This is a genomic window from Undibacterium sp. GW821-FHT07F11 (assembly GCF_059418665.1).
The window spans coordinates 57,672-288,357 of the sequence record NZ_JBWKQH010000007.1; the positions used below are offsets into that span (position 1 = coordinate 57,672).

The 230,686-nt window shown below is 52.1% G+C and carries 218 protein-coding genes and 1 riboswitch (2 of these 219 only partly in view); of the genes, 97 read left to right on the forward strand and 121 right to left on the reverse strand.

All coding sequences use genetic code 11. The features are described from left to right. The 4 genes from metE to AC07OI_RS18100 all read left to right on the forward strand — a co-directional run. On the forward strand, positions 1–660 hold the 3' portion of the coding sequence (gene metE / locus AC07OI_RS18085; RefSeq protein ID WP_495258154.1) for a 5-methyltetrahydropteroyltriglutamate--homocysteine S-methyltransferase. 1,641 nt of this gene lie to the left of the window's left edge; the window shows 660 of its 2,301 coding nt (coding positions 1,642–2,301); its start codon lies beyond the left edge, outside the window; its stop codon occupies positions 658–660. 94 nt (positions 661–754) lie between these two features. Beyond that, entirely contained in the window at positions 755–2,251 is a 1,497-nt protein-coding gene (locus tag AC07OI_RS18090; RefSeq protein WP_495258155.1) for a complex I 51 kDa subunit family protein, read from the forward strand. After that, the gene (gene fdhF / locus AC07OI_RS18095; RefSeq protein ID WP_495258156.1) at positions 2,233–4,911 is read left to right on the forward strand and encodes a formate dehydrogenase subunit alpha; all 2,679 of its coding nucleotides are present in this window, start codon (positions 2,233–2,235) and stop codon (positions 4,909–4,911) included. Before AC07OI_RS18090 ends, fdhF begins: the two co-directional genes overlap by 19 nt. Before the next feature lie 286 nt (positions 4,912–5,197). Further along, positions 5,198–6,067 carry a hypothetical protein gene (locus AC07OI_RS18100; RefSeq protein WP_495258157.1) on the forward strand — a complete coding sequence of 290 codons (870 nt, stop codon included), beginning with the start codon at positions 5,198–5,200 and terminating at the stop codon, positions 6,065–6,067. 1,061 nt (positions 6,068–7,128) lie between these two features. Here the strand turns inward: AC07OI_RS18100 and AC07OI_RS18105 are convergent. Next, positions 7,129–7,512, reverse strand: a complete 384-nt coding sequence (locus tag AC07OI_RS18105) for a phage tail protein (protein ID WP_495258158.1) — start codon at positions 7,510–7,512, stop codon at positions 7,129–7,131. Between the two features lie 694 nt (positions 7,513–8,206). After that, positions 8,207–8,385: riboswitch (cobalamin riboswitch) on the forward strand. 283 nt (positions 8,386–8,668) lie between these two features. Here AC07OI_RS18105 and AC07OI_RS18110 point away from each other — a divergent pair. From AC07OI_RS18110 to mmsB, 5 genes are all read left to right on the forward strand, one after another. Further along, positions 8,669–10,180, forward strand: a complete 1,512-nt coding sequence (locus AC07OI_RS18110; protein ID WP_495258159.1) for a CoA-acylating methylmalonate-semialdehyde dehydrogenase — start codon at positions 8,669–8,671, stop codon at positions 10,178–10,180. 12 nt (positions 10,181–10,192) lie between these two features. Beyond that, positions 10,193–11,353, forward strand: coding sequence for an acyl-CoA dehydrogenase family protein (locus AC07OI_RS18115; RefSeq protein WP_495258160.1), 1,161 nt, complete (start codon positions 10,193–10,195; stop codon positions 11,351–11,353). Then, entirely contained in the window at positions 11,350–12,150 is an 801-nt protein-coding gene (locus tag AC07OI_RS18120) for an enoyl-CoA hydratase (protein WP_495258161.1), read from the forward strand. The genes AC07OI_RS18115 and AC07OI_RS18120 overlap by 4 nt, the downstream gene beginning before the upstream one ends. Then, the gene (locus AC07OI_RS18125) at positions 12,147–13,346 is read left to right on the forward strand and encodes an enoyl-CoA hydratase/isomerase family protein (protein ID WP_495258162.1); all 1,200 of its coding nucleotides are present in this window, start codon (positions 12,147–12,149) and stop codon (positions 13,344–13,346) included. Before AC07OI_RS18120 ends, AC07OI_RS18125 begins: the two co-directional genes overlap by 4 nt. A gap of 118 nt (positions 13,347–13,464) precedes the next feature. After that, positions 13,465–14,364, forward strand: coding sequence for a 3-hydroxyisobutyrate dehydrogenase (mmsB, locus tag AC07OI_RS18130; RefSeq protein WP_495258163.1), 900 nt, complete (start codon positions 13,465–13,467; stop codon positions 14,362–14,364). A 93-nt stretch (positions 14,365–14,457) separates the two neighbouring features. Here the strand turns inward: mmsB and AC07OI_RS18135 are convergent, their stop codons facing one another. The 3 genes from AC07OI_RS18135 to AC07OI_RS18145 all read right to left on the reverse strand — a co-directional run bounded on the left by AC07OI_RS18135 (position 14,458) and on the right by AC07OI_RS18145 (position 19,111). After that, entirely contained in the window at positions 14,458–17,187 is a 2,730-nt protein-coding gene (locus AC07OI_RS18135; protein WP_495258164.1) for a sensor domain-containing diguanylate cyclase, read from the reverse strand. A 138-nt stretch (positions 17,188–17,325) separates the two neighbouring features. Further along, positions 17,326–18,177, reverse strand: a complete 852-nt coding sequence (locus AC07OI_RS18140) for a hypothetical protein (protein WP_492707877.1) — start codon at positions 18,175–18,177, stop codon at positions 17,326–17,328. Continuing rightward, entirely contained in the window at positions 18,170–19,111 is a 942-nt protein-coding gene (locus tag AC07OI_RS18145) for a glycosyltransferase family protein (RefSeq protein WP_495258165.1), read from the reverse strand. Before AC07OI_RS18145 ends, AC07OI_RS18140 begins: the two co-directional genes overlap by 8 nt. Positions 19,112–19,194: 83 nt before the next feature. Here AC07OI_RS18145 and AC07OI_RS18150 point away from each other — a divergent pair, with 83 nt between their 5' ends. Both AC07OI_RS18150 and AC07OI_RS18155 read left to right on the forward strand, forming a co-directional pair. Beyond that, entirely contained in the window at positions 19,195–19,974 is a 780-nt protein-coding gene (locus AC07OI_RS18150; RefSeq protein ID WP_495258166.1) for a metallophosphoesterase, read from the forward strand. A 368-nt stretch (positions 19,975–20,342) separates the two neighbouring features. Further along, positions 20,343–20,564 carry a DUF6434 domain-containing protein gene (locus AC07OI_RS18155; protein WP_495258167.1) on the forward strand — a complete coding sequence of 74 codons (222 nt, stop codon included), beginning with the start codon at positions 20,343–20,345 and terminating at the stop codon, positions 20,562–20,564. A 77-nt stretch (positions 20,565–20,641) separates the two neighbouring features. On the opposite strand, the gene AC07OI_RS18160 is transcribed toward AC07OI_RS18155, so the two are convergent. Beyond that, positions 20,642–22,144, reverse strand: a complete 1,503-nt coding sequence (locus AC07OI_RS18160) for a DUF4214 domain-containing protein (protein WP_495258168.1) — start codon at positions 22,142–22,144, stop codon at positions 20,642–20,644. 416 nt (positions 22,145–22,560) lie between these two features. Here AC07OI_RS18160 and AC07OI_RS18165 point away from each other — a divergent pair, with 416 nt between their 5' ends. Continuing rightward, positions 22,561–22,878 (forward strand): hypothetical protein, encoded by a 318-nt coding sequence (locus AC07OI_RS18165; RefSeq protein WP_492707865.1) that lies wholly within the window; start codon positions 22,561–22,563, stop codon positions 22,876–22,878. Between the two features lie 34 nt (positions 22,879–22,912). Here the strand turns inward: AC07OI_RS18165 and AC07OI_RS18170 are convergent, their stop codons facing one another. The 7 genes from AC07OI_RS18170 to AC07OI_RS18200 form a co-directional block, all read right to left on the reverse strand. Then, on the reverse strand, positions 22,913–23,368 hold the full coding sequence (locus AC07OI_RS18170; protein WP_495258169.1) for a chromate resistance protein ChrB domain-containing protein: 456 nt from the start codon (positions 23,366–23,368) through the stop codon (positions 22,913–22,915). Positions 23,369–23,398: 30 nt separating this feature from the next. Then, positions 23,399–23,746 carry a rhodanese-like domain-containing protein gene (locus AC07OI_RS18175; protein WP_495258170.1) on the reverse strand — a complete coding sequence of 116 codons (348 nt, stop codon included), beginning with the start codon at positions 23,744–23,746 and terminating at the stop codon, positions 23,399–23,401. Positions 23,747–23,757: 11 nt separating this feature from the next. Further along, on the reverse strand, positions 23,758–24,957 hold the full coding sequence (locus AC07OI_RS18180) for a chromate transporter (protein ID WP_495258171.1): 1,200 nt from the start codon (positions 24,955–24,957) through the stop codon (positions 23,758–23,760). Between the two features lie 12 nt (positions 24,958–24,969). After that, positions 24,970–25,956, reverse strand: coding sequence for a chromate resistance protein ChrB domain-containing protein (locus AC07OI_RS18185; protein WP_495258172.1), 987 nt, complete (start codon positions 25,954–25,956; stop codon positions 24,970–24,972). A 105-nt stretch (positions 25,957–26,061) separates the two neighbouring features. After that, the gene (locus AC07OI_RS18190; RefSeq protein WP_492707856.1) at positions 26,062–26,553 is read right to left on the reverse strand and encodes a GNAT family N-acetyltransferase; all 492 of its coding nucleotides are present in this window, start codon (positions 26,551–26,553) and stop codon (positions 26,062–26,064) included. 32 nt (positions 26,554–26,585) lie between these two features. Beyond that, a complete protein-coding gene (locus AC07OI_RS18195) occupies positions 26,586–27,419 on the reverse strand; it encodes a class I SAM-dependent methyltransferase (protein WP_495258173.1) in 834 nt (277 codons plus the stop codon). Positions 27,420–27,595: 176 nt separating this feature from the next. Next, positions 27,596–28,678 carry an alpha/beta fold hydrolase gene (locus tag AC07OI_RS18200; protein WP_495258174.1) on the reverse strand — a complete coding sequence of 361 codons (1,083 nt, stop codon included), beginning with the start codon at positions 28,676–28,678 and terminating at the stop codon, positions 27,596–27,598. Positions 28,679–28,962: 284 nt separating this feature from the next. Here AC07OI_RS18200 and AC07OI_RS18205 point away from each other — a divergent pair, with 284 nt between their 5' ends. Continuing rightward, positions 28,963–29,472, forward strand: coding sequence for an HAD family hydrolase (locus tag AC07OI_RS18205; RefSeq protein ID WP_495258175.1), 510 nt, complete (start codon positions 28,963–28,965; stop codon positions 29,470–29,472). Between the two features lie 35 nt (positions 29,473–29,507). On the opposite strand, the gene AC07OI_RS18210 is transcribed toward AC07OI_RS18205, so the two are convergent. Together AC07OI_RS18210 and AC07OI_RS18215 are read right to left on the reverse strand one after the other, a co-directional pair. Further along, positions 29,508–30,311, reverse strand: coding sequence for a substrate-binding periplasmic protein (locus tag AC07OI_RS18210; protein ID WP_495258176.1), 804 nt, complete (start codon positions 30,309–30,311; stop codon positions 29,508–29,510). Further along, the gene (locus AC07OI_RS18215; RefSeq protein ID WP_495258177.1) at positions 30,308–31,936 is read right to left on the reverse strand and encodes a methyl-accepting chemotaxis protein; all 1,629 of its coding nucleotides are present in this window, start codon (positions 31,934–31,936) and stop codon (positions 30,308–30,310) included. Before AC07OI_RS18215 ends, AC07OI_RS18210 begins: the two co-directional genes overlap by 4 nt. Positions 31,937–32,234: 298 nt before the next feature. Here AC07OI_RS18215 and AC07OI_RS18220 point away from each other — a divergent pair, with 298 nt between their 5' ends. The 3 genes from AC07OI_RS18220 (at position 32,235) to AC07OI_RS18230 (ending at position 33,805) form a co-directional block, all read left to right on the forward strand. Further along, positions 32,235–32,744 carry an O-acetyl-ADP-ribose deacetylase gene (locus tag AC07OI_RS18220; protein ID WP_495258178.1) on the forward strand — a complete coding sequence of 170 codons (510 nt, stop codon included), beginning with the start codon at positions 32,235–32,237 and terminating at the stop codon, positions 32,742–32,744. Positions 32,745–32,807: 63 nt separating this feature from the next. Then, a complete protein-coding gene (locus tag AC07OI_RS18225) occupies positions 32,808–33,191 on the forward strand; it encodes a lysozyme inhibitor LprI family protein (RefSeq protein WP_492707838.1) in 384 nt (127 codons plus the stop codon). A 5-nt stretch (positions 33,192–33,196) separates the two neighbouring features. Next, positions 33,197–33,805, forward strand: a complete 609-nt coding sequence (locus AC07OI_RS18230) for a hypothetical protein (protein ID WP_495258179.1) — start codon at positions 33,197–33,199, stop codon at positions 33,803–33,805. 22 nt (positions 33,806–33,827) lie between these two features. Here AC07OI_RS18230 and AC07OI_RS18235 read toward each other — a convergent pair whose 3' ends face one another. After that, entirely contained in the window at positions 33,828–35,804 is a 1,977-nt protein-coding gene (locus AC07OI_RS18235) for a methyl-accepting chemotaxis protein (RefSeq protein ID WP_495258180.1), read from the reverse strand. A 681-nt stretch (positions 35,805–36,485) separates the two neighbouring features. On the opposite strand from AC07OI_RS18235, the gene AC07OI_RS18240 reads away from it, so the two are divergent. Further along, positions 36,486–37,076, forward strand: a complete 591-nt coding sequence (locus AC07OI_RS18240) for an RDD family protein (RefSeq protein WP_495258182.1) — start codon at positions 36,486–36,488, stop codon at positions 37,074–37,076. Positions 37,077–37,195: 119 nt separating this feature from the next. On the opposite strand, the gene AC07OI_RS18245 is transcribed toward AC07OI_RS18240, so the two are convergent. Continuing rightward, a complete protein-coding gene (locus AC07OI_RS18245; protein ID WP_495258183.1) occupies positions 37,196–37,501 on the reverse strand; it encodes a hypothetical protein in 306 nt (101 codons plus the stop codon). A gap of 68 nt (positions 37,502–37,569) precedes the next feature. Further along, positions 37,570–39,315, reverse strand: coding sequence for a DUF4214 domain-containing protein (locus AC07OI_RS18250; RefSeq protein WP_495258184.1), 1,746 nt, complete (start codon positions 39,313–39,315; stop codon positions 37,570–37,572). A gap of 324 nt (positions 39,316–39,639) precedes the next feature. Here AC07OI_RS18250 and AC07OI_RS18255 point away from each other — a divergent pair, with 324 nt between their 5' ends. From AC07OI_RS18255 to AC07OI_RS18275, 5 genes are all read left to right on the forward strand, one after another. Beyond that, on the forward strand, positions 39,640–40,233 hold the full coding sequence (locus tag AC07OI_RS18255) for a phosphorylase family protein (RefSeq protein WP_492707824.1): 594 nt from the start codon (positions 39,640–39,642) through the stop codon (positions 40,231–40,233). A gap of 5 nt (positions 40,234–40,238) precedes the next feature. After that, positions 40,239–40,880: a Vat family streptogramin A O-acetyltransferase gene (locus tag AC07OI_RS18260; RefSeq protein WP_495258185.1), complete on the forward strand. Its 642-nt coding sequence runs from the start codon at positions 40,239–40,241 to the stop codon at positions 40,878–40,880. 99 nt (positions 40,881–40,979) lie between these two features. After that, on the forward strand, positions 40,980–41,309 hold the full coding sequence (locus AC07OI_RS18265) for a DHCW motif cupin fold protein (protein ID WP_492707820.1): 330 nt from the start codon (positions 40,980–40,982) through the stop codon (positions 41,307–41,309). A gap of 96 nt (positions 41,310–41,405) precedes the next feature. Continuing rightward, a complete protein-coding gene (locus AC07OI_RS18270) occupies positions 41,406–42,710 on the forward strand; it encodes a Xaa-Pro dipeptidase (RefSeq protein ID WP_495258186.1) in 1,305 nt (434 codons plus the stop codon). A gap of 129 nt (positions 42,711–42,839) precedes the next feature. Further along, positions 42,840–43,217, forward strand: coding sequence for a hypothetical protein (locus AC07OI_RS18275; protein WP_495258187.1), 378 nt, complete (start codon positions 42,840–42,842; stop codon positions 43,215–43,217). A gap of 359 nt (positions 43,218–43,576) precedes the next feature. On the opposite strand, the gene AC07OI_RS18280 is transcribed toward AC07OI_RS18275, so the two are convergent. The 3 genes from AC07OI_RS18280 to AC07OI_RS18290 form a co-directional block, all read right to left on the reverse strand. Further along, on the reverse strand, positions 43,577–44,317 hold the full coding sequence (locus AC07OI_RS18280) for an alpha/beta hydrolase (protein WP_495258189.1): 741 nt from the start codon (positions 44,315–44,317) through the stop codon (positions 43,577–43,579). 65 nt (positions 44,318–44,382) lie between these two features. Beyond that, the gene (gene lnt, locus AC07OI_RS18285; RefSeq protein WP_495258190.1) at positions 44,383–45,948 is read right to left on the reverse strand and encodes an apolipoprotein N-acyltransferase; all 1,566 of its coding nucleotides are present in this window, start codon (positions 45,946–45,948) and stop codon (positions 44,383–44,385) included. Between the two features lie 7 nt (positions 45,949–45,955). After that, the gene (locus tag AC07OI_RS18290; RefSeq protein ID WP_492707810.1) at positions 45,956–46,834 is read right to left on the reverse strand and encodes a CorC family transporter; all 879 of its coding nucleotides are present in this window, start codon (positions 46,832–46,834) and stop codon (positions 45,956–45,958) included. Between the two features lie 475 nt (positions 46,835–47,309). On the opposite strand from AC07OI_RS18290, the gene AC07OI_RS18295 reads away from it, so the two are divergent. The 5 genes from AC07OI_RS18295 (at position 47,310) to AC07OI_RS18315 (ending at position 53,608) form a co-directional block, all read left to right on the forward strand. Then, positions 47,310–48,959 (forward strand): hypothetical protein, encoded by a 1,650-nt coding sequence (locus AC07OI_RS18295; protein WP_495258191.1) that lies wholly within the window; start codon positions 47,310–47,312, stop codon positions 48,957–48,959. After that, a complete protein-coding gene (locus AC07OI_RS18300; protein ID WP_495258192.1) occupies positions 48,956–50,305 on the forward strand; it encodes a radical SAM protein in 1,350 nt (449 codons plus the stop codon). The genes AC07OI_RS18295 and AC07OI_RS18300 overlap by 4 nt, the downstream gene beginning before the upstream one ends. 22 nt (positions 50,306–50,327) lie before the next feature. After that, positions 50,328–52,064 carry a ferritin-like domain-containing protein gene (locus AC07OI_RS18305; RefSeq protein WP_495258193.1) on the forward strand — a complete coding sequence of 579 codons (1,737 nt, stop codon included), beginning with the start codon at positions 50,328–50,330 and terminating at the stop codon, positions 52,062–52,064. Next, positions 52,061–53,158: an FAD-dependent oxidoreductase gene (locus AC07OI_RS18310; protein WP_495258194.1), complete on the forward strand. Its 1,098-nt coding sequence runs from the start codon at positions 52,061–52,063 to the stop codon at positions 53,156–53,158. The genes AC07OI_RS18305 and AC07OI_RS18310 overlap by 4 nt, the downstream gene beginning before the upstream one ends. 93 nt (positions 53,159–53,251) lie before the next feature. Then, the gene (locus AC07OI_RS18315) at positions 53,252–53,608 is read left to right on the forward strand and encodes a DUF1304 domain-containing protein (RefSeq protein WP_495258195.1); all 357 of its coding nucleotides are present in this window, start codon (positions 53,252–53,254) and stop codon (positions 53,606–53,608) included. A gap of 1 nt (position 53,609) precedes the next feature. On the opposite strand, the gene AC07OI_RS18320 is transcribed toward AC07OI_RS18315, so the two are convergent. The 5 genes from AC07OI_RS18320 to AC07OI_RS18340 form a co-directional block, all read right to left on the reverse strand. Next, positions 53,610–54,506: an ion channel gene (locus AC07OI_RS18320; protein WP_495258196.1), complete on the reverse strand. Its 897-nt coding sequence runs from the start codon at positions 54,504–54,506 to the stop codon at positions 53,610–53,612. A 121-nt stretch (positions 54,507–54,627) separates the two neighbouring features. Further along, positions 54,628–55,098, reverse strand: a complete 471-nt coding sequence (gene ybeY / locus AC07OI_RS18325; RefSeq protein ID WP_492707798.1) for an rRNA maturation RNase YbeY — start codon at positions 55,096–55,098, stop codon at positions 54,628–54,630. Then, positions 55,082–56,188: a PhoH family protein gene (locus AC07OI_RS18330; RefSeq protein WP_492708003.1), complete on the reverse strand. Its 1,107-nt coding sequence runs from the start codon at positions 56,186–56,188 to the stop codon at positions 55,082–55,084. Before AC07OI_RS18330 ends, ybeY begins: the two co-directional genes overlap by 17 nt. Further along, positions 56,185–57,525 (reverse strand): tRNA (N6-isopentenyl adenosine(37)-C2)-methylthiotransferase MiaB, encoded by a 1,341-nt coding sequence (gene miaB / locus AC07OI_RS18335; protein WP_495258197.1) that lies wholly within the window; start codon positions 57,523–57,525, stop codon positions 56,185–56,187. Before miaB ends, AC07OI_RS18330 begins: the two co-directional genes overlap by 4 nt. A gap of 92 nt (positions 57,526–57,617) precedes the next feature. Then, a complete protein-coding gene (locus AC07OI_RS18340) occupies positions 57,618–58,001 on the reverse strand; it encodes a hypothetical protein (RefSeq protein WP_492707795.1) in 384 nt (127 codons plus the stop codon). Positions 58,002–58,204: 203 nt separating this feature from the next. Here AC07OI_RS18340 and AC07OI_RS18345 point away from each other — a divergent pair, with 203 nt between their 5' ends. From AC07OI_RS18345 to AC07OI_RS18355, 3 genes are read left to right on the forward strand one after another with little or no spacing between them, the layout of a single operon-like run. After that, on the forward strand, positions 58,205–58,714 hold the full coding sequence (locus AC07OI_RS18345; RefSeq protein WP_492707794.1) for a flavin reductase family protein: 510 nt from the start codon (positions 58,205–58,207) through the stop codon (positions 58,712–58,714). A gap of 8 nt (positions 58,715–58,722) precedes the next feature. Then, positions 58,723–58,986, forward strand: a complete 264-nt coding sequence (locus AC07OI_RS18350) for a SemiSWEET transporter (RefSeq protein ID WP_492707793.1) — start codon at positions 58,723–58,725, stop codon at positions 58,984–58,986. Between the two features lie 49 nt (positions 58,987–59,035). After that, positions 59,036–60,058, forward strand: coding sequence for an SRPBCC family protein (locus tag AC07OI_RS18355; RefSeq protein WP_495258199.1), 1,023 nt, complete (start codon positions 59,036–59,038; stop codon positions 60,056–60,058). 187 nt (positions 60,059–60,245) lie between these two features. Here AC07OI_RS18355 and AC07OI_RS18360 read toward each other — a convergent pair whose 3' ends face one another. The 10 genes from AC07OI_RS18360 to AC07OI_RS18405 form a co-directional block, all read right to left on the reverse strand. After that, positions 60,246–60,494 carry a hypothetical protein gene (locus tag AC07OI_RS18360; protein WP_492707790.1) on the reverse strand — a complete coding sequence of 83 codons (249 nt, stop codon included), beginning with the start codon at positions 60,492–60,494 and terminating at the stop codon, positions 60,246–60,248. Next, positions 60,484–61,152, reverse strand: a complete 669-nt coding sequence (locus AC07OI_RS18365) for a hypothetical protein (RefSeq protein ID WP_495258200.1) — start codon at positions 61,150–61,152, stop codon at positions 60,484–60,486. Before AC07OI_RS18365 ends, AC07OI_RS18360 begins: the two co-directional genes overlap by 11 nt. A 201-nt stretch (positions 61,153–61,353) precedes the next feature. Continuing rightward, positions 61,354–63,324 (reverse strand): hypothetical protein, encoded by a 1,971-nt coding sequence (locus tag AC07OI_RS18370; protein ID WP_495258201.1) that lies wholly within the window; start codon positions 63,322–63,324, stop codon positions 61,354–61,356. 833 nt (positions 63,325–64,157) lie between these two features. Further along, on the reverse strand, positions 64,158–64,679 hold the full coding sequence (locus AC07OI_RS18375; protein ID WP_492707786.1) for a hypothetical protein: 522 nt from the start codon (positions 64,677–64,679) through the stop codon (positions 64,158–64,160). A gap of 4 nt (positions 64,680–64,683) precedes the next feature. Continuing rightward, complete coding sequence (locus AC07OI_RS18380) at positions 64,684–65,094, reverse strand: DUF4259 domain-containing protein (RefSeq protein ID WP_492707785.1); 411 nt, start codon at positions 65,092–65,094, stop codon at positions 64,684–64,686. An 87-nt stretch (positions 65,095–65,181) separates the two neighbouring features. Then, positions 65,182–65,670, reverse strand: a complete 489-nt coding sequence (locus AC07OI_RS18385) for a hypothetical protein (protein WP_495258202.1) — start codon at positions 65,668–65,670, stop codon at positions 65,182–65,184. An 87-nt stretch (positions 65,671–65,757) separates the two neighbouring features. Continuing rightward, complete coding sequence (locus AC07OI_RS18390; RefSeq protein WP_492707783.1) at positions 65,758–66,171, reverse strand: GFA family protein; 414 nt, start codon at positions 66,169–66,171, stop codon at positions 65,758–65,760. 14 nt (positions 66,172–66,185) lie between these two features. Then, on the reverse strand, positions 66,186–66,629 hold the full coding sequence (locus tag AC07OI_RS18395; RefSeq protein ID WP_492707781.1) for an SRPBCC domain-containing protein: 444 nt from the start codon (positions 66,627–66,629) through the stop codon (positions 66,186–66,188). 2 nt (positions 66,630–66,631) lie between these two features. Continuing rightward, a complete protein-coding gene (locus AC07OI_RS18400; protein WP_492707780.1) occupies positions 66,632–66,949 on the reverse strand; it encodes an ArsR/SmtB family transcription factor in 318 nt (105 codons plus the stop codon). Positions 66,950–67,085: 136 nt separating this feature from the next. Beyond that, complete coding sequence (locus AC07OI_RS18405; RefSeq protein ID WP_495258203.1) at positions 67,086–67,301, reverse strand: hypothetical protein; 216 nt, start codon at positions 67,299–67,301, stop codon at positions 67,086–67,088. A gap of 310 nt (positions 67,302–67,611) precedes the next feature. Here AC07OI_RS18405 and AC07OI_RS18410 point away from each other — a divergent pair, with 310 nt between their 5' ends. Then, positions 67,612–68,595: a hypothetical protein gene (locus AC07OI_RS18410; protein ID WP_495258204.1), complete on the forward strand. Its 984-nt coding sequence runs from the start codon at positions 67,612–67,614 to the stop codon at positions 68,593–68,595. 422 nt (positions 68,596–69,017) lie between these two features. Then, complete coding sequence (locus AC07OI_RS18415; RefSeq protein ID WP_495258205.1) at positions 69,018–71,726, forward strand: TonB-dependent receptor; 2,709 nt, start codon at positions 69,018–69,020, stop codon at positions 71,724–71,726. A gap of 60 nt (positions 71,727–71,786) precedes the next feature. On the opposite strand, the gene AC07OI_RS18420 is transcribed toward AC07OI_RS18415, so the two are convergent. The 3 genes from AC07OI_RS18420 to AC07OI_RS18430 form a co-directional block, all read right to left on the reverse strand. Next, a complete protein-coding gene (locus AC07OI_RS18420; protein ID WP_492707775.1) occupies positions 71,787–72,608 on the reverse strand; it encodes a transglycosylase SLT domain-containing protein in 822 nt (273 codons plus the stop codon). 1 nt (position 72,609) lies between these two features. Continuing rightward, the gene (locus AC07OI_RS18425) at positions 72,610–73,188 is read right to left on the reverse strand and encodes a hypothetical protein (RefSeq protein WP_495258206.1); all 579 of its coding nucleotides are present in this window, start codon (positions 73,186–73,188) and stop codon (positions 72,610–72,612) included. 286 nt (positions 73,189–73,474) lie between these two features. Beyond that, positions 73,475–74,365, reverse strand: a complete 891-nt coding sequence (locus tag AC07OI_RS18430) for a LysR family transcriptional regulator (RefSeq protein ID WP_495258207.1) — start codon at positions 74,363–74,365, stop codon at positions 73,475–73,477. Positions 74,366–74,491: 126 nt separating this feature from the next. Here AC07OI_RS18430 and AC07OI_RS18435 point away from each other — a divergent pair, with 126 nt between their 5' ends. Next, entirely contained in the window at positions 74,492–75,955 is a 1,464-nt protein-coding gene (locus AC07OI_RS18435) for an MFS transporter (RefSeq protein ID WP_495258208.1), read from the forward strand. Positions 75,956–76,022: 67 nt separating this feature from the next. Here AC07OI_RS18435 and AC07OI_RS18440 read toward each other — a convergent pair whose 3' ends face one another. After that, entirely contained in the window at positions 76,023–77,096 is a 1,074-nt protein-coding gene (locus AC07OI_RS18440; RefSeq protein WP_495258209.1) for a diguanylate cyclase domain-containing protein, read from the reverse strand. Positions 77,097–77,874: 778 nt separating this feature from the next. Between AC07OI_RS18440 and AC07OI_RS18445 the strand changes: the two genes are divergently transcribed. Beyond that, a complete protein-coding gene (locus tag AC07OI_RS18445) occupies positions 77,875–80,040 on the forward strand; it encodes a metallophosphoesterase (RefSeq protein ID WP_495258210.1) in 2,166 nt (721 codons plus the stop codon). A 137-nt stretch (positions 80,041–80,177) separates the two neighbouring features. Here AC07OI_RS18445 and AC07OI_RS18450 read toward each other — a convergent pair whose 3' ends face one another. Next, on the reverse strand, positions 80,178–80,855 hold the full coding sequence (locus AC07OI_RS18450; RefSeq protein WP_495258211.1) for a hypothetical protein: 678 nt from the start codon (positions 80,853–80,855) through the stop codon (positions 80,178–80,180). Positions 80,856–81,196: 341 nt separating this feature from the next. Between AC07OI_RS18450 and AC07OI_RS18455 the strand changes: the two genes are divergently transcribed. From AC07OI_RS18455 to AC07OI_RS18465, 3 genes are all read left to right on the forward strand, one after another. Then, positions 81,197–81,598: a hypothetical protein gene (locus AC07OI_RS18455; protein ID WP_495258212.1), complete on the forward strand. Its 402-nt coding sequence runs from the start codon at positions 81,197–81,199 to the stop codon at positions 81,596–81,598. Positions 81,599–81,964: 366 nt separating this feature from the next. Beyond that, positions 81,965–82,351: a hypothetical protein gene (locus AC07OI_RS18460; protein ID WP_495258213.1), complete on the forward strand. Its 387-nt coding sequence runs from the start codon at positions 81,965–81,967 to the stop codon at positions 82,349–82,351. Further along, a complete protein-coding gene (locus AC07OI_RS18465) occupies positions 82,327–82,719 on the forward strand; it encodes a YuaM family protein (RefSeq protein WP_495258430.1) in 393 nt (130 codons plus the stop codon). The genes AC07OI_RS18460 and AC07OI_RS18465 overlap by 25 nt, the downstream gene beginning before the upstream one ends. A gap of 360 nt (positions 82,720–83,079) precedes the next feature. On the opposite strand, the gene AC07OI_RS18470 is transcribed toward AC07OI_RS18465, so the two are convergent. Further along, positions 83,080–83,676, reverse strand: coding sequence for a DUF5710 domain-containing protein (locus AC07OI_RS18470; RefSeq protein WP_495258214.1), 597 nt, complete (start codon positions 83,674–83,676; stop codon positions 83,080–83,082). 399 nt (positions 83,677–84,075) lie between these two features. Here AC07OI_RS18470 and AC07OI_RS18475 point away from each other — a divergent pair, with 399 nt between their 5' ends. Genes AC07OI_RS18475 through AC07OI_RS18485 form a run of 3 tightly spaced genes read left to right on the forward strand, consistent with a single transcriptional unit; the run spans position 84,076 to position 87,571 of the window. Then, positions 84,076–85,155, forward strand: a complete 1,080-nt coding sequence (locus AC07OI_RS18475; RefSeq protein WP_495258215.1) for a CHAT domain-containing protein — start codon at positions 84,076–84,078, stop codon at positions 85,153–85,155. Beyond that, positions 85,152–86,237 carry a hypothetical protein gene (locus AC07OI_RS18480; RefSeq protein ID WP_495258217.1) on the forward strand — a complete coding sequence of 362 codons (1,086 nt, stop codon included), beginning with the start codon at positions 85,152–85,154 and terminating at the stop codon, positions 86,235–86,237. The genes AC07OI_RS18475 and AC07OI_RS18480 overlap by 4 nt, the downstream gene beginning before the upstream one ends. Beyond that, complete coding sequence (locus tag AC07OI_RS18485; RefSeq protein ID WP_495258218.1) at positions 86,234–87,571, forward strand: lipase/acyltransferase domain-containing protein; 1,338 nt, start codon at positions 86,234–86,236, stop codon at positions 87,569–87,571. Before AC07OI_RS18480 ends, AC07OI_RS18485 begins: the two co-directional genes overlap by 4 nt. Before the next feature lie 248 nt (positions 87,572–87,819). Here the strand turns inward: AC07OI_RS18485 and AC07OI_RS18490 are convergent, their stop codons facing one another. Further along, complete coding sequence (locus AC07OI_RS18490) at positions 87,820–91,230, reverse strand: TIM-barrel domain-containing protein (RefSeq protein WP_495258219.1); 3,411 nt, start codon at positions 91,228–91,230, stop codon at positions 87,820–87,822. A 296-nt stretch (positions 91,231–91,526) separates the two neighbouring features. Between AC07OI_RS18490 and AC07OI_RS18495 the strand changes: the two genes are divergently transcribed. Beyond that, a complete protein-coding gene (locus AC07OI_RS18495) occupies positions 91,527–92,162 on the forward strand; it encodes a lipase family protein (RefSeq protein WP_495258220.1) in 636 nt (211 codons plus the stop codon). A 228-nt stretch (positions 92,163–92,390) separates the two neighbouring features. Here the strand turns inward: AC07OI_RS18495 and AC07OI_RS18500 are convergent, their stop codons facing one another. Continuing rightward, entirely contained in the window at positions 92,391–94,880 is a 2,490-nt protein-coding gene (locus AC07OI_RS18500; RefSeq protein ID WP_495258221.1) for a DUF4214 domain-containing protein, read from the reverse strand. Between the two features lie 452 nt (positions 94,881–95,332). Between AC07OI_RS18500 and AC07OI_RS18505 the strand changes: the two genes are divergently transcribed. Further along, a complete protein-coding gene (locus tag AC07OI_RS18505; RefSeq protein WP_495258222.1) occupies positions 95,333–95,722 on the forward strand; it encodes a phosphopantetheine adenylyltransferase in 390 nt (129 codons plus the stop codon). Positions 95,723–95,778: 56 nt separating this feature from the next. Here the strand turns inward: AC07OI_RS18505 and AC07OI_RS18510 are convergent, their stop codons facing one another. From AC07OI_RS18510 to AC07OI_RS18555, 10 genes are all read right to left on the reverse strand, one after another. After that, positions 95,779–96,297 carry a hypothetical protein gene (locus AC07OI_RS18510; protein WP_495258223.1) on the reverse strand — a complete coding sequence of 173 codons (519 nt, stop codon included), beginning with the start codon at positions 96,295–96,297 and terminating at the stop codon, positions 95,779–95,781. Then, positions 96,290–97,330 (reverse strand): L-threonylcarbamoyladenylate synthase, encoded by a 1,041-nt coding sequence (locus AC07OI_RS18515; protein ID WP_495258224.1) that lies wholly within the window; start codon positions 97,328–97,330, stop codon positions 96,290–96,292. The genes AC07OI_RS18510 and AC07OI_RS18515 overlap by 8 nt, the downstream gene beginning before the upstream one ends. After that, a complete protein-coding gene (locus AC07OI_RS18520; protein ID WP_495258225.1) occupies positions 97,327–98,547 on the reverse strand; it encodes a 5-(carboxyamino)imidazole ribonucleotide synthase in 1,221 nt (406 codons plus the stop codon). The genes AC07OI_RS18515 and AC07OI_RS18520 overlap by 4 nt, the downstream gene beginning before the upstream one ends. 266 nt (positions 98,548–98,813) lie before the next feature. Continuing rightward, positions 98,814–99,311, reverse strand: a complete 498-nt coding sequence (gene purE, locus AC07OI_RS18525) for a 5-(carboxyamino)imidazole ribonucleotide mutase (RefSeq protein WP_495258431.1) — start codon at positions 99,309–99,311, stop codon at positions 98,814–98,816. A gap of 2 nt (positions 99,312–99,313) precedes the next feature. Next, positions 99,314–100,210 (reverse strand): phosphoribosylaminoimidazolesuccinocarboxamide synthase, encoded by an 897-nt coding sequence (locus tag AC07OI_RS18530; RefSeq protein WP_495258226.1) that lies wholly within the window; start codon positions 100,208–100,210, stop codon positions 99,314–99,316. Between the two features lie 291 nt (positions 100,211–100,501). Beyond that, on the reverse strand, positions 100,502–101,566 hold the full coding sequence (gene fba, locus AC07OI_RS18535) for a class II fructose-bisphosphate aldolase (RefSeq protein ID WP_110256738.1): 1,065 nt from the start codon (positions 101,564–101,566) through the stop codon (positions 100,502–100,504). Positions 101,567–101,626: 60 nt separating this feature from the next. Further along, entirely contained in the window at positions 101,627–103,060 is a 1,434-nt protein-coding gene (gene pyk, locus AC07OI_RS18540) for a pyruvate kinase (protein WP_495258227.1), read from the reverse strand. Positions 103,061–103,343: 283 nt separating this feature from the next. Next, on the reverse strand, positions 103,344–104,537 hold the full coding sequence (locus tag AC07OI_RS18545) for a phosphoglycerate kinase (RefSeq protein WP_495258228.1): 1,194 nt from the start codon (positions 104,535–104,537) through the stop codon (positions 103,344–103,346). Positions 104,538–105,821: 1,284 nt separating this feature from the next. Continuing rightward, complete coding sequence (locus AC07OI_RS18550; protein WP_110256735.1) at positions 105,822–106,145, reverse strand: AzlD domain-containing protein; 324 nt, start codon at positions 106,143–106,145, stop codon at positions 105,822–105,824. Continuing rightward, entirely contained in the window at positions 106,142–106,975 is an 834-nt protein-coding gene (locus AC07OI_RS18555) for an AzlC family ABC transporter permease (RefSeq protein WP_495258230.1), read from the reverse strand. The genes AC07OI_RS18550 and AC07OI_RS18555 overlap by 4 nt, the downstream gene beginning before the upstream one ends. A gap of 150 nt (positions 106,976–107,125) precedes the next feature. Between AC07OI_RS18555 and AC07OI_RS18560 the strand changes: the two genes are divergently transcribed. Genes AC07OI_RS18560 through AC07OI_RS18575 form a run of 4 tightly spaced genes read left to right on the forward strand, consistent with a single transcriptional unit; the run spans position 107,126 to position 109,389 of the window. Then, on the forward strand, positions 107,126–107,326 hold the full coding sequence (locus AC07OI_RS18560) for a zinc-finger domain-containing protein (protein ID WP_492700994.1): 201 nt from the start codon (positions 107,126–107,128) through the stop codon (positions 107,324–107,326). 18 nt (positions 107,327–107,344) lie between these two features. Beyond that, the gene (locus AC07OI_RS18565; protein WP_492700996.1) at positions 107,345–107,776 is read left to right on the forward strand and encodes a YybH family protein; all 432 of its coding nucleotides are present in this window, start codon (positions 107,345–107,347) and stop codon (positions 107,774–107,776) included. A gap of 42 nt (positions 107,777–107,818) precedes the next feature. Beyond that, positions 107,819–108,775, forward strand: a complete 957-nt coding sequence (locus AC07OI_RS18570; RefSeq protein WP_495258231.1) for a YheT family hydrolase — start codon at positions 107,819–107,821, stop codon at positions 108,773–108,775. Then, positions 108,775–109,389, forward strand: coding sequence for a DUF2946 family protein (locus AC07OI_RS18575; RefSeq protein WP_495258232.1), 615 nt, complete (start codon positions 108,775–108,777; stop codon positions 109,387–109,389). Before AC07OI_RS18570 ends, AC07OI_RS18575 begins: the two co-directional genes overlap by 1 nt. Positions 109,390–109,420: 31 nt before the next feature. Here the strand turns inward: AC07OI_RS18575 and AC07OI_RS18580 are convergent, their stop codons facing one another. The 11 genes from AC07OI_RS18580 to AC07OI_RS18630 form a co-directional block, all read right to left on the reverse strand. After that, positions 109,421–110,257 (reverse strand): hypothetical protein, encoded by an 837-nt coding sequence (locus tag AC07OI_RS18580; protein ID WP_495258233.1) that lies wholly within the window; start codon positions 110,255–110,257, stop codon positions 109,421–109,423. 363 nt (positions 110,258–110,620) lie between these two features. Continuing rightward, positions 110,621–111,232: a hypothetical protein gene (locus tag AC07OI_RS18585; RefSeq protein ID WP_495258234.1), complete on the reverse strand. Its 612-nt coding sequence runs from the start codon at positions 111,230–111,232 to the stop codon at positions 110,621–110,623. A 79-nt stretch (positions 111,233–111,311) separates the two neighbouring features. Continuing rightward, positions 111,312–111,764 carry a DUF6794 domain-containing protein gene (locus AC07OI_RS18590; protein WP_495258235.1) on the reverse strand — a complete coding sequence of 151 codons (453 nt, stop codon included), beginning with the start codon at positions 111,762–111,764 and terminating at the stop codon, positions 111,312–111,314. 30 nt (positions 111,765–111,794) lie between these two features. Further along, on the reverse strand, positions 111,795–112,085 hold the full coding sequence (locus AC07OI_RS18595; protein ID WP_495258236.1) for a DUF6794 domain-containing protein: 291 nt from the start codon (positions 112,083–112,085) through the stop codon (positions 111,795–111,797). Beyond that, complete coding sequence (locus AC07OI_RS18600) at positions 111,986–112,252, reverse strand: hypothetical protein (protein WP_495258433.1); 267 nt, start codon at positions 112,250–112,252, stop codon at positions 111,986–111,988. The genes AC07OI_RS18595 and AC07OI_RS18600 overlap by 100 nt, the downstream gene beginning before the upstream one ends. Positions 112,253–112,323: 71 nt before the next feature. Continuing rightward, entirely contained in the window at positions 112,324–114,996 is a 2,673-nt protein-coding gene (locus AC07OI_RS18605) for a hypothetical protein (protein ID WP_495258237.1), read from the reverse strand. 221 nt (positions 114,997–115,217) lie between these two features. Next, positions 115,218–115,772, reverse strand: coding sequence for a hypothetical protein (locus tag AC07OI_RS18610; protein ID WP_495258238.1), 555 nt, complete (start codon positions 115,770–115,772; stop codon positions 115,218–115,220). 78 nt (positions 115,773–115,850) lie between these two features. Continuing rightward, complete coding sequence (locus AC07OI_RS18615; protein ID WP_495258239.1) at positions 115,851–116,711, reverse strand: hypothetical protein; 861 nt, start codon at positions 116,709–116,711, stop codon at positions 115,851–115,853. 106 nt (positions 116,712–116,817) lie between these two features. After that, positions 116,818–117,258 carry a hypothetical protein gene (locus AC07OI_RS18620; RefSeq protein ID WP_495258240.1) on the reverse strand — a complete coding sequence of 147 codons (441 nt, stop codon included), beginning with the start codon at positions 117,256–117,258 and terminating at the stop codon, positions 116,818–116,820. Positions 117,259–117,318: 60 nt separating this feature from the next. Further along, the gene (locus AC07OI_RS18625; protein ID WP_495258241.1) at positions 117,319–118,404 is read right to left on the reverse strand and encodes a hypothetical protein; all 1,086 of its coding nucleotides are present in this window, start codon (positions 118,402–118,404) and stop codon (positions 117,319–117,321) included. Between the two features lie 140 nt (positions 118,405–118,544). After that, positions 118,545–120,107 (reverse strand): beta-barrel assembly-enhancing protease, encoded by a 1,563-nt coding sequence (locus AC07OI_RS18630; protein WP_495258242.1) that lies wholly within the window; start codon positions 120,105–120,107, stop codon positions 118,545–118,547. Positions 120,108–120,236: 129 nt separating this feature from the next. Between AC07OI_RS18630 and moaC the strand changes: the two genes are divergently transcribed. Then, positions 120,237–120,782, forward strand: a complete 546-nt coding sequence (gene moaC, locus AC07OI_RS18635; RefSeq protein ID WP_492701013.1) for a cyclic pyranopterin monophosphate synthase MoaC — start codon at positions 120,237–120,239, stop codon at positions 120,780–120,782. Further along, the gene (locus AC07OI_RS18640) at positions 120,779–121,366 is read left to right on the forward strand and encodes an endonuclease V (RefSeq protein ID WP_495258243.1); all 588 of its coding nucleotides are present in this window, start codon (positions 120,779–120,781) and stop codon (positions 121,364–121,366) included. Before moaC ends, AC07OI_RS18640 begins: the two co-directional genes overlap by 4 nt. 440 nt (positions 121,367–121,806) lie before the next feature. Here AC07OI_RS18640 and AC07OI_RS18645 read toward each other — a convergent pair whose 3' ends face one another. The 7 genes from AC07OI_RS18645 to AC07OI_RS18675 all read right to left on the reverse strand — a co-directional run bounded on the left by AC07OI_RS18645 (position 121,807) and on the right by AC07OI_RS18675 (position 129,450). After that, entirely contained in the window at positions 121,807–122,355 is a 549-nt protein-coding gene (locus AC07OI_RS18645; protein WP_495258244.1) for a CPCC family cysteine-rich protein, read from the reverse strand. Positions 122,356–122,550: 195 nt separating this feature from the next. Continuing rightward, positions 122,551–124,416: a glycoside hydrolase family 16 protein gene (locus tag AC07OI_RS18650; RefSeq protein ID WP_495258245.1), complete on the reverse strand. Its 1,866-nt coding sequence runs from the start codon at positions 124,414–124,416 to the stop codon at positions 122,551–122,553. A 606-nt stretch (positions 124,417–125,022) separates the two neighbouring features. Further along, entirely contained in the window at positions 125,023–125,484 is a 462-nt protein-coding gene (locus AC07OI_RS18655) for a hypothetical protein (protein ID WP_495258246.1), read from the reverse strand. Positions 125,485–125,788: 304 nt separating this feature from the next. Beyond that, positions 125,789–126,157, reverse strand: a complete 369-nt coding sequence (locus AC07OI_RS18660; protein ID WP_495258247.1) for a hypothetical protein — start codon at positions 126,155–126,157, stop codon at positions 125,789–125,791. 60 nt (positions 126,158–126,217) lie between these two features. Then, on the reverse strand, positions 126,218–126,772 hold the full coding sequence (locus tag AC07OI_RS18665; RefSeq protein ID WP_495258248.1) for a hypothetical protein: 555 nt from the start codon (positions 126,770–126,772) through the stop codon (positions 126,218–126,220). Between the two features lie 128 nt (positions 126,773–126,900). Then, complete coding sequence (locus tag AC07OI_RS18670) at positions 126,901–128,640, reverse strand: PglL family O-oligosaccharyltransferase (RefSeq protein WP_495258249.1); 1,740 nt, start codon at positions 128,638–128,640, stop codon at positions 126,901–126,903. Between the two features lie 63 nt (positions 128,641–128,703). Next, positions 128,704–129,450 (reverse strand): hypothetical protein, encoded by a 747-nt coding sequence (locus tag AC07OI_RS18675; protein WP_495258250.1) that lies wholly within the window; start codon positions 129,448–129,450, stop codon positions 128,704–128,706. A gap of 344 nt (positions 129,451–129,794) precedes the next feature. Here AC07OI_RS18675 and AC07OI_RS18680 point away from each other — a divergent pair, with 344 nt between their 5' ends. Beyond that, a complete protein-coding gene (locus AC07OI_RS18680) occupies positions 129,795–130,094 on the forward strand; it encodes a cyclic-phosphate processing receiver domain-containing protein (protein ID WP_492701031.1) in 300 nt (99 codons plus the stop codon). Here the strand turns inward: AC07OI_RS18680 and AC07OI_RS18685 are convergent. The 8 genes from AC07OI_RS18685 to AC07OI_RS18720 form a co-directional block, all read right to left on the reverse strand. Further along, positions 130,091–130,741, reverse strand: coding sequence for a hypothetical protein (locus AC07OI_RS18685; RefSeq protein ID WP_495258251.1), 651 nt, complete (start codon positions 130,739–130,741; stop codon positions 130,091–130,093). The two genes, AC07OI_RS18680 and AC07OI_RS18685, sit on opposite strands and share 4 nt — an antisense overlap. Beyond that, complete coding sequence (locus AC07OI_RS18690) at positions 130,738–132,705, reverse strand: ankyrin repeat domain-containing protein (protein WP_495258252.1); 1,968 nt, start codon at positions 132,703–132,705, stop codon at positions 130,738–130,740. The genes AC07OI_RS18685 and AC07OI_RS18690 overlap by 4 nt, the downstream gene beginning before the upstream one ends. A gap of 215 nt (positions 132,706–132,920) precedes the next feature. Then, complete coding sequence (locus tag AC07OI_RS18695; protein ID WP_495258253.1) at positions 132,921–134,948, reverse strand: DUF4214 domain-containing protein; 2,028 nt, start codon at positions 134,946–134,948, stop codon at positions 132,921–132,923. Between the two features lie 162 nt (positions 134,949–135,110). Further along, a complete protein-coding gene (locus AC07OI_RS18700; protein ID WP_492701039.1) occupies positions 135,111–135,638 on the reverse strand; it encodes a Clp protease N-terminal domain-containing protein in 528 nt (175 codons plus the stop codon). A 62-nt stretch (positions 135,639–135,700) separates the two neighbouring features. Beyond that, a complete protein-coding gene (locus AC07OI_RS18705) occupies positions 135,701–135,907 on the reverse strand; it encodes a helix-turn-helix domain-containing protein (RefSeq protein ID WP_492701041.1) in 207 nt (68 codons plus the stop codon). 244 nt (positions 135,908–136,151) lie between these two features. Then, complete coding sequence (locus tag AC07OI_RS18710) at positions 136,152–137,396, reverse strand: DUF4214 domain-containing protein (RefSeq protein ID WP_495258254.1); 1,245 nt, start codon at positions 137,394–137,396, stop codon at positions 136,152–136,154. 241 nt (positions 137,397–137,637) lie between these two features. Next, complete coding sequence (locus tag AC07OI_RS18715) at positions 137,638–138,756, reverse strand: DUF4214 domain-containing protein (protein WP_492701045.1); 1,119 nt, start codon at positions 138,754–138,756, stop codon at positions 137,638–137,640. A gap of 344 nt (positions 138,757–139,100) precedes the next feature. Next, positions 139,101–139,997, reverse strand: coding sequence for an alpha/beta fold hydrolase (locus tag AC07OI_RS18720; protein WP_492701047.1), 897 nt, complete (start codon positions 139,995–139,997; stop codon positions 139,101–139,103). A 65-nt stretch (positions 139,998–140,062) separates the two neighbouring features. On the opposite strand from AC07OI_RS18720, the gene AC07OI_RS18725 reads away from it, so the two are divergent. Continuing rightward, entirely contained in the window at positions 140,063–140,500 is a 438-nt protein-coding gene (locus tag AC07OI_RS18725; RefSeq protein WP_495258255.1) for a DMP19 family protein, read from the forward strand. Between the two features lie 20 nt (positions 140,501–140,520). On the opposite strand, the gene AC07OI_RS18730 is transcribed toward AC07OI_RS18725, so the two are convergent. The 5 genes from AC07OI_RS18730 to AC07OI_RS18750 form a co-directional block, all read right to left on the reverse strand. Continuing rightward, on the reverse strand, positions 140,521–141,108 hold the full coding sequence (locus tag AC07OI_RS18730; protein ID WP_495258256.1) for a hypothetical protein: 588 nt from the start codon (positions 141,106–141,108) through the stop codon (positions 140,521–140,523). 37 nt (positions 141,109–141,145) lie between these two features. Beyond that, the gene (locus tag AC07OI_RS18735) at positions 141,146–141,610 is read right to left on the reverse strand and encodes a VOC family protein (protein ID WP_495258257.1); all 465 of its coding nucleotides are present in this window, start codon (positions 141,608–141,610) and stop codon (positions 141,146–141,148) included. Positions 141,611–142,044: 434 nt separating this feature from the next. Then, positions 142,045–142,296: a hypothetical protein gene (locus AC07OI_RS18740; RefSeq protein ID WP_495258258.1), complete on the reverse strand. Its 252-nt coding sequence runs from the start codon at positions 142,294–142,296 to the stop codon at positions 142,045–142,047. Between the two features lie 23 nt (positions 142,297–142,319). Then, positions 142,320–142,853: a chromate transporter gene (locus AC07OI_RS18745; protein ID WP_495258259.1), complete on the reverse strand. Its 534-nt coding sequence runs from the start codon at positions 142,851–142,853 to the stop codon at positions 142,320–142,322. Further along, entirely contained in the window at positions 142,846–143,502 is a 657-nt protein-coding gene (locus tag AC07OI_RS18750) for a chromate transporter (RefSeq protein ID WP_495258260.1), read from the reverse strand. Before AC07OI_RS18750 ends, AC07OI_RS18745 begins: the two co-directional genes overlap by 8 nt. A 105-nt stretch (positions 143,503–143,607) precedes the next feature. Between AC07OI_RS18750 and AC07OI_RS18755 the strand changes: the two genes are divergently transcribed. After that, the gene (locus tag AC07OI_RS18755; protein ID WP_495258261.1) at positions 143,608–144,531 is read left to right on the forward strand and encodes a LysR family transcriptional regulator; all 924 of its coding nucleotides are present in this window, start codon (positions 143,608–143,610) and stop codon (positions 144,529–144,531) included. A 60-nt stretch (positions 144,532–144,591) separates the two neighbouring features. Here the strand turns inward: AC07OI_RS18755 and AC07OI_RS18760 are convergent, their stop codons facing one another. From AC07OI_RS18760 to soxR, 3 genes are all read right to left on the reverse strand, one after another. Then, the gene (locus AC07OI_RS18760; protein ID WP_495258262.1) at positions 144,592–145,173 is read right to left on the reverse strand and encodes a DUF6882 domain-containing protein; all 582 of its coding nucleotides are present in this window, start codon (positions 145,171–145,173) and stop codon (positions 144,592–144,594) included. 79 nt (positions 145,174–145,252) lie between these two features. Next, positions 145,253–146,095, reverse strand: coding sequence for a hypothetical protein (locus AC07OI_RS18765; RefSeq protein ID WP_495258263.1), 843 nt, complete (start codon positions 146,093–146,095; stop codon positions 145,253–145,255). Positions 146,096–146,131: 36 nt separating this feature from the next. After that, entirely contained in the window at positions 146,132–146,599 is a 468-nt protein-coding gene (gene soxR, locus AC07OI_RS18770) for a redox-sensitive transcriptional activator SoxR (RefSeq protein WP_495258264.1), read from the reverse strand. A gap of 85 nt (positions 146,600–146,684) precedes the next feature. On the opposite strand from soxR, the gene AC07OI_RS18775 reads away from it, so the two are divergent. Next, the gene (locus AC07OI_RS18775) at positions 146,685–147,098 is read left to right on the forward strand and encodes an ester cyclase (RefSeq protein WP_495258265.1); all 414 of its coding nucleotides are present in this window, start codon (positions 146,685–146,687) and stop codon (positions 147,096–147,098) included. A 38-nt stretch (positions 147,099–147,136) separates the two neighbouring features. On the opposite strand, the gene AC07OI_RS18780 is transcribed toward AC07OI_RS18775, so the two are convergent. Further along, on the reverse strand, positions 147,137–147,778 hold the full coding sequence (locus AC07OI_RS18780; protein ID WP_495258266.1) for an NAD(P)H-binding protein: 642 nt from the start codon (positions 147,776–147,778) through the stop codon (positions 147,137–147,139). A 221-nt stretch (positions 147,779–147,999) separates the two neighbouring features. Here AC07OI_RS18780 and AC07OI_RS18785 point away from each other — a divergent pair, with 221 nt between their 5' ends. The 3 genes from AC07OI_RS18785 (at position 148,000) to AC07OI_RS18795 (ending at position 150,733) form a co-directional block, all read left to right on the forward strand. Then, positions 148,000–148,710, forward strand: coding sequence for an L-2-amino-thiazoline-4-carboxylic acid hydrolase (locus tag AC07OI_RS18785; protein WP_495258267.1), 711 nt, complete (start codon positions 148,000–148,002; stop codon positions 148,708–148,710). A gap of 566 nt (positions 148,711–149,276) precedes the next feature. Beyond that, on the forward strand, positions 149,277–149,849 hold the full coding sequence (locus tag AC07OI_RS18790; RefSeq protein WP_495258268.1) for a TetR/AcrR family transcriptional regulator: 573 nt from the start codon (positions 149,277–149,279) through the stop codon (positions 149,847–149,849). A 56-nt stretch (positions 149,850–149,905) separates the two neighbouring features. Then, the gene (locus tag AC07OI_RS18795) at positions 149,906–150,733 is read left to right on the forward strand and encodes an SDR family oxidoreductase (RefSeq protein ID WP_495258269.1); all 828 of its coding nucleotides are present in this window, start codon (positions 149,906–149,908) and stop codon (positions 150,731–150,733) included. 162 nt (positions 150,734–150,895) lie between these two features. Here the strand turns inward: AC07OI_RS18795 and AC07OI_RS18800 are convergent, their stop codons facing one another. Beyond that, complete coding sequence (locus AC07OI_RS18800; RefSeq protein ID WP_495258270.1) at positions 150,896–151,798, reverse strand: LysR family transcriptional regulator; 903 nt, start codon at positions 151,796–151,798, stop codon at positions 150,896–150,898. 135 nt (positions 151,799–151,933) lie between these two features. On the opposite strand from AC07OI_RS18800, the gene AC07OI_RS18805 reads away from it, so the two are divergent. Both AC07OI_RS18805 and AC07OI_RS18810 read left to right on the forward strand, forming a co-directional pair. After that, positions 151,934–152,773, forward strand: a complete 840-nt coding sequence (locus tag AC07OI_RS18805) for a type 1 glutamine amidotransferase domain-containing protein (protein WP_495258271.1) — start codon at positions 151,934–151,936, stop codon at positions 152,771–152,773. Positions 152,774–152,848: 75 nt separating this feature from the next. Then, the gene (locus tag AC07OI_RS18810) at positions 152,849–153,526 is read left to right on the forward strand and encodes a type 1 glutamine amidotransferase domain-containing protein (protein WP_495258272.1); all 678 of its coding nucleotides are present in this window, start codon (positions 152,849–152,851) and stop codon (positions 153,524–153,526) included. A gap of 148 nt (positions 153,527–153,674) precedes the next feature. Here the strand turns inward: AC07OI_RS18810 and AC07OI_RS18815 are convergent, their stop codons facing one another. After that, positions 153,675–154,913 (reverse strand): MFS transporter, encoded by a 1,239-nt coding sequence (locus AC07OI_RS18815; protein WP_495258273.1) that lies wholly within the window; start codon positions 154,911–154,913, stop codon positions 153,675–153,677. Positions 154,914–155,187: 274 nt separating this feature from the next. On the opposite strand from AC07OI_RS18815, the gene AC07OI_RS18820 reads away from it, so the two are divergent. After that, positions 155,188–156,090: a LysR family transcriptional regulator gene (locus AC07OI_RS18820; protein ID WP_495258274.1), complete on the forward strand. Its 903-nt coding sequence runs from the start codon at positions 155,188–155,190 to the stop codon at positions 156,088–156,090. A 38-nt stretch (positions 156,091–156,128) separates the two neighbouring features. On the opposite strand, the gene AC07OI_RS18825 is transcribed toward AC07OI_RS18820, so the two are convergent. Together AC07OI_RS18825 and AC07OI_RS18830 are read right to left on the reverse strand one after the other, a co-directional pair. Next, positions 156,129–156,602, reverse strand: a complete 474-nt coding sequence (locus tag AC07OI_RS18825; RefSeq protein ID WP_495258275.1) for a hypothetical protein — start codon at positions 156,600–156,602, stop codon at positions 156,129–156,131. A gap of 106 nt (positions 156,603–156,708) precedes the next feature. Further along, positions 156,709–157,422 carry an SOS response-associated peptidase gene (locus tag AC07OI_RS18830; protein WP_495258276.1) on the reverse strand — a complete coding sequence of 238 codons (714 nt, stop codon included), beginning with the start codon at positions 157,420–157,422 and terminating at the stop codon, positions 156,709–156,711. Positions 157,423–157,592: 170 nt separating this feature from the next. Between AC07OI_RS18830 and AC07OI_RS18835 the strand changes: the two genes are divergently transcribed. The 3 genes from AC07OI_RS18835 (at position 157,593) to AC07OI_RS18845 (ending at position 160,314) form a co-directional block, all read left to right on the forward strand. After that, positions 157,593–158,969, forward strand: coding sequence for an acyl-CoA thioester hydrolase/BAAT C-terminal domain-containing protein (locus tag AC07OI_RS18835; protein WP_495258277.1), 1,377 nt, complete (start codon positions 157,593–157,595; stop codon positions 158,967–158,969). Positions 158,970–159,060: 91 nt separating this feature from the next. After that, positions 159,061–159,822 (forward strand): hypothetical protein, encoded by a 762-nt coding sequence (locus AC07OI_RS18840; protein ID WP_495258278.1) that lies wholly within the window; start codon positions 159,061–159,063, stop codon positions 159,820–159,822. A gap of 42 nt (positions 159,823–159,864) precedes the next feature. Then, positions 159,865–160,314, forward strand: a complete 450-nt coding sequence (locus AC07OI_RS18845) for a hypothetical protein (RefSeq protein ID WP_492701098.1) — start codon at positions 159,865–159,867, stop codon at positions 160,312–160,314. A 140-nt stretch (positions 160,315–160,454) separates the two neighbouring features. Here AC07OI_RS18845 and AC07OI_RS18850 read toward each other — a convergent pair whose 3' ends face one another. The 6 genes from AC07OI_RS18850 to AC07OI_RS18875 all read right to left on the reverse strand — a co-directional run bounded on the left by AC07OI_RS18850 (position 160,455) and on the right by AC07OI_RS18875 (position 169,829). After that, complete coding sequence (locus AC07OI_RS18850; RefSeq protein WP_495258279.1) at positions 160,455–161,594, reverse strand: hypothetical protein; 1,140 nt, start codon at positions 161,592–161,594, stop codon at positions 160,455–160,457. 474 nt (positions 161,595–162,068) lie between these two features. Beyond that, the gene (locus AC07OI_RS18855; protein ID WP_495258280.1) at positions 162,069–163,748 is read right to left on the reverse strand and encodes an MAC/perforin domain-containing protein; all 1,680 of its coding nucleotides are present in this window, start codon (positions 163,746–163,748) and stop codon (positions 162,069–162,071) included. 413 nt (positions 163,749–164,161) lie between these two features. Then, positions 164,162–166,690, reverse strand: coding sequence for a beta-1,3-glucanase family protein (locus tag AC07OI_RS18860; RefSeq protein WP_495258281.1), 2,529 nt, complete (start codon positions 166,688–166,690; stop codon positions 164,162–164,164). Positions 166,691–166,984: 294 nt separating this feature from the next. Then, a complete protein-coding gene (locus AC07OI_RS18865) occupies positions 166,985–167,659 on the reverse strand; it encodes a hypothetical protein (protein WP_495258282.1) in 675 nt (224 codons plus the stop codon). Continuing rightward, entirely contained in the window at positions 167,659–168,897 is a 1,239-nt protein-coding gene (locus AC07OI_RS18870; RefSeq protein ID WP_495258283.1) for a hypothetical protein, read from the reverse strand. The genes AC07OI_RS18865 and AC07OI_RS18870 overlap by 1 nt, the downstream gene beginning before the upstream one ends. 86 nt (positions 168,898–168,983) lie before the next feature. Further along, positions 168,984–169,829: a YdaU family protein gene (locus AC07OI_RS18875; protein WP_495258284.1), complete on the reverse strand. Its 846-nt coding sequence runs from the start codon at positions 169,827–169,829 to the stop codon at positions 168,984–168,986. A gap of 525 nt (positions 169,830–170,354) precedes the next feature. Here AC07OI_RS18875 and AC07OI_RS18880 point away from each other — a divergent pair. Further along, on the forward strand, positions 170,355–174,017 hold the full coding sequence (locus AC07OI_RS18880; RefSeq protein WP_495258285.1) for a tetratricopeptide repeat protein: 3,663 nt from the start codon (positions 170,355–170,357) through the stop codon (positions 174,015–174,017). A gap of 120 nt (positions 174,018–174,137) precedes the next feature. Here AC07OI_RS18880 and AC07OI_RS18885 read toward each other — a convergent pair whose 3' ends face one another. From AC07OI_RS18885 to AC07OI_RS18895, 3 genes are all read right to left on the reverse strand, one after another. After that, positions 174,138–174,716 carry a DUF4865 family protein gene (locus AC07OI_RS18885; protein ID WP_495258286.1) on the reverse strand — a complete coding sequence of 193 codons (579 nt, stop codon included), beginning with the start codon at positions 174,714–174,716 and terminating at the stop codon, positions 174,138–174,140. A gap of 225 nt (positions 174,717–174,941) precedes the next feature. Continuing rightward, entirely contained in the window at positions 174,942–175,346 is a 405-nt protein-coding gene (locus AC07OI_RS18890) for a tautomerase family protein (protein WP_495258287.1), read from the reverse strand. Between the two features lie 3 nt (positions 175,347–175,349). Beyond that, positions 175,350–175,691, reverse strand: a complete 342-nt coding sequence (locus AC07OI_RS18895; protein WP_495258288.1) for a carboxymuconolactone decarboxylase family protein — start codon at positions 175,689–175,691, stop codon at positions 175,350–175,352. A 134-nt stretch (positions 175,692–175,825) separates the two neighbouring features. Here AC07OI_RS18895 and AC07OI_RS18900 point away from each other — a divergent pair, with 134 nt between their 5' ends. From AC07OI_RS18900 to AC07OI_RS18910, 3 genes are all read left to right on the forward strand, one after another. Continuing rightward, a complete protein-coding gene (locus AC07OI_RS18900) occupies positions 175,826–176,725 on the forward strand; it encodes a LysR substrate-binding domain-containing protein (protein ID WP_495258289.1) in 900 nt (299 codons plus the stop codon). Positions 176,726–176,890: 165 nt separating this feature from the next. Beyond that, positions 176,891–177,265, forward strand: a complete 375-nt coding sequence (locus tag AC07OI_RS18905) for a VOC family protein (protein WP_495258290.1) — start codon at positions 176,891–176,893, stop codon at positions 177,263–177,265. A gap of 242 nt (positions 177,266–177,507) precedes the next feature. Beyond that, positions 177,508–177,891, forward strand: coding sequence for a hypothetical protein (locus tag AC07OI_RS18910; RefSeq protein WP_495258291.1), 384 nt, complete (start codon positions 177,508–177,510; stop codon positions 177,889–177,891). A 616-nt stretch (positions 177,892–178,507) separates the two neighbouring features. Here AC07OI_RS18910 and AC07OI_RS18915 read toward each other — a convergent pair. From AC07OI_RS18915 to AC07OI_RS18940, 6 genes are all read right to left on the reverse strand, one after another. Continuing rightward, a complete protein-coding gene (locus tag AC07OI_RS18915; protein WP_495258292.1) occupies positions 178,508–179,848 on the reverse strand; it encodes a cytochrome c/ABC transporter substrate-binding protein in 1,341 nt (446 codons plus the stop codon). Beyond that, positions 179,845–180,906 carry an SCO family protein gene (locus AC07OI_RS18920; RefSeq protein WP_495258293.1) on the reverse strand — a complete coding sequence of 354 codons (1,062 nt, stop codon included), beginning with the start codon at positions 180,904–180,906 and terminating at the stop codon, positions 179,845–179,847. Before AC07OI_RS18920 ends, AC07OI_RS18915 begins: the two co-directional genes overlap by 4 nt. Before the next feature lie 20 nt (positions 180,907–180,926). After that, entirely contained in the window at positions 180,927–182,840 is a 1,914-nt protein-coding gene (locus AC07OI_RS18925; protein ID WP_495258294.1) for a YncE family protein, read from the reverse strand. Continuing rightward, positions 182,840–188,203 (reverse strand): hypothetical protein, encoded by a 5,364-nt coding sequence (locus AC07OI_RS18930; protein ID WP_495258295.1) that lies wholly within the window; start codon positions 188,201–188,203, stop codon positions 182,840–182,842. The genes AC07OI_RS18925 and AC07OI_RS18930 overlap by 1 nt, the downstream gene beginning before the upstream one ends. Before the next feature lie 393 nt (positions 188,204–188,596). Next, positions 188,597–189,253, reverse strand: a complete 657-nt coding sequence (locus tag AC07OI_RS18935) for a YoaK family protein (RefSeq protein WP_495258296.1) — start codon at positions 189,251–189,253, stop codon at positions 188,597–188,599. A 120-nt stretch (positions 189,254–189,373) separates the two neighbouring features. Beyond that, positions 189,374–191,224, reverse strand: coding sequence for an amidohydrolase (locus AC07OI_RS18940; RefSeq protein ID WP_495258297.1), 1,851 nt, complete (start codon positions 191,222–191,224; stop codon positions 189,374–189,376). 409 nt (positions 191,225–191,633) lie between these two features. Here AC07OI_RS18940 and AC07OI_RS18945 point away from each other — a divergent pair, with 409 nt between their 5' ends. The 7 genes from AC07OI_RS18945 (at position 191,634) to AC07OI_RS18975 (ending at position 197,000) form a co-directional block, all read left to right on the forward strand. Further along, positions 191,634–192,365, forward strand: coding sequence for an ATP-grasp domain-containing protein (locus AC07OI_RS18945; RefSeq protein WP_495258298.1), 732 nt, complete (start codon positions 191,634–191,636; stop codon positions 192,363–192,365). A 44-nt stretch (positions 192,366–192,409) separates the two neighbouring features. Further along, entirely contained in the window at positions 192,410–192,880 is a 471-nt protein-coding gene (locus AC07OI_RS18950) for a YbaK/prolyl-tRNA synthetase associated domain-containing protein (protein WP_495258299.1), read from the forward strand. Between the two features lie 32 nt (positions 192,881–192,912). Continuing rightward, positions 192,913–193,416: a hypothetical protein gene (locus tag AC07OI_RS18955; protein ID WP_495258300.1), complete on the forward strand. Its 504-nt coding sequence runs from the start codon at positions 192,913–192,915 to the stop codon at positions 193,414–193,416. 59 nt (positions 193,417–193,475) lie between these two features. Then, positions 193,476–194,144 (forward strand): O-methyltransferase, encoded by a 669-nt coding sequence (locus AC07OI_RS18960; RefSeq protein WP_495258301.1) that lies wholly within the window; start codon positions 193,476–193,478, stop codon positions 194,142–194,144. A 136-nt stretch (positions 194,145–194,280) separates the two neighbouring features. Further along, entirely contained in the window at positions 194,281–195,375 is a 1,095-nt protein-coding gene (locus AC07OI_RS18965) for an SMP-30/gluconolactonase/LRE family protein (RefSeq protein WP_495258302.1), read from the forward strand. Positions 195,376–195,499: 124 nt separating this feature from the next. Then, a complete protein-coding gene (locus tag AC07OI_RS18970) occupies positions 195,500–195,856 on the forward strand; it encodes a nuclear transport factor 2 family protein (RefSeq protein ID WP_495258303.1) in 357 nt (118 codons plus the stop codon). Next, positions 195,819–197,000: a serine hydrolase domain-containing protein gene (locus AC07OI_RS18975; protein WP_495258304.1), complete on the forward strand. Its 1,182-nt coding sequence runs from the start codon at positions 195,819–195,821 to the stop codon at positions 196,998–197,000. The genes AC07OI_RS18970 and AC07OI_RS18975 overlap by 38 nt, the downstream gene beginning before the upstream one ends. Here the strand turns inward: AC07OI_RS18975 and AC07OI_RS18980 are convergent. Further along, positions 196,971–197,801: an alpha/beta fold hydrolase gene (locus AC07OI_RS18980; RefSeq protein ID WP_495258305.1), complete on the reverse strand. Its 831-nt coding sequence runs from the start codon at positions 197,799–197,801 to the stop codon at positions 196,971–196,973. The genes AC07OI_RS18975 and AC07OI_RS18980 overlap by 30 nt on opposite strands. A gap of 112 nt (positions 197,802–197,913) precedes the next feature. On the opposite strand from AC07OI_RS18980, the gene AC07OI_RS18985 reads away from it, so the two are divergent. From AC07OI_RS18985 to AC07OI_RS19000, 4 genes are all read left to right on the forward strand, one after another. Next, positions 197,914–198,342 carry a MarR family winged helix-turn-helix transcriptional regulator gene (locus AC07OI_RS18985; RefSeq protein ID WP_495258306.1) on the forward strand — a complete coding sequence of 143 codons (429 nt, stop codon included), beginning with the start codon at positions 197,914–197,916 and terminating at the stop codon, positions 198,340–198,342. A gap of 49 nt (positions 198,343–198,391) precedes the next feature. Beyond that, positions 198,392–198,967 (forward strand): demethoxyubiquinone hydroxylase family protein, encoded by a 576-nt coding sequence (locus AC07OI_RS18990; protein ID WP_492701154.1) that lies wholly within the window; start codon positions 198,392–198,394, stop codon positions 198,965–198,967. 405 nt (positions 198,968–199,372) lie between these two features. Continuing rightward, positions 199,373–200,047 (forward strand): GNAT family N-acetyltransferase, encoded by a 675-nt coding sequence (locus AC07OI_RS18995; RefSeq protein WP_495258307.1) that lies wholly within the window; start codon positions 199,373–199,375, stop codon positions 200,045–200,047. Between the two features lies 1 nt (position 200,048). Continuing rightward, positions 200,049–200,651, forward strand: a complete 603-nt coding sequence (locus AC07OI_RS19000; RefSeq protein WP_495258308.1) for a hypothetical protein — start codon at positions 200,049–200,051, stop codon at positions 200,649–200,651. Here the strand turns inward: AC07OI_RS19000 and AC07OI_RS19005 are convergent. After that, positions 200,648–201,046: a GFA family protein gene (locus AC07OI_RS19005; protein ID WP_495258309.1), complete on the reverse strand. Its 399-nt coding sequence runs from the start codon at positions 201,044–201,046 to the stop codon at positions 200,648–200,650. The genes AC07OI_RS19000 and AC07OI_RS19005 overlap by 4 nt on opposite strands. Before the next feature lie 107 nt (positions 201,047–201,153). On the opposite strand from AC07OI_RS19005, the gene AC07OI_RS19010 reads away from it, so the two are divergent. Both AC07OI_RS19010 and AC07OI_RS19015 read left to right on the forward strand, forming a co-directional pair. Next, complete coding sequence (locus AC07OI_RS19010) at positions 201,154–201,720, forward strand: GNAT family N-acetyltransferase (RefSeq protein ID WP_495258310.1); 567 nt, start codon at positions 201,154–201,156, stop codon at positions 201,718–201,720. A 105-nt stretch (positions 201,721–201,825) separates the two neighbouring features. Continuing rightward, positions 201,826–202,317, forward strand: coding sequence for a hypothetical protein (locus tag AC07OI_RS19015; RefSeq protein ID WP_492701164.1), 492 nt, complete (start codon positions 201,826–201,828; stop codon positions 202,315–202,317). Positions 202,318–202,694: 377 nt separating this feature from the next. On the opposite strand, the gene AC07OI_RS19020 is transcribed toward AC07OI_RS19015, so the two are convergent. The 6 genes from AC07OI_RS19020 to AC07OI_RS19045 form a co-directional block, all read right to left on the reverse strand. Continuing rightward, a complete protein-coding gene (locus AC07OI_RS19020; protein WP_495258311.1) occupies positions 202,695–203,237 on the reverse strand; it encodes a hypothetical protein in 543 nt (180 codons plus the stop codon). Next, positions 203,234–203,593, reverse strand: coding sequence for a DUF1801 domain-containing protein (locus AC07OI_RS19025; RefSeq protein WP_495258312.1), 360 nt, complete (start codon positions 203,591–203,593; stop codon positions 203,234–203,236). Before AC07OI_RS19025 ends, AC07OI_RS19020 begins: the two co-directional genes overlap by 4 nt. 113 nt (positions 203,594–203,706) lie before the next feature. Further along, positions 203,707–204,081, reverse strand: coding sequence for a hypothetical protein (locus AC07OI_RS19030; RefSeq protein WP_495258313.1), 375 nt, complete (start codon positions 204,079–204,081; stop codon positions 203,707–203,709). A 9-nt stretch (positions 204,082–204,090) separates the two neighbouring features. Continuing rightward, positions 204,091–205,125 carry a suppressor of fused domain protein gene (locus tag AC07OI_RS19035; protein ID WP_492701171.1) on the reverse strand — a complete coding sequence of 345 codons (1,035 nt, stop codon included), beginning with the start codon at positions 205,123–205,125 and terminating at the stop codon, positions 204,091–204,093. Between the two features lie 84 nt (positions 205,126–205,209). Then, a complete protein-coding gene (locus AC07OI_RS19040; RefSeq protein ID WP_492701173.1) occupies positions 205,210–205,692 on the reverse strand; it encodes a hypothetical protein in 483 nt (160 codons plus the stop codon). Continuing rightward, on the reverse strand, positions 205,689–206,915 hold the full coding sequence (locus AC07OI_RS19045; protein ID WP_495258314.1) for an HPP family protein: 1,227 nt from the start codon (positions 206,913–206,915) through the stop codon (positions 205,689–205,691). Before AC07OI_RS19045 ends, AC07OI_RS19040 begins: the two co-directional genes overlap by 4 nt. 267 nt (positions 206,916–207,182) lie before the next feature. Here AC07OI_RS19045 and AC07OI_RS19050 point away from each other — a divergent pair, with 267 nt between their 5' ends. Both AC07OI_RS19050 and AC07OI_RS19055 read left to right on the forward strand, forming a co-directional pair. Further along, complete coding sequence (locus AC07OI_RS19050; RefSeq protein ID WP_492701177.1) at positions 207,183–207,935, forward strand: SIMPL domain-containing protein; 753 nt, start codon at positions 207,183–207,185, stop codon at positions 207,933–207,935. 274 nt (positions 207,936–208,209) lie between these two features. Beyond that, entirely contained in the window at positions 208,210–209,004 is a 795-nt protein-coding gene (locus AC07OI_RS19055) for a hypothetical protein (RefSeq protein ID WP_495258315.1), read from the forward strand. A gap of 92 nt (positions 209,005–209,096) precedes the next feature. Here AC07OI_RS19055 and AC07OI_RS19060 read toward each other — a convergent pair whose 3' ends face one another. Then, positions 209,097–209,879 (reverse strand): APH(3') family aminoglycoside O-phosphotransferase, encoded by a 783-nt coding sequence (locus AC07OI_RS19060; protein WP_495258316.1) that lies wholly within the window; start codon positions 209,877–209,879, stop codon positions 209,097–209,099. Positions 209,880–210,016: 137 nt separating this feature from the next. Here AC07OI_RS19060 and AC07OI_RS19065 point away from each other — a divergent pair, with 137 nt between their 5' ends. Together AC07OI_RS19065 and AC07OI_RS19070 are read left to right on the forward strand one after the other, a co-directional pair. Next, the gene (locus tag AC07OI_RS19065; RefSeq protein ID WP_495258317.1) at positions 210,017–211,072 is read left to right on the forward strand and encodes a serine hydrolase domain-containing protein; all 1,056 of its coding nucleotides are present in this window, start codon (positions 210,017–210,019) and stop codon (positions 211,070–211,072) included. A gap of 69 nt (positions 211,073–211,141) precedes the next feature. Then, entirely contained in the window at positions 211,142–211,363 is a 222-nt protein-coding gene (locus AC07OI_RS19070) for a hypothetical protein (protein WP_492701183.1), read from the forward strand. Between the two features lie 434 nt (positions 211,364–211,797). Here AC07OI_RS19070 and AC07OI_RS19075 read toward each other — a convergent pair whose 3' ends face one another. Together AC07OI_RS19075 and AC07OI_RS19080 are read right to left on the reverse strand one after the other, a co-directional pair. Next, positions 211,798–212,343 carry a M15 family metallopeptidase gene (locus AC07OI_RS19075; RefSeq protein ID WP_492701185.1) on the reverse strand — a complete coding sequence of 182 codons (546 nt, stop codon included), beginning with the start codon at positions 212,341–212,343 and terminating at the stop codon, positions 211,798–211,800. 75 nt (positions 212,344–212,418) lie between these two features. Then, positions 212,419–213,726, reverse strand: a complete 1,308-nt coding sequence (locus AC07OI_RS19080) for a hypothetical protein (RefSeq protein ID WP_495258318.1) — start codon at positions 213,724–213,726, stop codon at positions 212,419–212,421. Between the two features lie 309 nt (positions 213,727–214,035). On the opposite strand from AC07OI_RS19080, the gene AC07OI_RS19085 reads away from it, so the two are divergent. The 9 genes from AC07OI_RS19085 to AC07OI_RS19125 all read left to right on the forward strand — a co-directional run bounded on the left by AC07OI_RS19085 (position 214,036) and on the right by AC07OI_RS19125 (position 220,497). Beyond that, positions 214,036–214,488, forward strand: coding sequence for a hypothetical protein (locus AC07OI_RS19085; RefSeq protein ID WP_492701189.1), 453 nt, complete (start codon positions 214,036–214,038; stop codon positions 214,486–214,488). 302 nt (positions 214,489–214,790) lie between these two features. Then, entirely contained in the window at positions 214,791–215,123 is a 333-nt protein-coding gene (locus tag AC07OI_RS19090; RefSeq protein WP_492701191.1) for a DMT family transporter, read from the forward strand. A gap of 17 nt (positions 215,124–215,140) precedes the next feature. Next, positions 215,141–215,482: a low molecular weight protein tyrosine phosphatase family protein gene (locus AC07OI_RS19095; protein ID WP_495258319.1), complete on the forward strand. Its 342-nt coding sequence runs from the start codon at positions 215,141–215,143 to the stop codon at positions 215,480–215,482. A gap of 76 nt (positions 215,483–215,558) precedes the next feature. Beyond that, positions 215,559–215,768 (forward strand): YgaP family membrane protein, encoded by a 210-nt coding sequence (locus AC07OI_RS19100; protein ID WP_495258320.1) that lies wholly within the window; start codon positions 215,559–215,561, stop codon positions 215,766–215,768. A 1-nt stretch (position 215,769) separates the two neighbouring features. After that, positions 215,770–216,372 (forward strand): RNA polymerase sigma factor, encoded by a 603-nt coding sequence (locus AC07OI_RS19105; RefSeq protein ID WP_495258321.1) that lies wholly within the window; start codon positions 215,770–215,772, stop codon positions 216,370–216,372. Between the two features lie 336 nt (positions 216,373–216,708). Continuing rightward, entirely contained in the window at positions 216,709–218,127 is a 1,419-nt protein-coding gene (eat, locus tag AC07OI_RS19110; protein WP_492701199.1) for an ethanolamine permease, read from the forward strand. A gap of 2 nt (positions 218,128–218,129) precedes the next feature. Continuing rightward, the gene (locus tag AC07OI_RS19115) at positions 218,130–219,527 is read left to right on the forward strand and encodes an ethanolamine ammonia-lyase subunit EutB (RefSeq protein ID WP_495258322.1); all 1,398 of its coding nucleotides are present in this window, start codon (positions 218,130–218,132) and stop codon (positions 219,525–219,527) included. 12 nt (positions 219,528–219,539) lie between these two features. Then, positions 219,540–220,340 carry an ethanolamine ammonia-lyase subunit EutC gene (gene eutC, locus AC07OI_RS19120; RefSeq protein WP_495258323.1) on the forward strand — a complete coding sequence of 267 codons (801 nt, stop codon included), beginning with the start codon at positions 219,540–219,542 and terminating at the stop codon, positions 220,338–220,340. Position 220,341: 1 nt separating this feature from the next. After that, positions 220,342–220,497, forward strand: a complete 156-nt coding sequence (locus AC07OI_RS19125; RefSeq protein ID WP_492701205.1) for a hypothetical protein — start codon at positions 220,342–220,344, stop codon at positions 220,495–220,497. A 184-nt stretch (positions 220,498–220,681) separates the two neighbouring features. On the opposite strand, the gene AC07OI_RS19130 is transcribed toward AC07OI_RS19125, so the two are convergent. Further along, the gene (locus tag AC07OI_RS19130; RefSeq protein WP_495258324.1) at positions 220,682–221,533 is read right to left on the reverse strand and encodes a porin family protein; all 852 of its coding nucleotides are present in this window, start codon (positions 221,531–221,533) and stop codon (positions 220,682–220,684) included. A gap of 248 nt (positions 221,534–221,781) precedes the next feature. Between AC07OI_RS19130 and AC07OI_RS19135 the strand changes: the two genes are divergently transcribed. The 5 genes from AC07OI_RS19135 to AC07OI_RS19155 all read left to right on the forward strand — a co-directional run bounded on the left by AC07OI_RS19135 (position 221,782) and on the right by AC07OI_RS19155 (position 228,610). Beyond that, the gene (locus AC07OI_RS19135) at positions 221,782–222,546 is read left to right on the forward strand and encodes an SDR family oxidoreductase (protein WP_495258325.1); all 765 of its coding nucleotides are present in this window, start codon (positions 221,782–221,784) and stop codon (positions 222,544–222,546) included. A gap of 206 nt (positions 222,547–222,752) precedes the next feature. Beyond that, the gene (locus AC07OI_RS19140) at positions 222,753–224,936 is read left to right on the forward strand and encodes a DUF4214 domain-containing protein (protein WP_495258326.1); all 2,184 of its coding nucleotides are present in this window, start codon (positions 222,753–222,755) and stop codon (positions 224,934–224,936) included. 361 nt (positions 224,937–225,297) lie between these two features. Next, complete coding sequence (gene rsgA, locus AC07OI_RS19145) at positions 225,298–226,395, forward strand: ribosome small subunit-dependent GTPase A (RefSeq protein WP_495258327.1); 1,098 nt, start codon at positions 225,298–225,300, stop codon at positions 226,393–226,395. Between the two features lie 339 nt (positions 226,396–226,734). After that, positions 226,735–227,094, forward strand: coding sequence for a hypothetical protein (locus AC07OI_RS19150; RefSeq protein WP_495258328.1), 360 nt, complete (start codon positions 226,735–226,737; stop codon positions 227,092–227,094). 115 nt (positions 227,095–227,209) lie between these two features. Beyond that, complete coding sequence (locus AC07OI_RS19155) at positions 227,210–228,610, forward strand: hypothetical protein (protein WP_495258329.1); 1,401 nt, start codon at positions 227,210–227,212, stop codon at positions 228,608–228,610. Between the two features lie 62 nt (positions 228,611–228,672). Here AC07OI_RS19155 and AC07OI_RS19160 read toward each other — a convergent pair whose 3' ends face one another. Next, complete coding sequence (locus tag AC07OI_RS19160; protein ID WP_495258330.1) at positions 228,673–228,999, reverse strand: hypothetical protein; 327 nt, start codon at positions 228,997–228,999, stop codon at positions 228,673–228,675. A gap of 496 nt (positions 229,000–229,495) precedes the next feature. Here AC07OI_RS19160 and AC07OI_RS19165 point away from each other — a divergent pair, with 496 nt between their 5' ends. Next, positions 229,496–230,311, forward strand: a complete 816-nt coding sequence (locus AC07OI_RS19165; RefSeq protein ID WP_495258331.1) for a polysaccharide deacetylase family protein — start codon at positions 229,496–229,498, stop codon at positions 230,309–230,311. Between the two features lie 338 nt (positions 230,312–230,649). Here the strand turns inward: AC07OI_RS19165 and AC07OI_RS19170 are convergent, their stop codons facing one another. Continuing rightward, positions 230,650–230,686: the 3' portion of a TetR/AcrR family transcriptional regulator gene (locus tag AC07OI_RS19170; protein ID WP_495258332.1), read on the reverse strand. Its footprint extends 590 nt past the window's final position; the window shows 37 of its 627 coding nt (coding positions 591–627); the start codon falls outside the window, past its right edge; the stop codon is at positions 230,650–230,652.

The window sequence follows — 230,686 nt, forward strand, 5'->3', positions numbered from 1 at the left end:
CCCATGAAAGGCATGCTCACCGGCCCTGTCACCATGCTGCAATGGTCCTTCGTGCGCGACGACCAGCCACGCTCCACCACCGCCCTGCAAATCGCCCTGGCCCTGCGTGATGAAGTTGCCGATCTCGAAAAAGCCGGCATAGGCATGATACAAATAGATGAACCCGCCTTCCGCGAAGGCCTGCCATTGAAACAGCAAGACTGGTCCGCCTACCTCGACTGGGCAGTGCGCGCCTTCAAACTGAGTTCAGCCGTCGTCAGGGATGATACGCAAATCCATACCCACATGTGCTATTCAGAATTCAACGACATCCTGCCCTGGATCGCCGCCATGGATGCCGACGTCATCACCATAGAAACCTCACGCTCAAACATGGAACTGCTGGACGGCTTCGGCGAATTCGCCTACCCCAACGACATCGGCCCTGGCGTCTACGACATCCACTCGCCACGCGTACCCAAAGTCAGCGAAATGCAAAGGCTGCTACAAAAAGCCCGCAGCGTACTCCCCGACGCCCGCCTCTGGGTCAACCCTGACTGCGGCCTCAAAACCCGCGACTGGCCAGAGACGATAGCTGCGCTGGAAAACATGGTGCAGGCGGCCAAGTTGCTGCGAGCGACTGTGGCAGTGGATGATGAGGAGCATCAGGGTTGTTGTTGATAAGGCTGCCAGCCATGTTAAAACTGGTATTTCTTGATGCACCTCAATTGACAATGCTGGCAACCATGCCATATTGAAAGCTGGCATAGGCGCTATGCCCGTACAGCGTTTCATATTGGCTTATATGGACCACATCCTTGCACGGCTTGCCAGCGATAGTTTTTATCACTTATCCCATACGTCCCTGACAGGCAGTCGTTGTCAGGGGCTGGCCTGCTTTGCCGCGAAGCGGCAAGACCCGGCGGGATGGGAACTTGCATGCCATAGCAGTCCCACTGTGTATTGCCTGGGCCAGTGCTATCGTGGCCCGGCACGGCAAGGTGAAGATGCACTTCCCCATATTGCCAGCCATGCCCGCGCATCAGTCTTGCTAGGTAATGTCGCCAGAGCAGCGGTGCTTGATCTGGACGAGTATTGCAGTACAGGTGGCGGACAGGCATTGCGCCAGGTCTTGCACATGGATAGCGCCGCAGTCATACAGCAGATTACTACTTCAGGCTTGCGTGGCCGTGGTGGTGCCGCCTTTTCTACTGGCCTGAAATGGCAATCGCTGGCAGAGCAAGAAGCTGACTGCAAATACCTCGTCGCCAATGCTGATGAAGGTGATCCCGGCAGCTTCAGCGACCGCCTGCTGATGGAAAGAGACCCCTACCGCCTGATAGAAGCCATGCTCATTGCTGGCGTCACCGTTGGCGCCAGCCTCGGTTACATCTACCTGCGTCGTGAATACGAGCAAGCAGCAAGCATCTTGCAGTCGGCAATAGCACAGGCGCGGGCGGAGGGCTGGCTGGGCCAGCATGTACTCGGCAGTGCACATGCGTTTGACATCAGTCTTGTCATCGGCAAAGGCAGTTACCTGTGCGGTGAAGAAACCGCCATGCTCAATGCCATCGAAGACAGGCGACCAGAAGCCAGATTGCGCCCACCGCAAATCACCGAACTGGGTTTATACAACAAACCCACGCTGGTTAATAATGTCGAAACCCTGTGCGCCATACCCTGGATCATCACCCATGGTGCTGCCGCATATGCAGCTTTGGGTACGCCAGAAAGCCCGGGCACCAAGCTCTTGTCACTCAACTCCGTCTTCAAGCGGCCTGGCCTGTATGAAGTCGAATTTGGCATCAGCCTGCGTGATATCGTCGACAAGCTCGGCCTGGGCCTGCAGCAAGGCCAGCTCAAGGGCCTGATGATAGGCGGCCCACTGGCGGGCTTGATACCGTCGCAATTGCTTGATACCCCGCTCGCCTATCAAAGCCTGCAGCAAATTGGCGGCGCGGTCGGCCATGGCGGCGTCATCGCCTTTGATGACAGTTGCAGCGTTGCCGAACTGGTGGCGCAAGTATTTCGCTTTGGCGCATTTGAATCCTGCGGTAAATGCACGCCCTGCCATCACGGCGCAGCAGAAATCACCAGCCACTTTGACGACATACTGCAAGGTGGACACTGGAATGCAAGTCGCTGGCAAGCCCTGGTAACAGCCCTTGCCGACGCCAGCCTGTGCGGCCACGGGCGCGGTCTGGCAGAATTTGCCCAGTCAATTCAACGCCACTACCATGCGGAGTTGCAGACATGCTTCACATCAGCATAAATGGCCAGGCATGCACAGTGGCAGAAGGCAGCAGCCTCCTGCAAGCCTTGCGCGATCATGGTTGCCAGCCACCTCACCCCTGCCATGACGACAGACTCAAACCCATAGGTGCATGCAGGCTATGCCTGGTCGAAGTCGAAGGGCAAGCCCGCCCCGTCCCCAGTTGTGCCACCGCAGTCACTGATGGCATGGTCGTGCATACAGCTACAGCTCGCCTGCAGTCGCTGCTGCATACCAACCTGTCGTTACTGGCAGATAGTTATCCTGCCACGGCAGTGAGTGAACAGGCTGAACACCCCTTTCATCAATTGCTGAAGCAAAACAGCGTAAGCGCTGGCAGCGAGCATCATGCCCCGATTTTCAAGGATGACAGCCATCCCTATCTGGGCATAGCGATGGAGAGATGTATCAATTGCCAGCGCTGCGTGCGTATCTGTGATGAAGTACAGGGACAATTTGTCTGGAAAGTCTGGGGCAAAGGCGAGCAAACCCATATCGCCCCGGCAGATGGCAAAAGCCTGCTCAGCAGCGGCTGCGTCTCTTGTGGTGCCTGCGCCGACACCTGCCCCACCGATGCCATTTTTGACAAGCGCAGTGCAGGTCCAGTCGATCACTGGACCAAAACCACCTGCGTCTATTGCGGCGTCGGTTGCCAGATGGAAGTCGCCAGCCACGACAACAAAGTTGTCGCCATCAAACCGGCAAACAGCCCTGTCAATCATGGCCACCTGTGCGTCAAGGGGCGCTATGCCTACGACTTTACCCATTCACCAGAACGCGTCACGCTACCCATGCTGCGCAGGGGCAGTGACTGGTATACGGTTTCATGGGAAGAAGCGCTGGCCTTCACCGCCAGCCGCCTGCAAGAACTGCGCAACAAGTACGGCGCAGACAGCCTGGGCGTATTAGGCTCAGCCCGCGCCACCAATGAAGAAAACTACCTCGCACAAAAATTCGCGCGAGTGGTGCTGGGCACCAACAATGTCGATTGCTGCGCCCGGGTTTGCCATCAGCCGTCTGCCAAAGCCCTGAAGACCATGCTGGGCACGGGTGCGGCGACCAATTCATTTGATGACATAGAACACAGCAGCCTGTTCATGCTATGCGGTTGCAACCCGACAGAAAACCACCCCATCGTCGGCGCACGCATTAAGCAAGCGGTGCGCGCCGGGGCTGGCCTCATCGTCATCGATCCGCGCCGTACCGAGCTGGCAGCCTGTGCCGATATACATCTTGCTCTGCGCCCTGGTACCAACGTGCTGCTGTTCAATGCCATGGCCGCCACCCTGCTGGAAGAGGGTTTGCAGGATGATGATTACATCGCCAGGCGCGTTGATGGCCTGCCAGACTTCCGCAGTTTCATCACTGCCTACTCTCCGGAACAGGTCGCCAGCCAATGCGGTGTCAAGGCAGACGACATACGCCGCGCTGCCCGCATGTATGCGCATGCCAAACCCGCCATGTGTTTTCATGGCCTGGGCATGACAGAACACCTGCAAGGCACGCAAGGCGTCATGAGCCTGATCAACCTCGCCCTGCTGACTGGCAACCTGGGCAAGCGCGGCAGCGGCATCAACCCCTTGCGCGGGCAAAACAATGTCCAGGGTTCAGCCCAAATGGGTTGTGAACCCGCTTCACTGACAGGCGCGCAAAACCTGGCTGATGCCAAGGTACGCGCCAGCTTTGAACACACTTGGGCCACCAAGCTGCCAACAAGTGCAGGGCTGGATTTACCTGCCATGCTGGCTGCCGCCAGCATGGGCAAGTTCAAGGCCATGTGGGTCATGGGCTATGACATCGCCATGTCCATGCCCAATACCAATCAAACCCTGGCAGCACTGGCGCAACTGGAACTCGTCATCGTGCAAGACCTCTTCCTTAACGAAACCGCCAAGGCGGCGGGCCACGTCTTCTTTCCTGCTGCCAGTGTGTTTGAAAAAGACGGCAGTTTCATGAATGCCGACCGCCGTGTACAAAGAGTCAGGCAAGTCATCAACAGCCCCGGTGAGGCAAAACCAGACTGGCAGATCATTACAGAACTGGCCAGGCACATGGGCCATGAACAGGGCTTCACATTCGATGACCCGCAAACCATCTGGGACGAAGTGCGCAGCGTCTGGCCCGCCAGCGCCGGTCTCAGCTACCAGCGCCTGCAAAACGAAAGCCTGCAATGGCCCTGCCCCGCTAGCCCCGATGACAATCATCCCGGCACCGCCATCCTGCACCAGCAAGGCTTTGGTGTCGGCCCCAAAGCAAGCCTGGCCTGCATCGCCTATCAGCCCACGGCAGAAGTCTGCGATGATCACTACCCCCTGCTACTGACAACCGGGCGTGAGCTATATCACTTCAACGCAGGCACCATGACTTACCGCACCCCCAATGCGCAACTCAAACCCACCGACACCCTGGACATATCCCCCGCCGATGCAAAGCATTTGAACCTTGCAGAAGGCCAGCAAGCCCAGGTCTGCAGCCGCTATGGCACAGCCACCTTGCCAGTGCACATCACAGACAAGATGCAAGCTGGCCAGTTGTTTTGCAGCTTCCACCACGCAGACCTGAACGTCAATGCGCTGACTTCGCCTTATTGCGACAACGTGGTGCATGCGCCGGAATATAAGGTCACGGCGGTGAGGGTTAAAGGGCTGACTGCAAAATAGGTTTTGGAGTTTTCAAGAGGAAAGTCTCCCCCGCTCTGCAAGGACATGTCGCGATTAACTGGACGCGATGTTAATCCCCTCACCCACCATTGTTGGCATTTTATTACGATTCTCTTACGATCATTGGGCACAATGGCCTCACATTCAGTTTACTCAGAAGTTTCTACTTCAATGATGCAACGGAATGTGGGGAAGCAGTGTACGACCTTGTCGACGCTGTCTTCAGATGGATCAATCAGTGCCTGGCACCAGCCGACATGGCACAGCACTTTTCAGGAGAATCAACATGAGCGAATTACCCGTACCAAGCAGCGAATTTCCCAACCTGGCGGCAGCATTCCGCGCAGTGCAAGATGGAGATATCATTGTAGTGACGCAGAGCATGGAAACCGCGTGTGTCGAGATCAGTCATCGCAACTTTAGCCTGATTGGGCGAGGCAGTGAAAGCATTGTATTGACTTTGCGTGAGGCGACGAATTACGGCGTGCTGAAGGTCGAGGACTGCACGCTGAACATCAAGAATATTCACTTCGATGGAGCCAGATTATCGCGCTGTCTTTGGGTCAAATCCAGCAAACTCACATTGACCGACACAAGCCTTACAAAGGGACGCCGCATAAATATGGCTTTTCTGGGCGCATTCGGTGGCGCTGCCGAAATACGTGAATCGCGTGTGGAAATGCATAACTGTACCGTCAGGGACAATCAGATTGAGCAAGAGCACCTGAACGGTACGTACGCCTACGGAGGCGGTATCTATTTCAATGCATGTCAGGTGACGATTTCAGGTACAGAGTTTGAGAAAAATACCATCAAACTCAATGACAATATTGCCGGGATAAGCACATATGGCAATGGCTTGTTTTTTGAAAATGGCAATCTGACCATCAATTCGTCTAAGTTCTTTTACAATACCGCAAACGGATATCGCTGTTTTGGCGGAGGAATTACCTTGAAAGATGTGGAGTCCGCGACAATCGATCATTGCATCTTTGAGGGAAATGCGCTCAATTATCGCACTGATCACGGTAGTGCCCAGGGCACCGCTATTTATGTCGAAGGCAACTGGCAAAATGTTCGACTGATAAACAACAGCCTGATCAATAATTTGCCACACTCTGTTGATCCTGTTTATCCGCGTCAGATGGCAGAGTAGTTGAGAGTCTCCTGTGCATCGAGTTTATCGAGGTTAACGCACGTACCCAGTCGTAAAAAAACCGCAGCGTCAATCCCGGCCACGGCCTGAAGACCCGCGGCCGGACAGGGACGATAGTAGTTCTGGAAAGCATGGTGCAGTCAGCCAAACTTTTGCCAGCGACTGAGACCACGAAGAAAGAACATCAGGACTGTTGTTCGTGGGTTTAAAAAGCTGGTTTGAATTGGCTTACAGGGCACATGTTCACTTTATGGTGGAGATGCGCCTTGTGCTTTATATCTTGCGTATGCGCCATTCGTATATGAATGCTGAATGATGGTATTTGGCGACAAAATACTATGAGCAAATTTCCCAGAACAATCGAAGTACCGGAGTTTATTTCTGACGCATCCAACTGCTCGGTAAACCTCAAATCACGCTTATGCTTTATTAACTTCACTCATTTCGCATCATTGATGACGTTAATCGGGAGGTTCTGGCCACTGCAGTAGATTTGAATCTATCCGCACTCAGCTTAGTGCGGGTACAAACGAGTAAATCTACTGCCGAGCTGAACCGATTTCGAACTGCCTCGGTAATTAAAGGCAAGAACTCATTTCATAAATAGGGTGAGATGCGTTTGCCTCATAACACGGGCGGGCAAGGGTAAAGCAGGGAATTCGTGCAGCATGCTGCACGCCTGCGTACGATGTGCGCTTGCAAGCGCACATGCGCCCTGCAAGGGGACGAGGCAGTCAATAGCGGTGCTATTGATCACGAGTCGAATTATCAAAACCTGTAGACCAGTACGCGTTATGAGGCAAACCCTTAGTGAACTGACGATTTAGGCGCATTGCAGCGCGTAGTGTGCCACCTCGCGCTTGCAAAGGCACCAGCCTTAGCTTCACAGGGTACACCCTTAGGCCTTGCACCGCATCCTAAATAGTCTTGTTCGCACGCATCCTATTTATGAAATGAGTTCTATTTATTTCAACCATTGAAATGACTATATTTTCATAGCTACTACGTGTCTTTCGATGGCTTCTTTTCCGAATTTTTCTGAGTAAAAGAGAAGGTGCAGCCTAAATAATCAAAGGTCCCAAGCGACAGGTATACTTGATGATGTAAGTTTGCCTTTTTGCATCAACAACTGTTGCCTTTTCGCTGTCTATACCAATAAGCTGGTCTGTAGCAATGCCGTGCAAGGATTCGTGACGATAGTCCGGAATCTGGAACTGATCACCTTCACCACCATAAACATAGCGAAGCACGGCGAATAATTCGGGATAATCATGTATCGAGAGCGACCGACCATTGCAAATCATCCAACCCTTGGCTTCAAGTGCTTTAGCCTCTTTGTCGCTGGATGGGTCGTGAACGCCAGCAAAAGCAATCACCAAACCTACCGGGACACCACCAAATTCTGGCAGCTTAAAGAAGGGGTTACTCATGCTCTGTTCTTCCATCGTGCTTTCCTGGTCTTAAGACGTTGAATTGACTAATTCAGCGCATTGATTGATTCGTCCATACAATTTGCCAATTGCCTCTGAAAGAAATGCCAACTGACCAATATTATTCAATAATAAACTAACTTGCATTAACCTTGAATTGTCAATTTCAGGAAAGGGCAATATATGCTCCCCGTACTGTTTCTGCGCTAAATTCCTTTTTAAAAAATTGCTGGCAATGCGCCTCTTTCCGTTGTAGCTACTTATATGGAATCTTGCCAAAACCACGATGGAATGACGGTACAACTATTGCTGGTTATCGACAGATATCTCCTCACATAAAGTACTTCCAACGCAAACCCACGCACAATTACTTCCCCGCACCAATTTCTGCTAGTTTGCCTCACAGCAACAGCCAGCTTTAATCCTTCTGAAGCTGCCTTCTTGAATTTTTTTCACCAATTAACGTTTACGTTAACGTCAATTCTTGTGCTATTCTAAAAATAACAGGTGCACATCCCAATCTCTTGGGCTGTGTTAAACGGGAAAGTGGTCGTCCTGATCGCTGTCACTGCCAAGTGACGGTAGCTATCAAGACCTAAGAACGTGTTTACGATCTGTAGCGAGCATCAGCGGGGTCAGAGCAATATAAAACGCAGCGCAAAAAACGGAATGTACTTCTAGTACATGAGCATTTTGAGCAGCGTATGAACCCCGCATCGATACAAATTGCGCTCGCGCAGCAAAATCGTAAGCATGTTTCAAGCCCCTGCTGCCTCCGCAACGGTAAGCGAGTGTGGTTACATCATCCACGCCACTGGTCATGCATGACTGGGAAGGCGATGTAACAAGACTTGCAAGCCCGGATACCGGCCTGTTGATCGCTGAGAAAAACACTGCGGAAGGCGGTGTTTGGGATAGGGCATGGCGCGCCTCATGGCGGGCGGGTGCTTGTCTTCAACATTGTTTCTTACTGTTTTTCCCAAGGTCTGGTCACGTACGGAAGGTGCGTGGCGGGTGTGCGTCTACACGGCGCATGCTCATGGTCAGGATCGTTGCTGCGGCAGGTTTCTGCTTGCAGTAGTCATCCTGTTTTCAGGCATCAGTGCGGCTGTTGTTGCGGGTCAAACCCGCCGTCTGTCCGTGCGCAATCAGGAAGGTTCAGGAAAGCATCATGGCTACTCTTACCCAGGCTCCCAACGTCAAACTGCTCATCAACGGCGAACTGATAGAATCCAAATCCACGCAATGGCGTAATGTGATCAATCCGGCCACGCAACAGGTGCTGGCCCATGTGCCATTTACTACGCCAGATGAAATGCAGGCCGCAGTCGATGCTGCCAAGGCCGCTTTCAAGACCTGGCGCAAGACAGCGATAGGCACACGTGCCCGTATCTTTTTGAAATACCAGCAACTGATACGTGAAAACATGGCCGAACTGGCTGCGTTGTTGACAGCCGAACAGGGCAAGACCCTGGCAGATGCTGAAGGCGATATCTTCCGTGGTTTGGAAGTGGTCGAGCATGCGGCCAATATCGGCAACCTGCAAATGGGCGAAATCGCCAATAACGTTGCCAGCGGTGTTGACACCTATACCCTGAACCAGCCGCTGGGTGTGTGCGCTGGCATCACCCCTTTCAACTTCCCGGCGATGATACCGCTGTGGATGTTCCCTATGGCGATTGCCTGCGGCAATACCTTCATCCTGAAACCGTCCGAGCAAGACCCCATGGTCACCATGCGTCTGGCTGAGCTGGCCATGCAGGCTGGTGTGCCACCTGGCGTGCTGAATGTGGTGCATGGTGGTGAAGACATCGTCAATGCGATTTGCGACCACCCAGATATCAAGGCCGTGTCCTTCGTAGGCTCCACCCGCGTAGGTACGCATGTCTACAACCGCGCGACACTGGCGGGCAAACGTGCACAGTGCATGATGGGTGCCAAGAACCACGCCATCGTCCTGCCAGATGCAAATAAAGAACAAACCCTGAACAACCTCGCCGGTGCTGCCTTTGGTGCTGCTGGCCAGCGTTGCATGGCATTGTCTGTGGTCATCCTGGTTGGTGAAGCCAACCAGTGGGTGCCAGATTTGCTGGACCGCGCCCGCAGCCTGAAGATCAATGCAGGTGCAGAAGCCAATACGGACATCGGCCCGGTCATTTCCTGCACCGCCAAAGAACGGGTAGAAAGCCTGATCGCGCAAGGTATTGCTGAAGGTGCGACGCTGGTGCTGGATGGCCGCGCGCCGCAAGTGCCAGGCTATGAGCACGGCAACTTCGTCGGCCCTACTGTCTTCACTGGCGTCAAGCCTGGCATGCGTGTATATGAAGAAGAAATCTTTGGCCCGGTATTGTGCATCATGCAGGCAGATACCCTGGCCGACGCCATCGCCATCATCAATGCCAATCCTAACGGCAATGGCACGGCACTGTTCACACAATCTGGCGCTGCTGCTCGCACCTTTGAAGAAGAAATCGACGTAGGCCAGATCGGCATCAACGTGCCCATCCCTGTGCCTGTGCCGCTGTTTTCTTTCACCGGCTCACGCGCATCCAAGCTCGGTGACCTGGGGCCTTACGGCAAGCAAGTCATACAGTTTTACACCCAGACCAAGACGATCACTGCACGCTGGTTCGATGACAGTGTCAGCGCTGGCAAGGTGAATACGACCATTTCGCTCAAGTAAGCGGAGGCCATCATGGACTTCGATCTTAGTGAAGACCAGCGCGCCTACCAGCAATCTGCCCGCAGCTTCGCCGCCCATGAAATGACGGCGCAAGCCGCGCATTGGGATGCCACTTCCCACTTCCCGCTGGACGTTATCGCCCATGCCGGGGAGCTGGGATTTTGCGGGCTGTATGTGCCAGAAGAGCTGGGTGGGCTGGGTCTGACGCGGCTGGATGCAGCAATCATTTTTGAAGAGCTGGCGCGCGCCTGCCCTTCGACCACGGCTTACATCACCATCCACAATATGGCAAGCTGGATGATCGCCAACTGGGGCACGCCAGAGGTACAGCAGGAATGGGTGCCCAGACTGGCCGCAGGCAAGAAACTGGCCTCGTATTGCCTGACCGAAGCCGGCTCAGGCTCTGACGCGGCATCACTGCGCACTAGTGCTCGCCTTGATGGCGACAGCTATATCGTCGACGGTAGCAAAGCCTTTATCTCAGGCGCGGGTGCCACCAATATGCTGGTCGTCATGGCGCGCACTGGCGGCGATGGTGCTGGCGGTATCTCTGCCTTTGCGGTACCAGCAGAATTGCCAGGTATCAGCTACGGCAAGAAAGAAGACAAGATGGGCTGGAACAGCCAACCCACCCGCACTGTGAATTTTGACCAGGTACGCATACCGCGCAGCCACTTGCTGGGTGAAGAAGGCGAAGGCTTTCGCATTGCCATGCGTGGCCTGGATGGTGGCCGCATCAACATCGCCACCTGCTCCATCGGTGCGGCGCAATCGGCACTCAATAGCGCGCAAGCGTATATGAATGAGCGCATGCAGTTCCAGAAAAAACTGTCTGACTTTCAGGTGCTGCAATTCAAACTCGCCGACATGCAAACCGAGCTGGTCGCGGCCCGCCAGATGGTGCGTCTCGCGGCCAGCAAGCTCGACAGCAAGGCTGACAATGCCTCGGTGTATTGCGCCATGGCCAAGCGCCTGGCAACCGACACCGGCTTTGCCGTCTGCAATGAAGCCCTGCAAATCCATGGCGGTTACGGCTATATACGCGAATACCCGCTGGAGCGTTTCCTGCGCGATGTCAGGGTGCACCAGATACTCGAAGGCACGAATGAAATCATGCGCGTCATCGTCGCCCGCCACATGCTAAACCAACCCGCAAGCGAGGAATTTTTATGAGCCACCACAAAAATTATAGTAACTACACCAATCTGCAATGCGAAATCATAGGCCACACTGCCCTGGTGACCCTGGCCAATCCACCCGCCAATACCTGGACTGCTGCGGGTTTGCAGGCATTGACGCAACTCGTCAATGACCTCAATGCCGATGCAGATATCTATAGCCTCGTCATCACAGGCTCAGGCCAGAAATTCTTTTCTGCCGGGGCAGACCTGAAGCTGTTTGCCGATGGCGACAAGGCCGTGGCACTGGACATGGCACGCCGCTTTGGTGAAGCATTTGAAACCCTGAGCCGCTTCCGCGGTGTTTCCATCGCTGCCATCAATGGCTATGCCATGGGTGGAGGCCTGGAATGCGCATTGGCCTGCGATTTGCGCATTGCCGAAACCCAGGCGCAGATGGCCTTGCCAGAAGCTGCAGTCGGCTTGCTGCCCTGCGCTGGCGGCACGCAAAATCTTGCCTGGCTGGTCGGTGAAGGCTGGGCCAAGCGCCTGATACTGTGCGGCGAACGTATCGATGCTGCTACCGCCCTGCGCATAGGCCTGGTAGAAGAAGTCGTCGCCACCGGCGGCGCACTCGACCACGCACTGGCCCTGGCCAAACAGGTAGGCAAACAAAGCCCCAGCAGCGTCAAGGCATGCAAGCAACTCATACAGGGCGCACGCCAGCAACCCATGAACACCGTGCTGCCACAAGAACGCGAAGCCTTCCTGGCCCTGTTTGATACCGCTGATCAAAAAGAAGGCGTCACTGCCTTTTTGGAAAAACGTCCACCCGTGTGGAGGAATGCATGAGCGACGCCCCTGTCCTGTTCCACACCCTGCCTGCCGCCAACGGCATGCAGTTGGGTGTCGCCACCCTCAATTCAGAAAAAACCCTGAATGCCCTCTCCAAAGAGATGGTGCAATTACTGGGCAAGCAATTGCAAGCCTGGGACGAAGACGGCAGCATCGCCATGGTGGTCTTGCAAGCCGCTGGAGAAAAAGCTTTTTGCGCAGGCGGCGACTTGCAAAACCTGTATGCCAGCATGCGCGAACATCATGCATCCGACAAAAAAGACGACTTGCTGGGCAATTCCTATGCCCTGGATTTTTTTGAACAGGAATACCGCCTCGACTATCAAATTCATACTTACCGCAAACCCATATTATGCTGGGGCCACGGCATCGTCATGGGTGGTGGCATAGGCTTGATGGCTGGTGCCAGCCACCGCGTCGTCACAGAAAAATCCCGTCTCGCCATGCCTGAGATTGCGATTGGCCTGTTCCCCGATGTAGGCGGCACCTGGTTCCTGAACCGCATGCCGGGCAAACTGGGTTTGTTCCTGGCACTGACGGGTGCGAACATCAATGCCAGCGATGTCGTATTTGTGAAGCTGGCAGACCTGCAATTGCCACACGAAAGCAAGGCAGAACTACTGGCCCGCCTGCAAGCCTGCGAATGGAGCAGGCAGGCAGACAACAATAACCTGAGCAACCACCTGCGCCTGAGCCATATCCTGCATGAGCAGCAACGCAATGCCAATGTAGTCAGTAGTGCCGGACCTTTGCGTCAGCATTTTGATCTCATCAATCAATTGTGCAGCGCTGCTGACCTGAGCACCATCATCAGCAATATCTGTCAGCTTGATATGAGCGTAGTAAACGACGATGTGTGGCTGCAAAAAGCCGTCACCAGCCTGCAAAAAGGCAGCCCGACCTCTGCCTGGCTGGCGCACGCCTTGCAGGAAAGAGGCAAGCATTTGTCGCTGGCAGAAATCTTCCGCATGGAACTGGTGGCAGCGCTAGCCTGCGCGCAGGGCCATGATTTTGCGGAAGGCATACGGGCATTGATTGTGGACAAGGATCAGAAACCGCAGTGGTTGCCTGATAGCTTGAATGCATTGCAGCCGCAAGATGGTGAGCGATATTTTGCGCGCCTTTGGGACGCAGAGCAGCATCCATTGCGGGATTTGGGTGTGATTGAAAATACTCAAAAAAGAGCTGCGTAAGTATGCAATGAAGCTGCAATTCGTAGGTTGGGCTGATAAACCGTAGCCCAACCTACAAACCCGGCCAAACCTACGCGCCATGCGATATAAAGAACAGACTAAAACTAGGAGATAAACCATGTCAAACCCATCCAAAATCGCCTTCATCGGCCTCGGCAACATGGGCGCACCCATGGCACTTAACCTGCTCAAGGCAGGCTACCCACTCACCGTCTTCGACCTCTCCCCTGTCGCCCTGAAAACGCTGGCAGATGCCGGCGCACTGGCCGCAGGCAACGCAAAGCAAGCCATAGAAGGCGCAGACATTGTCATCAGCATGCTGCCAGCCAGCCGCCATGTAGAAAGCCTCTACCTCGGCGACGACGGCATACTCGCCCACATCGCCAATGGCGCACTGGTCATAGACTGCAGCACCATCGCCCCACAATCTGCCAAGAAAGTCGCACAGGTCGCAGCCTCACGCGGGCTGGCAATGGTCGATGCTCCAGTCTCAGGTGGCACAGCAGGCGCAGCGGCAGGCACACTGACCTTCATCGTTGGCGGCAGTACAGACGATCTCGAACGCGCCCGTCCAGTGCTGAACGCCATGGGCAAGAATATCTTTCACGCTGGTGAACACGGTACCGGGCAAACCGCCAAAATCTGCAATAACATGCTGCTCGGCATACTGATGGCAGGCACGGCTGAAGCACTGGCGCTGGGCGTAGCGAACGGGCTTGATCCCAAAGTCCTGTCCGACATCATGAGCAAAAGCTCAGGCCGCAACTGGGCGCTGGAACTATATAACCCCTACCCCGGCGTCATGGAAACCGCCCCCGCATCACGCGGCTACACCGGCGGCTTTGGAGTAGACCTGATGCTCAAAGACCTGGGCCTGGCAACCGAGGCGGCACTGGGTACCAATTCCAGCATCCCGCTGGGCGAAGTAGTGCGCAACCTGTATGGCATACATAGCAAAGCGGGTGCTGGCGGCAAGGATTTTTCCAGCATACTTGAGTTGTTGAAGAACAAAGAGTAAAAAAGTGATGGGGACGGGTTTCATCAGCAAGACGAATGCATGAATATTCAAGCGAAACCTGTCCCCTCGCCGGTACAAAACCCGATACAGCCCTCACTCCAACTGCAAGACCTTGAAATTATTCCGCCCTGCCTTCTTGGCCAGGTACAGGGCTTCATCCGCTTTCTTCAACATCTCGCCAGCGTTGGAGTTATGTTCTGACGAAATCGCCACACCTATGCTGGTGGTCACCATCAGGGGTTTGCCTTCTATGTCAAAAGGCGTGGTCATGGCTTGCACGATCTTGCTCGCGACCATGTCAGCTTCGCTGTGCATGTTCAGGCCTTCCAGCACGATGACGAATTCATCGCCCGCCAGGCGGCCTGCAAGGTCGGTCTGACGTATGCAATGCTTGAGGCGGCTGGCAAATTCCTGCAAGACCAGGTCACCGGCATGGTGACCGAGGCTGTCGTTGATACTCTTGAACTTGTCAACATCCAGGAACATCATCGCCATCAAGCGGCCCGTGCGTTGTGAACGGGCGCTGGCCTGTTCCATTCTTTCATTGATCTGGTTGCGGTTGGGCAGACCGGTCAGGGTGTCAAACCTTGCCAGGGCCAGCAATTGTCTTTCCACTGCCTTGGCGTCACTGATATCGTTGACCAGGGTGTTGACCCCTACCACTTTGCCACTGTCATCATATTGCGGGACATAGGTGGCATGGTAATGGCCAGTCTTGCCAGCCACGGTGATCTCGGTTTCAAATTCTGTTTTTTCACCAGCCATCGCCAGTTTGTAATGAACGTGATGTTCCTGCTGCATGGCACCGGACAAGAGCGATAAAACCGGCTGGCAGCGTATCTCTGACAAGGGCAGATCGAACCAGGTTTCATAAGGCCGGTTCACAAATTGATAGCGATCCTCGCTGTCAATAAGACTGACAAAGGCCGGGATGTTGTCGGCAATGGTGCGTAGCAAACCTTCGCTGGTTGCCAGTTTCAACTCTGCTTCCTTGCGTGCAGTGATATCGATGACCATGGAATAATAACCCAGGGTCGCACCTTCGGCATTGATATCGGGTACATACTCATACTGCAAAAATCGCTTGATATCACGCTCGGGTGCATAGCGCTCAAAGGATACTTTTTCACCGTGCAGAGCCCGCTCCATGTTGCCCTTCAATTCCAGGTAGGATTGTTCGCCAAATACCTCGGCAACAGTTTTCCCTAACAGATGGGCAGGATCAAGACCGGGGATCAAACCATAATTACGGTTACAGAATTGATAGCGCTCATTGGCATCGACATAGGCTATCATCGCGGGTACATTGTCGGTAATGGTACGCACACGTTTTTCACTGCGCATCAAATCATCTTGCACGCGCTTGAATTCGGTAACGTCTTCCACCAGCACAAAAAAACCATCGACCTGCCCGGATTTGTTAAAGTCCGGTACATAAGTCACCCTGTCCCATTCCCAGTAACCATAGCGCTCTGCACGCCGTTCAAAACATGTCCACTCACCATTCAGTACCTGGGTCACATAAGGTTTGGTGTGGCGATAAAACTCAGGTGTAGAAATTTCCTTGATGGTTTTTCCTATGGTCTGCTGCGCTGTCAGACCAAACAAATGTTCGATACGTTTATTGACGAAGGTATATTTTTCCTGATAATCGACATAGGCAATAAAGGCCGACATATTGTCAGCAATAAGGCGCAGTTTCTTTTCACTGGCGCTCAGGGCAGCCTCTGCGTCCCTGCGCTTGATCATGGCATCATCAAATGCCTTGGCCAGGTCGCCAATCTCGTCCTTGGGATATCTTTTATTTGCTTGCGCCACCAGCATATTGGCGTCTGCATTATTGACCTTGTCACGCAATTTTTGCAGCGGTGCGAGTTGCCAGTACATGAACCACCAAACCAGTAACAGCAAGATCAGCAGCAAGGCCAGGCCGAGCATGGCTGCTTCCCTTCTGACTTTTGCGACGACGCTGAATGCTTCATTGGTGGGATACACACCGGCAATCAGCCAATCAACCGATTTCAGGCGGCGGTAGCATAATATGGCTTCGTCTTCAGTATTGTCATTAGTGGTCAGATTACCTTCCAATCCGGCAAAGGCACTTGCAGGTATCTGACTTTTGTCTGGCAAGTCACGGCTGCTTTTCAATATGCGTCTGTGATCAGGATGTGTGACAAATGTCCCTTCGGTAGTCAAGACGTAGAAATAACCCTGATCACCAATTTTGGCCGTCGCCAGATCAGCCAGAAAGCTGTCCTGTATCAATTCTATAGTACCCATCAGCACCAATAACATGTGACCACCAGGGTCAAAAACTGGCACACAAATCACTACCAGGGGGCGCCCGGATATGCCACTTTTTAAAGGGGCAGAAATAGTGATTCTTTTTTGTTCAAGCGCTTTTTTAAAATAGTCGCGGCCACTAACGTTGATCTGCCCTCGTGTATCTGGATTATCCAGATTGGCCAGCAAGTCGCCCCGTAAATCAAACACGGCCAAGTTATCAAATAAGCCATCCAGGCTATGATAACGCTCCAGAAAGTTCTGGATTTTTTCATGGGCGATATCGTCAGAACCCAGGTCGCTGGCCAGGCGGATCAAGGCATTTTTTCTGAGTTCGACTTTATGGTCAATTTCATTGGCTACATTGGCTATCAGGCTGGATTGCCTGGCCACGATGAGTTTTTCAAGTGCGCTTTCAAATATAGTTGAAGCCAGCACATACAGCAAACCCAGGGACAGGACAAAGAATATCGCCACCGCCACAGTCAGGCGGGTTTTCAGGGTGATATTACGAAAACGAAATAGTCGGGAGGGCGACATATCTTTCGAAATAGTGAATGAATCCCAAAGACAATATTAGCATTCGAGTCATTGATGACAAATCATAATTTCGATAAAGCGTGGTATTCCAGGCCCGTGCAAGACGCATTCCAGGCACTTTCTACCAAATTCTACAATTCAGGAATAAGCCCCCAGAGTATCGTCAGTACGGCAAGCCAACTGGTCTGTAGAGCCGGGTATGCTTGATGCGTCTGCTACACAGTTGACAGGCGCAGCGGACGCATCAGACTGGTGCTGGGCTTCTTCCTGACCATGCGGTCTGGCGGCAGGCTCGTAGTCAAAATTGTGACTGATATCCTGACTGAAATATAGCCAGGGAAAAGCCGTATTGCTGATATGGCTGTCGTAGCTGCTGTTATCGTATTCAGTGCTGCTATTGTCAGCAGGCCCACCCACCTGTCTTGCCGCAATCTGGCGTGCCCGTTCTGCCAGTTGGCGGATATAGGCTTGCACCTCAGCCGGAACAGCCTGCCCGCTGGCCTGGTATTTCTCCAGCGTCTTGATGGCTGCCTGGGTTTCATAGCGCAGTTTTTCCAGTTGCTGCTTCTCTTCATTGGCGTTGGCAATTTGCTCATCCACATTGCGCAGATCTGCACCCTTTTGCGTATCCAGGAAAAAAGCCAGGCGTATTTTCAAGGTCGTCAGCGAAGTCGTTGCACCGGGGCGGGCAAACAGGCCAAGTATCTTGCGATTTTCCCTGAATGTGGCACGTACCATGTCATCCACAAAACCGGGGCAAGCCAGCACCAGAGCATCCAGGGTAGCGCCGGAAAAATCTGGCAACAAGCGCGCGACCTGGCTTTCCAGCAATTGCCGTCTGCCTGCTTGCAACTGTTCCAGTGCAATGGTTTGCCGGGCGATTTCGGTCTGCATGGCGTGCAGAGAATTCTGCAAGCCTTGCAAGGCCAGTTGCATGTCTGGCAGTGACGGGTCTATGGTCGTGGCATTGTTGATATTCACGTCAGGCATGAGCTACCTCTTGATGGACTTCGCCGTCTTCACGACGGGATTGAAAATAATCGACAAAATACTGGCGCAAATCGGGTTTGCGCATATCCGCATGCCACTCCAGTGGCTGACCTGCACGCACGCTCAAATCTGTCCATGGGTTAAAACCGAGATCAGTGATTTCATGCATGCGCAAAAAATAGCGCCTGTGCTGGGCTTCACCATGCCACAGGTGACGTATCTCACCTCGCACGACTCCCAGCCCACCCTGCACCTGCTCATGAAACCGCTGGCCCCAGGCTTGCAGATGGGCGATCTGGGCATGGTCATGTTTCAGGGCATTTTGTATGCAAAAGTTATAGTCGCCATAAATCGCATGTGCCATGAAATGGTCAGCACTGCCCGATATTGCCGCCTCATACAGGCCAACACTGTCAAACAGGCTGCGCCGCATGGCCCAGCCGTAACCTGTATGCCCATGCGTATCATAGCGCCCGGCGTGCAGGGTCGCTGGCTGCGCCTGCATGACAGCGGCGAAGGAACTAACCCGGTCTGGTGTCGCTCCGGCACTGCCATCCTGCTCCAGGCGAAGACAACTTTCCCACACTTGCGCCACCGGATATTGCTGCAACACCGTCACCAGCTCTTTTGCCCAGTGCTTGTTCTCAAACACAATGTCACAATCCAGCCAAGCCACATAGCGGCAACTGGCAGGCAGCCATGAAGCCGCCAGGTTCAGCAGTCTCTCTTTTTGCCACAGCAAGGTGCTTGAGCGCAGTTGCAAGACATCCACAGCCGCTGGCAATTCAAACGGTGCATCATCAAAGGCACATTCCACCGTAATACAGGTCACCCCTGCCGCCCGCATGCCCTGCATGAAGACATCATAATTTTCCCTGCGCGAGGCGTAGCGGCAAGGGTTGAAGTAAGTGGTGAGGACAACGAGTTCGGACATGCTCTGACGGTTAGTTGAGGCAGGATAATAAACTGCCTGGTTGAATTGTATAATGCAAAATCAATACTATACGCCTTGCTCCCATGCGCATACAAATCCTGTCCGACTTGCACCTTGAAGCCTGGGGTGATACTGCACCACAGAGTGATCCAGCCATCAGCCAGCCTGATGTGGTTGTGCTGGCTGGCGATATCCATACCGGCAGCAAGGCTGTCGCCTGGGCCGCGCAACAGTTTGCTGGCATCCCGGTGCTATATGTGCATGGCAATCATGAAGCCTATGGCAAAAATCTGGAAGAAATGCAGGCCGATGTTGCCAGTGCCTGCGAGGCTACGGAGAATGTGCATTTCCTCAATGCCCGTGAATACCAGATGGGTGACATACGCTTTCTGGGTGCAACCTTATGGACGGATTTCTGTCTGTTCGGCGCAGAACAACGCTACTTCGCCATGACAGAAGCAGCAGACCTGATGCCCGACTACCAACGCATTACCCTGGCTGAACAAGGCTACCGCAAACTCGCCGCTGATGATACGGCTCTCATTCATGCCAGGCAAAAATCCTGGCTCAACAAACGGCTGGATACCCCCTTCCAGGGTCGCACTGTCGTCGTCAGTCATATGGCTCCATCGATACAGTCAGTATCATCACGTTATGCAGATGACTTGCTATCCGCCGCCTTTGCTTCTGAACTCGACGCACTGGCACATAAAGCTGATCTGTGGATACACGGTCACACGCATGACAGCTTTGACTACCAGCTAGGCAAGTGCCGCGTCATCTGCAACCCTTGCGGCTATCCTTTGCATAATGGCAGGATGGAGAATGAGAAATTTGATCCGGATTTGGTCGTGAGTTTATGAACGGCCAAATAAACGATGCCCAAAATTCTTCGTATGTCTAGTCCTTTGAAAAAACCAGCAATCTCCATAACGGCCATGTTGTTGTATGTTCTCGGCCTATGTTGCTTCGTGCTGCCACTGGTTTTTCCAGCATTGCAGTTTGATGGTGGCTTCGGATATATGCTCGCGCTCTACTATCTATGCGGCATCATTTTTTTACTTGCCGGTATTTTCTTTCATCTATGGATCAGGTCACGTGACGCTGCAGGTCACATGCAGTTTCTTGAAAGTGCAGGAAAGGAAGTAGTTCCTCGACGATTGGGAGAAAATGAGGAGCGGAGTCAGTAGAACTCATGAAGAATTGAACGCTACATCAAAAGGAATAAAGCATGAAAACAGATTGGCACAGCCTTGAAATATCACGCGCTACCGTCGTCGATAAAGAGTACAAAAACACCCAAAACGTCAGGCGTTTTTTAAGCGCAGAATGCGGTACCGAATGCAAGCTCGACCGTGGCTTCATGGCATGGATCATCAATGGTGATCACAAGACCATGGGCGATGTGGCGGATGAATGGCAAAGGCGGTATGCGGATGCGAAGCAAGCTTAGAGTTTTCCTGGTCTGTATTTCACCCAGCAATGAGCGCAATACAGACGGGAAAACAAACTTTTAAGACGCTAGCAAACTCAACCCAGCCACAGCTTGAATTCTATGCCGTTTTGTATCGTGCCTATGACCTGCGCCTGGTTCTCGGCACTTTCACAGAAACTGGCGAGTGCACCGGCCGCTGTGATCTGGCCTTTGCTTAACTGATTATTCCAGTAATCGAAACCGGCCTGGTCTGGCGCACGGTGCAAGACGTTCTGGTAGAAGTTGGTGATCAGCGTGGTGGTCGATGGATTGGCACCATACAGTTTTTGAAATTCAGCAGACTGGAAGAAACCTGCCGCCACGGTCGTCAGGCTGGAACCCTTGTCCATATCTTTAATCCAGTAACCCAGTCCTTCCAGGTCAGGCTTGCGGCCAAATGCTGCCTGGTACAGGCGATATGCCTGGCCTGCTGTGCCACTGACGTCCAGCGCGATGCTCTTGTCAGAAAACTGCAGACGTTCGACGTTGAACAGACTATCAATATCACCATTGGATTTGACGCGTAACTGGAATGCCGCGCCAACCGGGGTAATCGCAAAATTGCTGGCATTTCCTGCCATGATGACCGTGTCCATGCCCGTGCCGCCATCGATATTATGGTTGCCAGTGCCAACATTAATGGCGTCATTGCCACTGCCAGCATTGACATGCAAACGGCCACCGCCGCCATTGACGGTGATCAGGTCAGCACCTGCACCTGAAGCGATCAGGTAATCGGAATACATGGTGGCAGGTAAATCGACGCTAATAACATCTGCCCCTCCAAACAGGGATTCATCGGCCAGCAGTTTTTCATCTATCTGCTGGTTGGCAGCTACATTCATGGAAACGCCAGTGATGCGGTTGAAGCTACCGTCACGGTATTCGGTCACAGAAGAAGTCATGGTCCCGGTAACGACAGACTTGGTCAGGCCCTGAGCCACCGTGGTGGAATTGGAAGACAGATTAAAACTGCCATCCAGTGTCGCAGAACTGATGAACTTGTCTGCACTTGCAGTGATTTTGCTGACGGTGCCGGTACTATTGCCACTGGTATCACCCCGGATAGCCCCCTGCACGTTGATCGTCACATTGCCCGTTACCGTATCATAGTTGGGACTATAACTAGGGGTCAGGGTAGAAACCGACATGGAATTAAGCAGTGTTGTGGTCGGCTTGATGTTGACAGAGTAACCGCCGCCGCTGACAGGGGTATTTGTGTAATCAAAATCAAATCTGCCAGTTTGGTTGATCGATAAAAGACCATTGCCATATATCTGCAGATTCGTCGCCGTACCGGTACCTGAAAGCGCATTGGGATTAGCCAGGATCACACCGTTATAAGTCGTGCTTGCACCGTCAGGAAAACCAAAAACCACCCTGCTGCCTGTAAAGTCAAAAGAGGTGTAATACTGATGGTCCCTTGCCCAGCTTGCACCCAGCTTGGGAAACACATCGAATAAAGTACCCAGCGTGCCATTGGTAGGAGGTGACTTGATGAGTTGCTGATAATTGGTGGTAACAACGGTTTGGGACAGTTTGATATTGATGTTTGCCATGAAGGTAGATTCTGTAGAAAGGGGATAAAAGCTGTGAGATAAAAAACTGTGATGTAAAATTTTGGCGTTGTTGCCATTTGCATCAACATTATTGCCGCCGAATGCTACAGAGTTATTTTTAATCTGGCAATTTAATCTACGCTCTATAAAACCCTGCACAAAACCCATTCTTTCTACTGCATCTGCTGTCAATGAAACGCCTGCCTGCCCGCCTTCCTGTTCGCCTGCAAATCAGTATTTATTTTCCACAAGCAAGCTAGCTGAATCGGAGATGCAAGCAAGAATATAGAAAAATAAATTGCTAATTGAATAATATTGTCTTATATTCCATTATTGCGATTTCAATCACATGTCAAACTGCACAAGGAACTGCAGAAATCAAAGACCGCCCATGACAAAATAATTCAGGAGTACGCATGAAGCAGACCCGCATTCTCTCCGTCATCATGATCTTGTTTGCCTTGTTTGCCCTTCCTGCCTGCGATGGTGGCTGGTCAGGTACACGTTACCAACTCCTGACAACGCCAGATGGCAAGGTCTACCGGCTGGATGCCAAGAATGGCAGCGTGCATTATGTGACGACAGAAAAAATGCTGGCCCTGAATGACGAATTACCCACCCTGCATATAGGCGAGTATTACCAGATGGCAGACGCCAAGGGCAACGTCAAGTATCTCAAGTATGTGGGCAATGCCCAGTTCGAAAAAAGCCCGGCGTCCAGCCAGGTGAAGTGACCACCCGCAAAGGACGCCGCAGCTAACTCCTGCTTCAGTTCATCACTGGTGGCCATTGATGCGCTTCTGCCTGACAATGCTGGCACCACGCATACAGCGCGTCATACATCACCATGCCGTGGCTAAGCATGACGTGATCATCTGCAAAAGTTTTTGACAAACCCAGCGACAAGGCATACAGACCCGCCGATTGCGCCGTCAAATCCAGCTTGCCAGTGTCTGCTCCACGGATAATGGTCGCCAGGGTTTGCAAGGCAGGATCAGCCAGTGAGTATTTCTTCAGGAAGGCATCAAAGCTGCACAAGTCGCCGACATGGCTTAATTCCACACCAGGTATGTCATAAGGTATGGCACCGGTTTCTGTCGCAATGCGCAAGACATCGGTATTAGCCACATATAAAAATTCTGCATCCCTGTCGATGAAATGCATGATCAGCCAGGGACAGGCAATGCGGTCTATCTTGGGTCGTTCACGGGTAATCCATTGCATGATTGTTCTCCCTCAACCTCAAAACTACTTCTATGCAGTGCGCCTGGCAAGCATGCCGCCTGCCTGTTTATAGGCTTCCAGCCCGCCTTCCAGATATCGTGCAGCAATACCCGCTTCGTTCAATGCGCTGGCGCAGTTGATGCCAACCTCATGTCCCTTGATGCAGTACACGACGACATTCTGTTGCTGTGTCAGTGCCGGTGCCCAGCTAGTCACTTTTTCAGGATCCAGCCAGACTGCACCAACGACTTGCAGGGTGTCAGCTTCAAAGGCCGGGCGTTTGCGCACATCGATGACCGCTGGTGGATTGGCAGTGCTTAGCTCGCGCATGAATTCGGCAACGCTGACGGTTTGCCTTGTTTGTTCCGTTTGTTCCATTTTTGACTCCTTTAAGAGTGAAGCAAGGGGTAAATGACCAAGCCCAGAACCGCTGCGGCCGCAACGATGACAGGTTCCTGCAATTTCTTGACCTTCCACAACAAGAAGATACTGACCAGGGCAATGGCTGCCGTCGGCACATCCAATATCGAGCGTCTGGCAATCACCAGCACAGAACCGGCAATCGCCCCTATGGCTGCGGCTGTAATGCCATCAACAAAAGCAATCACGCCGGGCAACTTGCCATATTTTTTAAAATAAGGTGCAGGGATGACGGTGAACAGATAGCAGGGCAAAAATGTCGCCAGTGCGGCCACCGTCGCGCCCGGCAGGCCGGCTACCAGATAGCCGATAAAACCCACCGTGATGACCACTGGTCCTGGCGTGATCATGGCAACCGCGACCGCATCGACAAACTGCTTGTCCGTCAGCCAGTGATGCTCAGTCACCACGCCACCGTACAGGAAAGGCACAATCGCCAGGCCAGAGCCAAATACAAAGGCACCGGCCTTGGTAAAGAAGATGGCGATCTGCGTCAACAGCGATGCGTCCTGCGTCGTCAACATGCTGCCTATCACAGGCAACTGCAGCAGCGTCAGGCTATGCAGTTTGCCGCGCCCCAGCCATGCCGGTGGCGCACGCAACAGCCAGACCAGTACGCCAGCGGCGATAAACAGCCAGGCGATTTCTGTCTCGGTAATAAAGGTCAGTGCTGCCAGCAAGAGATAAATGGCCCACAACAGCTTGTCCTTGCCTATGCTTTTTTGCGTGAGCTTTTTGGTGCTCATGACGATGATGCCAACCACTGCAGCACCGACGCCATAAAACACTGCCTGCATCCAGGCCAGGCCGCCATAACTGACATAAGCCCAGCCCAGTAACACCACCATCAAAAAGGACGGCAACACAAAGGCAATGCCTGCCAGGGTTGCACCCCAGATGCGGTAATGTACATAACCCATATAGATACCCAGCTGTGCCGCCAGCGGGCCGGGGGCCAGTTGTGCCAGCGCCAGGCCCTCTTTGTAATCGGCTGGCGAAATCCAGCCGCGCTGCTCAACCAGGTCGCGCTGCATATAACCCACCAGCGCCACCGGGCCACCAAAGCCCAGCGCACCCAGGCGCAGCATGTAAAGTACCATTTGCCACAGCGTATAAACTGGTGCGTTCTCGATGATGACTGGATTGGGATCAGGCTGGCTCTGGCTCATAGCTGGCACCTTTTATGTTGTACTTGGCTGCACTTGAGAAAAATGCTGGTAGAGGGCATCCAGCACCACGCTCATCTTGTCCAGCAAATCATCATCGTCACGGGCGTTTGGTCTGGCACCGGCCAGCATGGCTTCAAAGCCGCTGGCTTCGGGCACAAAGCCATTACCCACATCCAGCACATGCACCATGGCACCCAGACGTTGCAAGCCACGGTCGCCCTCCAGATCAAAACTGGCCAGCAAGACCTCGAAACTGACACGCTCGCCGATGTGGGTAAATGCCGCGCCATCAAAATCAAAACCCAGCGCATCTGGCGGACAATCAGTAACGGACTCCAGCCAGGCAAAGCGCGCCCGCTTGTCGATGAAGCGACGTATCAACCAGGCACAGGCCACCCTGTCCACCCACAGGTGCTGGCGGGTAGCCCAGGTACGGCCCTGGTAGTCATCGATTGCCAATGTCTTGATAGCCGCCTGCACAGCCTGCGGTTCACCGACTGATAACAGACTCTCTGCCGCATGCATGAAATCCATCCATGCAGCTTCAAGCGTGTTACTGCCATCACCGGGGAAGTAATCTATGCTTTTGAAAGCCTCATATTCGCGCCGCATCTTGCGCAAGAGCTTGGTAATTTCTTGCGGCTTTAAATTGCTCAAACCGGGGCGTGTATCTGCCAGGGTTTGCAGCCAGGCTGCATATTCGCCACTGCGGTCAAACAGGGCCTGGAAGGCCAGGTTTTCGTCCTCAGTTTGCGCCCAGACATGCAATAACCAGGCGCTGCCACCTTCACGCAAAGTTTCCTCAGACAAATCCTGCAGTGCTTGCTGCTGCAGGTCGCCAAAGGGCAAGAGATAAGCTCCGTCACGCAGGGAACCACAACCCAGGGCCTTGAGATTGCGCCAGATACGCATACGCCCCGTTGCGCTATTCGTGGGCAGGCTCAGCACCAGCAATAACCAGCAAGCAGCAGGATCAGTAGTGATAGTTTGTGTTCTCATGAAACGCATTCTATACAATAATATTAGTTATTACAAATTTTGTAGAGGTATTTACTTATATTATTAAAAATGCAATCAAATCATTTAAATCTGCAATTTGTACCATCAGGCAATATCCGTGGCCCTGGACATGACAGCAACGGGCATATCGCCCAATCTGGCCTTCTCGATAAACTGCCAGCCGAGACGTGCATAAAGCGACTCATTGTGTGGTGTGAACAAATGCAAATGATCAAAGCCCATGGCACGTGCCTCTTCCACAGCACGCAGAGATAGTGCCGAGGCGATGCCCTGTCCCCGCAATTCAGCCGGGACAAATACGGTAGACAACCAGGGCGTCAAATGCTTGTGCGTGAGGGTAGTCGTGAGGATGCTGGCAACACCAGCAATCTGATCATCTGAAGACAAGGCAAGCAAAGTCATGGGCAATTCCCCTTTTTGTAATGATTGCTGCAAGCGGGCAACCCTTTGCTCCATCGTGACAGACGGTGCCAGATATCCAAACTCTGATTGCAGCCACGTAGCAATCACCGGGATCAATGCAGCATGGTCTGCCAGGTATTCAATGCGCATATCCGGTTTTGATGTTTTATTCAATTCTCTCCCCCATATAGATATTAAAAATTCGTTCAAGACCTGGTACGCACCCAGGCAGCAACAGACAACGGCGGCATGGTCACGGTGCGGCAATCCCTCCCCTGCAGTTCAGCAGCGATCAGGGCATCGACGTCATACCGGTAAGCGTCACTACGTCCCAGCTTCCTGGCCATAGGAATGACAGATCTGACTGCCTCCAAAGGAAGTTCAATTGAGCTGGCACCAAACTGAAGCGGCGCGGCGGTTTCGGCATGCACTGTTCCATAATGCGCCAGCATGCTTGGCAACCTCACTCCCATGTGGGGATTGATGCCCGCATCCAGCATGACATCGGCAATGAATTCAATGGCGCTATTTGTCTCAGCAGCAACTGGGGGCCAGATACTGCTACGCACACCCCGGTAAAAATCCATTTCCAGGAAAGCCAGTGCACCACCAGGTTTTACCCACCGGACCATGCGCGCCAGCGCACCTTCAGGATCAGCGATGTAGAGCAGGAAGTAGCGCCCGACAATGGCATCAAATACCTGCTCAGGTACAAAGTCGTTCAGGTCAGACAAGACAAAGTCGACATTACAAAAACCTGCATCCGCAATCTTTTCTTTCGCCGCCTCAATCTGCGCAGGGTCGCTATCCATCGCTACAACACTACCAGTGGAGCCAACTGCAGCGGCCAGCAGCAAGGTCATTTCCCCACTGCCACAACCCAGTTCGAGAATTTGCGTGCCATGTGCAATACCAGCTCCGCCCAACATTCTTTCACTTAAAGGAACCAGCGCTTGCGCCTGCATTTTCAGACGGTGGCGCTCTCTTTCACTACTGCTTAATGGGTAACTTTCCGGGTAATTTTTTGGATGATTTTTCATGAATGAATCCGAATAAGAGGCATGGGCATCAACAAAATTTGCTACGCTCTCGTACAATCACAGCGTCGCAAAAATTGAGTCACCAGTGTAGGGTTGGCCCTGCTACATGCATAGTGTGCTTATTACGGTATGTAGTACCCCGGATTACGGTAGTCCTTACCGTAACTGGTACGGTCTCATTCAGGCGGTAACAGCCCCTTTTGGACAGCATGATGAACTGCTTCGGCGCGTGTCTTGCAACCCATTGCCTTCAAGGCACCTGCCACATGCATTTCTATGGTGCGCGGGCTGAGTGACAATACTCGTGCGATCTCCTTATCGGCTTTTCCATTGGCGACATGCCGCAGTACTTCACATTGCCGCACCGTCAAAGTGACAGTCTCATTGCGTAAATTTTTCCCCTGATCAACGTCAAGAAATGTCAACACCGTTTCACGCACCAAAAGCCATGCAGGCTCGTCTTCCAGCACCATATTATTATTCGATGTAACGGGTAAAAAACGCGCTGCTGGTATGAGTGCAGCCAGCTTCATCCCCTCCGATAGCGGATACAGTACGTCATGCAGCGCATGCAAAACCAGAGTTGGCACACGTATCAATTGCGCTCGCTCACTTAAATCCAGCCCATAAAATTCCCTCACGCTTTGTGCTGCAATCGCACCAGTCATGCGTTCATTGAGGATGGCATCAATTGCCGCCAATTGTTCTGGCGTCGCATCAGGAAGAAACTGGACTGTAAAAACCTGGCGAAAAGTGGTCGCAAATTCGCTGCGCCCATCCAGTCCAGATTCATATACCTGCAAGGCAGACAGCGCATCTTCACGCTGTGCCACACTCAATTCACGCCGCAAGCGCCCGCGCACCGAGCCGCCATAGATCACCAGACGAGTCAGCCGCCCAGAATGGCGGGCAGCATATTCAATCGCAGCATACGAGCCTGTGCAAACCGTCATCATGGCAAATTGCTCCAGCCCTGCAGCATCCACAACGGCTTCGATATCTGCCACCCAATCATCCAAAGTCATGCTACCGGGCTGGCGTTCTGAAAGCCCGCATCCGCGCATGTCGAATTTGACGATGGTAAAAAATGTTGATAGCGTATCCATCCAGTGCTTGCTGGCAGGACCGGGAGAAATCAAGTCATTGTCGGTGTAGTGAAGTGTCAGCCACAGCAATGGTGGGCCTGTTCCCGTCACAGAAAAAGCAATTGTCGTACCGTCCCGACTTTTACAAAAACGAATTTGAGATTTGCTATTCAACAAAAATATCCACCTTCTTTATTACGCAACACCAGGCTGGCATCGACATATCAGCTTAAAGCGTGGCCAGCGCCTGCACTTCATCAAGTGCAGCGCAATTTATCATATTTTTTATTTGAACTCATTTCGTCAAGGACGGCGAAACAGAATAGCACCAGTTTTTCTTTATCAGTCGTCCTCAACGATAGCTTGTCTGCTTGCCGGGCCCCATCGCCAGGTCTATCATGCTGTAGTAATAGTCAAGGGTTGGTAACAGCATCTGCAAAAGGCGGCATAAGATAAATATGAAATTGAACAAACAACGCCAGCTTATCGTTTTCGATCTCGATGAAACATTAGTCCATGCAAGCATGACAGATTTGGGCCACCCCTCCGCATTTGCATTCCCACCTTATTTTGTGTATCAGCGTCCTTTTCTGGCAGAAACGCTGGAAGAACTGGCAGCAGATTATGATCTGGCAGTATGGTCGTCGTCATCAAGAGAATACGTAGATGCAGTAGTTGCGCAGGTCTTTGGTGCTCGTTACCCTGTCAAGTTTGCCTGGTCGGTCGAGCGTTGTGTGCAAAGGGTGGACATTAAAAGTAACAGCTATGTCTACATCAAAGACTTAAGAAAAATTCAGGGTCAGGGATATACGCTGGACCAGATTACGATAGTGGATGATTCGCCAGAAAAAATCGCCAGGCAGCCAAGAAACCATGTGGTGATTACACCCTATCTTGGTGACCAGAAAGACAGGGCCTTGCTGGACATCGTAAAGACATTCAAATTGAGAACCGCAACCAGCAAATAAATTATGTACTTACCAGCTCAAGGGGCTGGTAAACACTACTCCTGATAGCGCTCGAATATTCTTTTTAATTCTCCATTTTTCTCTAGCAAAGCCAGCGTCGCACCTATTTTTTTGACCAGATCAGGATGCATGGTTTTTGCCATGCCCATGTAGAATTTTTCTGTCAGTTGCGGTTTGCTTAAGAGCCTGATCTTGTCTTCCAGGCCAGCCTGCTGTATCGCCAGGCCTATGCCGGGTGAGCGGTGACAGTAGAAACGTCCGCGCCCTGCCAGCAGTTTCTTCAAATTGGAGATGGAAGATGTAGCGGTATCATCAAGCTTCAGGCCACCCATTTGCGTCAGGATATCGACAATGCCAAAGCCGCGCAGGGCCAGTATGATGCCTTCATTGCCCAGCTTGCGTATGTCGTCCCAATCTTCTATGGCAATGTGGTCATCAGCCCGCACGGCCAGCAGGTAGTTGACAGAAAACAGCGGCGTTGCAGCAAACTGATATTGTGAGGTATTGCGGGCTATGCGTTGCACACCGCAGATGACATCAATATTGCCCGCCTTGAGACCGGCATCAATACGGGCACGCGGTTGCCATATCTGATCACCAACAAATTGCAGCTCAGGGTCCGCTTTTTCCATGGCACGCATGATGTCCACACACATGCCGCCCACTGCGGCCTTGCCTTGCGGATTGACGATAGCGATGTACTTGGGTTCAGAAGCTTCCTGGGCAGCAGTATGTATCTCCGTACCAGCACAGGCGGGCAGCATGAGTGTCATCGACAAGGACATTAATACGCCTTGTAGCAGCACCCGGAAATTGCATAATTTCAGAGGCCCGTTCATGGCCTATATGCTAGCCTCTTGTCGGTTTTTCTCATCTTGCCTGGTGTCGATGCGTAACTGCCAGGGTTAGCCTGAGTGAACTGCTGCTGCACTTTAAAAATACTGACCACATTCGACAAATTGCTGGCCTGGTCCTGCAGGCTTTTTGCCGCTGCGGCGGCCTCTTCTACCAAAGCTGCATTTTGCTGGGTGACACCATCCATTTGTATGATGGCATTGTTGATCTGGTCTATGCCTGCAGACTGTTCTTTGCTGGCATCATTGATTTCATTCATGATGGTCGTCACTTTTGCCACACTATCGACTATCTCAGACATGGTCACACCTGCCTGGTCCACCAGGCGTGCACCCTCGTCCACTTTTTCGACCGAATCAGAAATCAGGGCCTTGATTTCCTTCGCTGCACTGGCTGATCTTTGCGCCAGGTTGCGCACTTCTGAAGCCACGACGGCAAAGCCCCTGCCCTGCTCACCTGCCCGCGCAGCTTCCACCGCCGCATTCAAGGCCAGGATATTGGTTTGAAACGCAATGCCATCAATGACGGCGATGATATCGACGATTTTCTTTGATGAATCGCTGATAGCCCCCATGGTAACCACCACCTGCGACACCACCGTCCCACCTTTGACGGCAGAATCAGATGCTGCATGCGCCAATTGATTGGCATCGCGGGCATTTTGTGAATTCTGCTTCATGGTACTGGTCAGCTCCTCCATGGAAGAAGCGGTTTCTTCCAACGAGCCTGCCTGGCTTTCGGTGCGGGCAGATAAATCCATGTTGCCATTGGCAATATCAGTGGATGCACCAACGATGGTGTCTGTGCTGTTACGCACTTCACTGACAATTTTCTCCAAACCATTATTCATGTCCTTCAATGCCTGCATCAACTGGCCGGTTTCGTCAGTTGATTTGACATCGATATTCGTCGTCAGATCACCATCAGCTACACTGCGTGCCAGTGACAAGGCATTGCGCATGGGCCGGGTAATGCCTATGGTCAAAACCCAGGCACAGGCGCTACCCAGGATAATAAACAAGATGATCAACGCACTGATCAGCATGAAACTGTTCCTGGCGATGGTGTCGACTTCCTGACTGAGATCATCCACATCCTTTTTTTGGAATTCAAGAAAATCAAGTTCACTCTTTTGATACGCATCTGACACAGGCATGAATTTTTCAAACAGCTTTGCGGCTTCATCCGCCTGACCATCTTTTTTCAGCTTGGTGATCTGATCACGCAAGGCAATATACTGCTTGCGCACAGCGATGATGTTGTCGAGCAGTTTTTTCTCTTCAGGGAAGGCGATATGCTCTTCCATGTATTTTTGAATTTCATTGTTCCGTGCAGTAGATACCTTGGCGTCGTTAGTAAAATATTCTGCCAGCGATTCATCACTGCTCTTTACTATTGCCAATGTGCGTTTCAGTCCGGCCACGGTAATCCGGTACCATTCTTCGGTCATGCGCTCTTTTTTGAGCGGCTCCTGCATCATGGAACGGGTGCTGTCAGCGACTTCTTGCAAGCGCCATAAACCTATCCCGGATGAAATCGTCGCCAGCAACATGACCAGGCCAAAGCCCATGGCGAGACGTATCCCTATATTCAGATTTTGAATTTTCATTGCCTGTCTCCTGGATATTTTTATAGTAAGGCACTGCAGAGCCGGAGTTTGCACCGATACGTTACATGGCATTTACCCCGTCCTTGCTTATTTCCCAAAGATGTCATATCAGGAAAAGCAGGATTTCATTGTTTTACTTCTTTCAAGCATATTAGGCAATTGCTTTTTTGCAAGTCAACGATTGCAAAATACCATTAAAATGACATAGCTTAGCCCCTCACATAGAGGAAACAGCTTGATACCAGCTCTGCACATTCATGCTATTTTTATACTTATTTTCGATTCACCTATCACATCCATGCCACAGATACTCACCATTCGTGCCGACATCACCAAGCTGCAAGTCGATGCCATCGTCAATGCCGCCAATTCATCCTTGCTGGGAGGTGGTGGCGTAGATGGCGCCATACACAGAGCTGCAGGACCAGACCTGGTCCATGAATGCCGCTTGTTGGGTGGCTGCAAGACTGGTCAGGCAAAAATCACCAAAGGCTATCGCTTGCCTGCCGCTCACATCATTCACACCGTAGGCCCGGTCTGGCGAGACGGCCACCAGGACGAGCCAGCCTTGCTGGCATCCTGCTATCGTCACAGTCTGGACCTGGCTGCGGCCAGACAATTGCGCAGCATTGCCTTCCCCAGCATCAGCACGGGGATTTATGGCTATCCCATAGAACTGGCAGCGCGGGTCGCAATCAACACGGTCAGGGCATTTGGTTCAGAGTCGGGTTCTTCTATTGAAGAAGTGACTTTTTGCTGTTTTTCGGATGAGGACCTGGCAGTGTATGAGGCGGTGTTACATTCATAAAGTCCAGACTAAATCCAGACTATAATCCGACCTTGAACCTCCCCCTTGACGAAAGGTTTCATCATGCGCTTACTCCTCAGCTTCATCACCCTGGCCTGCGCCAGCAGCTTCGCCCATGCCATTGATTGCAACAAAGCATCCAACACCATGGAAATCAATGAATGCGCTTCGATAGAGCAACAAAAAGTGGAAGCGAAACTGAACCAGGTGTATCAGCGTGTACTCAAAGGCATGGAAAAAGACTATGCGTCTGACGGCAATTTCGCTGACATGAAAAAATCTTTCGTCAATGCCCAGCGCGCCTGGATCAAGTTCCGTGAGGCGGATTGCGATGCCGTCTATCAAAAGAATATAGGTGGCACCATACGCAATGTCATGCACATCAGTTGCATGCAGGCACGTGCAAAAAGGCGCATAGAAGAATTGGAAGAATTCGAAAAGAATTAAACGTCATGCGTGTCAGCGAAGTCCTGCAACTCAGCTATGAGCAATATCGTCACCCGATAGAAATATCCGGCCATCTTGTTATTTCAAGTCATTTTGTATGCTTGTATGAAGATGAAGCAGCGACCCAGCCTGACAATTGGCAGCGAGGAATTCTGGTCAGCCGTGCAGCACTTCACCCACTGGAAGAGCAACTTTTTCCGTGCTTAGCAGGTACATCCGTTTCCCTCAAGGGAGACATAACATTGAAAGCCACGATCACACATACTGGCATTGCCATAGCACCAGCGTACCTGCCCTATATCTACGAATTCAATTTTTCCATGCCAGGATGTGTTGAACTGCCGTCTTTCTCATACAAGCACGGTGACCCTTTTGTCGATGTCTTTGTCAATAGTCCGGACCATATCACTGCCAGAACACTCTCCGTACTAAAACCATTATTTCCACCTTCCTTAACTGTCATGCAGCTCAAGCAGATATTGTCTGGAAAAAATGAACACCTGGTAGGCGAGCACGTGCGCGGTGACCAACTCAAACAAATTATCGACATGCTCGAAGATGCAGGATGTCGATGGAATACTAAAGCATGCGAAATTTTCTGGGGTAATCCGTAAGACACCGCATGCTGCTCAATTTTTAAAACTCGCTCCAATCCTCGTCATCCTTCTTGACCGCATTCCCCTTGCCTGCAACAGGGCTGGCTTTAACTATCCTGGCCGCAGGTGCGATTCTGGTCGTTGCCGGTTTTGCCCGGACAGCGATCTTATTGGGCACACTGGCACTGGCAACGGTTGCCACGGCCTGCTTGCCATCGTCAAGCTTGAACATGCTGATAATTTGCGAAAGATGTTCAGCCTGTTCCTGCAGGCTCTCGGCTGCGGCAGCGGCTTCTTCCACCAATGCGGCATTTTGCTGCGTCATTTCATCCATCTCGGTGACGGCGCGGTTGACTTCTTCTATACCTGAGCTTTGTTCCTGGCTGGCGGCAGTAATCTCGCTCATGATGTCTGCCACCTGTTTGACCGAGGTGACAATCTCGCCCATGGTGTGGCCAGCTTCATCAACCAGGCGTGCACCCGAATCGACCTTGACAACAGAATCATCAATGAGGGTTTTGATTTCTTTGGCAGCCGTAGCTGAGCGTTGCGCCAGGTTACGCACCTCGGATGCCACTACGGCAAAACCGCGCCCTTGTTCACCAGCGCGGGCCGCTTCTACTGCAGCATTCAATGCCAGGATATTGGTCTGGAAGGCGATGCCATCGATGACGCTGATGATGTCCACAATCTTGCGCGAGCTGTCCTTGATCGACACCATGGTGGTCACCACTTGCGAGACCACATCACCACCCTTGCCTGCCACATTGGCAGCAGAGGCCGCCAGTTGATTGGCTTGACGCGCATTGTCGGCATTTTGCCTGACGGTAGAAGTCAGCTCTTCCATCGATGATGCGGTTTCTTCGAGGGAGCTGGCCTGGCTTTCAGTGCGGGCAGACAAGTCTGCATTGCCCGCCGCAATCTCGCCAGATGCCAGCCTGACCGAGCCACTGGTGGCGCGTATGTCGATCAGCACTGCAGCGATCTTGTCGACAAAGCGGTTAAAGGCCCCGCTGATTTGTGCCAGTTCATCCGTACCGTCGGCAGCCAGGCGGCGGGTCAGGTCACCCTCACCGGTAGCGATATCGGCCATGGCGTCACGCACCAGTTCCAATTTTTTCAAAGCTTGTGCTACCAGTGCTGTCAGTATCAGGGCAGCCAGTGCAACCACGATGATGGCTGTGACTGCGGACGCGGTCAGCATAGCCGTCAATGCCTGGGTCGCCTCTGCCCTGTCAAGCACGGTAGCCAGCAACCAGTCAGTACCGGCAATTTTTGTGACGAACAACATGCCCTCGCGCCCGTTGAGATGGATGGTACTACTGGTCTTAGAGGCTTCTGTCGCGTTCAATACCTGTGTCGTCAGACTGGCATCAAGCTCGCTCAGCGGTTTCAGTGTCAGTTTCTCATTGGGATGAGCAATGATCTTGCCACTGCCATCCAGCAAGAACGCAAAACTGGCAGGGGTAGGTTTGATCGATGCGACATTGCTGGTCACCACGTCCAGCATGACATCTGCAGCGACCACGGCCTTGACGCTACCCTTGCCGCCTATAGGGTCGGCAAAGGTGACTACCAGTTTGCCTGTGCTGGCACCGATATAGGGGGCGGTGATAATCGGCCCGCCAACTTCGCTGGCCTTGATATACCAGGGCCGTGCAGTCGGATCATAATCGGCAGCCCGTTTGCGGTCTTGCGAAAAGACTGCACGTTTGTCGGCAAACCCGATATAGGCCATGTCAAACACACCGGCCTGTTCACCTGCCTTGAGTGCCCCCAGCGGTTCTGGTAATTCTGCTGCCAGCTTTAGCGAGGCAACGGCAGCCTGCTTGGATTTGACCCATTCGGTAATGGCTGTCGCATGGCTTTCAGACAGTTGCAATAATTGGCTGTTGAGTGCATCCATGGTACGCGAGCGCGTAGTAAAGAAATTTGCCACCACCATGGCCAGCATGGCGATGACTACGATGGATACACAAATGCTGATGAGTTTTCTGCGCAGCGACGAAAAAAACATACCGGTTCTCCAATACAAAAGTCGGACGGAATATTCTGTGGCAACAGCTCTTGCAGGATAGCACTGATTTTGTCACTTGATAATTTAGCAAACCAGATGAAGTACTGAAGGCGTCCCTGATTTATATTTTCAGGAATCGTGTTGAGATATTGCAAGGTAAGGCTAAAACAATGTCCCCAGAGATAATAATTTCTATTTCAGTTGCAATTTGACGACGTTGCTGCAGACCAATATCACTGACCGCGATGACACTGATGCAAACCCTCGTCATGCAGTTTTGCACTATGTGACGAGACATTTTTTAATGACGACAATTGCTGCCGCAATGCAACAAGTGGCATTACATGTTGCATTATGGGTATCACACAAACAGTTGCAAGCCAGTCTGCAGTTTTGATTTTCTGCCATTGTGCTGGTATCTTCAATTCCTCACTGGCTACTTTGGCCATGTTTTGTCATGTATTACCGGATATAAAAACGATCAGAAGCTGAAACGCGGCACGAACAAGCCAGCAGTTTTCAACCCAAAGTCCGGTAATACCACAGACGCATATTGCTGATGCAGGAGCAAGTCTGCCCCTCTATCTCTGTAATATGTTGCAACAATTTCGCCAAAAATTGCCTGATGAATACGCTATGCTGAATCAAGCAATCCTCTACCTTTGACTTTGAATTGCAAAAATGAATGCATTAAATGCTTTACAAAGACCATTGCAAGACAGTTATGCGTCAAAAGAGACGGGGGATTTGCTCGCCCTGGGCATCAAGCCAGATCTGGCTGAGCATGAATATGCCGCCGTTGAATCGATACTCTCTGTACGCGGCGTTGATATCAACGCCTTCAGGGCGCAACGCCAGCAACACCTGAAGATTGCTGACCAGCAAAATGCTGATGATGAAAAACTCGCTGGTCTGTCAAAACGTTTCATCGCCCAGGTCATCGATACAGTCGGTGTTGCATTACTGCTGGCAATGCTGGGTTTATTGATCACCGTCACCATGCCCAATCTGTTCAAGCAAACCAACCGGGTAGTTTTGATTTTGTGGCTGTTGTATCAGTTGTTCAAGGACGGCTTTGACGGCCAAAGCCTGGGCAAGCGCGTCATGCATATCCGCGTGGTTCATCATGAGACCGAACATCCCTGTAATCTGACGCAATCCTTTTTGCGTAATGTGCTTGTGCTGACGGTAGTGGACTGGGTGTTTGCACTGGGGCGCAAGCAGTTGCGTTTGGGGGATATCGTGGCGGGGACTAAGGTGGTGAAGGAGTAGGGTTTTGCGATGTTGCACATCAGGTATTCCCAAATGTCACTGAGCTTAACCTCCCTGTTCAAACTCCCGATCTGCACATACTCTTATTAACGTCATTCCTGCGTGCTTTTGGCAGGAATCTAGCGGCGTTTTTGCAAGCCGTGTAGCTTGAAATTAAATTGCCCTTCGTAGACACAAGCCGGGTCTCGGCCCGGCAGCCGAAATACTTTCTTTGCGTCGCCAAAGAACGTATTCAAAGAAAGGCGACCCAGGCGTCGCCGCCCCTGCGGGGTTCCCATTTGTGCAGTACAAAAAATGGGAAAGTCCGAAAACTCGCTACGCTCAAACATCGGCCTTCCTCTTTCCATTTTCTGCACAGCACAAATGGCGGCTACACATGGGAACGGCAAAAAGTCAAAAACAACGTCACCACGGTCTTTAGCCACATTTCTTCATCTTAGATATTCCAATCTTTAAATCACATATCGAAGAAAAAAAATCACCAACACACTCATCACAAAAAATTCGTCGCATCAAACCCAACCAGACTCAGGTTATTGACGTTCTTCAACACGCCCACCAGCACGATTTCATCCGGCGTAATGTTGTTGACATCGAGTTGATTAATCACATACCAGACGCTGGCATCACCTATGATGTCGGCGGTGATGATGACCATCTTGCTGGCGACGGTGGGGCCGGTGAAGGCTTTGCCTGTGCCGAACAGGGCGGCAATTTTTGTGGTATCCAGGGCGTTGCCCTGTACCGCCAGGACATCACCATTTGCCCAGGCTTTGGGCGTGGTCGCCGCAGCGTTGACGGCGGCGATTTTGGTGGTGCCGGTCTTGTTCAGGAAGGCGGAGAAGTTCAATACATCACCACCCTTGCCTATGGTGAAATTGGTGATGGTATCAACGCCATTGGCAACCGGGGTAATGCCGAATGTATAGGTGTCCACAGCAGTACCGCCCTGCATGGTGTCGTGCCCGCCACCACCGGTGAAAAAGTTCGCGTAATTCGACCCTACCAGCAAATTATTGGCTTCATCGCCCTTGATGGTAGTGGTCACGGTCACCTTGGTGCCAGATGTACCGGTGCTTGTTCCCGTCGTAGTGGCTGCGGCAACCGAACTCAGGTCAACATAATCCACCTGTTTGATATCGCCACTCAGCAAAGCCAGGGGTTTGCCGTCCAGCGTCAGCACATCCAGATTCAAGTCAACGACCAGGGGCGTGGTCAATGCACCTTTGCCGCTCAGTAAATGATTGGTTTCATTGAGCGGAATATCGATGTAATTGATCTGCAGATCAGTCTTGACGGCATTGATGATATTGGCAACCTTGCCACCGGTAAAGGAAGTGTTGTCCAGCGTGACGGTCAGGTTGGCGATGTTATTGATACTGGCATTGGCCGTGGCCTTGCCACTCAGGGTCAGGGTAGCCGTTGTATCCGTAGTTTTGACCAGGGTACCGGTCAGGCCGGTAGGCACATTGGTCAATTTGCCCAGCGCAGCGCCGACATTGCCCTTGAAGGTATCGCCGGTCAGTGTCAACACAATGCTGCTGGTCATGCTGCCATCATTGAGTTGCTGTTCGACGAAGGCCGGTGCTGAATAACTGATACTGCCTATGGTCGGCGTCACTTCAGACGCCTGCGCCACTTTCAAGACCAGTTGCTCGACATTGGTGGGGGCGGCAGCCGCTTCAGCCGCAGTAGGCATGCGGCCTATCAAGGTCGTGTACACCACACTGGCGTAGACCTTGGTCGAGGCCGCAATCTTGAACTCTTGTGACTGCGCAAACTGGTTGACGATCTCGCCACGGGCCATGCCGTTGGTCATTTGTCCTACCCAGTAATCACGGCCTGCCGCATCGGCACTACGGCCAAGTACATTTTGATAAATCAGGTCAAGGAACTGGCTATTCGACAAGTTTGCGCCATATTTGCTGACAAACTCTTCGGACTGGGCAAACACCTGCGCGATCTGGCTATTGCTGCCCCCATTCCTGTGTACACCCATCCAGAAGGTGAAACCGTCCGTATCTGGTATGCGGTTGAAGGCAGCCAGGTACAGGCGCACGATCTGTTCGGCAACCGGGCTATATTCCGGCGCGATCAAAAAGCTGTATTCAACCCCGGCCCGCGTGAGCAAGCCAGAATCAAGGCGGGAGGCATATAAATCCACCGTCTGCTGATCGGGCTGCCTGTCCCAGAGTATCTGGAACAAGCCTGTAACAAATTCTTTATTGGTTTTGGCCATCGTTGCACCTGCATTTATTGCAGCAAATGTTCATATCGGAAACAGCAAGCATGTCCTGGTGGACTGTGACAGTTCACTACTTAACGGCAACTTTTCTCAAAGTTTCAGTGTCCCATCCTGTAGATAGAATAAACTCAGGGTCATTGCCAGATCGAAACCAGGCGCAAAATGCCCTATTTATGCAGTATATGCCAAAAAATTTCGGAGCAATTCATACAACAGCAGCTAAAAAGCCAGTCAATTCAATTTGGTTACGCCCCGATCATTGATAAAATACAAATCATCCGCTCATAGCCCTGGCCTAGCAGCAGAAAGCACTACATCATGAAAATAGCCATTCTCTTCCCGACCCAGACTGAAGCCAGCCTGTTCCAGCGCGAAGGTATTATTACCATCGTCTCTGGTGTCGGGCTTACCGCGACCGCCCATGCAACCCTCAGGGCGATCTATGAATATGAACCAGATATGCTCATCATGGCGGGCATAGCCGGTGCTTATCCGCATTCCAGTTTCAAGGTAGGCGACGTGGCGCTGGTTGAAAGTGAAGTCGAAGGCGACCTGGGCTTTTTTACGCCCGACGGCTTCACTCACCTCGCGCACCTGCCCATAGACATGGAATTTGAACGCCGCCATACACTCACCTGCCCGTTCATTCCGGCAGGCACAGAGTTCCCGAGGGCCCGCAGCATGTCACTGAATGCCGCTATGGCGCACTACGTGAATACTGAATTCGTCGACCTCGAAAACATGGAAGGTGCGGCCTTCTTCTACGCCTGCCTGCAGGAAGACCAGCCTTTCCTGGAATTGCGCGCCATTTCGAATTTCGTCAATGTCGATAATGACGAATGGGATATGCAGGGTTCGATCAAGGCTTTGACGAAAGCCCTGCACCAGCTACTTGATGACATCCAACACTAAATTTTATGCACGGACCAGACCCAAAAAACGCGCACCCGATGCAGGGTTTCCCCCAGGTTTGCTATATCAGGAATACAGTCAGCAACCCGAATATCCTTATCGGTGACTACACCTATTATGACGACCCGGAAGGCGCTGAAGATTTCGAGCGCAATGTGCTGTATCACTTCCCCTTCATCGGCGACAAACTCATCATAGGCAAGTTCTGCGCACTGGCGCGTGGTGTCAGGTTCATCATGAACGGGGCAAACCACAATATGGCGGGCATCTCGACCTACCCTTTCCAGATTTTTGGCAATGGCTGGGAGAAAATTCCGATGGACCTTGAAGCCCTGCCCTACAAGGGTGACACCGTCATCGGCAACGATGTCTGGATAGGCTATGAGGCACTGATCATGCCGGGTGTGAAGATAGGCAATGGTGCCATCATCTCATCACGCTCTGTGGTCGTCGGCGATGTGCCAGCCTATACCATCGTTGGTGGCAATCCGGCCAAACCCATACGGCGGCGCTTTACGGACGATGTCGTCGATACCCTGGAACAAATCGCATGGTGGAATTGGCCGGCAGAAAAAATCAGCCGTCATATCAGTATCATTACCGCGGGGGATATCGGGGCATTGAAAGCAATTGCTTTGGCTGAATAATTCCGCTCAAGGTATCGCACCAAAGAAACGACCAAAGCAACCTGGCCTCCATGCATCAAAAAGACTAATCTCTCCATTTTATTTTTTTAAAGTCTCTACATGAAAATTTCTGATATTCCCTTTGGCACGACCGACTGGTCCAATGTTGAGAAAACCGAACACCCCGGCATTACCGGCAAAGCATACTGGCGCACCTGCAAGTTTGGTGATATCCGCGTGCGCATGGTCGAATATACGCCCGGTTATCTGGCCGACCACTGGTGCAGCAAGGGCCATATCCTGCTGTGCATGGAAGGCGAAATGCTGACCGAACTTGATGATGGCCGCGTGCTGACTTTGAAGGCGGGCATGAGCTACCAGGTTGCTGATGGTGCCGAAGCGCACCGCTCATCAACAGCGACCGGGGCGAAGCTGTTTATTGTCGACTAGGGTCTCGAGCTGCCTTGCGCCTAATGCCTCAACTCTCGCATGTTATATTCGCCTGCAAGATAAATTCCATCTATAAAAACACCATAGGGAACAACAATGAATAAAAAACTGGCCCCCGTATTATTGAGCAGCATACTATGCAGCCTGATGTTGGCAACTGGCCCGACCCAGGCTGAAGATAAAGCCCCCGCCAAAGAAACCATCGCCATCAAGGCTGGCCGCCTGCTTGATGTCGAAAGTGGAAAAGTATTACGCGACCAGCTTATCGTCATTGAAGGCGAACACATTATTGCGATAACGGCCATAGCTGGCACGCCCATCCCGGCAACGGCCAAAGTCATTGACCTGTCCAGGTCCACCGTATTGCCTGGCCTGATTGATGCGCATACCCACCTGACCAGCAATCCGCACCAGCATGGCTACATCTCTCTTGGCACATCTACGGTGCGAGGTGCACTCTACGGTGTCAGGGCTGCGCGCGATACTTTGAATGCAGGTTTCACCACCGTGCGCGATGTAGGTTCTGAAGGTTTTGCTGACGTCGCCCTGCGTGACGCCATCAATGATGGTGACTTCCCCGGCCCGCGCATGCTCGCGTCCGGCTATGCCTTGGGCATCAAAGGTGGTCATTGCGACAACAATCTGCTCCCACCTGAATACAATGATGTAGGCAAAGGCGTGGCTGACGGCCCCTGGGCGGCTCGCAGCAAAGTGCGTGAAATGGCCAAATACGGTGCCGACCTCATCAAGATTTGTGCCACTGGTGGCGTATTGTCCAAAGGTGACGCCGCGGGCGCACAGCAATATACTCTCGAAGAAATGCAAGCCATCGTGCAGGAAGCACACAAGCTGGGCCGCAAGGTTGCCGCCCATGCCCACGGTGCCAGCGGCATCAGCGATGCCATACGTGCAGGTGTGGATTCTGTCGAACACAGCAGCCTGATAGATGCAGAAGGCATCAAATTGGCCAAACAACATGGCACATGGCTGGTCATGGACATCTATAATGACGACTATATTCTCAGCGAAGGTGAAAAAGCCGGTTTCTTGCCAGAATCGCTAGCCAAGGAAAAAGAGATAGGCCAGAAGCAGCGCGATAATTTCCGTGCTGCCTTGCAAGGTGGTGCCCGCATGGCCTTTGGCTCAGACGCTGGTGTCTATCCGCATGGTGACAATGGAAAGCAATTTTATTACATGGTCAAGTATGGCATGACACCCATGCAAGCCATACAGGCAGCCACCATCAATGCGGCAGATTTGCTGGGACTGAAAGAAAAAGTTGGCAGCATCAAGGTCGGCAAGTTTGCCGACATCATCGCGGTTGATGCAGACCCGCTGGCGGATGTGACGAGCCTGACGAAAGTGAATTTCGTTATGAAAAGCGGCAAGGTTTATAAATAGAATTAGTTATTACTAAGAAAAACCTCTCACCACAGAGTCAGAGAAAGACAGAAGAGAATCTCAAGAAAACCAAACATGGCCATGCGTGATCAGGTTTGGTTTTCATCAATACAAATGTAGAAAGCAGCAATGAATCAAAAACTCAGCATAGATGAATACGACGCACTGGAGCAATTAAGCAAGCTGCCGCGCAATACCAAACCGAATGCCTGCATCAGTCGCAACGCCAAGCGCCTGTGCGGCATCAAGTTCATGACTTACCGTAAAGACGGCACGCTGGAACTGACCGATGCAGGCAGGCAAACCCTGTTCATCAAGCAATGCATAGATGGCCTGCGCGCCATCGCCAATGACCCTGACACACCCCTCCCCGGTCCGGTTGCCACCTTCCTCGGCAAGAAGGCGCATGTGGAAGTCAATGCCGAGACGGGCAAGATGTCGATTACCCAGCGTGGTATTGAATGCCTGGCGGATATTGATGCGCAGATGGTGCAGGGGAATAAGTAAGCAGTATCCTGACGACGAAATGTCTTTGAAGATGGCTTGCTGGTCTGCCAATCACACATCCATTATCCACTCGGTGCATTACAACGCACCCTACGAAGTACGGTAATTTGTAGGGTGCGTTGTAACGCACCGGTTCTTTGTGTTTTTGACCCTGCCATTGCTTTTGTATTTTTGAGCAATGGAAGGACAAAGATTATCGAGTCTGGCTCGCGATCTACCTCAACATCCCAAAATCTCAGCCTGCGTCTTCACTCTCCGCCCCAACAAAAACACCATAAAACCCCCAAGTCCGTGGATACGATTACGCTGCGCGAATCGTACCTATCTGAGCTTCTATACCTGCCATCTTTCATGGAATTTCACGTCCCAGACAAACCACGCAAGGCCGACAACACTGCAGGCCAGGCATTACTTTGTGGATCAATCACTGCAAAATGCCCAGCCTCGGGCAGCAGTACCAATTGCGTTTTGGGGAAAGCCTTGCAGTAAGCTTCAGGCACGACCGGTGGTACAACCTCATCAAGGCCGCCCTGCAACACCGTCACTGGCACTGCAGGCGCGGATAATTGCATGGGATCGACATCTGCGCGTTCCAGCGGATTCTTACCCAGAAACTTCTGCACTGCGCCATCACCCAGGCGCAATTCGTGGGCCATGCGCAGGTCGGCGGCGGGTGCCAGGGCAAGTACACCGGTCAGCATTGGTGTGGCGCATTTGACTGCTGCCCACAGCACGAGATGGCCACCGGCAGAATGCCCGACCAATACTATCTTGCCGTTGTGGCGCGCCACCTGATGTGGCAGCATTTCTATCGCACTGGCGATGTCTTCCAGGCTGGCGTCAGGCTTGCCGGGAATGCGGCGATATTCTGGTGTGACGACAGTCCAGCCTTCAGCAGCCAGTGCGCTGGACATCGCCTCGGTATGCTGCCTGTCATATTCTGGTTTCCAAAAACCGCCGTGTATCAACATCACCAGTGGACGTCGTGCACCGTCACTGCCAAAACGTATATCGGCTACCTGGTCTGCATGACTGCCATAAATCAGGCTGTGGTCAGGTGGATTGCCCTTGCGGGTCAGGACGGAAAGGTCTTCAGTCATATTGTTTCCTGCAATGATTTATGTAGAACGGGAGAAGTACGATCAGCTCATTGTACCAACCCAGCCTACTTCCCTGTTCTGCGTCTCAGCAAAAAAGCCAGCAACACTCCCAGCGCAGACAAGCCTAGCGCACCAAGATTGCCGATGAAGATGTAAGGTGTCATGCCGGTATAGCCCTGCACGTTTGCAGCCAGCACAGCGCGGGTATTCTCTGGCAATAACTGTTCTACCACGCCCCCTGGCACGATGACTGCGGTGGCCCCGGTGTTCGTTGCACGCAGCATGGGGCGGCCAGTTTCCAGCACGCGCATTTGTGATATCTGCAAATGCTGGGGGATAGCAAAAGAGTTGCCATACCACGCCAGATTGGATGCATTCAACAAGATGCTGGCAACCGGCTGGCCCGCAGCATGTTGGGCTGACAATTGCGCAGCAATTTCTTCACCAAACAAATCTTCATAACAGATATTCGGCATCACCCACTGGCCCGCGACTTTCATGGCTGGCTGTATCGGGCCGGAAGTAGAAAACTCTCCCATGGGGATGGACATCATGTTCACAAACCAGCGAAAGCCCGGCGGGATGAATTCGCCGAAAGGTACCAGATGATGTTTGTCGTAGCGGTAAGGCTGGGCATACTGGCGCGACATGCCGAGCACGCTATTGGAATACTTGTCAGCACCATCGTGCACACCAACACCAAGGATGACGGTGCTGGCGCTGTCCTGGGCAAAGGTATTCAAGAGTGGCAGATAATCTGGCGGCAATTGCGAAGTCAGCATGGGTAGCGCAGTCTCTGGCGTGACGATGAGGTCAGCCGGGGTTTGCGTGATCATGTCGTGATACAGGGCCAGCGAATCATTCAGATGTTCCTGGCTGAACTTCATGTCTTGCGCAACATTGCCCTGCAACAGGCGTACCTGTATGGGTTGGCCCTGTGGCATGGTCCAGCTGATTTGCTGCAAGCCAAAGCCCGCGCCAAATACGACAACGACCAGAGCAGGCAGAGAAAGTTTTTGCCTGCGGCTAGCATCCGACACCAGCAACAAGGCCAGTGCCGCAGCCAGCAAGCCATTCAACCAGCACAGACCAAGCACACCGATGACAGGTGCAAAACCGGCCAGTGGGCTGTGGGTATGGGCATAACCGGAGATAGTCCAGGGGAAGCCGGTCAAAAAACAGATGCGCAGCCATTCCGCCACAGTAAACAAACCGGGCAAGACCAGCAGGCCAGCGACGGTGGAAGAAATTTTCCAGCGCTGTTGCAGCCAGCGCGTGCCCCAGGCAGCGGCAGCTACATAGACAGACAATGCGCCGGTCAAAAACATCAGGGCCAGCAAGGACAGTACGCCAGGCAAGCCGCCGAACACGGTCATGGCATACACCAGCCAGCTGGTGCTGGCCGTCAGCCAGCCCAGACCATAAGCCCAGGCCAGCCAGCCTGCCCTTTTGCGGCTGATGGCGCTATCGCCCTCACGCAAAACCTGGCTGAACAACAAGGCCAGACTGAGGATTTGTACAGGCCAAAAATGGAAAGGAGCAAACGACAGTACATTCAGCCCCCCTGCAACCAGTATCAGCAGGAAGGATGAACGTACAGAAAGGGAAGATAACAAAGACCGCAAAGACATTGCAGCCTTAATCATCAGACCGCACGGTAGGTCTTTGTTCTACCAGCAGCATTTGCACTTCACGCGCATCTGCACGCAAGACTTCGAAGTACAGGTTGCCTATAGAGAATTCATCGCCCATATGCGGCAACTCACCCATATAGTCAGCCACATAAGCACCTATGGTTTCAACATGCTCAGACCCCAGCGTCGTGCCCAGGGTGTTATTGAACTGTTCAAGATCAGTCAGCCCCTTGATGCGCCAGCGTTTGCCATTACCCTTGCTTTCCAGCGCCAGGATATTGTCTTCTTCTTCCTCGAAATCATATTCATCTTCGATATCGCCGACGATTTGTTCCAGCACGTCTTCAATGGTGATAAGGCCGGAGACGCCGCCGTACTCATCCACCACCATGGCAATATGATTGCGGTTGGCACGGAAGTCACGCAGCAAGATGTTCAGGCGCTTGGATTCAGGGATGTAGATGACGGGGCGCAGCATGTCACGCACATCAAATGCATCTGAGGCGTAATAGCGCAGCAAATCCTTGGCCAGCAAGATACCAACCACCTTGTCACGGTCACCATCAACAGCAGGGAAGCGGGAATGCGCTGTCTCCAGCACTTCTGGCATCCATTCTTGTATGGGATTGGAAATATCGATGACATCCATTTGCGCGCGCGGCACCATGATATCGCGTGCGCACAGGTCGGATACCTGGAACACGCCTTCTATCATTGCCAGTGCATCGGCATCGATGAGGTTGCGTTCTTGCGCGTCGTGCAACACTTCCAGCAGTTCGGCGCGGTTTTCAGGTTCAGGAGAAATCAGGGCGGTCAATCGTTCAAACAATGACCTATGGGGTTTAAGGTCAGATGGTCTGACCTTACTAGAGTGCTCTTGCATAATAGGCGTAACGCCGTTGTTTCAATCCTACAGAATACAACAAATGGCGGTGGTTTCCCAAATTTTGACATGAACTGATACAAAAACTATCTCAAAACATGCTCAAGAGAACATCAAAACCAGGGCAAAGTGGCATTTGTCATGCGTCTGTCACAAATCAATCCCTGTAAATCACAGCACACCCCGCAGCACATCACACCGTATATCCCTGCCCGCTTGCCAGTCCTGCTACCTGTCACGGTATAAGCAATATATCAGCAAGCGTGGTACAAAAACGTCAATTATTTTTTGTGAAATAAAAGATTAAAAAAACAATTGCCTTTAATTTTTCGACAACTTATGCTAATGAAAGCATATCTACATCCGCTATCTGGCGCCAGGAATACGCCCATCCTCCTGTCGACACTGGCACTGACATTGAAGTAGCAGTAGAAGTAACGGCAGCAGCGGCAACTTTACGAATGGAGATTCATCCATGTCAGCAATCATCCAGGCCCTCTTTATCAATCCGCCTATCGCAATTGCCCGTCTGGGTGGCAGCAGTACGCCGCAAGAGGCCTTCCAGTGGATACAAAATCCCAAACCACGCGCCAATGCAGAGACGGTCATTGCCCCTGACTGGTCACTGCGCATCTTGCCCGACAGTTCAGTCGAGCCCTATATGCCGACAGAAATCAGCTTGCGTGATGGAGAACTGATACGACCAGTTGCCCCCTTCTTTGAAATCTGGGCAAAAATGGGCGAGCCCGGTTCGGCAGAAAGCAGTTGGACAGATGCGCCCCTGACCCCGGCCTTGTTGACGCGCTTTAACATCCCGCTCGCCAATCTGACTCTGGAAGTGAACGCGCAAAACCACAAGGCAGCCCGGCGTGCCGCCAACCCGCTTTTGCGCTTCGGCACCACCCCACCTGTGGTGGTGGCTGCTGACAACCATGCAGTCATCCCTCTATTGGGCGTCAGCCCGCCCGCTGCCGTCCCCCCTATGATACCGGCAGGACGGAATATTCCTCTTGGCAGCATACAGTTCTTGCTCAGCAAACCGCAGCCCGCCAATGGCCAGCCCTGGCTGGCCGAAGTCAATGTCGAAGTACTGCGCTTCCGCTTCACCCCTGCGCGGGGCCGCATCTATGGCCCGCCAGATAGCAGCCAGGACCACCCGCCACCGACAGGCAATCCGGCACCACCGGTACTGGCACCTTTCAACTTCCTCAATCCTGATGCAGGCTGGCGCGGTGTCACCGGTACGCAGGCAGAAATCGTCAGCCCCTGGGACACCTATGATGGCGCGGATGTTGGCGATGACAGCATATCACTGGGTGTCGTGGACGATACCTGCGAAGCCAGGCTCAATGTCAGTTTGCGCTTCCCCGGTGCGGCAGCGCGAAGGCTCAGCACGATGGCCAATGTCTTCGTTGCCCCGCCCGATTTTGCCCCGGACCGCAGACCTTTCCTGTCCATGGCGGATGAGATCAATGACCGCAGTGGTGATACGGCACTACGCAACGCCGCCATGACCACTGCCGAACGCGAACGCTGGATAGAAGACCTGTTTGAGCGTGCCTATGAAACCCTGAGCCTGCTCAACGTCGATTACTATCGCAGCCTGCGAGCCATGAGTTTACCGGCCAATGCACGGCGTCCCCAGGCCATAGCCGGTGACGGCATGCGTCTGCCGCTCAGGGCATTTGGCGGACGTGATCTTTTGCGCAATCCGGATTTCACGATACCCAATGCCAATGCTGCCGACCCATTGCCGCTGACGGCGCATGCACGTTCGCGCCACCGCTATCTGTCTGATTTACAGGCCCTGCACGATTTTGTGCAATTGCATCCTGCCCGGCTTAAAGAACTGATACGCCAGAGTTTTCATCTGAGGTCGCCTGAAAGCGCCAATGCCACCAACATGCAGATGCCGCCACTGATGCGCAACTCAAATGCCCTGCCATTGACTCTCAGCACATGGCAATATGATCTGCTGATGAGCTGGGTTGACGACATCGTCCAGACACCCGTTGCTTCACCACTGGGCCGTTCTGCCATTGTCACCAATCGTGCCAATGAAAGGCGGGATGAAATCCTTGCCAGCATGGGTAGCAGCGCAAATCCTGCTGGTGGCCAGACATGAGTCTGCTGCCACTCCCCTCTGCTGCACATGCACCAGACAGCTACCGCTTCAAATCCAGCCTGGGTCAGCACTTGCTGGTAGTACCGCACAGCCAGATTTATGACCTGCCCGAACAGGAAACTGAGGCTGATACTGATGCTGATGCTGATACCAGCATCGATCATGCCCTCAGCCAGATGCTGGCTCGCACCCTGCATAACGAAGCCAGCCTTGATGCGCTAAGCCTGCCGACAGTACAGAGCCTGTCGCTGAATGTCAGCTCCAGTTGCAACCTGGGCTGTAGCTATTGCTATGCCAGCCAGGGTAATTTTGAGGGCAAACAAAGCAAGGGCATGGACTGGGAGCAAGCCCGCAGCAGCATAGACCGTCTGCTGGCAGAAGCCGATCCACAAGCGCCGCTGACGCTGGGGTTTATCGGCGGCGAACCCTTTGTCAATCGCGCCCTGATACACCAGTGTGTGCATTATAGTGCTGCCCTGGCACGCCAGCAGCATCTGGATTTGCGCTACTCCGTTACCACCAATGGCACCTTGTTGCGCCCCGAAGACCACGAGCTGCTGAGGCAGCATCGCTTTGCCGTCACTATCAGTATTGATGGCGGCAGCGTCGTCCAGAACCGCCAGCGCCCCATGCTCAATGGCAAGCGCGATTCCTTCGCAGCGATACTTGAACATTGCCAGCCTTTGCTGAACACACCCGGCATGTGCAAACTGGCGGCCCGTGCCACTGCCAATAGCCTCTCGCTTGACCTCGACCAGCAGTTTGATGCCATCGCCGCGCTGGGGTTTAAGGATATCGGTTTCTCGCCCTTGCGCAGCGGTTCGGCACTGGCGCTGCAGGAGCGCGACTGGTCAACATATGAACAAGCGATGGTCAGCCTGGCCAGCCGTGAACTGCAACGCGCCTTGCAAGGGCAGCAGATACGCCTGAGTAATTTCGCCACAGCCCTGAAGCAATTGCATGCCGGTGCCAGCAGCCCTTATCCCTGTGGCGCAGGTGGTGGTTATTTTTCTGTTGCCAGTGATGGCGACTGGTATGCCTGCCACCGTGCCATCGGCAATCATGATTACAAGCTGGGTGACCAGCACGCACTGGATGCCCCCAGACGTCTGCAGTTTTTGCAAGAGCGCCACGTACATGCCCAGACCGATTGCCAGAGCTGCTGGGCGCGCTACCTGTGCTCAGGCGGCTGTCACCAGGAAAAAGCCAGCCGCAGTGAGGCCTCTTGCGATTTCATCCGTCACTGGCTGACTTTCTGCCTGCAATCTTATTGTGAACTCAGCCAGGCCAGGCCGGATTATTTTGCCCGTTGCCTGCCATCCCCACGTGCCAGCGTCCCGGCATAAGCTGGAACATAAGGAACATAAAATGAGCCTTCCCGATATCATCAAACTGATCCCCCGCAACGCTGCCGCCCTGCGCCGCGCGCAAACTGCCAGCAGCGCCATTACACCGGTTGCCGGCAATCCTGTCTCAACCCGGCTTGAGTCAGGTGTAGGCAATTGTTATCCCGGCCTGGAAGCTGATTTGCGCAATCTGGAAAGACGTTTTTTTCCTTTCCTTGAAGTCGACATCGCCGATAATGAAGTCCGCATAGTCGCTGTCGATAGCACCGGTGTCACTGCCGCCAGTACCGCCACGCCAGGCGTGGCAAATCCCCCCATGAGTGCAGCAGTGGCAAAAAAATACCGCGACCTGGCCCAGGACATCAGCCAGAACCGGCGCTGCCTGATCACCAGGATCAACGCCAATTTTGGTCCCTTTGGTAATCAGGACCTGAGCATTGCCCAATTAAATCCGCCTGGCACTACCAATGTCAGCACTTCGCCGCCGGATGCCTGGACAGCGATACGCCTGCTGCCAGAAAATACTGTCATCGCCCTGACGATACAGCGCGGCACCAGCAGCATTACGCTGGAAGGCAGGCGCTCAGCTTACCTGAGCGGCAGTGGCAGCCTGGCTGCCATGTTTGAACCGGGCGAACTCACACAATCCCTGTGCAGCCCCTGGACCCATGACTTCCGTGATTGTGGCTGCTTTTACTGGGCCAGCAATCATCCCGACATTGCCCAGCCACCAACGCCAGATGCCAGTGAGCCCGGTGTGCCCTGGCTGGCAGCAGTACCGTGGGAAAGACTGGACAGAAACATAGGCAGTACGCCACCGTCACCCGCCAACAGCAATGATCCGGTAGAAATGGGCCATTACGCCATCAACCACCAATGGCAAACCCTGAACTTCGTGCTGGAAGGCCGTGAAACCATACGCCCCTACAGACCTGGCAAGTTCACCGCGCTCCCACTGGCATCCAGGGAAGAATTGCAACTATACCTGCGCTATGCAGCCGGTCTGGAACTGGCCGCCATTCAGGAATACCTGTCAGCTGCCTATTCGTTGTTGAGTCCGGCCACCCTGGCCGCTGGCAATCTGCGCAATAATGTCACGGTCAGCTTTGCAGAACTCATGCGCATTGCCTATGGAGAAATGCGGCACCTGCGGGTGGTCAATAATGTGCTGCTATCCCTTAACGGCCCCGCCTATACCCCGGCTTTGCAAGTGGCCAGCACGATACCGGATGCCGCAGGCAATCAGCGCCCTGTACGTGCCAGGATACTGGACCCGCAATCCCTGAGGGATTTCCTGGCACTGGAACAGGCCAACAGAGGTGCCGACGACTTATATGCACGCATCTACGCTACCCTGCGCCAGCCAGGCTTTGGTAGCGATGCAGACTGCCAGAGCATACGCTACATCATGGCCGAAGGTCAGGACCACTTTGAAACCTTTGAGAATATGCAGGTATGGCTGCAGGGCTTCCAGCCCGGCCAGTATCTGCACCAGAACTTGGTGCAGGCACCTGCCACCAATAGCGTTTACAAAGCACTGCAAACAGCTTACCGCAACCTGCTGCAAAAACTGTATGCCGGTTATCAGGCGGGCATGCCCCAGGGCGCGATTGATATCAATTCAGCCCGTGGCGACATGGTTGCTGCCAACGGTTTTGGCAGCGCTGCCAGGGCTGTGATCAACGCCGGTTTCCTTCTGTCTTTCGATACCATCAGCGATGCCCGCTTTGCCCCCATTGCCCCGCCGCCTGGCTTATGAAGCATTACCGTGTTGCCGTGCTTGGCAATGGCCCGGTTGGTTTACTGGCTGCCTTGCATGCAGCCAGGCAAGGGCGCGGACCGGTATTGCTGCTGGCGGCGGACCCGCCTGCCAATGCTGATGCGGAAGGAAGCGGCTATCGCATTGAGGCCGTCCCCGTCAGCCTGCTGGCATTACTGCTGGAATACGGCATCCACCCCAACCTGATCGGAGCCGGGCAGACACATGATCTCAGGCAGATACAATGGGACAGCAAGACCTGCCTGTCGTTGCCCACGCGCAAGACAGTTCACATCCACCGTCCTGCGCTGGAACAGGCCCTGTGGGAAAAAGTTTTGCAGGAACCGCGTATCCACCTGCAACTTGGCGAACAAAGCCTGCAACTGCATGATGCCGGTGCCTGTAGCACCAATGCTGCTGGTGCTGATAGTGACAATGGCGACGACTGGCATGCCGACCTGCTGATTGATGCCAGTGGCCGCGCCGCCAGAACTGCCAGCAGCGTAGACAAATCGCAGCAACCCTGGGTGGCTCGGCTGTTCACGTTAGCCAGCAACACACGGCAGCCAGGACGCTTCCACGCTCATTTTCAGCCCGATTTTCAGCCGCACTTTAAATTGGCAGCGCTGCCCCAGGGCTATGTCTACAGCCTGGCGACACCTCAGGTACAGAATGTCGTTTTTGTCGGACGCGGCAAGGCCGTCAAAGGCAGTACCGAAGAATTACAGCAACTCTTGCAAAGCACCGGGACTGGCTGGGTACTGCAGGGCTTGCCTGAGCTGGGGGAGTTTAATGGCAGCATGGCCCATCCGGTTTCCCTGCAATGGGCTACATCTGAGCGCAGCGTGCTGATCGGCGATGCGGCGCTGGCGCGTGACATCCTTTCTTCGCAAGGCTTGTCCTGCGGCCTGTCAGAAGCATTATGCGTAGCTGACCTGGGCACGCCACCAGCCAGGGCAAGTTTCAAGGAAAGGCAAAAACAACAACGGCAACTGCATGCCACGGCATTGCTGAACCAGATCAGGAACTGTCTGTATGGCATGGAGCGCGCATGGCAAGACTACGCGCAGTTTATTCTGACGGCACGCACATAAACCGCCAAGACTGTCAGTTTCAACACTGTTTAAATCGCCGGGGATCAACTAGTATCAGGGCATGGAAATCAATATCTATTACAAGGAGAAACCGTGTACCTTATCGCCAACATATTGACCGGCGTCGTCGCCGCCCTGCATATCTACTTCCTGATACTGGAAATGTTTTTATGGGATAAGCCCATGGGTTTGCGCACCTTCCGCAATACGCCAGAGAAGGCAGAAACCACCAAGGTGCTGGCAGCCAACCAGGGTTTATACAATGGCTTCCTGGCGGCAGGTCTGGTCTGGGGCTTGCTGATGGGCGGGCACGAAGGTTTTCATGTGAAGATTTTCTTCCTGACTTGCGTCATCGTGGCCGGTGCCTACGGTGCCTATTCAGTCAGCCGCCGTATCCTCTACATACAAGCGGCGCCAGCTTTGCTGGCTTTAGTATTGCTGCATTTCTAAATCAATTTTCCGGCACATCGACGATCTCTTCTGAATCGTGGAAGCGTGAATAATGGATGTGCTGGACATTATCTGCATCAAGGCTGTTTTCAAATACATCCACATAGCGATGGTTCCAGTGTATTTGACTACAAGGGTAATAGTGACGCGCCCTTTGCGGCTGGTTGGTGGTGTCATCCACCCCTTCTATACTCAGTATCAGCGAAGCCCTGCACGCATGCAGGGCTTCTGCATCCATGCCAAACAGTGGGCTGCTTTCATCTATGACATGGATGACGGTCCAGCCCAGGATGAAGATGGGGTGCTGTTCACGTTCCAGCTTCATGTCAGTGATCTTGCGAAAACTGCCCATATTGGCCGTGCTTTCATCCCGCATCAGGCGTAGTTTGGCGGTTGCCTCGCTGATGATATTCATGCGCGCATTGGCCAGGCGTATCAGCAAGACCCGCTTGCCATCCATCATGTGACTGACCGGATGATTGGCAAAAATAATACTGGAACGTGGGCGCGAAAAGCGCGCAAACATGACGCCGGTAATCAGCGCCACACTGGCCATGCCGATGAAAATCTCCAGAGTGGCTATACTGTGCCCGTACACGGTTTGCGGATGCATGTCACCATAACCCACCGTCGCCAGCGTCTCCACGCTAAAGAAGAACGCCCCGAGAAAACCATTCGGATGCAAATTGCCTATGGGGTTATCACCCAGCATGAACAGCGAGGCAAAGCACATGTTCAAGACCAGGAACACCACACCAACGCCAGCAAAAAACACCGGCCAGCTGGACGTCATCGCGTAGTAGTAAATGTCTTGCCAGAACTGCGTGCGCAAACCATAGGCAACGACAGAACGGCCACCCATGCTGATGCGTCGGCCATGTGGTTTATCTTGGGTCATTGGGGGGCTTTCTGTTCAAAATTCCCACCCCCTTCAAGGGGATGGCGCCGGGGTTTCGCAAAGCATGCTTTGCGAAACCCCACAAATCTCCCCTTGAAGGGGAAGGGGCTTAAAAACAACGTCACTGATACGGATTCCCCAGCCCCATCCCCGCCAGTATCTCTATCTCCAGCGCCTCCATCTCTTCAGCCTCATCATCCTCTTCATGATCATAGCCCTGGGCATGCAAGACGCCGTGGACGATCAGATGCTGGGCATGCTCGAGCACGGTTTTCTTTTGCTCGGCAGCTTCCTTCTCCAGCACATCGGTACACAGGATAATATCGGCCTGGGTCACCTCTGCATCTTCATCCTCGGTATAGGCAAAGGTCAACACATTGGTGGCGTAGTCCTTGCCGCGGTAATCATGGTTGAGCACCTTGCCTTCTTCGGCATCGACAAAGCGCAAAGTGATTTCTGCCGGGAAGAACAGCGCCGCCTGCACGGTCTTGCGTATCAGCGGGCGGGTCAGTACATCTTGCAGACGCTTGTCGGCGTATTGCACTGACAGTGTCAGCTTGTGTTTAACTTCGTTTTTACTTTTTGCGACCATGATGGGCAGAGCTTAAAGGGGTTGCGGGTTTCAGCAAGCCGATGGCGGCGCTGTTGGCGGTGGCGCTGGCATTGGCACTTTCATAGGCATCGACAATGCGGGCGACCAGCGGGTGGCGTACCACATCGACGCTGCCAAAATGGGTAAAGCCTATGCCGCGCACACCATCGAGTACCTGACAGGCATCGATGAGGCCACTCTTCACATTACGCTGCAAATCAACCTGGGTAGGGTCGCCGGTAATTACGGCCTTGCTGCCGAAACCTATGCGCGTGAGGAACATCTTCATCTGTTCCGGTGTCGTGTTTTGCGCTTCATCGAGGATGACGAAAGCATGGTTCAAGGTGCGGCCACGCATATAGGCCAGCGGGGCAATCTCGATGACCTGTTTTTCAAACATTTTTTGCGTACGGTCAAAGCCCAGCAAGTCATATAGCGCGTCATACAGCGGGCGCAGATATGGGTCGACCTTTTGCGCCAGATCACCCGGCAAGAAGCCCAGGCGCTCGCCCGCTTCCACCGCTGGGCGAGTCAGTACGATGCGCTTGACGGCATCACGCTCCAGTGCATCCACGGCACACGCTACCGCCAGATAGGTTTTACCTGTACCAGCCGGGCCTATGCCAAAGCTGATGTCATGGTCTAGTATGGTCTTGATGTAATGGTTCTGGTGCGGCGTACGCCCGCGCAAATCGCTGCGGCGGGTTTTCAATACCGGGCTTTCTATGTCGGCATCTTCTGGCAAGGGGGCATCTACCGCCACGGCATCTGCCGGAATAATATCTTCTTTCTCAGCCTTGCCTTTTTTCAGGCTCTTGCTGGCACGCTGCTCTACCAATGCCAGTTGCACTTCATCGATGGTGATGATTTTTTTCGCCAGGCCATAGAAATGCTCAAGTATCTCTATCGCTTTTTCGGCATTGTGGCCGCTGACGATAAATTTTTCACCACGACGGAAGATCGTCACATCCAGTGCCGATGATATCTGCCGCAAGTTCTCATCCAGTGGCCCGCACAGATGTGCCAGACGGGTATTGTCCAGGGGTTGAGGGATGAAGTGCGCTACCGGCACGGGTGTTTTTGCCATTATGCTGTCACAGCCTCTTCGACGAGTTCGCCGCGTAAGGAATAATTATAGGATTCGGTAATGCGGGTATTCACCAGCGTACCGATCAGATCTTTGGAACCCGCGAAATTGACAACGCGGTTATTCTCGGTGCGGCCTTGCAATTCATTCGGGTCCTTGACCGACGGTCCCTCTACCAGAATGCGCTGCACAGTGCCTATCATGGCATTACTGTATTTTTTGGTATTGGCATCAATCACAGACTGCAAATGCTGCAGGCGGCGCAATTTGAGTTCTGCCGGTGTATCGTCTGCCAGGTTCGCCGCTGGCGTGCCTGGGCGCGGGCTGAAGATAAAGCTGAAGCTGTTATCAAAGCCGATGTCATTGATGAGCTTCATCAACGCATCAAAATCTTCATCCGTCTCACCTGGGAAGCCGACGATAAAATCGGATGACACCGCAATATCAGGCCGTACCTGCCGCAAACGACGCAGGACGGACTTGTATTCGATGGCCGTATAACCACGCTTCATCGCTGACAAAATACGGTCAGAACCATGCTGGGCAGGCAGGTACAAATGATTGACCAGCTTGGGCACCTTGGCATAACAGTCTATCAGCCGCTGGGTAAATTCTTTGGGGTGGCTGGTGACAAAGCGTATGCGTTCTATCTGCGGGAACTCAGCTATGTATTCGATCAGCAGCGCAAAGTCGGCAATCTCGCCATCTTCCATAACGCCACGATAGGCATTCACGTTTTGCCCCAGCAGGGAGATTTCCTTGACGCCCTGCTCGGCCAGACCGGCTACTTCTGCCAGCACATCATCAAATGGACGCGAGACTTCTTCACCACGGGTATAAGGTACGACGCAATAACTGCAATACTTGCTGCAACCTTCCATGATGGACACATAAGCACTCGCACCTTCGACACGGGCTGGTGGCATGTGGTCAAACTTCTCGATTTCAGGAAAACTGATATCGACTTGCGAGCGGCCAGAAGTACGGCGCGCATCTATCATCTGTGGAAGGCGATGCAGGGTTTGCGGGCCAAATACCATGTCCACATAAGGCGCACGCTTGACGATGGCATCACCTTCTTGCGATGCCACGCAACCGCCGACACCGATCAGCAGATCAGGTTTTTTGCGTTTGAGTTCACGCAGGCGACCAAGGTCGGAAAATACCTTTTCGGATGCTTTTTCGCGCACGCTGCAGGTGTTGAGCAAGATCACATCTGCATCTTCTGGTGTATCGGTTTTTACCATGCCGTCATTGGCATTGAGGATGTCTGCCATCTTGTCCGAGTCGTACTCGTTCATCTGGCAACCGAAGGTTTTGATAAATACTTTTTTTTGCATAGTTTTCTACTCAGCTTACTTACTCTACTTAGCTTACTTACTTTAGGGATTACAGCACTGCGCCAGGCACGGCTGTTATCCCTGGGCAGATCTCAAAAATTTTTGTTCTGGAAAATCTGCGGCACCCATTCCTTGGCGACCGGCAGTACCCTTTTACGTTCAAGTTCGGTCAATACCCAGATTTTTGAGACATCGCCAAAATTATCTTCAAGATAATTAATAATGATGTAGTTGCCCGTAATTTGCGTGGGCGAGATGAACAGGTTCTGGTCATCATAGATACGCAAACCCGGCGCCGTATTTTTGGCTTTGCCATCAATCAGGACATTGGGATATTGCGACATATTCAAGACACCGCGCCTGGTATTTTCCGGAAAATTACGTTCATCCGGTATTTGTGCAAAACCTTGCAAACTCGTCATCGTCAGCACGGCTAACACAGACATCATCATGGCACGGCGTAAAATCAGCAGCATGGGCATACCTCAGCACCTCTTAGTGGGAAATTTAGTTCAAGCAAATCAATTACTTAGCTTAAAACCTGGGGAAACCGGCAAGCCTGCAAGTTTAACACAATCAGGGCTGCACTTCCTATTGCAGGATAGCAGGCGGCCAAGCCACAACAAGCCAAAATGCCTGAAAATCTGTGATAATGGTAAAAAAAGAACCATGGAACCTCATGCACACCCGCTCACCCCGCTCTGAAAAGCGTGAATTTGATACCCGCCATTTCCGGGATGCCCTGTCGCAATTTGCCACTGGCGTCACTGTCATCACTACCCGCCTGGCGGATGGGCAGTTTTTGGGCTTGACGGCATCGTCCTTCAATTCTGTCTCGCTCGACCCACCATTGATACTCTGGAGCCTGGGCACCGCCGCCAACAGCCTGCCCGTCTTTAGTGGCAATTCTCACTATGTGGTGAATATACTATCCAGCGAACAAGCCTGGCTGGCCGAGCAATTTGCCAGCCGCAAGACTGACCGCTTTGCTGGTGTTGACTACACACTCTCGCGCACTGGCCACCCCATACTGACAGGCGCATCGGCCTGGTTTGAATGCCACAACCGCAGCCGCTATCCTGAGGGTGACCATGTCATCTTCGTTGGCGAAGTTGAGCATTGCGAATTCACCAAACAGGCACCGCTGGTGTTTCACTCTGGCCAGTTCCTGCGCCCTACCAAAGAATAAGCTTGCCCATGACTACACTTTTGCCTGTCGATCTGATCGGCTACATCGCCGCTTGCCTGACGACTGCCGCGTTCGTACCACAAGCCTGGCTGACCTGGCGCCGCAAACGGGCCGAAGGCGTGTCCCTGGGCATGTATATCATCCTGGTCGTCGGCATCATGCTGTGGCTGGTGTATGGCCTCATGCTCAGCGCCCTGCCCATCATCATCGCCAATCTGATCACCCTGATGCTGGCCCTTTTTATTCTGGTGATGAAGCTGGTGTACAAGTAAATACAAGTAAATCTTCTACGTCGCAAGCCCATTTACGCAGGTAGGCAGCATGTCTGAAAACAATAAGCCAAACAGCATCTCAAGCAACCCGCAAAATACGGCTGCGGATAATCCACATCTTGAACTGCGCATAATAAGCGCACTGATTGTGGGTGTGGTGTATGGCCTGCTGTTACGCGTCAGCTTTGAAAACAAGTCCCTGCACGCATGGCTGCAAATCGTGTCTACCGCCTTCCTGATTGTTGCCCCTTTCAGCATAGGGGCTATCGCGGTGTTGCTGGCGGCTGGCAAGTCCCGTATTACCGTTGGCAGACAAATCATGGTGTCCTGTCTGTCGATGGTGATGTTCCTGATAGCCATGTTTGTTTGCATGCTGGAAGGCATGATCTGCCTGGTGCTGGTCGCCCCCGTCTTCATGGTCGCCGCCATCATTGGCGGCCTGATCGCAGGCTGGATACACAATCGCTTTCATACATCCCCGTTTACCTTGTCTTCATTTGTCCTGTTGCCGCTCTTGCTGGGCCCGATTGAAGCCAACCTGCCACCGGCACAAAGCGAGCAAAGGGTCAGCTCTGTCATACAGATACAAGCCAGCCCTGAAGAAGTATTCGAGCAACTCGCCTCAGTGCAGGACATCAAAGCTGATGAACTCGGCTTTTCATTCGTGCACCTGATCGGCCTGCCCAAGCCGCTGGCTGCCAATATGGATGGCAAGGGTGTGGGCGCAGTCAGAACCTCGCGCTGGGAAAAGAATGTCAGCTTTGAAGAAGTCATCACCACCTGGCAAAAACCCTATGCCATGCATTACCGCTTTCATATTCCAGCTGGCGGCATCCCCAAAGATGCACTCGACAGGCATGTGGAAATGGGCGGCGAATATTTCGATGTACTCGATGGCGGCTATGACCTGAAGGCAAAAGATGGCGGTACTGAACTGCGTCTGAGCACCCGCTTCATCAACAAGTCACAACTCAAGACCTACGGCGACCTGTGGGGAAAAATGGTATTGAATGACTTTCATCAATCCATACTGGGGCTCATGAAGAAACGTGCGGAACAGGCGCATAAGTAGACGCATATCCAGGCTCATAACAAACCTCAAAAACAGCAAAACGTGCAACTTGCTTTTGACGTGTTTGTGAATACGAAAGATATGCGCTAGATACAGAACAGATACAAAATAGACCGTAAAAACCTGACAGCATGGTTATCAGGCAAGTCTTGCCAGTTGCAAGCAGAACTTGTACCGGCCACCAGTGCTAATGCTTGCGTGAATTCTTAGCCGCTGGTTGAACCACGGTTTCTACACCACGCTGACCGTGCATGTCGGTATCAACTTTACCCTCTTGCAAGTCATCTAATGCCTGTTTCATGATCTTGCGAGGTTTGCTATTGTCATCTGTCGTTTGATCACGTTCATGAGGTAACAAAGCTTCATTGTTTTTGACAGCGGCACTTTTGGCCTGCTTGCCAGTCTTGCTGTCCAGGTTGACGTGTTTAGAGTTCACGGCCAGTTACTCCCTGCTCTGCCGCTTGCTGTTCAACGGAGGCTGAAGCAGGCGAACCTGTGGTTGCTCCAACGACTGGACTTGCCGATGGCAAACTGGCAGGAATTAAATTGGGCGGCACGCGCGGATCAAAATCTGTCCAGTCACCTTTGCTGATCGTACCTTCGCCCAGCTCAATCTGGTCTGCTCCCAGATTTTTCAACACGGCAATGACATGCGGTTCACTCTCAGGCTTGCTGACACTGACAGCCACCATCATGCCGGATCGCCGCACGGCGGCAGCATTTTCAGCATCGTCTCCTGTCGTCTCGCCCTTATCCTTCATCTGCGACAAACTGCCTATCAGCGCCCCCACATGTGCACCAACCAGCGCACCCAATGCAGTACTCACCGGGCCAGTCACAGGCGCACCGATCAAGCCTACGGCAGCACCAACCGCCCCCCCCGCAGCAGCACCATTAACAGCACCACTGCCAGCCTTGGTTGCACCCGGTGAATCATCGCGGTCACCCCCGACAGGATACATATCATGCTGCCCCGGAGGATTAAGATAAAAAGAGCTGATTTGTCCCGGAGCAAAGCCCAGCACCATCAGTTGATAGATAGCCTGCTGCACCTGTTCTTGCTGCTGCAGTCGCCCGGCAATAATATGCGTCATGATAATCTCCGTCCTGGTTGCAAAACCCTGCATTGACGCAAGTCAATGAGAATGCTTGCAAACAAGATAGTCCTATGCCGGAGAATCATCTGTGCGCTGGCGTACGGAATAATTGATGAAGTGTTGCAGCCTTGCAGGCCACCCGCTTTACACTTCGCGGGTGGCCCTCAGTTTTACTGCCTGCAACTTAATGCTTGCACCTTATTGCTTGCATTTATCCCACCAGCAACCTATGGTCTCGCGGTAAGGTTTGTAAGCCATCCACTTGGGGCTGCTTGCCCCGTCGGCGAAAGCGGCTTCGCGCAGTCCCCATGAACCGAATCCGCTATATGAGCTCACGTTGTTGAAGTGCACGAAAACCTGGCCCGGGCCAATGCCTTCTACCTTTACCCATTCCGCCATCAGCGCGTTGTAGACATCCCCCATGCGCTTGTCACGATTGGCGCTGATGAACAGGCTGGTAGCATCTGGATAAGGACTGCCAGCCACCACACGCAGATGCTGGCCGCCCTCATAGGCGAACAGCGGCTTTTTGTAGGGCCCGTTGGCCATGTTGGTTTTGTACTGACGGATCAGGTCACCAGCATGGGCAACAGAGCCTTTGAGAGCGTAGGAAACCTGCAATGGAGTATCAACATCCTGCCCAGCCGCGTTCTTGCCAAGCAACTCCTCAAAGACCTTATCGACGCCTGCACTTCCAGTACCCCAACTAGCCACCTTGTCTACGTTCCCAGGTTTCCCGTTTTCTCCGGGTTCCCCGAGATAGCCACCCACATAAGCGCCGACAGCCACAGCATCAATCGGGCCAGCACAGTCTTTGGCGATTTTGCCTGTCTCGACAGCCAGGGCGCAGGCGAGTGTTATCTTTGCTTGATCTGGCCAGCCAAACTGGGTATTGAGCACGCATTGCACACGCGAGGCCTGGTCGCCAAATTCCTGTTTGACGATCTGGCAGACCTCGTTGGTGCGTAGGGAATAATAGTTGATAGCCCTGTCGTACTCAGACGCGTCTGGCTTTCCGTCCCGGTGGAATTTGGTCAGCCCCTGCTCCGCCATCCACTTATAGTTCAAGACGAAGGGCCAGGCCGTGTTCCAGGGTTCATTGCCATACTCGACGATGAATTTGGCAGCAGGATTCAGGCTGGTTCGCGCCAGCTGCGCCATACGTTGCACATAGTCATTGTCGGCACGGTAGGGAATATTCATCCATGCATCAGCCGAAAGCGTGTTGGCCAGATTGATGGCGACTCCCACAGGTACGCCACCGCTGCCAGACCAGGTCGCATCGCTCTTGGCCGGACGCTGTGACCAGCTGGACAAAGTGGAGTCATTGATCCTGAACCAGTCCATGAAGCGCAGAGCCCGCACGCCGTTAAGATCAGCCAGGAAGTTGGGAGACCAGATCTGCGTCCTGGACAATTCCACCAGTGAAGTATAACCGCCTGCGGGGCATGTATCCGGGCCGGCTACCCACTGCAGGGGATTGCTGGTACAGATGCCGCCAGGCATGATCACGCGGATGTTGCGCAAGTAATTGTCCGGGTTGATACGGGAGATACGCATCCCGAAGTTATCCCCGTTCCTGGGATTGCGCGTCAGAATCATATGGCCTGGCTCGACTGTTTTCTGCGTAAGCTCACCAAAAAAAGAGAGGTCTCCATCACCCTCGTAGAAAACGTGGTAATCCCCGGCTGGCATGGACTTGATTGATGTGCTGTCATTAAACACCGTTGATACAGCACGGTACTTCGGGTAAGTCGTGGCCCCCTTAACTTTGGGCGGCAATGGCAGGCTCTTTACCCAGCCATTTGCATCCAGGTCCAGTTGGCTCTCTTCGTGCGTGTCCCAGATCCAGTCGGGATCCAGGACAGAGGTGACCCAGGGCTGCATGCGTTTGACCACATCGATGGTCGGTGCGTCCGTGCTATACGAAGCGAACTCTGTCAGGTTCATGCCCGCGCCGCCAGCATGGCGGGCGCGAATGAGGTTGGAGCCCAGCGCCAGGGGTCCGACGCCGTCATCGTCCTTCCCGGTTTTGTTAAGCGGGGGCGCTGCGGCAATTCCGGACTGGCCGCTCGCACCATCCACCGCGGCGGATGTATTGCTGCTGCCGCCACACCCCTGCAAGAGCGCGATGATCAGTGTTCCCACTATGGCTTGATAGCTTTTCATTTTTAATGTCGATCTGGATTTACTTGTCATTTTTTGATATCCATTCGGATTTAATTTTCATTGATGATGTCGAAGTTTTTTTTGTTTGTGAGCGGGTATAAATCAATGGGTATGAGCCAACGTTTCGAACGTTGGCTGGCGATCTCCTTTTTGTCATGTCTGGTCTGCTTTGGGTTGATTGATCTGCATGGCCTGTGCATGCATCGACCACGATCGGGCGCTGCGTTTCCCGATGAATTCGACATAAGCTGCGCAAGCCAGCTTCGGCTGGACAAGCATTGAACATGCTTGCCATAATTTCAATGGTAGAAGTGACAATGGGAGGGTGTTGTAATGATTTGTAGCAGAGAATTGCAAGCGGGCTGGGCCTGTAAGTAAATGCAACACCCTGGCGACTGCACAGTTCAGGCAGGCAGGGGCAGTATGGTGCTATGCATGTACCCCAAAATAATCGGATGACAATCGAAATATCCTGTCGGATACGATTGTGTTTTGCACACGTTCAATTACACTCTTTACATTTCGTCTGAACGAAAAAAACACTTGAAGACATTACGTGCATCAACAATATTCTTTCCATTGCTGCGTTTTTGCAAAACTCATTGGTTGCCATATTTGTTCAGCGTCTGTCACATATAGAAGGAAAATGTATGCAGGTTTTAATGGTCCATATAATGCGAATTCCATGCAGGCGTTCCCATGTGTTATGGATCATCAGTATCTGGTCTGTACATTTCCCAGAGTAAGGACATTTAAGCGTATCGCTAATGGCCATCGGGCAATATAGCGTCGACGACAAGTCTTTTTTTTCACAGGATCGTGATTAAATAAATTTAAAGAACTGTATGCCGATGGAGAAGCGTAAATGATTCATCCTGAAGGAGTGCTGCTAACTCGCCAAACGCACTTTTAGATTTTTCAGCAGAATCAATGAGATAACTGCCGAGTAAAGTGCTTTCATCAGGAAGCTTGTTTAACGACAAAAAATCACCATGAAAGTCCTCAATAGTCACATTCATGCATGCGCTATACGCATCAATGGTATCGACGAGTTCTGCTTCAAACTCTGATAGAGTTATTTTTCCCTCTTGCACACCCAGATACAAAAATCCAAGAAAAAGTGAGACATAGCGCTCGTCAAAGACGACATGGTTTTCGCTCATTTTCTCCAGTAAAATATCCTGCGCATCATCGACACTTTCGCATACAGATAGTTCAGTAAGCCATCGCTCAGGCGTCAATTCAAGCCCATTCAATGCATCTCCAAGATTCCTTACATCTGCAGCACGAATATATTTTGATTCAATCAGAGAAAAAAATAACTGTAGAAAATTCTGATTTTTACAGCTATCCATAAAATCAAACCTTAACCCGGCTCGCCAACTCCTTCACCGACGCCTGCCATTCATCAAATAAGGCCGAATCCTGCCAAAGTTCCTTGAGTTCAGAATCATCCGCCAGGATTCTCTCTATCACTTTGTGTGCTTTTTCTGCCAGCTCTTTCGTCGGCACCAGCTTCATTTTTTTGACCCATTTATCGACGCTTTCGCTATATGCGTTGCGCATGCCCCAGTTGCCCTGCAACCTGGCGATCACCTCGATAGCGGCAATCGCTTCGGTGGCATCGGATGAGTCAATATAACCATTTCCCTCATTCAACACCTTGTCGAGTGTGTCTTCAACCAGCGAGAGATCTTTACTGTCTTCAAGATCATAAGCCCAATCGCAAGCAGTATCATTTCCAAAAGAATCAGCAGCCCAGGCACCCATACGATATCCTTTACGTTGAAATAAGTAGCAGAAGACAGATTCGCCTTCCGATCAGAAAAATCACTTTGCAGATGGCAGCTAAAATTCTTAAAGCTCATCCGCCCGCCGCACATATACCCCTATCACTCCGAGCACACCCAAAAACACACATAGCAAATGTAGATACATCAGAGGAATAATTTCATACAAGACGTTGTCATTACTGAAGGGATGCAAAGGCTTTATGTCAACATGCATGATGCTGTCGAACACCACATGCGACAAAGCACCCAGCAATGCGCCAAGGCTCACCTGCAACAGCGTCAGCTGCTGCCAGCGATAAAAATTGGGTAAATAAAAGCGCCCGGCACACCAGCGTACCAGCAGGAATAGCAAGATCGTAAAACCCGCCATCAAAGGCGCGCCAAGATAGGTATGAAAGAAGGCATGCACAGGAAAGCGTGCATTCATCAGGTTATAGAATGACTCCACATCAATGAACACATTCACAGCCGCGAATGACAAAAAACTGAAGCGGGCAGGTGCTGCAGCTTTGAGGGCAGCACCAAGGCCGAAATGAAATGGAGTAACTGGCATGAAAAGCGGTCGCCCCTGAAAAATTGATCGTCAGCAGCCAGCATACGACGCCTGTAAATCGTGGTCAAGATCGCAATGAAAATTTACTCATCTCACTGGCATCTTGTCGAACTTCGGTAACGCGGGATTGATGTGATCCCATGCATGGGCGCGCGCACCATACGTCACCATTTGCGGTTGGTATCTGCCAGGGTCATCAAGGCTGGCCGCACGTATGGTGAAAAATTCTGGCATTGCTGCAAATGTCATGTACACCGGTGACCCGCAGGCTGGGCAAAAGGCACGGGTCTTGATATTGCCGCTATCGCCGCGCATGTCCCAGTGTGTGGCTGCACCCTGAACTTGCACGCCTGAATGCAAAAATGTCAGGTGTGAACCATGCCCGGTGCCGCTTTCTTGCTGGCAATCGCGGCATTGACAGTCGTTGGACACTACCGGTTCGCCTGTAATTTCATAACGGATTGCACCACAGGCACAACCTCCTGTATAGGCAGTACTCATGACAACTCCTTATTTTAATAGTCGATACCGCGTCCAGTTTCCAGCAATGATTTGAGACTGGACAACACCAGCGGCCAGCCAAAGCTGATGCCCCGAAGTACCTCAGGGCTAAGTTCTTCATGCGTCACCGTCAGACGCACCAGTTCGCCAGATTTGGGATCACCCTCATCAATATCGATGGCCAGCTTTGAATGTTTGGCCGGGTCTGCCGCATTGGCTGGACCAACCCAGGTCATTGCCAGGCGCTTGCCGGGTATGCATTCCAGAACGGTACCCACATGTTCTACCGTGCCTTTGCCATCATCGGCAATATGCTGCCAGCTCGAACCTGGTGTCCAGTCAGAGACAATTTCGCTTTTCCAGAATTGCCGTGTCAGCGCGCCATCCATCAGGGCTTGCCAGACTTTCTCAGTCGTCGTGGCGATATAGGTCACATAGACAAACTTCTCTTGGTTCATGATCACTTCCTTTCCAGTTTGGTTTTGAGGTCGTGCATGGCCTCAAGATGTTGTCGTTCAAATTTGCGTATCCAGCGCTCATAAATTTCATGGATAGGTACAGGATTGAAGTAATGCAGTTTCTCCCGGCCCTGCCGTTCTACAGAAATCAGATTGGCATCTTCCAGCAAACCGAGATGCTGGGTCACCGACTGCCGCGCCATGTCCAGCTCATTGCAAAGCTCACCCAGCGTCTGCCCATTTTTGGCATGCAAACTGTCAAGCAATTTGCGACGACTGGGGTCGGCCAGTGCCTTGAATACTTTGTCTATTTCTGTCATTGATGTATCGCATCTGAAATTTTTTAAAGGTAAAACAAAATGCAGGTAATTAACTGCATGAATTCATTATAGGCAGGCATTTACCTGCATGTCAAGCCAGGTATTGGGAAAATTACTTGCGTGTTGAAGGAAGTCTTTAGCGAAAAACATCCAGCACCAGGGCTGGTTTAAGGATCATGAAAATCGCAATGCCGAAAGAAATGAGACCACAAAGTATCGCAGGGATACCTGTCAGGTACCCGATAGGTTCCTGCCCTTCCACACCATAAGGGATACGCCGCACGAACAAGCAATGGCAGGCAAATACCAGCATCGACAAGCCCATCACATGCACACCAGTATTTTTTCCCACCAAGAAAAACACGGCTAAGGTCAGGACAAATCCTCCCTGCTCAAGTACACGCCGGATAGTGGAAGTCTGTGGTGTTTTTATTCAATTTTTTAATGGATATTGTCCTAGTCCACATTAGGAGCCTGTGGGCATCTGTCAAATCAATTCTTACAAGATGTGATCAGTTCACACGACTCGACCAAAGTACATGGCAACATCTTTTCTGTTTCACCGATGCGTTACAATCTATCAAAAAAATGGCGCTCCCAAGACTAAAGGCAGCAGATACTTTTATCTTGAGCACCTCAGTAACACACAGAAAGATTGCTACATGAATGAAACAGCCAAAAGCTTTTTGGATGCCTATGCCAGCGGTGGTGAAATAGAAGGTGGCTGGAAATTTGCCAAAGCCTTGCAGCAAACCCAGCTCGACTATTCGGACAAGGGTTTACACCGACTGGACCAATTGTTTGCAGCCATGCGGGAACGTGTAAAGCCGTCCCGCGAGGACATGCAAGGGTCTGTACAAGGTCGCAATTTTTGCGCCCTGATTGCCTATCATGTAATTGAAATCGTACGTCACCGTAGTGGTGCACATATTGATTGGCATGACAGGGCATCCGCCATTCAGGCACTACCAGTTGGTGTGCAATTGCCCAACGAAGCGTTCGCGCGACTGATTGCCCTCGCGCCCGATCAGGGCGTCGCATTCATGCCGCTGGATTGGATAGAGGCAGAGATATTCAGTGACAGTCAGCAGTCCAAGGCTGCAGATTATGTCACCAGCCTCATACAGCAGCTTGAGCGTAACGGCCCCGTCGTTTGGTGGACAGGCATGCAAGCCCTGGGACGAACTGCCTCGTGGCAAATGATGATGGCGGCTGACGGTGGTGCTGTGCTGCCCTTGATGCTGCGATCAACCGAGCCTATGTCCTGGCGCGCACTCATGTCCGGCCTGCCGGGTGAAAACCCTGAAGAAGCGCTGCAGTATGGTGTTGACTGCCTGGAGAAAAACCCGCACGACACAAGCTGGCAAGTGCTTGCTTACGATGGTTTCGCCGATCTTGAAGAAGGTCGTTTCGATGCTGTGATCGTCATTCTTTATACTTACGGCAAATCACCGTTGCGGCTGAAACTGGCATTTCCCTATCGCCCCGCACAGGCTGGTCGCGCGTTTCAAATCCTCAACCCTACTTTGCGTGGCACCAATGTGGAAGACGAACAAGTCCTGATGTTGGGTAATGCCATGCAACGTGGCATACAGAGTGTCAAGTGGGTGTTCGGAACAACATGGGATCAACTGCGAAAAGCATAGATTCAGGAACATGGACTCACATCTTTCTAAAACTTCTCTGCCAATAGCAAGGATCACCAAGCATCGAATTTGTCTGAATCTGCCAGGTACTGATCAGAAATTTAATTACAATTGATTTGTGCCAGCAAATGCTATTAGCGCCTCCAGGCGCTGCCAACGCTACCAGCACTACAAATACTGGCTCTCATCCGGGCTTTGTTACGTCTTTTAATTGTGAGTCCGCAGCTATTATCCCCCGTTGTTTTGCCACATCACCGACTCCTTGACTAATTTTAATGATAGCGGTACCATTAATTTGGTAGCGGTACCATAATAAAAAACAGCAGCCAGTGAGCGGCCATGTTTCTACGCATCAAGCACCAGCTATCAGGTCGTCCACCTTCAACAGGACACAATAAAAAATATATTTTCTGGAGACAACAATGCAACAACTCACCACAAGGCGGACACGGCTCAGTGTCGCTGTAGCTCGCGCCTGCTTGTTTGCGGGCATAGTCGGCGTGGCTGCCACACCAGTCATGGCGCAACAAGCCGAGCCAGCCCCACCCAAGAAAGAAGCCAAAGAAGACAGCAGGGAAGAAATTCAGGAAGTAAAGGTCATGGCCACGCGCTACTCCACTTCACTGCTGAAGACGCCGCTGGCAGTATCAGCCTTCACGCAAGATGCGCTGGATTCAAAAGGCATCACCAACCTGCAGCAGTTATCGAATGAAATGCCGAATGTGCAGTTCAATGACAACAATAACTCCAGCGCGGTGCAGGTAACGATACGCGGTATCAGCTCGGACAACTTCACCGAGATAGGCGACACCTCGGTAGGCCTGCATGTTGCGGGACTGTTTTCACCCAGGCCACAGGGTGCGCAGGCGCTGATGTTTGATGTTGAACAGGTAGAGATATTGCGCGGCCCGCAAGGCACTTTGTTTGGCCGCAATTCTACCGGTGGCAGTATCAATATCATCCCCAACAAACCAGAATTCAATGCTTACTATGGCAAGACTGCGCTGGAACTGGGCAGTGCCAATTTGCGCAACCTCAGCATGGTACAAAACCTGGGCATCAGTGACCGCTTTGCCCTGCGCGCCGCCTTTTCCAAACTCACACGCGACAGCTTCCTCACGCAATTACAAGACTTCACCGGCTACAAGAAAAACGGCTTTGATGATACACCCCTGGTAGATCAGCGCTACAACACCAAAGTAGATCCAGCCCATGCCTATAACAACCGTGACCAGTGGGCAGGCCGCCTGATGGCGCGCTGGCAGGTGCACAAGGATGTGGAGATACAGCAAACCCTGGAACGCTACCAGAATTCAAATGCAGGCTTCACCAGCCAGCGCGATTGCGCCCAGGCCGCTGGCACCCGTTATGCATGCAAGCTGCCGGAGGACACCATCCTCATCAACGTGCCAGGCATGACCGACATGACGATCGATACCTATCGCACCAACGTCAACTGGAAAGTCAGTGACAATACGACGCTCGATTATGGTTATGTCCGCTCCACTCAGCGACGCCAGAATCTGCATGATGACGATGGCGGTTTCCACCCCGTTGATGTGGCCACCGGAGCGCCCATCATCACCTACCAGCTCCCCGTCACCAAGACTTCAGGCGACCCTGGCATTTACCCAGTGATCGATAATATGTCGTATATCCAGGCCTCAAAATTTGTCTCTGACGTACATGAGCTGCAACTCAAGCAGCAGTTTGGTAATGTGAAGTATGTAGGCGGTCTGTTCTGGATGCATGAAACCAATAGTATAGGTGCAGGTTATCAGCGCAATACCAACGGCCCCTACGCTGCGCCTGCCGCGGTTTTTTATCAGCAAGACAAACGCGAAATAGATTCCAAGGCACTGTTCGGCCAGGCAGACTGGACCTTTAAACCCACATGGACGGCAACCCTGGGCATGCGTCACACCAGAGACGTCAAGAGCGATACCGGTGGCAAGACTTATGGCGATTACTCGACCGCAGCATCGAACCAGAACTTCTTTTACCTCGGCCAATATAACCCCGGTATCGCAGGCGTCACGCCTGGCTGGCGTCCGCATAATGGCTATGACCTGACCCCGGCAATGGGCATCTTGAATGGCCCCGGTTCACTGTCTGCCTGGGGTGCTGCCGCCAATAATGATCATAAAGAGAGCTGGAGCAAGATGACTTACCGCCTTGGCCTGTTGAAGCAGATTGATCCTAATAACATGGTCTACAGCGCATTCTCAACCGGCTATAAATCTGGCGGCTTCCGCGACAAGACTGACTTGTGCGGCGGGCGCATTTGTACTGACGGCCCCAGCCCGAATTACTCCTTCCTGCCCTATGGCCCGGAAAACGTCAGCAACCTGGAACTGGGCTACAAAGGCAATCTGCTCGATAACAAACTCAAGTTTTCATCGACCCTGTTTTACCAGCGCTACACCGACATGCAATACACCGGCAATAATTACTACGCCAATGTCGCCCTGCCTGTGGGTGGTTGCCCAGCGACCAATATCAGTTGCAATATCATTACCGGCCAACGCACCATCAATATAGGCCGCGTCAACATCAAGGGGCTGGAGCTGGAATGGGATTACCGCCCATGGAAAGGCGCACGCTGGAATGGTTTTGCCAGCTATATCGATGCGACCATCCACGACTTCGATAACTGGAATGATCAATACGCCTGCGCTGCCCGCCTGGAATTCAATTCCACCAGCAAATGCCCGGACACTTACCGCGGACCAGTCGCACGCTGGGTAGGCATACGCCCCGTCAACCTCGAAGGCAAGACTCTGCCACGCACACCGCGCCTGAGTTTTGGGTCTACTTTTTCACATGACTTCATGCTGGCGAATGGCTACAAAGTCACACCAAGACTGAGCGTGAAATGGCAAGACAAAATCTATTTTGACATGCTGAATTTTGAAGACCCGCACGTGGGTACTTTCCAGAAAGCCTATGCCAAAGCAGACCTCGCCTTGCGCATTGCCTTACCAGGTGATGACATCGCGCTGGAAGCTTATGTCCGTAATTTGACGGACACACGCGCCAAGACTGGCGGCTTCCAGGCCACGACAGGTGTCATGGCAGCCTCTTACATAGATCCACGGGTTTTTGGCATGCGTGTCACTCTCAATTACTGATCGGTTACACGTCATGAAATATGCCGGGCGCTTACACTCAGGCCCGGCATAGTTTTCAAGCTATTGCGGCTTGACAGTCTCTTTCTTCACCGGCTCTGGCACACGCATCATCATGCGGTTGGAGGGTGAATCGGTACCCATCAGCATGTTCCAGTTTTTGTCGGCGTCCTGCCCTGCCTTGTTCAGCAGCGGGATGGACAACAATACATCGCCAGATTTTTTTGGTGCTTCTGCTTCTTCCTTAGCTGGCTTTGCGGATTTGGCCGGCTCTGCAGTTTCACCAGGCTTGGCAGGCGTTGCGGGTTTGACTGGCGCAGCCGGGCCCGGGCCATCCCAGACCTTGTTGGTCAGGTCTTTGTCATACTGCGTCGCATGCTTGTCCAGACGTGTCAGCAATTTATTGTATTCAGCCGGGTTGGTATTCCAGGCCTTGTAAATATCGCCCACATCATCAGAACCGGCGACCTTCTTTTTATCCAGGTAAACCGCAATACCGTAGGACACATTGGATGCCGTATTAAACCTGTCGTACTTTTCAGCCACCTCATAGCCGCCTATACGCTTGGTGCCGCTCAGCCTTTCTGCGGCATCTTTGGCCGTGCTGTCAGTAATGGCAAACACGCCAGAGGCCGAAGACTTGCGCGAAGTCGTCGCGGCGTCAGGGTTGAAGCCAGACTCCACCTCGGCCAGCGCCAGCAGGTTGGCAGTGTCCTTTTGCGACAGATTGGCCTTGCCTGCCTGCAGCACGATTTCTTTCTGCACTTCAAACTTCACGTGATCATTGGCATCACCCCAGGTGCGACTATCACCCTGTGAGTCTGCCGTCAATGGATCGCCGTTATGACTATAGTTCTTGGTTTTATGATGTTTTGCGCCTGCCATGTTATTTCCCCTCGCGCTGTATGCGCTTTACTGATACTTTTTCAATTTCAGTGAAACGTCCATTGTCATCCAGCACAAAACCATGCTTTTGAAGAAAATTGCCAGGCAAGGCCTTGGGCTTGAAATTCGTCGCCCCAAATTTTTCACGGGTAGAACCGAGGAAAACACCGGCCTCAGAAAAATAATCATCCCACTCGCATGACTTGCAGTTACCGAGGTTGGTTGAACTCAGTACGATCTTGTTACGTCCCTTGTCCCCTTTACCCTTGACGCAGGCCAGTTGCGTAATCAGTGAACGGTCTTTCAGATAATCTTCGTAGAGATAAAGTTTTTCAGAAAACTTGTCTGTACCGGCCTGCCGCAGCTTCACTTTTTGCAGGAAGCATGCGCCGTCAAGACGTTCATTAGGTTCGCAATAGGTTTCGACACTGACATCGAGCTCATCGCAATGGAGGCTGGCTTCAGTGATATAGGTTGCGGACTTGGCCGCTACTTGCGCATTGGCAATAGCAGGCAACAAGGCTACCCCAAGGACAAGACTGCTCAACAAACGAAAACTGCTGGGAAAGTAGTTATTCATAGGCATCCACTTCTTGAAGTATGAGGCAAGGGGAAAAGCATCAACAATACATATTCTACAACAAAATATATTTTACTTTGGTTTTTATATAAAATTAGAATTGGCAGCAAAAATAGCTTTATCCACGCTACGAAAATTAGCTCGTGCAGTGCTATTCAATGCCCGGCAATCTTGATCACCAAGCACTAGCCCCCACTCGTCATGCCAGACTCGATCTGGCATCCAGTGTCGTTAAGCCGCGATGCACGTTTGCACACGGCTAACAAAAATATCCTTATACCCCAACCTACCCCGCACAAACCTCCCACAAACACTGCCGCAACCAGCGGTGCCCAGGATCAGCATCCATACGTGGATGCCAGAGCATGGACACGGTAATCTCCAGCGTAGGAAACGGCAGCTCAAAACTATGCATGCCCGCCCGCAAATTGCCCGTGTGCCTTTCAGGCACAGTAGCAATCAAATCAGATGCCCGTGCCAGTGCCAACGCCGCAGAAAATCCACCCACGGTAGTCAGCACATCGCGCTCCAGCCCATAGGGTTTCAGCGCATCAGCCATTGGCCCCTTGCTCTGCGTGCGGCGTGCCACCAGCACATGCTTGCCGGATGCGTACGCGGCTGGCGTCATGACAAGCTCGCTCAATGGATGCCCCATGCGCATCACGCCTATGAAACGGTCACGGAACAAGGCGCGGGTGCGTACCTCTGGGCTGACGGCGTCACCAACCACACCAGTTTCCAGATCGACGGTGCCATCACGCAAGAGAGCGCTGTCCTTGTTCAGCTTGGGCATGAAAGTCAGGCGCACACCCGGAGCTTCTGCACTGATACGCGCAATCAGCGCAGGCCCAAAGTTCTCGACGAAGCCATCGCTGGTGCGCAGGATAAAAGTCTGCGTCAATTGCGCAAGATTGAGCTCAGCAACCGGCCGCAATGCCGCCTGTGCATCTTGCACCAGTTGGCTAACCATCCCCCGTAATTCCAGCGCCCTGGGTGTAGGCACCAGGCCACGCCCTGCCCTGACCAGCAAAGGGTCACCGGTGGTCTCACGCAAGCGCGCCAACGCCCTGCTCATGGCTGACGGACTCAGCCGCAACCTGGCAGCGGCACGCGCCACGCTGCCTTCAGCAAGCACAGCATCGAGAGTAATCAGCAGGTTCAGGTCAGGAATAGACATGCATTTATTTTAACGCGCTTTGAAGTGACATGGCGTCATACGCATGAATAAAGTGCAAATCGTGCGTCTTCCGCCATATATTGTAAAAGCCTATGATCAGGCATCGCTATTTAAGTCAGTCAAAAAATGAAAGCCACATCCATCCCAGAAGCGCTTGCAACATCCACCAGCACCCAAGCATCACGCCAGGTGCGCTGGATACTTGCCAGCCTGTCCTTATCAATGCTCCTGTCTTCACTAGGCACCAGCATCGCCAATGTGGGATTACCAACCCTGACGTATGTATTCAATGCCTCATTCCAGCAAGTACAATGGGTAATCGTTGCCTACCTGCTCGCCATCACCACCCTCATCGTCAGCGTAGGCCGCCTGGGTGACATGATGGGCCGCAAACGCCTGTTGCTGGCAGGCATAGCCCTGTTCACGATAGCGTCAGCCTTGTGCGGTGCAGCCCCAACACTGAATATGCTGATCGCCGCCCGTGCCGTGCAAGGTTTGGGGGCCGCCATCATGATGGCGCTGACCATGGCCTTTGTGAGTGAGGTCGTCAGCAAAGAAACAACCGGCAGCGCCATGGGTTTGCTGGGCACCATGTCTGCCGTTGGCACTGCTCTGGGCCCATCAATGGGCGGCATACTCATCGCTGGCATCAACTGGCGCGCCATCTTCCTGATCAATGTCCCGCTGGGCATCCTCAGTTTCATACTCGCGCAACGTCATCTGCCGCAAGACCAGCAAGCCAGCAACAAAGCCAATAACAAAGCCAGCGCGCGCTTTGATCACACCGGCACACTCCTGCTGGCCCTGACCCTGGCCGCCTACGCCCTCGCCATGACGCTGGGTCGCGGACATTTTGGCGCACTCAACCTGGCATTGCTGCTTGCCGCCATCCTTGGCGCAGCGTTGTTCATACTGGTAGAAACAAAAGTCGCGTCACCCCTGATACGCCCCGCCCTATTCCGCGACATCACCCTCAGCACAAGCCTGGCCATGAACACCCTGGTCGCCACCGTCATGATGGCCACGCTGGTGGTCAGCCCCTTCTACCTGTCGCGCTCACTGGCACTCAACGACGCCATGGTCGGCCTGCTCATGTCCGTAGGCCCCGTCATCTCCGCTTGCAGCGGCGTCATCGCAGGCCGTATCGTTGACCGCCTGGGAGCACCAGCCACCGTCACAACCGGGCTCGTCGCCATGACCATAGGTGCATTCGCCCTCGCCCAGCTGCCAGCTGTACTAGGAATCACCGGTTACATCATCGCCATCGCCATCCTCACACCCGGTTACCAACTCTTTCAGGCCGCCAACAATACCGCCGTGATGCAAGACATAGCCCCCAACCAGCGTGGCCTCATCTCCGGCATGCTCAATCTTTCCCGTAACCTCGGCCTGATCACCGGCGCGACTTTGATGGGGGCAGTATTTGCCTGGGCATCAGCCAGCAACGACATCAGAACGGCTGCACCAGCAGCGATTGCAACTGGCATGCGGATCACATTTATCGTGGCAGGAGTAATGCTGGTAGTAGCGATGGGGATTGCAGGGTCTGGATATTTGCTGAAGAGGCGGAATTTGAAGCCTGAGGGCTGATGGCTGAGGCAGCACTTCATCAGCCGTCGATGCAAGGAAAAGGATACAGAATGGACAATAGGGCGTTTTAGAACGTCATGGCCTTGTTTTTGTCTTCAGGTGCCAGCAACATAGGATTTTTCTTATGACGTTTGGTTTCATACATGGCTTCATCTGCCAGTTTAAGCAAACCACTGGCATCGCTCGTGTTTTCTTCAGCCATGGCAATACCAATACTTACGTCAACAGTCACATCTGCGTCACCAATACAAATAGGGCGAATGATTTCCTTGCGCATACGTTCTGCTATCACGCCAGCTTCGCTGACATCGGCATCTGGCGCTAGCAAGGCAAATTCATCACCCCCCAGACGGCACAAGACATCGGTTTCCCTTTTGATAGCGTTCAAGCGTTTGCCTATCTCGCTTAAGACAATATCACCCGCTTGATGACCATAAGTGTCATTAATTGGTTTGAACCCGTCCAGGTCAAGTACCAGCACAGCAAACTGTCTGCTGGAATGACGTTTTAACCGCGCAACACTCGCTTTCAATTCTTCGTTAAAGCGCCAACGATTCGCCAACCCGGTTAAATCATCATGTGAAGCCAGATACAGAGTCCGTTCATCGCGTTGCCGCTGTTCAGTGACATCACGTGCAACAGCATAGAGAAAATTAGAACCAGGTACCGGTGCCGGTGTCGTCCAGTTCAACCAGCGATACTCGCCATTTTTGTGCAGGTAACGATTATCAAAACTGATGGTGTCTATGCCCATGCGCAGCTTTTCCACTTCTTGCCGGGTCTTTTCAATATCTTCCGGGTGCACCAGTTCAAAAAAGCTGCGTGACAATAATTCTTCTTGCGAATATCCCAAGGTACGTTCAAAAGCCCTGTTCACTTTATGGAAATAACCACTGGTAGTAGCAATACACAGCATGTCCAGTGACAGGCTGAAGAAGGCTTCGCGCTCTTCTACTATGCGTTGTACCAGCTCCAGGCCATGCTTCAAGGAGTCAGCAAGGCGGTGATGGTGCTCGGCTTCCTGTTTGAGTGAAGATACCAGCTTATCGAGTGACTCCAGGCTTTCCGCGCGAAAACGCAAGGTTTCCACCAGCTCGCGCAGAGAGGTTTCGTCTATTTGTTGAAGTTCAGCTTGAACCATGAGCAATCTCTCTTTTTAAAGTCCCTGCATTCTATACAGATGCATTTTCATGCTTGCACTGATACTTCTCTCAGTTTTTTCAAAATCATTCTTCTGACTTATAACGCAGTGCGCATATCACCGCAATAGCAAGTTCACCATGACTTGCAGTGCCGCAGGCTCAGGAAAAACCAATTGGCCTGACCAATCCTCAGCGCCTGAAATGGGCAGTAACTTATCTCTGTAACGACATTTTAGTCTGACAGGCAGCGTGTCATTTAATGCCCCCGAATACTGATGATCTATTGATCATTAAATCAATGTCCAGAATAAGCGCTGACCTGATCCGACGATCATAGTAGGGAGTGTTAGCTATTGTTAATTAAATGGCCGGACATGTGGCGTATTATCCCGACAAGAACAGATTCCGAAGAAATATCCAGAACGCATTTCATCAAATACAGGCTTGACACGCTAGGTTCATATCGTGTGCAGGCTATGGTAAAACTATGGGCGCGTTAGTCGTTAGTCATTAGCCATTAGTCGTTACTCAATGACGGTGCCATTGATAACAAGTCGAATTGTCAGCACCTTGCAATGACACCAGCCCACCAACAATACCCCATGCAAGGCATACCCACAGACCGTCATGGGCTTGTCATCAAGCAACTTTACAATCCCAGGCATTGAAGATAAAACTCTTCTACGCTTTAGCGACCTGCGCCAGTCCCGCTAGCCAACAACACCAAATCGATGCACACGTGCCAGGTGTGCATTCGAACCTGTAACAGGAATGACCATGAATTTTCGTCTTTTAAATGAGCGCAAGGCCGCAAAGCAAATGCTCTCATTATGCTTGCCGTTGGCACTGATCGCCTGCGGCAACAACAAGGATGCCGCAGCGCCCACGCCAGAGCCCATCACTGAAACACCCGCCGTCGCCGTCATGTCTGACGTACATTTTGAGAATGTCTATGGCGACCTCAAGAACGCCAAGTTCTCTGGCATACCGACGGGTGACGGCAAGTTTGCCACCATACGTACCATGTATGCGCAACTGACCTCCACCCGTCTGTTCAATGAAAACTACTTCGCCTTCCGTGGTGCGCTGGATGACGCTTATGCGCGTGGCATACGCCTGGTAGCCTTGTCGGGTGATTATTCCGACGATGCACAACCCGTCAATATTGATGGCATTGCCGCGATTTTGAAAGAGTATCAGGCTAAAGGTATGCGCTTCTTCATCGCACCCGGCAATCATGATCCTAATGAACCGTATGACGATGACGAAGCTGGCAAAAACGATTTCCTGGCGGCAGAAGGTAAAGAACAAAAAGTCTATGCCGTCAATTATTCCGGCTGCAAATCACAGGACGCCACTGTCGCCTGCACCAACCAGCTCATGGAGCTCGGTTACGAAAAGCTGATCGCTCAACTGGGTGAATTTGGCTACATGCCCAACAAGGCTGACGTGTATTGGGAAACCCCGTTTACCAGCTATGCCAATGCCACCTACACCTATGACGCAGCGCTCAGCAGCGCCGATGTAAAAAACCGCCAGTTTGAAATCTGTGCCGAAGGCGAAGGTGGCAGCTACAAGGCAGAAGGCGAAAAAACCCTGGGCAAGGCATTTACCAAATGCACCAGCATTATCGATTCCAGCTATCTGGTGGAACCTGTCAAGGGTGTCTGGCTACTCTCGATTGATGCCAATGTCCACATCCCCAACAGCGCATTTGACCCTGTCAATGCCAAGGCATTCAAAGGCTTTGATGGCGCTGGCAATGCGGGCTGGAACAAAGTGCTCACGCATAAAAAACATTTGCTGGCCTGGATCAAAACCGTCAACGCCCGCGCCAAGGCCCAGGGCAAACGCCTGATTGCCTTCTCGCATTATCCGACCATGGATTTTTACGCCAACCAGACTGATTCCATGAAGGCAGTCTTCAAGTCGGGCGCCTTCCAGGTGGCACGTGTGCCTGACCTGGCCACCACTACTGCACTGGCAGCCACAGGCATGCAATTGCACATGGGCGGCCACATGCATTTCAATGGCACGAATGATTACAAGGACGCATCCGGCAATTACTTCGTCAATGTGCAGTCGCCATCACTGGCCGTATTTGGTGCCGCCTACAAGATCGTCAAATACAAAGACCAGGATACAGTTGATATCGAAACCGTTTCCCTCAACAACGTGGGACGCTACAACGAACTCTTCAAGTATTACCAGACCGAGTACGACTATCTGCAAAACAGTAGCCTCACTGCTGACGTCAGCAAGCGCTGGAGCAAAGACATACTTGCCACCAAATCTTATGGCGAATTTACCCGCTTCTATTTTGGTGAACTCTCACGCCTGCGTTTCATGGATGAATACTGGCCTTGCGAAATGAAAGAAGCCGCCACCAGCCTTGATGCAAAACAAATGCTGATCCTGTCGCAATTGCAGACCCAGGTCACGTTCGCGCAATTGAAAGACATCCCAGGCGTCTTGCCCCTGAGCGCCACCTGCATGTCCAAAGGCAGTGCTAGCGGAACACCTGTCTCTGCCAGTCAGTTGACTGCCGACTGGACAGTGGCAAGCAACAAGGCAGCACAACTCGCCACTGCTGCCGGTTATAAGCTAGACGACTTCGCCAAGATCACTGCATACGAGTTCTATGGCGACTTCCACCGCACCGTCTATGCAGGCGAACTCGCCTTGCGTGACATGGGTACAGACCGGGTCAAGCAATACAAGGTCCTGATGAACGCCTTCCCAGCCAGCCCGGCTGCTATCAGCATGCTGGATGGAAAACCATCAGACCAGAATACGGTCAATGTGGTTTTCCAAAACCAGTTCAAGCAAGTATTCAGCATCCTCAAAGGACTGGGCTCAGGCAAACCCAGCGACCGCTTCACCATCAATTTCAAGAACCAGACGCTGACGAATACGAACACCAGCTCTGCAAGTTTTAATTAATGCACTTGTTCATCCCCGTTTGCTTCAGGGCAAACGGGAGTATTTTCTAAAGAATAGTGATGATGGTTTCAATAAGCACGCGCGATTCGTGCAGCTTCACCTTAAGCAAGCAGGCGCACTAATCCTACCTACGCGGCTCATTCACTCCCAACCGCATCCTCCAGCAAAGTCATGCTTTTAGCGACCTTGCTTTTCTTTGAACTGAGTATGACTTTGCGATCACGTTTCTCGTCATATTGATAGCTTTCACTGATTTGCTGGCCAGTCAGCAAGTTGGTGCTGACGGTAGAACCCTTGCCAACCATGCCATCTGCCTCTTCTTCATCTATCCCTATCATTTGCAGACGCTGGCTGGCTGCATCGAGGCGAAAGCGCCAGGTGTAGACCGAGTATTCCCGCGAACCACTGTACTGGCTGACGACCAGCACGCCGTTTTTGACGGTGACGTTGACACCATCCTTGACACCACCGCAACCCTGGCACTGCAGGAGCTTGCCATTGCTGCCCAATAAGCTGTATCCCTTGCCAGCGCTCGCAAGCAACACAATCAAACCACGCTGCCTGTCATCAGTAGCGCCCTTGCCCTCCACTACCACTGCGGCAATATCAGCCATGCCGTCACCGTTAAGGTCACCACTGACCTGGTTTTCCACCGTCCAGCCAGGCGGCACAAAATCACGCAATGCCTGCGCCGTGGCGGGCAGCTTTTTGCCAAAGAATGTGCTTTGCTGCGCTTGGCAGTTGCTGTGCAGCACCACGGCCAGTAACAGGGTGCAAAATTGGATAAATGTTTGGATAGGTGTGGCGAGCTTCATGGGCTATTGATCTTTCTAATACGATGGATGCACATAATGTTGACGCAGCTCAGTGACACTGGATGCGCGACATGAGCATCGGTATGATACTTGATGTCAACTTTTCCCATACCACTACAGACAAAGATTTTATTCTCCAATGTGCGCTAGCACGCAGAAATAAAGTACACCGCCGACTACACTCATATCAGCGACAAGATAAATTGTGGGCTTGATGGCAGTGCACCAGCACCTGCCTCATGCTCGCATATACAAAATCTTTACCATTTCAATGAGGCCATGCCATGAAACATGATCAAACAAAAGATACCACCACCCAATTTATGCATAGAGAGTCACACATGCCTGCCGTCAAAAAGGCAGTTGGCCTGATTGCCGGACTCATTTCCTCCTTCCTGTTCGTCAATATGTGCGTGGCTGCAGACCGCCAGGACACCAGCGCCAGTGCCCGCGCACGCTACGAATATGAGAAGAGTCTCTGCCTCAACGGCCAGTCCAATCAGTCAAAAGAAACCTGCCTGCGCGAAGCGGGTGCAGCCAGACAGCAAGCCAAATCAGACAGTCTCACCACAGCAAGCGAAGAACAACTCCAGCGCAACCGCGAACGCCGCTGCGACTCCCATCCACCAGAAGACCGCGAATACTGCCTGCAACGCATGCGCGGAGCAGGGACACAATCCGGCAATGCACAAAGCGGCGGCATCTCGCGTGAACTGGTTGTACCGGTGAAGCCACCGCAGTAAGGCTTTATTCACACTGCACACTGTGAACTACTAAGATACATTCCAGCACCAAGCCGTAGCTTGGTGCTGGACTTGCGAAGCCCAACATTTAGCACAAACAAGAAACTGTCGTACCCACTATCAACAACATAGAACGATTCCACAAGCATCTTCCAACTGGCCCAGCGCCACTCACCACTGTTTACCGATTGCATTCAGCGTGCGCTGGGTCGACATCTCACTGAAGCAGCCTATTAGTCGGCCTAATTCAAGTATCGACAGCAGTCCCACAATAAGCACAGGCTTCACAAAGAGATTTCTCTGGCAAGTGGCATAAAATACAATTATAGTTATTTATTTTTTAACTATTCACTTGTGCCACCACCTATGCCACGCTCATTCAAACATCAAGCTATCAAGATACAAAAACCGCAAACTCAGGACATCATCAGAAAATTACATGATATGCGTAATAGCCAAGGATCAGAACCCGCATCCGGGCAAGAGCATTGGCATGAAAAAGCCCCAGACACGTTAATGAAAGCAGGGTTCGTATTACTGGCACTGATCATCATCTCCGCATTGTGGCACTTCATCAGCCCTTTGAATGAGTATGCTGTGATGCTCGCCCTTACTCTTGGTGTTGCCGCGATAGGCCTTCCAACCTGCGCCTTTCTTATCATGATTTATTCAACCATTGTGACTTTCAAAAATCTGAAAAGAAGTCGCTGGATAACTTCATACTTGACATTGAAGCCGATCAAAAGCATGTAAGCGAGCTGGATGCATACTCCAAAAAAGATCTTGAGAATGCACAAAGAATCATTCAGTTAAAGATCACCCGCATCAAAAACAAAATCAGCCTCGTGATCGGCTCCCCAGACAAGATAGCACTACTCTCACTGGCGGCAATTGGATGGGCCTTGCTAAAAGAGTTTTCGTCTAAAACACCTTCCGTGAAACTTCCCGAAATTTCTTTACTCTCCGCCCCGCTCTATGAATTTTTATTCTGCGCAGCATTCCTGCTGGCCCTGCTGGCTTTTGTAGTTGCCTATCTGAGCCGCGGGATGCGAGAGTACGTTTATCAATCAGAAATCCTGGACTTGGCCATTGCGTTGAAAAAAGAAAATGAGACTGTCTGAGTTATGTTCCAACTTCAGCCAAGTCCAGTAGCATGCCTATTCCATTTAGTTTGACCATCTATTCCGGTAAAGGGCAACCACCTAATATAACAATTCTTGACCACATTTTTTTATGCCGCTTTATACATACCACTGGAGAAGCCAAATGCCTTATTCAGTCGGAAATTGCTTCCATGGGCCTTGTTCGCGGCCTCAACTGAGGGTTTCATCCTGCTGTTTCCAATTCGCACGAGATACATGAATCAGGCAATGAAGCCGCCTATCAGTAAATAGACCGTTATCATTGCACGCAGCTTAGCCGAGTGTAGATGCCGCTTACTTTGTTTATTCACAAGTGCCAGGTTATGCATGCTCAATTCTTCACATATCACCGAAAAGGCGGTTGTATGAAATGCTCCCATTACAGCCAAAAGGCTCCTGCACATCTTCAAGTTCAATACTTGATGCAGCATGATCGTCTTCTGGGGAAAATGCGCCACCTGGCTCGCAATACAAAGTGAAATCGCCTTGTTTCATGCCGCAATGTTCACAATGATTCATCCAATATGAGCTCTTGGTGGTTTTACTGAAATCGACATGGTAGTGCGGCGTGATCAATCTGATGCGAGCCGCGACAGCGGGCGGTAGATCAGTAACATATAAGACCATTACCGCACTATCCTGTTCATTCCATTCATTGTCATCATCCGGGTCCACTGACTGATACCCATCTATTAGTAGAAACCCATAAACTCGGGTCAACTTGCGACACTTCCAACAGGCTGCGACTGTCTGAGCAATGCTGTAATTCTCAGCTTTAATGCCGACGTCTGCTGCGCTTTCCACCCATCGCTGGAAAGGACCTGGATCTACGCCAATTGGCACGAACCACACTTTCAACGAAGCATCCCATCGAGCTCCAAGTTGCTTAGCCTCGTCTTTTTCGGAAAACGGAACATTGAGATCAATGCGTGTCATAGCTCACTCTTTCAAATATCTATTGGGAAAACATGTTCGCATTGCATAGTTGGGCTTGACGGCTATGCTTGCAGAAACATGCATTAATTAGCAATCATTCCATCTCTGGAAATGCCACATACCGAAGCAATTCATCACTTGCAAAATGCAAAACAAAAAATGTAGCGGAAATAATCATGGTTGTTGCAAAATTGAAAATTAACATAAATTATCAATTGTTTATGCCTATTTATTAATATTAGCGTGGTAGATTAGTATTTACAAATTGTTACCAATCGGATCCATGTATCTGCCAGCATACATAATTGCAGGTGGATTTATGCAATCAAATCAGAAGATTGCCGGGCTAGCTTAAAGCACCATTTGTGGCTGATTCTATGTAAGCTAAAGGAGAATACGTTGAGCGTTTCATTCGAATTGTTCTTGCTTGATAGTCGGAACGAGAGTGGTATTTTGGCCCTGGCACGTCGCGGCGCTGACACTGCCATTGAGCCCATACCAATTGATGAACAGCTTACTAAACTGTCTGAATTTGGCCGCCAACTAGGCAAGGCAGTGACAGGCAATGCAAAACGCCCTTCACCCACAGAATTGAAAGACTACGGAGTAGAACTTTTCGATTTCATTTTTCGTGGAAAACTGAAGAATATGTATCTTCGCTTGCCGGAAGGTGCAATCAGCCTCCAGATATTGAGCGATCGCCCCGAGATACGTGAAATACCTTGGGAATATTTAGGGCCACCAGATCGACAGCCAACCCCGCATCGCGAACGCTCCATTATACGAATACATCCGACTTGCGGTGTCTATGCCAAAGAACTCAAACAGTTCAAAAAGGTAAAAGTACTCTTTGTCGCATCTGATCCTATTGATCAGCAAGGTGTGACCTGGTCAGATGTGCTTGCCACAATTAAACGAACCTTTAGTACCCAAATGCCTGATGAGGTCTCAATCAAAATTATTGAAGGTGCAACTCGCGAAGGATTGTTAGCGGCGATTTCTCGTGAATCTTTTGACGTGTTCCATTTTTTTGGTCATGGGGACTTGGACGAAAACAACATGGGGCAACTGGTTCTACAAGACATCAAATCGGGAGCCAGCGATTTCCTATCTGCAGAAGATCTAGCCATTACTCTGGCCGGAAAGGGTATTCAGCTGGCCATTTTAAGCGCCTGTCTTTCTGGGGCAGGGAAATATTCCGACGATTTTGGTGTGATCGCGAGCGCCCTCATTGTTGCTGGCATTCCAGCAGTAATTGCGAACCAATATCCCATTCCATATAAATCGATATCTCCCTTTGTAGGCAGTGTGTACGCTTCACTTTTACAAACCGGAGATATCGATCAAGCTGTTGCAGAAGGTAGAGCAACGTTATCAGTGGGACTGTCACGCGCATTAGGCCCCAATGGAGCGGTGGTGGAGTGGGGGATTCCAACACTGCATAGATTAGCGGACGCACGACAATTATTTCAAATATGAAAAAGATACCTACATTTACTTTGGTACGTAAATCTTCCACCGAATTGACAGATACGGTGCAAGAACCACTTCAACAAAAAAGAGCTTCATCATCGAGCAAACGCGCACTTGCCGATTCGACGAAAAAATCTGCGGCTTCCGCACGAAAAAATACAAATCAAGGTTCTCCTGACATCCCTAATAAAGAATTGCGCCAGGCTATAACTTCTGAAGGACTATTGGACGTATATACAAACTTGAATGAAAATTTCAAATCTGTTTTGCAATCCAATTTCATTGAGATCAACGTAGATAAAAAAGCCAATATTAGTCAATCTCCTATTGGTGCAAATAAAGTTGACTACAAATATACTGATGACGCAATCGAACGGGTAAAGGTCATCACACACGAACTCGCAAGAAATGAAAATGTACTCCGAGTTGGAATATTAGATCTGGGAGCTTGGATAGGTGGCCTCCCCGCATTACTAGAAAAACTCAATGCAGTACAACCTATTTTTACTCTTTTTGAAATTCTCGCTCCAATTCCGAGTGGGCTAGTCAAATCACCCAAAGGTTTTGTTGACTTTGCCTCTCAATATTTATCTGAAGATCTACCCAACGAAGAAACAAGTTCATTACAACCTCAAATAATAGCCCAGGATTTTTTCACGGCAGGTGACGAAATACGTGAAGGAATGGGCCTGGATATATTGGTTGGCATAACACCTGAAATGATAGGTGGCATTAAAGAAAATGGCGATGTCTACTGGAATCATTTTAGCTCTGTAATGGGTAAAACCATTCTAATTTCAACAGCAGACTTGCGCGATTTTGCAGAGCAAGCAGAACGCCCATTTGAGACTGCGATTGGTGCAATTCTCGTACCAGCGTTACTGTTGTCTATCAACAGCAATCTTCACTATCATGGTGACACAGGCTGCCTGTTCGATTACAACGAAAGTCGAAGCAGCCTGGTACAGACGATTAAATCTCTAAAAATCGAAGCCAGTTGTTTCAGCAAACTGTCCGAAGAGCAGCAACTTGCTGCCAAAGCCTTACTCACAACTCTTAACCGCTCAAGAAAAAGGAAGTCACCATGAAAGAAGCAGTGATTTTGATTCCAGGTATTATGGGATCTGTACTTAAAGATGGTGAAGAAACAATTTGGCCAGGTAGTCCATTGGAACTTGTCCTTCCTTATAAACATATGGCGGCACTATTAAAGCCGAATCTTGTAGCAACAGATGTCATCCGCAGTGTATCAATATCGTCTCAGTATGATCATTTAATCGACTCCTTGAAAACATGTGGTTTTGAAGAGGGTGATCCTGGAACTCTCAAGGTCTTCCCATATGACTGGAGAAAAGACAATGCGATTGCTGCACAAGCTTTAGCAGATTGTGTGGATGCATTTGTCACAAAATCAGATGCGGATGTGTCCATTACTTTGCTGGCGCATAGTATGGGAGGTCTCGTCAGCCGATGCTATCTCGAATCAGGTATATATAATGCGAGACCAGGGTTTTCGCACATCAAATGCCTAATTACAATGGGCACTCCGCATCGCGGCGCGCCAATGGCACTTGCCGCTGCCTTAGGTCAAGAGAAACGTGTGTTTCTGAGTGCGGAACAAGTACAAGCAGTCGCAAAGAACCCAAACTTTCCATCCCTATATCAACTTCTCCCTCCTAAGAACGAACCTTTTGCATGGGACAGAGAAATGGACGCAAGGCTTACTCCCAAAGATATTTATGATCCTGAAATTGCAGATGCAATGGGATTATCTCCAGCAAATCTTGAGTCGGCACAGAGCTTCCATAAATTGCTGGATTTAAAAAGACGACCAGAAAGTGTTCGGTATTTCTTCTTTGCTGGTACACGTCAAACTACAACAAGTTCAATAGAAATTTCAAAAAATAATTCGAAATATAAAATTTTAAAAGTTGATCGTGACGACGCCGGCGATGGCACCGTCCCATTTTGGAGTGGCTCACAATCTGGTGTACAGACCGAACCTGTGGGGGGAGAGCATGGCGGTATCTATAAAAATGCGGGACTCAGGACGATTTTAGGCGCTCTATTGGGAAAACCTGGAGTGTTATTCGCTGCAGGACCTGTTCCCGAAATATCGTTAAGAAAGAACGTAGTAAATCCTGAAGATGAATTGCAAGTTACCATTGACTTCCCAAGAGCTACAACCGTAGTTCATGGTGAACTACGATTACGGCGAGTAATTAATTCAGAAGGTCTTGAAATGCCTGATGTGGATTGGTCTGAAGTTTTTCCAATTTCCTATCAAGGGCCAGAAATTGATCACCTTTCCGTTGTCTTTAAAGCTCCGCAATACATTGGCGTATATGAGGTAGCATACTTCACTTCAGGAAATGAATTCCCAATAGCTAAAACTGAACTATTTGTACAAGAAGCTGCATAATGGAATTGATTCAAATTAAGGTGCTCTGCTTTCTTGCTTTGATTGGTTGTTGCATCAAGACTCAAGCGCTTGAGCCTTGATGCAACAACCAAATAGAAAATCCTCAGCGACCATATGTTAACGGCCAAACGAACTGACCAGATGGCACACCATTGTTGATTACGGTTATGGTATTACGTAATCAATCGCGCTGGCGCGCCAGTGACACTGGTTGATAATCCCGGCAATTCGACAAAGTAAACTACGAACTACCTCCCCACCCCATCCCCCGCAAACCCAATCACAGAAGCATTCGCCCAGTTGGCACAAACCTCTGCCCTGCCCGTCGCTTTGACACCCGTCGTCTTCAATTTAAGTTTGCTGATACCACGTATGTCCAGCTCTGGTTTGACGACTGCTGGTGCGGTGATGAGGCCGCTGTCGAATAATAATTTATCGTCGCCCCAGACCTGGAATTGCAGGCCGCCGTTGTTGCGGCAGCTGTCGTCTATGCCGACGTCGGCGCGGAAGGTTTGCCAGTCGCCTTTGAGCTGGTAGTCGATTTCGCTGTTGCCGGGCACACCCAGGCCTTTGTGGAAGCGCAGGCCGTTCATTTGCATACTACTTTGCATGTTGCCTTGCGTGCCGGGTTGTTTGATGTTTTGTGTATGAATGTCTCGCTTGACTGGCTTGGCACTTGCGAAGTTATAGGCCTGGTCTTTGGCGTAGCTGCTTTTGTTGCCAGCGATGGTAGTAGCAACAGCATCAGACAAATAGGTTTGCAGCTTGGCTTTGTCCGGTGCCGGTTTTTCAAGGATGCTGAATTCTGAGATCGTGATCGGGCTAACGACAACGGGATTGAAGGCGTTGTAGGCCTTGGCTGGTTTGGCTTCGCCTGTGCTGGTCAGGACCATGGGGTCTTGTGCGTCGCCGTCGTCGTTCTGGTCGTGGGTGCTGAGCACTCGGAAGCGGAACAGGCGGCCTGCTTTGGCGGCGAATTCTACTTTTTGTTTGCCTTCCTGTTTTTTGAGCTGGCCGGTGTAGATGGGCTTGCCCCATTCGCCGTTGGTGTCGGCCAGGTAGATTTCAAAGTCCTTGACCTGGCCATATTGCCAGTTCTTGTCATTGCGTGGGGCGATTTCAAAACCGTTGATCATGCGGCGCTCGCCGAGGGCGAGGCTGAATTCATGCGCACCTGTTTTTTGTGACTGGTCACGCACGGTGCGGAACCAGGTGCCGGGTTTGCCGTCGAAGGCGTTTTCCAGCGGGTGGCCGGGTTCCTCTGCCGGGCGGCTCAGGACGATGAGGCTGTCTGGGGCGATGCTGTTGCCCAGGTCAGGTGCTGGCGGGTAGTCTGCTGTTGTCGCGAGTTGCTTGTTCGTGGCAACGGCCAGGCGGAACTGGTAAGCCTGGTTGACGGACAGTTTGGCGGTCTTGATATGGACGGTGCCGTATTTTTCTGCGGCGTCATAAAACCAGCCGTTGCTGGCTTTGTCGTAGTCTGCGCGGCTGCTGTATGCCTGCAGATTTTGCTCACCAAAGTGCACAGAATCTGGCTGTACGCGGGTGTGGATTTGCAGTTGCAGGGCACGTTGTTGTTCCATGCCTTCATAGCTGCCATTGACTGCGGCTACGCTAATGCTGATGTCGCCTGCGCGGTTTTCTGGTGCATCGACAGTAAAAGTTTGCAGGCTGGATTTTCCACTCTGGTACTGGCGGCTTTCGCCATCGTCTTCGTACATGGTGAAGCTGGATTTGCCATGCGGGTAGATATCCAGCGTCAGCACATCTTTGGGCACCTGGCCATCGTACAGGGCGACCGGATACATGGGCAAAATCGCACCAGCGCGCACCATGACGGGCAGTTTGTCCAGCGTGACTTGCTGGTCTATGACTTTGCCTTTTGCATTTGCTGCCACGACACGGCCATCCCAGTAATCTATCCACTGGCCTTGCGGCAAATAGATACCTTTGCGCCAGCCTTTGCTGGCGGCCTGGCTACGGTACACAGGGGCCACCAGAAAGTCTTTGCCGAGCATGAACTGGTATTTGTAGTTCTCATTATTGGCGTTAGTGTCTTGCGGATAATCCCACATCAGGCCGCGCACGATGGGTGCGCCGCTCTGCTCTGCTTCATGCGCATAGGTGTACATATAGGGCATGAGGCGCATCTTGAGTTTGAGGTAATCGCGGTTGATGCTGCGGTAGGGTTCGTCAAACCACCAGGGGTGTTTGCGTTCTGATTTTGACCAGCCGGACATACCCATGAGTACGGGTGTAAAAGTCTTCCATTGCAGGTCACGCGTGAAGGTCTCGGGGCTGCCGCCAAAGATGCCATCGACATCGCCAGTGGCATAGGCCTGGCCGGACAGGCCCGAGCCTATCAGTGTGGGGATGTGCCAGCGTATATAGTCCCAGCTACCGGACTGGTCACCTGTCCAGGTGACCGCATAGCGTTGGGTGCCTGCCCAGCCCATGACAGTCCATACAAACGGGCGTGCATTGGAATTAGCTAGTATGCCTTGTGCTGCGGCCATGTTGGCATCGAGTGAAAACTGATAGCCCTTGCCTGTCCAGGCGACGTCGAGCTTTTGCGCGCGCGTGCCTGCGGCGCCAACTTCCCACGCAATCTTATCGACGCCGTTTTCTGTCCACAGGCCGGTGCGAAAGCCATGTTTCTTCAAGCCGGCCACGGCCTCGGGCAAATTGCTGTAGCCGCAGCCGTAGCCGTCGTTAGGCAGTATCCAGCCGCCAGGCATGTCGTGTTCGCGGTATTTTGCGGCCACTGCGGCCACCACGTCTGGCGTCTTGCCGGTCGGGCCATCGCTCCAGCCTGCGGGCACGATGCCGGGCTTTTTGCTGTTGTCGCCATCGTTGTAACAATCGGCATCGCCATATTCATAGGCCCAGCGTGGCAAGAGTCTGGCGCGGCCTGTGAGTTCGGTGTAGCTGGCCAGTACGTCCTTGATGCTGTCGCCGACGAAGTAATAAGCGTCGAAACGTTTTTCTTGATGGCTGGTGCTGAGGTAATCATTCGAGCGGAAATCATAGCTGCCATTGCTCCAGGTATTGCGCAAGACGCCATAGCCCTTGTTGCTCATGTAAAACGGTGCAGGGCTGGGCCTGTCGCCCTCTTCCCAGCCGCCAGAATAAGATACTTCTAGCTGTTTGCCCTTGAAGGCATAGCTGCCGTTTTGCTGGCCGCCGCCAAAAAAGGCCTCATCCGGCGTGCTGGAGAGGGTCTGGAAGCTGGCCTTGTCGCCAAGCTCCAGCGGTTGCTTTTCTTCCCAGAGCAGGGTCTTATTGTCTGCCTTGTAGAGCGCCAGACGCACGGGCGAGCGGTAGATGCGCAAGGCCATGGCGGATGTCTGCACCAGTTGATAGCCGTCTGGCGCAGTCACGCTGACCGGAAAATCCGCATAGTCTTTTTTGAGCACGATAGGCGCAGCCTTGTCACCGGCATCCAGCAATTGCCCCTTGCTACCTGCCCAGACGCGGAACAGATCTGGCTTCAACAGACTGATCCTGACGATGTTACCATCATCCGTCGTGAACTCTATCTGGCGTTGCGCACTGACAGACAAATTGCGCATGCTGCCCAAAGGTGCAGCGTAACTGGCCGCAGACAGGGACAAAGCAATCAGGCTAGGGATCAGGGTCTTGCGCAAGTGTGGGTGCATGGTGGCGTCTGTGGGTAAATTCTGTGGTAGGTAAATGTCTGTTCAGCCGGGTTAATGCTGGTCGAAGCAATCAGTCGTTAATATATTAAAGGTATTTTCCCATACATCCCGTGCAAGACTCAAGCCTGGAATGTCTGACTGCATGAAAGACTCAACAACCAGCAGGATAAAGCGAATGGAGAAAGCCAAACCCGGGGCGATGAAGTCTGAGCCACGCTACAATGTGACAACTGTTGCGGCAACTATTACGACTACTATTTGCAGAACCCTGTTTCAAATCTTATTGGAGTGTTTTCATGAACAGCAGTACCCGCCAGATTGTTTTTATCGATGGCGTAGGCGGCAAGCGCTATATGCGCGGCAAGTTTGTCCGCTATTTTGAAAAGCGCGGATATGCCGTTGCATGTTTTGACTATCAGGTGTCATCCCAGTCCTTTGATGAAATTAAAAAGAACCTGAACGATTTTCTATCCAGTGTCGGCAACGCTGGTGATTACCATGCGGTAGGCTATTCTTTTGGCGGTGTACTTCTCAGGAGTCTTAACGAGCAGCTTGCGCCCTCGCTACGGCCCAGGCGCCTCGTTTTACTTGCGTCGCCCTTACATGCGATGAAACTTGCCAGCAGATTACGGTACTGGAAAATCTACAAGTTGCTTACTGGCGAATGCGGCCAGTTCGCCGCTGACGAAGACAGAATGAACAAAGTCCCCATGCCGGATAGCCCGACCGCCCACATCTACGGCGTGTGGCCATGGTTAGGCGCTTTCGGTGTCTTCTTTGGATTTAAATTGCCACACGATGGCATGGTCGCAGCCGATGAAGCACTTCCGTCGTCACAAGCGCATGCTGTTCCTGTTCCGGCGAGCCATGCTTTCATTCCATCGAATGATAATGCATTGAGAGCGATTGAACAGTGGTTTGGCGTCGTCTAACCAAGCGTAGATACGAAGTAGGTACGATTAGTGTAACGTAATCGTACGTATGGCAAACTGTGGCATAACAATGATCATATTCAACCAAACTCCAAAGGCGTTTTGTACTGTTCACTCAAAGGAATGCAAATCATCTGGATTTAATCAGCATGCGTACGATTACGCTCTGCTAATCGTACCTACACGATATACACGACTTTACTTTCTCCCAGAGATCTCTAATGTTGGCTAAGCTAGCCAGAGCGTGTAGTCAATGCCGTTTTGTATGGAACTGGCAACCAGTGCCTGGTTTTCAGAGCTGTCGCAAAAACTGGCAAGTACACCGGCGGCACTGATCTTACCTGTGTTGAGCTGGTTGAGCCAGTAATCATAGCCAACCTGGTCGGGCGTACGGTGCAAGACATTTTGGTAGAAATTACCGACCAGGGTGGCATTGCTGGGCGCGGTGCCATACAGCTTCTGAAATTCTGGCGACTGGAAAAAACCGGCCGCCACCTGGGTCAGGCTGGAACCCTTGTCCATGTCATTAATCCAGTAGCCAAGGCCGACCAGATCAGGTTTGCGGTCAAAGGCGGCCTGGTACAAGCGGTACACCTGGCCTGCGGTGCCATTGATATCAAGCGCCAGTGCCTGGTCCTTGAATTGCAGGCGCTCTACATCAATGAGCTGGTCAGTGCCGTCGCTGCCGACCAGATCGGTGATGGCCCATGACTGGCCGTCCTTGCTTTTACTGATGCTGTAGCCGGCACGCGAGCCGCTATAGCTTGCCATGTCCAGGCCATCGCCGCCGGCCAGCAGATCGTTACCGCCACCACCTGTCAGCGTGTCCCTGCCCGCAAAGCCATACAGATAGTCGCCCCCAGCCGTCCCGGTCAGGATTTCACTAGCAGTGCTACCGTTGATGGTGATGCCGATGACGCTGCTGATCAGCATGCTGGTCGGTGTCCGGCTGCCATCGGCAAAGCTCAGGAGTTCTATCGAATATAAAGTGTCAGTGCCATCACGGTTGCCGGTTTTATCCTGGACGGTATAGCTGGTGTTGGCCGCATTGTAAGTGACGGTATAGTCACCCGCATTGCCGGTGTAATTGGCGATATCGTTACCGTCCCCGCCATAGAGGCTGTCGTCACCGGCACCGCCGACCAGGGTGTCATTGTCGGCCAGCCCGTTGATGGTGTTATTGCCTGTGGTACCGAGCAAATAGTCATTGTAGGGGCCACCGTTGATAATGAGGCTGGGTGTGGCTATCAGCAAGCCGGGGCGGATATTGGTGATGTCAGAAAATGAGAGCAATTCTATCGAATACAAAGTGTCAATGCCGTCACGGCCACTGACTTTGTCAGTCACAGTGTAGCTGGCGTTGACCGCATCATAGCTGACGGTATAGTCGCTTATGCTGCCTGTAAAAAATGCGATGTCGGAGCCATCACCGCCGTACAGGATATCACTGCCGGCGGCGCCACGAAGGCTGTCATCACCAGCCAGGGCATTGATGGTGTCATTGCCTGCCGTGCCTGTGAGAGTGTCATTGCCAGCAGTACCATTGATGGAGTTGCTGCTACCAGTACCGGCAGCCGGGTTATTGATCAGGCTGGCCGGGGTCTTGATGCCGTCGGCGAATCTCAGGTTTTCTACCGAATAAACAGTATCGCTACCGTCGCGGTTGATGAAACTGTCCTTGACGGTATAACTGTTATTGGCCGCATTGTAAGTGACGGTGTAATCATTGGCATTGCCAGAAAAAACCGCCACATCACTGCCGCCATCACCATACAGAAGATCATTGCCGGTACCGCCATACAGATTGTCATCACCAAGGCCTCCGATCAGCGTGTCATTACCACCACGGCCCTCGATGCGGTCATCCTTGGTATCACCTATGATCTGTTCATCGGTATCCCAGCCTATCATATACAGCGCGGCAATTTTGTTGTCCCAGGTGTTGACGACATTGGTCATCGTGGTTGGCTTGAGTACCCAACCCATGTCCTGCAACATGGCCAGCTCCAGCCTGCCCAACAGGTAACGCTCGCCATAGTTATAGTAATAGCCGTTGAAATTGCTTGCCTCCAGCCATTGCATTTTGCTGTCTGCCAGATTGGGGCCTGTGCCCAGGTGATACATGCTCTGGCTGCCGCCAACACGTACCTCCACCGGCTCGCCCAGCAGGGCGACGATGGCGGGGCCAGCCAGGGTGGCTGTGTTATTGCTATTCACGGTCAGGAATGAATCCCAGACTGACTCATAATTGCCTGGCAATTTGCCTGCTGCATCTCGATAGCCAATGAAACCCATGCCATGCAAAAGTTCATGCAAGACCACAGTGAAGGCATCAACCTTGCTGGTATCCACTTTGCCACCTATGCTGTTGGCAATATTGGAATCCCAGTACAGGCCGTTGGCGTAGGATGAAGTTGGGTCAATATTGATGATCAGGTCAGGCTTGTCAGGCGCGGGATCGATACCCGTGCGTGATTCTGCAGTTTGCGAGGCCTCGTACACATCCAGGCCATTTTTCTTGCCAAGAAAAGTGACGTTGTTAGTACCGCCAAAACGCCCTGTAGGGGTCGCCTCTGCATTGATCTGAATATCTATCGTACCCTTGAAGACGACAAACTGATCGAGATACTTGAGAGCAGCATTGATGGTGGCCGCCAATAGCGGCAAAGCTGCCAGTTTGCCTCCGACATCGTTATAGATGATATTAACGTTTGGCATGAGCGACCACCTTGGCGAAGGTAATTTGATTGCAACAATATACTACGGACTTTGGCCGCGATAATGAAAAAGCAGTGAATAACAACAGATGCTGGCAGTATGTTTGTGCGCGAGTTTCTCAGCGGACACAGCAAGCATAGGCATAGGGAGTAGGTACGATTAGTGCAACGTAATCGTACGCATGTAATGCGTGTGCAACAGGTAACACTAAGCCAGTACCGAAGCCGGTTTGTTTTTTCTTTAAACGGAGTGCGGACTACTTTTTTGACTTGGCGCTGACATAGCAAACCTCTTATCGAAGCACCTGAAATTAATTGACATGCGTACGATTACGCTTGCGCTAATCGTACCTACACAGACTAACAATTTTCCGATTTGATTTTACCTCTCAGGTAATTGCCAAATCTTGTGATGCGTCTATGATCGTTGCTATATTTGCAGAGGGCAGGGTCATGACTTTTTCACTTTCTTATGTTGTTTCGGCAGGTCTGGTTGTGGCCGGCTTGGTGCACTTGGCACCTGTTGCCGGTTGCCTTGGACAGGCGCAGCTTGCTGCCTTGTACGGGATCAGTATAGACGGCCCTGATGCAGAGATCTTGCTGCGCCACCGGGCCGTGTTGTTCGGCTTGTCTGGCGTATTCATGTTGTTGGCTGCGGCAAGGTCCGAATTGCAGTGGCTCGCCCTGAGTACCGGGCTGGTCAGCGTAGTCTCGTTCCTGGCAATTGCGATGATCGTCGGCGGATATAACGCCGCCATAGGCCGTGTCGTCATGGTGGATGGTGTTGTGCTGCTGGCACTTGTGATTGCCAGTCTGGCGAAATACAAGTTACAGCAAGCGTAGGTATGAATAGCGAAACGTCATCCCACCTACGCGGTATTCATGATGTGCTTTCACAATCAAGTACCTGAAAGCACCACTTTCAAAGTGTCTCTCAACTGCTCAGCCTTTTCTGCCGAAGGCGCATTCTTGATCGCTAATTGCGCCGCATCTTTTGCTTCTGTAAATTTGTGCAATGCGTGCAAGACATGAGCATGGGCAATGCAGTTCAACCAGTGGGCAGGAGCGGCTTGCAAAGAAGGCTGCAGCACGTTCAATGCTTCGTTCGCAAGATTCATTCCCAGCAAATGCATTGCCAGGAAATATCTGCTCGTGATGATGGTGATGCTGCTTTCTGTTTCACCATCCTGCAATTGAAGAGAAAGCGCTTGCTCGTAGTGCAGTCGGGCTTTATCGCTCTGGCCTGCCTGCGCATGGATACCCGCCAGTTGGCCATGATAATCGGGCACAGTCCAATTGCCTTGGTCAGCAAGGGCGATTGCTTCTTCTGTTTTTTGTGCGGCCAGTTCCAGCTCGGATTTTTCCCACAGGGCCAAACCTTCTTGCGCCAGTTGGCTGGCTTTTTTCTGGTCAGTCATTGTCAAGTAAAGCTTTCAAAATATCACGTGAGTCAAATGCTGCCCGGCGCAGGCGGTCGTTCACGCCTTGCCAGTCTTTGTCTTGCGGCAGGGCTTCTACCAAAATCAAATCTGCATGGGCATGATCAAGTTCACGCAAACCGGCATACAGGTCGTGGGCATAGCCTACCGGGTCGGCGGGCAGGTGGCGCCAGGCTTCTGCGTGAATGGCGGGGTGGGCTTGGTAGCTCATGAGGGCGAGTTTTTTGTTTTTGGCGTGCAGGCGATTCACTGTGTCGTCGAGTTCTGCGGCTTCGACCAAAATCACTGGCGTGTGGGGTGCGTAGTGGGCGTCGAGAGTGCCGGATGCGCGTGGGGCTGCGGCGTCTGGTGCTGCTGGCGTGGTGCCCAGCACGGCAGCCATCTGGGCGACAGTGATGTGACCAGGGCGTAGCAGCACGGGGCCGTGGGTGGCGAGGCGGCTGAGATCGACTATGGTGGATTCTATGCCGACATCGCTCTGGCCACCGTCAAGTATGCTGGCGATGAGGCCACCAGGCTGTATCTCTTGCTCGAATTCTTCTTCTACGTGCGCTGCCATGGTGGGGCTGACGTGGCCGAATTTATTGGCCGATGGCGCAGCCACACCGCCCTTGCCTGCCTTGAAGGCGCGCAAGAGTTCTTGTGCCACAGGGTGGGATGGGCAGCGTATGCCGACGGTGTCTTGCCCGCCTGAGACGGCATCCGGTATATGGTTGGCGCGTTTTAAAATCAGGGTCAGCGGACCGGGCCAGAAGGCGGCGATGAGCTGGTGCGCTTCTGCAGGTATGTCCTTGGCCCAGTAGCTGATGTCAGCACCGGGGGCAACGTGGACAATCACAGGATGATTCGATGGCCTGCCCTTGGCGGCATAGATATTGGCGACGGCAACTGGGTTTTCTGCATCGGCACCCAGGCCATAGACGGTCTCGGTCGGAAAAGCGACCAGTTGGCCGCTTTCCAGTGCTTGTGCTGCTTGTGCGATTGCCTCAGGTGTACTGGCTTGCGACTTCATGCCCACTCCGGTGCTGCTATGCCAAGTATGTCGCAGGCTTTGCCCAGGTTGCCCTGCGCTTCTGCCATCGTAGTTGCGACGAAGGTGACGTGGCCCATCTTGCGGGCGCGGCGGGCTTCTGCCTTGCCATACAGGTGCAGGTGTGCGCCGGGGATGGCCAGCACCTGATCCCATGCGGGTTCGCGCATGGTGTCGGTGTCGCCTTCATACCAGACATCACCGAGGATATTGAGCATGGCGGCTGGTGAATGCTGGCGCACATCGCCCAGCGGCAATTGCGCGAGTGCCCTGACCTGTTGCTCAAACTGGCTGGTGATGCAGGCATCAATCGTGTAGTGGCCGCTATTGTGCGGGCGTGGTGCCATTTCATTGACGACCAGACTGCCATCCTTGAGTACGAAAAATTCTATGCAGAGTACGCCGACATAGCCCATCTCTGCAACGATGTGCAGAGCGGCGGCTTGCGCCTTGCTGGCGACATCTGCCGACACATGGGTGCTGGGGGCAATAGTAGTGAACAGGATACCGTCGCGGTGGACGTTTTCTGCAATCGGGTATACAACCGCTTCGCCATCGACACCACGGGCGACGAGGACAGAAACTTCATAGGCCAATGGCAGCATTTTTTCCAGCACGCAATGCTGGCCGTTCATGCCAGCGAAAGCAGTAGCAAGTTCAGCACGGTCACGCACGCGTACCTGGCCTTTGCCATCATAGCCCATGCGTACGGTTTTCAAGATGCCGGGCAAGAGATCATCACTGACCTTGGCAACATCATCCTGGCTGGTGATACCCCAATGCGGTGCCGGATAGACATGCGTGGTCGCGCCACAGCGGGTGAAGAAATGTTTTTCTGCGAGGCGATCCTGGGCGATGGAGACGCAAGCTGCAGCCGGGGCGACAAAGCTGGTTTGCGCCAGCAGCTTCAGGCTTTCTGCGGGGACGTTTTCAAATTCTGTGGTGACGGCTTTGCTGAGCTTGGCCAGGGCCATCAGGCCAGGGTGGTTTTCATAACCAGCCTGGATATGCTGACCTGTCACTTGCGCTGCTGGACAGCCCGCTTCAGGTTCCAGCACGGCCACCTGGTAACCCATGGCTTGCGCCGCCTGGGCAAACATGCGACCCAGTTGGCCACCGCCCATGATGCCAAGGCAACTGGCGGGAGTGTTGGGTAACAATGGCTGGCGGGGCTGTGCGGGCTGTGGATGAGTGGTCATGGTAGTGATTTCAAACTAGGAATCGTTTGTACACAATAGTACAAATCAAATGGGATACGGATATTCAGGCGAATTTGTTCGTGCTCGTTGATTAGGCTGCGATCGTAGGTTGGGCTACGCCTTATCAGCCCAACACTCGGCGTTTAAATAACGCATACGTTTGTTGAGGCCCAATGTTGGGCTGTTGAAGCGTAGCCCAACCTACAAGATCAACCCAACCTACAAGGTCAGCCCAACCTGCGAAATCTTCCGCTATCAACGAAAATCTAAACCGGCAACACCATATCGCGTGCAACTTGCGTTTGCTTTTCGCGGAACTCGATCAACCTCGCGGCCAGTGCATCATCTGTTGTCGCCAATATCGCAATCGCGGCCAGGGCAGCATTGGCTGCGCCAGCCTCACCTATCGCGAAGGTTGATACCGGTATGCCTTTGGGCATTTGCACGATGGACAGCAATGAGTCTTCGCCGCGCAGGTATTTGGATGGCACGGGAACACCCAGTACTGGCACGATGGTTTTTGCTGCGATCATGCCTGGGAGGTGGGCGGCACCGCCAGCACCGGCGATAATGGCGCGCAGGCCACGTTCGCGGGCGGTTTCTGCATAGGTGAACATTTCATCGGGCATGCGGTGGGCCGAAACAACCTTGGCTTCAAAGCCTATGCCAAATTCCTTGAGGATGGCGACGGCGTTTTGCATGACATCCCAGTCTGAAGATGAACCCATGACGACGCCGACAAGGACTTGATTTGTAGTAGTCATCATCAGTCCTTCAGACTTTCGCCGGTCAGGCGTTCCAGTGCTTCACGGTATTTGGCGGCAGTTTTTTGCACGACTTCATCTGGCAGGGCTGGCGCTGGTGCAGTCTTTTTCCAGCTGGTGATGGTTTCGAGATAATCACGCACGAACTGCTTATCAAAAGACGGTGGCGAAATGCTGGTGGCATATGAATCAGCAGGCCAGAAGCGGGAGGAATCAGCAGTCAGCACTTCATCCATCAAGTGCAGCACACCATTGTCATCAAGGCCAAATTCAAACTTGGTGTCGGCGATGATGATGCCGCGGGTGGCGGCGTATTCTGCGGCTTCAGTGTAGAGCTGTATGCTGATGTCACGAATTTTGGCGGCCAGTTCTGCACCTATGCGTTGCTCGGTTTCTGCATAGCTGATGTTTTCATCATGCTCGCCCATTTCTGCCTTGGCAGCCGGGGTAAAGATAGGTGCTGGCAGCTTGGCAGCCTGTGGCAAGCCTGCTGGCAATTGTATGCCGCAGATTGCGCCAGTCTCTTGATAATCTTTCCAGCCTGAGCCGATGATGTAACCACGTACCACGGCTTCTACCATGATGGGTTTCAGGCGTTTTGCGACGACTGCACGGCCTTTGACTTGCGCCACTTCATCTGCTGATACCACGGATTCTGGTGCAACGCCTGTCAGGTGATTAGGCACGATGTGACCCAGCTTTTCAAACCAGAAATTCGCCATCTGGTTCAGCACGCGACCTTTGTCGGGGATGGGTTCATTCATGATGACATCGAATGCGGACAGGCGGTCGCTGGTGACGATGAGCAGCTTGTCGTCGCCGACAGCGTAATTGTCACGTACCTTGCCACGGCCCAGCAAAGGCAGGGAATGAAGAGTGGAATTGATTTGCGTAGTCATGAGGGATTTCTTTATTTCGATCTGGATAGGGTTTACACAGAATTGTTGGTAGGACAAATGCAGTTTCTCGTAGGTTGGGCCGGGCCTCGCTGGGCTACGCTTCATCAGCCCAACACTGGGCCTCAACAAACGTATACGTTATTTAAACGCCGAGTGTTGGGCTGGTAAACCGTAGCCTAGCGAGGCCCGGCCCAACCTACGAGATTACTACCGTCAAAAACAATTTTGTCTAAACCCTGAACTTCCTCACCCCGGCTCACACCGGAATGAGGAAACAAATTTACTTATTTCTTAATTGACGATCTGCGCCAAAGCGCCTTTTTTGTACTGCTCTGCCACTTTTTCCAAAGCCATAGGTTTGATCTTGCCTGCCTGGCCTTCGCAACCGAAAGACAGATAACGTGCCTTGCACACCAGCTTGGCGGCTTCACGCGCTGGCTTCAAATAATCACGTGGATCAAACTTGGATGGATTTTCAAACATGTAACGACGGATCGCGCCTGTCATTGCCAAGCGGATGTCAGTGTCGATGTTGATCTTGCGCACGCCGTTCTGGATGCCGATGACGATTTCTTCAACCGGCACACCATAGGTTTCTTTCATGTCACCACCGAACTGACGAATTTCATCCAGCAGTTCTTGTGGTACGGAAGAAGAACCGTGCATCACCAGATGCGTGTTAGGAATGCGTTGGTGGATCTCTTTGATGCGGTCGATTGCCAGGATGTCGCCGGTAGGCTTGCGTGAGAATTTGTAGGCACCGTGGGAAGTACCGATGGCGATTGCCAGTGCATCGCACTGGGTTTGCTTGACGAAGTCAGCAGCTTGCTGCACGTCGGTCAGCAATTGTTCGCGCGTCATTTTACCGTCGGCACCGTGGCCGTCTTCCTTGTCGCCCATCATGGTTTCGAGAGAACCGAGCACGCCCAATTCTGCTTCTACCGTGACGCCGATGGAGTGGGCAAACTTGACCACTTCACGCGATACTTCGACATTGTATTCATAGCTGGCGACGCTCTTGCCGTCTTCTTCCAGCGAACCATCCATCATCACCGAAGTGAAGCCGGATTTGATCGCAGCCATGCAGACTGCTGGCGACTGGCCGTGGTCCTGGTGCATGACGACGGGGATGTGCGGGTAGGCTTCTACCGCAGCTTCGATCAGATGACGCAAGAATGCTTCGCCAGCATATTTGCGGGCACCGGCAGAGGCTTGCATGATGACAGGTGCGCCAACTTCATCGGCGGCCTGCATGATGGCGGTGACTTGCTCCAGGTTGTTGACGTTGAAAGCTGGCAGACCATAACCGTTTTCGGCGGCGTGGTCCAGCAATTGACGCATGGATACGAGTGGCATAATTAACTCCAGATTGCTTTATAAAAAAATCTTTGCCGCACTTTCATACTGAAGCGGCGCTCAGTTCTCGCCTACCCTGACAATTTTCATTGCATTGGTGCCGCCCACCTGCCCCATCGGCTCACCCCAGGTGACAACGATCATGTCACCTTTGACGACAACTTCGTTTTTGAGCAAGACGGTTTCGGCAGATTTCAACACTACTTCCCTGTCAGCAGAGTAAGGCAGGTTGAAGGTCTGGACATTGCGGTACAGCGCTGCCTTGCGCTGGGTAGCTACACTCGGTGTCAATGCAAACAGCGGCACGTCAACACTGTGGCGGCTCATCCACAAGGCAGTAGAACCCGACTCGGTCAGGGCCACGATGGCTTTCACGCCCAGGTGGTGCGCTGTGAACAGCGCACCATAGGCGATGGACTGGTCGATACGGGTAAAGGTCATGTTGAGGAAGTCGGCATCGAGCTTGTTTTCCTGGAATTTTTCAGCTTCCAGGCAAATCAGCGACATCGCTTCCACGGTTTCTATCGGGTATTTGCCTGATGCAGTTTCTGCCGAGGTCATGACGGCATCAGTGCCGTCCAAAACAGCATTGGCCACGTCGGACACTTCAGCACGGGTAGGCACGGCATTGACGATCATGGATTCCATCATCTGGGTGGCAGTAATGGCCACCTTGTTGGAAGCACGCGCCATCTTGATCATGCGTTTTTGCAGGGCTGGTACAGCGGCATTGCCAACCTCTACGGCCAGGTCACCACGGGCCACCATGATGCCGTCAGAGGCATCCAATATCTCTTGTAACAGCGGTATCGCTTCTGCACGTTCTATCTTGGCGATCATCATGGGTTTGTGGTTGTAAGGCTCACCCGCGATATTCGAGAGTTGCCTTGCCATTTCCATGTCAGTCGCATTTTTGGGGAAAGACACGGCCACATAATCGGCCTGGAAAGACATGGCTGTCTTGATGTCTTCCATGTCCTTGCCGGTCAAGGCTGGTGCTGTCAGGCCACCGCCCTGGCGGTTGATACCCTTGTTATTGGACAGCTCGCCACCGATTTTTGTAATGGTATGGATTTCATTGCCAACGACTTTTTCAACGACGAGCACGATGAGACCGTCATTGAGCAAAAGCAGGTCGCCATTTTTGACATCACGCGGCAGGGCCTTGTAATCAAGGCCGACGCGCTCTTGCGTACCCATGGTGCAGTCTGCATCAAGGATGAACTTGTCGCCGTTTTCAAGATTGATGCGGGAATTTTCAAACTTGCCTATGCGGATTTTTGGACCTTGCAAATCGGCCATGATGGCGATTTCACGGCCACACTCTGCTGCTGCCTGGCGCACCATGGTGGCCCGGTCTATATGATCCTGCGCCTTGCCATGCGAGAAATTCAACCTCACCACATTTACCCCGGCATGGATCATACGCTTGAGCGTAGCCAAGTCATTTGAAGCTGGGCCTATGGTGGCAACAATCTTGGTGGCACGTGACATCTGGTCTCCTGAAATTAGATATTATTTTTAGCGTTGATTTGGATGAAAACCTGAAAACTTGTTAAAACCGAAAAGCTCACCACAGAGACACCGAGGGGTCGCAGAAGGTCACAGAGAAAAGCGAATATTTTTAAAAAGCACTCTTTAAGCTCTTAAGCTTTTTTGCCTTTCTCTGTGGTGCAGCGGGGAATTCGAGTGGCATGCCACTCGCCCGCGTAACGAAGACTGCTTGCAAGCAGTCTTTCCTTCCTCTGTACCTCTGTGGTTAGTGGTTTTGTTTTTATTATTTAACCGCGCGTTGCAACAAAATTTCTACTGCGGGCAAGGTTTTGCCTTCCAAAAATTCCAGGAAAGCGCCGCCGCCTGTCGAGATATAACCTACCTTGTCAGCAATGTTGTACTTGGCAATCGCAGCCAGGGTGTCGCCACCGCCAGCAATCGAGAAGCCTGCTGAATCGGCAATCGCCTGTGCCAGCACTTTGGTGCCGTTGCCGAATTGGTCAAATTCAAATACGCCGACCGGGCCGTTCCAGACTATCGTGCCAGATTTTTTGATTTGCTCTGCCAGCAGTGCAGCTGTCGTCGGGCCGATGTCGAGGATCATGTCGTCGTCCTGCACATCTGCCACTGCCTTGACGGTTGCCACTGCGGTTGGCGAGAATTCTTTGGCACACACTACGTCAGTCGGGATAGGTACAGACGCACCGCGCTTGGCCATCAAATCGATGATGGCCTTGGCTTCTTCCACCAGATCCGCTTCTGCCAGGGACTTGCCGATCTTGAGACCGGATGCCAGCATGAAGGTATTGGCAATGCCACCACCGACGATGAGGTTATCGACCTTGTCAGCCAATGATTTCAAAATAGTCAGTTTGCTGGATACCTTGGAGCCAGCAACAATCGCCACCAATGGGCGAGCAGGTTGACCCAGGGCCTTGCCCAGCGCATCGAGCTCAGCAGACAACAGCGGGCCAGCGCAGGCAACAGGGGCAAACTTGGCGATGCCGTGGGTAGTTGCCTCTGCACGGTGGGCAGTGCCAAAGGCGTCATTCACATACACGTCGCACAGGGCAGCCATTTTTTGTGCCAGCGCATCGTCGTTTTTCTTTTCACCCTTGTTGACGCGGCAGTTTTCCAGCAAGACCACCTGGCCAGATGCTACATCGACACCATCAACCCAGTTTTGCTTGAGTTCTACATTCACACCCAGCAATTCAGACAAGCGCTTGGCAACCGGTGCCAGTGTATCTTCCACCTTGAATTCACCCTCAGTCGGGCGACCCAGATGCGAGGTCACCATCACAGCCGCACCTGCCTGCAAAGCCTGCTGTATCGCTGGCACCGAGGCGCGGATACGGGTATCTTCGGTAATATTGCCGTCATCGTCCTGGGGAACGTTCAAATCGGCGCGGATGAAAACACGTTTGCCCTGGAGCTGGTTTGCTGCGATCAGGTCACTGAGTCGGTTGAATTGCATCGTGATATGGAGTTGGCAAGGTTGAAGGGTGGCGCATTGCCTGCGAGAGCCGGGCAATGAATTCCGCCAGTAAATTTACAGCATATTTACTGCATAAGTTCTCAGCCCGCTATTTTACCAAAGCCCGCTTGCAGACCATACGGTTTTGCGCGGGTTTTGCGCGTTTAATGTGAAATTTGATAATAATTTGGCATTTATTTGATGGAATTACTTGGGCTTGGGGATTGCGGGTGGGTTTGATTGGGGATGGATGGGGTTTGATGGGCAATCAGTACGTTCGTGCTTTTATTGCTTTTTCGACCAATTTTCACGTCGCATGCACTTATTGACTTATATACATGAAACGAATAGCCACAGCCAAAGTTCCCATACGTCAGCACAGTCGCTCCATAATTACGTCATTCCTGCTTGTTTTTGGCAGGAATCTAGTGGCGTTCTTAAATATGCCGTGACGTGACTTAAATCAGCTTTGTATTGTTCAACGTCTCTATTTTCAAATGCCTGCGCACGTAATTTAAGATTGCAGGTCGGGGGTAGCCCGACAGCTACTCACTTTTCTTGTCTCGCCAAGAAAAGTAAGCCAAAGAAGGCGACCGAGGCATCGCTGCCCCCTGAAGGGGGTTCCCTTTGCTGCAAGTCAAAAAATGGGAAATGCCCGAAACTCGCTTTGCTCAGACAACGTTCATTTCTTAATCCATTTTCTGCCTCGCAGCAAAGGCATCGACACATCGGAACTACAAAGGTCAAAAACAACCCCAAAGTCAAAAGCAACGTCAATACAACCGAGATTCAAATTGCATTAAATGTGGTTGATTAACGAGATGCGGGGTTGGGGTTGCTTTTGACTTTCGCAGTTCCCATGTGTCGACGCCGATTGTGCGGTACAGAAAATGGAAAAAGAAGAGCCGCTGTCTGAGCGAAGCGAGTTTCGGATCTTCCCATTTTTTGTACCGCACAATCGGGAACCCCCTTCAGGGGGCGACGACGCCTGGGTCGCCTTCTTTGGCTTACTTTTCTTGGCGAGACAAGAAAAGTGAGTAGCCGCCGGTCTACCACCGGCCTGCAATCTTAAATGACGTGTGAAGGTATTTAAAAACACCAATATACAATCACTATGAATCTGAAGTTAACTCACGCAATAGTTCGCCACGAACGCCCCTGGATTCCAGCTAAAAGCGCGCTGGAATGACGTCATTAAGAAACTGGATAAATGATCAATCCGTGCTTCGACACGAGCCACATCTGTACAAGGCTTGGCACCAGGCAAGGTCATAGCCCCTCTCCTCACAACCCCAACCGAATATAAGTAAACACCGCCATCCCAAAAAATATCGTCTGCAACATATTCTTGCGCACCAAAAAGAAAGCCGTTGCCAGCAAACCCGCCAATAAACGCGGGTTTTGCAAACCCACTTCGACCTGGCCATTGGTCAGCAACAAGTCAGGCACGATGATCGCAGCCAAAGCGCAGGCCGGGGCGTAGCGCAAGGCTTCTTGCACTCGCTTGGGCAGGCTGATGTGGTGGCCGACCAGCCAGAAGCCGCTGCGGGCGATGAAGGTGGCGAGGGTCAAGAGGGCGATGACCAGCCAGATTTCCCAGTCGCTCATGCTTGCTCCTCTTTGCTTTTGTCGGTGACCGGTTCTTTTTTACCGTCCAGGTATTCTTCCAGCATCATGGCCGTACCCATGCCCAGCACCACAGCCAATAAGAGGCCCAGCTTGTAAGGGAAATTCACTGCCAGCAAGGCGCAAACGCCTGCCACGACGACACCGGCAAAGGCGGCGCGGTTGATGATGAGGGGCAACATGATGCACAGAATGGCCAGCGTGCCCGCAAAGCCCAGGCCCCAACTGGTAGGCACCTGGCTACCTAGCAAGATACCAATGACAGAACCGATTTGCCATGCTGCCCAGTTAGGGAATACCAGCGCCTTGAGATAGGCCAGCTTGCCTTTTTCATCGCCGAATTCAGGGTAGCGCTGCATGAACAAGCCGACGGAAATATCGCCCGTCAAGAAGCCCAGCCAGGCACGGGTGCGCGCAGGCAGATATGAAAAATGCGGGGCGAGGATGGCAGAAAATATCAAAAAACGCAGGTTCACCACCAGCGCGGTAGCAAAAATCACCCAGACTGGTGCATGGGCGGCAATCAGGGGTAAGGAGGCGAGTTGGGCTGATCCGGCAAAGACCAGCAGGGTCATGCCCATTGCTTGTGGCAGTGTCAGGCCAGCCTTGATCATGGCGATACCGACCACCAGACCCCAGGCACCAACCCCAAACCAGGTTGGCCCACCTACTCTCAAACCTTCCTTGAACGCGGCCTTGTCTGATTCAAATGACATGAGAGTGTAGATGTAGCGGGAAAGTGCATCATTGTAACGGGGAAACAGGAAGCTTGCCTGTGAGGGTGGATTTGTGAGCAGATTGATAAATCTCAATTTCCCTCCCAACAGCATGCATTCTCACTCGGCTCACTCTGAAGAGCCAGAATCCGTTAAAATCCCGTTGCAATGTCTAATTTGGAAGTAAACCGACGCCGCCAGCATGGCGCGCATGCTTCCTGCACCAATTTTATTTATGGAGTCTCCATGTCCACCACAGCTACAACCAATAACATCGTCGAACTGCAAGCCACGGATTTGCCTGCGCACTGCCCTAACCCGGCCATGCCGCTGTGGTCATCCCATCCGCGCGTTTACCTGGATTTGTCGCATGGCGGCACGGCCACTTGTTCTTATTGCGGCACGCAATACAAGCTGGCAGCTGGCGTTGTGCTCAAAGCCCATTAATCTCCTCCACAATTCATCATGGCCGCTAAAAAACAGTTGAATGGCAGTGCCGACGAAGTTGAGGCGGCCTTTTATGATGCTCTCAGCCGTGCTGACCTGGATGGCATGATGGCGCTGTGGGCCGAGGATGAGGAGATAGTCTGCATCCACCCGGGCGCAGCCAGGCTGATAGGCCATGCTGCCATACGCAGTTCATGGGAAGCTATTTTCGAGCGTGGCAGCGTGCAGATACGCCCTTTGCAACTGCATGCCACCCACAATATGCTGACAGCGGTACACAGCATCGTAGAAGAATTCCAGCGTCCCAATGACGGCAACCAGGATGTGCATATCCTCGCCACCAATGTGTATGTCAAGACGCCACGTGGCTGGCGCATTACCATGCACCATGCCTCGGTTGCGTCTGGCAAACCGCCGCTAGACATGTTCAAGGCCAGTATCCTGCATTAAGTCCCAACGTTTAAGTCACCAGCACTACCGGATTACCAACACATGAAATACTTGTCCCCACGCTGGTTACCAGGTGGCCACCTGCAAACAATCTACCCGGCCCTGTTTATCAACAAGCCGCACACACCCTTGCGGCGTGAACGCTGGACTGCGCCGGATAATGATTTTGTCGATATCGATTTTCTGGATGGTGAGCCGGGCAAACCTTTTGTGGTGCTGTTCCACGGCCTCGAAGGTTCCAGCGACAGCCATTATGCGCGCGCCATGATGGCCGCTTTACGCGCACGCGGCTGGTCGGGCGCGATACCGCATTTTCGTGGATGCTCAGGCGAGCTGAACCAGGCACCGCGCTTTTATCATTCCGGCGATGCGCAAGAGATAGGCTGGATCATAGAGCGCCTGTACCAGCAATTCCATCACCAGCACGATGGCGGCAAGTTTTATGCAGCAGGTGTTTCACTGGGCGGCAATGCCTTGTTGCGCTGGCTGGGGGAATCACAACATCATGCAGATATCGTCAATGCAGCCTGTGCGGTTTCTGCCCCGCTTGATCTGGCACAGGGCGGTGCTTCGCTGTCCAGCGGTTTCAACATGATCTACACCCGCATGTTCCTGAAGACCCTGAAACCCAAGTGCCTGAAAAAGCTCGATCAATTCCCTGGCCTGTTCAATAAAACCGCCATGCTGGAAGCCAGGGACTTGTATGAGTTCGATAATGTCGTCACCGCTCCCCTGCATGGTTATCTCGATACAGATGATTACTGGCACAGGGCCAGCGCCAAGCATATACTGGGCGACATCACGGTACCAACCCTGGTACTGAATGCCAGGAATGACCCTTTCCTGCCAGCCCGGCATTTACCCACCCAGGCAGCCAAGTGCGTGACGCTGGATTACCCTGAGCATGGCGGCCATGTTGGTTTTGCGGCAGGCAATGTGCCAGGTCATTTGAACTGGTTACCACAAAAAATCCTGAATTTTTTTGAGGCGAATAGCTGATGGATGAAATCGTCAAGGCAGCCATGGCCAAATGGCCCAATGTACCGCATTGCTATGGCTGGCTGGCACTTGACGCCCGTGGCAACTGGCGTATGCGCGACGACCGCAGCCAGGCGCTGAACCTGCCTGGCGACGTTATCCGCAACACCGCCCTGCTGGCTTTTATCACCCGTAACTATCAGTGCAGTGAAGATGGTTGCTGGTATTTCCAGAATGGCCCACAGCGCGTCTACGTCGATCTCGAAGCCACACCCTATATCACCAACACCACAGCAGATGGCCGCTTTGCCCTGCAACATGGCGAACAGTCCTTCACACCGGAACTGGCCTTCCTAGACCCGCAAGGCAGGTTGCAACTCAGCAGCGGCAACACCCTGGCACAACTCGATGACCGCGACCTGGCGCTATGCCTGCCCTGGCTGACACTAGATGAGCAGCCAGTCAGTGACGAAGCATTATTGCAGTGGCTGGAAGATGCTGGCACGCCAGGCCAACTACAGTTGCGCCCGCCTGGTACGCCAGGCTTGAGCCTGGAAGTGCAGCGCTGTGAAGAAGGTCAATTGATGCGCGAATTTGGCTTTGTGCAAAAGCCAAGGGCAGCAGAGCAGGTTTGATTCTCTTGCAATGAACTGCGATCAACTACGATCAACTTCCATCCGCCTTCGCAGGTTTGTCGCCCGTGCCACGCACATTCATCTTGACGATGCTTTGTAAAAAATCAAACCAGAACGGTGCACCCAGGCTGACCGCAAACGCCGTGATCAGGCAACCCAGCAAGGCCATGCCAGAGGGGAAAGTGGCAAAAAAAGTTTGAAAGCCAAACATGCTCAGCACGTCGGCAGATATTGCTGGCACAGTAGTCGCGCCTTTTGCGATTGCCGCTGCTGCAGCGGCAGAAGCCTGGTCCCGGAGTACCGGGCTACTCCATAATGCGCTGCCAACGGCAAATGCATTCAAGTTCATCCCTGTCGCCAGCAATGCGCCCAGCCCCAGGCTCAGGTAGCCGCTATAGCGCTTGTAGCGGCCAGACAGCCTGTCCATGGATTCATCAAACCAGGTGGCGACTTCTTGCTCCACTTTAGTGACATCACCCTGCGCACGGCTGGCGGCGAGCTGCAATACGCTTTTGAGGTTACCTGCAGGTAAATTGCCGATGGAAATTTCAAGCTGATTAAACTGGTCTGTTGAGGCGTCCCCTATCCCACCCAGCACATGGATGGTGGCTGCAGCAAAGCTGGTCGAACAGATATACGACAATTTGCCATCCAGTGGCGACACCCGTGGATGATTCATGATGGCTTGTATGACTGGGTCAAGATTTTTCTTTTGCTCCAGCAACTCATTGATGCCAGACGCCAGGGTATTCGCCCTGAGTTTCAGCGCGGTAGCGATGAACTCCTGCAAGGCCGTGACGAACAATGATACGGCAAGAAAAAACAAGGCTATACCGATGGCTGTTTCCAGGACCTGGCTACCGAACATGATCACATCCTTTTTTTTATCCAACTTATCGGACTGACGCAAAACCAGCCCGGCCACCTTACACAGCCTTGATTGCCTTGCCTGCCGCAATGGCACTGAAGCACCCTTAGGTCAAGGATAATAAATTCGAAGAAAATGATGGCATCCAAACAGCTTGCGAGCTGCTTAGGATTTGAAACATCATCGACATTTTTTATCCACGACGCATGAATACGCTTTACTGTAGATGTACGCCTTTTCAGGGGGATGACATTTTTATAAATAAAGCAAATGAAAGATAGCATTCAATTGTGTAAAAGTCACTTTATTCTGCACGCATGTTGCTGAATGTTGTATGCGTTCACGGCAGGTAATCAGTAGTACTCATTCCTTGACATCTGGCAATGACTCCGGCAAGGATTCCGACAAGACCGCTGGCCGGCTCTTCAACACTGCAGTAAACACCTGCGCCAGTTCTGCCGCATCTTCCCCTGCATGATGGGTATGCGGCAAGCCTTCGAGATTGAGCGCGTATTTGATTTTGCCCTTACGGCTTTCTATCCATTCGCAACCTGTAAGCCCCATCCAGTAGCTACGCAAATCCACGCCTGATCCCGTAGCACCAAAGGGGCTGGTACCGACAAAGCGCATGAAATACCAGTGCACAAACATGCCGTCCCACACAGCCGGTGCGGCCAAAAAAACTGGCCTGCCTATCTTGCGCAGGGAATTCACCCAGTCATAAGCTGCGCGTATCGCCACGACGGCATCTGGCGCATTGTCTATCAGGTGCTGCCTGTCGAGACCAGAGACGGCCAGTGCGGCGGGATCAAATTCGTCGGAGATGGGTTTGATCTCGGAATAAAACGTCAACCCGGGATGCCCGGCCACCGCCATGCCCAAAGAGATCATGCTATACGGGCCAGGTATAGGGCCATCTGCCTCGACATCTACCGCGATATAAATTTCTGGAAGTTCTTTGATGGGTGCGGTCATGCTTGCTCCTTTATTTTATGTCCTGTAAACCAGGGATTCATTGCAGAAAACCTCGTGTAGAAAATCCATTGCAACGATTTCACTGCAATTGTTTCCATGCCTCTTGAAGGATGATCAGTGAAATATCTTCGGGATAGCTGCTTGCCTCAGGACGCATGGCCTGGCAAGAACTGATCAGGGCAGCATTGCCGCGCCACAAGCCAAAGCGATTTCGTATGCTCATGCCCCAAAGTGTAGTCAGATGTTTAATGTCCTGATATTTTACTGCCCGCAAGCCCTGCCTGCCGTTGTCGTCAAGGCGGCTCAAAAACTGTGTGACGGCCAGGCTGCAAACAGCGGGCCATAGTCCAGCATCAGGATAGCGAAGGCAAGTTTTCTCACTGACCTTATCGGTACGCATGCACATAGCGGTCGCCGGATCATAGCTGGGTCTGCCCGGCTCTGCCGTCGCATCGATTTGTGCCAGTGCGACACCACCTGCCAACAGGCCAATCATAAAAACAAAATAAATCTGGTACGGTCTTGTTTTCACGTCTTGCGCCCCTGTCAGAAGAATTTGGAATTAATGCAGTTTCTTCCAGATTTGCTGGATGATGACCATGGACATATGGTCAGGATGGCGATCGCCATCATTATCGAGTACTGCGCAAGAATCCGTCAGCGCCGCATTGCCACGCCACAGGCCAGTAGTATTGCGTATCCCCATGCCCCATCCCATGTGGAACTGGATCAGATTTTCATACGACGAATCCCTCACGCGCTGCTTGCTGGGTTCATCCAGCTTGGCCAATATGTTTGTCGCCGCCTGATCACAGGTCGTTGGCCAGTATCTGCATCCGGGTAACGCTTGCAATTCTTGTCGTAGCCATTTTTGCCTGGCGTTGCGCAAGTCGTTGCGGCACCGCTGGTGCTGGTCGCATCAGCCGCCTGGATGGGTGCGGACTCCGCCCACGCCGCATTGACGCACATCATCATGACAGCAGCAAAGCCAGAACAGATACCTGATCTTGTAATGCTCATAAAGTCCCCGTTTCAAAAATATCAAATAAATATCATACATGAAGTAAAGGAAACTACTTGCATTTTAACAATCATTCTTCCTGCCATGCACCATCGTCCCACCAATCCTGTGCAAGAATGGTAGCGACGTCATAGCAAGCGTCGTCTTGGAAACGATAAAGTTTCAGTTCCAGCAAACCCGACATTTCTTCGTTATATGATTTGAATGCTGCCTTTAATTCTTGCGATACGTTTTCGGGATAGACCGAAAAGCACACCAGTTGATCCTCTTCATCAATCGCCATCAACTGCCGCGCCACTACCTTGCCCTGCTCATTTCGGGCATACAAAACCTGCTTGTTGACATCAAGCAGACAGGCGACCGCAGAATAATCACACAAGCCGCCAATGCCAAGGCAACTGCCTGCATAAGTACCCATCATGAGGACTTCAAATGGATCGTGCTCAAATGCGAGCCTCAATTTGCCCTGAGCAGTCTGCACTGTACGTTGCATATCCATTTGCCAAAGAGAGCGCCGCACCTTTGGATGTTTCGCATACCATTGCTGATTAAGTGGGTGATCAAGATAATCCGGCGCATTGCCTGCACGAGCGTTCAACAAAAATCGCCGCAGGCCCTTGCGGTTATTTGCAAAGCTACCACCACTCAAACCTGCCAGTAAACGCAAAGCATGCCTGGCCGGTCTGGAGTATTCATATAGCTGAAATGGTGCATCTATCTCCTTCCACAAAGCAGCTTCAAGTGCCCGCAACCGTAAAGAAGGCAAACGAGACAAAGTCAATTTACAATGCCTTGCTATTTGCGATGGCGATAAATTCAAGCGTCCGTCCAGGAAGTCACGCAAGCGGCGTGGCAAAGGGCTATCCAGCCCATCAGCTTTACTCATTACTAGCAAACGCTGGCACGCGTCTTGCGGTGCCATTGCAAGCCAGTCCAGTGCAAACCAGTCTGCTTTCATCTGCTGCCGCATGAAAGACTGACGTCTCTCATAGGCCAGGCTACCAAGCAAGCGCATGGTTTTGAATAATCTGGCAGGAGCATGAATCAATGAATCTCGCAAAAATAATGGAGCAACCTCACTCAGTGTGTAAGAGCCAAAAACAATCAGTCTTGCTTCATCCTGGCGGCGGCAGGCGCGCTCCAAATGCAGCCATACACGTATATCGAGATCAAGAATTTCTTGCCTTTCATCTTCAGGCCAGGCCTCGACAATGTTGACGAAACTGTGTCCGTAATCGATATTCGCCGAGAATGGCGGCAAGCATAATTTATGCATCAGTGACAAAAATTCGCGTGCAGCTCTTGCCATCGTAGACGCCTTGCCCCAACCGTCAATGAAATTTTTCCACATCAGCGCCAGCTTGTTTTGCCTGCCAGCGGGTAAGGCGATCAGTACGTCATGGCAGATATAAAATAGATCCAGATAAACCTGCCACTTTGCATGGAGATTGTCTTTGTCATCTTCACCCACAAAGTTGTACATGACATTGAACCAGGTGCATGCTGCCTCCTGGTTGAACTTCTCCCACTGTGTCTCGCGCAGTAACTTTGCAAGGCCGGGCAATTCGGCGCAATAATCCCACAAAGAAACCCTTGATCCGATACCGATAGCGTCACAGGCTTTGACAATTGCTTCAACAGGTACATCATTGCAATCAAGTTTCGCACTCAGCGTATATTCGCGCAAAGTGGTCTCGCCACTCATTTCAAACAACAGGCAGCCAGCAAGACTGTATTCCACACTCACTTGTCTCTGCAAATTAGCAAAGCTACTGCGTAAATAATATTCAAAACGAGAATCTTCTTCTGTCAACACATGCAAACGCATAAGCTGATCTGCACTCATCTGCTGCAACGACAATTGCCCCTGCACTTCCCGCATCAGCACACGCAAGAAAATATTCTGGCGCTTTTCAGGCAACAGCAATGCCAGTTCCGCAGCATGGGTTTGCGCTGCATTCATCGCACACAAGCGCGCCAGCAACACCAGTTTTTCTGAACGTGCAACTTCATCGCCATGCAAGCTGCCGTGCTGGTGCCATATTTGCAGCCAGGCCAGTTGTTGAACTGCACTGCATACGCGCAGTTGCCATAAGAAATTGCGACGGAAGGCATCGGGCAAGACTGGCAAGTCTTGCGCAAGTGTGCGCCAGCGATGAAAATACAAGGCAGCGCTGGTGGGAACGATGTCTGCTGCCACCGGCATCAACTGCCCTCGCGCATTCAACACAGGCAGCACGGCAAAGTCATGCTGCGCAAAAAACGCATCCAGTAAGCGTGGATCTGCCAGCCAGCGACACAAATCAAGTTCGGCCTGCGCTGGTTTTGGCGGCTGGTATTTGGTACCGCGATAAGCGCGTGGATGAGCCGCCGTGGCAACTGGCATTTTTTGTGTCCTGACTTGCGGTACGGCTACCGTACTCACACTTGCAGGATCAGGCACAGTCATCCAGAACACCCGCCAAAATGCAGGCCAGACACTGCTCAATTCACTAGCGTTTTGCAAGCTATGCCAGTCTGCCAGCAAGCTTGCAGCAGAGGGAAATAAGCGCATATCCAGTGTATGCAACGCAGCCAAATCTACCTGACGCAAAACAGGCTGCACCACACCATCGACTTCATCGCTCAGCAAGGCAACAATGCCCTCAGGCTGACGCAACAGGCTGATTAATAGTGATTTGACGGATTGAACGACAGGCGGCTTGAGCGCTGCCTTGTCTTTGACAGGATTAACTGATGGCATGTGAACATAAAATGAGAAATCTAAGGACGGCGCATACTCACAAACATGCATCACAGCGCAATCACGCATGCAAGCAGTTTGGTCAGGCACCTCTCTTGGACAAAACCAGCTTTAAGTTGAGCTGGTTCAAATTTTCATTTTGAATTTCACATGTGGCGAAGATGATTTAAAGGGGAAATAAGTAAACAGCCAAAGTGGCTATCGTATCTGCATATTATAAATTAATCTGACCCAGATGGTAATCCATCTTTTTTCAGTCGCTCATCTGCAAGTAGCCGCCATTTCATTTCAGGATGTAAACCAATTGCCGTGATAAATTTACGCAATCCCCCGACAATCTCCTGAGGTGGCGCATGCTTCGTACCATTCCATTCTTGCGCACCACACTTGAAGCAGATCGGTAAAGTGCTCAGCAATTCATCTTGGGCATAGAATTTGATGGTGTGATGTGCTACAAAAATACAGGCAGCACTCACATACTGTGTTCTGTCAGGTACAGCCTTGACCAGTCGCTTAAAATTGACCACGTCTTGCGGGCTCAATATCACAGTTTGGTAAACAAGCTGTTCCTGCTGTTGGAATGTATACGTCTTGACCTCGAAAAAATCATACTTATCAGAGTGTTCTGTCACGACTATCTTATCGGCCTGTTCAATTGCCTTGATCAGATCACGCTTGTAGGCAGCACCCTCGTCTGATATTTTATTGGCTTGGGCTGGTATTGCACTCAAGCAGGCACACAAGGCAATAAGTAAAAAAGCAAACGTCCTGCGCATGTTATTTTCCAGTTGATGAGTTCGTTGGCATGTATTCATACTTCGTACTGAATATACCGCATTTGTTGGCGGTCACTTTCACTTTTCTTCTGAATCCTGATTATTATGGCTGTTTGATCTCCAGGAATTTTGATGCCATCGCGGTAAAAATATTTCATTTCTGTCTTCCCACGTCTTTAGACTAATCACAGTTGATTTATTTAAATTCGTTTTCTGAAGAGCCACCTTCGGGACGTTTATCTGGATATCATCTGCATACGCATCGATAACATCACTGTTACCAAGTACGGCTAGATGTGGGAGGAAGAAAAAGCTATCCATTTTTGTTACCGTATCTGGATTTGCCACTAACATTTCAGCGACAGGAAATGCGACAACATAGCCTTCCGCGTCCAATATACCCAACCATCTATCCACCCCATCGAGTGATTTGGCAAGGGCAACACTAAACTGATGTAGTTGTTCTGAACTCACGTTTTCGACTTGCTGTGTTTTTACGGAAATCAAAAATATGTTGGGATAGTCCTTGATCCCTCTCCCAAATACAAATCCCTCGTGAGAGCCAAGACTCAACAAAGTCGAGTTCTGGGTGTGGCTTTTACTTTTTGGAAAATTTTTCCCAATTGGAGACCAAATTTCATCAAGAGGACTAGGCAACAAAGATATTGAAACTTTCCCTGAAATACCATCTCCTATTTCCAGATCGCCCTCAGCACGAGCAACCAGTAAATTCAGGCCCTCAGTGTAGCGTGCCATAAGAAAATTGTTTATGTCTACACTGGCAATATTCTTTTTTCGAAAATCTATTTTCCCGCGAATGGAGACATCAAACCCGGACAATGAACATTTATCTTTCACAACTGCTTGCAATAAGCGCGACAAATAAGTCAACGCTGAGGTTTGAGAATAAATGCAAATGTAGCCAGATATTAAGGTCATTTTGAACTAATGAAGATTTGTTAGCTTGGTGTTTTGGCGGAATCAGAACAAGTAATTTTTGTCACAAAAATATGAATTGCCAGTCAATAAAATGCAGTTAAATCAATTATTTCAAGTCTAAAGTTCCTGGAGGCTCGCAATACCCATGTATCTCGACATATTGGTGAAAATCAATGGTTGAAGGTACTGGCCAGGGAGGAAGACCTGCCTTGTCTAGAACTAATTTCGCTAACGAACGCAATTTTTTCCAATCCTGAGCATTTATAAAACTTTCACTAGATTGCATAGACGACATTTCATCCAAAAGATCAAACAATTCTCGTGCCCTAGGGCATGGCTCAAACTCAGCGAGCCAACTTAAATAGAGTACGCTTAAGGTAATAAGCACATGAACGGCACTATTCTCAGTCAACGCTTTTGCGGACTCCGTAGGCCCAGGCAATTTTCCTAATATTTCCATTTGACGTGATGGCTCTAAGGTCAACAATGAAAATGTCATCCACAAAACCTCAGAACTGGAGCTTGGTTCAATAGTTAAATTTCCCATCAATTTCATATATATATATATTTCTGGCTAACCGAACACGGGAGACGGGTCAGCAGCAAATTAATTTTGGGGTGAAATGTGCCAGACATCATCCCAGGAGTTTTGCCAATAACTGGGATATTTTTTCTTCATCGCTTGCAAAAACAAGTCCATTTCCTCAACGGCATTAAATTTCAACAATCCAGCTGGTGGCTTCGGCCCTTTTTTAAATCGCTCGATCGCTATCTCCTTACCTGCGCGCGCGGATTGTATGAATACTGGCCACTCCAATCGCCGAACCAAATGTGCACGCAACGCATTCACGAGATCATTATGACGTTGCCCGCGATTCATGGCATCGTAATCCTTCAAGTAATTTACTACCGAGTATGGATATGCTATTTGAAAAGAAAAATCATCAAGATTCGGACTCATCGAGAGAAAATCAAGCAGGATTCCGTTGTCCAACTCTGCCAATATATGTTCCAACATCTCTATCTGAATACTGTCTTTCTTAGCCGATTCAGGCCCGCCGTACATATTCCTGAAAAGAACCGCTTCGTCATGGTCATCACCGCCGAGAAAGCGCTCCTGCCAATCTGTGTTGAGCAATTTCTCGTCATCAAATGGCCTGACAAAGAACATACCGCGCTCAGCCATATATTCACGCAAAACCTGGGTCAAATTTGTTCTTGCATCAGGGACTCTCGGAATTAAATAGGTGCGAAACCAGAGTGGATTCAACGGACGTTCCTTTTTGTTATAAGTTATGGATGACGGACTCAATAAGCCACCATCAAAAGCTAACAACCCATACGGAATATTCTGAGCGCTTAAATCGTGTGATGCCAATTCTTTTTTAAATTTTGCACGAGTCTCTTTATCTATAAAAAAAGACTGTGTCCATGATGCCTGTTGCCGCCCGACATCCGCAGCAATTTCTGCAGTGTCATAACTACTCCTGGGGACAGAAACCAGGACATGATTTCTGGGGGCAGCCAGAATAGCAGCAGTCCAAGGGAGTTTTTTAAAATCCAAAAAATACAGCATCAATTTATCGCGTGATCGCAACTCATCTTCGGCCCAGTGAAGAGATGTTTTTTTCAAGTCGCTAAATTGAAACTCGGCAGTTGACAGTGACAAGTGAGCGCTTATTTCTTTTTGCATGATGGCAAGGATTTTTTACCGAGAACTTTTCCTGTGCTCAATAGGAAGTCTGGCATGGATGGAAAACTCAGGCCGCAATCACGGATTGCAGCCTGTCAGGAACCGCCTTGTTCACGCTTAAGAAATTGCCACATCATGCATCAACGCCGCTTCTTCTCTTCCGCCAATTGTTCCTTGTGCTTTTCTTTCCATTCACGCTCACGGGCATCGATGACGGACAGTTCAAAATACTGCGCATCTTTTTCGCGGCGGGCGATGTCGAGTTGCTGCAGGGCGGCTGCGAGATTGCCTTCTATGCCATAAGCCTCAGCCAGGGCGACGTGCTGAGCGGCTTGCTTGCCTTGTGCAGCATAGACTTTGGCCAGCAGGTTATAGAGTTGCGCTTCTTGGCGGTACAGGACGATCTGGTCGCGTAAAAAGACGGCGGCTTGCTCTTCTTTGCTGTCTGCCAGCAAAGCTTCGGCATATTGCACGGCGACGCCACGTGAGAGCGGCAAATCACGCATGCCTTTTTCTGCTTCCTTGACGGCGGCTGCGGTTTGTTTGTCGCCGATCAAGATGTCGATGGACAGGTCGATATACATATTGCTGTAACTGAGCATGCTTTTATACGCAGGCACCTGTTCCAGCATTTTGCGCGATTGATCGAGCAGCTTGCGGGCGGTGACAAAGCCCAGACGTTTATAGGCGACAAAGGCCTGGCCATATTTGGCGGTGATCTGGTCTTCGAGTTTGCCGGTCTTGGCCTGGGTATCAAAAAAAGTACTGGCATCCATCAGGCCCTGCGTACTGCTGTCCTGCAAGACCCTGATCCTGGCCTTGGTAAGTAAAAATTCCAGGCTGTCGGCATGCTGGCGATAACGCTGGTCTGTCAGGCGCGATTGTATGTCGGCTATCCTGTCGCTGGTCAGGGGATGGCTGCGTAAATACGGCGGCAGGTTATCGTTATAGTTGCGCATGGAATTTTGCAGGCGGCCAAAAAAACTGACCATGCCAGACGGGTCAAAGCCAGAGTCCCGCAAAATCTGGAAGCCAACACGATCAGCCTCGCGTTCAGCGTCACGACCAAAATTCAATTGTTTTTGTATCGCCAGCCCCTGCCCGCCGGAGGCAATTGCCATGGCAGCATCGGGGCTGGATCGGGCTGCCAGCACGGCCAGCGCCAGTGCGGCCAACGGGATCAACGCGTCGCCGCGCTGACTGGTCAGCATGCGGGCAATATGGCGCTGGGCAACGTGGCCAATCTCATGGCCCATGACCGAGGCCAGTTCAGATTCAGATTGCGCTGCCAAAATCAGGCCAGAATGAAAACCGATAAAACCACCGGGAAAAGCAAAAGCATTCAGCACCGGGTCGCGCACGGCAAAAAATTCGAAATTGAAATTGGTTTCACCTCTGGCGTCAGGCCGGGCTTCGAGCATCTTGTTGCCGAGGCGGTTCAGGTATTCACTGACTGGCGCATCGTCCATGAAATCCGGGTCGCGCCTGACCACGCTCATGATTTGCTCACCCAGCTTGCGTTCAGCCAGGGGGGACAAATCTTCGCGCGAGGTATCACCCAAAGTCGGCAGGTTTTGCGCCTGGACTAGCCCAGATGGCAGGTTCACGCTAGCCACACTGGTCAATAGCAGTACCGCCAGACGGATGGCCGGCAGGTGAAAAGCGCGTCGTAAAGGTTTCGCAATGCTATGATACTTGGACACTAATAGCTTCCTTATTTCGAGGGCTTATGCAAAATTGTTTCAACCTGGCATGACCAATGGTATGTGCCACAGGGCTGGAGCGATTTTTCTTAAGTCCTCATCTCTCTACTTTTATCTTTTTACACAATAATGAGCACAGATACAAGCAACCCCGGCAACCCCAGCAAACCCGAACTGCCCCAGGAATTGACGCACGAGCTGACCCATTTCGACGCAGGTGGTCAAGCCCATATGGTGGATGTTGGCAACAAAAACAATAGCCACCGCATCGCCATCGCCCGCGGCCACATCCGTATGCTACCTGCCACACTGGCAATTATCCAGCAGGGCAATGCAAAAAAGGGCGATGTCATCGGCATAGCCCGCATCGCCGCCATCATGGCTGCCAAGCGCACCAGCGACCTGATCCCGCTCTGCCACCCACTGGCGCTCACGCGTGTCACGGTTGATTTTAGCATTGATGCAAGTAACAACACCGTTACATGCGAAGCCCAGGTTGAAACAGTTGGTAAAACCGGTGTAGAAATGGAAGCCCTTACCGCAGTGCAAGTCGGCCTGCTGACCGTGTACGACATGTGCAAAGCCGTTGACCGGGGCATGGTCATGACTGATATACGTGTGCTGGAGAAACATGGCGGCAAATCAGGCGACTGGGTGGCGGATATCGACAAATGACAGCAAAACCAGCCACTTTGCTGGCGGTAGATGTGCATTACAGCAGCGATGGCGAGGGTGGCACTGGTGAGCAGGCCTGTGTCGCTGGTGTCATCTTCCATAACTGGGATGACGAGCACCCAGCAAAAACCTGCATCAGCCACATCAGCCATGTTGCCGACTATGTGCCCGGTGAATTCTACAAGCGCGAGCTGCCCTGCATCTTGCAGTTGCTGGCAGAGCATGATTTGCAGCCAAACTGCATCATCATCGACGGTTATGTATATCTGGATGGCAAGAGCAGACCCGGTCTGGGCTGGTATTTATATGAAGCACTGGCTAACAAAGTCAGCGTCATAGGCGTTGCCAAGTCATCTTTCTCGGCCATAGATGCCTCGTTCGGCATTTGCCGCGGTGAGAGCAACAAGCCACTGTACATCACCAGCCTGGGCATGGAACTGGCAACAGCCCAAGCCAGCATTGCCGCCATGCATGGTAAATATCGCATACCGACTTTGTTGAAACAAGTCGATCAGTTGTGTCGTGAAGCGGGCGATAAGCCTGCTAACGACACCTCAAACCTTAGCCAACATCAAATAGCCTGATTTTTTAAGAGCGACAAGCATGCCAATATTTACCAGTTGGGGCCCCATAGATGCGCAGTCTCCATGCACCCTCGCAACAGGTGAAGACCCGCCTCGATTTAATGATGGATCACTTGAGCCAGATTGCGAACAACTGTTCTGGCGCATAGAAGCCGCCACATGGGAAGAGGCAATGGCAATCTATCATCTGCGCCAGGGCTGGGAACCATATAATCCGGGAGTAAAAGCAATGCCCTGCCCCGAATGCGGTTCATTGTTTTATCCCGAAGGAAGCGGGCAGTGCTGGAAGTGCGAAAGACGGATTTGCTGAGTATCTGTAAGTGAATCACACAATTTTATTCACAGGTGCTTGTAACAGGGAAACAGACGACATTTGCCGAAATGCGGCTTTGAACCTTAGCCGACAGACTAGGCTGATTGCCTATCAACGTGATACGCCCCTATTTTTCTGATAAATATCGATCCCGACCATCCGAAAGGACATATCGTCGAGTGTCTTCAGTGACGGCACCAATGTTTTGGAAATTCTGCTGCGCATCACGCAGCGTCATATGATTCGGCCCACTGAGTCGATCAAATTCCGTTATCCCGTCATCCTCCCAAAAGCATACACGACAAATGTCATATGCCGCACTCTCTTGCAGGCTTCGGTATCCACAGCAGGGACAAGCCGCTAGCTCCTCAACATCGCCTTCAATCACAATGTCCAATCCGAGCAGAGTGATTTGTTTTTTCAAATACGAGTTGATCACTCCTGTATATGAATGCTTAAGGGCAATCTGTAGCAGAGGATCATATATTGCACTTTCCGAGTCGTCCGGCTCGTCAGTACGAGTGATCATCGCCTTTAAAAGATCAGGAAGACCTGCATAGTCAGGATCACCTGCATCAATGGTCCACCAATCCAGCAACAAGACCTCGCGCTCCTCCTTGGAAAGCCGGGCAAGATCGCGTTGCACTAACAAATCAATTGCTTCATCTCTAGTCATATGAGTCGCCATCTACAATTACCGATCAAAAATGGAATCGTACATTACGACAATTCTATACGACAGAAATGCGTAAATGTAAGACCCCTCTTCACATTCATTGAGGCGTTTCAGAAGCGATTCGTGCGTCGATTAGCCCCAAGAAAAACGGTCGTAAATTCCTTACGACCGTTCTCTCCATAAATTAAAAGAACGTCACTTCATCGTGAAGCTCTGCTGCCCGGTATCGACTGCATAATTTTTCGCAACGTCCCAATAAGTGAAGCTGTATTTCACCAGGTCCCCTGCTTTGAGTCCGCCAACTGTGTAGCTGTTGTTACCGTTGGATTGCGCCATGCGGACGTTTTGTTGGCCGCCAGAGTTGACCGTGTAATGCACGTCTGCCCACGACGACGTGTTGATGCCAAACTGCAATGTGCTGGCGTTGATTTGTGTGGCACTGCTTGAAACCGGAGTTGGTGTGGGTGTGGGCGTGGGCGTGGGTGTTGGAGTCGGCGTAGGTGTCGGGGTTGGCGTAGGTGTCGGGGTTGGCGTTGGCGTTGGCGTCGGCGTTGGCGTCGGCACGCCAGTGTCCCAGATAATATCGTCAATCGCCCACTGGAAAGTGCTGCCGGGCAGGCTGCCATCGACGCTGTAGATCTGGAACAGATCAGACATTGATTGCAAGGCGATCAGGTTGCCTGCGAGTGCAGAAATGGGGATGGTCGCTGTGCCCCAATTGCCGTCGCGTACCAGTCCGTAGCTCGCCACGCTTGCGGGAAAAGTGACCGAGCCCTGGTTGGTGTAGGTATCACCGATGCCGACTTTGAAGGCAACGTTAGCGGGTATCTTGATCTTGAATTTCAGCGTGCCATTTCTGTAGTTGCTCATGTCACGCACCTGGCGCGATTGTATGCTGCTGCCAAACCACTGGTTCGCGGCAGTGTAGTTCCAGGCGATGACATTGCTGCCTTCATACGGTGCGGTAGAGCCTGCCGACATCGATGTCTGGTTCCAGTTCCACACGTCCGAGCTGACACCTGCCGTCTGCTTGTTATTGACTGCGGTGAGATCGGTAAACACGCCAAATTTGCCAACCTCGGGCACGTTAGGGTTACCCACTTTCACCGTGCCTTTGCCATCTAATTCATAGACCCGCACATAATCGACATACATGGTGCCAGGCAAGGGTGTGGTTACTTGTGCCGGCGTTGCAGCATCGGTGAAGTTGCCGCCCACAGCGAGGTTAAACAGGAGGTAGTACGGTGCCTGCAGCGAGGTTGAATTGACGGGCAAAGGGTTTTGATACATGTCGCGCTCTACACCGTTATCGATGACGGTAAAACGCATCTGTGCATCGGTCCAGTACAGGCGGTAGGTGACGAAACGGTTGATCAAAGGTGTCGAGGCGATATACCAGTTTTTGGTTTGCCACGCGGTCGAAGCAGCGCAACTGGGATTGCCCGGCACACAGGCGGCGTCCTGATAGGTAATAACGTTTGAGCCTACATAATTATTGATCGCCGGGTAGCCAGCCAGCGCCCTTCCTGCGTTGCTATGCCCCATTTCCATGATATCGATCTCGCCGTTGCGCGGCCAGGTTTGCGGGCTGGTACCCAACATCCAGGCGGCAGGCCACAGCCCTGTGCCAACTTGTGGCGTGCTGATGCGCATCTCTACCATGCCGTATTGGACTTGTACTTTGCCTGCAGAAGAAATTTTTCCGGACGTGAAGACGTTGCTGCCAATGACCTGGTTTTTTGCCTGGATTGCCAAAGCGCGCGTACCAGGTTCAAAGGGAACGTTTTGTATCGAGACATTGTTAGGACTGTAGTATTCCAGTTCCTGATTACCATAGCCGCATAAATTGATCTGGCAGCCATTGCCGTCATAGGCTGTCCACAAGCCAGTGTTGAGATTGGTGCCATTAAATTCCTCTGACCAAATCAGCCTGCCTATCACAGGATTAGTAACACTGGCATTGGCTTGCGAGCCAAAGGCCAGCAAGATACTGGCAGCGATGGCTGTGAGTGTGCTGCTGCGTTTTTGTTTGTTGAGACGATAGTCCTGCCGTTTCATCATGCCTCCGTAATTTTCAATTTTAAAAACAGGAATTAGACGGCTTGACATAGAAAAGCACTGTCAAAAACGTCTGTCTGAGCTATGTGTAAAGACCATTGATATCAATTCTCGAACCTGTTCCCATTTAATTCAAGTCATTTTGGAAACGTTTCCATTCGAGAGTTTTAATATTGATATTATTTGTATTTTTTGTCAATGGAAATTTTTGCGCCTGAGTTTTATTGAACTTAAAGCAATGTTGGTGCACATGCGGGCAAAAGGCGCTAATTGTGTGAGCTGAGAATGGGCTACCAACGGAAAGCAATACCGGCAGAACAAAACGGAATCAGGCCTGACATGACAGCATTTCCTTACTACGAAAATGTATAAATGTTGGACCTGACCCCGTCTTTTCGACTGCTTGACTACCGAGCCAAGCCTCCGATTACACTTCGTTAATCGGAGCTACGCGGGCTTTACTACCGGGGCTAATGGGCGACCTCATCTTTGTATGAGGGAGAGAGCCCCAAGGCATGGTGACCAATTCAGAAGTACAGGAACGAAAACGCTTGGCATGTGCGATTACGTAGAGCTACAGCTAATCGCAGAACTGGTTTATTAGCGAAGCTATTTTCCCGCAGCACATGGCTTTTTGGGGGAAACTGAAACAATGTCCTTTATTCCACCGACATAGTCATGACCCCACACTCCTGTTAAAGCCTGATCGTAAGTTCCAGTAACCCATACACAAGTACCATGATATCGAAAATATTTTTTCAATGCCAAATAAAAATCTTTCCCATCATCGTTTGAACGATACTCGGTCCGAGGTGCTGCCAGTTGAAGCCAAATCATCCTTTGCGAATCTTGCGCATTGGGCTGGCAACCCGATGTCGACAAAGAATAACTTTCCGCCTGAAGATTTATTTTTCCATAAACTACAACTCTCTTCAGATTGAATTTTTCTGCATCTGACAAAAGCTGATTTAGCGACAATTCAGCCGGATAATTTTCGGCTTTTGTCTGAGATTGGGCCGAATTGCAAATCGGTGCAATAAAAATTAAAAACATCAAAAAAATAGTTTTCATATGAATATTCAAATTACTTTATACATTCGCACTTCAATGGGTGATACCTGAATTCATGAGAAAACTAAACGTAGCAATCAGTTAAGAAAAATTGGGATATATGAATAAACTCTATTTCTCTGCGTAACAGCAATTGATTGCAGGATATACAAAAGGCTGATTTGAGTATTTTCTCAATCAGCCTTTTCATATTAACCCTTTGGAAATCGGGGTCAGAAATCGAAATCGGGGTCAGGTCTGACATTACGACATTTCTACACTACGGAAATGCGTGAACGTAAGATTTCCCCGTTCTTTTGCCAAGTTACTTGCGAGCCATACGCCAAATCAACCAGAAACCTAACGCAGATGCACTGCCGATAGGTGTTGTTGGCCACAAATCGCTTAGCTGAGGTGTACTTGGCAGTCGTATGAAAATTCCTGCTAAAGCGCCGATCAATGTGCCAGATCCAATGATAGACCACCAGTTAACCAGCTTGAAATGATCAAGCAATATAAACGCTGGGGCTCCTGTCAGGATAGCGAAAAAAAATGTAAAGACATAAAAAATTGGGATAAGACCATAAGCAATAAAATCTTCCCCACTAAAATTGGGCGCCCTCAATGCAATCATGATTGCCGCAATTAGAGGGGCGAAAATAAACCCGAGGGTTATGGCAGTGTCTTTAGTCATAAGTAGATACCAGGTGAAGATTGCGCTAAGTGAATCTCGCCTATGGGCATTCAAAGCTGATTAATTTTCAGGCGGATTACCCACCTTCGCTTGTCCTGATAATTCAGTCACACACCCAGCATTGAAATTATCCATATCATAGCCGCCATAGTTCAGCGTTTGTTTTGGTTTTTCGAATGTACCTAAAACAAAAACGTATGACGTTAAATCCTTTCTACATTCTTTACTCACCATACCAACCTTAACAGAAACATCAACGATAGTATCTTCTCCGACAGGGAGCAATCTGATTCTCCAAAGTTGGACATTTTCGCTAACAGAATTTCTTTCCCCTACTGAAACAGCAACCAATATCTGTCGTTTAAAATCAATTTTTGATAAAACCTGTTCGTAATCGGAGCTACTCATTACGGACTTTACCCATGATTTATCAAGTTGATCCTTACTTTCAAAGTGATACAACTTGGGCCTGGTTGGTCCGTTAGTTCCTGTAAAAATGTGTGCAGATTCAACGGCATTTGAGCAGCCAGCCAAGGACATCAGGGCAGCAAAAAACATCCCTGGCAAAGAGAGATAAGCGCCAAAAAAATTAATTACTGCTTTCAAGCTTTGCATGGAAACTTTCTTTATGTGCGCGCAGTACCAAATGCCGTTGATCAAATTTTGATACCCTTGATGGTGACGCCTACCAGGCTTGCTGAGGCAGATCACCTTTACCATGAAGTGAAGTGGCACTTGCCAAATCAGGGCGCATCCCGCGCAAGCATGGTTTCAAACACCGCCTGATATCTTGGGTCTTCCCTGCCCTTGGCTTTCCAGTAGTCATAATATTCTGGATAAGGGATAGGGTGCAGGCGTTGCAGAGTGAGCATGGTGCGGGCGGCTTTTTTTGGTTGGCCGTTAAGGGTGTACATCTCGGCTTGCTGGCTGAGGATGTGGACGAAGCCGAAGCGGGGGCTCCAGGTTTCTATGTAGTTGATTTCTTCTACTGACATGCCTTCGCGTGGTTTGATGTGGGTCAGCTTGAAGTATTCAAAGAACTGCGGGAACAGGGTGAACCGGGGTTTTTGCAAGAATTCTTGTTGCGTCTGGAAACCTGACTGCACATTGCGCAAGGCCTTGAAGCCACCAACGACGCGCTGGTAATCCAGCGTGATGGCCATCATCAGTATGCAAGCCGAGGCAAAACCGGCCAGCACGATGCCGGGCTTGATCACAGTGCCAGCACTTGGCCAACGCAGCTGGTGCGCCATGCCCATGATGACGCCAACAGGTATCAGGACGAAGGCATACCATAGCGGGAATTCGACCATGCTATGCACGCCAACGGCAAACAGGCACAGGCTGCAAAATTGCAATGGCATGCTTTTGGGGGTCTTGTTTTCGGAGGAGCGGATGCAGGTCTGGTAAAACCACCAGCACAGGCCACTCATGATCAGTGCTGTTGCAGGCCAACCCAGTTCAGCAGCAAAATTAAGCAGCAAGTTGTGCGCATGTTCGGCATAGGTGCTGGATGAAAAATCTGCTGCGACACTGACCTGACCCGGGCCGTAACCAAACCAGCCCACACCCAGCCAGGGGTGCTCTGCTGCCAGTCGCCATGCGGTTTGCCACAAGACCATGCGTTCTGAACGTCCGCCCACATGGTCAGCCACGGAACCGGCAGAAAACCCCATGGCCTGGCTGATTTGCGGCAGGCAGAAAGTCAGCGCTGCATATAGCATGACCAAGGCCAGCATGACGAGTATGCCATTGCGTCTGCCTGATTCCAGCTTGCTCACCATATAGACAAAAAACAGCGGCACCAGTATCCAGCCTATGCGTGATTGTGTCAGCACTGCACCCCAAAGAATAAGGGCGGCAATGGCAGCAGAACTAAAGGCAGAAAATGTGTGTGTGCGATAAAAATACCAAAGCCCTGCCAGGGCAAAAAAATACAGCAGGGCCAGTTGATTTGGCTGCGCCACATTGGCAAAGGGGCGCATGGCAATATTGGGGTCTTTGGCTATATACATGACAAATGGCGTCGCATCCAGGCCCATGATCTGAATGTGCTGAAACACCAGCGACACAGATGCTGCGAGCAAACTGGCCAGCGCTATTGCTGCCACTGCCATATCCAGCTTTGACTCATCCAGCGCCAGGCTGCTGCCAAACACGATGGCGAGAGCAAACAGCAGCAGGTACATGAGGGGAAAGGCGACAAAGGTGGCCGGTACTATCATACCCAATGCGACCTGCAGCAAGATCAACAGCACGATCGCCATTGGCAATGCCAACAAGGCTGGGAAGCGCAAGCGTACTGCAAGCGCAGGCTCAGAGCGAATAACAAAATATGCCATCGCACCGGTCAGACCAAGGCAGATGATCAGGTCATGGTAAAAAGTTCTGTAGGGATGGATATGATAGGGATGTGCGTAGCTGAAAAAAATTGCTACAGCAAAAATGATCAATGCCAGCTTGCCTTCCTTTGCGGATGCCATTCGGGATACATTTCAAGAATGGGCCTGGTCAGACTTGTTGAATCAAACCAGGCCGGGTGAGAATTACAATTTGAGGGCAATCGGCATGATGCCTTTATAGGCTGCCGTTTTTGCGTCGATCACAGCAGGGAAAGTCGAGACGCGTATTTTGATGGGCTGGTATTTGCAGGTTTTTTCATCGCAGTCGTTTGATTTCAACCATGCCTGTATTTCAGCCTTTTTTTCTGCATTGTTTTTTTCCAGTATGTCGAAGTCTTCAGCATTTTTGAGGATTTCGTCTTTCATGTCTGCATAGGGAATATGCAAATGCGGCATATGCCCTTTGCCACCGCCAACTGACTCCATTGCCTGCGCAGCACTGATATCAGTTGGGTCGGTAGGATCCTTGACGCCGACGAGTTTTGGCCCCCACAAAGGCAAGGTGGTTTTGGCCTTGTTCAGGTTACCGTCGGTAATTTCAGATGACTGTATGACTTGAAATGATTTCCCCAAAGCGGCGATATAGGCCGGCCGGGCTTCGAGCAAGGTGCTGACACCGTACAAGAATGCCGACATCTGCACGATAGCGATCACCGCCAGATCCAGCACCAGCCATTTCTTTTTGGGGTTGAACACCACCAGCGTCAACGCTGGGCCCAGCACCACATCGATACCAACGATCAGGAAAAAAATTTCATAACCACCAATGGCTCTTAGCATAGGGGTTGGATACCACATATACCAGCACATGAGGAGCAGGCAAAGACCTACCATGCAGCTCAAAATGAAATGCGTGGCACTGGCGCGATAGCGAGAGATAGATGTTTTCATAGTAGTTGACATGAATCGAAAGAAAAACCCAGGGGCCGGGTCCGGTTCTGTCACATCAGGGCATCTTAGCCTAATATGGCGCAGCGATTCCATCGACCTGATATCACCGACCGGGGCATCGGTCACAATCAAAGAAAAGCACGCATATTCTAATGAGCTTTTCCCGCCAAATCAAGACTGGCGGGCTATTCCAGCCCATAACGGTCATCCTGACGACTGGCATGACATATTAAATATGGAAGGGCAATTGCATTAAAATCAATACCACACCATACTTTAGCATGTCAGACGTTAAAGCAATGAATCAAAGCACCCGAGTTTTTGCATTTAAAAAGTGAGTCCGTATGAAAGTTTATCTCGACGATGAGAGAGTTACACCGGAGGGCTGGACCCGCACTTACTGGCCGGAAGACACTATCGATCTGCTAAAAACCGGTGCCGTAACTCACTTGAGCCTTGATCATGACCTGGGCGATGATGAGAGAGGCACCGGTTACGACGTCGTACTTTGGATAGAAGAAGCCGTCATGACGCATGGTTTTATACCTCCGCAGGAAATGCGCGTGCATTCTGCCAATTCTTCTGCCCGGCAAAAAATGGAGGCGGGCATACAGAGCATCTTGCGGCATCTGCAAAAGAGTTAGGAGCTTGCAGCTTGTACTGGCTTCACGGGCAGGACAAAACTCACTTTGGTCCCGAGTACCCTGACCTGCAATTTCCAGATGATCTTGATCTCAGTGCGTCCCAGAGCACCGCTGGCTGGCAGGTCTGCAGGCAGGCCAAGCGTGAAGTCCACGCTGCCTGCGCCTTGGGCAATATGCCTGTCCTTGAACTTTTGCGACCACAAGGTTTTCGTGCTCGCGTCCTCGCCGCTATCTTCCACATGGGTGCAGACAATTTCCAATGCCAAGGGGTGGGTTGCAGCAGGGTGACGCATGCCCTGCCCCAGCCCGGTCATGAAATACAAAGTCGCTGGCACATCCCTGCAAGCTGGATGCAAGGGCTGCTGCAGTTGCAAGACCACCTCACCGAGGCGCTTGCGCAGGTAAATCTGCATGCATCCATACGCCAGCATCATGGCACCAACCAAGGGAGAAAGCATGAGCAGATACTCCCCCATGGCACAAGCACTGGCACAGTCTTTCCATATCTGCCAGCTAAAAGCTGCACTGACAATCAGCCAGATAACTGACACAACTATGGCAATAGTATGTTTTGCATCCTCCGCATGTATATACCTGCCTGCTTGCAGGGGCTTTGCATTCCTGGCGACTGCTGAGAATTCGCTCATGTGCATCCCAGCGCCGTCGCTGCCTGCGGCTGTTTGAAGTACCTTGCATAGCCGCAGGCATCTTCACCGTACAAGTCTTTCTTGCTGCGCTCTGCTCCAGTCAGCAGCAAGAAACTGATCACGGCCAATTGATTGTATTGGGTAGCGATCATCAAGGGAGTAGAGCCGCGTCCTGCGGTGAAGGGCTGGTCGATGGCGACCCCGCGTTCATGCAGATAGCGCAGGCTCTTCAGCGCCCCTTTGTAGGCAGCATAGTGCATGGGTGTCCACAGTTTATTACTGGGACGACGCAGGTCAGCGCCGGCATCGGCCAGCATCTGCACGATCTCTACCCCATCATTGCTGATGGCAGCAAACAAGGCGCTACGTTCGCCATTGCCATCCGCATCCAGCGGCGTGGTCAAATCTGTTTGCGCGCCTTTTTCCAGCAGGTAGCGCACTTTGGCGATGTCGTTGTCATCAGCAGCTTGCATCAGCAGGCTGCGCCCATCCGCATCCCTGGCGTTGACATCGGCACCGGCATCCAGCCTGGCTTTTAGTTGCGCCAGTGTTTCGGTTTGTGCTTCAGTGTGATCAGTATTCGCGTTACGCCTGTGCCTGCTGCTGTCACTTGCACTGTTGAAGATGGCGACGGCAGTAATCGCAATCAGGATAAAGAAGATGCCATAGGCCCAGAACCAGCTACGGGTTTGTTTGCTGGTATCCCCAGGTGCTCTTGGTAAGCCAAAGAGCCTGACAGGTTCACGGGGGTATTGTCTGGCAAGCACATCAGCGGCATTGACTTGCCCACCCACGCCCTGCCGTACTGGCAACTTAAAGATGAGTTCGGCATCCAGCGCCTTGATTCTGAGCTTCCAGATCACCTCTACATCTTTATGATCCTGGGTACCGCTGGCAGGCATGTCCGCAGGCAGGCTGATGCTGAAATCCATTCCCTGCGCAGCATGCACAACTTGCTGTTCCCGCAGTTGTTGTGACCATAGGGTTTTAGTCGTGGTGTCTTCACCACGCCGGTCTTCGTGTTCACAAAGCACTTCCAGCTTCACCGGATAGTGCGTTGCCGCCGTGCGCATGCGTTGCCCCAGAGGGGGATCAAAACGCAGCTGTAGCGGCAAATCATCAATACCGGTATAAGGCTGTTGCGCCAGGCTCATGCAAGGATTGCCAATACGCCTGCGCGCAAGCCCCATGTGTATCGCGGCCCAGAACAAGCCCAGCCCTGCCAGCGGAAACAGGGTGATAAAGGCGATCAACATGCCGCCTGCATTTTTTTGCATATAGACCGTGGCAGCTATCGGCATGCAGATCAGGTTCCAGATCACGGCAAACACAGTCAGGGCGGCGGCACCACTGCGCTCTGGCTGTAGCTCCAGCTTGCCTGAGGAAGTATATGAGGCATGCTGCCCATTGCCCTTGAATTCGCCAAGCGTTTCTTCTTCGTCAGGCTTGAACCAGATTGCCCACAGCGCCCACAAGGCACCCAGGCTGACAGCGGGAAACAAGGTAGCAAAAGGGATGAGGAAGATGAGACGGTTCAGGTGCACTTGCCTGTCGTACACGGCAAAGGCAGGGTCTTGCGGGTCCATCCAGAGGGTGACGCTTTGGTCGCTGCTACGGGCTTGCAGCAGGCTGGCGTGGGTTCGGTGATTGTACCCATTGAAGCCGTCGCTGCTGTCGCCACCGACACTGATGCGTTTGCTGCGATAAGTTTTGCCGTCGTACTGGTAGACAAATTCAGTATCGACTGAGTAGCTGGGGCCATCTTCAGAACGATGCTCGCGCAGCTCCAGTCTGCCGACTTTGGCCTGCACCGCCACCAGATCACCGGCACGCCACCAGCCATGTAGTTGCTGGGCCATCGGTAAAACACCACCGAACCAGCCCCCCGCACCAAATCCAACTAAAAACACCAGGGCAAATAAACTGGCACCTAATTTACTACTTATTCTTTTTGTTTTTGTCATGGCAGCAATGTAGCAAACCACTTTGCGCACTGCAATATCTGCGATGCAACACTGATGGGTGGAAGCAACAGCATCAATTACTGCAAGATGTCATGCTGTCGTCATATTACTGAAGTAGGAATCGACTCCATAAAAAAACCAGCTGATGAGCCGGTTTTTTTATGGAAAATGAAAGGATAGATATCAGGCAGCTCAACAAACTGCCGTTTAAAAATCTATCCCAGCCAGCCTGTGTATTCTATGCCGTTCTGTATCACGCCGATGACCAGTGCCTGGTTTTCTGTACTCTCGCAAAAACTGGCGAGTGCCCCGGCTGGAGTAATCGCACCACTGTTAAGAGCATTGGCCCAATAATCAAACCCCGCCTTGTCGGGAGTGCGGTGCAAGACATTGCTATAAAAATTGGTGATCAGGGTAGTGGTGCTGGGGGCGCTGCCATACAACTTCTGGAACTCGGCAGAAGAGAAAAAGCCCGCTGCTACGGTAGTCAGGCTGGAACCTTTTTCCATATCATTGATCCAGTAACCCAGCCCGGCAAAATCAGGCTTGCGGTCGAAGGCGGCCTGGTACAGGCGATACGCCTGGCCAGCAATTCCGTTGACATCAAATGAGACGTAGTGGTCGTCAAACTCAAGCAACTCTACATTGCTCAGGGTATCAGTGCCGGCCTGTCCTGCACTGTCTTTCACGATGAAAGAATTAGCCGACTTAGTGACCTGGTAGCGGGATGCATTGCCAGCGTAGTAAACAGTATCTTTGCCTGCACCACCATCGATGGTGTCATTTCCAGTGGAGCCAGACATGACGTTATTGCTGGCATTGCCGGTCAGGCGAACACTGGCGCTATCATAGGCGCGCAGGTTTTCAACATTCTCAAAACTGCTGAGCGCACTGTCAAAACTCACCCAGACAGTATCAATTCCTTCGCCTGCCAATTCCTGTACTTTGTCTAAGTTGTTGTCGAGCACATAGGTATCATTGCCCTTACCACCCAACATCAGGTCATTGCCATCGCGGGTGGTTTGCAGCCAGTCAAAGCGATCATCACCGTCACCGCCAAGCATGGTGTCATTACCTTCACCGCCTTCCAGGGAGTCATTACCCGCCTCGCCAAATAAAAAGTCGTTGCCGCTATTGCCGCTCAGAAAATCATCGCCGCCACCACTCTTGATATTATTGGCCAGAGAGCTTCCAACGATGATGTCTGACTTTGCAGATCCTATGGCATTTTCATATTCGCCATAAAACCAGCGCAAGCTGACAGGGTCACCGCCTTTGACGATGGTATTTGTCGCATCATCCCGACTCATGGCTACACCTACCAGATGTGGAGCACCAACAATGGTGCTACCCATGGCAAAAAATGCCCCCTGGGTGTACATAGTCAGATCGACAGTGTCTATGCCGCCTTTGTCGAAATAGGTCCGGTAACCGTCAGTGCCGGAAAGGATCAGGTCATCACCACTGCCACTGGTACCCTTGCCTTCGCCATAGGCCTGTTGCAAGGCAATCACATCCAATATCATGGGCGTGTAGGCATGCAGGTAAGCAGAATAATTCTGGTCGTCATAAGACATGACAGAAAAATATTCCTTGTACATGTCCATCGCGCTGTTGATAGTAAAGCCCAACGCATCAAACCCCAGAAACTGAGTGGCCGCATAATCTGAAGTAATGACAGGCACGCCATTCTTGAAATCACTATGCGGATGCGACAAGCCCAAAGAATGTCCCAGTTCATGGATCAGGGTTTGGGCCGCGTGGCTATACGGGTCCAGGGAATAGTCGCCCTGGAATTTAGCCGCTGCCTGATTCAGGGCGATGTCACCTGCACCGCCGACATAACCAAACGCTTTATCGGCATTTCCGCCTGACACGCCGCTATAGCTCAGGTCTTTGCGATTGAGCCAGTTGATATTGATGTCAGACAAATTTGCCTTACCCACCACCGCTGGTGTCACCAGCGCATTACCTTCATACACGTCATAATCCACCACGCTGGAAAACGACAGGTTGGCAAACTGGGAATACATGTCCAGTATGGTATTGATATTATTCAATTGCTTTTGCGACCAATTCCAGTCACTGGACCCCGAGCTGACATCATTGGTAAAACTATCCGATACCGAGACACGGATGTATCCCGACAAGATGTAATTAATCAAACCGGAAGCAACCCCGTCAAAATTAAACATGGCCCTGGTGATGGGAGTCTGTGGGTAATACGGTATGTAAGTTGCCATTGTATGAAAATAGTTACCCGGAAAAGATTAGCTGCCGGATGTGTCAGCCCTGCTTGAAATCATAAAATTTCTGAACCTGGCATTGTACGTTATCTCAATACCTCTCACCACATAACTTATAGCCATGCTCATCGTGTAGCAAGGAGGACAATATCCCACCAATCAAGCCCGCGCCAACTCCCACGCATGGATTTCTGCCCGGGCTGCCTCTGCCAGTTTGGCGGGCTCTATCCCCATGGCACGCAAGGCGCGCACCGCCACACCATATTGCGCAGTGCATGCTGCCAGCAAGACATGCGCGCCCAGCAGTGCCAGGCCTGGCGGTTTTTGCTGGCTGGCCAGCGCTTGCATCAGGTTCTGACCAGATGCTTGTGCCTGGTACAAACCACCAGTGGTGGGCATATCCCTCTGCGGATTGCTGGTTTTTAAAACGCTGACATCAACTTGCACGCCAACACTGTGCAAGGCATTTGCCGCCTGTTGCCTGATGGCCTCTTTATACGAATGTCCATCCACACCCAGGCGCGCAAATGCGGCTTGTGCCGTGCCATCCGGCATATCGAGTGCAGCCAGCACAAAATGCTCAGCTCCAGGCTCCTGGCCATTGCTACGGGCATGTTGCTCTGCCTGTTCGCATAAGCTCTTGATACTTCTCATATCACGAAAGCGTTGCTGTATTTTTCCGAACATGGGTTTCTCCTGTTAAGAATCCGGTTTGATGAGGACGTGAGTGCTGTTGGCGCTGCCGATTATCAACTCACCATGCCCGACAGACGCTTGTGTGCCGCCTGCTTGGAAACACCAAGTGCCTCGGCAATCTGTGACCATGACCAGCCTTGCGCCAGTGCATTGCTGACGGCGGCAAGCTCCAGCTGATCTGCCATCTGGCGCAAGGCCAGCACGGCAGCCAAAGCTGCCTCAGGGTCGTCAGGTGATGGGAGTGGTTTGCTATTTTTCATGCGTCAATCTTAGTTGACGATAAGATGAATGTCAACTTTTGTTGACGAAAAAAAACAGCATGGAGAGATAATCATCCGGCGCAATAGATTGCACTTCAGGTGTGCGTCATGCGCCGCGAAAATGCTTATCCCGGAATTTGGAACACCATACGGCGCATTGCAATGCGCCCTGCCTCGCTGTCACAAAAAAAAACCAGGCATAAGCCTGGCCCAGTCGCGCTTGCTTAAACTGATCAATCGAAAATCAACCCGCCCACGTGATGTACACAATCCCTTGTTGAATCTGCCCCAGCACTTGCGCCTGGTTTTCTGCACTCTCGCAAAAACTGGCGAGTACCGCCGCAGGGTTAATCAAGCCATGGCTGAGTTGACTCGACCAATAATCAAAGCCTGCCTGATCTGGTGCGCGATGCAAGACGTTCTGATAGAGGTTGGTGATCAGGGTTGTGGTGCTGGGATTACTGCCATATAGCTGCTGGAATTCTGCTGACTGGACAAAGGCCCCCGCCACAGCATTAAGACTGGCACCTTTATCCATGCTCTGTATCCAGTAGCCCAGGCCTGCCTGATCAGGTTTGTGGCCAAATGCTGCCTGGTACAAACGATAGGCCTGACCCGCCACGCCATTGATATCAAAGGCCATGGCGGCATCAGAAAACTGCACCCTCTCGACTGCACTTAATGAATTTTTGTCGCCAAGACCGGTTGTATCCCTGATGCTTACATTTGCTGCTGTATTTGCTAATGCGTCAGCCGAGACCACATAGTTTGCCATCTTGCCCGAAAAGACCAGCGTATCCAGCCCGGCACCACCATTGAAATAGTCATTGCCACCACTGGCGATCACAATGTCATTGCCACCACCAGTAAAGAAACTCTCATTCCTGTCGGTGCCGATGAGGTAGTCATTCGCTTCAGTGCCATTAATTTGCAAAGACAGCGCATTAGGGTCAATCGCAATACCACCAATCGAACCAGTGACGGTAATGGCGGTATTTACCCCCATGGCTTTCAACTGGGCTGCGCTATAGCTGGTGGCATTGCCCGCTTTATCAAAGACTTGCGCACCCACTACCTGATACACGCGGTCCTGGTTAACCATCGTGATGGTATAGGTCTGGCTAGACTGGCCATCGGCCCAGGTATCGTCCTCACCATCCATTTCAAAGGTGCTGAGTGTGCCACCATGTCGTTTGACATTGTGGCCCAAAAACGCATCCAGCTCTATCACCACGCTGCTGACGCCAGAACCCTCGTCACTCGCCACGGCAGTGATGACCAGGGGTGTATCGCCATTCGACAAATTCACGCTGGCAGGTATGCTCAGTGATTTCAAGACCGGTGGTGTGGTGTCAACTGCCGCCATGATGGTCAGTGCAGGCACGGGCTGGAGAGCATTAATGCTGGCAGCAGGTGATACGCCTGCCGGATGTTCTGTTAGGTTGACTACTGCAGTGGAGTTTACTACGTCGAGGATAGCAGCATGCATCTTGGATCACCTTCGCAAAGTATCAGAAATACATGGCAAACACTGAGTTTTACCAGTCCATACTTGTAGGATAGGCAATATTTACAAATATAACAAGCATTTATTTTGCAATACTGAAACATTTATTAGATGGCAAGCATTTACTGCTATATGAGCGAATAAAAAAGGGCGGCACTAGCGCCGCCCCATTTCATTGCTCACTACTTACAGCACTGACTTGATCCCCAACTTGAGCCACCAACTAACCCAACCACTCAGTATAGACAACCCCGTTTTGGATTTGTCCTATCACCTGCGCCTGGTTTTCTGCACTTTCGCAAAAACTGGCCAGCGCGCCTGCGGGTGAAATCATGCCCTTGTTCAGTTGGTTGGACCAGTAATCAAAACCCGCCTGGTCTGGCGCACGGTGCAAAACATTCTGGTAAAAGTTGGTGATCAGCGTCGTCGTGCTGGGGAAGCTGCCGTACAGTTTCTGGAATTCTGCCGACTGGAAAAAACCTGCAGCAACCTGGGTAAGGCTGACGCCATGGTCCATCCTGTCTATCCAGTATCCCAGTCCGGCCAGGTCAGGTTTGCGTCCGAAAGCTGCCTGGTACAGGCGATATGCCTGACCAGCCGAACCGTTGATATCAAAGGCCAGTGCAGAGTCAGTAAAGATCAGGCGCTCTACTTGCGAGACTGCATCCGTACCATCTTTACCTACCGTGTCCTTGACGGTAAAACTGGTGGTCGTGCCATTGATGGCATAGTCACCCAGCTTGCCCGCCAGCAGCAAAAAGTCCAGGCCACTGCCGCCGTCCACCACATCATTGCCTGCGCTGCTGACGATGGTATCGTTACCCGCGCCGGCAGCAATATTGTCGTCACCCACTGTACCCTGCAGATAATCATTGGCAGCCGTGCCGTAGATGTTCTTGCCAGGTACAGCCACATTCAGGCCCAGGATGTAGTCGGTAGCGGCATATGCGAGATTGCTGACGCGCACAAAAAAATCGCCGTGAGAATAGCCGCCCGTATAATTGAAGACGATGCTGCCATCGGTGGTCAGGCTGGCGTAGCTGGTATCAAGACCGGCCAGCGGGTTGCCTGCACTGTCAGTGATTTTTACCTCGATGCCGCTATAGGTTTCGCGCCATTCATTGGTGGAACTATAGTTATTGACGACGTCGGTGGACACCACCAAGGTATAAGTGCCAGGACCATCCAGATTGAGCTGGTACCAGTCAGTCAAATCCGTTGCCGACAATTTGCCAAACGAGACCTTGCCCAGATTGACCTGGAAATTGGCGCTCAGGGAACTGGAGTCGTAACCCTTGGTTCTCTCATCGTACACACCATCATCACCATAGACGTATGCCATATCTCACTCCTTTGATTCCATTACTTTACAACTCATCAAACGGATGGAGAGCACACCTGCATGTGACATTACCGCATGGCAAAGCTACTCATCCATCCTCTTGCTGCAATAACGCAATCACAAGGGCAACGGATGACAGCATTGTCAAAAAGCTTTAAAAACTGAGGGGATTTTATGAAGGTATCGCCTGGCTATACCTTGGGTACTGATATGTGATAAAGGCCCGTAGCTTCGCCGCCACACGGTCATCATGCGCGGCGAAAGTCCGGTGAAATCCAGCAAAGAAATATTGCCTGCATAGAACTCACGCCGATTACGGGCAGAGTTCCGTGCAACTTTCTAAGCTATTTCAAAAAGCCTTTAACCTCAGCCTGGAACTGCTCAGGCTGGTCCCACATGATGAAGTGAGCGCTGGCCGGGATACGCTTGAGCTGTATATCTTTCACGCCCGAATACGCCATCTTGTAAAAGCCATCCATTTGCTCTGGCGTCACCGGCGCACCATTCGGCACGACATACAAAACCGAAGTCGGCACAGTGATGTTCTTCAGCTCTGGCATCAGGTCAGTCGTGATCAATTCATGATAAGCACGGGCAGAAACATCCGGGTCACTCTTGAGTGCATCATCCAATGCGCCAGGGCGCATGGCAGTATTGTTGACCATGCTATTGATCGCCGCCCCGGTTCTTTGTGCACGGCCTTCAGGCGTGGATGCCCGCATTTTTGCCAGCATATCGTCTGCCATGGGCTTGATGCTTTGTACAGTCGTACCTGGTGGGCCAAACATCGCCCCCAGGAAAGGGAACATATCCACCACCATCAATTTACTGATGGCCTGTGGGTGACGTGCCGCCACCATCATGCCTATGGAACCGCCCATGGAATGCCCGATCAGCACAGGTTTTTCCAAACCATGCGGCACAAGCTGGGCAATATAACGCGCGACTTCTTCTGCCACTGGTGCCGCAACTGCACCCTCGGTATTGCCACCGGCAGGGTAACCAGCAAAGCCCGACACCTGCACCAGATGATAACGATAGCCAGGCACCGCCTTGACCAGCTCAGTCCACACCCGTGGTGAAGAACCCAGGCCAGGCACCAGCACCACATCCCTGCCCTCGCCTTCTATCTTGACGCTGATGCGCTCAGAACTGAAAGCGGCAGCCCAGGCAGCCACAGGGCTGAGTGCAGCACAACTGAGTGCCAATACGGTTTTGAGCAGGTGACGACGTAGTATCATATAAAATCCTTTTATTAATATTCTGCTAGCATACTACAGTCTGATTCCATTTCTTTAAATCATCCATGCCCGCGACCAATCTACAAGCTGCCATCACCATCCAGCTCAATCTCTGGCTGGCAAGCACCAGTTCTGGCGATTGGCAAGAACTCGCCAACACCCATGCATCACACCTGCCACACTTGCTGGCCGCGCGTTTTGATTATGATGTGCGCCAGGGCGGTTTTGCCCAGTTTCTCTACAATATGCATGGCCATTTACTGGCACAAATCGAAGACATGCTGATCGCCGCCAATGCCCATGTCGCTCATGATTTTTATGTGCAGGCGATCAGCCTGTGCCTGAAAAATAAAGCTGATTACCAGCGTTTTTTGGACAGCAACTACAGCGATGCCAATCCCCTCAAAGACCAGTTGCATTTACTCAGCGTCGCTTACCTGAGCAAGAGAGTGGATTTCCAGACCGAGGCACATGCTTTTCTGGTGAGTGGCTTGCCTGCATAAGTGTTGATGATGAAAGGCCCCTAACCTGCATAGCCGGTAATAAAACAGGCATAAAAATGCTTGAGCAAAGGCTGCTCCTGGCACTTCATCATGCCACCAATTTTATCCAGCCGCGCCTGTTCTGGCGCATGCGCAGAGTCTGCTATATACAGAATGCCGTGATGCTCTGAAAACGGCACATGCAAGGCATAGGGGAAATACACATACACTGGCTTGCCATCGCCGACGTAACAATCATTTGTTTGCCCGCAATTTCCCGGTAAGTTACCGCTGAGTTTAGCAACTTCATTTTCATAATGTCCTTGAAAAATCCAGGCATCAACATGTTCCGCCAGCGATGTAGTGGGCACATAAAACCAGGCCGACCAGCATACTGTAAGCAGTGTCATCAACGCCCATGACCACCCGGCCAGCGGACCATCGAAAGAATGCCGCAAAAACCTCAAGGCACTGAAGCTGGCATACAGGCCAAGACCAAACATCAGCATCAATACAAAGAGGAAAATAGCCAGATGCATTTGTACGTACAGGGCAGAGAAGCCCAATACGGTAGCGGCGAAAATGAATGGGGACTTTGGTAAAGGTCTTTTTTCAGTATGCAGTGTCATCAATGATAGTTCGCGCAGGTGTGGCACCGACAGGCAATCAGCCCTGCCCCATCATCTTTGCAAACCTGATCCGCAACTCATCGTAAGAAACATCCTCCTTGCGACTTGCCAATAGCCAGACATGGCCAAACGGGTCGATCAGCGTACCGCGCCTGTCACCATCAAACTGATCGGCCACAGGCATGGCAACAGTCGCCCCCAGTTCCACCACACGGGCGAATACGGCATCCACATCGTCCACATACAGGTGTATGGATACCGACGAACCACCCAGCGACTGCGGGCCGCGATAACCCATGTCCGGGAACTCATCGGCCAGCATCAGCAGTGCATCGCCTATGCTGATTTCTGCATGCATGATCTTGCCATTGCCGTCGTCCAGACGCACCAGTTCAGTGGCAGCAAATGCAGCCGCATAAAACTCAAGCGCAACAGCAGCACCCTTGATGATGAGATAAGGCGTAGCACCACGATAAGCGGCAGGTATGGAAATATTTGGCATGAGGATGTGCCCGATTGAGGTAAGAGAAGACTGCACTCAACAACAAGTCAGTTCATCATGATTGACCGTGACTTGTCGTGAACTGCAGGCGTACAGTATGCAGATACTATTGCCGCCTCAGAAGCCTGACCATCAGCATCTTGGGTATTTGTATTTTATCAATGATTTACGCAACCGGGTAAATTCGTTGCGCGCATGCGAAATACATTTTAAAAATTTGAGTAGTCATATCGCATACACAGATTTTCCTGCACATTGTGGGCGGCCTGCGTAGGTACGATAAACGCAGCGTAATCGTACGAATGTTGAGCCGGGCAGCCACAAAAGCTCATCTGATTGCCTGGCCTTTATCCACTGAAAAACAATGCGTTTGATATGACTTTCGTGAGAAAATCAATGTTCAAAATTTGGAGCCTTAGCTGACATGCGTACGATTACGCTGCGCTAATCGTACCTACAGCCTTCTCTCTTGTGGCAGCTAGCATCTCCCTACCCTTTTGCGACAATGTCACCAAACCAGCAGAGCCGCCTTCGCAACTGATCAAGCTGTCTGCACAAGCATCCTCCCAGATACATAGCCTCGGACAGGTGCTGTGCCAGACCTCGATTACTTCTGCATAACTGTGTGGCCGCTGCTGTATCCATTCCAGCATTTGCAGGGTCAGGCTGGTGTGGGCGTCGGACATGATATTTCCTCCCTGGGTTGAGTTTAAATGAGATGCAACATCCCGGCGGCAGCCCCGGCTGTAATCAGGACGACGGGGTTCAGTTTGCTGCGCACGACAATGACGGCAGTGAGCACGGTAATCACATCAGTGCGCCAACTGGCGGTATCGAGTTGCATGAACAGGCAGGCGGTTGCCAGCAAGAATCCCACGGAGATAGGTGCAAAGGTGTCGCGCACGGCGGCTGTCAGGCGTTTGTTGTAGCTTGAGGTATCCAGGCTGATGACGGACAGTGTCAATATGGTGGAGGGGATAATCACCGCGAGTGTCGTCAGTATTGCACCTGCCCAGCCGGCGATAAGCCAGCCCACTAAAGAGATGAACAAGAGATTGGGGCCGGGTGCGGCCTGGGCGATGGCATAGGCAGAGGCGAACTGGGCGCTGGTGACCCAGTGTTTTTCTGTGACGACAAAATGGTTGATGTCAGGTGCCATCATCACCAGCCCGCCGCCAACTGCCATCATCGACAGGATGGACAGATGCAGGCACAGGTCCAGCATGGGGGATTCATCACTCATTTTTATCTTTCAGAAAATATGCGGCCACGCTGCCCGGCAGGGCCAGCAGCACGAATACAATAATCAAGCGAAACTTGAGCAGGGCCAGCCCAGCAAAGGCCAGCGCCATCAATAATGCCTGCAAGCTGATGCGGCTGTGGAGCAGCATGCTTTTGTCCGGCGTGCTTTTGTCCGGAGCGTCAGTGGCACCAGCCTTAGCATTCTGTCCAAACAGCGACATCGCCATCTTGATCGCAGTTGCCAGCACCAGGCCTGCTGCTACTGCTGTCATGCCTGTCAGTGCATCCTGCACCATGGCCAGCTTGCCAAAGCGCTGGTAGGCAACGCCCAGTGCAATCACCAGTAAAAAGGGGCCGATGATCAGGCCGGCCATGGCAGCCAGTGCACCAGCGATACCGGCATAGCGTTTGCCTATCATCAAGGCGACATTACAGATAGTGGGGCCGGGCAAGACCTGGCTCAGGGCCAGATAACGGGCAAATTCTTCTGCACTGAGCCAGCGGTATTGCTCAACCAGTGCCCGGTAGGCAAAGGGCATGACGCCACCAAAACCAGTCAGCGCTATTTTGGAAAAAACCATAAATAAGCGCAAGGAAGAGATGCTGGCAGCTTCGGCAGCGGCCAGCCCTGGTAATGACGGATTCAACATAAGGCACCCATAAAAACAGCGGAAAATATTTTCTGCACGAACATCTTCTTACCTGGGCAATTAAAAGTACAATGAATTTATTTAGACGATTGATTCATTTTTCTTATGAAAATCGATATCCTCGGAGTGCAGGCATTTGTGGCAATTGCTGACCATGGCAGTTTTAACAAGGCGGCTGATGTGCTGTTTGTCACGCAAACGGCCGTGACGCAGCGGCTGCGCAATCTTGAAATTTTTCTGGGTGTGACCTTGCTGGAAAGAACGACACGTTCCATCGCCCTGACCCGGACAGGCCAAGACTTTTTGCCGCAAGCCAGACGCCTGCTGCAAGAACTGTCAGCCGCACTGACCGAGATACGCGAAACCGGCAAGGCCCTGCGTGGCGACGTCTCGATTGCCTGCATACCGACAGCAGGCGTACGTTACCTGCCGCAAGTCATTCGTGAATATTCGGCCTTATTCCCCGCCAACCGCATCAAGATACTCGACCATGCATCCGCCGGTGTGGCTGAAGCCGTGTTGCGGCGCGAGGCCGAATTTGGCATCAACCTGGCAGGCCCGAATCATCCTGAACTGAGCGCGACACCTTTGCTGGAAGACCGCTTTGTACTGGTTTGCCGTGATGATCATGCGCTGGCCAGACGCAAGAGCCTGTCCTGGGCACAATTGCAGCCCTACCCGCTGATTTTTGCCGGACAGGCAAGCGGCAACCGCGCCCTGCTTGATGGTTACTTGGGCGCAGATAGCCTGAATGCTAGCCAGGGCGGGCAAGCTGGCCTGGCCTTGCAGATACATTACGAAGTACAGCGCAACTCCACCGCCCTGGGTCTGGCAGATGCAGGTATTGCTGCGGCCATCGTGCCCAATCTTGCCATGCAAAAAGGTAATTACCCGCGCCTGCGTGTAATCAGATTGCAAGACCCGGTCATTTCCAGAACCCTGGTACTGGTCGCCCGCAAAGCCGCCCGCCTGTCACCGGCAGCACAGTTTTTGTATGACATGATCAGGGATAATCGAGTGGTCAAATAGAAGAAGAAATAAGGTACGCAGCGCCACTGTTAAAGCCAGTCCACATCAGCCAGCTTGCATTTATTCTGGCAGCACTTTCCTGATATCGGTGATGACCAAAAACACAAAGCCAGCCTCGAACGGCACGCGATAAATGCCTTTGGTCTTCAGCAGGTAATTCGCCACCGTCGCCATTTCCCAGCCATCTGCCAATTGCGCTGGCCAGGTGCGCTCTGTCAGTTTTTTGAAGTTGTGTTTCGCGCCCAGACTCTTGAGTACATCCATACGCTTGAACAAGGCTGGGGAAATGGTGGAATTACCCCAACTCCATAACCAGGTCTTGCTGCGCTCAGAATAAGAACCGACAAACTGGATTTTGGCGCTTACTTTGATCACACCCTTATCTGAAAATGTCAGCTCACCCGTGCCCTGGTCGAGATCCCAGTGTTCATAACTGGAAATTTGATAGTCGTCGTCCAGGGCTTTTTGGGTGGCTACCGAATATTCTGCACTGGCGATCAGGATTTGTTCCCAGCCTTGCTGGCGTGCGTGTGCGCTTGTTGTTGACAGGGTCAATGCGGTGATCAGCAAAAACAAGCGGCTGACACCGTGGGCATGAACGGCGTTTATGAAAGAGTTGCGGTATCGCTTTATTGCTGACATTTAATTCACCTCCCCCGCAACAAAGAGTTTTTCGATTCTGGCGCGTTTTCCATTCACACTATAAACGAATCAGCGTTCTCTACGCACAAGTAATATTCACACGCGCTATCTTTTCACGCAAACGCGCGGCCTGTTGCTTATCAAAATCGATCCCGTCCAGCCAGATGTTTTTCAGCGAAGTAAGCACTTCCAGCTTGGGGATAAGTTCTGTCGCGTCAAAGCCTGGCTGATCATCAAAATTACCAAGTGACAGATATTCCAGATGTGGCAGTTGTGTGAGCAAATCAAGATCATCGAGCATGACTTGCGTTGCCCATAAATCCAGCGACCTGAGCTGCGTCATGCGGCACAGATGCGCAAGTCCCCTACCTGTGGTTTTTGTATTACCCAGATCCAGCGTGTGAATCTGCGTGCTGGTACTCAATGCTTCAGCCATAACATCATCAAATGCTGTTCCTTCCATATCCAGCGCAACCAGATATGGATGGGCCAGCATCGCAGCAATAACACCTGGCGACAGGTCTGCGCCCTGCATGCCCAGTTCTTTGAGCGCTGGCGCCTGCAGGATACTTGTCACGTCATCCTCAGACAAACCAAGATTCGCCCGTACGATCGCCAGATCAGATGCTGTAGCAAAGCTGCCCATCTTTCCTGGTCCTTTGATATCGAGTATGTCCAGCACACGCAAACCTGGGGTTTTTATGACATGGCACATGGCTTTGCGCGTGACATCGCACCATAGCCAGAGCTGTTCTACTGATTGCAAGCTTGGCAGAGCTTGCGCCAGTTTGACTGTCAGCGTGGGCAGTTTGGAGAGCTTGAGTTCATGTATCGCCCCCTTGCTGCGCAAGTTTCTGATGTCGACGGGGGTGATTTTGCCGCTTAGCGCAACATCATTTTCCTGCTTGTCTTTTTTTGTCATTGATGTATTTCATTCTCTTTATGTAGATCATCACAATCATGATGATTCTATACCCAACAACCTCGCCCCCGTCCCCTCTTCTGACAAGGTATCCAGCGGATTACGCAGCTTGCAGGCCTTGATAGACAGACAGCCGCAGCCTATGCAGTCGCCCAGTTGTTCTCGCAACTCTATGAGCTGGCTGATGCGTTCATCCAGTTCGGTCTTCCAGCGTTTGGACAATCTGGCCCAGTCGGCGACGGTGGGTGTGCGGCCTTCGGGCAGTTCTGCCAGGGCAGTCTGTATGGAGGCGAGCGAGATGCCCAGGCGTTGCGCCACCTTGATGACGGCAATACGGCGCAAGACATCGCGCGCATAACGGCGCTGGTTGCCGGCATTGCGCTGACTACTTATCAGCCCTTTGGCTTCATAAAAATGAATGGCAGAGACAGCCACGCCACTACGCGCTGCCACGTCTCCCACAGCCAGTGGTTTGCCTATATCTTTCGGATTAATTTTTGCCATGTAAATTCTCCTTGACCTCAAGTTTAGTTGAGGTTTTACACTAGCTTTTGTCTACCCTCAAGTATTATTTTTTGGAGAAATAAAGATGACATCAGTAAACCAGTCCGAACAAAACCAGCAACTCGTGCGCCGCCTGTATGAAGACTGCTTCAATACCGGTAATATGAATCTGGTGCCAGAGATGATCGCCATTGACTTTAGCAGTAACCGAGGTGAACACGGCCAAGCCGAATTTGCCGCCAATATCGCAGGCTTGCGCAAGGCCTTCCCCGACGTGCGTTTTGTGATTGAAGATATCTTTGGCGCGGCTGACAGGGTGGCTGTCAGGTGGAGCTTCACCGCCACTCACAGCGCCCCGTTTGCCGGTTTCACAGCAACTGGCAAGGCCGTGACACAGCAGGGCAATGTGATTTACAGGATCACGGATGGCAAGATCGCCCAGGCCTGGGTACAGATAGACAGGCTGGGCTTAATGCAGCAATTGGAAAGAGCCAGTTAATGGGTAATCATGTTACGGAAAGCAACGATGCACCAGGCTCAATGCATGACACCAGAAAGCAAGACAGTTTTGCCTTGCGCCTGCGGGACAGCCGTCAACAGCGCCTTGGCAACAGCCGCCGCCGCGATAGGTTGGTAGTTGGCAGGGATGAGAAAGCCGAGTACCTTGCTGAGCGCAAAGCCCAGCTTTTCTCCACGCCGCTCCGGCTGCCCTAACACTTCGCGGTCGCCGACCAGCAGGGAAGGACGGGCGATGACCACCCCTTCAAACGGCATTTTTTTCAGCGCGTCTTCCAGCTCTCCTTTGACGCGGTTATAGAAGACACTGGAGCTGGCATCTGCCCCCATGGCGCTGACCAGCCCCAGCTTCCTGACGCCCGCAGCCTGCGCCGCTCTGGCAACAGCCAGGTTGGCATCGTAGTCTATGGCACGGAAAGCCTGTTGGCTCCCGGCGACCTTGATGGTCGTGCCCAGCGCCAGATACACTTCATCCGCCTGCGGTAAATCTGGCAAACTGGCGAAATTGATGACATGCGCCCTCAGCTTGGGATGCTGCACTGTCGGCGGCCTGCGGCCAAGGCTGTGCACCTCGGCCACGCTGTCGTCTGCCAGCAGGCCTGCAAGAATTTCCCTCCCTACCATGCCGGTGGCCCCGGCGATGATGACAGTTCGCTTTGCCATGCCTGATGCTCCTTAGTGAAATGCTTGGTGAAATGCTCAGTGAATTAATTTCATGTCCAGCTTTTGTCAGCGCTTCGTGAATGCTGCTATTCTAAGCGAGGTACATGAGAACTCCATGCTATCGGATTTGCTGACATGCTGCCTCCCGCAGCAGATGTACACTATCGGCATCAGCAGACGAGCATTTTTGCATTACACCAATTGCCTGAGAGAGGTATTCAATGGCTGAGATCATCCATCCAACCACCCACCCTTTTTACGAGTCACATCGCGCTGCAATGGAGGCAGCCATGCGCCATCGCCTCGACCTTGCCGAAGCGATGTTGCGTGAGCGTGCGCACCTGTCCGACATTGATGCGATTGATGCGATCAGACAAGAGGTGATGGACGAATTTGACATCGTACTCACCCAGATGCCCTATGTCGGCGGCGCGGCAAGTCGCATGAGCGATTTCTTCATGCGCCTGCTGGGCTTCATTGCCATCAGCCGGGTGCTCAGTCGGCATGGCGTGGCGCTGTCCGTCATCGGCGACATTGAGCGAGAAACCTACCAGGCACAATTGCTCAGCGTGCCAGAAGCAGAACGCATGGCCTCAGGGCAGCAATTCATGTCAGCAGAGAACCAGGCTTTGTTGCGCGAGCAGGCTGCAAAAAGCGCGACAGAAAACCATCAGCAAGAGTTTCCGCAAGACTTCGTTTACGACTTCGTAGCACCAGGCCCGGGTGACGATTTTGAATTCGGTATTAACTACAAAGCCTGCGGTTTTTGCAAATTCGCGGCCTGCCATGGGGATAAAGAAATCCTGCCAAATATTTGCGGGCTGGATTTCGTCGCCTATGCAGCGCGAGGCATACGTTTGGAAAGAACACAAACCCTGGCTGGTGGTGCGAGCCACTGTGATTTCCGTTTCTCACGGCTGTTGCCAGATTAAGACCATGCAAGCGTGCTTAGCTCAACGTGCCTGCGATTGAGCACGAAGCCAATGCCGCAGGTATGACAATCTGGTGTAGCTGCGCCATATCTGCTGCTGGTCATACCTATTCCCAAGTCACATCCACCACATCGCAAACCAGGTCTGCGATAAGCCTGCCACCTGGTGCCTGAATCTGCATACCTTGCCTGGCTCTCACAAGCATTAAATTTAAGCGAATATTTATTCCCTTAAAAAGCTAATTTTCCTGGATAATACTCATGCAGGCCACCGCCATACCTCCTGGCAGCAATCGCTAGCTCCGTATCAATAGATGGCAAATAGGTATTTTTAATTCAAATTATGCATTAAACATGCACATCAGCATTGATACGGCGGCATGGCCTTTCGTAGAGGAGCGGGATCAAAATCATGGATGTCAGGTGATAAGGGGCAAACGCTGACTTGCATATATTGATCAAGCAAGCCGGCGGCAGACGAATGCCCGCAGCCATCATCTGCTTCGCCGAAATTAAATTCAACAAAAGTATTTACAACCGAAAATATTTTCGGTTATTATTCATTCTATGAAACCTAAAGACGAAAAAAAACTGGATGCAGTCATCACCGCGACATGCCGCCTTGCCACCGAACGTGGCCTGCTTGGCCTGACCCTGACTGACATCGCCAAGGCTGCGGGCATAGGGACGAGCACGCTGTATGTCTATTTCGCCGACAAAGAAGCACTGTTCAATGAGGTGTATCGCCACGCCAAGCGCGAGACCATCGATTTCTACGGTGACGGGATAGACCCGTCTACGCCGGTCAAAGGACGCGTGCGCAGCTTGTGGCACAGGATGCTGGATCACCGCCTGGGTAAATATGAGCAGGTATGCTTCATGGAGCAATTTGTTGGCTCGTCCTTCATGAGTGAAGAGAGCAAGGCCTATACCAGTCAGCTTGGTGAAGGCTTGATGCACATCGTCGTTGAAGGTCAAAAAGAAGAAGTACTGAAGGCTGTGCCTATCCCCTTCCTGTCTTCGATTTTTATAGGCTCTATCCGCGAAACTGCGCGCATGATGCGGGCGGGGACGATCGCCGATTCTGAAGAAAATCGCGAGATCGCCTTCCAGCTCTGCTGGAACGGCATCCGCAGTTGAGCTTTTAGTTTTGTGTAATTTCTTTATCTGACATTTTTGCTAAAAGGAGCAATGCCATGTCTACTGAATCTTCCCCTGTCGTACTGATTACAGGTGCCTCATCCGGCATAGGCCAGGCTGCCGCACATCTATTCGCTGAACGCGGCTGGCGCGTGATTGCCACCATGCGCAAACCCGCCGATGGAACCGAATTGGCGAAGCGCCCGGGGGTCACCGTGCTGCCACTGGACGTCACGGATCCCACCTCAGTCGCAGCAGCAGTCGCGGCAACGCTGGAGCAATTCGGCAAGATCGATGTGCTCATCAACAATGCGGGTTATGGCTTGTTCGGCCCTTTCGAAACAGCAACCGATGAACAGATACGCCATCAGTTTGCCACCAACGTGGACGGCATTTTTACAGTCACCCGTGCAGTATTACCAGCCATGCGGCGTCAGGGCAGCGGTGCCATCATCAATGTTGCCTCACTTGGCGGCCTGATCACCCTGCCCCTGTTTTCACTGTATAACGCGACCAAGTTCGCCGTGGTGGGCTTCACAGAATCACTGTCTTTTGAGCTTGCACCGCTAGGCATACGCGCCAAGTTCATTGCACCAGGCGGAGTAGCGACCGAATTCACCGGCAGGTCACTGGCACGCACCTTCGATGAAAGTAGCAACGCATATAGCGACACCGTGTCTAAGGTCATGACAGCGATGGGCAACCGTCGCGGCAATTACTCCACTGCCGCCTCGATTGCGGAAGTCATCTTCACGGCAGCAACCGATGGCACCGGCCAGGTGATGTATCTCGCAGGCCAGGATGCAGAGCAGATTTATGCCATGCAGCGAAACCTGCCGGAGCCGGAAAAACTGAAAATGGTGCGGCAACATTCGGGCTTGTAAGAGGTCGCCACAATTTTTTTCGCAATCCACATTGCAAGCGTGCTTGTATTGGCGCGTGTCATGCTTATTGCAAGGCCTGCTGGATTGCTTCAGGGCCCAAGCTGCTTAATGCTTAACTGATCAAGTCTGGTGGTGCAGATAGTCCTGCTATTCACCATGCCATCATTCCTCGTTTTTAGACAATATTTCTATCATTGCCCTCGACGCAGCCGAGAGGCGTTTATGTGGTGGGTAAATGAGCGAGAAGCGGCCACTATAGCCACGCAGTTCTGGCAAGACTTCCACGAGTCTGCCGCTGCGTATGTGCTCCTGCACAATGAAGTCATAGATCTGGCACAGTCCCAAGCCCTGCTCTGCCAGGGAAACCACGCCCAAAATGTCCTCCGAGACCACCAGAGCGGCAGGTGGCAGCCATTCAATTTCTTCATCAACTGAACGGAATACCCAGGAGTTGGTACGGCCAGTGCTTGGCATCAGGAACGATAGACAGGAATGGTTCGCCAGGTCCTGCAGGCTTGCCGGTTGTCCGGCACGCGCCAGGTAAGATGGTGCTGCCACCAGGCATTTTGGTGCGTCTTCCAGCTTGCGTGCGACCAACCCGCTGTCAGGCTGATGACCAACCCGGATCGCCATGTCAAAGCCCTCGGCCACCAGGTCAACATTGCGGTTACCAATATGCAATTCGACTTTCACTTTGGGGTAGAGCTCATGGAAATGCAATAGCTTCGCAGGCAGGCGATAGTGCCCATAAGTGGTGGGCGCGCTCAACCGTACCAGACCGGTCAGCTCGCCATCTTGCCCCTGAATCGCACGCTCGACCTCACCAAACATCGAGAGTGCGATCCGTGCTTGTTCCAGATACAGCCTGCCCGCATCAGTCAGGCTCAGTTGGCGTGTGGTACGTCTGAGCAATTGCGTGCCCAGCCTGGCCTCAAGCCTGGTGATAGCCCTGCTTGCTACCGACGGTGTCGTGGAAAGTGCCACCGCCCCGGCAGTGATAGAACCATGTTCCATCACGGCTACAAAGGTTTCAACATCGGGAAGGTGATCAAACTTGCGACTCACTTTATCCTCCAGAGCAAAAATGAATTGGTTGGCGGGTAGTTTATCACTGACGGAGTATGGAATAAAGTAGCGGCATACCACCACTAGCCGGAACGACAACTGTTCCGGCCCACATCAATGAATCAGGAGTACCTTATGCGCTTTAGATCCACCCTCTTTGCCCTCATCGCTTCCGGCATGATCGTCACCGCTGCCCAGGCGGCCAATGTCCTTGTGGTCTTGTCAGATGAAAATCATCTTGATCTCAAGGATGGCAAGACATTCGAGACCGGTTTCTATCTCAACGAGCTGATACAGCCGGTAGAAATACTGCGTGCAGCAGGCCATCAACTGACATTTGCAACGCCCAAGGGCTTGGCACCCTCCCTGGACAAGTCCTCGGTAGACCCCATGTACTATGGCGGCGATACCAATGCACTGGCAAAGAGCCAGGCAGTGCTGGAGCAGCTGGGCCTCACTGACGCCAAACGCTCCCCGGTCATCAGTCTGGGACGGGTCGAACAATTGGGCTACCAGCAGTTCGATGCAGTCTACATCCCCGGCGGGCACGCACCGATGCAGGATCTGTTGTCGAATACCGCGCTGGGCAAGTTGCTCAAGCACTTTCACCAGCAAGGCAAACCGACTGCACTGGTTTGCCACGGCCCGATCGCACTACTGTCAACCCTGGACGATGCTGCCGGGTTCACCAGGCAAATGGCTGCCTATGGTAAGGCCAGCACATCCACCTGGATTTACAAGGGCTACAACATGACCGTGATCAGCAATCTGGAAGAAGAAGCTGCGAAAGCATCGCTACACGGCGGCAGCATGAAATTCTACCCACAGGATGCGCTACAGGCAGCAGGTGCAGCATATGCCAGCAACACCAAGCTTTGGGAGCCGAAGGTCGTTGTTGACCGCGAACTGATTACTGGCGAGAACCCGGCGTCAGCGGTACAGGCTGCACAAGCATTGCTGGCAAAGTTGAAATAAGCAATTTTGGCAATATTACTTCAGGTTGACCGCAGTTACTGTCCCCCCCACACAATATTTTGGAAAGTTAATATCATGAAAATTCTTCTTGTCTTGACCTCACACGACCGCCTTGGTGATACTGGTCAAAAAACCGGATTCTGGCTTGAGGAGTTCGCAGCTCCTTACTACGTATTCAAGGACGCGGGTGCCTCAATTACTCTGGCCTCACCAACTGGAGGTCAACCACCTATCGACCCTAAAAGCGATGAGCCTGGTGCACAAACCGATGCAACCAATCGCTTTCGCCAAGACGCAAAAGCGCAATTGCAATTGGCGTCGACGCTGCCGCTTGCGTCGATCACCCTGGCCGACTTCGATGCTGTCTTCTACCCAGGTGGTCATGGTCCATTGTGGGACTTGGCTAATGATGCGGCATCGATTGCCTTGATCGAAGCTGCCGACCGTGCCGGCAAGCCACTTGGACTGGTCTGTCATGCGCCAGGGGCATTGATCAAGGCACGTGGCGCAGGCGGGCAGCCAATGGTCGCCGGTCGCAAGGTAACTGGTTTTTCCAATAGCGAAGAAGCTGCCGTAGGATTGACTGCCGTCGTACCTTTCCTGATCGAAGACGAATTCCAGCAGCTCGGTGGCCACTACGAAAAAGGCCTCGATTGGCAACCCCATGTGGTGCAGGACGGACACCTGGTTACCGGACAAAATCCAGCCAGTTCTGCTGCCGTGGCCCATGCCCTGCTCGCGCTGCTGGGCTGAACATCGTCGGGTTGAACATTTCCAGCATGACAAAGCCTATGAAGACCAAACGCATACTGCACGTCGTCACCAACGTCAGCCATTACAACGATACCAGTCATGCGACCGGTCTTTGCTTGTCCGAACTGACACATGTCCATGACACCGCCTACACCGCTGCCACCACAGGCACCAAAGTCCGCAGGCGCAGGGTAATCATCAAGCCTACACTGAGTATGCCACCCAGCAGCATGACCACACCCGCCCAGCCGTGGCTGGCCCACACCACACCGGTGAAAGAGCCGATGAGGCTGGAACCCAGATAGTAGAAACACAGGTAGATCGCAGAAGCAACCGCCTTGTAGCCTTGCGCACGGCGGGCCACCCAGCTGCTGGCGACTGAATGCGACGCAAAGAAGCCAAAGGTGAACAAAGCCACACCTGGGATCATGATGAACAGGGAGTTCGACAGGCTCAGCAGCAAGCCCGCCATCATCACCAGCAAGACTACCCACAACACGCCACGGCGGCCTATGCGGTCTACCAGCCGCCCTACCCAGACTGAGCTGCCCATTCCCAGCACATACAGCAGGGCAATCGCGCCCGACGTACTCTGGCTAAAGCCAAACGGCGTGCCTTGCAAGCGGTAGCCTATGTAGTTGTACACACTGACAAAACAGCCCGTCAGCATGAAGGCCAGGCAAAACAGCATGCACAGGCCACCATCGGCCAGGTGCAGGCGCAGGCCCTGGTGCAGGCTGCCCCAGACCCTTGCAGCGGGCTTGAAATTGCGCGCCAGCGGCAGGCTGCGCCAGAATTCCCACGCCGCATAGATGCCAGCAACACCGATCACCGCCATGGCCGTACGCCAGCCAAAGTGATCGCTTAACAGCGCAGACAGCAAGCGCCCTATCATGCCACCCATGGCGCTGCCTGCAATATACAGGCCCACAGCCGTGCCCATGGCAGCTGCCTCGATTTCTTCCCCCATATAAGCCACCGCCACTGCGGGCATGCCACCCAGGGCAAAGCCCAACAAGCCGCGCAAGAGCAACAACTGGCTAAAGTCTTGCGTCAGTGCACACAGCACAGTGGCTATCGCCGCCAGTGCCAGCGCCGCCACCATCATGGGCTTGCGACCTATGCGCTCGCTAATGGCACTGCTGATCAGCAAAGAGAACGCCAGCGATAAAGTTGAAATCGACAAGACCCAGCTGCTTTGCGCCGGGCTCAGGGCAAATTGCAAAGCCAGCGAAGGCATCAGCGGTTGCATGCTGTACAACAGAGAAAAGGTAGAGAAGCCACCAAAGATCATGGCGCGGGTGATATGCCGGAATGCTGGCGTGCCTGCAGCGATGCGGGCGGGCTGGCTTATTTGCTGCGGCGGGATAGTGCTGGCGACGGTCATGATGGCGAGACTGGACGATCAAGGAGCCTTCATCTTATATTTGCGCTTTTATAGCGTCCAATATATATTTAAGGCGTTAGTAATACATTTTTTAGATGATTGATTAACGAATAAAGTTCACTCCTGTAAGTTGGGCTACGCTTTACCAGCCCAACACTCGGCGCTTGAATAACGTATACGTTTGTTGAGGCCCAGTGTTGGGCTGGTAAAGCGTAGCCCAACCTACGAAAAATCGCGCTCCTTCAGAAATTCATTTGCAAACACCAAAATAAAAATGGAACTCCGCCACCTCAAATACTTCATCGCCGTCGCCGAAGAACTCCACTTCACCCGTGCGGCGGAACGTCTGCACATAGGTCAGCCACCGCTCAGCCATGCCATACAGATGCTGGAAGCCGATGTCGGTGCGCAGTTGTTTGAGCGCAGCAAGCGCTGGGTGCGCCTGACAGAAGCAGGCAAGCTGTTCTTGCAGGATGCGCGGCATATCCTGGCCCTGTCCGAGCAAGCCAGCGAAAACGCCCGCCGTGCACAACGCGGCGAGACGGGCGAGCTGCGCATAGGTTTTACTTTCTCTACTCCGTTCACGCCACTGTTTGCCGCTGTCATCAACAGCTATCGAGAACAATACCCGGACGTGACGCTGACATTGCGCGAGATGGCGACCAACAAGCAACTCGAAGCACTGAGCCAGCATCACCTTGATGTCGGCTTCATACGCCCGCCAGAAGGTGGCGAACTGGCACGCGGCGTATCCTCACCACTACGCTTTCGCAAACTGCGTGAAGACCCGCTGGTAGCCGTGCTGCCCAGCACCCATGTTTTGGCAAAAAAGAAAAAAGTGCCCATGAAAGACCTGGCACAAGAACCCTTCATCATGTACCCACCCAGCGCTGGCACCGGCATTTACCCACACATCTTGCGGCTATGCCATGCTGCTGGCTTTGCCCCCAAAATCGCACAAGAAGCCAACGACGCCTCCACCATCATAGGCCTGGTGGCCGCAGGCTGCGGCATCTCCATCCTGCCCGGCTCGTTCTACACTATTCATTTTGATGGTATCTGCTACCGGCCTATTGCTGATGCGGGGGCGACCACCTCACTACTGCTGGCGCAGCGCAAGGGCGAGGTGTCGCCGCTGGTGGATGCGTTTGTGGGGTTGGCGGGGGGATTGGTTTGATGCACTCAATAATTTGATGAGTCACGACCTAAATCTATCTACAATCTGGCCGAGGAATATACCATGCTGCTGATTTCACCTTCATTGCCATAATAAATATACACTCCGCCGCTACTAATGATCACGCGCTTTTTGACATCATGCTCGAATAGAATTTCTTCTCTTTCCATGAAGTGCGTCATTTCTTTATATTGACAGCGGTGGCGGGGGAAATCACAGTCATATTGGATTGCATTATTGGACGCGTATTCGAGTATGAAATATACGCCTATGCGTTCCAGCCTGGCACCAGAAAACCAAAATGTGCAAATCCCATTGATCCAGCAAGCAGCATCTTCCAGACAATTTCCATCGCCAAACGTAGCAGGCGGCCCCGTCAGCGCGAGAACTTCGGCCTTGCTCATACCAATGCTAACACCACCGAAATTAGCAGTACACAAAAAATCGTGCAAGCCTACCCACAATTGCGGTTCCAGTTGAGGGATATTTACTGGCACGTCTTCGCGACGCATCAATAAATTGTCACTTGAAGAAAATATACAAGCACACGCAATACATGCAATCGCGTCAGACGGTGAAGATTTCCCACACATTTCACAAATCATCATGGCTTTAGCATTAATCAAACAAATCCAGATTAACCGGCACAATAATCTGCGGCTTTTTGGGCTTGATGATCTTCGCTGGTTTTTCCACCTTGGGCTTGGGCGCAAAATCAGCAAACATGCGATCTGCCGGATAAGGCCGCAAGAATGCGCGGGCGAATTCCGGGTCGCGGCAGGATAGCCAGTCGTCGAAGTCTTCAGGCGGCACGATGACGAGCGAGCGTTTTTCTTCGCCGGGTTTGTGGAAGCGGCTCATCAATGGGTGCTCGTCAGCATTGATGGTAATCTGGGTGAAGGAATAGCTGACGCTGCCGTCTTCTTGCGGCCATTCCTTGTACAAGCCTGCGACGGCAAAGTCAGGCTCTTCAATCAGACCTATGCGCCAGCGTTCTGCCTCGCCGCTTTCATAATTGGGTTCAAAGAAGTTTTGCATGGGCACCAGGCAGAGTTTGCCGCTGTGCCAGGATGGGGCATAGCTTCGCAGCGCGCCCAAGGTCTCTGCCCTGGCGTTCATGGTAGAAAAGCGTTTGACGCCGGGCTGCATTTTGGACTTGGGTATCATGCTGTAGGCACCCAGCAGGGCCTGACGATTGCCATCGGTATCATGCACGATGATGGGGGCGTCGTAGTCTTGCCATACCTCTGTACTCCAAGGGCCTATTCCCTTGTCTTTGGCTTTGAAGTGGCCCATGCGTTCTTGCGGCGTGGAAGTGAAATTGATGCACATGTTGATTGATTGTTGATGTCACTGGCTTGATGATGGTCTTATTCTCTCACAACATCTGACATGGTAAAAATCATCACCGATTACCACAGACAAACACTTGCACACTCCATCCAAGTCTGGTTATAGTCCTGTCTTCTTATTATTCAAAAAACAAAACTGGAGACCAAGAGATGACTCTTCATAAGCAAACCAGCCCCCTGCTGTCCAGAACATTGGCAAGCCTGCTCTTGCTTAGTTCATTCACGGCATTCATTGCACCAGATGCCAGCGCGCAAGCCAGATTCAGCATGACGGCCAGCAACCCTGCGCTGTCGGGTGACCCTTTGGGTATTACGCTCAGCGGTTTGCAGCCCGGCCAGACTGTCAACATCTTTGCCGAGCGCCGTTTTGCGCCCAATGCACCTATCCATATGTCAAATGCAGAAATGCGCGCCGATGCGCAAGGCAATATCGCACTGGCCACCACCCCATCGCAAGCTGGCAGGTATACCGGCGTAGATGCAGCGGGTCTGTTCTGGTCTATGGAAACCAGTAACAAAGTCGACACAGAATGGCAAAAAGCCGAGATACGTCTGAGTGCCGTTTCAGGTGAACAAGTCCTGGCACAAATGACATTTGCCCTGCGCAGTTCCAACGTCAGTATCAAGACTGAACCGGTCACCGGGCACACTGGCGCCAAAATCTACCTGCCTGCAGATGCCCCCAAAGACAGCAAATTACCAGTGGTGATCTTGCTGAGCGGCTCTGAGGGTGGTGATGCTGCAGGCCGCCGTTTTGGGCCCAAACTGGCAGCGCGTGGCTTTGCCGCCGTCAGTTACCCCTACTATTCACCAAATACCCCGCGCGGGCAGGAAGTGCCAGGTTTGCCCAAAGACTTTATCGACATCCCCGTTGATGGGCTGGATGCCTTGTACCAGACCCTCGCCAAACGTGATGACATAGACAGCAAGCGCATTGCCCTCATGGGTGGTTCAAAAGGAGCCGAAATGGCCCTGCTGTCAGCCAGCCTGTTCCCATGGGTCAAATCTGTCGTCGCCATTGCCCCCAGTGACCTGGTGTGGGAAGGCTTCGCCATGGACAGGCTGCTTGAAGCAGGTCGCTACGGCAGCTTCAGCTACCAGGGCAAGACTTTGCCCTTTACCCCCAATGCCGGGCTGGACAAAGCCTTTGCCACTACCCCGCCCGTGCTGGCCCATATCTACGTAGAAGGCCGCAAGGTCTACCCGGAACGCGCCAAAGCTGCCCGCATCGCGGTAGAAAACTTCAAGGGCAAACTATTGCTGATCGCTGGCGGTGACGACCAGATGTGGCCCTCCGCCGGGATGGCCAGCAACATCGTCGCCAGCCGCAAGGCCGCCGGGCTGGAAACTGAATTGCTGTCCTTCCCCAAGGCCGGGCACCTGGTCGGTGGTGATGGCTATAGTCCCAATGATTACAGCGCACCATTTGCCATGGGCGGCAATGCCAAAGAAGACGGGCAAGCGCAGACCATAGCCTGGCCTGCGACCGTGGCGTTCCTGAAGAAGACTTTGCAGGGCGCGAAGTAATGACTATGGTAACAGCGGTGGCCCGGCCCATTAGTCATGTGAATGAAGCCGTGAGTCAGCTTCCGGCTTCTCACCTCACCGCTCTGCACCTATGTCTTCCCGCCTGAAAGCCCTGCTTGTCCTTGTTGTTTTGGGTGCTGGCATGTTCCTGATTGACAGCCTGCTTCCAGCGGAAGAAATCACGACGACCATCGCCCGAAGCGAGGCAGACAGCCTGACTTATAACGTGCCGGATAGTGGCGGTGGCGAGGCTGTCTGCTCACCGTGGAAAAAGGACATTCTCCCATTAGCTGCCCAGACTTGGGTTGCAATACAAAAATCCGCAATATTCGGTTTCTGCATCAGTGTCAAACCCGTTCCGGTCGAAGTGCTTGCCTGCCGCAGCAAGCAGGCAGAGCGTCTCTACTGGCAAGCGGTAGAATTTGAAAAACAGCACGCGCGGGCGCAAGCCCATGATCACTATGCCGCCGTCTGTTTTTTACACCAACCCCAACCCGGGCAGGAAGACCCCTGCCGCGCAAGCCTGAGACTCTATAAGAGAACGCAAGAAGCATATACTGCCACACTCGCCGCACTGGAAAAATTCAAATCAAGAACAGGGCATTATCCCGAATCACTGTCTGCAGTACAGGCAGACTTGACACCCGTCATGCAAGAGGTGGCGCAAGATTTCAGTTACTGTAAAAAGGACCATCCTGGCGACAGGACTGCACCGTGTTCTGATGGAGGAGAATCTTTCGCCGATAGCGAAATCACAGTTGGCACTGGCCTTAACAGATATCTGCGGGTGCTAGAAAAAAGTTTGTCCATATCGCAGTTTTACCACTGCCGGATTGCTAATACTGCAAAATAATATCGTCTGCATCTTCTCAACAAGATAAGCAATTGAGTTTACATGGATACAAAATACTGGTTTCGATCCGAGCTTTTTAATATCCAGCCCGATGAAGATGGAGAGTCCAATCCGGGGTGTTACGGAAAAGAGCTTGGTCAGTGGCTCTGCCAGAAATTTATTGCACTAGGCTACGAAAATGTCGAACTGATTGCAGAAGATTGGGGCTGGTGCGTCATGTGCAAGCGTGACAGCTATTTGCTTTGGGCAGGCTGCGGCTCCATACTCACCGAAACATCATCTGAAAATCTCGACCCTGCCCTACCCCCTGACAATTCAGAAATAGTCTGGCATGTCTTTACAGAAGTGGAAGTACCTTTTTTCTTTTTCAAATCAAACTTTTTACGAATGCTGGGCAAGCTCGATACCAAGACTGCCTACGAAAAATTAAATCGCGATCTGAAACAAATTCTGGAGCAAGAACCAGGCATATGTCTTTGCGAAGAAGCGTAATTAAAATTGACTTTACTTCCCCCTTACCTTCAATGAAAGAAGGTTCAAGAAAACAAAGCGCAGGTATGCAGTTTGGCAAACGACTCTGACTCCAAACCTGGTCCCAGAGTCGATTGCTATCCCCTCTTAAAAGTTCTAACTCAAGGTTGCGGCGTCAATAAAAATGCCCGCTGCACGCCATTGATTTTGCCTGTGCCAGCCAGTTGGCCTGCGTCGTTGATGCGCAGGCTGGTGTAGTCGATGTCACTCAGGCCGCCAGCGAGGCTGGAGACGTCGGCAATCACACCCTCATTGTAAAAGAAGGCACGGCGTACCTTGTTGGGATCACTATTGAGTGTGTAATAACCAATCACCTGGCCCTTGCTATTAATGGCGCGGGCATAACTATTGCCTGCGGCACTAGCGGGCATGCCCAGATTGCGCATGCCGCCTGCGGCATATAAAAAGGCCCGGTTGTCACCGTTGGCAATATTGGCTGTGCCTGTGACCTGACCCAGGTCATTGATGCCAATGGCTGTACTGGTGTTGCCCCCAAGAGTGCCGAGATCATAAAACTGGCGGCCGTCATATAAAAAAGCATGCGTCGCCTGGCCATTATTTGAACCACCCACGATCATGCCAGAAGAGTTGATCGCCGTTGGCACACAACTGCCATTGGCTGACAATGCCCCTATGTCTGTCAAACCACCGCCATAAGACAAGGCACAACGAGTTTGTCCCTTCACATTACTGGCACTGGCAACAATTGCACCTGCATTATTGATTGCCACCGCCCTGCTGAAGCGACCACCCAGAGTGCCAAGATCAACCAGCCCGGCTGTGGTGGCGACAAAGGCGTGCTCGTTATAATTAGAAAAGACGCCGTAACCTACAACCTGGCCATTATCATTGATGCCGTTGATTTCGACGTAGCCACCACCAAAGCCACCTAGCGGTATCGTGTTGTTGCCGCTGAAGATGCCAAGCTCTATACGCAAACCATCAGCACTGGTGATACGGCCTGCTGCGAGGCCGTTTTTGTTGGCGACCAGCACCACGCCTGTGGTGCTACCTATAGGAGCAAGCTGGCCTGCCTGGCTCAGGAATGGATAAGGCAAGCCATCGGCCCTTGCTGACAAGCCACCAACGCGGCCATCCGCCGTCAAGGCATAGCCGCCGCTGGTACCCGATTCAAAGGCCCCAAGATCAGTCAATTGCCAGCCTGCTGCCTGGCTTGTCCCGCTTATGGCCAGCAACAAGCTGAAACCGCCGAGATATTTTTTCAGATGTAGTTTTTTCATAAAGTCTGGTGTAAGTCCGGCGCACTGGCCGGAGCGGCATTGTGTAAAACATCAGCAACACAATCTGGTGGGAGCCTGCACACCCCTGTTTTATCCACCGTTCATCAAAGCTTGCGACCATGCACAAGCGGATCTGCCTGATGCCGGAAAAGCCGTTCATGGCATCAGCGCATGCATGAAACGATAGCAATCGAAGTGGGGTGATGCAAGTAGAATGACGTGCATGTTTACTGAGGCTCAGTGTTGGACTGACCAAGCGTAGCGTCGCAAGTCTGACGCACTTATTGCAGCCATGTATATGGCATGACAGTCGTCACCTGAACAGCAATGTACCAGGAATGAAGCGGCTACTTCAAGGTTGCCTGGCACTGGTGCCTGACATCTGGTCTATACCATGACATCAATACGCCATGCACACCACGAGCAGTGTGCATGGCGTATCTTTAGTCACGCAAAGTTTTGCCTGATTGGGGTTTAAGCACGCAGGCTGGCGCTCAACTGGATTGCATAGGCAGTGGCAGTGCCCGGTGACACATTACCTTCCATGTCGGAGTTATATTCAGACCAGGTCTGCGCAGACGAAGGGGCATTACTCTGGACCAGGTTACCCATTCCTTTGACATTGCTGACGCTGACACCACCACCTGCAATCGCAGTGACTGCTTTTGCCACGGCATTGCCATGCTGGACGTTATAGATTGGTTGATTGGTAATTTGCGATGTGATGCTCAGATATTCTGAATACACGCCAATTGCATATACCGTCAGCGGCACGTTACGGGCTGCAGATCCATAGTCATGGATCATGCCTGTCCAGGATTTGGCGCTGACATCACCATTCGGGTAGCTTTGCATCAGGAATTTGCATTCACCCTCGGTCCAGTTGGCTTTTGCACCGCCGCCTGTCAGGATGAAGCTATCAACGATTGCAGCCGTGGCAGTGTCGCCCCCAACACCTGGATTAGTGCCGCTGGCGCTAGCGAGGCTGACCTTGAGCAAGTTGCTTGGGTCATAGATGGCAACTGCATAGGACGTCAATGTCTGGGATCCAGGGTCGGCAGGGAAACTATGATCATGCGAAGCTGCTGTCCAGCCCGTGATGTTATTGTTTTGGTCAAGGCTGGGGTAACAACCCAACAAATAGTTGGGGCTGCCCGTCGTTACCGAAACACCGCCAGATATGATTTTGTAGTCTTGGCCAACAGTGACTTCCACCAGATTTTCCTGGCGAGGCTGGACACTGATCGTGCTGGAGAAGTAGGATGGATAATTGATACTCTGCATCAAGACTTTCAATTGCACATAGAGCTGCAGGAATTTTTGCGCGGTGCTGCCAGCGGTTGCCAATTCCCAGAATTCCTTACTCTGACTGACGCCTGATACCGTACTGGCAGTGCATGTTTCAGCCCAGGCAGCATAGGTTTTGGGATCATTCACATCCAGATTGGCGGCAACAGCGCTGCTGCCGCCTATGGCTTTAACCTCAGAATGATATTGATCGGTTTTATAAGTGCTCTCAAGACTGCTGGTGACCTTTGCCGTCGCCGTTACACTGGCGACGCTTTTATACTGTGCAGTAACCGCCAGTTCCATACTGGTTTTGCTGCTTTCACTGGTGGTATTGGCAGAGATGCTGACAAAGAGTGCGCCACCGAGGTAGACACCCAGGACGAGGTGCGTGCCGTAATGATCGGTGAATTTGGCAGCGCTCGCCAAAGAGTTTATACCTTCCAAGTCTGCGAGCAACTCACTGGTCAAATAGCTTTTGATCACTTTCACATCGCTGCTGTGATTGAAATAAACGCTGCCGCAACTAAGTATGGCTCCGAAACCAAAATTGAATGCGGTAGATGATTGGTAAGTTTCCTTGTTGAAGTTAGCTTGCACAGAACCGCTGAAGAAACTGTAGCTGCCCTCTATACCAACGGAGACAGCGAAGCTCGATTTTGTTTCAATAGATGAATTAGTCTTGTCGGTCTGCGAAAGAAATTGTTGTTGGCTGGTTTGCTCGGTAATCTGTGCCGGATCTATCACCTTGCCCCGGTAGTCTTGCAGAAAATTGAGGATATTGTTGGGCGACTGTGCAATATTATTATTGAAGACATTGTAAGACTGCAGGATAAAACTCGCCGGTGTGGATGCTGCTGAGCTCATATTGGTTTCCTTGGAATGCTGCCGTGGACAGATCAATTGACACTCGCTTGACGCAATGAGCATATGGCGCAGCCATTCGTCCATGTCAAACAAGTGACTACGCGCTCTAAGGATATAAAAGCCGTGGGTGCCGTCACCAGGGTAGTTCACACCGCGACCGTTTGTCCGTCTTGATCAGCCTGTTTATTGACAAACCTGGGCCGAACAACAAGCTCTGACAGCATGAGGCATAAGTATACTTATTAACAATGTCAAAAAGATAATTTCACCTGCATATTCTTTACATATTTTTATGATTTTCCTTTGCGAGAGTTTTATTGACTGACAGGGGCATTGCTGCAAACAGCGGAGAACCAGATTGCATTAACAGCAGGTTGGGCAGCGCAAGGCCGGCCCAACCTGCGCGTTACTCCCTAACTCTGAAACGAAAAATTAATCTGCCCTGTCAAGGTAGCACTGCCATCCGTAGGCACATACACAGCCTGTATCGCATAACCAACTGAAGCCGCATTTGACGTGACGCTGGTGGATGCCCCCGTCGCATCCGCATTGGCATTCGTGCTCATGGTCACCGTTGTCGGGTTGAACAAGGCTATCGTGGTCCCCGGCGGGATGCCGGTGCCAGTCAGCACTTGCCCCGGTGTCAGGTTATTGGTGCTGCTGACATTCTCGATCAGGTTATTGCCGTTGGCGACGACGCCTGTAAAACTGAGCACATTGGCCGGGATATCAAACGGGATGACATTGGTGACGCTGCTGACGGTGGTAGCAGCGACGCTGGCAGCAATGTTTTGCAGGGAATCCAGCAGGTTCAGCGCCAGCGTGCCTGCCACGGTCGTCAAAGGCAGCACGACGGTAACGCTGACGTTGGTACCGACCGGGAATTGCGGCGGGTTCAGGCTGACGGCAAAGTCCCCGCTGGGGCCAATCAACTGCACCGTGCTGCTGGCCACCGCAGACTGGTAATTGGCATCGCCCGAATACACTGCCGTGAGTGTGTAGCTGTGGGTATAAGCACCATCGGGCAAAGGAGGCACGCTGAAGCCGCTCTGCGCTGCCTGGCCTGCTACCAGTGGCACAACGGTAGAACTGCCAGCCACATCCGTCATGACACAGCCATCAATAAAATAACTGATACTGCCAGTTGGTGCCGTACTGCTGCTGCCTCCAGAAACACTTGCCGCCAGTTGCAGGCTGCCACCTTGCGTGCCGCTGTTGGGTGCTGTCAGTGTCACGGTGGGCATGGGCGTGCTGCCCCAGGTGCTGAGGGTGATGCTGATATTGCCGACACTGCTCTGCTGGATATTGGTGCTGCTGCCAAACTTGTCATCGTACGGAAAGGCATAGGCCAGGCCGTTTTCGGTCAGGCCATTCTGGTGCCAGTATTTGACCCAGTAATTGAAAGGCTGAGCATCGGGATACCAGGTCGTGCTGTCCCCCCATGTGGATGGGTCATTGAGGATGATGCCACGGTTGAAGGCGGCAGAAATCGAGTTCTCCAGATCGCCCTGCACTGCTAATGTCTTGCCGCTCAAACCACGCAGGGTATTGTCGGCAAATACCGCATCGCAGGCAAAGATCATTTGCGAAGCAGATTCCTTGGCCATGGCGGCGCTGATCCATGAAGGTGGTGCAGCGAGGGGGAAAGCAGGCGTATACGCTACCGGCGTATTTTGTGTCGAGAATGGATAATAAATCGTATAGGTACTGCTGTCAGTGTTGCTGGCATCTGCCAGTTGCAATGCATAGTTGCCGTCTGCCTGCAACACCACACTGCCGCTATAAGTTAATGGTTGGCCATAGGCAGATGATTGCAGACTGAAGGTGTTGCCGCCACCATTCGCAGGCACACCCGCGCTTGCCTGCGCAGGGCTGGTGAAATAATTCAAGAAAAAGTTATCGACCTGGGCATTGAAATAATTGTTCAAAGGGTCGGTGGCGGCGATGGAGGGGTTTTCACAAATGTCTTTCGGCGACACGATGCGCATCGGCACCGCAGCCAGGCATTCAAGAAACAGGCTGGCATTGGTTTTATTGCTTTGCTCCTTGATAAAGGTCGCAAAATTGCTCATGTCTGTGCCGTTGAAAATATCATCGCGCACACCGACCACGCCGACAGGCCCAGCCAGGACGGCAGTGAGCGCTGCGCCGCTGGCAGTAGCCGTGGCTGGCAGGTTCAGCGTCATGCTGGCGGGGTTGGCACCCGTTGGTACACTGACCACCGCACTACCCGCCGCAATGCCGCTGCCAGTCACAGGCACACCCTGGCCCAGGCCATTGCTGTTACCCAGGCCGGTGACCTGTTCGCTGCCTGTGGTGGTGTCACCCGTGAAATTGTCATTGTAAGTCTGCGTGGCCGCAGCATCCTTGAAGAACTGCAATTGCATGGGCAAGCCAAAGGCATCAACCTGCGAGGTATCGATATCGACATTGATGCTGTCATTGGAATTCGACGCGACGGTAAACTCCAGAAAATCATAGAACGTACCAGTGCTCGGGTCTTGCGCACTGGCCGGGCTGGGTGACGATACCGAGGCCGGTGTTGATGTGAACGACACCTGGGCCTGCGCGGGCGCGCCGACGGAAATCAAAATGCGTCCCGAATATTGCTGGTTGTTATTACCGTTCGCATCACCCGTATAGGTGGGCGCAGGCAGGCTCAGGTTGTTGCCCCATTGCGTGAGTGTATAACTGGGCAGGATGACGCCATCTGGCGAATTAGGCCCTGGCGGCGACAGATCAGTCACGGCAGTCGGCACCACTTGCGTCTGCCCTGCTGCTGGCGGCACCAGATAATAATTGGTGCCCTGTGCCGGGGTCTGGTTATTGCCGGGGTTGATGATGAGGCTGCCATATACCGTCACCCAGACATTGTCGTTATTGGCAGGCGAATTATTGATGATGGTGATGGGTGCAGAAGACTGGATGGGAAAAGAAGACATGGGGACGCTCCTTGAGGGTGATGACATCGTAGAAAGGTAAGCCACGGCGGCTTGCACGGTTGATGCAATATCCTTGCCTATTCTACATGATCAAAACACAATCAAAACGCCTGTCTTAACTTATGGTCAGCAATTGTCTGCTGTAGTCCGTTACAGGTGTGCAATACTGGTTTTAGCTTTACTCCTCCTCCCCGACGGCAATATATGGAGTGGATAGGATTTGCATTGAACTTGAGCATCCTGCTGCTTTGCCGCTCCTGCCCACAGAACGGCGGCGATCATACTGCCAACATCTTAAGCGATGATATAGCTGGTCCCTTTGAAACGAATGCTTCCATCCTGGTATCTGGCAAACGCCATCCACTTGACGTAAGAAAAACCCGGGGTCAGAACCGCGCGGTAGCATTGCACAGGCTTGTTAAAGGGCCAGATGCGATCCCAATCGTCCAGACATTTCTCCGGGGCTACCGCATGTACGGCCTCTATATGCAGCCTGGATTGATCTTCGGAGTTGCGGCTATAACTTTCCCACGGCAAACCGGCCTTGCGCAAGAGGGCTATCCCGCTGAGTTCTGCCAGGTTCTTGATCTCCATGGAAGCTTCCAGCGTTATGTCCGGATAGATTTCTGTCCATTGCTGGCCGGGGTAAAACTGCTCACGATAATCCAGGGAAGGGCATTGCCCTTTGCTATTGATGCGGGCTGCGTATTTTTTGTTTTCGCTTTCGCGGAAATGCCAGGCCCGGTCTTCCCATTTGAGACTCACCTCATCAAACACACAAGCCTTGCCTTGCACAATGGCAGGTTTGCTGACCACAAACGCTTCCGGCTTGGCAAGACAGCGCACCAGCGTCATGCCATTTTCCAGCTTGAAGCTGGACTGCGCCATGATCTTGACGCTCAGCACTTGCTCAACCGGCGCGATGTCACAGGAAAAATTGGGGACTTCATAAACAATGATGGGTAGCATTACTTTCTCCAAAAATCCCAGATGCTGCGGGCCGTTCTGGCCGGGTAATCACGGTAATTATCGACCAGTATTTTGTAGTCTCTCTCTACAGGCCTGGGCGAGCGAATAATATCTGAGGCGTAGGACATTATGCCGGGTCGCATTGCAGGATCTATATACTTGAATTTGTCATGGCCGCGTCCAAAGGCGTGCAAGACTTCGTGCCCAGTCACATTGAAGTTGTGACTACGAGGCAAGTACATCGTCAGATCATCTTCGTTCCAATACCCACCAGTATTTTTAGGCAATCTGCGGTTCTCTGCGACCTTATTTTTGAAGGCATCGTCATCCATGACATTCACTTTAAATGCGATTGGCTCATCTTTTTGCGCGAGATGAAAATCAATATTCATGCCGTATTTGCCGTCTTTGCCATTGATCAGGTTCAGTTGTTTGACAGCCAGATCACAATCAGGAACAGTACCTATGCATTCCAGTGCAGCCTTGGCAGAGAGTACGTTATCAGTAATGTTCAGGTTTTGCAAATTGCGCAACTGTGGGCCATTCCAGTCACCTATCGTGTCAGGGTCAGGTTCTGGACTATTCGCAATATGCGCAGCAATATTCGCCTGGATTCTTCTTAAATCATCAGGCGGAACTTGCGAGTAGTATTTACTACCCTTCCTGGCAAAATCAACATAATCCGCATTGGGCAAGCGGCTCACATCCAGACCCAGGTCATTCTGGAATACCTGGCGCTGCAACCAGATTACTTCCTGTTCACGGGTGAGTCCTGGTGGTGGCAAGTCCAGACGCTTCCTATGTCTTTGCAGCACATCGGGCAAAGCACCTGGGTATGCTGCTGTTCCTCCCTGGTCGTCCTCATTGGCATACATGGCAGGATACTTTGCCTGCCCATCGTGCTCGCCCCATGCTGCTGGCCCTTGATCGTCATTTCGCATCGCACTGCGTTGCCAGCTATTGAATGGCAAATCTGCTTGCTGTCTGTTACGCAACAGCAAGGGATCATCCACGTCGCTCATACTACCTGCCAGTGAGAGCGCACCTTGCTGCGGCCAGGGAAATGCCTGCTCCTTATCGGTCCGTCCATCTGCCTGGAATGCAGCCATGCCAGTTTGTGCACTGCTGTCGCCACCTGGCGGTTCTGCAAAATAAACCTGATCATTGCCCGGATCATCATCCAGAACTGGAAAAAAATATGGCAAGCCATCCCTGCCTGTGTAAGTGTTTCTTATCATGTCATCCTCTATGATGGTGGTAGCACAGCGATTTCTGTGCCTGTTTTTTTGCCTGCATCATGTACTTACACTGATGTACTTACGTATCAGTATTCTTCTTCATCAAAATAAGTTTCTTCATGCTTCCATAAGGGCCGCTCCTCCCAGTCCCTCAGATAATGTTCTTCAGGACCAAAGAACACACTGACATGCATCACGGCATCCAACTCCACCTGCTTATCTTTAACAAAAGAGCGATAACAACTGGCACCGTGAAACATGTGGACAGGGCTAACTCCTTCTGCAAGACGGGCATTCCAGGCCTGGTAAGCAGCGTTTTTATTGCATGCAGAGGTCTTGGGATAATCTTCCCATGCATATTCAAAATATTCATCGCACTGCTGCGGCGTGGCCGCAGCTTTTGATTTTGATTTTGGTTTTATTTTTTTTATTGGCAGATTGTTGACTGGTTTATCGTTCCTGGTTACAGGTTCATGGTTATTGGTTGCGATCTGTGCCGCTTGCAATTTCGCATCTGATCTTGTTTCTGATTTCAGAGGTGTAAGGTTTGCATGAAGTGTTTTGTCTATGCCGCTTTGCTCAAATTCTTCATCTGTCTCTGCGGCCAAGCCTGCCCTGGTACCGCCCCAGCGTGCCTTGTTGGCAGACTTGGCACGATCGGCCTTGGCACGGTATAAAGCCAACTCTTCTTCACAACGGCGATGGGTGTGACCTGCATCTGAGATCACAAAGAAGTCAGACAAGACATCCGCCACTTCATGCATATATTCGCGCATGCCTATCAAGCGCGCGACTTTTTCAGGGTCGACTGGCAAGGCGGCTTCTGTTGTGTAGTACAAATCCAGCATGCGGCGGTAGGCCAGGTCTTCCAGCAAGCTCAGGTGGCGGGTGTGGGACGCATAATCGCCCAAGTGAAAGGGATAAAAATTCATATCTCCCCTCCTCTTGCAATGGTGTTGTGGCTGCGAAATGCAAGATAAATGGCCAGCCCTGCAAATGACCAGGCGTGACTGTACGCTTGAATCAAGATATTCAATGAAAACCTCATCAACAAAAATGGTGATGCACAGGTCAGGACAACCCGTGCGGAAAATGATCTATGTGCAAACTGAAAAGCAACGCGAATTGATGTGCTGCCTGGCGCGTTGCGAGATGTGCTAAAACGTGTTTTGAATGCGTAATTTGCATGCGTGCTGTGTTTGCATGCAGTAATGCGGTACAGAAAACCGGAAAGGAGACACATACCCGCAAAAGGCACGCTTAAGATACACCTTGCCCCACAAGGATGCATGTTACACAACCCTTGCGCATTCTCCAAATTTTTCTTAAGTCATTTTCAAGCTAAGATAAAGTCCAAAGAAAACCCTAAAAAAACATAGTGCAATGCTTTGAACCAAGCTTTTTAGCCGTCACCCCAGTACAATACAAATTGGTTCATTTCCACCATCGACAAAATAATGCCGGTTAAATTTCACCCCCTGTTCTGCCTGGCCCTGGTGCTGCCTGCCATGTATAGCCCAAGCTCCCTGGCTTCCACTGAAAAACAGGCCAACGTTACCAGCCCACAGCTTAAAAAGCAGTTATCCGCAAGTGAGGTGCAGACCAATGACCTGCGCAAGCTGGCGGCAGAGAACCCCGGTAAATACCTGCCCCAGTTGATCACTGCCATCATCCAGCAGGGTGTTATTTATCATAAGGAAAACCGCTACCAGGAAGCGCATGTCGCCTATGATGAAGCGCTGGAACTCTGTAACAAGGTAGAGGCAGAGAAAACAGACACATACCAGACACAGCTGTATATGGTGCTCAACAACCTGGCATTGCTGTATCAGGCAGAAAAAAACTGGCCACAGACCCGGATCTACTTTGAAAAAGCAGTTGCCATCCGCCGCCTGCAGGCAGAAAAAAACCGTGATGCTTTCCTGCCGCAATTGTCTGCGGTCTTGTATAGCCTGGCAGATTTTTACAAAGAGCAGAACCTGCGCCCGCAAGCGCTTGCTGCGTATGGCGAAGTCATCGCCAACTACCGCCAACTGATGCTGCAAGATGCCTATACCTACACACCCAGACTGGGCAGTGTGCTTTTTTATGCTGGAGTGATTCAGTATCAGGAGGAAAAAATACCTGAAGCAAGGCAGATGCTTGAAGAATCCATTGCGTTTTACCGTCTTGCCATACTAAAAGAAGAAAAATTCAAACCGGAATTGGCGCTCAGCCTGTGCAACCTCGGTGTCGCCAACAAGGCAGACCGCAAGTACGCTGCAGCACGGCTGGCTTTTGATGAAGCCATCGCCATCTACCAGGCCGACAACAAGAAAAGCGCCCATGCCCAGTATGCCTATGCCAATACACTCAGAAGCATGGGGGACTTGAATGCCATCGAAAACAAGAGAGAGCAAGCGCAAACATCCTACGAAGAAGCGGTCAAGGTTTATCGGCAAATCCCTGCCAGTTACGCCAATGAGGCGCGGCCATTCTTTGCCTATTCGCTCATTGAGCTTGCAAGCATTTACAAACAGAAAAATCTGTACCCGCAGGCAATCAGCACCTTTGGTGAGGCCGCCGCCAATTATCGCCTGCTAAGCCAGAAAGATGCGCTGACCTACACACCCAAGCTGGCCAATGCGCTGCTTAATGTGGGCTTTGTCCAGCATACTGATAAAAAATATGCAGAAGCAAAAAAAACGTATGAAGAATCAGCTAGCTTTTACCGCCTTGCGGCATTAAAAGAACCCAGGTTCAATGCAGGGCTTGCTTTAGCCCTGAGTAATATTGCCCTCATCGACAAACTTGAGAATAAAAACCCTGAAGCGCGCCAGGCTTTTGATGAATCCATCGCCCTTTATAAGGAAAATATAAAAAGCAATCCCGCGTCCCTGCATGGGTACGCAATTACACTGGAAGGCTTTGCCGAGCTCAACAAGAAAGAGAACAAGCTGGTGCAGGCACAGACAGCTTATGAAGAAGCCGTCAGCATTTACAAGCAAGAACTGGCTAGAGAGCCCGCGCAGGCCTTGCCGGCATTGACATCTGCGCTCATCAGTCTTGGTGACTTGTACCGGCAATTGCGGCTAACTGACAAGGCGCTCGGTGCATACGGTGAGGTCGTGGCCAACTACCGGCAGTTGATCCAGAAAGATGCTGATACCTATACACCCAGACTGGCGAGTGCCTATTTTTATCTGGGAGTGCTTCATTTCAACGAAGACAGATATCCAGATGCAAGACAGGCGTATCAGGAATCTGTCAATTTTTACCGTACTGCGATAGGAAAAGAACCCAGGTTCAAGCCGGAACTTGCCCTCAGCATTTCCAATCTTGGCATCAGCTACAAGAACGACAAAAAATATACCGAAGCACGGCTGGCGCTTGATGAGGCCATCGCCATCTACCGCACAGAAAGCCAGAAAAGCGCCCATACCCTGTATGCCTATGGCGACACGCTCAAAAACCTGGGTGACCTGAACGCTTTAGAAAAAAAGCAAACGCAAGCGCAAACATCCTACGAGGAAGCCGCCACTATCTATCGTCAGGTACCATCCAGCTATGCCGACCAGGCACGGCCCAACTTCGCAGCAACACTCAACGAGCTCGCAGATATCTACAAGCAGGCAGGGCAAAGCGACAAGGCACGCGTGATTTATGAAGAAGCCGTCGTTCACTGGCGCAAACTGGCCATCAAAACACCAGAGTATTATCAAAGAAGACTGGCGGGTACGCAATTGTCACTCGGCCTGATTTATTACAGTGAACGTAAAAATCAGCAGGCACAGCAAGCGCTTGAAGAAGCCGTCAGTATGTATGGCGCGCAGGTAGAAAAATATCCTGAGCTGACCCACAATCTTGCAGTCAGCTATTTAAACCTCGGCGATGCTGCGCTCGTCAACAAACAAACCCAGAAAGCCTATGCTGCATACGGTGATGCCCTACCCCTTTATCGAAAACTGCTCAAGAAAGATGGTGACACTTACTTACCACCATTGACCAGCTTGTTGGTCAACATGGCAGAGATAGACCTGACGCAAAACCGCAATAAAGAAGCTTACCCAGCGCTGGAAGAAGCGGCTGCCAATTACAGGAAGCTCTCGGCGAAGGATGTAGTGTCAGCACAACTGCATGCGAAAAAATTTGCCAGCGTCTTGAGCCAGTTCGGTTACCTGAATCTGAATAATAAGCCAGAACTGACAGAGGCACTACTCACTGAAGCCCTTGCTATCTACCGCCCGCTCGCTGCCAGAGAACCACTTTACTTGCATGATCTTGCATCGGTACAAATCAAACTGGCTATGGCCTTCAACAACCAGAAAAAACCGCTCTTGGCGCGCCCTCTGATGGAAGAAGCTATCGTCAATTATCGCAAACTGGTACAGCAAAAACCGGAATTGTCGAATGAACTCATCTTTACGCTGTCACAACTAGGTGAGCTCAATCTGAAAGAATTACGTGTCGATGGTGCCCGCAAGTTGTACGTAGAAATACTCACGCTCTGCCGCCAGCAAATTGACAGAAACCCGGGGACTGAAAAACGTAGTCTGGCCTGGGTGCTTGCCAGACTAGGCACGCTTAACATCCTCAGCAAAGAATTGGTACCAGCCCGCACCATGCTGAATGAGGCAATCAGTATCTATCGCCAGGATTACGCACAACGCAGCGAAACCACCAATGAATTTGCGATGGCCATTTATGGTTTAGGTTTGGTCAATCATGCAGAAAATAAAATCCCTGAAGCAATCAAAGCTTTTAGCGAAGCCAGCACAATGCTGCAGGAGCAAAAGCAATTAAGCCCTGCACAGCAAGCTGAAGTGGCCAAAATGCTGAGCAGCATGGTGGCCCTGGAGCTTACCGAAAGACGCATCAAAGATGCGCAGGAACATGTCAACGCTGCGCTGACTATCCGCAGACAATTAGCGAAGAGTCACCCTGAGCTTGGCCAGCAAGACCTGATAGACAATCTCGCCCAGCTCTCTGCTATTCATATGTTCAACAGGGATTTGCCCAAGGTCAGGCAAGTCTATGCAGAAATCACACTGCTTGTTGAGCGCGCAGGGTCGCTGCCACCGCAAACCCAGGCCCGCGTCGATGTAATCAAGCTCTTTATCAAAAGTACCGAGGGCTTATAAGCATTTCACTTCGCTCGTTATGATTAGGTTCACAGCACTCCTTCCCGGGAGTGCTGACCTGATAACCCATGTCAGATATTGCTGCTGAAATCCATTAGTGGCGCATGAGGCCCCGCATTATCAGTACCCTGGTGCCGACACATGTCCCACTTCATACGCCTGCACATTATCAGGCGAACCTGCGGCTTGCGCGGCTGATGCATCACGCCATAAAGTAAAGTGCACCAGTGTCCATTCATTCGGATCAAAAGCCATCAGCGTTGCCAGCGTACCATCTTGCTGGCTGATGTTTTTTGCGGCTGCAGTTTCATGTTCACGCAATGCGCCCAGTGCGGTATATGGCGCAATAGGGCTGATCTGGCGCGTAGCAAATTTTGCGCTGCGTACCTGTGCATCGACATGGCTATGCCATACCGACCATTGCTTGACTGCGGGCCAGCCAAAGGCTTGCGAAACGGCTTGGAAGCCATCGCCACAAATGAAATTATTTATGCCTTCGTTATCGTTCCAGAGGTAAAAAGGGGCGTAGACATTCTGGCTGGATGCTGTGGCTTCACTGCTTTTACTGGCATGCAGATAGGCTTTGAAAACCAGGCCAGGGAAGTTGTCGAGCATGTGGCCCTTGCTGGCGATGCGCTGGCGGACGATGTCCATGTCGTAGTCGGCAGGGAGGGTGAAGTTGTATTGCATGGCGATCATGTTGGGTGTCCTCTTGGAATTGGATAGACAGGAAAATTTTTCTCATAAATTGCAAGGATCGTAGGTTGGGCCGGGCCTCGCTAGGCTACGCTTCATCAGCCCAACACTGGGCCTCTGCAAACGTATACGTTATTTAAACGCCGAGCGTTGGGCTGATACCCCGTAGCCCAACCTACAATGCGTAGCCTGGCGAGGCCCGGCCCAAGCTATGTAATTGCAGCGACCTCACTCATACCGCGCCACCCCGTCATACATCACCCCACTGCTAAACGACCAATCCTCTGCCGCCGTGGTATTGATGATGACCATCACATCCTCTGCCCGCAAACCAGGTGATTCTCCCAGCAGTTCAACCAGTCGCTGGTAAAACGCCTGCTTGGTGGCAGCACTGCGCTGGCGGCCAGCGGTGATCTGTATCAACACAAAATCATCCGACCTTGGCTTATCCTGATGACTGAGATAGTCGCGGTCAAACACCAGCTCATTCGCTTCATGCTGCTGGATAATCTGGAAGCGGTCCTTGAGTGGCACTTCATAGGCATCGACCAGGGCCTGATGCAAGGCATCAGACAAGGCTTGCAGGTATTCAGGTGATTTACCCTTTAACAGGGATACACGGCTCATGGGCATGATTTACTCCTTTGATGTTGAAGTAGTTTGGTTTGCAGGCAATTGACGTAGCACACTGATGGCAGAGGCAGCCGTTGGCCAGCCCGAGTAAAACGCCAGGTGGGTGATGACTTCCACCAGCTCAGCCTGCGTGATGCCATTGTCCAGCGCCCTTTGCATATGGAAGGGCAATTGCTCGCTGCGGTTCAGCGCGATGAGTGCGGCAACCGTGATCAGGCTGCGCTCACGCGGCGGCGGGCCCGGCCTTTGCCAGATGTCATCGAACAGGACCTGATCAGTCAGTTCGGCAAATTTGGGGGCGATGTCGCCCATCAGTTCGCGGGCGATGGTGCTGGGGATTTGCATGGTGCGACTCCAAAAGCGTTGTTGACAAGTACAAGATACCCTACTATCTTCATCCATAAAATCAGATAATTTCAAATCAATCATTCCAAAAAATGGGATGGACAAAAAAGAAACAAAACACAAGGAGTGTTCCAGTGAGCAAGATCACCTTCGACCTCGACGTCATGCGCACCTTTGTGACTGGCATAGAACTGGGCAGCTTTGCCAAGGCGGCGGACAGGCTGGGTCGCTCTACCTCTGCCGTCAGCGCCCAGCTCAAGAAGCTGGAGGAGCAGGTCGGCAGCCCCATCCTGCGCAAATCAGGGCGGGGCATGCTGCCCACCGCAGCAGGCGAGACCCTGCTGGCCTATGGCCGCCGCCTGCTGGAACTCAATGACGAAGCTGCTGCCGCCGTGCGCGGTGTTAATCTCGAAGGCTGGATCAGGCTGGGCATACCTGAGGACTTTGGCGAACGCATACTCACCGACGTACTGGGCCGCTTTGCCCGCGCCCACCCCAGGGTCAGGATAGAAGCCAAGATCGCCCGCAACGCCACCCTGTTCGACCTCATCACTGCAGGCCAGCTCGACCTGGCGCTGACCTGGGACGCCAACATCACCAGCCCGCACAGCGAACACCTGCACAACTTTGCCATGCACTGGATAGGCGCGGCAGACCCACAACTGCAAGCAGTGCATACTGCTGACGATCCGCTGCCTCTGGTCGCCTTCGAAGCCCCCTGCCTCATGCGCAGTTGCGCCACCAGCGCACTGGACCGCGCCAACATCCCCTGGCGCCTGTCCTTCACCAGCCCCAGCCTCAGCGGCATCTGGGCCGCCGTCGCCGCAGGCCTGGGCGTGACCGTGCGCACAGCAGCTGGCCTGCCCCCGCATCTACGCATCATCAACAACCCCGCCCTGCCCGCCCTACCCATGCTGGGCCTGACTTTGCACAGGATGGATGCGGAGCCGGAATTGGCAGTGCAGAGATTGCGGGAGATTATTCTGGAGACGCTGATGGGGGAGGATTTAGGGCAACAGCTCAAGGCAGCGTGATGGTTTGATGATTTTGATGACTAGCCCGCGCCGCCCCCTCCCGTGCGATCTGGTTTGCACGGCGGTTTGCGCGGCACTAAGGGGTCAGGTAATATCTGTGATCTGTGGTGAATGATCAGTCACATCAATTATTTCTACTTCAATCGATATCTTCCAGGAGGTAATATGAAACGTGTTGTTGGCATAGGCGGCGTGTTTTTCAAAGCAAAAGACCCAAAAGCCTTGAGCGCATGGTATCGCGATCATCTAGGTTTTGACCTGAGCGAATGGGGTGGCGCAGTATTCGAGGCCAATGGTGCCAACAACGATGCCAAGACAGCCTGGTCATTATTCCCTGCCGACTCCACCTACTTTGCGCCCAGCCCCCAGCCCTTCATGATCAATTACCGCGTCGATGATTTACACGCCCTGCTCGCAGCCTTGCGTGAGGAAGGATGTGATGTCGATGCCAAGGTGGACGATTCGGAATATGGTAAATTTGGCTGGGTGATGGACCCTGAGGGTAACCGGGTTGAGTTGTGGGAACCGCCGAAAGATTGATGTGCAATACTCTTGATTTCACTTATTGCCCAACGGTGCGCACGACGCACCGTTTTGAACCACATGTAATGACATTGATTTCGATATCTTGCGTCGACGGCACAGAAATATCAGCAAAAGTATAATCGTAGGGCGCAATGTATTGCGCCGTATGTGCGCGTCGCCTACTCAGTAAATATTTACTCCAGTATATTGTAATTCCATGCGGTGCATTGCAATGCGCCATACGTCAATAAAAAGTTATGAATAAGCAATTCAATTATGACGCGATTTCTAATTCCTGTAACTGGGAATTTCAACACGCAATTAAATCGTTGAACTTGAATGTGAATCAGGCATTTGGGTACGCTTATGATGAAAGAGAATTCGTGTTGCGTAACCCTTCCCCCTGGGTCAGGATTGCGGCATACACCGCCTTGTTCAAGTACGCATCTAAATATGATGTGCCGCTTCTCTCTTTCGACAAAGATGATCCCTTCATGATTGATTTAAAGAATGAGCTGTTGGAAATCTTTGCGACTTATGATCACCTAGTGGCAATTGAAGAGATACCAATAGACTTTCGGGATTTACAAGCCGATTTAGTGGTTATAAGAGAAAAGTTTGGGAATTGGGCTCCAGTTTAAACGTCACCTGTTAACTGGTCACGAATAATATTGACGTCAATGGTCAATATCCTGCTACGACATCACGGCAATATCTGCCGGAAAACATACTTGTGTTTGACAAGCCGCGCACATGGAAGAATAAGCCATCCTTTTTTTGCGTGCATGCGGCGCATTACAATGCGCCCTACAGTACGGACATAAATGCGCTTCAATCTATTTTTACCATTACCCTCAAACCCGTCATGCCGGACTTGATCCGGCATCCAGTGTCGTTAGACCTGGCTTCCAATTATTGTTGATCTTTGCAAAAGACGTGCGCAACTTTCCATTTCAAAATACCGGTGCAAGTACACAACGAAAACCGCTCGATGCCAGATCAAGTCTGACATGACGATTTGGGGATTTCGGTCTGGAATAAAGGAACAGGTTCTTCAGGCTTTCAAAAACCATGTAGATACGGTGAGCAAAACATTGCTTTAGCTTGAGCGGGTCACTATAGAGACTTCGATAAAAGTGCATGCTCGTTTTGCTGACACAAAAGCCAATCGCATCAATGCAGACAACCATGCTATAAAAATTTGCCCGCAGTGTCAATCAGACCTTGGTGGCACAGGTCACAGTTACCAGACAAAAATCACCAGGTTCTCAGCACAGTGAATACGCCATGCTCGGCATCTACAGCAAGCAGTTGCCCTCCGTGCCTACCGTGATGTTGGCCGGGGTGAAAACTTATCTTGCCGAATCCGGGAATCGTAAAATCCCTGAGCTGGTTCAGTTGCTGCAGCAGTTCAGCGCGACCTAGCTGGCGGCCACTGCGTTTGAGTGCTTCTATGAGTACCATGCCTGCTGCGTAGGCGGCGTCGCTGTAGGCGGTGGGCAGGTCAAACACCGGGCTGCTGGTGCGCCAAGGCAAAAGCAGGCGCAGGCGGGATGCTTGTGCGGGTGGCAGTTGCTGGCTGGCCGGGCCGATGTGGATGGCGCTGGCATATACCAGGCTATCACCGCTTGCCGCAAGCACAGCACTCAGATGAGCAGGGCTGCCAAGATAAATCACTGCTTCGCCCGGCTTGCGGACTTTGGCTGACCATATTTGCTCGCGCAGTGATTGGTGATTTGCCCGCGCCTGCTCGCGCAACTCTTTGAGCAATGCATGCAAGGCCGGATCATTGCCAAGATCATGGATCAGGGTCAGTTGTAGTGTCGCTTTATTGCCAAGAACATTGCCGGAAGCAGCGCCAGCATTGCCACGAGCATCAAGTGCGGCCTGGGTCAGCAAAGCGCTGGCTTGTTCGCGTATGGAGGGCAAGAGGTGAAAGCTGTTTGGTGCAGACGGGTCAGAAAAATTGGCAAGCCCGGGCATGGGTAAGGAGCCGATAACAGCCAGCTTGTTAGCTTCAGTTGCGGAATTGGACGCAATTTGCAGCCCGGTTTGCAAGCTACTTTGCAAGCTGCCGACCTCGACAAATACCTCGTCTGGAGCGGGATTGACGATCAGTTCCAGCTTGCGCCCATACACTTGCTGATCAAAGGCTCTGTTCAAGCCTGCCTGTATGGCGGCACCGTAGACACTGTCAGGCAAAGAGACGCCGACACGCAGTACGGTGTCAGTAAGGCCGGGCGTATCTGTGCCGATGACGTTGAGGTAAGCGAGCAGATCATTGAGGCTTGTTGCGTCGATTTGATAGCGTGGCATGAGCGGATGCAGGCTCTGGCCATTGCTGCCTATACCCTCTGCCAAGGCGCGTTGCAAATGCTGACTGTCTGGTTTGCCTGCGATGGCCGGTGCACGCAAGCCGCCCTCTTCGCGTCCCTGACCTTGATTGCCATGGCAGCGCACGCAGGCGGCTTGACCGTTCCAGCCTTTGTGGTACATGGTCTGGCCACGTTGCCAGGCTTGATCATCGGCGGCGTTGGCAATGTCAGTACAGAACAGCCAGAGCAAAACGGAAAATGCAGCCCAAAGCCTTGCCATCATCGTGCTGGCAACAGCTTTCCTACGGCCAGGGCAATATCTTCTGGTTTTGCTGTCGCATAGATTTTTTTCCAGTCACCGGTCTGTACATTGCCTGCCAATAAAATGCCGCTGTGGGCGTCTTTGTCTTCACCACTGCCACCGAGTTTTTTGGCGACAGCGCTGATGTTTTCTGAACTGCCAGTCAAAAATAACCAGCCTGGGCGCACCTTGAATTTGCTGGCAAAGTCTTTCAAGACCTTGGGGGTATCGGTGTCGGGGTCTACCGTGATGCTGACCATCTGCACGCGCGGGTCTAGCAGGGGCTGTACCCTGGCAAGGTTGGCCGTCATGGGTGAACAGATACCGGGGCAAGTAGTGAAGATGAAATTGATGAGTACGACTTTGTCTTTCATGACTTCATCAAAGAAATGCACGGTTTTGCCATCTTGCGTTTGCAAAGGCAAATTGGGGAAGTAGCGGCCATTGGCAGCCTGCATGGCGGGGTCAGGCCCTGCCACTTGCTCTACAGTGCTCTGGATCAGTTTGGCCTCTGGCATGCTGGCGAGTTGTTGCCAGGCCTGTTTTTTTTCATTGATGACCAGCACAAGGCCACTGTGATTGCTGATGTCGCTGACACCGGCATTGAGGGATCGCAATAATTTGTCGACGACAGATTTATTACCCGTCAAAAACTGCCAGCCCGGGCCTGCTTCAAACTGTTGGGCAAAGGCTTTGAGGCGTGCGGGTTTGTCAGTGTTGGGGTCGATGCTGACGGATATGAAAACCACGTCACGCCCTACCCGCGTGCCCAGGTCACGCTGCACTTGGCGCAAGGTGGCGGTTTGGGTGGGGCAGATCATGGTGCAGGAGGTGAAGATGAAATTGACGACGGCTGTCTTGCTTTGCACCAGGTCACGGTAGAAGGCGATGCTCTTGCCATCCTGGTTGATGAGCTGGGCTTCAGGTATGGCACGCATTGCTGCCTGTGCAGATGGCATTGCCATGAAAAAGATGCTGCACACCATAAGCAGCAACGCCTTGTTGATGATACCTGTCATGTCTTTCATCACTTGCTTCATATTGATCCCACAGTAAGTCTTTATTTCACCGTCAACACCAGTCGTGCCGATTGATTCCAGCTCATGCCCAGCGATGCCGCCTGGAAGTAGACATAGTAATGCCCGCTGACGGTTGGTGCAAAGCTGATGCCATAGTCACCGTTTTTTTGTTCATGCGCATCCAGTTGCAGTTGTTGATTGCCTGTTGTATTAAACAGCAAAACCTGCAAATCAGGGATGCCAGCCCTGGGCTGACCACTGACTGCATCGCGGATGACGAATTGCAGGTTCTGGCTCTCACCTTTAGTCAAGGCAGGTGCAGCTCCCGCCAGTGTCACGGCATAAGGTGTTGCAGGTGGCCTGGCTGGATCAGCCTGTACGGTGATCGGAAAACAATGCAGCATTTTGGGTGAATCGAGATAAAACACTACCTGGTAATTGCCTGCCTTGGGCAAGCGGGCACTGGCCTGGTACATACCAGGCTGGCGTTCTTGCAGGCTGTGGTCCAGCACCAGCACGGCGCGCGGCTCGTGGCCGTAATTGCGGAAGCTGCCTGCGGGTGCGCTCATGCCTTCCTGGTAGTAATAGATGGTACGGTCAGCAGGATTGGCCAGCAGAGCTGCTGCGCCATTAGGCACCATCACCGTGGTGTCTGCCAGGCTGCCTGCGCTGCGCCCCTTATCCACGGCTTTTTGACCATTGCTGACCGATGCCAGCGCCAGTGGCTGCCCGGCCTGTATATTATGTGCAATTGCATCGAGCGGCACCAGTTGCATGATTTCACTATGGCGTCGCCGGATATAGGCCATGCGGTCAGAAAACGTAACCTGGTCCGGGCCATGCGTGATGTCTGCCCCTTGCACGATCTGGTTGGTGGCTGCGTCGAGCAAATCGAGTTTGTTTTTTTGCGGGTTGAGGATAAAACCATAGCGGCCATCGGGTGTAAAACGGATATTGGATATGCCGGGCAGCGCCTTGATACTTGCCGCCTGCTTGCCTGCCACATCAAAGGCAATAATCTGGCCATCGCCTTCATGCGCAACATACAGCAGTTGTGCCTTGGATGACCATGCCATGGCGACAGGCTTGCTACCACTGGCAAGCTCAGCGGTTTTCCTGAGGCTGCCTGCGTCGATGAGGCTGATGCTGTTGTCTGCAGCATTGCTGACAAATGCGCTCTTGCCGTTGTCACTGAAGGCGATGGTGTGGCTGCCCTTCCCTGTCTTGATGTTTGCCAGCACCTGGCCATTGGATGATGAGAGAACCGTCACACCATCATCAGTCAATACCCATACTTGCTGCGCGCCGGGTCGCAAGGCTATTTGTCCCGGATGGCCAGGCACGGATACATGGGTTCTGACTTGCCAGTTGCGGGTATCTACCAGCGCCACTTCATGCACCTGCGGCTGGCTGACCCAGAGGTTTTGTTCAGGCGTCAGCAACCAGTCTTGCCCTGTGCCATGCAGTATCACCATGGTCAGCAATTTGGAACCACCAAAACCGGTTTGTGGATTGATGACGGAGATGGAATTATCTTCGTTCAGGGCCAGCACATAATAGGCATTCAAACTGAGTGCAGGCGCATGCAGCAAATCGCCACTGATAAAGGTGGCGACCTTGCGGCGGCAAGCCTGTTCGCTGCTTTCTTCTCCCTGGGTTTGTCCGTCGTGCCCATCGACCCAGGCGATAGGTCGCGCATTGCGGATAGGCCTAGCACTGGCGGCATCACGCAGGCTCAGGCTGAAGCGGGCTTCTGCGCCTTCTTGCATGGGCTGCGACATGTCCAGTTGCAAGGAGACGCCATCCTTGATCACCTGATTTGGCGTGGGCTTGAGTTCTGCTATCGATGCTGCCCCCACGCTACCAGCAAAAACAGTCGCCAGCACCAGTCCGGTAAAGGCTTGATGCCAGCAATTGCGTACATTGACTTGCCTGCTAAGTATGGTTTCCCGCATTAACGCTTCCGTCGCTCTATTTTTTTCAATGGCAACACTGGTGATTCGGCCTGTTTGTCTATCGCCTCGATTGCATTGGTAGCCGTGAGGATGGCCGCTACCGGTCTGTGCTGTGCCAGGCCACCAAAAGAAGATCGCACTTCCAGCATGCTGGGCATTACGGCACTGGCATTGGCCTTGAATTGCCAGCGCCCGGTCTGGTCAACTGCAACCTTGCCCAGTTCTTTGCCGTCGGCCACGATGGTGACAGAGTCCGCCTGCTCCCATTGCACACTGCCGGGGCGCATCGTGACACTACCGCTGACCTCAAGAATACCCTCTATGGACACGACTTTGTCAATCACGACGATATCGGCGAACACCTCCTGCACTGCTGCTGTGACTACTGTAGCTCCGGCAGCGCGAGTTTGAGCAGGGCTGACGCGGAACACGCCCCAGCCACCGGCAGAATATTGACCTTGTGGCCAGCTACGGTACAGGTAATCACCTGGTACCGAGAATGCACCACCTGCCTTATCGACTACCACATCAAAATGCGATGTTGTGCCATAACCTGACTGTGTACCTGTCGATAATGATGCAGGGTTACTGCCTATCCTGGTGGAGTTATCGGCATAAGGCTCAAACTGCCATTGATGACCAGTCAGCTCAAACACATTCTGGTTATCCGCCAGCCCCGGTGGGCCAAACAGGCGGAAGCGTACTGGCGTGCCTGCATTGGCGCGGAACACAGGTGTCTGTGGATCACCATTCACCTGGGTGTTTGACACTTCGGCAGTGGTGTCGATTCCAGCCAGATTCACATTGGTACTGGTGCCATAACGATAAAAGAATGGCTCGGTACGGTAGTTGACTGCCATCAAAGGCGAGCCCACGCTATACAGTGATTTGCCCTGATATTGCATGGCGATATCGGTTTGCATGAACAACGCAAAATCACGGAAAGGCTTGCCCACCGCAGGCGACACCGTGCTGGAGACATGTGTGCCTGGATCGTCTTGCCATTTCGCGCCCAGCGGCTCGATGATCATGCCGCCAAACAGGCCATGGTAAGCCTGCATCAGCGGGTCAGCCGGTGTCAGGTTGAGGGCACCAAATTCTACCGGTGTGGCGCGGGTGACACCGTTCTCGTTTTGCAGGGTGCCAGCATACCAGGTATAGATGATGGATGGTGGCGTACCCGTGCAAGGTGCAGGGTTGCAGGCAGCCACGGTTTGTACTGGATTGTTACCAACATTCATGCCATCGGCATTGCTGACATCCATCGCCAGCAATTGCGGATGCAGACCTGCCTGGGTAGAAGGCAGCAGATTGATATTGGCATAGGCATCGGTAAAGCCCAGCGTAGGCCGTGCGGCAGACTCAGGCGTGGTAAATACTGCGGCCTTGGCATTAACGCGGTTGGTCAGTTGCAGCCGGATGACATCGCCGGCAGCGGCGCGCAGGGCCAGTGGTTCGATATTGAGCCCGGCTTTCAAAGTCCCATTCGGGTTCAGGTCCTGGTCTTGCACATACACAATGGCATTGGGGTCGTTCAGGGTTTGGTTGGAGAACTTGCCATTCGACAGTTTGGCGCCACGGCTGTTGTACAGCAGCGGGCTATTGGAACCCAGCAGTTGTTGTATGGTCGTGGCCGATACCTTGAACTGCCGCACGCATGGCCCACGCGCTGTGCAATCGGTGGGCAGGTTGGGCATAGAGGTGGCAACTGGCCTGATGCTGGAATTGCCAGGCAAAGGTGACAGCCACGACACCTGGTTGTTATAGCTGCGCATCAGGCTCCAGGCACCGCTGACATTGCCGTCATAGGCATTGCTGGTGTTGACCAGATAATCCAGCGACTGCGCCTTGCCGGTTTGCGGGATGGTGAACAGGGTTTCAAAATGCTCGGACAGGCTCATGGTCTGGCTGTTACGATAACCAGAGTTGCTGTCAAAGGGTTCAAATAACCACTTGTTGCCATTCACGGTAACGGTATGGTTACCCACCAGTGCACCATCAATGACGCGCAATTGCACGGGGTCATTTTCATAGACATGCAAGATCGGCGTGAAAGGATCAGTGCCACCCATCTGCGCACTGACTGGCTGTCTTGGGAAAGTAAAGCAATTATTCGTGGCAGTTTTTACGCAACGTGGATTGATGTTGGCACCGCCCACAGGCTGCACGTTCAGTTGTGCATCATTACGCAAAATGGAACTGTAAGAACGCGCCAGATCCGTACCTGAATTGACTGTGCCACTATTTGCAGCCACCCGCAAAGCCAGCGACTCATTGCGGTAATTGAGCACAGAGACACCGACACCAAAACCACCAATGATACTGGGCGTGGTCGTTGGTGGCGTAACTGGATTGACTGGATTGCTGATCGGCACCGGCAAGCAGCCAACGCAGTTGATGCCGTTAAGCGGATCAGCCCAGCCGGTGTAAGTGCCGTTCACACTGCGTTTGCAACCGCTGTATATCGGATCTTGCCCAGGATAGCAATCAAAGCTGGTACGGCTGGCTGGCAGATAGGCAAATTGTGAGTCTGCAACAGAAAGCGCAAATTCACGATAGGCTTTGCCCTGGCGCGGCACGATGTTGGCGGCATAGCTGGTGGGGCCGCCATCACTGCGGTTGCCAAACAGGGTTTTGCCATCAGCCGAAGTCCAGCGCGAATCTGTGGGTTCTACCACCAGCCCGGCGTACAGGCCCACCATCTGGTGGGTAGACGGACCAAAATGGTCATGCGTGAATACTGTCAGCAAGGTGCGGTCGGCTTTTTGTTTGTCCATCACAGGGTCAACCCACCAGCGCTGCACTGTGGCCTGCGCGCCCACCCACTGCATGCTGCCGGGTGTAGGGCCATTGCCAAAGCTAGGTATGGCTTTGGGGGTCAGCCTGACTTGCTTGCCATTCACCGCAATACCGCCAGCCTGGTTGATGCCATTGATGCGGGCGCGCACTTCATCCGGGCTGAAGGTGCCGTCTTCGTAGTTAAAACCATTGGCGGCACCGTCGGATGCAAGCACATCAAACTTCACCAGGTGGATATGCTGGCCGATGATGTCGGTCGGTGTGCGCACCTGGAAATCATCCAGCTCATAATAACTCGGTACCAGGTTGGTGTGCCAGTATTCAACCACGTCATTGCTGTTGGCGCGGAAGAACAGGGGTTCTGGTGGCTTGTCACCATTCAATATCGGTTTCACATCCTGCCACAAAGCCAGTATGCGTTGCTGCGGGAAGTGCCAGCCTTTTTTATTGAGTACAACATCAGTCTGCATGGCAGCACCCTTGTAGATGCGCACTGGCGGCGTGACGGTAGCACCCCGGGCGGGGTTGGCAAACGGTGCGCCGGGCGCACGCTGCAAGCCATTCATGGCGAATTGTGCGAGGCTGCCGTCGGGCATTCTGGTGGCGACAGATTTTTGTTCATGCATGGTCATGGCCGCCTGTTCTGTGGCGGTGCCCTGCTCTGGTAATTCTATGGCGTTGATACGACTCATTTCTTTGGTAAAGTCAGTCTGCGTGTATTTATCGATAGAAATCGTGCCGCCGGTAATCAGGTGGCGTGGCAAGCCGCCATTCAATGCCACACCATTTTCCACCGCAAAATCATTCGGCGGATGAGGCGCACGGTGCCCGGCGATGCCGGGGACAAAGAAGGGGTAGCCTGGGTTGCCAGCACCTGTCACTTTGACCTGGCCTTTGTCAATTTGCACTGCTGCGGGCAATGGTGCCATGGCACGGGTTGGCAGGGGCACTAAACCAGGAATGGGTGTACCGGCCAGAATCTCGGCATCCGGCAAGGCCCGTGAACCGGCCCTGGGCTTGCCATCTGCACCAAGAGGCGTGCCCAATTCCAGCACATCATGCACGCGGAACAAGGCCCACATGCCGCTGGCAAAATGGGGGTAGAAATGGCAATGGAAGATAGAATCGCCAGGCGTCAGGTTGCGGTTACCACTGCCGTCATAGACAAGGTCCATGGTATAGGATGAACCAGGGCCTATGGTCTGGCTGTCGAGATAGCTGCTGGTATCACTGTCTGGCGAATACAACCACTGGTGGGCATGGTGATGATGCACGTGGAAGATACCCTGCCCCGCATGCAAGACACGGAAGCGCGCACGGTCACCCTGGTAAGTGTGATACACATTGGATGGATCATCCGGATAAAAGGCCTTGGTAGCCTTGGGCGGCGTGCAAGGTTGGGGCGAGCATGGCAGGTTGGCCGGATTATCAACCACCATGGCAGGGTCACCACCCGCCCAGGAGCTCAGGAAAAATTCTTCAAATTTGCATTCAGGGCAATCAGCAGTCGGCCCGACCTTGAGCCGGTTGGCGAGAATTTCAGCAGAAATGCCTGCTGAACCATAATTGATGGAAAACGCATCATTGGCACCACTGAGCACATTAGTTTGATCGGCCAGCTGAGGAAATGCCTGCACCAGCGTGAAAGACTCGTGGTACATCACCGTCACTTCACGGTATGGTGATTCTGGATTGGGGTAAGACGGATTGCGTGTGCCACTGACAGTGAAGGGGCCATGGTTAGGCCCGGTGATGATGGCCGTCAGGTCGCTATGAACGATATTATTTCTTGCATCCAGCATTTTCAGCACTGGCTTGCTGCTGTTTGGTAGCAGCGCATCATAATTAATTACTGGGTAACCCGTAGCACCAGTAACCGACGCCTGTTGCATTTCAGCCTGCGTAACCTGGCTGCGATACCATTCTGAACCGCGTGGCTGCACATTGACAGAACCAAACAGCCCATACGTCAACTGCTCTTGCCCTGCCATGCTATACAGTAAAAAACTGCCCTCTTCTGCCGCGAACAGGCGGTAGCTGATGGCTTTGCCCGGTGCGATGATGCCGCTGTCAGTGCCACTTGCCGAGACCGCATTATTGCCTACAAAGCTGCCATCATCCCTGATCGATGACACCAGCTCCATGCCAGCGACATGGACAGAGGCATTTTTTGTCACCGGTTTAGGATTGACAGAAGCAGGCTTGAGCCAGTTCTGGAAATTGACCATCAGGCAATCACCCACATTCGCCCGCAAGACCATGGGCCGCGGACGTTTTCCTGGCCGCAATTGCGCATTGCCCGGCCCTGGCGTGTTGCCGCTGACAGCAACCACATCTCCCCGCAGCGCATACACCATGCCACCCGGTTGCGCCGTGCCCAGGCGATTAATCATCATGGCCTGGTCTATCGCCACCACATCTGCAGTAATGAAGCGCTCACAACGCGCAGCGGCTAAATTATCCGGGGCAGCCTGGGCTTGAGCTTGGGCTTGGGCTTGAGCCTGAGCAGCGAGCATGAGTAGCATGGGAGCGAGGCTACCGCCTATCATAGAAAGGATTTTCATCTCTGTTCCATTTCAAGAAAGTGGGGGTGTGATAAAGCTTGGCGTAGCCATGCAGGCTTGCTGGCTGTTTATATTTTTGAATGTATTTTTTATAATACAAAGTCCACTATACTCCTGATTCTTGAGTTTTTAACAATCAGGGGAAATATTTTAGTGATGCTTGAAATGGCGTTGTGTTTTTAATACAGGTTGGGTAGCTGTGGCGGCGATACGTAGGTTGGGCCGGGCCTCGCCAGGCTACGGGTATCAGCCCAACACTGGGCCTAAGCAAACGTATACGTTGTTTAAACGCCGAGTGTTGGGCTGATACCCCGTAGCCCAACCTACGAGGCTAAATGCTCTCGGCTAAAGCTGCTCCTACAAAACACATGATCAAAGGTGCGGGCGTCAATCTCACTCAGCAAACCCAAACACCAAACACAAAATTCCCACCGGCAAACCCAGCGCAAAAAATCCTGCATACATATACGCAAATGCCCCGCCCACTGCCCCCACGCCAAAGGCCAGCACCGGCCACAAGAATTTCCACAGTCGCGCCTTGGTACCTGTCACGGCACTACCCCTGAGAATATCAACCAGGTCAATCACAATCTGGGTGACGTTGCCCGTCATCACGGTGGTAGGTGCCAGCTCTGTCCACACCAGGCGGCTGGCGGCGTTTTGCACGCCCATGGCGGCGGCACCGGCTATGCCTGCGACCAGCGGCAAGATGGCATCAGTGCTTTGCACGGGAGTAGATAAACAGCCCAGCACCATAAACACCAGCAAAAACAATAACTGCATGCCAGTCAGTGCACGCGCTGCAGATTTGCCGCTGGCCTCAAGCTTGACGGCGACGATGCGTGCCAGTGCCACTGCGAAGATAAACGCAGGAAAAGCCAGGAACTTGATCAGCACACCATGGCTGGGATGAGCCAGCTCGCTGCCGATAAGCACAAAGTTGCCGGTGACATGGGCGGTGAACAAGCCAAACAGGGCAACAAAGCCCACGGTATCGACATAGCCTGCGGTAAAACCCAGGGCAATGCCCAATATGTGTTTGTTCGTCATGCGATAGCACCCTTGCTCAATAGATTTGCATCACGCCCATGCAGCGCGATGCTGTTGAAAACAAACTGCGTCAGCAATAGCGCCGATGGCTCAATGCTGCAATGCTGATATTGCTTCGCTTTAAAACGCAAAACAACTGCAACCCAGCGCACCCCAGAATCCAGAAAAATCAGAGACCGGCACGTTCGCACCACGCGCCACATCATGCCTGTGCACATGTACGCCACAAGCGCCACGGCACTGATGCGGCAATGCCGTTTTTTGCGTACCTGTCACCGCACGATAATGGCCGCTGACCTTGCTGACGGGCGACCAGTCTGGCAGCACCGGTATCGCAGGTGGTGACAAGGGGCCAAATTCTGCCGCGCCATAGACTATCTTGCCATCGACGATGGTGAGTACAGCTTCTATGTGTTTGATGCTCTCTTCATCCACGCTGAAATAATCGGCAGACAGCACGGCCAGGTCGGCGAATTGCCCTTCTTTGATCTGACCTTTCTTGCCCTGCTCATTCGAGAACCAGCTACTGCCCAGCGTCCATAACTCCAGCGCGGCATCGCGTGATAGTTGCGCATTGACACTGGCCAGACGCAAGCCGCCAACGGTGCGGCCAGAGACCAGCCAGTACAAAGCAGTCCAGGGGTTGTAGCTGGCCACGCGTGTGGCGTCAGTACCTGCGCCGACGGGCACACCCATCTCCAGCATCCTGGCGACAGGCGGGGTGGCGCGGGCTGCATCGGCACCATAGCGCTCGACAAAATACTCGCCCTGGAAAGCCATCCTGTGCTGGATGGCGATGCCTCCGCCGAGATTACGCACGCGTTCTATATTGCGTTCTGTAATTGTCTCGGCATGGTCGAACATCCAGTGCAGGCCATCGAAAGGGATGTCGCGGTTGACCTTTTCAAATACATCCAGCATGCGGCTGATGGATTCATCATAGGTCGCGTGCAGGCGGAAAGGCCAGCGCTGGCTGACGAGATGGCGCACAACTTTTTCGAGTTCATCTTCCATGCCTGCGGCCAGATCGGGGCGCGGCTCCAGGAAATCTTCAAAGTCGGCGGCAGAAAACACCAGCATTTCACCCGCGCCATTGTGGCGGTAAAAATCGCTGCCATCGCCAGGCTTGACCATGCTTGTCCAGCGCTCGAAGTCTTGCAGTTCCTGCCCCTTGTTCTGGGTGAACAGGTTGTAGGCAATGCGTATGGTGAGCTGCTGTTCTTTGGCAAGCTGGTCTATGATGGCATAGTCTTCAGGATAATTCTGGAAGCCGCCACCGGCATCAATGGCACTCGTCAAACCCAGGCGGTTCAACTCGCGCATGAACTGACGGGTAGAATTGACTTGCAAGTCCAGTGGCAGCTTGGGGCCTTTGGCCAGGGTTGCATACAGTATCATCGCATTTGGTTTGGCGATGAGCATGCCGGTAGGGTTGCCCGCGGCATCGCGCTGGATTTCACCACCGGGCGGGTTGCGGGTGTCCTTGGTGTAACCCACGGCCCGTAATGCTGCGCGGTTGAGCAGTGCCCTGTCGTACAAGTGCAGGATAAACACCGGCGTATCTGGTGCAGCAGCATTGATTTCATCCAGCGTGGGCATGCGCTTTTCTGCGAACTGGAACTCAGTCCAGCCGCCTACTACCCTCACCCATTGCGGCTGCGGCGTACGCAATGCCTGCTCTTTCAACATGCGCAGGGCATCTGCCAGTGAGGGCACGCCTTCCCAGCGCAATTCAAGATTGTAGTTGAGGCCGCCGCGTATCAGGTGGATGTGCGAATCATTCAGGCCAGGGATGACGCAGCGCTTTTGCAGGTCGATGACTTGGGTATTGCCGCCCTTGAAGCGCATGACGCTTTCTGTATCACCAACCGCCAGGAACTTGCCATCCTTGATGGCGACTGCACCAGCGAGCGGCTGGCTGCGGTCCACGGTGTGGAACTGGCCGTTGTGGAGTATCAGGTCTGCGTGCATAAAAACGCCTTCTGTAAATTCTTAAATTCTGTCAATTCAAATATACCGTGCAGCCCACGTGCGGCCAGATCAGGTTCAATGCCAGCTGTAACCAGGTCAACGAAACTGATGATGCTTTACTTTCGATGTGCAAGCAGCAGTTTTGGCAAAGAATGCTATATTCTACTTTCTAACAATAACAGAAAATGCATGAGTTTTCGTGCATGCAGCTCATGCCACAAAAAACACCCGAACTTCAACAAAGTCGCCTGTAAAATTCCATCATTCCATGAATAAGACTGGCGCTGTTTTTCTGCCTGATGCGGCGAGGTTGAAGAATGAAGGAGCAGACTTCAAAATGATCAAACTTGCCAATGTCCCTCTTGCGCGTATATAGTCTTTCGCTACGATGCGAGACTGAGTTCCGAACATGACTACACTAATCTTCACCCCACGTTATACCGACGATTCACAAGCCTTGTGGAAAGCTGCAGGTGCGCTGGGCTGGCAGGTGCAACGCCTGACTAACTGGCGCGTGCCAGATCACATGCAACATCTGGATGAACCCGTATTGTATGGAGAAGCCTTGTTTGGCCCTACGCTGGCAGAACAACTGGGCATACGCCTGCTGAGTCCGCCAGAAGACTGGCTGGTGCGCCTGCCCATGGAATACAGGCATCGCCAGATCAGCCTGCAACCCCTGGGGCAGGCACGGCAGCTCACACAGCCACACTTCGTCAAGCCACCAAATGACAAAAGCTTTCCGGCTGATGTGTACACTGGTACAACGCTGCCAACTGAATATGACGACGACATGGCTGTGCTGGTATCGGATGTGGTGAAATGGGAAAAAGAATTCCGCTGTTTTATTTTGCGCCGCCAACTCATCACCTATTCAATCTACTCACGTCTTGGTGATGTGCAGCGAGACAGCGAATTCGCCAGTACACCAGATGAAGATCAGGCGCTGGTAGTTTTCATCAACGCACTGCTGGCAGATGGACGCGTGGATTTGCCAGACGCCTGCGTCGTCGATGCAGGCATGCTGGTTGACGGCACGTGGGCGTGCGTAGAACAAAATGCCGCCTGGGGTGCGGGCATCTATGGGTGCGACCCCGCCAAAGTGCTGGGAGTCTTGCGGCACGCATCAATCAAGATTTAATATGCCAACACACCCCTTACGACATTATTCATCAAGGACAATACATGTTCGACCAATTGAAAACCCTGCTGCAAACCAATAACGCCCGCTTTCGCGTAGTTGAGCATTCCGCCGAAGGCCAGTCAGAAAAAGTCGCCGCCATACGCGGCACAGAAGTCGGCCAGGGTGCCAAGGCCATGCTATGCCAGAGCAAGGATGAAGCGGCGAAGTTGATTCTGGCGATCTTGCCGGGTGACCAGAAGATCGATTTCAAGAAACTGGCGACTGCCGTGCAAGTCAAAAAAACCAGCTTTGCTGCGCCAGAAGCAGCCATGGAAAAAACCGGCTGCGTCATCGGTGCGATACCGCCGTTTGTGTTTTCTGATGACATCGCGCTGGTGCTAGACCCTTCACTGGTGGCACGTTATGCCGAGATCGCTTTCAATGCGGGGCGACTGGATACCTCCATCATCTTGAATACGGAAGATTATCTGCGCATTGCAAAACCGATGCTGCATGATATTTGTGCGGCTTGATGCAATTGCAGAACCAACAGATAACCCGACATATGCCTCCATTGCCTCTATCGACACAGGCGCGCCGCCATCCCTACCTGATTGTGATATGGGCAGTTCTCACTTTTATTTGCAGTGCTGAGCATGCGGGTTTCATGATTTACCTGATCGCCCTACCCTGTCTTTTGTATGCCGTCATCCGATGCCTTTTCAACCTGCGTTCGCCAGAAGTGCGTGGCAAATACGTATTCTTCATAGGCCTCATACTGCTGTCGTCTACCATCGTGGCGGGCGTGCATGTATGGCGCCATCATCAGGCACGCGACTATGCGGATAATATTCTTGTAGAGCTGGAAAAGCATCAACAGCAACATGGAAAACTCCCGATCAGCCTGGACGAAATTCCTGCGCTGGCAAGCGATGGGCGGCGCCCGCACATGCTCTATTACAGCAACGACAAGGAAGGCCCATCCTTGTTATATGCGGCCACCTTTGTACCGTTTGAATCCTGGCACTATGATTTCAAGGAAAAGCATTGGGTTTATGACTATGACTAAATCTCTATGCGATATATACGCCACTGACAAAATTTTTCTCAAACCCACAAGGACATCTCATGCAACAAACCACCTGGACCACGGTTGATGATTATTTTTGTGAACGCCTGATCCCTGCCGACCCTGCATTGACTGCGGCCTTGCAAGACAGTGATGCGGGCGATTTGCCGCAGCATCATGTGGCTCCCAACCAGGGCAAGTTCCTGCACTTGCTGGCGAAACTGCAAGGCGCAAAGACCATACTGGAATTTGGTACCCTTGGTGGCTACAGCACGATATGGCTGGCGCGTGCCCTGCCAGAAGGCGGGCGTGTGGTGTCGCTGGAGTTCAGCCCCCACAATGCGGCGATTGCGCAAAAAAACATAGAACGCGCCGGAGTGGCACATTTGGTGGACATACGCATAGGCAAGGCGCTCGACACCCTGCCACAGCTAGAAGCAGAAGGCATACACCCATTTGACCTGATCTTTATCGATGCCGACAAACCCAATAACCCGCACTACCTGGAATGGTCGTTGAAACTGTCTCGCCCCGGTACCCTTATCATCGGCGACAATGTGGTGCGCAATGGTGCCGTGGCCGACCCCGCCAGCACAGACGCCAATGTACTGGGCGTGCGCAGTTTCTTTGACTTGATGGCGAACAACCCGCGTCTGTCTGCAACGGCCTTGCAAACCGTGGGTAGCAAGGGTTATGACGGGTTTTCCATGGCCTTGGTGATTGCCTAGCGTTTGATAAACCATGGATCAGTAGGGTGCGTTGTAACGCACCGTTTTTTGCATCCGCGTGGATTGTGAAGATGGTGCGAACGGCGCACGCTACTAAGATATTCGCTACCAACATCCTTACTCAATGTCGCCCTACATGAAGCGTACCGTCGCAATGACACTCCCTCTCATCCTTGCATTTGCCGCCTACCTCGGCCTGAAGCCAGTCCCCATAGAACCAGTTGCCTGGCAGGCACCAATTGCAGCTGGCTACACTGGTGTGCATGCAGTCAACAATAAACTGCAAAGCTTGCGCTCGATAGACCTGCGCGGCGAAGTCGGGCCAGAACACATAGTCACGGGCCCGGATGGCAAGCTCTATACTGGAGTGGAAAGCGGTAAGATTTTGCGCATGCAGGCTGATGGCAGTGCGCAAGAGATATTCAGCAATACCGGCGGCAGGCCCCTGGGCATGGCATTTGATGCAGCTGGCAAGCTGATCGTGGCAGACGCCTTCAAGGGTTTATTGTCCATCGCTGCTGATGGCAGCATCACGGTCTTGCTGGATATCGTTGAGGGCGGGCCTGTCCATTTCCCTGATGCTGTCGTCATCGCCAAAAATGGGAAAATCTATCTGACCGATTCATCCACCCGCTTCACCCCAAAACAATGGGGCAGCACGACCGAGGCTGCCATGCTGGATATCTTTGAACAATCATCAACCGGGCGCGTATTGGAATACGACGCGCCAAGCAAGACCGTGCGCGTGGTCGCACAAGGCCTGAGTTTTTCCAATGGCATTGCACTCAGCAGTGACGAAGCCAGCCTGTTCGTCAGTGAGAGTGGCAAATTCAGGGTCTGGAAAATCGCCATTGCAGCCGAGCGGCTGGACGTATCAGTAGCTTCGCCACAAGCCACCATCTTGTTCGAGAACCTGCCCGGTTACCCTGACAATCTCATGCGCGGACAAGACGGCAAGATATGGCTGGGCTTTGCCGGCCAGCGCAACTTCCTGGATCAGACTGCACAACGCCCTTACCTGCGCAGCATGGCCTTGCGCATCCCGCGCATGCTGTGGAAGTTACCCGCCCCCTATGGCCATGTGATTGCATTTGCCGAAGACGGCAAGATCATCGCCGACCTGCAAGACCCCAGCGGTGATTCACCAACGGTAACAGGGGTGACGGAGACAGCAGACAAGCTGTACATTCACAGTGTCAGCGGCAAGGGGCTAGGGTGGGTGACGAAATAATTATTATCCCATTGGATTCCGCAGTGCTGGCGTGGCATTCCCAAATCCATTTTTTGACGTGTATGATGAAAAGCAGTGATTGATCAGACATGATCATCAACAATGATATGCAAAAGGAGGCACGATGCTCAACGATACTTTCTTCCAGAAGTTTACCAGCGAATGGCTGGCTGCCTGGAACACGCATGATCTTGAGCGCATACTCAGCCACTATGATGATCACTTTGAATTCTCTTCGCCAGTGCTGGCGCGGGTCAGCCCGGCGTCTGATGGCAAGCTCAAGGGCAAGGATGCGGCGCGTATGTACTGGAGCCGTGGGCTGGCAGCGCGGCCTGATTTGCACTTTGAATTGATTGCCCTGCTCAAGGGTGTGAACACGGTTGTCATCCATTATCGCGGGCTTGATCATAAGCTTTGTGCAGAATTTTTTGTCTTTGGCGCTGATGGAAAAATCCTCAGTTCGCATGCACATGGTGAATAAATTGATCGTCCTGCTGCTGACATCGGCCAGCCTGCTGCTTGCACAGACCGCGCCAGCTCTGGCGGCTGAAGCAAAGACCGGGGCACAGCCTGCAAAGTCTGAGATAGCAGCACAACTCCAGCAACTCGTCAGCCAGTACCAGGTCTGCTCAGCAGCGCTGGTCTATATCAAAGGTGGGCAAATACAGGAACCGTCTTTTGCCCAAGGCTGTGCAGATGCCGCCATGCCTGATGCAAACAGTATCTTCCAGGCGGCATCCCTGGGCAAACCGGTATTCGCGTACGCGGTGCTGGGCCTGGCTGCACAAGGCAAGCTGGCGCTGGATGAGCCGCTGATGCAGTATCTGCCACAAGGTTATCTGCATGCAACGCGGGCAGGTGAGATCAATAGCCCGCAAGAACTGGTCACTGACCCGCGCTTGCAAAAAATCACTGCACGCATGGTTTTGCAGCACATGGCAGGCTTGCATAACTGGTCTAGCGGCAAACTGGAATTTCAATCCGAGCCGGGTACGCGCTGGCAATATTCTGGTGAAGGCTTCATGTTGCTGCAGGCTGTGGTCGAATCCATCACTGGCATGGGTTTGGAAGCCTGGATGCAGCAGCAAGTGTTTACGCCATTGGGCATGCTGCACAGCAGTTATGAACCACCCAGGGAATGGCAGAATCAGCTCGTCACTGGCAGCATACAGGGCAAAGCCCTGCCCTTGCGCCCGGCACGCAAAGCTGTAGCCGCGGCCAGCCTGCACACCAGCATCAGCGACTATGCACGCTTTGTGCAGGCGGTGTTGAAGGACACCAGCCTGCAAAAACAGATACTCGATAAACCTGTCATGGCAAACCAGCGCAGCAAGATTGAGTGGGGCCTGGGCTGGGGGCTGAGCTGGGGAACAGGCCGCACCGCTACGGCAGAACCTGCGCCACTGTTCTGGCACTGGGGTAACAACTACGGCTACCGCGCCTTTGTCATCGCTGCGCCGCTAACTGGCGATGGGATGATATTGCTGACGAGTGGTGACCAGGGCTTGAAACTGGCAGAGGCATTGACGGCCAATGTCATCCCCGGTCAACTGAGCCTGTTTCAATTTCCTCTACTGGGGCTGAAGCCTGGACTTTTATGCCAGGTCGTGGGTATCTGTGGATGATGGACTGATACTTTCATTGTTCGCCCCGATGAAATCATCAATGATGGCAAAGGTTTTTACCGCCTGCTCAAAATGCGGCAAATGGCCTGCCAACGGTACGGGTACAAAACGGGCGCTGGCAAAAGCGTCTGCATAGGCTTGCCCGTACAGGGTCGTGACTACCCTGTCGCTCGTGCCCCATGCCACCAATACCGGAATAGTTATCTGTCTGAGTCGCCCGCGCAATTGCGGGTCATGCATGAAGGGTGAGCCAGCGATGATGCGCATGGTTGCCATATTGGCGCGCTGCATGGCCTGTTGCTCTGCGGACAGGTTGGCGGGATCGGTAAAGAATTTATCTGGCTCATGGAAGGCATGTTCAGCCAGACCGCGCGGGCCAAGTACGTAGGGATCAGCAATAGGCTGGCCTTCGACATGAATGCCAACAGCATTCACCAGGATCAAACTGCTAATGCGTTTATCGACATCATGCAGGGCCATTTCCGAGGCAATCCAGCCGCCTATCGATGAACCGATGACGATCACATTGCGCAGGTCAAGTTTGTCCAGCAAGGCCAGATAGGCTTTGGCCAGATCGGCAACGGTTTGCATATCATCCGGCCTTGCTGTGCCGTTCCAACCGGGGTGGGTGGGCAAGATCGTGAATGCGCTGGCTGACAGATGGCGGGCAATGCCAGCCACGGTAGCCATGCCGCCACCGCCATGCAAGATCAACACAGGCCGCCCCTGGCCTGCCTGTTCAAAGTGCATGGACAAACCGGGGCGCAAGTCTGCAATATGGGTTTCTGAGGTGTATGACATGGTTGTCTCTCCAATTTTGAATCAAGGCGCATTATATACACATATTTATATAAACATATTGATATAAATCTGGTTATATCAGTATATTTAGACTTTATGCTAGACTGGTCAGATGTTAAATCACATCCAACAACTGGGCAGGGCCGTCAAGCAAGCCCAATACCGCCAGCACCGCGCCCTGGAAACTGCCCTGGCAGCTGCCGGCACCACACTGGCCCAATGGGATGCCTTGCGCGCCATAAGCCACACGCCGGGCGCATCATCGCATGATATGGCCGTTGCCACTTTCCAGACTGACCAGGCTTTTGGCACACTGGCCAACCGTCTGGTAGCACAGGGCCTGATAGAGCGCCGCGCAGGCGAAGGGCGGCGCATAGAACATTTCCTGAACAAACAAGGCGAACGCATACTCGCCGCTGCGAATGACATCGCCACGCAGGTGCTGAGCAACAAATTTGCGGTCCTTAATGCAACCGAGCAAAAGCAATTGCTGAAACTATTGACGCGACTGGTGGAAGCAGACGAGGGCGACTTGGGCTAAGATAGTTGGCAATCCTCATCGATGGAAAAACATCTCAGGCGACGCCACCATGAACAATAGCAAACTGCGGTCTATCAAAAAGAACATCACCCATCCTGCGGCCAAGCCTGTAGATGTAAACGCAAACAGCATATTGAAAGTCAATCATGCCGGTGAACACGGTGCCGTCCATATTTATGCCGGGCAAATCCTGATAGCCCGTTTCACCGCCCCTGCCATGCTGGCTGAATTGCGCGAGTTTAAAGCGCATGAAGAAAAACACCGCGCCCTGTTCGCAGCAGAATTGCAGCGCAGGGAATGCAGACCGTGCCGCAGTGCTTTTTTATGCGCGGCGGGTGGTTTTGTACTTGGTATTGTCACTGGCCTGTTTGGCCGCCACGCCATTGCTGCTACTACGGTAGCGATAGAGCGCGTCGTCTTGCGGCATCTGCAAACACAACTCACTATACTGACCTCTGTAGACGAAGCGGCAGTGAAGGTCATTGCTGCCATCGTCGCAGAAGAACAATTTCATCATGATCAATCTGCTGCGCATCTGGATAAATTGACTTTGTGTAGCAAGTCCCTGCAGGCCCTGGTATCTGGTGCCACCGAAGCCGTGATCTGGACTGGGATGCGCGTTTAGGACGATAGGACAACAGGACACTAGCAGGCGCATGCGTGATACGGGCAATGATCGAACTTGCACAAGCCTGTATCAGATCAAGCAAAAAAAAGGAGGCAGCCGGGCAAATGATAGATGAGCCTGTCAGTTTACCCGCAACAATACCTGCCATCTTCATCATTACCCATCACTCATTTCAGGGATATGGAAAAACAAGCATATAACCCGGTTTTACCTATGATATTGCGATCTGCTACAGCCTGACAATCTCGACAAAGCGCCTGAACAGGCAAGTCTGGCAGGCTTACAAAAACCAATTTAAATTAACTGTTTGACAAATAGTTGATATATTTACTTAAAAGCAACATAATGCAGTAGAGTTGCTTTTTTGAATATATAATTAATTTGATTCAAGCAGAGGCGAACATGCACAACCCAACTTTCATCAGCGATACCGCCAGCGGTGCGGACAAGACTGACCAGCTGCTCAGTGCCTGGGCGCATGGCTGGACGATTTCACGCGGCACCGATGCCCCCATCCCCCTGGCCGATTTTGGTTACCGCATACAGGTGGGCCTGCCCGGCCACCTGGAGCGTTATGTCTTGCAAGGCCATGTATTGAGCGCCATACAAAAACTGGCACATGAACTGGACACACCCGATACCTGGCTCAAGGTGTGCGCGCCGCACAGCAGCGTGGCCCCAATGCTGCCTTCACGCTGGACAATCAAACCCATTGAATACCTGATGACAAAGCCCATCGCCCTCACAGAGGTCGCCATGCCAGAGGCTTATAACATCAACCTGACGCTCGATGGCGATGCCGTCACCGCACGCGCCTGCAGTTGGGAAGGCCACCACGCAGCCACAGGCCGCATGGCCATCTTCAAACAGTATGCGGTCTTTGACCAGATCGTCACCGAACCGGCACACCGTCGCCGTGGCCTGGGTAACGCCATCATGCAAAGCCTTGCTAACTATGCCTGCAGCAAAGATGCATCCACCGGCGTGTTGGTCGCCACCGACGAAGGCCGTGCGCTATACACTGCGATGGGTTGGACGCTGGCTTCAGAAATGACGGCGGCAGTGCTGGCTGAGTAAGATGGCAAAGGAGTTGAAGCAGCTTGCTTCCAGCGACTTGCAAGTGCATGACGCACTGTATTTCGGCCAGCGTGGGCCGGATGGCCTGGCGGCAATCCATATTCGTGTCAGCGTACTTATTGCTGGCGAAGAACATGACACCAGCATCAGGCTGGATCACATCCCAGGCCTGGGTGCTAACCCGCGCAAGCTGGCTGGCCGGCATTTTACATTTCCAGTCAATCCGGCAGAAGGCTATATCGACGGGTCCGTCTATCTGCATGGCAGGCATCATCCCGTTGATGTCACTGCCCTGCATTTTGGTCAGGATTTTGGTGCTGATTCTGGTACCGGGCATGCCATGCAAATGCCGCTGGAAATTGAAGGCAGCATACTGCTGGAAGAACAGGCACAGCCACTGGCATTTCGCTTCGTCGCCCCCTTGCAGTTACCGCTAACGCCCACCGCCCTGCAAGCCCTGCTGGAACAGGGGCTGCGTGATACTGCTGCCAATTCCCCCAAAGACATGGGACGGCTGATGGCTTATTTTAAACAGCAGTTGCATTATGAAGAGCAAATCGCAGACATGGCAGTGTTGGCAAAAGTGCGGCTACAACAGCCTTAAAGGTAACTAACTACCTCCGGCGGTGTGTCCCAATTATCATTGATGCCGTCTACATAGCTGACCGGTGCCTGCGCCAGCTCTGCGACGGTGATGTCATCAAGACAGCTGACACTGACGCCATAGAATTTACCGCGTCTGGGTGAATGGGCGATGCCAAACGGGCGCACGCCACAATGTTTGCAAAAGAAATGTTGTTCATTCTTTGCGCCGAATTGATATTCAGCCAGATCAGCCTCCCCCGCCAGCAGGCGAAAAGATTCTGGCTTCACCACCGTCGCCCAGCAGCGTATCTTCAGACAAAAACTGCAGTTACAACGCATGGTGCCGTCTGCCAGATTAATGTCTGCTTCAAAACGTATGGCTTTGCAGTGGCAACTGCCGTGGTAGGTTTTCATGATGTCGTGACCCGTGTAGGTGAGATATTATTGTACACATTGTTGAAGTGCAGTTCACTTGTGCGCGGTTATAATTTGTCTACTATCGGTAATTGGAGATCCTTATCATGCCCGCATTCAACCAGGTCACTTTAGACAGCTCTCGCCTGCACCTGCGTGCACTCTGCATGGATGACGCCCCCGCCATCCTGCACATGCGTTCTAAACCCAACGTCATGCGCTACATGACCACAGCACCGTGGACAAACATTGCCCAGGCAACTGGCATGGTAGAACGTGACCAGGCCGCCATGGCCAAAGGCGACTTGTTGCGTCTGGCCATGATACGCAAATCAGACCAGCAATTTATAGGCAGCTGCATCCTGTTTCACTTTGACGAAGGCTGCCGCCGAGCCGAAATCGGCTACGACATGGACGAGACTTACTGGGGCCACGGCTACATGCACGAAGCCTTGGTGACCCTGCTCGATTACGGCTTCAGTGAATTAAACCTCAACCGCGTCGACGCCGACATCCACCCGGACAATATCAACTCGGCCCGCTCGCTGGAAAGACTGGGCTTCATCCGTGAAGGCTACTTGCGCGAACGCTGGATCATTGGTGGCGTAACGTCGGATTCAGCCTGGTATGGTCTGTTGCACAGTGATTGGGTCAAGCGGGGTGAGGCTCGTTAAATTAGGCTTGCATGCGCAGCATCAAGACATAGACTGAGTATCCTGCGCATACGCCCAATGATCAACGACAAGCGGCGAATATCACTCTCACTTTGATTAGATCAAATGAACCACTACTATCCTTGCTGGTATCGCCTTGCAGGCAAAGATGCTTACCTGTTGTGGCATGACTCACCAAAAAATCACGTCGCCACAGATATCTTTAAAAGAGCGCTGCACTTTAAAACCATTGCAGAGATTGAGAATTACGCCCATCAACATGGATTGAACCTGCAGGTCAATGACCCCGCGCTGTTTGACCTTGATGCAATGACCGCAGACTTGCCAGGTGCTATAGAGACATCGGCGGCCTGTCAAAACATGCTGAGCGCATGGAATTTGTTTGATGATGTAGCCCGCTCTTGCAACCAACGGTTCGACCGTAACCAGCGATTAACCAATCGTATTTATCTCAAGTTGGTATGGGGAAGTAATTTGCCTGCGTTGACACCCTTCAATAAAGAATATCTACCCGTCTGGACAAAGGGCCAGTTAAAAATTATGCGCAAGACCCTACGTAAGGGTTTGAGGCTATTTAAAGAATCCGCCGTTACTTAGTTTTCACCAACGTACAGCACTCCGCAGGGCCGTATAGGGTACGCAACTACGCGCCGTATGGATATCCGCATGTATATACCTGCTTTAAGGGGATGCTTGCAACCACATCTTGAAGACAGAGAACCTCACATCACAGGGAAAATATTTTCTCCTTGCAGCACGTACACATGCTACGCATTACAACGCGCCCTACGACTATCCTTTTTCGACGATCGCGGTGCAATTCAAAATCTGCCTACTTGCTTCATATAAAACTACCGGAGTGCCTTGATCAATGCCGTCACGTAGGGTGCGTTATAACGCACCGCATGAGAATGCCGCATACCAAAAGAAATATTTCTGTGGTGCGCGTTATTGCAAGCACACCGCAAAACCCCTCAAACAGGCGGTGTCTCTGCATTTGCCGCAAGTACTGCATTCACTTTGCGTATCAGCCGCCAATGAATAATCCATAGCGGCAATGCCAGAAACCCGGCAAAAGACCCCAGCTCATTCGGCAACAAAGACACGATCTGCATCCCGCACCAACCCATGCCAGACCACATGCCAAAGCTTTTGAATGATTGCAGTGCCGCATTCGTTTGCGCCTCTAGCTGCAAGGACCTGGCGACATTGGCGATGATGAAAAAATCTTCGACAAAATTATAGGGCAGTAAAAACATCAGCCAGACACTGCGCGGCTCTGCCTTGCGTGCCGCTGGCTGCACCAGGGCAAGCGATTGCTGCAGATCACGGCAATACAAAAAGACCAGGGCTAAAAATACCAGCACCAGGACGATGGCACCAAATATGCCCAGCATCTCTACTTCTTTGAACACCCCGCCTGAAGTGCCAGGATGTAAAAAGGGATAAGCCAGCGCATAAGCAACCGGAACAGTCAGGGCAATCTTGAGCAGGATGAGAACAACATGCCTGTTCATGCCTGTGCCGCCGCCTTCAATGCCAGCACCAGATAGGCGTGCACATGCTTGTCGCTGATATCCTGTTCAGACGTCAGTTTGATGTGACGGCGATATTTGCCCTCGCCTTCCAGCATCTTGTACTTGTCCGGCAGAGATGCCCCCAGACCAAACTCCAGCGTCACATGTTTGGCGTAAGAAAAAATACCGCAGAATGGTTTTGTGCCTGAGAACAGTAGACCACCGTATTTCACTTCCTCGGTCACGGCATCATCGAGCTTGAGGACCAGCTCCCGCAAAGTTTGCACCAGCGCGTAACGGTCTTCGTCCAGCAAGCGTATGTCTTGCAGTAATTTGTTGACCCTGTCTGTACTCATGGGGTTTGGCTCCTTCATCATTTACAGTTTTATGGTGATCGCTATCGGTGTGCGCAGCCCCCCTTACAAAATAGGATGACCTGCGGGGTGTGCCTTGAATATGTTTTCAATCATCATTTAGTCCGCCGATGTTGATCTTGGAGTAGCGTCATCAACTTTTCAGCGATGAGCCGCGCTTTATCGCTGCTGTCATTGTAGCTTGCACAGCCTTCTGGCAGTAATTGCTCTGCCTTTTTAACCGGCTGTGAAAAATACAGCTTATCCACATCACAACGCAAACGTGCCCTGACCTGGCGGGTGGATTTTTTGCGCACTTCGACGACCCAGCAGGCATCTGCGCAGCCGCTGGAATGATAGGCGAGCAGCTCGCCGCGTACTGGCCAAGCCAGGGTGTATTCGCAGGTGCCGCCAGATGCCCAAAGCCCGCTGCTGCCTGCGAGCAGGGCCATGAAGGCAAAACATTTGAAGTGGCGCACAGGTTTTTGCATCAGCCAATATCAGTACAGGTCTATATCAAAACTCAGGCTCTTTGCACCGCTGGCTAGTATGCGTATGCGCTTGGCGATAAAACTATCGCCCTCATATTCAGGATCTGCGCGGTAGTTCTCTATCAAGCCCTGTTGCACCAGTTCGCCTATCTGTTTGTCAGCAAACAATTTGCGCATATACGCCTGGCGCGGCATATAGGCAATATTAAAGGCTACATCTTCGCCGCCAAACTGGGGCGGGAATAAAAACCCGCGCCGCAACAAGCCCTGCTCTGCCAGGGCCTCGGCCTGCTCCCTGCTCTTGATGCTGGCACAATCGATTCCTTGCGGGTGTAATACCGAGGGACGGTCCGGCTTGCTGAACTGGCCTACGCCTGACTTTTGCAGGATGTTCATGAGGGCATTGCGGCCATTGCTCTTGGACCAGATCATTTCATCATCAGTAATCGTGGTTGCCACCAATAAGTTCATTTCACCATTGGGCAATTTGAATGCGGCTGGCAGTGGTGCACGCGCTCTGGTGATGAGGATATTCACCATCTGCTCGCCACCGACATAAATATCTTCGACTGTCATGCCCTGGTATTTATCGACGCGACCCAAGAAATCGACATCCTGCTGTATCTCGCTATTGACTGCCCACTGCAAGAGCCACAGTGGCCATTCTGCCTGCCCATGTGTAAAGACCATGAACTCATAGCCATAACCCGGGCGGCCTGGGTAAGTAGCGACTTTGTCCTTACCCTTGATTTGCATACTGGTTTTTACTGGGCGACCCAGTTCATCATGCTCGACAACCACTTCCTCAGCTGCCAACGTTGTCGGCATATCTGGATTGCTGAGTCCGAAACTGGAAGTGAGCCAGCTAGTCGGCGATAACTGTGGAGCGGCCAGCTGATACAAGCCGCCGCCTGGCCAGACTACATTCAAATTCATCACTTTGAGAATATCATCAGGCAGCGGGCCAAATTGCTCTGAATAAGCTGCCGCACGCGCCTCATACACAGTTTGCCACAATTGCTCGTTCTTTTCTTCTGCGTTCATATTTTTTATTTTCCAAAATTCGTTTGAGGTATGTTCAAGCTATGTTTGGCACATGTTTCTATTATTGCGGGTTTGTCCAACATTCTAATCAACCAGCACTTCTTCCACCTGCCTGGCTTGTCTGATCGCATCCAACATACTGTCAAAATTGGCAGAGCTGCCGGGAATGATAATGGAAAACCCATTGACCAGGATCAGTTTCAGGCATTGCACTTCCATGCCTTTGATCTGGTCCCAGTTATCATCACTGACCAGAGCAATTTTCTTCACAGCGTTGAGGTCAATCTCAGTACGCCCCCATCGTGCATTGATGCTAATTTTCTCATGCTCCAATGTCAGTTGCCATTGCCGTCTTGGAGTATCGATCAGACCCTTTGAATATGCAGAAATAAACCAGGCCAGATAGGCCAATGCCAGCCCGGCCGATGACAAAACCATGAAGATCGTATCAAGCAGTTTGCCTATTAGCAGGTAACTGCCCAACATGATCAGCAAGAATACGGCCAGTGGCATAGCCCTGTACAGCAACTGGCGCAAGGCAAACACGGTGGGTGTATATGCTTTCATTGCCTGGTCTGTGCTTGTGCTTCAGTTTCAGTATCCGCCAGCTTGCCCCGGTACAAAGCCGCCACCAGGTCTGACTGGGTCAGCATGCCGATCAAACGTCGTTCTTCGTTGATGACGGGGACATGGTGCAGGCCCTGGTCGGACAGCAGGGGAACCAGTTCAACGATGTGCATGTCATGACGGGCGGTGCGCACCGGGTGGCTCATGATCTGGCCGACGACTTCTGGTTTGCTGGAATGCATGAGGCGGGTGCGGCGCAACATCTGGCGCAGTTTTTCATCAAACTTTTCATAGACATCCAGGTTGGCATTCTTCATGAAATCAACCAGGGTGACGATGCCTATGACGCGGCGCGCCTTATCGATGACAGGCAGGGCCTTGATCCTGTGCTGACGCAATAATGTCCAGGCTTCTTCCAGGGTGGTGCCATATTCTGCGGTGATGAGATCTCTGGACATGATATCGGCACAGGTGATTTCACCAAAACGGCGGCGGTAGGCATGCATCTCTGTTTGCAGGAACAGGGATTCAAGATCATCGCGGCTGACATCAAGTACCTGATTGTATTTTTGCAGCACTTCATCAAGGTCACGCGATTGAAAGCCCAGCCTGTCTATGGGCCGCACATCGCCCGTGCCATGCTTGCTGGAATGATCAGGCTGGGCAGCATGCGGGTAACGGCGGCCAGTGGCATTGTTATACGCCAGCGCAAACAGCATCAGCAAGATGGAATTGATACCCGTCGGTATCAGCACAAACTGATAACCCAGGCCAAGTATGACCGGCCCACCCAGTACCGCAGTCAGCGCCACCGCACCGCCGGGTGGATGCAGGCAGCGCAGCAAGAACATGGCAGCCACTGCCAGCGCAGTCGCCAGTGCTGCCGTTGCCATCGATGGCCCCAGCAAATGCACGCATAGCACGCCCACCAGAGCCGACAGCATATTACCGCCAACGATAGCCCATGGCTGCGCCAGCGGGCTGGCAGGTACGCCAAACAATAGGACTGCTGACGCCCCTATCGGTGCCAGCAACATGGGGATCATGGGGATGGCGGCATAAGAACCCAGCATGGCCCCGGTAGCCAGGCCCGTCAGTAATAATCCGGCCAGCATGCCAGCGCAGGCGCGCAGGCGTTCTCGATTGTCGGTACCGATTTGGGCAGGTGCGAAAGTCTTGCACCAGGCAAGCAGGCTTTCCAAAGTAGACCATTTTTTTTGCATGGGTTTTTAGGGCTTACGCCAAACCGCCCCAAAGCGTTGTAGCTCCTCTCTCAGGAGCCGCGTACTAAAGTACTTTCGCCTTGTTGGGACAATTTTGCGCAAGCCCTTTTCTTATATTTTGCAACAAAGTGCAATGAGTTTAGGGAAAACAAAAGCTTTATCGCAGTATATGATGATGCGATGCTAATTTTAACAGTGATCGCAAACTCAGTTTTTGCACGGCAACATAGCCTGGCCTTGCTACCTCACCACTCCCTGGAGATTTGAATGAACAAAGACTTATCCCGCGCCCTGGTCATACTCGGTGTTTTGCTGGCCCTGGGCATGTCGGCTGCTGCCTTTATTTTTGGTGTGCAGGCCAAACACATAGGCGCAGGCAAGCAGAGTATCTCAGTCAAGGGCCTGGCAGAAAAAGCCGTGCAAGCCAATTATGCTGAATGGCGCATAGGTGTCGCCGTAGTCGCGCCCAGCTTTGCCGAGGCCCTGGTCAAGCTGCGCAAGTCGCGCCCGGTACTGGATGAATTCCTGGGCAAACAAGGCTTTGAAAAAACTGCCTTGAAAGAATCCGAAGAAGCCGTAGAACCAAACATGGTCGTCGAAGAACTGCCTGATGGCCGCAGCCGCCAGGTGCAGCGCGGCTTCAAGGCCACGCAAAGCATACTGGTCACCTCCAAGGATTTGACCAAGGTGACCAACGTCAGCCGCGCAGCCCTGCAACTGGAGGCTGATGGGCAGCCAGTGTTCCACAGCGCGCCGCAATTTTTGGTATCGAACCTGGAAGACATCAAGATGTCACTGATCGGTGCCGCCACCGAAAACGCCAACAAGCGCGCCACTGAATTTGCCAAATACGGTGCAGTCAAGGTAGGCAGCATGCGCTCCGCCTCACAGGGGGCATTCTATATCCTGCCAGTCGGCACAGAAGTCAGTTCGGATGAATACGGCGGCACTTACGACAAGACCACGATAGACAAGGTGGCGCGGGTGGTGGTGACGATAGAATATAGTATCGAGCGTTAATCAGGGAAATAGTGCCCGGTGTGGTGCGTTGCAACGCACCACATCCGGTACGGCGATTTGTAGCATTGAAATCAAGATCAAAAATCTCCCCACAGGGACACGGAGGTACAGAGAAAGACATTAACGTGCTTAGCTTACTACCCCATCACGACCAGCAGGGTGCACCAAGCGCACCGTTTTTTTTCTGCATGCCAGTCTGCCAAACATCATTTGCACGCCCCTACCGCACATAGTACACTGCCCGGCTGATAAATGACTCTATGTGGAAGCAGGCATGAAAAACTGGAAGAGGCTGGCGCAAATTCTATTGCTGTGTGCATGTACAAGCGCAAACGCTGGCGCGCATGAAATCGATGCCTATCTTGCAGCGGCCCAAGAGTTTGAAAAAATAACGGCAGAAAAAACAGACCAGGGCCGTATGCCACGGCTTGAGGACAATAGTGTGGCTGAACTGATTGCCACACTTTCGGACAGCAAGCGATTTCTCAATTCAGCGTCCTATCAGAAAGATGACCTTGATACTTTGCATAATATGTGTGCGAAAACCAATACCGTCATCATGTCCTATATATTGTTCAATCTGAAGTCCCATGTCAAAAAAGGGGAAGATCAGGCAATGATCGTCAAGCAGGCAGGAAATGTCATGTACAAAAACATTCTGTTCTTTCAAAATGAGCTGGAGCAGCTACAGCCCTTCCTGATACGTTGCCTAGCAACAGAAATGCCACTCTTAACGGAGTTTGTCGCCACATTAAAGCCAGAAGAATTCACCGAGATCCGGCGATCCGGTTTGCAGCAAGCAAGAAATGGCGTATTGTCTATCTACTATGGTTATCTGCAAAGCATAAGTAACCAGGAATTAAGAATATCTTTTAAAGAAAAAGTCATTCAATCTCTGGCTGATGCTGCTATACCGTTCGCCAGCATCATCCAACCCGCGATACGCCAGCAAATCCTGGGCCTCGCCACCACAATAGAAAAAACAGCATCCGGCGAGACAGTCAGCAATTTGCGCAAAATTATTGATGCAATGTCCGCAACTGAATGTACAGGCTTGTGCAAGTTATGAGCGTTGGCAGGCAATTGCTAAAGCTCTCGCAGTAAAAGCCTGCATAAATCTGGCATGAGCGTTGCAGCCATCTGCTCACGCTTTGCAAGCCACTAAAACAACTCATCGAGTTGCATGAAAAACTCCCGCTTCGCTGGCGCATCTGCATACCCTAGTGAAGCCAAGAATACATCCGCCACTTTGTCAGACACTTCTTCCCGCAAATTGCGGTGGGCAAAGGCGATGTCCATCCAGCGGTCGGCAATGCCTGCGCGTCCCAGGTCGATGAAATAGAGCTGGTCGTGTTCATCAACAAAGACATTACTGTCACCGAGATCACCATGGGCAAAGACCAGGTCTTGCGGGTTTTCTGGTGGCAGGGTTGCGTGCAATAGTCTGATCAGGTCTTGCTCACTGTGCAGGCCAGGCCATTGGTGAAGCTCGTAGTCTTGCTCATGCAAACCCTTGCTGACCAGATATTCCAGTTCCTTCAGGCGAAAGGCCGCGCCCGCATGCAAGGGGCAATCCTTGATGGGCAAGCCCTGCAACTGATGCAGGGCTTCGAGGAATAACTGGCTGACTGGCCGCCCGGCCTCTATCCGTGCAGACAAAGGCGTGCCGGGTACGGCGCGGGTGATCATGGCTTCGCCATGTTCATTGTCAGCCACAGCCATCAGTTCTGGCACGCCTATGCGCCCGCTCAGCCATTGCAGCGCCTGTGCTTCGCGTTTGACGCTATAGGTGGTCGTTGCCAGCACAGGTGGCGAAGTCTTGAGGAAGAAGTTTTCACCGCCTTTGCTGAAGCGATACACACTGCTTGGTGATTCACCAATGTCGTCGGCGGTCAGGGTGGCGTCTGCAATGAAGCGGGTGATGGCGGTCGGTAGTTGGTGCATGGGCTGCTGTTCTGATTTGCTGTCTGGTTTGCTGGTGCCCTTGATCTTTGGGCTGCACAGCTTATTTCAAGTTTTTTATTCAAAATTGATCTGCCCTGCCATACATGGCCTTGCTGGGCGGTTTCGCTGTCAGCCCCATGCAAGCACATTCCGATGCCGTCGATGATTATGTACGAGCCGAGATGCAAAAGCGGCATATACCTGGCATGGCAGTGGCGGTGCTGCGTGATAATAAACTCATCAAGGAAAGCACTTATGGCCTGGCCAGCATAGAACACAATGTGGCAGCCAGGGCAGATACTGCTTATCCGCTGGCCTCGATGACCAAGACCTTTACGGCGAGCGCCATCATGTTGCTGGTGCAGGATGGCCGTATTACACTCGACAATGCCATCACAAAAATCCTGCCACAACTGCCTGCGGCCTGGTCTGGCATCACGCTGCGCCATTGCCTCTCGCATACTTCTGGCTTGCCAGACGCGATTACTGACGACGTCAATATCACCACCATCAGCGGTGACCGCGACATACTCTTGCAGGAGCTGGCAAAATTACCGCTACAGCCCGCCGGTGAAAAATCTGTGTATAACCAGACTGGCTATGTGCTGCTGGGCATGGTCATAGAAAAAATCAGCGGCATGCCGTATGAGCAGTTCCTGCAGACCCGTTTATTCCAGCCCATGGGTATCACTGGCGCAAAGTTTGGTGATGCCTGGTCCATCTTCCCTGGCCGCAGTGACTTGTATACTTCGCTCGATATCAGCAAAGACCATAGCAAGCTGGAGATGAAAAATGGCCGCCCTGTCGTCATGCAAGACAAGATTTACCATTATGGCGCGAAGTTCATGCTCGATTATATGGCCCCTGCCGGACTCTTGAATGGCAATATCCGCGACCTCATCAATTTTGAACAAGGGCTGGCCAGCGGCAAGCTCATCAAGCCTGCGCTGCTAAAGGAAATGAGCACTTCCTACAAACTGCGCAATGGCCAGGATGGTGACTTTGGCCTGGGCTTCATGTTCATGCCCTTTGGCAAACAGCCTGCCATTTCTTACGTTGGCGGCGCAGCCACCTGGCGTGTGCACCTGCCACAAAAGCATTTGACTGTGGTGGTACTGACCAATCTGCAAGGCGCACAACCGCATGCGCTGGCGGGTGGCATTGCTGCACTCTACGACGACGAGGCGAAGTAATCTGGCCTGCCCTTGCCTGATCATGGCAAGGGCAATGATCAGGCGCCACAAGCTGGCGCATTTGTTAGCATGGGTAAAAACACTGGCAAAGCCACAGAGGCTCGTATAATTTGGCGGGTCTTATCACCGCCTTTATTTGTCAGAATAAATCAATCCAAGCTGCGTTTTATCTTCATCGCTGCTGCACTCATGGTGGCAGTATTTTCCTGGCTGTTCTGGCTCCAGGATGAGCCCGTCGCCCGCTCTGGTGGCACCAGCCAGAATGTCCGTCATCCAGTATTGCTGACATAGAATGGGCAGAAGTCATCTTTGACATGGAAGAAAAACACAAGTCACACCTGATGAATGGTCCATAGGTGACGTCCCGGGCTTGATCTGATTTTTAAAACTATTTTCAATTATTTTGAAAAAACCTGAATCCTTTTAAGCGTCTGAACACTTCTGGTCAGTGTCATTCATTAATTACAAAGAGGAGTTCACCATGTTTCATTTCAAACGCAATCTGCCCCATTGGGAACGCGCCCCGCGCATTATCAGCAGCCTGCTGAGGTCAAGCTCAACAAGTTGCAACTATCAACAACATAAGCAAACATACATGGTTTTACATATCACAGCATTGTATTACCAGAACTCATTTCATTAGAACTCATCCTATTTATGAAATGCGTTCTGGCAGAGATGAGTTCTAATGAATTTGAACACTATGCAGTGACGGTAAATTACATTCAGGCATATTTTGGCAAAGTCATGATCGTTTCTTCCGCAAGCTCGAAATGCATGCTGTCAACAGAGTCTCCAGAAAATTCAGCCCCCCAGTACCAGCCATATTTCTCAAAATATGGAGCCAGAAGAAGTATTCCACGCTGAGTTTTAGGCACTCCCTGGTCAATCGCTGCATCACCAAAATATAAATCAATACTTGCACCCCAGCTATGATTTGAAAACTTTGAAGGATTTCCTCTTCGGTGTCGAACACAAAGAAGTCCGTCGGTTTTCACTTCAGCGTAGACTTGCGGCAAATCTCGTTTCACTTCCGAAAATATTTGCGCCAGTGTTTCTACAGCATGGTCAAGCCCACTTACCTTAAATGGGCCAACGTCAACTTTATACTTTACTCTCTTCAAAAATTCACCACTTGGATCAGAACAAGATTTACTCAATTTTCCTGGGATCCCCAAGATTTTTAGCATACTCCCTTCGGTCGCTGACGAGAGATTGCGGTTCATCTGATCCTTTGGTGGAATTGGAACTTCATCGGCTAGATTTGGCATAAGAATCTCATGGCTAAGTTTTGTCGGGAAAAAAAGTACTGTTATGTCGATTAAAACAGTGATTGATGCGGCAGGTCATTTACCCATCGCTGTCAAACAAGTTGACGCATTTGCAGGTAATAACAGGGTTTTATCAAAGAAGCCCGATTTTAATAACGAGGCAAGCAACTCAAGCTTATTCCTCTCTTCTTGAATCGATTTTGTATCGGCTTCGGCTTGAAACAACTTTCCCCTGGCGTCAGTTGCGTCGTCTTCAGCTTTTTTCTGAAGCTCAACGTAATTTGCCAATTTTCTGCTTTCCTTTTCGAAGCTGGCAATTAATTTATTTTCCTCAGCAATTGTCTGAGCATCTCTGGCGATCTCTCTGTTTCTTGTTCCCTGCAGTGATTCCTGAGCAGAATTGACGCTGGACAATCTCGACTGTGTCAATTCATTCCTTTTTAGTTTCAGGTTTTCAACGATGTTTTGTTGCTCAGGGATCTGGCTCGACATCTTTTGCTTATAGCCTTCAGCCTGTGTCGATCTCTGGCGCGCCGCTTCGGCAACAGATGCGGCACGACCAGCTTTGCCTGCGTTTTCAAGAAGCGCCGGTTTCAATTCAGAAGATATTTTTTTCGTTGCCCCATCTGCCGTTGCCTGAGCTTTGCTCTTATTGGTAACAGCTGCCTGTATGTCAGACACGTCCACTTTGGCAATGGTGACACTGGCCTGTAGCGACCTTAATTTCTGGTCGATTGCATAAACCGTATCATTGAGTTTGATGTACAAATTCGACAAAGTTTCGTAGCCCTCTGCGACCGCTTTATCCGTTTCCGTGTTCTTGGCGAATTCATCTTTGGAAAATATAAACATGCCGTTGCTGCTATATGCCTGCTGTAATAAATCTTGAGGTATCGCATCAAAGTCGCGGTAAACACAATCTAGTGCATCAGCCGCAGTTTTATAATTGATTGCCTGCTTCATCGTCTGGAAGTGATCTGACCAGAAGGTAGACAAACCTGCTATTCCCGCGCCAGCATTACGCGTAGTGACATCTCCTATCCCCACACCGATTGCAGAAATCACGATGCCGGCCAACTGCGACATGTTAAGACCATCCACTTCATTTAATAGCTTTTTATTTCTTTCACGATAAGCTCCACGGAGTGCCATTATTTGAGATTTAATGCCTTTAGGAGTTGTTTCAACCGGGAGAATTCCTGTTGCCCAGTCGCTGGTTTCACCGGCAATAATTGATTTATCGTTGAGCTTGTAATCTGCTTTTAGCTCGCTGTTGTTTTGAGGTGGATTAATTGTAGGCCCGGCAATCTGATTGGGAAATGTGCTGCATCCAGAAATCACGAAAACTGTTGCCATCAAACATTTAGACGCATTAGTACTCATAAACCCTCCGGCGTTGTGAAAATACCTTACGAATAACAAATGACTAACCATAGTTACAAGACAGATCAATCCCGGAGCCCGGCCTAACAAATATATTGCAATAAATATTACGCATAATTACAATGTTATTCAATGATTAATGTAATGAAATTAACAATTAGTGACTATTCTCATGCTGCAATATCTTGATATCTATTTTTGCAACTGTACGGCCCCTATCTTCCCCATGTCTTCAAACTCCTAATGGGTTCAAACTTGATAAGCATGAAGTTAGTCACCGCTGCCCGATGTTCCACTACTGGAGATAACATGAAGAAAGTTTTGAAAGCTCTATTACTTATTCCATCCTGTCTGGTTCTGGTTTCTTGCGCATCCGATAAAGTATCTGCGAAATCAGACCCATGCTTTGAACCACGGCTCGTAAGTGATGCCATCAAAAAACGCATAGAAGAAATCGGCGCCAGAAACAACCCCATCAATATCAAAAGCACGGGTGATGTTGTCATATATCTTGCACCTGGCTTCAACATTGATAATGCGAGATGTTCAGGATTTACAACTGAAATTCGGTCTGCATCGAACAAAATAATCCGTGAGCGTGAAACCGAGATTCTTCCTTATCTGAGAGATATCTGCATGCGCCAAACAGAACCTGGAGAAATTGATACCTCCCTGCTTGCACGGATGCAGGAAGAAAAAAAAGGGGCCGGACAGGCATTGATTTTTTTAGGCAGGCCGGGAGAATGCATTAGCAGTAATTGAACAAATTGGCGCTAGAATGATGTGCGTTGACACGGCTGGTTTGAAGAAAATCACATGCATTAATCTGTATATGCAAATCATGTGTGAACTACGAGATTAGTCATTCTTTTAACGCACTATCAAGCGCCACCTTTAAGGGAATTGTTTTTTTTTCACCTTGCGTTTCTTTCTGCATATTTTGATCTGGCAGCTTGCAAATATCTTCTTAAAATTCTAAATTTGCTCAAACATTCGTCGATCTGACAAGACTGTTCAGCCCGTCCCCCAGCATGCATAATGTCCTCTCACCAAGGACACCTATCATGAAAAACTGGCTCTTCCTGGCTATCGCCATCGTTTCAGAAACCATCGCCACATCCGCGCTCAAATCCAGCGAAGGTTTCTCGCGGCTTGCACCTTCGGTGCTGGTGGTTGCGGGATATGCGCTGGCTTTTTACTTTTTGTCGCTGACGCTGAAGGTAATACCAGTAGGTATCGCTTATGCTGTATGGTCGGGTGTGGGTATCGTGCTGATTACTGCCGTAGGCTGGTTCATGTTTGGGCAAAAGCTGGACATGCCAGCCTTCATAGGGATGGCATTGATCATTGCAGGCGTCATTGTGATGAATGTGTTTTCCAGCTCTGCCCAACATTAACATTGAAGCAGGTTATCATGTCCAATACCCCCATCAACGCCCTCTTCGTCTGCAGCCGCAATCAGTGGCGCAGCCCGACTGCCGAGCAAGTCTGGCGCAAGCACCCCATGGTGCACGCCCGCTCTGGTGGTACCAGCCCTAATGCCCGCCACCCTGTCTCTACTGTGGACATAGAATGGGCAGAAGTCATCTTTGTCATGGAAGAAAAACACAAGTCACGCCTGATGGCCTGCTACCGCAACCTGATAGGCCACAAGCCTGTGCATGTGCTGGATATCCCAGATGAATACAAATACATGGATGCCGAGTTGGTAGAACAATTGCAACAGGCTGTGGGGGATATTTTGGGTTTGAACTGATTTATTTCAAAATAGCTGAATCCTTTTGCGTGGGCGGACACTCTTGCTTAGTATCATTCACGACCAGGAGTTCACCATGTTCCATTTCAAACGCAATCTTCCCCTGTGGGAACGCGCCCTGCGCATCGTCAGCGGTCTGCTGCTGTTTTGGCTGGCATACAGTGGTAAAGTTGGCGGCATGCTGAACTGGGCCGTCATTGCCAGTGCTGTCACCATGCTCATGACAGCCTTCGTCGGCTTTTGCCCCGCCTGCGCCATGGTGGGGCGCAAATATCTGGATAACTGAGATGAACCTGTCCTGCCCTCAATTAATTGAAGCTGCCCGGCAAGGTGACGGCGCTGCCATTGCCGAGCTGCTGACGGTCTGTCAGCCGGACCTCAAACGCTTTGCCCGCCGAACCTGCTCAAATGCCGAGGATGCCGAAGACGCGGTGCAAATGGCCTTGTGGTCGCTGTACCGCAAGGTAGGTGCGCTGCGTTGTGCTGCCACCTTTGCCACCTGGATGTTCCGCATCGTTGAACGTGAATGCTTTCGTCTGTTCCGCGTCAAGAAATACCATGATGCTCTTGATGAACTCAGCGAAAACGACATGCCCACTGCTGCCACAGTACCAACCGATCTGCGGCTGGATCTGGTGCGCGCCATGGAACGCCTGTCACCACCTTACCGTGAAGTGCTGATATTGCGCGACGTGCATGAACTGACCGCCCCCGAAGTTGCAGCACAGCTGGGCCTGAGCCTGGAAGCCGTCAAAAGCCGTTTGCACCGCGCCCGTGCACAGGTGCGCGAGCAACTGCTCAACAGTGGTTACTGGCTCAAGGACGGTGCGCCTGAGGATGCGGGATTTGCCGGAGTTGTTGAGCGTGACGGAGGCAATCATGTTTTGTAGTACGTCCGTGACGGTGCATTTGCTGCGCGGTATTGGTGCGTTGAGTTTGGTGATTGCCGCTTTCCTTCTCGAACCTTTTGGCATGATATGGTCAGGGTTGGCACTCATTGGTGCATTTTTGTTGATGCGTGGGTGTCCCATGTGCTGGACGATGGGTTTGATTGAGACTTTGTATCAAAGGCGGAAGAAAAAATTATCGTAGGTTGGGCCGGGCCTCGCTAGGCTACGTTTCATCAGCCCAACCTACGATGCCCCTCCAACCCAACTCTGGCACTTGTGATAACTCCCCGAATCATGGATACTTGACTCACCCCTACCCCCACAGTGAGGCTAACCATGACACCTGATCAGGCCACGTCAAGCACGACTGCGCAGTTGAAACCTACGCTGGGTAGTTTGCAGTTGTGGGGTATTGCGGTGGGTCTGGTCATCTCGGGCGAATATTTTGGCTGGAGTTATGGCTGGGCATCTGCTGGCACTTTGGGTTTCACGGTCACGGCGCTGTTCATCGCGGCGATGTACACCAGCTTTATCTTCAGCTTCACTGAACTGACCACGGCCATACCGCATGCGGGCGGGCCGTTTGCCTATAGCAGGCGGGCCTTTGGGCCGCTGGGCGGCTTCTTTGCCGGGGCGGCTACTCTCATCGAATTTGTGTTTGCACCACCCGCCATTGCGCTGGCGATAGGCGCTTACCTGAATGTGCAATTTCCTGAAATCAATCCCAAGACGGCGGCGGTGGGGGCTTATCTGGTGTTCATGACGCTGAATATCCTGGGCATACAGATCGCCGCCAATTTTGAGCTGGCAGTTACCTTGCTGGCGATATTTGAATTGCTGGTGTTCATGGGCGTGGTGTCGCCGGGGTTTAGCATGAGCAATTTCACCAAAGGTGGCTGGGCCGGGCAGGATCATTTCAGTATCGCCTCACTACCAGGCATGTTTGCAGCCATCCCGTTTGCGATCTGGTTCTTTCTGGCGATAGAGGGTGTGGCAATGGCGGCAGAAGAATCGCGCAACCCGCAACGTTCCATCCCCATCGCCTACATAGGTGGCATCATCACCCTGGTGGTGCTGGCGATAGGTGTCATGGTGTTTGCCGGCGGCGTCGGTGACTGGACCAAATTATCAAATATCAATGATCCCTTGCCGCAGGCGATGAAGCTGGTGGTCGGCAATAACAGCAACTGGCTGCACATGCTGGTGTGGCTGGGCCTGTTTGGTTTGATTGCGTCTTTCCACGGCATCATACTTGGTTATTCACGGCAGATTTTTGCGCTGGCGCGCGAGAATTATCTGCCGCATTTTTTTGCCAAAATCCATCCGCGTTTCAAGACGCCACACCGCGCAATTCTGGCGGGTGGTGCCATTGGCATCGCTGCGATTTATAGCGATGAACTGATCAAGGTAGGCGGCCAGAGCCTGACAGCGAATATCCTCACCATGAGTGTATTTGGCGCGCTGTTGATGTATATCGTCAGCATGCTGGCCTTGTTCAAACTGCGCCGCAGCGAGCCAGATACAGTGCGGCCTTTCCGTGCGCCGTTTTATCCTTATTCACCAGCGTTTGCACTGATCAGTGCCTGCATCTGCATGGCAACCATGATTTATTATAATGCTTTGATATTCGGGATTTTTTGCCTCTTCCTGGGGCTGGCTTATATTTACCATGTCATGACTGTTGGCAAACGTGTTGCGACTACGCAAGATGAAGAAGACAGCAATCCCATGACGACAGAAACCGCAGCAAGATGAGCATGAAGGCAGCACAATTTACCCACATCGTCGGCACGCGCACTTACCAGTTTCGCGACCTCAAGGACTTGCTGGCCAAGGCCACGCCGCTGCGTTCTGGCGACTTGCTGGCAGGTGTTGCCGCAAACTCAGCAGAGGAACGCGTGGTGGCGCAAATGTGCCTGGCTGATTTGCCGCTGAAAATATTCCTCAATGAAGCACTGGTGCCTTACGAAAGCGATGAGGTGACCCGCCTCATCATTGATGAACACGATGCCGCCACCTTCGCCACCATCAGCCATTTAAGCGTGGGGGATTTTCGTAACTGGCTGTTGTCGGATGCGGCAGATACTGCGACGCTAAGCGCACTGGCACCCGGCATCACGCCCGAAATGGCAGCCGCTGTCAGCAAGCTCATGCGGGTACAGGATTTGATTTTGGTGGCTAAAAAATGCCGCGTTGTCACCGCATTCCGCAATACCATTGGCCTGGAAAACCGCATCGCCACGCGCCTGCAACCTAATCACCCTACTGACGATACGACAGGTATCGCCGCCAGCATACTCGATGGCTTATTGTATGGCAGTGGTGACGCAGTGATAGGCATCAACCCCGCCAGCGACAACGTGCCGCAAGTCATCAAGCTGCTGCACATGCTGGACGCCATCATCGATCAATACGCAATACCCACACAATCTTGCGTGCTTACGCATGTGACCAATACCATGGCAGCCATAGAGCGCGGTGCGCCGGTGGATCTGGTGTTCCAGTCCATTGCAGGCACAGAGGCGGCCAATAGCAGCTTTGGCATCAACCTCGCACTGTTGGCAGAAGCACGCAGTGCCGCCCTGTCGCTGGGGCGTGGTACGGTGGGTCAGAATGTCATGTACTTTGAAACCGGCCAGGGCAGTGCCTTGTCAGCTAACGCGCATCATGGCATGGACCAGCAAACCTGCGAGGCACGTGCCTATGCCGTGGCACGCAAATTCCAGCCCTTGCTGGTAAATTCTGTGGTCGGTTTCATCGGGCCTGAATATCTGTACGATGGCAAGCAAATCATACGCGCTGGTCTGGAAGACCATTTCTGTGCCAAGCTGCTGGGCTTGCCCATGGGTTGCGATGTCTGCTATACCAACCATGCCGAGGCTGACCAGGATGACATGGATATTCTGCTGACTTCACTGGCGACAGCAGGCTGCAATTTCATCATGGGCGTGCCGGGTTCAGACGACATTATGCTCAATTACCAGAGCACGTCTTTCCATGACGCACTGTATCTGCGGCGCGTACTCGGCTTGCGAGCAGCACCTGAGTTTGAAGCCTGGCTCAAGCAGATGGAAATATACAAGCACGATGAGCAACTGCATTTGCACGATGCCCTGCCTCGTGGTTTTGAAACTGCCTTGCGACGTTTGAAATAATTCAATAAAGAGATGAGCACAAACAAGCCCCCCGTCCATGCCAACCCCTGGCACGCCTTGCGCCAGTTCACCCAGGCGCGCATCGCCCTGGGCCGCGCCGGTGTCAGCGTGCCCACCGGTGCACAACTGGCTTTCCAGCTCGCCCATGCGCGCGCCCGTGATGCCGTGCACCAGGCACTGGATGTCACAGCACTGGCGCAAGCCTTGCAGCAAGCCGGTTATGAGAGCCTTCACGTCAACAGCGCCGCGCTTGACCGCAATACTTATTTGCAGCGACCCGACCTTGGTCGCAGATTGAATGAGGAATCGCGTCAGCATCTGGGGCAATTGTCATCACCACCAACTGACCTCGCCATCGTCATTGCAGATGGTTTGTCAGCCCCTGCCGTCGCACAAAATGCCTTACCCTTCATGGCAAGCTTGCAGGCCAGACTCACGCCTGAAAACTGGAGCATGACACCCATCATCATCGCCACCCAGGCCAGGGTTGCCATCGGTGATGAAACAGGCGCGCTACTCAACGCCCGCGCCGTGCTGGTATTGATAGGTGAAAGACCTGGCCTGAGTTCGCCCGACAGCATGGGTGCCTACCTGACCTGGGCACCACAGCCAGGTTTAACAGATGCTGCCCGCAACTGCATCTCCAACATCCGCCCGGATGGTCTAAGCTATGATGAGGCTGCCTATAAATTGCATTACCTGCTGACTGAAGCGCGCAAGCGTGGACTGACGGGGGTGGCCTTGAAGGACGAAACCGAAGCGCCGGTTCAGCTTGGCAGCCAGACCACATCCAATTTCTTGCTGGGAAAATAAGATGCATCAACAAATATCGCCAGATCATGGCTGTGATGTAGGGCTGGCATTGCCCCGTACACCACGCCTGCATACGGTGCATGACGGCTCAGGGACAGGGTCTGCCATCTTCGCCTCCTTAAAAGAAACAATGCCTGGCACTCTGCCCTCCGCTTAAAAAAGTAGGGTGCGTTGCAACGCACCGCTTGGGCGATCAACTACCCTAAGGAACTATTTTTCATTAAATCTCTCAACCAGCTCATCATTCGCATCATTTTTAGGTCTCATGCGGTGCGTTATAACGCACCCTACAGTACGAAAATTCGATTTCTGCCAACAGGCTACCAACAAGCCCATACTTTTTAAAATCGCGCTTTCAAATAAACAGAAGGCCCTGTCAGACGCAGATTCAATTGTGCGCTGTCTTCGCGGCCAAGGTCGCGTGTGAGGTCGATTTTGGATATGCCGTAGTCCGCCACGATACCGATATTCTCAACCGGGAACCACTCTGCGCCTATCGTCGCCGTGTAGATATGCCCGTTGATACTGCCGCCATTTTTTTTGATGCCTGAAGCTTCTGTAAACATCCGCACCGCTGGTGAAAATGCATGGCGCCAGCCAAGTTCAATCAAGGGGGCAAACGTGCTGCGCTCAAACGTATCTGCGCCATTGCTGTTTACGCCAGCCACTGTGCCACTCACTGTACCGCCTACCCTTGCCCGGTAATAGGCTGCGCCCAGCCCCAAGCCCACGACATCTGCGCCCTGACCTATCCACCATTTATAAGCCACCTGACCAATTTCCAAACGCGCTTTGGCGGCAAGTGCGGCAGTGCCACTCAGGGGCTGGCCATTCAGGGTAGTGCTACCGTCCAGGTTGGATGAGTAGGATTTATCGTAGCGGTAATAGTCAAGGGAAATACCCTGGCTGTGACCAAGCAAAAAATCTGCCTTCACTCTGGGTATGGTAATTCTTTCGCCATCATAAGACGGCGTCTCATACCGGCCCGAGGGGGTATTGACACCCAGTTGAAAACTGGTGTCGGCATTAAATGCGCCGATTGATACGCTGGCACGATCCAGCGCGGGAGACACAGTGGTATCAGCCGCAGATGCTGCTGCCATACAACTCAAGAACAACATTGCCAGGCCATGTCTTGCGAACTGCCTGCGCAAGTTAAATTGAGAAATAAATTCCGGTGTAAATCCAGCCATGGATTGCTCCTGACAATCAGTTGTTCTTGAGAAAATTTGCGCGCATTCTATGCATTTTTACGCATCTGTAATGAATGAAGGATAGCAAGCCGGCACGGCAAATTAAATGGCGTCTTTCTCAAAATCAGGTCGGCGATTTCCTACATGCATAGTCCTTTTTAAATCCCTCGTCCGTTTCTGGCGAGACATAGCGCCCTCCAAAACCAATACTGCAATCTCTTACCAACTAGAAGCAAAGAGGACACGACATGACAGTCTTGAACAACAAAATAGCCATCATCACCGGTGCCAGTTCCGGCATAGGCCGGGCAGCCGCCTTGCTGTTTGCCAGCGCGGCAGCAACAGTGATCGCAGGTGCGCGCCGACAGGCTGGGCTTGACAGCCTGGTGGCACAGATACAGCAGGCAGGTGGCCGTGCCGTTGGTATTGCAGGCGATGTCCGCCACGAGCAGTACGCGCAAACCCTGGTTGATTTTGCCGTCAGTGAATTTGGTGGCCTGGACATTGCATTCAATAATGCAGGCACCATGGGTGAAATGGGGGCGACGCCACAAGTGTCTGCCGCAGGTTGGCAAGACACGCTGGATACCAATCTGAACAGTGCATTTTTTGGTGCCAAATATCAAATCCCAGCCATGCTGAAACGTGGTGGTGGCAGCCTGATTTTTACATCCACCTTTGTCGGCCATACTGTTGGCTTCCCCGGTGTTGCTGCCTATGCCGCCAGCAAGGCCGGGCTGAATGGATTGACACAGGCACTGGCGACAGAATTTGGTGCGCAGGGCATACGCGTGAATGCGATCTTGCCTGGCGGTACAGAGACGCCGATGGCACATGAAATGAACCACACAGCAGAAGCAATGGCCCAGGTCGCTAGCCTGCATGCATTGAAGCGTCTGGCGCAGCCAGAAGAAATCGCCCAGGCTGTATTGTTTTTGGCATCGGATGCGTCTTCATTCATGACGGGTTCCTCCATGCTGGTGGATGGTGGTGTGTCGGTGAACAGGACTTGAAGTAGAACTTGAAGCAAATCTGATATAGGTGAACCGACACTTGCGACAGCAGGTGTCAGGTAGCCCTCTCTTGCTGCATCCTGCGCAGCATGTCTCATCAGGACAAAGGTGCCTGCATGTATACATTCGCCCTGTTTTTTGCGATGATGCCGACTCTTTTGGCATGTCTATGCCATGCACCTCACTCTGCATCAAGGTTTTTTTACATGGCCACTGAAGTCGACATCCAGAATCTGTACATTGCTTATTTCAACCGCCCTGCCGACAAAGCGGGCCTGGCTTATTGGAAGGATGCGAAGCTGAGCCTGCTGCAAATCGCACAAAGCTTTTCTGAACAAAAGGAATATGCCAGTGCCTTTGCCGGGTTCACGACTGAACAAACCATCAATGCCCTGTATAACAATCTGTTCAACCACAAAGCTGACGCAGAGGGTCTGGCTTATTGGAGCACCCAGATCAAATCCGGCAAGGTCAGCATAGGTGCGGCAGCGATTGCGATTTTGAGTGGTGCTACCGGGGCAGATTTTGTGGCAGTACAGGCCAAGAATGCGGCGTCAATTGCCTTCACTCAAAAACTGGCAAAGGATGCAGCGGCAAGCTATGCCTATAACATGGGTGGCACTGTATTTAACCTGGCCAAGAACTGGCTGGCACCCGTGGTTGATAATGCAAGTGGCACCGATGCAGTTAACAACCTGGGCATAGCGATAGAAAAGATAATTTTAAGTGCCCCCTTCGGTAGCGACAGACTCGCCAATACCACGATAGTTCAAGTAATTCCTGGTCAGAATAATACAGGCATGAATGCTGACTTCAGCTACTCTGCAGATGATGCTCAGCTACTGAAACCTGACACCAGCCTCACCGGTGGTGGTGGCAATGTGGCACTGAATGTGAATACCTATTTTTCACCAGTCAGCCATGCATCAACCACCGTCACGGGTGTACAAACCCTGAACTTGCAAGCGGGTTCGGACACGAGTTTTGCTGGCGCAGATTTCATGAACAGCTTCAAATACATCAACGCCAATAAGCTTAACGGCGGCGACAATATCGTACTGGGTAATCTGGCCGGCCAGACCGTGCAGCTCAATAATATTACCGGCAGTTCATCGGTTACATTGGGTGGGGCTAATCAGAGCGTGATTCAGGCAGCAGAACAGGGGCGCGCCTATATCAGAACAACAAATGCCAACCTGACGACCGCGACCCTTAATTTCATCAATGCCACGGCAGGTGAACATATACTGGAAATTACAGATAGTGGCACTGCGACTGTCGGCACAGCCAATATGCTGGGTATCAACAGTATCATTTTGCGGGGTGACGAAAGCGGACTGACACTCTCGCCTTCGCGTGCCATCGCCATCAACATGTACGGCACCAATGATAGTGCGCTGACGGTGAACAATGGCCAACAGGTCAACATCACTTCTGTCAAGGCATCCAGCCTGACTTTAGGTGGCAACAGCAAGTTCGTTATAGAGAATAGCCAGTTTCGTGATATCCGCCTGACGGATAAAGGCGGTACACTTAAGGTCAAGGACAACAATGACGGGCTGCATTCAATAGTGAGTAATGGGGCAACCACTGTCGATGTCAGCAATATGACTTCCATGCTCAAACTTGGTGGCGCAGGCTCTTATACCATCACTGGCCTGGGAATGCGGGCGGGGTCTTATATCTATAATGACGCAGCAACAGGTGCTGTCAATGTCAGCATGACAGGACCTCATAATTCTAACTATTTCACTTTCTTGCCTACTGCAGCAGCTCTTAGCACCGGCTCTGTCATCATTAACCTGGATGGCACGGGCATGCTATCACTTGGTGCGTCGGCCAGCAGTTCTTCTACCAGGGTAAATGTCAATGTGCCAGGAGCATCAATCAACGTGACAGGTGTCGCAGGCATAATTGACATTGTTGAGACAGAAGGTAAATCAGGCACATTCAATTTTAGTACCAGTGGCTTTAGCACAACAAATTTACTGCTTGCTACGACCGGTGATGGGAACGATCTGTTAAATATAAAAACCAGTTCATTCGGCAACATCAAAAATACGCTGACGACGATCAGCAATTTCAATGCTACTGGTACAGACAAGTTCATCACAGGATTGGCGGCGACAACACTTGGCTATTTCGCGATCACTACTTCTGACTTCGACAGCCTGCCCAAAAATATTATCGATGGCGCTATCGCGACAAAGCAAGCATTATTATGGGCAGCCGGACAAGCATATATCATCGCCGTCGATAGCGGCGAAGCGGCTGGCGTCTATCTTTATCAGCATAAAAGCAATATTGGTTCTTACGTTGGTTACGGTGACGTCCTGGTCAAACTCACAGGCATTGGTCACATCGATGTAACTGATATTATTTCTTCCTGAGCGGGTACACTGAGCTCGGCGTCTGGCGTGGCTTGGCCGCATGCAGGTCAGCAGGCAGTTTTTCCCGTTGACGCCCTCGCCCAGAGCTGGCACACTATGGCTTCCATCAACTACCACAGGAGACAAAAGCATGAGAACCACGGATATTGCCCTCCTGTCGGCTGCCTGATCTGCCCACATCGTCTTCTGGCGTTTTTAAAATTTCATCGCTAGTGTATTGATGCGCGTCTGATCGCGCGCCGACTTCCATTTTCTTTTTTCGCTCCTGCACGCCCCGGCTCTTTGTCATATTTGCCGTGCCTGCGGGATGGTTTAGTGCATCAAAAAATGATGCACGCCTGAATCTGGACACACACTTATCATGATCAATTTTGATTTCGCATCCCTGCGCCTGATCGGCCTGACACCTGCTATCGCCAACCAGCTGCATGCACTGGCAGCAGATTATGCTGACGCCGCCCATGTCGACAATGCCGCGCTGCAAATGGTGCGCATTACAGAAGTACACCGCGACAGCCTGGTCGCCCACAATGGCAACCAGACTGTGCAGGCACGCGCGCTGCCGCGCCTCTTACATGAACTGGCAGCAGACGATGACAGTCTGGCCGTTGGCGACTGGGGTTTATTGAGTGGCTCGAGCGACGATGCCACCAGCGGCTACCACTTCATCGCCCGCATGCCACCATTGACGCATCTGGCACGGCGCAATAATGAAGGGCGTCGACAAGCCCTGGCCAGCAACATCGATACTGCCCTGCTGGTGATGGGGCTGGACAGCGACTTCAACCTGCGCAGGCTGGAACGTTATCTGGCACTGGTACATGCCGCCGCAGTTGCGCCCGTAGTAGTACTGACCAAGGCCGACGTGCATGCAGACGCTCCATCACGTCTGGCAGAAGTCGAACAACGCCTGTCCGCCAGCGTACCTGTGTTTGCAGTCAACGGCCAAAGCAGCATGGCTGCAGACATGCTGGCCCCCTGGATGGCGGCAGGCCAGACGCTGATCTTGCTGGGCTCATCCGGCGCAGGCAAGTCAACGCTGACCAATACTCTAACCAGCAGCACGCAAGATACCGGTGCCGTGCGCGCCAGTGACGGCCGTGGCCAGCACACCACCACCGCACGCTCACTACACCTGTGCCCAGGCGGTGCCTGCATCATCGACACCCCCGGCCTGCGCACCCTGCAACTCAATCTCGACGAAGAAGCCCTCAGCGCCAGCTTTGCCGACATCGACGCCCTGGCCGCAGAATGCCAGTTCCGCGACTGCAGCCACCAGAGCGAACCCGGCTGCGCCGTGCGTGCAGCGGTCGATGAGGACAGGCTCAGGAACTATCAAAAGCTACTACGCGAAACCCGCCGCAACCAGCAAACCCCGCTAGACAGGATTGCGGCAAGGTCAAAGTGGAAGGTGTTGATGCGCTCGGTAAAGGAGAGGGATAAGGTGAAGCGGGGATAAATCAGATTTGAATTCAAGGGCGCGGCACATAGCTGACGTGACGTGCTGCGCCTTGCTGCACCATAGATTTGTTATATGCTCTTTGTAGAGCATTCCTGTTAAGCGCACCATCAACAATACTACTGCCAATCTCAAAGTCGTCGCTCCAGCACAGGCTGGGGCCCAGTGACGCTAGTCGCAACCCGCAAGTATCGACAGATTTCAGAGTCTTGCAAGCGACATCTGAATGGTCTCACTTGCATTTCATCATCAACTTAAATCCAAAACAAAACCAAGTTAGTTGCAATTATAAAATAAGTACATTATAGTAGGCACATCAGTATCCAGAAATCAATCACCATGACTACGCACAACATCACAACTGTCACACTCTACCGCCCCACTGGCCCAGAAGAGCTGGCGCTAGTGCGTGACAGCGGCTACAAAAAATGGCCACCCCGTTTGCCAGAACAACCGATTTTCTATCCGGTGACGAATGCTGAATATGCGATTCAGATTGCCAGGGACTGGAATGTGGCCGCAAGCGGCGCAGGTTACGTAACGCGCTTTGAGGTCAACAAAAGCTTCATGGACAAGTATCCAGTCCAGACAGTTGGCGGTGCCATTCACACCGAGTGGTGGATACCGGCTGAAGATGTTGAGCTGATGAATGACAATATCGTTGGCGAGATTGAAGTCATTCACAGCTTTACTGCCTGACGAGACTCCACATTTATCATGTGCAATCCGCAACATGCTATAGTCGCAAAGTTGCCAACAAATTCCTTGGTTTGTTGGTAGCAATCACGCACACAATAGAACTGCAGACGACACCTTGATCAGCACAAACCACAGCAGCCTCAGATTATTGCCTGCACATGCCAGGCCAAATACAGCAAACCTGACCCGGCTGTTTTTCACACTATTCAGTTTCTCATTCACCAGCACTGCATTTGCCTTTGCACCCAGCACTGGCCTGGAAGAACTTCTCGTTGCTGCCGCTGGCAGTTTCGTGTTCAGTGTCATTGCGATGATCGTGATTTTCATCAAACTGAAGAAGAATTTCTTGCCGCGCCTTCTGATTGCGCTGGCTTCGCCTTTGCTGGTTTTTCCGGTCTGCATGGCAGGTAGCATGGCGACCAGTTATGTCATGCACCAGATCAGCCAATTAAAGAAAAACCAGGAAATAGCACAAGCCTCTCAAGATGAACAGGATGCCTGGCAGCGTAATCTTTTGCGCATCAGTGCCTGTGATGGTGATCGTGCTGTGCTGGAGACAGAACTGGCGTCAGGCAGGCACGATCTGGAGACCAAGAAGCGTGTGCTGGAAGAATGCGTGTTGCCCAAAGCCGATGCCACCGCCATGCGTGCCATGCTGACAGATCTGCTGGCACAGAATGCCGCTGACAATGCTTACTGTAGCTACCTGAACCCGGCGTTGTTGCGCATGGATACTGGCTTGCTGGACGTGTTTGTCGAGCAGAAGCTGTCGCTGATCTGCCCTTCCACAAGGTATGCTTATGCAGTCGGCATCGAAAAGACCGCACCGTCATGGTGGGAGATATTTCAGGATGGGCAAGCGGCAGATGCAGATCAACTACTGAGAATTTTGCGTTATTTACAGACGCATGGCGTGGACATGAAAGTGGTGGTTGATGGACGCTCCCTGCTGTCGCTGGCGATGCAAAGCGGCAAGGCTGAACTCATTTTGTATGCACTGGATACCGGTGTTGATCCCTACGCCATCCCTGCTGATACAAGTATGCTGTCGCCGCAGCAAAGCTGGACGCTGCAACGGTTTTCTTTTCCTGACATGGGGACTTATAGTGAAGCGGACAAGAAACGCATACAGTCACGCCTGCGCGAAATGAATGGCAAGGAAGCAGAATCACTAGCCCACAGGCTGAGCATCAAAGGCGGGCTGGAAAGTGCCAAGGATGGCGGTGCCGGTTTGCTGGCTTACCTGATACAAAGCGGTGCCAATTTGCGCCGCTTGAACCAGGATGGCAATGGCGTCATGAGTGCTTACACCCGTGTATCACCGGCAGTGGCAGAAGTCCTCAATAAACTCAGCGACCAGCAGTTAAAGGATTTTATCTGCCCGGAAGCCGGGGAATACGGCGATAGCTATCAGCTGTATGCAGAAGCCATCAATGGCGACAACCAGCCCCTCGTCAGCTTGCTCAAGCAGCGCAATATGCCAGCGACTTGCCCGGATACGAAGAAGCAAGAGTAGCTAACAGCACCAGCCAACACCAGTCTGCGGCAGATTGCTGCGGACTGCAATCCCAGGTATCTTTATGTCAGTGCTGGCGCTTGTTTAATCTCAGGCAATGGTACGTCCTTGCCATTGACTGTCAGGCTGAAGGTCTCGCCTTTGTGTACCAGCCGCACTTTGAGTACGCCTTTCTTTTTATAGACGACAATGCCGTTGAGGCTTAACTCGCCATTCTTGAGTTCAAGCACATTACCGTTTTCATGCACGGTGCCGCCCACGCCATCAAGCGTTGAGACCATGGCATCACCTTCGACTTTGACGCTGCCGCTGTTATTTTGGGCGGCAGACGCCGGGGTAGTCGCCGACAAGGCGGCCAGCATGCTGATCAAGACAAATGTGGATTTCATAAACGAAAACTCTCGCAGAAGAAAACAGCTACCCTATGCCATGGCGAATAGTTTGTCAAACAGATAATTAAAGACAATTAAGCAGACCCGCAGATGCGATCGAACGCATTGCATGCCTGACTGCCTTCAGACGCTTAAGCACATCCAGACATGCCAAGGGCAGCAGCACGAACACGGGTTCAACACGAAAAAAAACCTGCCGCTGGCAGGTTCTTTTAGAGTCACCCAACTGACATAAACGCCCGTACTATCTGTACGATGAATCGAAATCCGTGGATAATAAGTTCTAAGACGTGCCTCGCTCTGCTCCCTGGCTTATCTGCCAGATGATACCGATCTCTGCAACGTGAAACCATACTAAAGCGCCACGGCGAACGGGTCTGTGCGCTGGCACACACTATCTACATTCCTGTAGTTTTACCAATTGTAATTAAAGCTGCTTCTGGCCTGCATTTACGTATACTCGCGGCTTATAGAAAAAATAAGTTTATTTGACATGCTTTTTCGCATCAGCCGCCCTGCATGCTTTTCATTCGTCGCCGCTGTGGCCTCTATCGCCTGGTGTTCATCTGCGCAGGCCATGCCCGTAGAGGTGCACAACCGCATCGCTACGCCTATTAGCACAAACAAAATCGCAGACAAAAAAATAGCACTGACGCTGGATGCCTGTTCCGGCAAGTTTGATGCAGAGTTACTGGACTTTTTAATTCGCAAACGCATCCCTGCCACCATCTTTGTGACCAAGAAATGGCTGGATAAAAATCCTGCCGGTGTTGCCATCATCAAGGCCAACCTGGATTTGTTTGATGTCGAAGACCACGGTGAAAAACACATCCCCGCCATCATCGGCCCCGGCAAGAAAGTCTATGGGCTGGCGGGTGAACCCGACATCGCAGGCCTGCAACGCGAAGTCACTGAAGGTGCCAAAGCCATCACCAGCACAATGGGTACTACCCCGCAATGGTATCGCGGTGCCAGCGCAAAATATGACCCATTAGCGATGGACGAGATCAAGCGTCTGGGCTACAAGATCGCCGGTTTCTCATTGAATGCAGACCAGGGCGCGACGCTGCGCAAGCAAGCCATCATCAATCAATTCAAACGCCTGCAAGCGGGAGATGTGATCATAGCACACATGAACAAACCGGCATCCGACTCTGCCGAGGGTTTGGCGGTAGCACTGGCAGAAACCCTGAAGCAGGGCTTTGTGTTTGTACGGCTGGATCAGGTGGAGTTGCAGCGGGTTGAATTGCAACGCGTGAACATGCAAAAGTTACAGATTGCGCGGCGTAGTCTGGCGTCATCCAATTAGTGGGATAGCGGAAGAAGCGAGCAATACATACACAGTATGTGTGCGTCATGTACGGCACACATGTTTGCTCAAAAACCATGGAACACCATGCGGTGCATTGCAATGCGCCTCACGTTACGGCTACATCACGGCGATGGTTGACGCATTACTGGATGTAGGGTGCGTTGCAACGCACCGATTTTGCGTAAAATAAGCTGCGCGCCAATCAATCTCTTTGTTTAGAATATCTTTTAACGAAACCACATTGCGCGACTGACACTCATCAATAAATGGTGCGTTACAACGCACCCTACCGGGCTTGGATTTGTATGATGATGCGTTAATCATACCTGCGTGAGCTACGGTATTGCATGCATCGCCACAGAATTCCAGGCA

Bases quoted from the DNA above. Each gene is read 5' to 3' on its own strand.
- AC07OI_RS18090 (WP_495258155.1), top strand. From the start codon at position 755: ATGCCCGTACAGCGTTTCATATTGGCTTATATGGACCACATCCTTGCA.
- fdhF (WP_495258156.1), top strand. From the start codon at position 2,233: ATGCTTCACATCAGCATAAATGGCCAGGCATGCACAGTGGCAGAAGGC.
- AC07OI_RS18100 (WP_495258157.1), top strand. From the start codon at position 5,198: ATGAGCGAATTACCCGTACCAAGCAGCGAATTTCCCAACCTGGCGGCA.
- AC07OI_RS18105 (WP_495258158.1), bottom strand. From the start codon at position 7,512: ATGGAAGAACAGAGCATGAGTAACCCCTTCTTTAAGCTGCCAGAATTT.
- AC07OI_RS18110 (WP_495258159.1), top strand. From the start codon at position 8,669: ATGGCTACTCTTACCCAGGCTCCCAACGTCAAACTGCTCATCAACGGC.
- AC07OI_RS18115 (WP_495258160.1), top strand. From the start codon at position 10,193: ATGGACTTCGATCTTAGTGAAGACCAGCGCGCCTACCAGCAATCTGCC.
- AC07OI_RS18120 (WP_495258161.1), top strand. From the start codon at position 11,350: ATGAGCCACCACAAAAATTATAGTAACTACACCAATCTGCAATGCGAA.
- AC07OI_RS18125 (WP_495258162.1), top strand. From the start codon at position 12,147: ATGAGCGACGCCCCTGTCCTGTTCCACACCCTGCCTGCCGCCAACGGC.
- mmsB (WP_495258163.1), top strand. From the start codon at position 13,465: ATGTCAAACCCATCCAAAATCGCCTTCATCGGCCTCGGCAACATGGGC.
- AC07OI_RS18135 (WP_495258164.1), bottom strand. From the start codon at position 17,187: ATGTCGCCCTCCCGACTATTTCGTTTTCGTAATATCACCCTGAAAACC.
- AC07OI_RS18140 (WP_492707877.1), bottom strand. From the start codon at position 18,177: ATGCCTGACGTGAATATCAACAATGCCACGACCATAGACCCGTCACTG.
- AC07OI_RS18145 (WP_495258165.1), bottom strand. From the start codon at position 19,111: ATGTCCGAACTCGTTGTCCTCACCACTTACTTCAACCCTTGCCGCTAC.
- AC07OI_RS18150 (WP_495258166.1), top strand. From the start codon at position 19,195: ATGCGCATACAAATCCTGTCCGACTTGCACCTTGAAGCCTGGGGTGAT.
- AC07OI_RS18155 (WP_495258167.1), top strand. From the start codon at position 20,343: ATGAAAACAGATTGGCACAGCCTTGAAATATCACGCGCTACCGTCGTC.
- AC07OI_RS18160 (WP_495258168.1), bottom strand. From the start codon at position 22,144: ATGGCAAACATCAATATCAAACTGTCCCAAACCGTTGTTACCACCAAT.
- AC07OI_RS18165 (WP_492707865.1), top strand. From the start codon at position 22,561: ATGAAGCAGACCCGCATTCTCTCCGTCATCATGATCTTGTTTGCCTTG.
- AC07OI_RS18170 (WP_495258169.1), bottom strand. From the start codon at position 23,368: ATGCAATGGATTACCCGTGAACGACCCAAGATAGACCGCATTGCCTGT.
- AC07OI_RS18175 (WP_495258170.1), bottom strand. From the start codon at position 23,746: ATGGAACAAACGGAACAAACAAGGCAAACCGTCAGCGTTGCCGAATTC.
- AC07OI_RS18180 (WP_495258171.1), bottom strand. From the start codon at position 24,957: ATGAGCCAGAGCCAGCCTGATCCCAATCCAGTCATCATCGAGAACGCA.
- AC07OI_RS18185 (WP_495258172.1), bottom strand. From the start codon at position 25,956: ATGAGAACACAAACTATCACTACTGATCCTGCTGCTTGCTGGTTATTG.
- AC07OI_RS18195 (WP_495258173.1), bottom strand. From the start codon at position 27,419: ATGAAAAATCATCCAAAAAATTACCCGGAAAGTTACCCATTAAGCAGT.
- AC07OI_RS18205 (WP_495258175.1), top strand. From the start codon at position 28,963: ATGAAATTGAACAAACAACGCCAGCTTATCGTTTTCGATCTCGATGAA.
- AC07OI_RS18210 (WP_495258176.1), bottom strand. From the start codon at position 30,311: ATGAACGGGCCTCTGAAATTATGCAATTTCCGGGTGCTGCTACAAGGC.
- AC07OI_RS18215 (WP_495258177.1), bottom strand. From the start codon at position 31,936: ATGAAAATTCAAAATCTGAATATAGGGATACGTCTCGCCATGGGCTTT.
- AC07OI_RS18220 (WP_495258178.1), top strand. From the start codon at position 32,235: ATGCCACAGATACTCACCATTCGTGCCGACATCACCAAGCTGCAAGTC.
- AC07OI_RS18225 (WP_492707838.1), top strand. From the start codon at position 32,808: ATGCGCTTACTCCTCAGCTTCATCACCCTGGCCTGCGCCAGCAGCTTC.
- AC07OI_RS18230 (WP_495258179.1), top strand. From the start codon at position 33,197: ATGCGTGTCAGCGAAGTCCTGCAACTCAGCTATGAGCAATATCGTCAC.
- AC07OI_RS18235 (WP_495258180.1), bottom strand. From the start codon at position 35,804: ATGTTTTTTTCGTCGCTGCGCAGAAAACTCATCAGCATTTGTGTATCC.
- AC07OI_RS18240 (WP_495258182.1), top strand. From the start codon at position 36,486: ATGAATGCATTAAATGCTTTACAAAGACCATTGCAAGACAGTTATGCG.
- AC07OI_RS18250 (WP_495258184.1), bottom strand. From the start codon at position 39,315: ATGGCCAAAACCAATAAAGAATTTGTTACAGGCTTGTTCCAGATACTC.
- AC07OI_RS18255 (WP_492707824.1), top strand. From the start codon at position 39,640: ATGAAAATAGCCATTCTCTTCCCGACCCAGACTGAAGCCAGCCTGTTC.
- AC07OI_RS18260 (WP_495258185.1), top strand. From the start codon at position 40,239: ATGCACGGACCAGACCCAAAAAACGCGCACCCGATGCAGGGTTTCCCC.
- AC07OI_RS18265 (WP_492707820.1), top strand. From the start codon at position 40,980: ATGAAAATTTCTGATATTCCCTTTGGCACGACCGACTGGTCCAATGTT.
- AC07OI_RS18270 (WP_495258186.1), top strand. From the start codon at position 41,406: ATGAATAAAAAACTGGCCCCCGTATTATTGAGCAGCATACTATGCAGC.
- AC07OI_RS18275 (WP_495258187.1), top strand. From the start codon at position 42,840: ATGAATCAAAAACTCAGCATAGATGAATACGACGCACTGGAGCAATTA.
- AC07OI_RS18280 (WP_495258189.1), bottom strand. From the start codon at position 44,317: ATGACTGAAGACCTTTCCGTCCTGACCCGCAAGGGCAATCCACCTGAC.
- lnt (WP_495258190.1), bottom strand. From the start codon at position 45,948: ATGTCTTTGCGGTCTTTGTTATCTTCCCTTTCTGTACGTTCATCCTTC.
- AC07OI_RS18290 (WP_492707810.1), bottom strand. From the start codon at position 46,834: ATGCAAGAGCACTCTAGTAAGGTCAGACCATCTGACCTTAAACCCCAT.
- AC07OI_RS18295 (WP_495258191.1), top strand. From the start codon at position 47,310: ATGTCAGCAATCATCCAGGCCCTCTTTATCAATCCGCCTATCGCAATT.
- AC07OI_RS18300 (WP_495258192.1), top strand. From the start codon at position 48,956: ATGAGTCTGCTGCCACTCCCCTCTGCTGCACATGCACCAGACAGCTAC.
- AC07OI_RS18305 (WP_495258193.1), top strand. From the start codon at position 50,328: ATGAGCCTTCCCGATATCATCAAACTGATCCCCCGCAACGCTGCCGCC.
- AC07OI_RS18310 (WP_495258194.1), top strand. From the start codon at position 52,061: ATGAAGCATTACCGTGTTGCCGTGCTTGGCAATGGCCCGGTTGGTTTA.
- AC07OI_RS18320 (WP_495258196.1), bottom strand. From the start codon at position 54,506: ATGACCCAAGATAAACCACATGGCCGACGCATCAGCATGGGTGGCCGT.
- ybeY (WP_492707798.1), bottom strand. From the start codon at position 55,098: ATGGTCGCAAAAAGTAAAAACGAAGTTAAACACAAGCTGACACTGTCA.
- miaB (WP_495258197.1), bottom strand. From the start codon at position 57,525: ATGCAAAAAAAAGTATTTATCAAAACCTTCGGTTGCCAGATGAACGAG.
- AC07OI_RS18340 (WP_492707795.1), bottom strand. From the start codon at position 58,001: ATGCTGCTGATTTTACGCCGTGCCATGATGATGTCTGTGTTAGCCGTG.
- AC07OI_RS18345 (WP_492707794.1), top strand. From the start codon at position 58,205: ATGCACACCCGCTCACCCCGCTCTGAAAAGCGTGAATTTGATACCCGC.
- AC07OI_RS18350 (WP_492707793.1), top strand. From the start codon at position 58,723: ATGACTACACTTTTGCCTGTCGATCTGATCGGCTACATCGCCGCTTGC.
- AC07OI_RS18355 (WP_495258199.1), top strand. From the start codon at position 59,036: ATGTCTGAAAACAATAAGCCAAACAGCATCTCAAGCAACCCGCAAAAT.
- AC07OI_RS18365 (WP_495258200.1), bottom strand. From the start codon at position 61,152: ATGACGCATATTATTGCCGGGCGACTGCAGCAGCAAGAACAGGTGCAG.
- AC07OI_RS18370 (WP_495258201.1), bottom strand. From the start codon at position 63,324: ATGAAAAGCTATCAAGCCATAGTGGGAACACTGATCATCGCGCTCTTG.
- AC07OI_RS18375 (WP_492707786.1), bottom strand. From the start codon at position 64,679: ATGGATAGCTGTAAAAATCAGAATTTTCTACAGTTATTTTTTTCTCTG.
- AC07OI_RS18380 (WP_492707785.1), bottom strand. From the start codon at position 65,094: ATGGGTGCCTGGGCTGCTGATTCTTTTGGAAATGATACTGCTTGCGAT.
- AC07OI_RS18385 (WP_495258202.1), bottom strand. From the start codon at position 65,670: ATGCCAGTTACTCCATTTCATTTCGGCCTTGGTGCTGCCCTCAAAGCT.
- AC07OI_RS18390 (WP_492707783.1), bottom strand. From the start codon at position 66,171: ATGAGTACTGCCTATACAGGAGGTTGTGCCTGTGGTGCAATCCGTTAT.
- AC07OI_RS18395 (WP_492707781.1), bottom strand. From the start codon at position 66,629: ATGAACCAAGAGAAGTTTGTCTATGTGACCTATATCGCCACGACGACT.
- AC07OI_RS18400 (WP_492707780.1), bottom strand. From the start codon at position 66,949: ATGACAGAAATAGACAAAGTATTCAAGGCACTGGCCGACCCCAGTCGT.
- AC07OI_RS18410 (WP_495258204.1), top strand. From the start codon at position 67,612: ATGAATGAAACAGCCAAAAGCTTTTTGGATGCCTATGCCAGCGGTGGT.
- AC07OI_RS18415 (WP_495258205.1), top strand. From the start codon at position 69,018: ATGCAACAACTCACCACAAGGCGGACACGGCTCAGTGTCGCTGTAGCT.
- AC07OI_RS18420 (WP_492707775.1), bottom strand. From the start codon at position 72,608: ATGGCAGGCGCAAAACATCATAAAACCAAGAACTATAGTCATAACGGC.
- AC07OI_RS18425 (WP_495258206.1), bottom strand. From the start codon at position 73,188: ATGAATAACTACTTTCCCAGCAGTTTTCGTTTGTTGAGCAGTCTTGTC.
- AC07OI_RS18430 (WP_495258207.1), bottom strand. From the start codon at position 74,365: ATGTCTATTCCTGACCTGAACCTGCTGATTACTCTCGATGCTGTGCTT.
- AC07OI_RS18435 (WP_495258208.1), top strand. From the start codon at position 74,492: ATGAAAGCCACATCCATCCCAGAAGCGCTTGCAACATCCACCAGCACC.
- AC07OI_RS18440 (WP_495258209.1), bottom strand. From the start codon at position 77,096: ATGGTTCAAGCTGAACTTCAACAAATAGACGAAACCTCTCTGCGCGAG.
- AC07OI_RS18445 (WP_495258210.1), top strand. From the start codon at position 77,875: ATGAATTTTCGTCTTTTAAATGAGCGCAAGGCCGCAAAGCAAATGCTC.
- AC07OI_RS18450 (WP_495258211.1), bottom strand. From the start codon at position 80,855: ATGAAGCTCGCCACACCTATCCAAACATTTATCCAATTTTGCACCCTG.
- AC07OI_RS18455 (WP_495258212.1), top strand. From the start codon at position 81,197: ATGCCTGCCGTCAAAAAGGCAGTTGGCCTGATTGCCGGACTCATTTCC.
- AC07OI_RS18460 (WP_495258213.1), top strand. From the start codon at position 81,965: ATGCCACGCTCATTCAAACATCAAGCTATCAAGATACAAAAACCGCAA.
- AC07OI_RS18470 (WP_495258214.1), bottom strand. From the start codon at position 83,676: ATGACACGCATTGATCTCAATGTTCCGTTTTCCGAAAAAGACGAGGCT.
- AC07OI_RS18480 (WP_495258217.1), top strand. From the start codon at position 85,152: ATGAAAAAGATACCTACATTTACTTTGGTACGTAAATCTTCCACCGAA.
- AC07OI_RS18485 (WP_495258218.1), top strand. From the start codon at position 86,234: ATGAAAGAAGCAGTGATTTTGATTCCAGGTATTATGGGATCTGTACTT.
- AC07OI_RS18490 (WP_495258219.1), bottom strand. From the start codon at position 91,230: ATGCACCCACACTTGCGCAAGACCCTGATCCCTAGCCTGATTGCTTTG.
- AC07OI_RS18495 (WP_495258220.1), top strand. From the start codon at position 91,527: ATGAACAGCAGTACCCGCCAGATTGTTTTTATCGATGGCGTAGGCGGC.
- AC07OI_RS18500 (WP_495258221.1), bottom strand. From the start codon at position 94,880: ATGCCAAACGTTAATATCATCTATAACGATGTCGGAGGCAAACTGGCA.
- AC07OI_RS18505 (WP_495258222.1), top strand. From the start codon at position 95,333: ATGACTTTTTCACTTTCTTATGTTGTTTCGGCAGGTCTGGTTGTGGCC.
- AC07OI_RS18510 (WP_495258223.1), bottom strand. From the start codon at position 96,297: ATGACTGACCAGAAAAAAGCCAGCCAACTGGCGCAAGAAGGTTTGGCC.
- AC07OI_RS18515 (WP_495258224.1), bottom strand. From the start codon at position 97,330: ATGAAGTCGCAAGCCAGTACACCTGAGGCAATCGCACAAGCAGCACAA.
- AC07OI_RS18520 (WP_495258225.1), bottom strand. From the start codon at position 98,547: ATGACCACTCATCCACAGCCCGCACAGCCCCGCCAGCCATTGTTACCC.
- purE (WP_495258431.1), bottom strand. From the start codon at position 99,311: ATGACTACTACAAATCAAGTCCTTGTCGGCGTCGTCATGGGTTCATCT.
- AC07OI_RS18530 (WP_495258226.1), bottom strand. From the start codon at position 100,210: ATGACTACGCAAATCAATTCCACTCTTCATTCCCTGCCTTTGCTGGGC.
- fba (WP_110256738.1), bottom strand. From the start codon at position 101,566: ATGCCACTCGTATCCATGCGTCAATTGCTGGACCACGCCGCCGAAAAC.
- pyk (WP_495258227.1), bottom strand. From the start codon at position 103,060: ATGTCACGTGCCACCAAGATTGTTGCCACCATAGGCCCAGCTTCAAAT.
- AC07OI_RS18545 (WP_495258228.1), bottom strand. From the start codon at position 104,537: ATGCAATTCAACCGACTCAGTGACCTGATCGCAGCAAACCAGCTCCAG.
- AC07OI_RS18550 (WP_110256735.1), bottom strand. From the start codon at position 106,145: ATGAGCGACTGGGAAATCTGGCTGGTCATCGCCCTCTTGACCCTCGCC.
- AC07OI_RS18560 (WP_492700994.1), top strand. From the start codon at position 107,126: ATGTCCACCACAGCTACAACCAATAACATCGTCGAACTGCAAGCCACG.
- AC07OI_RS18565 (WP_492700996.1), top strand. From the start codon at position 107,345: ATGGCCGCTAAAAAACAGTTGAATGGCAGTGCCGACGAAGTTGAGGCG.
- AC07OI_RS18570 (WP_495258231.1), top strand. From the start codon at position 107,819: ATGAAATACTTGTCCCCACGCTGGTTACCAGGTGGCCACCTGCAAACA.
- AC07OI_RS18575 (WP_495258232.1), top strand. From the start codon at position 108,775: ATGGATGAAATCGTCAAGGCAGCCATGGCCAAATGGCCCAATGTACCG.
- AC07OI_RS18580 (WP_495258233.1), bottom strand. From the start codon at position 110,257: ATGTTCGGTAGCCAGGTCCTGGAAACAGCCATCGGTATAGCCTTGTTT.
- AC07OI_RS18585 (WP_495258234.1), bottom strand. From the start codon at position 111,232: ATGACCGCACCCATCAAAGAACTTCCAGAAATTTATATCGCGGTAGAT.
- AC07OI_RS18600 (WP_495258433.1), bottom strand. From the start codon at position 112,252: ATGAGCATTACAAGATCAGGTATCTGTTCTGGCTTTGCTGCTGTCATG.
- AC07OI_RS18605 (WP_495258237.1), bottom strand. From the start codon at position 114,996: ATGCCATCAGTTAATCCTGTCAAAGACAAGGCAGCGCTCAAGCCGCCT.
- AC07OI_RS18610 (WP_495258238.1), bottom strand. From the start codon at position 115,772: ATGCGCAGGACGTTTGCTTTTTTACTTATTGCCTTGTGTGCCTGCTTG.
- AC07OI_RS18615 (WP_495258239.1), bottom strand. From the start codon at position 116,711: ATGACCTTAATATCTGGCTACATTTGCATTTATTCTCAAACCTCAGCG.
- AC07OI_RS18620 (WP_495258240.1), bottom strand. From the start codon at position 117,258: ATGGGAAATTTAACTATTGAACCAAGCTCCAGTTCTGAGGTTTTGTGG.
- AC07OI_RS18625 (WP_495258241.1), bottom strand. From the start codon at position 118,404: ATGCAAAAAGAAATAAGCGCTCACTTGTCACTGTCAACTGCCGAGTTT.
- moaC (WP_492701013.1), top strand. From the start codon at position 120,237: ATGAGCACAGATACAAGCAACCCCGGCAACCCCAGCAAACCCGAACTG.
- AC07OI_RS18640 (WP_495258243.1), top strand. From the start codon at position 120,779: ATGACAGCAAAACCAGCCACTTTGCTGGCGGTAGATGTGCATTACAGC.
- AC07OI_RS18645 (WP_495258244.1), bottom strand. From the start codon at position 122,355: ATGACTAGAGATGAAGCAATTGATTTGTTAGTGCAACGCGATCTTGCC.
- AC07OI_RS18650 (WP_495258245.1), bottom strand. From the start codon at position 124,416: ATGATGAAACGGCAGGACTATCGTCTCAACAAACAAAAACGCAGCAGC.
- AC07OI_RS18655 (WP_495258246.1), bottom strand. From the start codon at position 125,484: ATGAAAACTATTTTTTTGATGTTTTTAATTTTTATTGCACCGATTTGC.
- AC07OI_RS18660 (WP_495258247.1), bottom strand. From the start codon at position 126,157: ATGACTAAAGACACTGCCATAACCCTCGGGTTTATTTTCGCCCCTCTA.
- AC07OI_RS18665 (WP_495258248.1), bottom strand. From the start codon at position 126,772: ATGCAAAGCTTGAAAGCAGTAATTAATTTTTTTGGCGCTTATCTCTCT.
- AC07OI_RS18670 (WP_495258249.1), bottom strand. From the start codon at position 128,640: ATGGCATCCGCAAAGGAAGGCAAGCTGGCATTGATCATTTTTGCTGTA.
- AC07OI_RS18675 (WP_495258250.1), bottom strand. From the start codon at position 129,450: ATGAAAACATCTATCTCTCGCTATCGCGCCAGTGCCACGCATTTCATT.
- AC07OI_RS18680 (WP_492701031.1), top strand. From the start codon at position 129,795: ATGAAAGTTTATCTCGACGATGAGAGAGTTACACCGGAGGGCTGGACC.
- AC07OI_RS18685 (WP_495258251.1), bottom strand. From the start codon at position 130,741: ATGAGCGAATTCTCAGCAGTCGCCAGGAATGCAAAGCCCCTGCAAGCA.
- AC07OI_RS18690 (WP_495258252.1), bottom strand. From the start codon at position 132,705: ATGACAAAAACAAAAAGAATAAGTAGTAAATTAGGTGCCAGTTTATTT.
- AC07OI_RS18695 (WP_495258253.1), bottom strand. From the start codon at position 134,948: ATGGCAACTTACATACCGTATTACCCACAGACTCCCATCACCAGGGCC.
- AC07OI_RS18700 (WP_492701039.1), bottom strand. From the start codon at position 135,638: ATGTTCGGAAAAATACAGCAACGCTTTCGTGATATGAGAAGTATCAAG.
- AC07OI_RS18705 (WP_492701041.1), bottom strand. From the start codon at position 135,907: ATGAAAAATAGCAAACCACTCCCATCACCTGACGACCCTGAGGCAGCT.
- AC07OI_RS18710 (WP_495258254.1), bottom strand. From the start codon at position 137,396: ATGCATGCTGCTATCCTCGACGTAGTAAACTCCACTGCAGTAGTCAAC.
- AC07OI_RS18715 (WP_492701045.1), bottom strand. From the start codon at position 138,756: ATGGCATACGTCTATGGTGATGATGGTGTGTACGATGAGAGAACCAAG.
- AC07OI_RS18720 (WP_492701047.1), bottom strand. From the start codon at position 139,997: ATGATACTACGTCGTCACCTGCTCAAAACCGTATTGGCACTCAGTTGT.
- AC07OI_RS18725 (WP_495258255.1), top strand. From the start codon at position 140,063: ATGCCCGCGACCAATCTACAAGCTGCCATCACCATCCAGCTCAATCTC.
- AC07OI_RS18730 (WP_495258256.1), bottom strand. From the start codon at position 141,108: ATGACACTGCATACTGAAAAAAGACCTTTACCAAAGTCCCCATTCATT.
- AC07OI_RS18735 (WP_495258257.1), bottom strand. From the start codon at position 141,610: ATGCCAAATATTTCCATACCTGCCGCTTATCGTGGTGCTACGCCTTAT.
- AC07OI_RS18740 (WP_495258258.1), bottom strand. From the start codon at position 142,296: ATGTCCGACGCCCACACCAGCCTGACCCTGCAAATGCTGGAATGGATA.
- AC07OI_RS18745 (WP_495258259.1), bottom strand. From the start codon at position 142,853: ATGAGTGATGAATCCCCCATGCTGGACCTGTGCCTGCATCTGTCCATC.
- AC07OI_RS18750 (WP_495258260.1), bottom strand. From the start codon at position 143,502: ATGTTGAATCCGTCATTACCAGGGCTGGCCGCTGCCGAAGCTGCCAGC.
- AC07OI_RS18755 (WP_495258261.1), top strand. From the start codon at position 143,608: ATGAAAATCGATATCCTCGGAGTGCAGGCATTTGTGGCAATTGCTGAC.
- AC07OI_RS18760 (WP_495258262.1), bottom strand. From the start codon at position 145,173: ATGTCAGCAATAAAGCGATACCGCAACTCTTTCATAAACGCCGTTCAT.
- AC07OI_RS18765 (WP_495258263.1), bottom strand. From the start codon at position 146,095: ATGACAAAAAAAGACAAGCAGGAAAATGATGTTGCGCTAAGCGGCAAA.
- soxR (WP_495258264.1), bottom strand. From the start codon at position 146,599: ATGGCAAAAATTAATCCGAAAGATATAGGCAAACCACTGGCTGTGGGA.
- AC07OI_RS18775 (WP_495258265.1), top strand. From the start codon at position 146,685: ATGACATCAGTAAACCAGTCCGAACAAAACCAGCAACTCGTGCGCCGC.
- AC07OI_RS18780 (WP_495258266.1), bottom strand. From the start codon at position 147,778: ATGGCAAAGCGAACTGTCATCATCGCCGGGGCCACCGGCATGGTAGGG.
- AC07OI_RS18785 (WP_495258267.1), top strand. From the start codon at position 148,000: ATGGCTGAGATCATCCATCCAACCACCCACCCTTTTTACGAGTCACAT.
- AC07OI_RS18790 (WP_495258268.1), top strand. From the start codon at position 149,277: ATGAAACCTAAAGACGAAAAAAAACTGGATGCAGTCATCACCGCGACA.
- AC07OI_RS18795 (WP_495258269.1), top strand. From the start codon at position 149,906: ATGTCTACTGAATCTTCCCCTGTCGTACTGATTACAGGTGCCTCATCC.
- AC07OI_RS18805 (WP_495258271.1), top strand. From the start codon at position 151,934: ATGCGCTTTAGATCCACCCTCTTTGCCCTCATCGCTTCCGGCATGATC.
- AC07OI_RS18810 (WP_495258272.1), top strand. From the start codon at position 152,849: ATGAAAATTCTTCTTGTCTTGACCTCACACGACCGCCTTGGTGATACT.
- AC07OI_RS18815 (WP_495258273.1), bottom strand. From the start codon at position 154,913: ATGACCGTCGCCAGCACTATCCCGCCGCAGCAAATAAGCCAGCCCGCC.
- AC07OI_RS18820 (WP_495258274.1), top strand. From the start codon at position 155,188: ATGGAACTCCGCCACCTCAAATACTTCATCGCCGTCGCCGAAGAACTC.
- AC07OI_RS18825 (WP_495258275.1), bottom strand. From the start codon at position 156,602: ATGCGTCGCGAAGACGTGCCAGTAAATATCCCTCAACTGGAACCGCAA.
- AC07OI_RS18830 (WP_495258276.1), bottom strand. From the start codon at position 157,422: ATGTGCATCAATTTCACTTCCACGCCGCAAGAACGCATGGGCCACTTC.
- AC07OI_RS18835 (WP_495258277.1), top strand. From the start codon at position 157,593: ATGACTCTTCATAAGCAAACCAGCCCCCTGCTGTCCAGAACATTGGCA.
- AC07OI_RS18840 (WP_495258278.1), top strand. From the start codon at position 159,061: ATGTCTTCCCGCCTGAAAGCCCTGCTTGTCCTTGTTGTTTTGGGTGCT.
- AC07OI_RS18845 (WP_492701098.1), top strand. From the start codon at position 159,865: ATGGATACAAAATACTGGTTTCGATCCGAGCTTTTTAATATCCAGCCC.
- AC07OI_RS18850 (WP_495258279.1), bottom strand. From the start codon at position 161,594: ATGAAAAAACTACATCTGAAAAAATATCTCGGCGGTTTCAGCTTGTTG.
- AC07OI_RS18855 (WP_495258280.1), bottom strand. From the start codon at position 163,748: ATGAGCTCAGCAGCATCCACACCGGCGAGTTTTATCCTGCAGTCTTAC.
- AC07OI_RS18860 (WP_495258281.1), bottom strand. From the start codon at position 166,690: ATGTCTTCTTTTCCCATCCAGTCTTCTGCACCCATCACCATCATCAAT.
- AC07OI_RS18865 (WP_495258282.1), bottom strand. From the start codon at position 167,659: ATGCTACCCATCATTGTTTATGAAGTCCCCAATTTTTCCTGTGACATC.
- AC07OI_RS18870 (WP_495258283.1), bottom strand. From the start codon at position 168,897: ATGATAAGAAACACTTACACAGGCAGGGATGGCTTGCCATATTTTTTT.
- AC07OI_RS18875 (WP_495258284.1), bottom strand. From the start codon at position 169,829: ATGAATTTTTATCCCTTTCACTTGGGCGATTATGCGTCCCACACCCGC.
- AC07OI_RS18880 (WP_495258285.1), top strand. From the start codon at position 170,355: ATGCCGGTTAAATTTCACCCCCTGTTCTGCCTGGCCCTGGTGCTGCCT.
- AC07OI_RS18885 (WP_495258286.1), bottom strand. From the start codon at position 174,716: ATGATCGCCATGCAATACAACTTCACCCTCCCTGCCGACTACGACATG.
- AC07OI_RS18890 (WP_495258287.1), bottom strand. From the start codon at position 175,346: ATGCCCATGAGCCGTGTATCCCTGTTAAAGGGTAAATCACCTGAATAC.
- AC07OI_RS18895 (WP_495258288.1), bottom strand. From the start codon at position 175,691: ATGCAAATCCCCAGCACCATCGCCCGCGAACTGATGGGCGACATCGCC.
- AC07OI_RS18905 (WP_495258290.1), top strand. From the start codon at position 176,891: ATGAAACGTGTTGTTGGCATAGGCGGCGTGTTTTTCAAAGCAAAAGAC.
- AC07OI_RS18910 (WP_495258291.1), top strand. From the start codon at position 177,508: ATGAATAAGCAATTCAATTATGACGCGATTTCTAATTCCTGTAACTGG.
- AC07OI_RS18915 (WP_495258292.1), bottom strand. From the start codon at position 179,848: ATGATGGCAAGGCTTTGGGCTGCATTTTCCGTTTTGCTCTGGCTGTTC.
- AC07OI_RS18920 (WP_495258293.1), bottom strand. From the start codon at position 180,906: ATGAAGCAAGTGATGAAAGACATGACAGGTATCATCAACAAGGCGTTG.
- AC07OI_RS18925 (WP_495258294.1), bottom strand. From the start codon at position 182,840: ATGCGGGAAACCATACTTAGCAGGCAAGTCAATGTACGCAATTGCTGG.
- AC07OI_RS18930 (WP_495258295.1), bottom strand. From the start codon at position 188,203: ATGAAAATCCTTTCTATGATAGGCGGTAGCCTCGCTCCCATGCTACTC.
- AC07OI_RS18935 (WP_495258296.1), bottom strand. From the start codon at position 189,253: ATGACGAACAAACACATATTGGGCATTGCCCTGGGTTTTACCGCAGGC.
- AC07OI_RS18940 (WP_495258297.1), bottom strand. From the start codon at position 191,224: ATGCACGCAGACCTGATACTCCACAACGGCCAGTTCCACACCGTGGAC.
- AC07OI_RS18945 (WP_495258298.1), top strand. From the start codon at position 191,634: ATGACTACACTAATCTTCACCCCACGTTATACCGACGATTCACAAGCC.
- AC07OI_RS18950 (WP_495258299.1), top strand. From the start codon at position 192,410: ATGTTCGACCAATTGAAAACCCTGCTGCAAACCAATAACGCCCGCTTT.
- AC07OI_RS18955 (WP_495258300.1), top strand. From the start codon at position 192,913: ATGCCTCCATTGCCTCTATCGACACAGGCGCGCCGCCATCCCTACCTG.
- AC07OI_RS18960 (WP_495258301.1), top strand. From the start codon at position 193,476: ATGCAACAAACCACCTGGACCACGGTTGATGATTATTTTTGTGAACGC.
- AC07OI_RS18965 (WP_495258302.1), top strand. From the start codon at position 194,281: ATGAAGCGTACCGTCGCAATGACACTCCCTCTCATCCTTGCATTTGCC.
- AC07OI_RS18970 (WP_495258303.1), top strand. From the start codon at position 195,500: ATGCTCAACGATACTTTCTTCCAGAAGTTTACCAGCGAATGGCTGGCT.
- AC07OI_RS18975 (WP_495258304.1), top strand. From the start codon at position 195,819: ATGGAAAAATCCTCAGTTCGCATGCACATGGTGAATAAATTGATCGTC.
- AC07OI_RS18980 (WP_495258305.1), bottom strand. From the start codon at position 197,801: ATGTCATACACCTCAGAAACCCATATTGCAGACTTGCGCCCCGGTTTG.
- AC07OI_RS18985 (WP_495258306.1), top strand. From the start codon at position 197,914: ATGTTAAATCACATCCAACAACTGGGCAGGGCCGTCAAGCAAGCCCAA.
- AC07OI_RS18990 (WP_492701154.1), top strand. From the start codon at position 198,392: ATGAACAATAGCAAACTGCGGTCTATCAAAAAGAACATCACCCATCCT.
- AC07OI_RS18995 (WP_495258307.1), top strand. From the start codon at position 199,373: ATGCACAACCCAACTTTCATCAGCGATACCGCCAGCGGTGCGGACAAG.
- AC07OI_RS19000 (WP_495258308.1), top strand. From the start codon at position 200,049: ATGGCAAAGGAGTTGAAGCAGCTTGCTTCCAGCGACTTGCAAGTGCAT.
- AC07OI_RS19005 (WP_495258309.1), bottom strand. From the start codon at position 201,046: ATGAAAACCTACCACGGCAGTTGCCACTGCAAAGCCATACGTTTTGAA.
- AC07OI_RS19010 (WP_495258310.1), top strand. From the start codon at position 201,154: ATGCCCGCATTCAACCAGGTCACTTTAGACAGCTCTCGCCTGCACCTG.
- AC07OI_RS19015 (WP_492701164.1), top strand. From the start codon at position 201,826: ATGAACCACTACTATCCTTGCTGGTATCGCCTTGCAGGCAAAGATGCT.
- AC07OI_RS19020 (WP_495258311.1), bottom strand. From the start codon at position 203,237: ATGAACAGGCATGTTGTTCTCATCCTGCTCAAGATTGCCCTGACTGTT.
- AC07OI_RS19025 (WP_495258312.1), bottom strand. From the start codon at position 203,593: ATGAGTACAGACAGGGTCAACAAATTACTGCAAGACATACGCTTGCTG.
- AC07OI_RS19030 (WP_495258313.1), bottom strand. From the start codon at position 204,081: ATGCAAAAACCTGTGCGCCACTTCAAATGTTTTGCCTTCATGGCCCTG.
- AC07OI_RS19035 (WP_492701171.1), bottom strand. From the start codon at position 205,125: ATGAACGCAGAAGAAAAGAACGAGCAATTGTGGCAAACTGTGTATGAG.
- AC07OI_RS19040 (WP_492701173.1), bottom strand. From the start codon at position 205,692: ATGAAAGCATATACACCCACCGTGTTTGCCTTGCGCCAGTTGCTGTAC.
- AC07OI_RS19045 (WP_495258314.1), bottom strand. From the start codon at position 206,915: ATGCAAAAAAAATGGTCTACTTTGGAAAGCCTGCTTGCCTGGTGCAAG.
- AC07OI_RS19050 (WP_492701177.1), top strand. From the start codon at position 207,183: ATGAACAAAGACTTATCCCGCGCCCTGGTCATACTCGGTGTTTTGCTG.
- AC07OI_RS19055 (WP_495258315.1), top strand. From the start codon at position 208,210: ATGAAAAACTGGAAGAGGCTGGCGCAAATTCTATTGCTGTGTGCATGT.
- AC07OI_RS19060 (WP_495258316.1), bottom strand. From the start codon at position 209,879: ATGCACCAACTACCGACCGCCATCACCCGCTTCATTGCAGACGCCACC.
- AC07OI_RS19065 (WP_495258317.1), top strand. From the start codon at position 210,017: ATGCAAGCACATTCCGATGCCGTCGATGATTATGTACGAGCCGAGATG.
- AC07OI_RS19070 (WP_492701183.1), top strand. From the start codon at position 211,142: ATGGGTAAAAACACTGGCAAAGCCACAGAGGCTCGTATAATTTGGCGG.
- AC07OI_RS19075 (WP_492701185.1), bottom strand. From the start codon at position 212,343: ATGCCAAATCTAGCCGATGAAGTTCCAATTCCACCAAAGGATCAGATG.
- AC07OI_RS19080 (WP_495258318.1), bottom strand. From the start codon at position 213,726: ATGAGTACTAATGCGTCTAAATGTTTGATGGCAACAGTTTTCGTGATT.
- AC07OI_RS19085 (WP_492701189.1), top strand. From the start codon at position 214,036: ATGAAGAAAGTTTTGAAAGCTCTATTACTTATTCCATCCTGTCTGGTT.
- AC07OI_RS19090 (WP_492701191.1), top strand. From the start codon at position 214,791: ATGAAAAACTGGCTCTTCCTGGCTATCGCCATCGTTTCAGAAACCATC.
- AC07OI_RS19095 (WP_495258319.1), top strand. From the start codon at position 215,141: ATGTCCAATACCCCCATCAACGCCCTCTTCGTCTGCAGCCGCAATCAG.
- AC07OI_RS19100 (WP_495258320.1), top strand. From the start codon at position 215,559: ATGTTCCATTTCAAACGCAATCTTCCCCTGTGGGAACGCGCCCTGCGC.
- AC07OI_RS19105 (WP_495258321.1), top strand. From the start codon at position 215,770: ATGAACCTGTCCTGCCCTCAATTAATTGAAGCTGCCCGGCAAGGTGAC.
- eat (WP_492701199.1), top strand. From the start codon at position 216,709: ATGACACCTGATCAGGCCACGTCAAGCACGACTGCGCAGTTGAAACCT.
- AC07OI_RS19115 (WP_495258322.1), top strand. From the start codon at position 218,130: ATGAAGGCAGCACAATTTACCCACATCGTCGGCACGCGCACTTACCAG.
- eutC (WP_495258323.1), top strand. From the start codon at position 219,540: ATGAGCACAAACAAGCCCCCCGTCCATGCCAACCCCTGGCACGCCTTG.
- AC07OI_RS19125 (WP_492701205.1), top strand. From the start codon at position 220,342: ATGCATCAACAAATATCGCCAGATCATGGCTGTGATGTAGGGCTGGCA.
- AC07OI_RS19130 (WP_495258324.1), bottom strand. From the start codon at position 221,533: ATGGCTGGATTTACACCGGAATTTATTTCTCAATTTAACTTGCGCAGG.
- AC07OI_RS19135 (WP_495258325.1), top strand. From the start codon at position 221,782: ATGACAGTCTTGAACAACAAAATAGCCATCATCACCGGTGCCAGTTCC.
- AC07OI_RS19140 (WP_495258326.1), top strand. From the start codon at position 222,753: ATGGCCACTGAAGTCGACATCCAGAATCTGTACATTGCTTATTTCAAC.
- rsgA (WP_495258327.1), top strand. From the start codon at position 225,298: ATGATCAATTTTGATTTCGCATCCCTGCGCCTGATCGGCCTGACACCT.
- AC07OI_RS19150 (WP_495258328.1), top strand. From the start codon at position 226,735: ATGACTACGCACAACATCACAACTGTCACACTCTACCGCCCCACTGGC.
- AC07OI_RS19160 (WP_495258330.1), bottom strand. From the start codon at position 228,999: ATGAAATCCACATTTGTCTTGATCAGCATGCTGGCCGCCTTGTCGGCG.
- AC07OI_RS19165 (WP_495258331.1), top strand. From the start codon at position 229,496: ATGCTTTTTCGCATCAGCCGCCCTGCATGCTTTTCATTCGTCGCCGCT.